This is a genomic window from Undibacterium sp. Tian12W, from assembly GCF_049339405.1.
GTDB lineage: Bacteria > Pseudomonadota > Gammaproteobacteria > Burkholderiales > Burkholderiaceae_D > Undibacterium.
Genome location: NZ_JBMPPK010000003.1, coordinates 57,672 through 288,357, shown reverse-complemented (window position 1 = coordinate 288,357; position 230,686 = coordinate 57,672). Strand labels below are relative to the sequence as shown.

The window sequence follows — 230,686 nt, the reverse complement described above, 5'->3', positions numbered from 1 at the left end:
TGCCTATAGCCCTTTACCTGGCTACAAGGTCAACGGTGCGCTGACCCTGGGTGAAAATATTGCTGATAATTCCGGCTTGTCCATCGCTTACAAAGCCTACCAGATCTCACTCGGTGGCAAGCCAGCACCAGTGATTGATGGCTACACTGGCAATCAGCGTGTCTTTATGGGTTGGGCACAAGTCTGGCGTGGTAAATCACGCGATGGCGAAACCATACTGCGAGTGAGTACCGATTCACATTCACCCTCAGAGTTCCGCGGCAATGGCCCCTTGACGAATTTGCCAGAATTTTACTCTGCCTTTGGCGTCAAGGAAGGCGACAAGATGTATGTCGCGCCTGAAAAGCGCATCACCATCTGGTAATTAATATTCAGACAAAGGTGGGCAGAAATGCCCCCTTCTTTATGGAAATAGCCATAAAATAAGATGGACATTTGCCTGAAGGTAATTGTCGGTACAGGCTTTTACAAAAAACGGGCGGAAGCTTATCAGTGTCGCAATGACGATATAGCCCGGTTGTGGCAAAATAGCCGGGATTGAATTTCCATCGATGAAAGCAAATTTATGAGTTTTGTACGCCGTGTCCAGCAAGATAAGTATGATGTCTATGATAAAGAAGACGTGCATGCGCGCTTAAATTTCTTCAAGAATCTGCAAACCATCACGAATGCCATCCATTCGACCAGCAATATCGAGCAAATCATGCTTGATCTGTCGCACGATATCTGCGATCTGTTTGATTGCGAGCGCCTGACACTATATTCGGTCAACTACAAGAAAAATGCCATCGAATCCAAGGTCAAAACTGGTTTGACCTCATTCAAGGATTTTGCCCTGCCTATCTCTGAAAAAAGTGTGGCTGGCTTTGTCGCCATGAGCAAGCAGACAGTCAATATTCTGAATGTGTATGACGAAACTGAACTCAGGAAGCATTCACCAAAGCTGGAATTTTTGCGCCGTGTTGATCAACGCACTGGCTTTCGCACCAAGCACATGCTGGTCGGCCCGCTGATCCATGAACAAAGCAACGAATTGCTGGGTGTGCTGCAACTCATCAATAACCGCAATGATTGCCAGTTCCCGCCACTGCTGGAAGAAGGTTTCAAATACCTGCGCAATACCCTGGCTGTGGCTTTCGCCCAGCGTCTGATGTCACCACAGGTGATTCATACCAAGTTTGATTCACTGATCAAGTCATCGATATTGTCGATACCTGAACTGGGCCTGGCAGCGCGTGCGGCGCGCCGCAAGGGTGTGGACGTGGAAGAAATCCTCATCGATGAATTTGAAGTCAGCCTGACCGATATAGGCAATTCTCTGGCGACATTCTTTGAATGTGAATACCAGCCTTACAAGGCCGACCGTGCCCGCCCGGAGGCCCTGAAAAACTTTAAGCGCGCCTATGTAGAAGATCACCACTGGGTCATCCTCGAAGAGAATGCTGACAGCCTGACCGTCATGACGACTGACCCTGAACGTGTCATGGCTTCACGTATCGTGCATAGCCTCTTTCCTATCGCCAAAATACAATACGTGGTGACGACACAAAGAGAATTCAGGCAAACGGTGGATCAGTTCTTTGGTGATACTGAAGCCGTTGTTGCTGCTACCGAACAAACAGCGCAAGATGCAATTGATACTGTCTCTGCCTCAGAAAAAGCGTTGATCGCACAAGTCAGGGAAACCATACAGGATGCCTTTGCCAAGAGTCATCCCGAATTCCAGATTGATGTGCGCTCACGCGAAGACAAGACTGTCAGCCGCATGCACAAGGACGGATCTGTCCAGCGTATCGCAGGCCAGGTCATTGTTGATTTCCATGTCGATTTTCTGGATACCGGCATGAATACAGCAGCATAAAATACTGCGCATAGTAAAACGCCACGGTCAGAAATGAGCGTGGCGTTTTTTGTTTAAGGAGCAGCTTCAGACAGCTTTTGCAAGTCAGGTCGCTGCCTTGCTATCTGTTGCCACACTTGCCTGGCCTCAGCAAAAGCGCGCTTGCTTTGCAACATGGCTGCATACATGACCCAGTCTTCAACGCCTGCATTGTCTTCTGGCTTCAATTCATTGAGGCTATTGGCTTCTGCCTTGCTGGCCATTTTGAATTCAACCCTGGCGGTGTATGTCTTGCCATCTTTGGTCGAGACATAAGCGACTTGCCAGCGATAAGTTGTACCCTCTTCCAGCTTTATCTTTTCTGGTAATTGCCAGTTATTCTCTTTGGTTTTTTCACTGATGATGAGTTTCTCATCCATGTCAGAAATGCTGATATCAAACTCAGCCGCTTCAGCAGAAATCCAGCTAAAGCCAGGGCGCTGGCCCAGCAACAGGGAATTGTTTTCTGGTGTAACGGCAACGATGCGCGGTGGCACCTGGCGCATGCGTACGGCACCGGCAATGACATTGCTGGTTTCTGCCGCACGCACGAGTTTTTCTGCCATGGGCCGGACTACCGCTTTTTGCCCTTGCAAACTGGTGACGCCGTCTTTTTCTATGCTTACCGTTGCAGGACCTGTCAGCTGATACACGGAGCGTGTTGCATATAAAGACAGCGAAGCCTTGGCACCAGGGTCCAGCGTAATTTGCATTTTTGGTTGCAGGTAAGCCAGCAACTGCAGTTTGGATGTCGCTCCATTGACTTCCATCTTGCCATTGCCCTGCACGTCCAGCACCATGCCCAGTGCAGCGTCAGCACGTGCCAGGCCGCAAGTCAGCACTGCGACGAGACTGACCATGATGGCCAGATAGGCTCTCAATCCATTCATACTTTTTTTCATCATCACACCCATCAATTAAATTGCGGTATTTAAATTTCAGTAACAGCAGATACTGGCTGCCAGCCCCATACGGCAATGGCAGAACGTCCTTTGAGGTTTTTATCACCGAGCGGGGTCAGCATGTCAGCTTCTGCCAGGCTGGCAAGCACGGCCTGCGAACAGACAACAGGATAACCGACATCCTTGCACAAACCCTCTATCCTTGCAGCGGTGTTGACGGTGTCACCTATGGCCGTGTATTCGTGCCGCTCTGCTGAACCGACCTGGCCAATGACTGCATCGCCCGCATGCAGGCCTATACCTATCTGCAATGCAGGCTTACCTTCTGCCGCAAATTCCAGATTCAATGTATCCAATGCAGCCAGCATCGCCTGCGCGGCATTGAAGGCATTTTGTGCTGGGTTGTCGAGTCGCTTGGGTGCGCCAAAAAATGCCATCATGCCATCACCAATAAACTTGTCTATGGTACCGCCATGTTCATGCACAGGCTTGCTCATGACGGCAAAATAGCGATTCAAGAGACTGACCACATCCTCTGCCTGTGCATGTTCACACAAAGTGGTGAAACTACGGATATCTGAAAACAAGACACAAACATGCAAACGCCTGCTTTGTGAAGTCTGGTCTATACGCCCCTCAACTATCTCCTGCATGACAGCAGGACTGACGCGGCCAGAAAAAGCCTTGCTCAGCCTTTGCTTGTCGATGTAATGCTGCCAGGCTTGCCATGCACTGCTGCTGCTCAAGGCCAGCAAGCCAGTCAGAAAAACTGTGGTTGGCGGCACCCATACATCATATTGCATCGCGATGCTGCTAGCTGCGAACAGACCCACAGTCGCCACTGCAAACACCAGCACTTTAATGCGTATGCTGCGACCCAGCCAAAACAGTACAAACAAGGCAGACAAAGCAAACAGACTGAGCGTGCCAGCGTGCTGCAATAAACGCTGATTCAGTATGCTGCGCAATAACTGTGCATGAGCCAGTACACCAGGATTAGGATCATTCACTGGCAACCAGGCTGCCAGTGACACTGGCAAATCTACCAGATCAGTCGCATCCATGGTTGCACCGAGCAAGACGACTTTACCTGCAAAACGTTTTTGTAATTCTGCTGTTTTACCCTGTCCCGCAAGCTTCAAGACTTCTTGTAGCGGGACATATCTGAAGCGCTCACCCAAACGGTAATTGATCAGACCATTCCAGTCTTGCCGTACCCCTGCTGCGGCCGCTATCTCAGTCGCCAGGCCACGCTCACTGCGGTCGGGCTGGCAGTCACGTCCTGGAAAGCGGCGTATGCGCTGGTCGCTATCGCGGCAAAATTCAGCTGAGGCAACAGGCTGGAATTGCTCCCCCTGCATGCCTAACACGGCTGCGTAATCCACCTGGATATCACGGTAATGCGCATGCTTCAAATCCCAGATTTTGGCAGTGACCAGCGGAGTGTTCTGTATGCTGTCGAGCAGACCACTCAGCAATATTTTATGAAAATCAACTGCGTCCTTGCGGGTAGAGATCAGACTGTCAAAGCGCTTTTCAGGCAGGCTTAAATCCATGCCTACTACTTTGGCTCCGGCCTGGTTCATGGCTTTCAGAAAATTGGCCAGATGCTCATGATTCAGGCTCAACGGCTCATCGACTTCATCGAGAAAGGCTTCATCTATTCCCACTACAACAGGGTCTATGGCTATTTTTTGAGGGGAGTATTCACGCGACAATTTGAATTGCAGATCGAGAATTTTATTGTCTATCGCAATGACCGCAGGCAAACGCAGCAAGATCGAGGCCACAACAAGCAGCACCAGCAAACCCAGCACTTGCAGCAAGCGCGGGGTGAAAAAATCCTGCAGGCGTCTGGACTTAGTCATGGCAACTTAGTATCTCAGTAAGCCAGTGGCTGTGGGCAATAAGCCGCCTCTTCCAACCAGACTCAGGGAACTACCGCTACCCAGCCGGCACAAGTCTGCCGCCAGGTCAGCAAAATCATAAGTCTGCGCATTCAAATTCACCAGGCTGGCAGAGAAATCGACTTGCGGGCTACTCAGTCTGACAGCCCCGTTCACGCCATCAGGTGCTGCAGCCTGTATCAAATTCTTGCCACTACCATCAAACTTTTGCGGCGCACCGCCAAGTAGCAATTGATTACCGCTGGCGATGGTGGTATTGACTTGTATGTTCACATTACCACCACTGGCAGCCTTGGCCGCAGTATTTGCCTGGACGAAGCCACTGCGCAGTATCAAGGCTGGTGCACTGATGCTGATGTCACCACCATTACCGGTCTGCATACCTGTCACGGAGGTAGTGATTTGTGAGCGCTCAAGTATCAAAGCGCCTTTACCCTGTACCGTAATTGCACCGCCATTGCCATCAAAAGCACTGGTGTTGATATTACTGTTTTTGGCAAACAAGCGGTGAGCGTAGTTGAGGCGAATATCACTGGCCGCCACATTGCCACTGGCAAAAGCAGTGATCTGCGCTTGCTGTAATGTGATATTTGAGGCATCAATTGCCAGCAGGGTCTTGGCTGGCAATTTGTCGGCGCTGACCTGGGCAGCATTGTTAATTGACACTATGCCCTGATCCATGTTCAGGCTGTCTGTCGCCTTGATATTCACATTGCCGGTATAACCACTGGATGCAGCGCCGGCTTCAGAACTGATGATGGCATTGCTATCTACACGAATTTTACTGGCATTGACATTGACTTCACCCGCCTGGCCTTTGGCATAGGCACTTGATGAAATCAATGCTGCGTTGCTCATTTGCAGTTGACCCGCAGTGACATTCACGGTACCGGCATTGCCGACTGACCTGCTGGTAGATTCATCACCCGCATTGGCGCTGCTGAAGATGCCGGTACTCAAGACCTTGGGATTGCCCGCATCGTCCTTCACGGGATTACTGAGCTTGCCATCGAGGCTGATGTTGGCAGCATTGACCTTCACCGTACCAGCCGAACCAGTGGTATAACTGGTCGTCGCGGACGATATCTGACCACCATCCTTCAATGACAGATTGCCTGCCACACTGACAGCTACATTTCCTGCATTGCCTTGTGCCTGCGTGCCAGCATCACTATAGATGCCGGTCGCCAGACTTTTGCCATCAATATCAAGGCTGGCAGCATCAATGCTGACGCTGCCGCCATTGCCAACAAAATGGGTGGCAGAAGAAATCCTGGCACCGTTTTGTATCTGCAAAGACTGACTGGTCTTGACTGCGATATTGCCCGCATTACCGATGCCTATAGTTTCTGCCAGAATGCCACTGCCGTCACCATCGAGAGCCACAGAGTTGGCAGCCACATTGATAGAACCGCTATTGCCGCGTGTGTAAGTTGTGGTGGATATACGCCCGCCACCAGCCAGTGATAATTTACCGGACAGGCTCACATCAATATCACCACCATTACCACTACGGAAGCTGGCTGCGGTGCGGAAATCGCCAGCGTCACTATAGATGCCCGCTTCCAGTCCCTGACCATCAATGCTCAGGCTATTACCAGCAAACCTGATCTTGCCAGCCTGCCCTGTATCAAATGCCGAGGTTGAAATACCACCTTCAGAAAATATGGAAGTAGCCCCGCTAACATTGACGCTGACATTACCGGCATTGCCAGCAGCGCCAGAAATACTGTTGATGCCGGTAGAGATGCCATTGCCATTGATCAGTAATTCTGCCGCAGTGACCTTGACATCGGCACCCTGCCCAGCAGAATAAGTAGCAGAGGAGATTTGTGCGCTGTTCAATATACTGAGCTTGCCTTTGGCAGTGGCCTCGACATTGCCAGCATTGCCTGTGCCTTTATTGGTGGTGCTGAGCAAACCAGTGTAAGGGCCATTGGCCTCTGCGCCATCCAGCATGATGTCGCCGGCATTCACACGCACATTGCCAGCATTGCCTGAGGTATAGCTTGATGAGGAAATGACGGCACCATTCAGGATATTGAGTTTGCCAGCCACATTGATGTCAAGATTGCCTGCATTGCCATAAGCCTCGTTAGCCTGGCTGAAAATACCTGTCACCTGGCCCTTGCCATCCATGCTGACACTACCTGCATCCAGCTTGATGGAACCGGCATTGCCAGAACTGAACGTAGAAGTCGAAATACGGCCAGCATTGACGATGCTGAGCTGCTGGTTTGCTGCAATAGAGATGTCACCCGATTTTGCGCCGCCGTCATTGGCATTGCTGAAAATACCCGTAGGCTTGCGCGCATCCTGGCCGTCAATCAGAATATCCCCAGCCTGTACTCGCACCTGGGCACCATCGACATTGCCACTCACAGACGCATTGATGCTGCCGCCATTGAGGATACTCAACTTGCCACCCGCTGCAGGCAAATCACCGGCAAAACCAACTTCCAGCTTGCTCTTGCCAACAGCAGCCACACGCACTGCCGCGCCGGGTGCAAGCAAGCTGGCGTCATTGACTGTGATATCGCCAGCGGCCAGGGTCAGCGCTTGTTGCGGACGGACATTGACTGCCGCGCCATTCCTGAATTCGAGAGTGGCAGAATTATTACCCAAAAATCCAAAAGCCTCAGGCGCGGCAGCAGACAGGGTGCTGGCTTTTGCCGTATCGACATAAAAATTTCCATCTGCAAATTTCACATAATCTGCTGTACTGATATGCAAACCTGCGGGTACATCGATGGCAGCACCTGCACCAATAATCACACCAGCAGGATTGATGAAATAAAAATGCGGCTGGTTACCCGCAGATGCACTGAGTTTCAACAAACCATTGATATTCGAGGCTGCACCGCCAGTGACGCGGGCTATAACATTTTGCAAAGCCGTCGTCGTAGTGAAAGTGGCAGACTCGCCATTTTCTATACTGAAGTTTTTAAAGCTGTGAAATAAATTGCCTCCCTTGGTCGATCCCAGGCTTTGTGGTACAACAAAATTGCCACTGAGGTTTTGTACGGCACCAACTGTGCCGTCAGTCGTAGCACCAGCGTAAACAAATGCAGGCACACTCCCAAAAGCCAAGGACAGGCTTAATCTGAGCAAGCCCATCTTATGTAATTGCCTAGTCTTCATAACCAGCTCCCGACCATGATGAATGGTGCCCAATAAAATGGATGACTGAACTGATTATTCTTCATCAATTCCAATTGTGCCTTTTGCAAAGCCTGCGCCTTGCTAGTGGCAGGTTCTGCCAAGCGGCGGTAAAACTGCCCCATCAGCAAAGTTGCCGCATCATCTGATACTGGCCACAATGAACCCAAGGCACTCCTGGCCCTGGCTTTGAGAGCCGCACCACTCAGGCCCAGTGGTGCCCTGTCATCACCCTCAGCGGTTTCACAAGCAGACAAAGTCAACAATTCCAGCTCCTGATTTTTCATGCTGCCTGCCAGTAAAAACCCTTGCAGATTATCCATGGTGATCAAGTCATCATGCGCCATGACAAAGGTACTGTCGGCAGTGCCGCCAAATACACCGTGTGAAGCAATGTGCACAATCTGGTAATCCCCTGTTTTGACTTTTTGACTGAATGCAGCGACGGTAAATTTCGCATTCAACAGAGTCTGGCTGCTGGTCAGTTTTTCCAGCGTACGGATTTCTTCATCGACGCCAGCGAGCGCCAGCATTTGCTGTAATTGCTGATGCTGTGCTGGCTTGTTCAAGATAGCGGCTTCGCCTGCTTTGGGAATATTACGCAGGCTGCGCGTCAACACAGCCCTGGCAACTTGCCTGCCATTTGCAGTCGTTTGTGGATTCGCTGCCAGCAATTGCTCGACCATGGCACCGGGCAGTTTATCAAGCACTGCACCTGGTTCACTCATGCCTGCCAGCAGTGTTTTGTATGCTACCCCATCGCGACGGCGTACACTGGTGTTGGTCAGGCTCAGGGCCGGCACCACGGCGATCGCATATTTTTCTATGGCAAATTGCTGACCATCATGCAAGGCCGCAAAAGGTAAAAGGCGCAATACGCCATCTGGAACAATGACAAGCGTGCTTATACCTTGTTGTGCGAGTTCAGCATCTACTGGTGCCAGCAAAGCCTGATACAGCCGTTTTGCCTGAGGCTTGAAAGAGAGATTGTCTTTCAATATATTGCCGAAATCCAGCACGTCGGCGCGCATCTTTGCGGCAGACATAGTAATACTATGGCTATACATGCCCTTACTTGTTTCCAGCAAAAGCTCAAGCCTGTCGGACAAGATGATGGGATAGAGTATCGCGGTATCATCAGCGATCACATCATTCTTGCCAGCCTTACGATTGGCCCTGGCAGTATCAACAGCACAGCGGTCACCCAGGTAGTCTTGCAATTCTGTTTGCTTCAGCAATTCCAGCACATCGCGGGCGCGACGCAATTGTGCATTTTTTTGTACATCATCCAGTTGCGCGGATGTCTGCAATAGCAAATCTGCCAGCCCCAGATACACAGGCTCCAGGGTTTCACGGAACGAAGAACGACCATCCTGATATTCGACCGGTATGTCAGTACGTATCGCCTCTATGTGCTCGAGAGCTCTTTGATAGGCGGCGATTGCCTCAGTATTTTTTGCTTGCGCCCGCAAGATACGGCCATGACGCCATTCGACATTGATGAGCAAGTCATGCGCTTCCTGGCCCTGTGAAGCCAATAATGCCTGGTCAGTCAAGGCCAGGGCATCATCGTAACGATGTGCATCTTCATAGAGCTCGGCGAGCTGGTCCAGCGTCTCAAGTTGTAATCTGGCCTGGCCCAGTTTTGTCGCGACTTTGCGTGCGTGATCGAATGCCTGGAAAGCCAGGCTTTGCCCTTCCGCCCCCAAAGCCCTGGCTTGCACGCCAAGATTCAGGCTATAGCGAGCAGCTTGTGGCTGTTCTCCTGCTTGTATCAGTCGCTGCCACAATGCCTGCAGGTTTTTCAGCTTGGCTGCCGGAGTCAGATTTTTTAACTCCAGTTTTTGCCTGTTCAGTCCGACGCTGATTGCGATTGCGGCATCCGATGGAGCCAATTGCAGCGCCGTATCGTAGTAGTAACGCGCCTGCTCTGCATGCCCCTGTTGCTGCTGCCAGTTGCCAACATCAATCGCATAGCCAGCCTTGTCCAGTTTATTGCTGGCGTGATCAAAGGCAAATACCAGGTAGGGTTCTGCCTTGGCTGCCTGGTGCGTCTGTATATAAGTCTGCGCCAGAGCAGATGCTGCCTTGACTTTATCTGCAGTCTGATCAGCCCTGGCATAAGCAGTTTGCAAGACAGACAATGCCTGGGTATAACTGCCGCTGGCACATTCACGCACGCCCTGATCCTGCGCGGCATCGTTTGCAGATGCGAGCAAGTGAACCGACATTGCCAGTACACTGGCAATCAACATACATCTGGCTGGTGAGGCAAATTTCTTACGCATATGCCGCACTCTCAAAATAAATGGTAAGACAATTGGGCATGCACGCCATGGTCTTGCAAGTTGCCACTGCTCTGCCCCGGCAGAGTGATGAGCTTCCTGGCCATGAACAAGTCGGCTGCCCAGTTTTGCCATTGCCAGTTCATGCCCACACCTATCGAGGCTAGTCTTTGTGCAGCCTCGCCTTGGTTGCTGGCTGTTGCCAGATCAGTAAAGGCAATAAGCTTGAATTTGTGCCCGGCTTCCAGCCAGACTGGCAAGGGGTAATGGTATTCTGCATTCAGCAACCACGCACGGTCTCGTACTACAGCGTTTTCTCTGTAACCGCGAACGGTAGCGACGCCACCCAGCGAGAATCTTTCCATAGGCAACAAGCGGTCTGGCGTTTGCTGGACAGAAGCGCGCAAAATTATTTGATCACCGGCTTTGCCGAGGTTTTTGACATACTGCAGCTGCCCTGTCCAGATGCGGTAATGCTGATCAGGTACCTGCAAGCTGGTATCACTACTGTCTATATTATTGCGGCCAAAAGCAAACACACTGCGCAAGGCCAGGGCCTGGGTTTCCCAGCGTTCTGTCCACTCCTGGGAAAAGCGTATTACTTTGGTTTTTGAATAACCGTCAGGCTCACCAGGTGTGAAGGAAAACGCTTCGCCCAATAAACTGGTCTGGCTATCGCGCTGGCTATAGCTGAAGCCGAGTTCGATTTTTCTTTGCAGGCTATTCGATAAAGTCTGGCTCATACCAATTTCATAACCCGAGCTACGGCTCTTGATATCGATCGCTGCCATGGATTCACCGACAACAGAAGAGCTGCCTTTATCAAGACCCAGCTTGAATGCAGTGCCACGGCTATTCACTGGCATGGTCCAGCCAAGATGCACAGGGTCGGCACCTTCGCTATGGGCGACACTGGCTTCCAGATAATCGCCATAGCCACTCAGATTGCGCACCCAGCCTGACATGCCCAAAACTTCTGATCCTATTGAGGGCGCACGGTAGTTATTGGCATAGAGATTCAGGCCATAGGCTTTGGCACGAACAACATCGATGTCCAGTATGGCAGTACCCGGCTTGTCACCGGGGATGATGCGGCTATTGATTTTTTCAAACAAAGGGTCAGTCAGCAAGAGCTGGAAACGCTGCTGCAAGACTGGCATATTGAATACTTCGTCATCCCTGAGCAGGCGCTGCTGCAAATACGCAGGCCGCAGTCTTTCTTCCCCCTTTACCCGCACTTCCGAAATGCGCCCTTCTATCAAGCGTATGCTGACTATGCCTGATGGAAAAGGCTCGCTACCCTCTGCCACGATCAGAACGGCACCAGAATTGAGGTAACCACGTTCTGCATACAGGCGTGAAATACGGGTGCGCAATTCTTCCAGATCAGCATAAGTGGTGCGCTTGCCGAGATAAGCTGCCGACATTGCTTGCAATTCTGTACTGCTGATAACGGCATTGCCACTGAACTGAAACTCCCTGACCAGCACACCTCTGGCTATCGTTTGTACAGGAGGTAAATCATTGGCGAAAACGACATCTGGATTCAAGCACGCCAACACAATACAGGCCGCGATCCGTGAAGTACCTGACACTGCAGGTCTTGCAAAAATAGAATTCCACATCGTTATTGACCGCCAGTACTGAGAAATCGATATGCGGTCATAGTATGTAGAATTGCTTGCATGAGATGGTTATAAAATAAACAGGGAAATAGTGCCACAGTACAGACAAACAGCGCAGACCCGGCATGATAAGTCTATTGCCAAATCATTACAACGATACCAAGGTATGGCTTACATTTGGACACATCTGAAACAGGCAGACAAGGCTTTGCAGCAAGCTTAAATAATTGCTCACGACTTGACTAATCAAATACTCATAAAATTGGCATGGTAAAAAGACCGTGGCAGCACAGTATCTTGCAGGAAATTGTACCGGTACACATTGCCTGCCATGCTCTAAGATGAACTCACAGTAGATTCAGGAGTAGAAAAAATGCAAATATCCGGTTCCCGCCCCATGCAAAAATATCAGGGGAGTTGCCACTGTGGTGCGGTGCACTTTGAAATAGAGACGGATTTTCCTGAGCTGACGATGTGCGACTGCTCAATATGCCGCCGAAAAAATGCCTTGATGGTCAAGGTACATGAAAGCAAATTCACGCTGCTGGCGGGTGCAGAGTCATTGAGTGAATACCAGTTCCACAGCAATACAGCCCATCATTATTTTTGCAAGACTTGCGGTATTTATCCTTTTCACCGCAAACGCGTGACACCAGATAATTTTGGTATCAACGTCTATTGCCTTGACGACTTCGACCCTGAAGGCATTCCTGTGCGCCAGGCGGTTGGTGCCCGGATGCCATAAGGCGATAAATCTTTTACACTAAACAGGAAACCAGCCATGCAAACCCAAACCCTGCTCGCCTTCACTGCCATCGCCAGCCTGGCGATACTCAGCCCTGGCCCAGCCACCTTGCTGTCTTTAAAGAACGGTGCGAGTTATGGCACGCGCGCTGTCATGTGGTCAGCCTTTGGCAATGTATGCGGCATCTTTTGCCTTTCTACTACCGCATTTCTAGGCCTGGGCGCCTTGCTGAATTCGTCAGCCATGCTGTTTGCCGCCGTCAAGATCATAGGTGCGCTTTACCTGTTCTATATCGGTGCCAAGCAATTATTTGGAAAAAGCAGCGCATTGACGCATGATGCGCAGAACGGTCAGGCTGATAGCAGGCCTCGTCCGCGCAAATTATTTTCTGAAGCTTTTTTGACAGCAGCTACCAACCCAAAAGCTCTGATGTTTTTTACAGCGCTGTTCCCGCATTTCATTACACCGGGTGAAGCTTTGGCACCGCAGTTTTTTGCATTGATGGCAATCTTCATGGGCCTGTCTTACCTGACTCACCTGATGTATGCGCAACTGGCCGCACGTGCCATGCATGTACTGGTCAAGCCGCGTTTTGTGAAATGGATTAACCGCGTGGTCGGTGCGGCCTTCATTACCTTCGGGACGATGTTGCTCAGTTTGCGCAGGCAAACTGCCTGAAGGTCTGAGGGTCTGAGAATTCAAACAGATAAAATCTTTTCCATGAAGACGCTCAAAGGGTCTTCTTCATATTGACCAAAAGCAGCCCGTTCGGCATAGCCGAGGCGAAAATACAGGCCCAGCGCCTCGGGCTGCCTGATACCGGTTTCCAATCGGACTACATGTATATCCTGATCCAGCAAATGATCTTCCAGTGCACGCATGATGTGCTTGGACAAACCTCTTCCTCGAAATTCATCAGGTACAAACACGCGCTTGATTTCACCGTAGCTTAACTGCTCATCGTCATCAAACAGGATAGTGACAGCACCACAGGCAGCCAGTTGTCCGTCCATGTGACATCCGAGAAAAATCACATTATCTTGCAGCAATGCGTCCACGCTGAGCATGTGATTACTCTCGGCTGGATATAGTGCAGCCATGTAAGCATCAGACATGGCAATCAGGCTCCCCGCAGCCTCTGAAGCCGGATCTAATTTCTCTATCTTCATATCAATGGACTTTTTCCTGCATGTTGAAACTGATCATCTTTTTGAGTTCTGGCACGCAAGAGCCACAATTCGTGCCGCATTTGAGTTTGCTTTGTAAACCAGTCAGGATATCGGCAGGTAAACCATCCATATCTGCAAGTGTCTTATTGATTTCAGTATCAGTCACATTCAGGCAACTGCAAATCACTTTTCCACGTGCGGCAAAACCCTGCGGCGCCGTTGTGCTTGGCATCAGCAGGAGACGGCCCAGTCTGGCGACTGGTTCCTGCGCCTGCAGGAAGTCCTTGAGCCAACTCTCGGCAGACACATCACCCGCCAGCGCCACAGCAGCCAGACCACCTTCTTTTACCAGAATATGGCGCGAAACACTGCGGCGCTTGTCGTCATAGCGCAAGACGTCCGCGCCCACTATGCCAAAAATGTGCTCGATTTTTTCCAGGACTTCAGTTGCCACCGCTTCTTCATTCGCAGCACGGAAGATCACACCCACCTTGTCGCGACCAAATGGTGTGCAGGATGCATAGGCAAACTCGCGCATATAAGGGCGCAAGGCAGCTTGTACGCTGTAGGCTTCTTCGCTATCCAGCCATGCGAATACAACGAAGCGCCAGGGCAATTCTGCTTTCAAAATCTTGACGGCAGCAGCTTTCAGTTCCGGTTGCTTGGAAATGGGGTCGATTGCCGGTGAAGTCAGGGCATTCACACCATAGCTGGCATTTTGTGCATGGCCACGGCCCGAGACATATTCCTCCCCCCAGTGCATCGCGATGAAAACCTGGCCCGCACGCTGCTCATCACTTTCAACTACAGGCAAAATGACAGTACCGCGACGGCTGCTGACATGCACCAGATCTCCCGCTTTCAGAAAGCGTCTTTGCATATCAGTCGCCTCCATGCAAAGGCCAGGTTCTGCCACGTGGGCAAACAACTGCGCCACAGTACCGGTACGGCTCATGCCGTGCCATTGATCACGCAAGCGACCGGTATTCAAGGAAAATGGATAGCGTGCATCAACTGCGTCTTTGACTGGCTGATACACGGTGTTGACGAAACGTGCGCGACCATTTGGTGTAGGGAAGATACCGTCTTCATACAAACGCTGTTTGCCAGCGCTGGCGCCAGCCGGATAAGGCCATTGCTGTGGCCCCTGCTGCTCGAGTATGGCGTATGACAAGCCGGTGATATCAAGGTCACGGCCACGAGTACTGTCGCGGTGCTCGTTCCAGACTTGTTCGTCGCTGTCGTACTTGAAGTTTGCTGGTGACTTGCCCAGCAAAGGGGCAAGTGCTTGCGCAAACTGGCTGGCGATTTGCCAGTCGTGTTTTGCTTCACCAGGTGCGGGTATGACGGCGCGCACGCGGGATATGCGGCGTTCTGAATTGGTGACGGTACCCGTCTTTTCGGCCCAGGTGCTGGCGGGTAAAAGTATGTCGGCATACGGCACGGTGGCGGTGCTGGCATAGGCTTCCTGCACGATCACCAGCTCGGCTTTTTGCAGGGCTTCGCGTATCAGGTTTTGCTCTGGCATGGATTGCGCGGGATTGGTGCAGACTATCCAGATGATCTTGATCTCCCCCTGCCGGACTGCTTCAAACATTTCTACTGCAGTTTTACCCGGTGTAGCGGGCACGTCGTCTACCCCCCAGTAGGCGGCAATTTCTGCGCGATGTTCAGCATTGGCAAGGTCGCGGTGACCCGACATCAAGTTGGCCATGCCGCCAACTTCACGCCCGCCCATGGCATTGGGCTGTCCAGTCAAGGAGAACGGCCCGGCACCTGGTTTGCCAATTTGATGGGTAGCCAGATGCAGATTGATGAGGGCAGCATTTTTTGCAGTACCGGCAGATGATTGATTCAGCCCCTGGCAATACAGCGACAGGCTAGCTTTGGATTGTCCAAAGCAGCGTGCTGCCTGCACCAAGTCAGCCTCCTTGATGCCGCAGGTCTTGGCGACAGCTGCTGGCGTGTAGTCACGCACGGTTTGCTTGAGTTCGGCAAAGCCCTCGGTATGTTCCTGGATATACGCCAGATCGATTAAATCTTCCCACAGGCACAGATGCAACATGCCGTTGAACAGGGCAACATCGGTACCTGGCAAGATAGGCAGGAACAAATCCGCTTCACGCGCAGTATCGGTACGACGTGGATCAGCAACAATCACTTTCAGGTTGGGATTTTTTTCCCTGGCCTGTTCCAGGCGGCGATATAAAATCGGATGTGCATAAGCCGTGTTGGAACCGACAATAAAAATGACTTCTGCGAGGTCTATGTCTTCATAGCAGGCAGGCGGTGCATCGGCACCCAGGGTCTGCTTGTAACCAGCAACCGCGCTTGACATGCACAGGCGTGAGTTGCTGTCTATATTATTGGTGCCTATCAAGCCCTTGGCGAGTTTGTTGAAGACATAATAGTCTTCCGTCAGCAACTGACCAGAAATATAAAATGCCACACTGTCAGGGCCATGCGTCTTGATGGTGTCAGCAAACTTGCCCGCCATACTGGCAATGACGGTATCCCAGTCACTGCGTTGACGTAACTCTTCACGCATTAGCGGATCACGCATTTCAGGATATAGCGCCCTGACCTGTTGCTGTATTTTTGCATCTGCAGACAGATGCAAAGTGCTGCCCTTGCTGCACAGGCGGCCAAAATTGGCGGGATGATCAGTATCACCGCGCACGCCAGTTACCTGCCCGCCTTCGCTTTCTATCACTACACCGCAACCAACGCCGCAATAACAACAGGTAGATTTGGTTTCAGTCATACATGCCTTTAAGTGCACGCTGCATCACATACTATGCATAGTATGTGATGCAGCGCATTTTTTCTATGCCTCTATTGCGAGTGTACGTAACTCATTTGCGTCCAGATAAACCTGGTCCGCATCCACCTTCAGGCTGAACTTCTGGGTACAGCCCTCATCCGGAGAAATCGCGCAACCTGTGGGCAATTCTATGTTCCAGTTATGCAAGGGGCAGGCTACTCTTTCGCCAAAGACTATACCTTGTGACAAAGGACCGCCTTTGTGCGGGCATTTATCCAGCAGAGCAAAGACCTTGTTTTCTGTATTCCTGAAGATGGCGACATCCGGCTTGGCCGCACGTGCAACCACGCGCGCACCCAGTACGGGGATATCTTCTACACGACAAATAACTTGCCATTCCTGACTCATGTTTTTTCCTCTCAAAAAATGGCGTTATGCTGGCAAGCGTTCAAACTGACGCGTATCGACCTGAGCTTTTTCTGGTTCATGCCATGGATCAGATTCACCTTCCAGTGCAAACAGCAAACGTTGATACAAGTCTTTGCGGCGCTCGTGGTCTTCCAATATGATTTTCTTCACATAATCAAGGCCGACACGGGCAAGGTAATGTACGGTACGTTCCAGGTACCAACCTTCTTCACGGTATAACTGCAAGAAGGCGCCGGTATATTCCATGACTTCTTCATGGGTTTTCAGCTTGACCAGGAATTGCGCGACTTCGGTTTTGATACCGCCATTGCCACCGACATAAATTTCCCAACCAGAATCAACGCCGATGACACCAACGTCCTTGATACCAGCCTCGGCACAATTACGCGGGCAACCTGACACAGCCAGCTTGACCTTGTGTGGCGAATACATGCGTGCCAGTTCACGCTCCAGTTGCTGCCCCATGAGGGTGGAGTTTTGCGTACCGAAACGGCACCATTCACTACCCACGCAAGTTTTTACGGTACGCAGACCCTTCGCATAAGCCAGGCCAGATGGCATGCCCAGGTCTTGCCATACGGCGCGCAAATCTTCTTTCTTCACACCCAGCAAGTCAATGCGCTGACCACCGGTGACCTTGACTGTTGGTATCTTGAATTTATCAACGACGTCAGCAATCCTGCGCAATTCACTGGCATTTGTTTCACCACCCCACATACGCGGGATGACGGAGTAAGTGCCGTCCTTCTGGATATTCGCATGCGAACGCTCATTGATGAAGCGTGATTGCGGATCATCCTTCGCTTCACGTGGCCATGTAGAAATCAAATAGTAGTTGATGGCCGGGCGGCAGCTGGAGCAACCGTTAGGTGTGCGCCATTCCATGAATTCCTGCACACCAGATACCGTCAATAGCTTGTTGGCCTTGATCGCATCGCGCACTTGCTGATGGCTATGATCAGTACAAGCACACATGGGTTTGACTTTAGAAGCAGTCGAATAATCACCACCGGCAGTGAACATGATGATCTGCTCTACCAACCCGGTACATGAACCGCAGGATGCCGATGCCTTGGTATGCTTGCGCACATCGTCGAGTGTGAACAGGCCTTTTTCCTTGATGGCCTTGACGATAGTGCCCTTGCAGACACCGTTACAGCCACAGACCTCGGCCTCATCCGGCATGGCAGTTGCCTTGGTGTGTCCTTCATGACCAACGTCACCGGTATTCGATTCGCCGAACATCAATGAGTCACGGATTTCTGAAATATTCTTGCCTTCGCGCAGCAGTTTGAAATACCAGCTGCCATCTACGGTATCGCCATATAAACAAGCACCAATCAGCTTGTCATCCTTGACCACGAGCTTCTTGTAAACACCACCTATGGGGTCAGACAAAATAATCTCTTCAGTATCTTTGCCCCCCATGAATTCACCGGCAGAAAACAGGTCTATGCCTGTCACTTTCAGCTTGGTAGATGTGACTGAACCCTGGTACCGGCCTATGCCAAAATTGGCCAGGTGATTGGCGCAGACCTTGGCCATTTCGAACAAAGGGGCAACCAGGCCATACACTGTGCCGCGATGATTGACGCATTCGCCAACAGAGTAAATGCGCGGGTCATAAGTCTGCATGGTGTCATTGACGATGATGCCGCGATTGCAGTACAACCCGGCAGATTCTGCCAGCGCAGTATTGGGGCGTATGCCAACTGCCATGACGATCAGTTGCGCAGGGATTTCCAGGCCGTCGGTAAAGCGTATGGCCTTGACGTGACCAGCGTCGTCACCGATGATGGCTTCAGTATTTTTTTCGAGCAGGAAGTTCAGGCCACGGTCTTCCAGAGATTTTTGCAGCATCTTGCCAGCAACAGGATCAAGCTGGCGTTCCATGAGCCAGCCTGGCAAATGCACGACAGACACGCTCATGCCGCGCATTTTCAAGCCATTGGCGGCTTCCAGGCCCAGCAGGCCTCCACCGATAACGACAGCATGCGTATGCTTTTCTGCCGCCTCTATCATGGTATTGGTGTCGTAGATGTCGCGGTAGGCAATCACGCCCTTGAGATCCTTGCCGGGAACCGGCAACATGAAAGGTGTAGAGCCAGTCGCCAGCAGCAGACGGTCGTATTCAGTCTGAGTGCCATCTTCGGCGATCACCAGACGGCGTGCCCTGTCTATCTTAACGATTTTTTTGCCCAGGTGCAGGGTGATATTATTTTCTTCATACCAATCCACATCATTGAGCATGATGTCTTTGATGGTTTGCTCGCCTGCCAATACAGGTGATAGCAGGATACGGTTGTAATTGGCATAAGGTTCTGCACCAAATACGGTAATGTCATACAGGTCGGGGGCGATCTTGATTAATTCTTCCAGGGTACGCACACCTGCCATACCATTCCCTACCATCACTAGCTTAAGTTTCTTCATGGCTGCTCCTTTGCTTGTCTCCCCAGACTCTAAGCAAGAGCAATGCCAGTTCGTTTTTATCAGAGGGAAAGCCAGGCTGTTTTTATAAGCCTGCACCAATTTAACTGCGCATTAATATGGTTTTCACCAAGAAAAACGGAGGATTCCTCGGTTGGCAGCAAAAGCAATGCCACTTCTTGAAGCATGCACCAAAAATCCTCGCGGCACTCATACAAAACTCAGCCATTCTGGTGCATTGCACCATTTAATTCAGAGCGCGCACAGTTTTTGCGCAGAAAGTTTTGTTTTTAATCATGGAATACGCGAATCACCTGCACATTTTGATGGCACGTCCCTTGCAAGTGGCATGCATGTTCACTATTGGAGCGATCATGCAAAAAACTTCCTTCTGGAAAGCCGGGCACACACCCACCTTATTGGCATCCTTCTTTTATTTCGACCTGAGTTTTATGGTCTGGGTATTGTTGGGGCCACTCGCCATCCAGATTTCCAAGGACCTGGGCCTGACTGCAGCACAAAAAGGCCTGGTCGTCGCCACCCCCTTATTGGCTGGTGCCTTGCTACGCATCGTCATGGGCGTGCTGGTCGATCATTTAAAACCCAAGAAAGCAGGATTGATAGGCCAGATCGTCGTGCTGATAGGCTTGTGCTGGGCATGGCTGGGTAATTTGCACACTTATGAACAACTACTGTTCCTCGGCGTGATCCTGGGCGTCGCAGGTTCTGCCTTTGCCGTGGCATTGCCGCTGGCATCGCGCTGGTATCCGCCTGAACATCAGGGCACTGCCTTGGGGATAGCGGGTGCAGGCAATTCTGGCACTGCCTTTGCCGCCTTGTTTGCACCAGCACTTGCCATCGCCTTTGGCTGGCAAAACGTGTTTGGCCTGGCACTGATACCCTTATTCATCGCTTTGGCGGTTTACCTGATTTTCGCCAAGGATGCACCGGGCGACGCGCCTAGCAAATCCCTGACTGAATACCTGGCCGTACTGAAAGACAAAGACGCGTGGTGGTTCATGTTCTTTTACAGCGTCACCTTTGGTGGCTTCTCTGGCCTGGCATCTTCCCTGACGATTTATTTCAATACGCAATATGGTTTAACGCCAATCACAGCCGGTTACTTCACTGCTGCCTGCGTGTTTGCCGGTTCTCTGGTGCGCCCTATGGGTGGCCGTATTGCTGACCGCATAGGTGGCATCAAAACCCTGTCTGTCATGTACACCGTTGCTTCTGCCTTCCTGTTCATTGCGTCCATCGGTTTGCAATCTGCTACCGCTGCGGTATGTATATTCGTGGTTGCCATGCTGGCTCTGGGTACGGGGAATGGTGCAGTATTCCAGCTGGTTCCTCAGCGCTTTCGTAAAGAGATGGGTGTCATGACTGGCCTGGTAGGCATGGCTGGTGGCATAGGCGGTTTTTATCTGGCGGCCAGCATGGGTTATTCACGGCAGATCACCGGCAGTTATCAAATAGGCTTGTCGATTTTCGCCAGCCTCGCCATCATCGCCTTGCTGGGTTTATCATTGGTCAAGAAACGCTGGCGCACGACCTGGGGCTCTGCCGCCATGACTACTGCAAAAATCTGAATACACAAAATACACAAACATGCCACTGACAGTCAGCACAGGACATCACAGCGTCGCTGGCATACGCCCGCGTAATGAAGACTTTGTCGGCATGGTCACGCCAGGCGAACCCGAGCTGTCCTGCAAGGGAATGGTATTGGCAGTAGCCGACGGCGTCTCTGGCAATGAAGGCGGGCGCGAAGCGGCTGAATATGTAGTACGTGGCCTGCTGACCGATTACTATGCCACGCCTGACACCTGGGAAGTAACAACAGCACTCGACAAGGTGCTGGTCGCCATGAATAGCTGGGTGCAGCAGCAAGGCTCAGTCCGCCGTGAGCTGGCAGGCATGGCCACCACCATGACCTCACTGGTCTTGCGCGGACGCATGTATTACAGCGCCCATGTAGGCGATACCCGCTGTTACCTGTTGCGTGACGGTGCCTTGCAAAAACTCACCCAGGACCATGTCTGGGACAGACCGGAGATGCAGCATGTGCTGACCCGCGCCATAGGCCTCGATAATCACCTCGTCATCGATCATGGCATGGGTGAGTTGCGTGTCAATGATGTCTTTTTGCTGGCTTGTGATGGCATCTGGGCCAGTCTCACAGAATATGATCTGACAGATTTTTTGAAGCAAGTCAGCACAGGCAAGCTGAGCAGTGAGGCTGCCTGCGAATCTTTATGCGCAGCCGCACTGAAAGCGGGGTCGCAAGACAACTGCAGTGCCGTGATTGCACGTATAGACAGCTTGCCAGAAGGTGAGTTGCGCGATGCCATCAGCGAGTTGCACGCCCTGCCTGTACCACCACGCATGAAGCCCGGCCAAACCCTTGATGGCTATGCGATAGAAGAAGTCATGCATACCTCGCTGACGACGATACTGTACCGCGTCAGCGATACCACTCATCACCGCCAACTGGTGTTAAAAACCCTGCATCCCGACAAGGCCAATGATGCACAGGAGCGCTCAGCCTTTGCGCATGAAGCATGGCTGGCCAAGCGCGTGGTAGCGCGCTTCTTTCCCCAGGTGATCACGCCCGATCAAAGAAACTACCTGTACTATCTCTCAACCTGGCATGCTGGTGCATCCCTGCAACAAAGGCTGGAAGCCGGGCAGCATTTCACGATACCAGAAGCAGTCGCTTATGGTGGCAAGCTGGTACGCGCCATCGGTGCGCTGCACAGGCGCAGCATCTTGCACAGGGATATCAAGCCCGCCAATGTCCATCTGGGGGACGATGACGAAATCCGCATTCTTGACCTTGGTGTCGCGCAATCCGGCTTTGACAGCCAGGATGGCCAGGGCAATGCCAGCCACAGCATGGCAGGCACGCCTTCATTTTTAGCGCCGGAACAGTTCCAGGGCGCAGCACCATCCCGCGCCACTGATCTGTATGCCACTGGCGTCACACTTTACTATTTGCTGACACGCCACTACCCCTATGGCGAAATCGAACCTTTCCAGCGCCCCAAGTTTGCTGAGCCTGCGTCGCCGGGGCGCTACCGTCCCGACTTGCCACACTGGCTTGAAAATGTCTTGCTCAAAGCCGTGGCACGTGACGAAGCTGAACGCTTTGAAACTGCAGAAGAATTTTTACTGGCACTGGAACGCGGTGCCGCCCATCCCCTGCCCGCCCCGCAAGCCAAACCCCTGGCACAACGCGACCCGCTGGCCACCTGGCGCATGCTGGCAGTATTGTCCATCGTCGCCAATGTGCTGATGTTGTATATACTGATCGCCCGTTGATCCCTGCACAATAGTATTGCCCTCGCTGTTAATAGTGCATTAACATAAGCCTGTAGTAGCAGGCGCTTGTGTGCCGGCAACTTTTTACCAGACTAAGACTCAAGACTATATTGCGGCCATATTTATGTCGAACAGCTTTCATCGCCTGATCCAGCTCCTGCGCTTGCGCCGTATAGGCATGCGGCTGGCATTGAGCTATGCTTTGCTGCTAATACTGTTCAGTATCGTCTTGCTGTTGCCAATTTCACAAATTCGCAATATGACTGCGCGCAATGATCAATTTGCCCGCAAAGAGGTGCAAAGTCTCTTGTATGTGCAAGAACTCAGTGTAGCGACAGAAAACGTCGGCAGAGCATTATTGCAATTCCTGACAGTTCCTTATGAACAACGGGTACCTGAATACAGTATTGTTGATGAAAAAAATCGCCGCATAGACCAGCTCATCAGCGATCTTGAGGCCAGCCTCAGTGACGACGAGCAATTAAACAGCCTCAAACTACTCAAGCAAAAGCGCGCAATCTATCAGCAGCATTATCTTGATACTGTCAATCAGCTCGAAGATGAAGGGCAGGATGCTGCCAAAAACAGCTTTAGTACGCGTGTCAAACCGGCGCTCGATGCGTTGTTGGAACAGTCCAAAACATTCCTCAAGCGGGAGCAGGAATTAATCCTGGCCCATCAGGCAGAAGCGCAAATGGAACTGGAAAAGACCGGCACCATGGTCGCCATGCTGTCTGTCTTTGGTGTCATTCTCGCAGCATTGCTGGCCTGGCTGACCACCCGCAGCGTAGTCCGGCCATTGGCAAGGCTGGAAACCAGCGCCCTGCAAATTGCCAAAGGTGATTATCAGACCCGTTTTATTCCCAGCAAGACAGAAGAAGTCGCACGTGTGGGCGAAGCCCTCAATACCATGGCAGAGGCCATAAGCATACGCGAACAAACTGTCGAACGACTGGCTTACTACGACAGCCTGACCGGCCTGCCCAACCGCACCCTGTTGCTCAAGACTCATGAAGGCCAGGGCTTGCCACATCAAGGCTTTATCCTGATGGACCTGGCACGGCTGAAGGTCATCAATGAAACCCTGGGTTTTGATACTGGCGACACTGTCATCTCAGATGTAGCCTTGCGGCTTAAAACCGTCATCAGCAAGAACACTGCAAGCCAAACACCCTGGCTGGCAAGACTGGCTGGCGGTGCATTTGCAATACTCTGCCATGATGTTTCCAAAGCCGCGCTAGAAGACCTGCATCAGCGCATAGATGCAGCCATGGATGAGCCGGTCAGATGCGGCCAGCATTCTGTCGATGTCAGTCTGGTATATGGCTTTGCCATCACTGCAACCACACCGTTGCCCTTGATGACGCTGATACGCAATGCCGAGGTTGCCCTGTATGCCGCCAAACGCAGCGCCAACTCATCCGCCTGGTATACCGATGCGCAGGAGGCATCACGCCTGACCCACCTGAGCCTCTTGTCTGACTTGCGCTCTGCCGTCAGAGGCTCAGAATTGCAAATGTGGTTGCAACCCAAGCTCTACCTGGTAACAGGCAAGGCTTATGGTTTTGAAGCACTGGTGCGCTGGCAACATCCTGTACGTGGTTTTATTTCGCCAGCAGAATTTGTTCCGTTTGCCGAGCGTACCGGCTATATCAGCATGCTTACCATGTGGATGCTGGAACAGGCCATCGTCACGCTCAAAAACTGGCAAGACAAATATCCTGGCCAGACCATTGCCGTCAATGTCAGCACTCATGATTTGCGCGACACCAGCTTTCCAGACCAGATTGCCGCACTGTTGCGCCAGTATGAGCTCAACCCAAAATTGCTGAAACTGGAAATTACCGAGAGCGGCATCATGGAGGACCCCGGCAGTACGATAGAGTTGCTGAACCGCCTGCGCGCCATCGGTCTGGATTTATCCATTGATGATTTTGGTACCGGTTATTCTTCCCTGTCTTACCTGCAACGCCTGCCCGTCAGTGAACTCAAGATAGACCGCAGCTTTGTCATCGACATCGACCAGTTGCCAGCGACCCAGGGCCTGGTCAAGGCGATTATAGAAATGGGCCATGGCCTGGGCCTGAGCGTGATTGCCGAAGGTATAGAAACCGCAGCCGAACGGGAATGCCTGCGCCAGCTTGGTTGTGATTCCATGCAAGGCTATTTCGCCAGCAAACCCTTGTATGGCGAGAATCTGCAAAAGTGGCTGGACGCTCTGGCTAACCACGCTGACGATTGACCGTCACTATGCAAGCACCTGATTTTCCTGTCGATGAGATATTGCGCCTGCAAACCCTGCAAGCCTGCGCCATACTCGACACACCACCAGAAGAGCGTTTTGACCGGCTGACGCGGCTGGCGAGCCATTTGTTCAAGACACCGATTGCCCTGGTTTCTCTCATCGATAGCGAGCGTCAATGGTTCAAATCAAAACAGGGTATGGATGTCGGCGAAACGGCGAGAGATATTTCTTTCTGCGGCCATGCGATACTCAAGCCTGATATTCTGTATGTCGCTGATGCCAGCCAGGATGCGCGTTTCAGCGACAATCCTCTGGTCAGCAATGCCCCCAATATCCGCTTTTATGCTGGTGCACCCTTGCGTGCACGTAATGGCCAGAGCCTGGGTACCCTGTGCATCATCGACACCAAACCGCGCATACTCAGTGCAGAAGACCTGGCTGCCCTGCGTGACCTGGCGGATTGTGTAGAGAGTGAATTTGCACGCGAGGAACAGCAAAGGCAATTGCATGCATTGCTATCGCTGACTGCCATCACTGCCCTGTCGCACCAAAACCCTGAAGCAGCCCTGCAACAAACCCTGGCCATGGCCTGCGACTACCTGGGCATGAGTTGTGGCCAGATCAGCCGCGTACAAGCTGGCGGCAAAGCCAGCCTGGTCTGCCAGTCCGGGGATTCGCTGCATCCAGAAATGGCGGCTTCACATTCAGAACCACTGTGCATACTGCCAGAAGATACACACAAGGGACTCATTCATGCGGCAGACCTGGCACAAAGCAAGTACAGAAACACCATACCAGCACAGATACAATGCCTGATAGGCCTGCGTCTGCATATCAATGCCAGGGATGATGCCGCATTGTGCATCTGGCATACCGAGCCAAGATCATTCCCGTTTTCAGAAGTAGAAACAGAATTTGTACGTCTGCTGGCTGACTGGATTACCGGTGTCATGAAAAGACAGGAGCTGGACCGGCAATTACAGAGGCAACGCGCACTCAGTGATGCCATCGCCATGGCGCAAGCATTATTCATTCGCGAAACCGATCAGGAAAAAGGCTTTGAATCGCTGCTCGCAGCAATCTTGAAGCTGACAGGCAGCTCATATGGTTTTATCTGCGAAGTCAAGGATAATACCGTCAGCAATCCGGCCCTGAAAAGCATGATGCTGGCCTGGAATACTGCCACCTCACATATTTCCAGCACCAGCCTGGATACTACAGCCAGGGATATAGCTTGCCTGCAATTGAAAACACGGTATGGTGCAGCCCTCAAGTCTGGCCAACCCGTCATCGACAATGCGCTGGTCGCTGGCGCTCTCGATCAGGTATTCCCCGCGCATTTCGATGCCTTGCAATGTTTCTTGTGCATACCTGTGCAATATGATGGTCAATTGATTGCGCTGGTAGGCATAGCCAACAAGCCAGAAGCCTATGATCAGCGGGTGATTGATTTCCTCAATCCCCTGTTCAGCACCCTGGGCCAGTTGATCAGTGCGGCACGTGCGCAAAAGCACAGGTATGAAACCGAGCGCCAGTTGATCAATGTCATCAAGGGTACCAATATCGGCACCTGGGAATGCAATATAGCTACCGGTGAAACCGTGTATAACGAGCGCTGGGCCGAGATGCTGGGTTACACCCTGGCCGAACTTGAACCTACTACCGTCGATACCTGGCTCAGGCTATGCCATCCCGACGACCTGACGCTGACCAGTGCCATGATAGAGCAGCACTTCAGGGGCGAGATCGAATATTTCGATCTCAAGAGCCGCATGCGCCACAAGGACGGCCACTGGATATGGATACACGACCGTGGCTGCGTTGTCAGTTGGGGGCCGAATGGCGAACCACTGATCATGTCAGGCAGCCATGCCGACATCACCAAGCAAAAACAGGCCGAGGCAGAACTGGAACACGCTTATGAATTGCTGGAAAAATCTAATACAGCCGCCCGCATAGGTACCTGGGATTTTGAAGTCAAAGCCCGCAAGCTGGAATGGAGCAAGGTCACCCGGCAGATACATGAAGTGGATGATGACTTTGTATGTGGCGTTGATAATGCAATTGCCTTCTACAAAGGTGTACAAAGCCAGCAAGAAATCCGCGCGCTATTTGCCCGTGCCATACGAGAAAACATCTCATTTGATTGCGAATTCTGCATACGCACCGCCAGGGGTAATGACAGATGGGTACATGTCATCGGCTTCCCGCAATTTGAAGACGACGCATGCGTGCGCGTATATGGCACCTTCCAGGACATCAGCGAGAGAAGGGCCGCGGCAGAAGATTTGCGCGACCAGGCCGCCCATACCAGTGCCGTGCTCGACAATGTGCTTGATGGCATCATCACTTTTGACGACCAGCAAATCATCCTCAGTGTCAATAATGCCGCAGCGCATATCTTTGATTATGCAGCCGACGAATTACTGGGTCGCAGCATACGTCATATCATCCCCTATCCGGTGCAGGACAGTGATACCGGGCCTGTGCCAGAAGCTGGCATACAAAGTATCATAGGCATAGGGCGTGAAGTGGAAGCGCGCCGCCAGGATGGCAGTCTGTTCCCCATTGACTTGTCGGTATCGACAGTCACGCGCCTGGGGCAACCCCTGTTCATTGCCCTGATGCGTGATATTACCGAACGCAAACGTACCGAGACCATCAAGAATGAATTCATCTCCACGGTCAGCCATGAATTGCGCACACCACTGACCTCAATCTCAGGGGCACTCGGCCTGATTTCTGGCGGTGTGTTTGGCAACTATTCTGACCGCATGAAACAGATGATCGATGTGGCCAATAAAAATTGCCAGCGCCTGACCTTCCTCATCAACGACCTGCTGGATATGGAAAAACTCACCGCAGGCAAGATGGTCTTCCGGCTGGAAACCATCGCGATCCGTGATCTGCTGCAACAGGCAGTCGATGCCAACCAAACCTTTGGCAGCGAACGCGGGGTCAGCCTGCGGCTGGCAAAACAGCTGCCCGATATCAGCATCACGGTCGATACCCAGCGCTTCATGCAAGTCTTGTCCAATCTGCTGTCGAATGCCATCAAGTATTCGCCAGAAAACGAGGTCGTCAATATCGAAGCAGAAAAGCGCACGAACAAACTGCCTCTCTTGCCTGAGCTACGTATCAGCGTCATTGATCACGGCATAGGCATACCGCATGAATTCCGCGATAGAATATTCCAGAAATTTGCCCAGGCAGATTCTTCCGATACCAGACAAAACGGTGGCACCGGCCTGGGCCTGGCCATCACCCGCGAACTGGTGGAAAGAATGGGGGGCACCATAGGCTTTGAATCCACACCAGGACAAGCCACCAGGTTTTATGTGGACTTGCCGATTTCCTGAAATGCCCTGAAGCAAGCCACCAGACAATCTTGAAAGTAATCCACCCTCTCTACATCTCGCCCCACGGCAATTGTCTGCCAGAACTACATGCTAAAAAGTTTCATGTATTGATGAATAAATCACTACCATAATTCTTGCTTTTTAGATATGCTCATTGAAGCGGCTTATTTGTTTCATCGTTGCCTTATCGTTGTCTGATTTGCTGCTTTACTCTATGCATCACTTCTCCCACCGCTCCACCCACCATTACAGGCGGAACAGGCAATGCGTGCGACCAGGAATGTTCAGTTCTATATCTACATCTCGTATTTCTTTACCGCGCTGATTCTCGTTTTTGGTATTGCCATGGGTACCGTGCAATTCAGCCGCATGAGCACGATCATCTTGGCACAAGCCAATAGCAGCTATGCCCTGATAGGCAATGAAGTCGCCAGCAATGTCAAAGATATTTATGAACCGGTAAAAAACCAGGCGGAGATGCTGGCCCAGTCACATCCCATATCGGGCAAAAACCTCAATGAACGCCTGGCCCATGTCAACTACTTGGCCAAGGCCATCATCAGCGTCAAATCGGCGACATCGGCTTATGTGGGATTTGCCAATGGTGAATTTTTCCTGCTGCGCCAATATGCCAAATCGAATGGCGGCAAGGAAGTATTCAAAGCGCCAGAGAAAACTGCCTGGATAGTACAAAGCACCAGCACGGATGCAGGAAAACTGGCCGAGCATGTCGTCTATCTCGATGACAGGCTCAATGAAATTACCCGCCAGCAAATTCCCTTGCGCAATTATGATCCACGCCAGCGTGGCTGGTATGAAACTGCAATGAAAAACTCTGAGCAAGCCAATGTCAGCGAGCCGTATTACTTTTTCACGACGGGTCAGATAGGCGTCACCTATGCGCAAAAAATAATCGGTTCCGATGCTGTCGTGGGCATAGACATAGAAATGCCCACTATCCATGAAACCATCAGGAACAGTAATGTCACTCCATCCACCAGGATAGCCCTGATAGACAGCAAGGGCCAATTACTGGCCTGGCAAAACGGCAAGCAGCCAGCCTATAAGCCGCAGATTGTCACCAAGCTTGATGGCACGCAAGGCATGCCTACCCTGGCTGAGCAAAATGCCCCCGTACTCAACAGAATACGCGAACTTGATGGCAGCAAGGACAGTAGCCAGGCCCTCGACGTCATCGGAAAAACATGGGCGACTTACCAGGGGAAAATACAAGTTCCGGGCGGCCACGACTTGCGCATACTGATTGCCAGCCCGCATGAAGAATTGCTGGCCGACATCATCAAGATGCGCACGCAAACCAGCATCCTTTTCATGGTCATGCTGGCGGCCAGTGTGGGTATTACAATCTATTTTTCCAGACTGGCATCCCGCCCCTTGAAACAATTGAATGATGAAGCCAGCAAGATCGCCCGCTTCGACTTCAAAAGTCCCATCAATATACAGTCACGCATCAAGGAAATTGCCGACCTCAGCAATTCCATGCGCGGCATGAAATCGACGATACGCTCCTTCCTCGACATCGCCAGCAGCCTCGCATCAGAAACCAATTACGACAAACTCCTCGCGCGCGTGTTAAAAGAAATGTCGGAAATCACCGAGGCCAAATCCGGCATACTCTACCTCTATCAGCCGCAGGACAACAGCATGCGCGTGGTGCAAGCGTATGTCGATCATCAGGTGCTAGAAAGTGAAGCACACAGCATCAGCATGGCAGATGAAAACCACCCCGTCATCCTGGCCTGCAAATCACGCAGCAGCATCTGCCAGTTGCAGGCAACAGACTTGGCCCGCTATTTCAGCAGCCTGCCCGCCACCGATCACACCACCACCCTGATTGCCATCCCCCTGAAGGATAGAAACAACACCCTGGTCGGCGCAATCGCCCTCGTCATCGACGATGCCAATATAGACCCCGGCAGGCAAGCCATGGCAGAAGCCGTCTCTGGTGCAGCTGCCATTGCCATAGAAAACCAGCGCCTGATACAAGAACAAAAAGCGCTGCTCGAAGCCTTCATACAACTGATCGCCAGCGCCATCGATGCCAAAAGCCCCTATACCGGCGGCCACTGCCAGCGTGTGCCCTTACTCACAAAATTAATAGCCCAGGCTGCCTGCAAGGAAACCGAAGGCCCGTTTGCCAGCTTCCAGCTCAGTGATGAAGAATGGGAAGAACTGCATATCGCCGCCTGGTTGCATGACTGCGGTAAAGTCACCACGCCAGAATACATCGTCGACAAAGCCACCAAGCTTGAAACCCTGTACGACCGCATCCATGAAATACGCATGCGCTTTGAAGTCTTGAAACGTGATGCGCAAATCGATTACTGGCAAGCTGTAGCTAAAGACAGTGCCGGCAATGATGCCGCAGAACTCAAGAAAAAACTCGACGACACTATCGCACAACTGGATAGCGATTTCGCCTTCATCGCCGAATGCAATGAGGGTGGAGAATTCATGGCCCCCGACAAAATCGCCCGCATACAAGATATCGCTGGCCGCCACTGGCTAAGAACCCTGTCTGACCGCATCGGCATTTCACACGACGAAAAAGAACGCAAGAACCGCACAGCCGAACCCACACTGCCCGTGCAAGAACAACTGCTGAGCGACAAGGTCGAACACATTTTCGCGAGATCAGCCCGCGACACCATCGCAGCCGACAATCCATGGGGCTTCAAGGTCAAGGTGCCTGAGCACCTGTACAACCGAGGCGAAGTGTATAACCTCACCGTAGCTCGCGGTACCCTGTCAGAAGAAGAACGCTACAAAATCAATGAGCACATGATACAAACCATCATGATGCTGGAAAAACTCCCCTTCCCGCGCCACCTCGCCAGAGTGCCAGAGATCGCCGGCGGCCATCATGAAAAAATGGATGGCACAGGCTACCCCAAACGCCTGATGGCCGCAGACATGAGCATCCCCGCCCGCATGATGGCGATAGCCGATATCTTTGAAGCCCTGACCGCCGCCGACCGCCCCTACAAGAAAGGCAAGACCCTGTCAGAAGCCATCAAGATCATGAGCTTCATGAGAAAGGACCAGCATATCGATGCAGAATTGTTTGGATTATTTTTGAAATCAGGGGCATATCTGGAATACGGCAGGCAGTTCATGAATCCTGATCAGATTGATGAGTTTGATATACATGCGTATGTGTGAGTAAATGCTATTAGCAGTCAATAAGTTTTGAATAGCGATATGCGCACCTGAGAGGTCAGGTGCTTTGAGTGCAATGATATGACCCATGATTTGACGCCCACAAAATTAGGTGAACGTAGATAGTGGCCCTGCAGTTAATTCATTGGAGTCTGCTTGCGCCACAACAGGCCTGTCATTTTCCAGCGATGTAATGATTTAGTGGTGCGGACGCCCTTTGTCCGCAATTGAAATTCGCCTGCCCTCACTACAATTCCATTATGGTAGATGTAAGAGCGTTTATTTGATACAGTTTGCAAAGCAATTTAAATCGAAAACAATATCTTAAAATTTACCATGCTCATATTTAAACGATTTGCAGCCATCGCCAGCATTATTTTCCTCGGCAATTTCTATCCGGCTGTAGTATTTGCCAAGACATCTCAGGAGCAATTACTGGTAGGAAAATGGGTGCACAGCTACCAAATTCAAACTGATGATGGTCGCGTCATACCTCAAAAAAAGGCACCGGCAGAAAGTACTGCCATAAAAGCCACAGGTGAATTCTTTGCAGACAATACCTGGGTACTTAATGGATCAAAGGTAAAGTCATCAGGCACTTATCGCTGGGTAGATGGCGAACACATAGAACAAAAAGTTCTTGAATCCAACGTCGCTATACAAGTAGGAATGCTGTCTGTTAAGCGAATAAAAGTAAGTGAAAACCGCCTGGAATTTATCGTCGCCCACGATAGAGCCGAAATGGAACGCTATCGGGGTCCAGCCAAGCCAGGCCAAAAACGCCCTAATGAAACGATTATTACAACAGTCTTCACGCGTGTTGGCACTGCTCATCCTTGAGGATATTATTTTTTAAAAATTAGCGACCCTAGCCCAGGGCGGATAAAATCGATCCCTACGATCTGCCTGCCCGGCTCTGAAAGAAAAAATGAGAATGCGAAGATAATCCCTATATTGACTTTAGTTACACCAAATCTCAACGCCTCTTTCCAAGTCACGTGTAACTTCATCAATCGCAACAAGCAGGATCATATTTTTAGGTTTATGTGGCGACCAGCAATTACGCATATATTCTGCATCGAGAAGCGTAAGCGGAAGAAAATCTGAATTCTGTTTTTTTGCAAAAATGACGCTGGCTTTTACCGGGAGAGCCAGTTCTTTGTCGCCAGCAATACCTGCCAGGGCCAGACCTTTTCCTTTAATCTCGAAAACATCATCAAGTTCAAATAGTTTGTACATTTGAGATAAAAATTTAAATAACAGGCTGTTTGACTTCGAGATTATCATCGCCCACGAGGAAGCTGTTACATCGTTTCAGATAAGGAAGGCGTAATATTGCTGGCTCTGATTCTGGAATCACCACACCCCACACATATCCTCCTGGATCGAAGTATAACTGCGCAAAATTCTCATCTCTTGCCCGCAAGTATTTTGACGGTTGTGTCAGATATTCCCTCAACAAGTATTTTATTCTATTGACATCGGTGATCAATGTTTCAAATACTTCTGGCAGTTTTTCAGTTTCTTCGTTCATGGCATTTTTTGCGAAGACTATTTTTTTGCTCACCGCGCAGCTGCGTGGATTGCATAAACTCGTTTGATGGGAAATTTAATCATAAGCTTCAAGTTCTATCCAGACTCAAATGGCTTTATTGAACTGTGCCTCAATGATTCAACTACAGGCTATCCAGCGCATTAGCATGCATGATGGTCATAACCGGCTTCAGAGAAATATTATTTACTGCAACGAATATGAAATTACCCATCTTTTCAGGGGGCTGATCAGCCTCTTTCTAGTGCAGAGAATTTATATCTGCACCATACTCTTTAAACACTGGTCAGCCCCTGTTTGCTTATCTTTGCTTATTTCTGCTTATCTCTGCTTATCCCTGTTCATACGTGTTTGTCTCCGTTTCTTCTGCAACTGCTTGAGCCGCGCTGGCGGTGGCCACGAGGTCGGAAAAGTTTTGTGGGTATGCATTTTGTTGCCAGTACAAGGGCCAGCTGCACCTATCGGGCAGGTGGTATTGGCGCTGGTGGAAAGTTCTGGATCGATCTCCGTCGCCTCATAAGTGACTGGGAAAGTAATCTTACCAATATTGACGGTGAGACTACCTTCACCTTCGGAAATGCCAGCATCAGTCAAGAAAGTACCATCCAGCTTGGCACCAGTGAAATTGGCACCCTGCAGATAAGCACCGGTCATGTTGACTGCGATAGTGTCATAGGTCGATAAGTCGGCATTACTGAAGTCGCAACCGACCAAAAAGGCACGTGTAAAAGTGACGCCTGTCATCATTTTTTGTTCTACAGCGCTAAAACTGACCGCCTTCAGATAAGCATTGCTAAAGTTCGCAAGGCGCAGTGTTGCACCGTCGAATTTTGTTTCGTCCATGCGCGCGCCGGAAAAGCTGGCACCCGAGAGGAGGGCATTTTCAAAGCTGCAACCGGTCAGGATGGCGCTGGTGAAATCTGCGGCGGGCAGTTCCAATGTGGCTTCAAGGATGCTGGCCTTGAACTGGGCGCTGGGCAGGTTAGCATTCGATAGCTTCACTCCGCGCATGATGGCATTATTGAAGTTGGCCCTGGCCCCGCTAAGCGTGCTCAGGTCAACGGCAGTAACATCAGCGAATGTGGCGTTCAGATCGTCTATGGTGGCAGGCAGGTCCATGATCTTCGCATAAGCCAGTATCTTATAGCTCCAGGTCTTGCCTATCAGGGAATACTTGAGTTGGCTACGCACAAATCGCATGGGTGCTTCAGCGGTGGAAGTTAGCACCAGCGGCGCACTATTGATCACCGTGAGCAGGTCACAGTCAGAAAAATCACAGTTACCACCAGTCAGCGTATTGAGCTTGGTACCCTTCATCGTAGCGAAAGTAAAATCTACCCCCGTCATGGCCGAACCACTGAAGTCGGCTCCACTAAGTGTCGCGCGACTAAAACTGGCCTTGTTGAAGGTGCCACCGGTAAGTATGGTGTCCTTGAGCAAAGCACGACTGAAATTGGCACGGCCAAAATTGATGCCCGCCAGATTTTCGCCGGACAACTCGACGATGGCAGCACCAGCCGGCGTGAAATCAAAATGCGTGACCGTCTTGCTGGCCTGCATCTGGTCTACGCCATCGCCAAGCTGCACGGCTGTCCAGATGGCATTGTGGTCTCCCGCTGCGGGTGTACTATTGAGATTACTCAGATAGCGAGAACCATTGATATCGTCCACTTCGATGAAGTGTGGTTTACATATCAGGTCGAACAATTTTGTTTTATCCGGATGCTGGCTATCAAGATAAAAGCGCAGGTTGACTTTACCACCGACAGGGCTACGTAAACGTTCAAGCGTCAGTCGTAATGGGAGAACAGGCACGTGATAGAGAGGCATGCCTGTCGGCAGCGTGGTGGCAATCAGGTGAGGGGTATTCTCGTTGAAGCTGACAATCTCGCCATTGCTGGCTTGCAGCACAAATGTGCCATCCCCCTTGGCAATGGCAAGAAAACTGCCCGCATCGGCTGGCAGTGGCACATAGGTGTCGCTGCCATTCTTGCGGATGGTAGTACGGTCTTTCGTGATCAGGCCCAGCCTTTGTTCCCACAAGATGAGCTTGTAATTACCAAGAAGGAACTGGAATTTTCCGGCGAATGTTTTCATAGTTGTATCCTGTTGACTCAATGTTGTGGGGCTGCAGGTGGACGCCAGTGGCTGATGCCAGGTTCGGGCCGTCCATCTTTGCCAGCCAGCACTTCATAATTGAGCGCAAACAAGTTGCGCAGCAGGTCAACCGTAATACGCGCCGCAGTGAAATTGCCTGTGCTGGCAAGGAAAACGCCAGCCGGGTCATACAAATCCATGCGGTAGTCTTCAGGCTTGGCACCACTGCCAGTATGACCAAGTATAAAGATATGGCCTTTGGCCTCAACCGCCATATCAAGCAGGTTGAGCTTGCCAGGGCGCAGCGCCATCACCGGCACTTTGGCCAGCGCCTTACCCTCGGGGTTGCTAAAGTAATTGACCGGGTTGCCATTCACGTCGAAACACTGGACCCGTGCATTGCCTGACTCCAGCACCAGCACGCGCCCGTCAACAGCCAGGGCAACTGCTACCGGTGTCTTGATGAGACCATGGCGCTTGCCCTCACCCGATATCAGTGTAGCCAGCGGCGCACCGCTATCGCTGCCAGCCTGTGCCGACAATCTGATGCGGAAGATTTTATGAATACTGCGGCTGATACCAAATACATAGCCATGCGGGTGTACTACCATCTGGTCTATGCTGTCAGGGAAACGCCCCCAGCTCTGGTTGGCAGTAGCATTGAATTCTGGCGCACGGCCATACTGCAAAGCCACCCGGCGCAAATGGAAACCGCCGTCAGGATTATTGGTTTCATGATAGACACCACGGCTGGGGTCGATCAGGAAATTGCGGCCACTGCCATCATCAGGCGATACCACGTCATAGCCTATGCCTCCACCCCCGGTAAAGCCCACATGCTGGGTGGCATACGCTTTTTGCGGATGCTGCAACACCGACAGGTTTTGCGTGGTGTACATGCTGGTATTGGTCGCAGGCCGCGATGCCACATCAGGCGGCAGGTGCAGGTCCGTGGCTTTCCAGGCATAGCCTATCATTTCCGGATACTGCGCCATGGTGATGGAATGCAGTTTTTCGATGATGCCGTGCTGGCTGGAAGGTGACTTCATCGTCGCCAGCGGTGCTGGCCCGGCCTGCCAGACATGCTCACCATTTTGCATGACGATTTTTTCCTGGTGTTCATACACAGACCAGGCACCGAGCGGCACTTCATTGATGTCGATTTCTATAGGTGGCACAGTCAGCACAGCCTGGCCGTTGCTGCCCTCGGCCTTGAGCCAGCCACTCGCCCCCTGCCCCGATTGCCAGCCATTCTCGGCATAGAAGAATACCAGCACGCGCAAATTGCCCGCCGCAGGCACACCGTCAAAGCTGACTGAGATATCGTCGCTGATGGTTTCTGGCGGCAAGGTCTTGACCAGCTTGGGCAGGGTCGCCCCATTGTCATAAGCAATCACCACACTCAAATGATGGTGGTGATCAGGGAATTTCTTGTACAGCTTGCTGGACGTGATCGTGATGCGTAAGTCTATGCTGCGGGTGACTTCAGTAACATGGGCACGTGGTGACTGGCGTATGGCGCTGGTGGTCTGCGCCAGTTGCGCCGCAGTAGCAGCAATATCAGCCAGTAACAGGGCAACGTTGATAAAAGGGATGGCTTTCTTGGCAGCGCCAGTGGCGATCATCTCGGCAATGATTTGTGTTACCTGGCCGAGACCTGCCTTGGCCAGCACAACAAGCAGCTTTTTACCCACTGTCCATGCAGCCTTGGCTGGGTTATCAGCAAAACCGATATACATCCCCACAAAGGCAGCCAGCAATGCACCATAAACCGGTTTTTGCTTCAGCAGTTTCATCATGCCGCCCGATGCCGTCAGGGCGGCACCTGCTACCAACAGCATCGTTGGCAGCGCCATTTCTATGACCACCGTCATGATCACGCCTGGCGGGCAAGCCACCGGGTCATTTGCACCGCAACCCAGGCCACCCCAGGTGAAACGAAGGGTGCCGGCATCATGCGGCACCGGCACATTGAAATGAGATGAATCAGCAGACAGGGGGATACCCATAATGGTTTCTACCGGATCCACCATGCCCACATAGCGTTTATAGGTGTCGCCGTCAAACACCGAGTCTAGCAAGGGGAAGCGTGAAGACCAGTTCTCAGGTGCCTTGGCCTTGCCGCTGGCATCAAGAAACTCAACATAGCAAGACAAATGACGCAACCAGTGGTTTTTCACCACGATGGTCAGGTTGCCATTGGCACCGCTGGACAACACGGGAAAGTGAAACACTTTCTTGGCTTCATCAACTTTGCCTACCGCAAAATACGATTTGCCAAAGCCAACGCCATTCGAGGTGATCAGATACTGCAAAATCGTACCGCCACCCATCAGCATGCATTCCACTTGGGCATATCTGCCGCTGGGCGAAACAACCAGCGCCGCATAATGGCCCGGAGTATTAGGCAAGGCCCGCAGCGGCCCCGTCATATCATCAAGTACGACAAACAGGTTCTGGTCGGCCAGTGCCTTTTGTGCTTCTTCATCAAAGGCATACGCGGGTTTATCTTCACGGCTGGACCATGTACCCTCGGCCCGCCAGTTGCTGCCCGCAGGTGCTGCCTGGTAACGCACATCAGGCTCGAACACCAGGCCGTCAGTTGGCGTCAGGTTCTTCAGCTTCCAGCGTACATCATTTGCGCCACGCAGTTTTTCTGCTCGCAGCTTATGCTTGGGCTGTACCTTGCCATCATAGGCGGCATCTGTCGTGCCATACTGGGTAGACCAGGTCTGACCGCGCAATTCTTCTGCCTGGCTGGCATACACCAGCGCCCGCGACAGCGCCTTGCTAACAGCATCAAGCACATCCTGATGCAAACCCATGGCAAACACCGGCTTGCCTTCATCGTCCACTGCGGGCTGGTCACCGTCATATACGCGCTCGACCGTTGACCAGTCATCAGGATGCTCAAGTATCCTCAGCACCAGCAGGTTGAATTCATTCAGGGCGCGTCGTATACACGCCTCGATCACCGTCACCGGCCCGCCCTCGGTCGCCGCCTGATTGAGATTGATCAGCTCAGGATGTTTGAACAGCAGCGCCACCGCAGTCTCATACGCATCCTGGTAATTGGCGATATGGTCAGGCGTGGTCTCCAGCGCCTGCAATTGCGCCGACAAGAAATTTTGCCCAAACTGGCGATAAGCCAGTTTGGGATGCAAGGCTTCATCAGGATTGGCACGCAAAAGCTTGCGTCTGACATCGCGCAACCTCGCATCACGCGGCACATGGATACCCATGGAAATCGTGCGCTCGGTTTCATACCCATCCACGATCACCGGCGTAGTCACCCACATCAACGCCACCGCATCAGACGGCAAAGGCACCTCAGCATAATGACTGACGACTTCGTCAGGCACCATCTTCAGGAAACCGTTTTTCTGCCGCCCCTCAACCAGCGACTGCTCAGTATGCGGCGTAATATCATATTCATTCATCGCCACATGCAGCTTGAAGCTGGGTGCAGGGCCAGCCGCAGCATGCAAGGTCTTGCTATTGGAATCGGTGACAGCAGAGTCAGAAGAATCAGAAGGGTCAGAAGTCCGGGCTGGCAAATGCCGCGCCAGATCAAAATGAAGAAGGTGGCGCTCAGTCGCGCGCTCAAGCAAAGCCATGCATATTTCCTTTGATGAAAAAATCAACGTAGAGAATTACTGCAAATAAATAAAATGGATGGGACGAACAGAAAAGGCAGAAAGCAAATGGAAGCTGGCAAAGTATCCATTATTCGGGCAGTGATCACAAGAACAATTTTTACAAATTGTTACGAGTTTGGAAAATTTATAGTGTGCGATGTATAAGCCCTGACCAAATATGAACACAGGAATGACTGGCTTAATCATGGATTGAAACGACACCTGGATGCTCTTGGCGTTTTATCGCGCTGGAGCAAGCCCTGAATGCGTGACTATTTTTGCGCGCACCTTCAGGTTATGTGGCAACACCGACAGGCGAACATGCCCTGGCAGCGGCCGAGATGATGGAAAGGCCTCGGACAAATTGCAGCGCGAAATCGCCGGGATAGACAACCGCCTGTCAGGCGTAGTGCGTGTTGCCACGTCAGATACCATGGCCAGCCACTTCGTCATCCGCGCCATGCAAAAGCTGCACGCCCGCCATCCCGATATCCGCATCGTGTTGAGCACCGCAACACAACTAAGCAACCTCACCCGGCGCGAGGCCGACATTGCCGTACGCCTCGTCAGACCCACCGACCCCGACCTCATAGCCCGCAACCTGACCAAGCGCAAGCTGGGCCTGTTCGCCGCAAAAACCTATCTGGAAAAACACGAAGTAACAGCAGACAGCAAAGGCCTCGACGGCCACGACATCATCACCTACCAGCACCGGATCGCACCCCGCCACGCAGAAAAAATCTGCGGCCTACCCATCGCCAACGCCCGCGTCACCATGGAAGTCAGCAGCGCCATGATGATGCTCGAAGCCACGCGCGCTGGCTTGGGCATAGCGGAGCTTGCTGTCCACCTCGCAGAAAACGATCCACTACTCACCCGCCTGTGGCCAGAACGCGAAGATAGTTACGATGTATGGCTGGTCATGCATGGCGATCTTGCCCGTACGGCGCGGGTCAGGGCTGTGGCGGATGCAATTGCTGGGTGTTTTCCGGGGAAAGGTCGAGAGGAAAATAAAAAAACTTGTTCGATCATTATCTAATGATCAGAGATGACATATCTACCGTCGCTCACGTAGTGCAATCTGCTATCAATTTTCCTGAGATACTAGATAAAACTGGTTGCGCGCAGCTTGATTGATATGCTCAATGAAAGGTTTAAAAGCTTATGGAATTTCTATTACCTTGATCATTGACCATAAGTGCACCTGCCACGAAACGTCAAAAAAATAATGGCTCAATGCTTGAGCGCACGAATCCAATTTTTTGGAATTAATCCTTGATCTTCCGCTTTCCAATTTGCCACTTCAATTGCACTTAAACACTCACCCCAAATTGATTCATCGGCATGCTCAAGCACAATAATTTGATAATTATACGAAGCGCGCTGAAGGCCTAATTCTAGCATTTCAAAAATACGTTTTGTTGCATTAATATCAAAGTTACGGTCTATCCTTAATTGAGCTAGAGCCAAAGGATCAGAATCCAATTCGTTAGCGCCAGAGGCGGCACTTGGAAAATACACCTGGCTTGGTTGATCAATAACTAGAAAACTAAATACTGGTGAATTGATCTGCTCTTCTTGCGAAAAAAATTCATGTAATGCCATGAATGCAGCAATGTGATATCCCATCCAATTCGCGCCACTACCAACCTCCCAAAGATATTCTTTTTTGGCTTTTGGATGTTGCAGAAAACTCAAAGTCAATTCGCTTTTATCCAAATTAATACTACCTCGCCTCTCCAAGCCAAATCCTTCCGCATACACCTCGATGAGATTGCTAATCTGCGCGTCGACCTTTGCCTCTCGCACACCTTTCCCTGATTGCGCAAAATACGAATCCAATTCGCGTATTTGTTTTGTTAAATGTGAGATTTTCTGTGATGTTTCATCCTCGTTTTTCAATGTCGCGAATGCCGATATTAAAGACTGAATTTTCCCCAATAAAATATATACGCGGCTCAACGAGTCTTTAGTTGCGGTTTCAATTTTTGCCAATTCAATTCTTGCGGCGCGTTTTTCTTGAAGCCCATCTGTTAAATCTCTAAGTAACTTCTTGGCTGCCTCAATTTCCTTTTCCACAATTGGATTTTCGAAAAGTGCTCGCGAAAGATTGCCTACACGATTGACCTCAGAATCCAGTCGAGAAATTACACTACTTAGCTGATTTGTGCTGGAACCACATGCAATACATTCATTCTCATTTCCTATATGAGACTTTAACCAGTCCAAATTTATCACGCGATCTCGCTCACGATTAACAGCGCCCCTAAAATCAGTAGCACGCGCAGCCAATTGCTCCAAGCCTCTAACTTGTCTTCTCGAAATATCAACTTGCTTTTGAAGTTGTTCTTCTTGAGCTAACGTCTCTTTATATTTTTGATTTGTATAGGAAAAATTTGGTTTAGTTAAAACGTCTTCCAACCCTTTTTTAAGAAATAAAGAGTTTATTTGAACGAATTTTTCCACCTTCTTTCCTGTACTAAGAACTTCATCAACTTGTGCCAACCCTAATTCAACAGCTTCATCCCATAATCTGTTAACGTCAGAGTCCCAAGTCTTCATTGAACGACGCAATGTATCCCGCTGTTTAACAAGCTCATCAAGAGTTCTTTGCAATTGAACCCGTTCCCGTTCCTTGGCAGCATATTCGTTATCAATAATTCCTAATGCAAAGGGCATAACCTTCTTGAGTTTTTCTTTATGGTCATACGAATCAGCTTTATAAAAAAGCGTATTAGGATTTGCTACGATATGTTGAGGCAAAAAATTAAATGCCGCCAGATCTCGATATGAAGGACGTCCATCATATTGACCAATTTCAGTTTCCGTAGTCAAAGGGAGATTTGTAAGACGAACCAGATTATTAAAGGCTTGCTTGAATTGCGCATCAGTATGAGTTGATACTATGCTACGCGGAACATCATCATTTATCGTATCAATGAAAAATTCTTTACTTGCCTGGCGCTCCCCTGGTGTATGCCTGGCAATAACCACTCTTTGCCCTTGAACTAGCAGAACAAGTCCAAACCATTCAACATTATCTCGAATTACACCTACAGGAATGGCGCAGCGTGTCGCTCCCAAGCAATAATCGATAATTGCAAGAATAGATGATTTCCCAGTACCACTTCGGCCATGTATGATATTAATTTTTCCAGGAACGAAATCCAATACAAACATTTCATTTTTCTCGTCTTGTGGCCACAAAACAAGCTGTTCGATTGTAAAGCGCATGCTTATTTCCTCAAAAATTGACTATATAATTCTGCAGTCGATGCATCTTTGAACCAGTTGGCGAGGCGATCTATTGCGTTTAGCATTTCGGCCGGCGCAGTAACTGGCTTACTTTTTTGTGGCCATCGGTCAAATGTTGTAGTGAGGCATGGAACATCTCGATCAAATTTTCGTTCTAATAAACCGCTTGCGCATCCCAAATTTAATCCTTGGAGTGTAGCTGCAGAAAATGCACTTATTCGATCTTGAAAATCGACTTTGATCAAGGGTGAATCAGATAAAACAGCGTGTAAGGGAGTTGATGCCTGACGCGACTGTATTGCAGAGCAACTAGCCTTGTGCCAGCAAATCGGCAGTATCAGCAATAGTTTCATCAATTCAGGACTCGCAGTTTTTGCAGTAAGCTGTTCATAAGAGTGAACAAAACTTACAAGCAAAAAACAAGCGAGCGCGCTGTTTTGTATAAGATTTTGATCAATGTATCCATGGTTACTCATTACTCATCACCTTCTGGCTTAGCGAAATCGGCGTGCCAATGAACATAGCACTCAGAACTCTTTTCGTTAGCAAGAGCATGATAATTTCCAGCAGTGAAATACCATTGTGTAGATTTTTGATGTCCCAAACTTGCTTGATACTGCCCATCCATGGTTTCGACATATATAGCCTTAGCCATAGATATCTCATCAATTGTAAGACCTTGTAATTCGATGTTGGTTACGATCTGCTGCCAACGCCCATAAAGCTCTGCATTTCGCGCATCCCATTCCGAAGGTAATATATTTCCTTCTTCACGGAGGCGATTTCTTTCAGAATAAAATCCCCAATAATGTTCCAACGCGAGATTGCAATCTTTTAGTTTTGCATTGAAACGTCGCATTTGGTGTAAAAATAAATGGTCGTTAGTATCATTATTTAAGAATGCAGAAATATCCAGAGAGAAAAACTGCTGCTCTACAAATTTCCTCATGCGACAGCCATTGATTTCCGCATGCAATCTTCGTGCAAAAGGCTCCTTTTCAATCCATACCGCTTTTTTGTTTTGCCAAGCCTCTGTACATGTGTCGACCAACAAACCAAGTACTCCCTGATAAATATCATTACTCTTTGGTGAAATCTCTTCAGGAAGATGAAATAGCTGAATTGTAGATTCTTTGGGGTCGCTGCCCTCGACAGTACCATTCTTGTCCAATAATATAAGCTGACGGACAACGACGCCTAATTCTTCATCAGTAAAAGAAGCTACCGCTTTTGCACTTTCTAATGCTTTACCCTGAATTTTCTTTGCGCGTTGGCGAATTTCCGCAATGCAATTAGCGATTTCATCTTCTTGCTTTGCCTCTGACAATTTTCGCGCAAACGCGCTAGCCGTCACCTCTTTGTTGGTAACAAGACAGAAAATTAAACTATCTGTTTGCCCACGTCGCGCGTGAATCGCATCAAGCCATATGTGCAACGTATGCCAGAGATTCTTACCACTGTCCTGAAAAGGATGTCCAGATTGTTGCGTGGAAAATTTGTCTTGTTCGAACTCAATGTCTACTGACCCATCTGACTTTTTGACAACGGCAACTACGTCATCATCAGTTTCAATGCCAATTACGATCGAAGGGGATTGACTAGAAAATAAGCGATATAACGCACGCTGAAATTGATAGATATACCCAACAATTTTGGGGCCAGCAGAGACAGTAGTCATGCGATTTATCATTCACATATGTAATTGTTTAGGATATCGCCGCCAATAGCAGGAAGAGTTTAAAGTTTTACATCGTTCATTATTTTACCGAAAAAAATAATAATAAAAAAACATTTTAATGCAATTAACACAAATTAACGATGCGGGAGAAAAAGTGGCAATTGCTTTTCTTATGACTGACGCTATCATTGCAGGGCACGAAGATGATGCTTGGTGGAGTGAGTCTGACGGTGTAGATAGCATCATCTGGATGCATCTTTACGAGCAGCAGCGGACACAGGCCATGGTTGATCACGTCCCTCAGACATGGCCAGTCGGCATATGTTTGAGATGTCTGCTGTGGACACTATACGGCTCGTTGCCAACTAAGGACTGGAGGCGACACTGAATGTACGTACGGAGCCTGTTCAGGAATCGAACCGAAATAATGGAGTGATGTGAACGCAGTTGGCTTTTTTAAGTCTTGCTGACCGGAATAAAATCAGACAGCATGAGCTTGCCAAATTCTTCAAGCAAGGCTTTTTCGGCATTCATGAAAGTACGGTCAAGAACACTGGTGACTGCCTGCTCTACCGGACAATCAGGGTGATCATCTGCTGCACCCATGGCGTAGACTGCAGGGCGGTCAAGGGCCAGATAGATGTCAAGCACACTGACTTTTTTCAGATCCGCAATGACTTCCCAGCCACCTCCCCTCCCCTGTGTAGAGCGTACATAACCGGCATTTCTCAAACCCGACATGGTGCGTCTTACGACGACAGGATTGGTTTTGAGCATTTTCGCAATGTCTTCTGAGGTAGCAGCGCCCTGTCGACCATGGATATGTATCAGCACATGTAGCATGCGCGCCAGTCGGTAATCGAGTCTCATTTTTATGTCCATTGCCAGTAACTTGATACGATATCGTAACATATAGAGTTGCAGTATACTTTTTTACGTGATATCGTAACTTCAAATATTGCAATATGAGAAAATTACCGCGCCACTTCCCAGCACGAATGCGAATGCAGTGCGCGCCACCTTATGGAGTGCTTATGACTAACTTGATATATCGCCGGGTGCAAGCGAACGGCATCACTATGAATGTTGCAGAACAGGGTGAGGGGCCGCTTGTTTTGCTATGCCACGGTTTCCCGGAAACTTCTTATGCCTGGCGGCATCAGATTCCGGCACTGGCGGCTGCAGGATATCGTGTTGTCGCGCCGGACTTGCGTGGCTATGGTGGATCAGACAGGCCAGCCAGGGTAGATCAATATACCTTGATGCATCTGGTGGGCGATATGGTCGGGCTTCTCGATACTCTTGGTGCTAAAGATGCGGTGATCGTCGGCAATGACTGGGGAGCGACACTGGCATGGCAGGCAGCACTGATGCGACCCGACCGTTTTCGTGGCGTGGTTGGAATCGGTGTGCCGCTGATGGGGCAGCCACCCATGCCACCGACGAAATTATTTCCACAAACGGCCTTAGAACTGTTTTATACCCTGTACTTTCAGGATGAAGGCGTGGCAGAGAAGGAATTTGAAAAAGACATCGCAAGCACCTTACGTAAAATACTCTGCGCAGCATCCGCTGAAGCAAGAAGTGATGAGCCAGGCCAGGCCGCAGCGAATCCCTTCAGTATGGTGTCGCGTGACTATGGCTTGCTTGCATCACTGCCTTTACCTCTACATTTACCGACATGGCTCTCACAAGCTGATCTGGATGAATATATTAAAGCGTATGCCATCAGCGGCTTTCGCGGCGGTTTGAATTTCTACAGAAATCTGGATAGAAACTGGGAATTACAATCTGCCTTGATAGGCATGCGGGTAGATGTACCTGCACTATATATAGCAGGTGAAGCAGATGCGGGTTTAAACATGCCAGGGATGGAAGAGATCATCGCAAACATGCCTGCACTGGCACCTATGTTACGCGGCTGTATAAGGATACCTGAGTGTGGCCATTGGGTGCCACAAGAAAAACCTGAGGTCGTCAATAAAGCGATTATTGATTTTTTGCATGCGCTTTAAATAGCAAAAAATTCCCACTTTTCGCCATTACAACTCGCAAAAATAATGCTCGCTGTAAAACTGGTTCAGATCTGATATCTTCCAGTTTTGCAGCGAGCATAGTTTCAAATCCTGCATAAATCACTTCAGATGTAATACTTCACCACTACAGCCCTACCCCAACTTTGCATACTCAGCAATGAGAAGCGATCTGTACTTGGTTAAACATTCAAGCAAGCTCTGCCGCCTGCACTATCATTAACTTTTACAATCACCAGAAATGACAAGCTTTATCTTATTTTCATATTCCATTTCCCATGCAAACTTTTCTACTTCGTTTGCCTGAATAGCCAGCCTCTTTGAAGTCAGTGCGTCTTGTGCTTGTAACAGACATTTATCGGTTGATGGACTATTTTTGTCCAGCATTGATAGTTCTTGAGCGGTGATTTTATAAGCTTTTGATTTAAGTATTTCCAGCACCTTTTCCTCAGCCACTTTTTCAGCCTCATCATTCTCAGCAAGTTTCTTTACTGGTGCTTCGAAGCACTCGGCTTCCTCAATTTTATTGACATACCAGCTTGCTCCGGAATCAAATGTTCTTAACCAGGCAACCTGCTTCCCTGCATAACCGCCAAAGGAATTTTTGGAATTGACTTCAAGGCAGGCGCGATTTTTGTAGACATATGATTCTCCCCATTTCGCCGAATCGGGGTCTTTGAGTTTTTCACGAACTGCCCTTCGCATGGCATTATCAAAAGTTGTGCTATCGCAGGCGCCAAGACAGAGAAGCAATGCTATTAACAGTAATTTAGTCTTCATACTCACTAATCATCCAGAATTGAAATAGTTATCCATACTACACAAAATATATTCATATTCTGAAAATCAAGCCGTATCAAAAATAAATATTTATTTATTAATACCGTGAAATAAAGATCATCACAAGAGAGGAATTCAAAAATAATGTTAAATCCATACGAATTCCTCTCTCAAAAAAAATTGCAGCAGACGCTCTTGATAAATCAGGAGCTTAGCAAAATTTGTTTGAGTAAAATAAATTATCCGACCACCCCAGCACGCCCCAACATCGCATGCAACAACACATTGCACCCCGCCTCCAGGTGTTCTGACTTCGCATCTTCAATTTCATTATGGCTGATACCGTCCTTGCAGGGCACGAAAATCATGCCTGATGGGGCCAACCTGGCGGTGTAGATGGCGTCGTGGCCTGCGCCGGAGACTACGTCCATGGTGCTGTAGCCCAGGGTAGCTGTCGCTTCGCGTACGGCGTTGACGCAGTCTGGGTGGAAGGGGCATGGGGGGTAGTAGGATACGCGTTCTACACTGATGCTAAGGCCGCTGTCCTTGCTGGTCTTGTCGACGAAGGCGAGGATTTCATTGTGCATGGTGTCGAGCAATTCTGAGGACACGTTGCGCAGGTCTATGCTGAATTTGACTTCACCGGGGATGACGTTGCGGCTGTTGGGGAAAACCTGCACCATGCCTACCGTGCCACGGCCATAGGGTGGGTAGCGGTTGCCGATGTTGACGACTTCTTGCATGATTTTGGTGGAGATTTGCAGGGCGTCTTTGCGCAGGGCCATTGGCGTAGGGCCTGCGTGGGCTTCCATGCCGGTGACGACGCAGTCGTACCATGAGAGGCCAAGCACGCCGGGGACGACGCCGATGACTTTGTCGGCATCTTCGAGCACCGGGCCTTGTTCTATATGGGTCTCGAAGTAGGCACCTATTGGATGCTGGCCTGGCACTTCTGTGCCTTTGTAGCCTATGCGTTCAAGTTCATCGCCTACGGTTTTGCCTTCTGTGTCTTTGGCGGCGTAGGCATGTTCGAGTGTGAATGCGCCGCAGAACACGCCTGAACCCATCATGACGGGGACGAAGCGTGAGCCTTCTTCATTGGTCCAGAAGGCGACTTCGATTGGTGCCTCTGTTTCTATGTTGTGGTCATTGAGGGTGCGCACGACTTCGAGCGCGGCCAGCACGCCGTAGTTGCCGTCGAACTTGCCGCCGGTGGGCTGGGTGTCGATATGGCTACCGGACATGATGGGTGGCAGTGCCGGGTTCTTGCCTGCCCTGCGCATGAAGACATTGCCTATCTGGTCTATGGTGACGGTAAGGCCTGCCTGTTTGGCCCAGGAGACGACGAGGTCGCGGCCTTGTTTATCAAGGTCGGTCAGGGCCAGGCGTTTGACGCCGCCTTTTTGTGTGGCACCGATTTGTGCGAGTTCCATCAATGAGGCCCAAAGGCGTTGGCCATTGATACGTAGATTTGCGGTAGTCATATAAATCTTTCTTGATAATTTCTTACGCACGCATTTTATTCAGCGCTTGAAACATGGGTGAGAAAGACGGACGCTTAATATAACGCCCTGCCCCCATTTCTGCCATTAATTCACCCTGTTTGAACACCAGCTTGCCACCGCTGATGGTGTGGGTTGGTATGCCTTTGACGGTGCGGCCTTCAAAGACATTGAAATCGCCTTTGGAAAATTGTGTCTTGGCTGACAATGTCTTGGTGCCATTGACATCCCACAGGACGATGTCGGCATCTGCGCCTTCAGTAATGATGCCTTTGCGTGGATAGATATTGAAAATCTGTGCGCAATTGGCGGAGGTGACCTTGACGAATTCTGATGGTGTGAGGCGGCCAGTATTCACGCCTGCATCCCACAAGATCATCATGCGTTCCTCTACGCCGCCGCAGCCATTGGGTATCTTGGTGAAGTCGTCCTTACCTGCTGCTTTTTGCTCAGCACAGAAAGTGCAGTGATCGGTGGCAGTGGTATGCAGGTTGCCGCCTTGCAAGCCTTGCCACAAGGCTTCCTGATGATGGCTGCTGCGGAAAGGCGGGCTCATGACGTGGCCTGCCGATTGTACAAAGTCCGGATTCTTGTAAACGCTGTCATCGACAACAAGGTGGCCTGCCAGCACTTCACCAAACACGCGCTGGCCGTGGGCACGGGCGCGTGTGATGGCGTCCAGCGATTCCTGGCAGGATACATGGACGATATACAGCGGGGTGTTAAGCACATTGGCAATGGCGATGGCGCGCTGTGCGGCTTCGCCTTCTACCATGGGCGGGCGCGACAGAGGGTGGGACTGTGGGCCAGTCATGCCTTTTTTTATGAGCTCTTGCTGCAACATATAAACGAGTTCACCGTTTTCTGCATGCACGGTCGGTATGGCACCGAGTTCCAGTGCGCGGGAAAAGCTTTTGACGAGGATTTCATCATCGGCCATGATGGCATTCTTGTAGGCCATGAAATGCTTGAAGCTGTTGACGCCATGTTCATTGACGAGCTTGCCCATGTCGGCATGGACGGTTTCATCCCACCAGGTGACGGCGACGTGGAAGGAGTAGTCTCCGGCAGATTTTTCTGCCCAACCGCGCCAGATATTGAAGGCTTCCATCAGGCTTTGTTGCGGGTTGGGGATGACGAAGTCGATGATGCTTGTGGTGCCGCCCGCCAGGCCAGCGGCCGTGCCGCTAAAGAAATCATCTTGCGTGACCGTGCCCATGAAAGGCAATTGCATGTGGGTGTGCGGGTCTATACCGCCGGGCATGACGTAGAGGCCGCCAGCGTCGATGATTTCAGCACCCGCAGGTGCTTGCAGGTTGTCGCCTACGGCGATGATTTTGCCATTGTCGCAGAGGACATCGGCTTTAAATTCGCGGTCTGCGTTGACGACAGTGCCGCCGCGTATCAGGATGGTCATGGCAGTTCCTTCATTAATTCATTGGGTGTGTAAATCACAGGGGTCGTTTCTCGTAGGTTGTGCGGCCTTCGTAGATTGGGCTACGTTTCACCAGCCCAACACTCGGCCCTAGCAAACGTATACGTTTTTAAAGGCCCAGTGTTGGGCAGATAAGGCGATGCCCAACCTACGTTAATATCTCCGTGATTTTGCACATTCAAACCTTCTTACCACTCATCAAACCCATATACACCACACCGGACAAGGCAAGGCCGACAAACCAGGCGTAGGTGTAAATGGTTTTTAATACTTCTGGAATAGCCGGGAAGCTGGCAGGAAAAGCCGCATTCAAAAAACCCGGGATATTCGGCAAGACGCCGATCACAAAAGCGATCACGGCGGCCATGTTCCAGCCATTTTTATAGCTGTACTTGCCTTCATCCTGGTACAGGGCGTTGACATCAATTTCTGTCTTGCGGATGAAGTAATAATCAATAATCAAAATACCAGCGATGGGGCCAAGCAAGGCAGAATAACCGATCAGCCAGGTGAAGATATAACCCTGGGTAGATTCCAGAATCTTCCATGGCATCATGATCAGGGCGATGGAGGCGGTGATATAGCCACCGGTTTTATACGAGATCAGCTTGGGGTTCAGGGCCGAGAAATCATAGGCCGGGCCGACGAGGTTGGCGGCCAGATTGACGGATACCGTGTCTATCAGCAAGATCAGCAAGGCGATCAATACGGCAATGCCTGTCATGCGGCTGGCAAGATCTACCGGGTCCCACAGGGCTTTACCGTAGAGGACGACGGTGGCAGAGGTCACGATCACTGCCAGCAGCGCCAGCAAGCCCATGGGTGCAGGCAAGCCTATGGTCTGGCCGAGTATCTGGTCTTTTTGTGATTTTGCGAAACGGGTAAAGTCAGGAATGTTCAAGGCCAGGGTAGCCCAGAAGCCGACCATGGCTGTCAGTGAAGGCCAGAAGGTGCTCCAGAACTGCCCGGCTTTTTTACCGCCTTCGACGAATTGCGATGGTTGATCCAGCAAAGGGCCGAAGCCGCCAGCCTTGTTATAGACCCAACCGAGCAGAACGAAACAGATAAGAATTTTTAAAGGCGCAGTATAGGTTTCCAGCTTGCGTATGGATTCCATGCCATGGAAGATGTACCAGAACTGTATGGCCCAGAAAATCAGGAAGCACACCAGTTGTGCGGCATTAATGCCCAGACCGGCAATATTATCACCACCGAGAGGATGACCGATCAACACCCCACCCAGGGTATAAATCATTTGCCCGCCAAACCAGGTTTGTATGCCATACCAGCCACAGGCGACGATGGCACGCATGAGGGCCGGCAGACGTGCACCACGCACACCAAAGGAAGTACGCGCCAGCACGGCATAAGGAATGCCGTATTTGGCACCGGCATGGCCTATCAGCAACATGGGGACGAGTACGATGGCATTGGCAATAAACACGGTCACTACCGCCTGGTAACCTGACATGCCGCCTTCGATGAGGCTGGCCGCCAGGGTATAGGCCGGGATACACATGACCATACCCACCCACAAAGCGGCAAAGTGATACCAGCGCCAGGTGCGCTGGGCTTCTGAAGTAGGTGCTAAATCCTCATTCCAAAGTTGCCCGCTTTGTGTCTGCATATACTCTCCATTAGGTGTCAGCAAGTGAATTAGCGATACATTCAAGACCTCTCAACACAGAGGCACAGAGACACAGAGAAAATCAAGAGGAAAACCAAGTGGCTCCCTTACACTTCTCTGTGTCTCAATACTCAGATACTGAATGATCTTTATATATCTACTTTATAGCAGATTTATAGCAAACTTCGTTCCAACATCAACATCTAACAACACTTGAAAATTCAAAACAGATCAATCGACCTGAACTGCCTTGAACTCTCTTGCCTTTCTCTGTGAACCCTCTGTGTCTCTGTGCCTCTGTGGTGAGTGGTTTTAAACCTATTTCAACACCGCACGCGGGTTGCGTGGGTCTTGCGTCCAGTTCATATATGGCTTGCCAGTTGCCTGGGGCACCATGGTGATGCACTGTTCTACCGGGCAGGTGATCTGGCAGAGGTTGCAGCCTACGCATTCTTCCTTGATGACTTCGTATTTGCGGGTGCCATTCTCGGCGATCAGTTGTGCAATGGACTGGTGCGATGTGTCTTCGCAGGCAATGTAGCAGCGGCCGCATTGTATGCATTTGTCCTGGTCGATCTCGGCAATGACGGCATAGTTCATGTCCAGGTATTTCCAGTCTGTGGTATTGGCGACGGCTTTACCGGCAAAATCGCTGATGCGCTCATAGCCTTTTTCATCCATCCAGCGGGACAGGCCATCTGTCATTTCCTTGACGATACGGAAACCATGCAGCATTGCAGCAGTACAGACCTGCACCGAGCCTGCACCCAGTGCCAGAAACTCTGCCGCATCGCGCCAGTTACCTATGCCGCCTATGCCAGAGATAGGCAGGCCCTTGGTGGCCGGGTCACGGGCGATTTCTGCCACCATGTTCAAAGCGATAGGCTTGACTGCGCTACCGCAGTAACCACCATGCGTGCTTTGCGTGCCGACGATGGGGCGGGCGATCATCTGGTCCAGATCAATAGACGTGATGGAGTTGATGGTATTGATCAGCGACACGGCATCAGCGCCGCCATTGAAGGCAGCGCGGGCTGGCACGCGCACATCGGTGATGTTGGGTGTGAGCTTGACGATGACGGGCAGTGAGCAATACTTCTTGCACCAGCGCGTGATCATTTCCACATATTCTGGCACCTGCCCTACGGCTGCGCCCATGCCGCGTTCTGGCATGCCGTGCGGACAGCCGAAATTGAGTTCTATGCCGTCTGCACCTGTGGCTTCTACCAGTGGCAGGATGCGTGCCCAGCTTTCTTCTTCACAGGGGTACATCAAAGACACGATCATGGCGCGGTCTGGCCAGTCTTTTTTGACTTGCGTGATTTCGCGCAGGTTGATTTCCAGGCTGCGGTCGGTGATCAGTTCGATATTATTAAAGCCAATGACTTCACGGTTCTTGCCAAAGTGGGCAGAGTAACGCGAAGAGACGTTGACCGGTGGCGGGTCTTCGCCCAGGGTTTTCCAGACTACGCCGCCCCAACCTGCTTCAAAAGCGCGGATGACGTTATAGGCCTTGTCAGTCGGTGGTGCAGAAGCCAGCCAGAAAGGATTGGGTGCCTTGATGCCGGCAAAGTTAATCGAGAGGTCAGCCATATTACACCTTCGCTTTCAAATCATTATCAATCGCCAGCGCTGCCAGCTTGCCATGTTGGACTGCCTGTACGGTCAGGTCCTGCCCGTCGGCGATACAATCGCCACCGGCATAAATACCGGATACGCTGGTACGGTATTGCGCATCCACATGGATTTTATCATTCTGCTTTTGCAGGTCTTTTGCCAGATCATCAGACAGGCTGCTGTTGTCCATGCTTTGGCCGATGGCCTTGAAAATGGCTTGTGCGGGAATGTCTATCGTTGCGCCGCTGGCTTGCAATTTGCCACCTACTTCTTTGGTGCGGGCAAAGCGCATGCCGCTGACCTTGCCTTCTGCATCACGCAAGACTTCTTGCGGTTGCGCCCAGGTGACGATGCGAACCTGGTTGGCTTTGGCGATGTCTTGTTCATGGTGTGTCGCAGACATATGTTCTGCACCACGACGGTACACGAGTGTGACCTGCTCTGCACCAAGGCGGGCGATTTGGACTGCCATGTCGATGGCGGTATTACCGGCACCGATGACTATGCATTGTTTGGGCACCGGCAATTTGCTCAGGTCTTCTGCCTGACGCAGCTCGGCGATGTAATCTACCGCTGCCATCAGGCCAGGTGCATCTTCACCTGTCAGGCCCAACTGGCGGCTGGCACCCAGGCCGAGGCCAAGGAAGACTGCATCGTAATCACGGCGCAAGTCTGCCAGGTGCAGGTTCTGGCCCAGTACCTGTTCATGCTTGACGTTGATGCCGCCAATTTGCAGCAGGAATTCCACCTCGCGCTGGGCGCTGTCTTCTGTCAGTTTGTATTTGGCGATACCATATTCATTGAGGCCGCCGGATTTTTGCTTTGCTTCAAAAATCACGACATCATGACCTAATGTTGCCAGTCTGTGCGCACAGGATAAACCTGCTGGCCCACCACCAACGATGGCGATCTTTTTACCTGTGCTGGCAGCGCGCTGGAAAGGATGCTGTTCAAACTTTGCATTGTCGAGTGCAAAGCGTTGCAGCAGACCGATCTTGACTGGTGCACCTTCTGCATCATGATTGCGCACGCAGGCATGTTCGCACAAAATCTCGGTCGGGCAAACGCGCGAGCAGCTTGCACCGAGTATGTTTTGATCGAGAATAACTTTGGCTGCACCATTGATATTGCCGACAGCAATATTCTGGATAAAGCTGGGCACATCAATTTCTGACGGACAGATGCGGGTGCAGGGAGCGTCGTAACAATAGAGGCAGCGGTCACTTTCTATCGCTGCCTGGCGCTTGTTCAGTGCTGGATTCAAGTCAGTGAAATGCGAACGCAGCGTTTCCTGACTTTCTTCTGCCTGGGGTAAATGCTTAAGGGCTTCCAACATGGTGGCTCCAATCGATCTCTAATTACTAAATTCGTTTTTACTGCATTTATCTAAGCAAGTTTCGTGACAGCTAAACCTCTCAAAAAACTTACGCAATTGGTGCAGAATTGATGCAGGCTTGTGTAAGTTCATCTCTATTTATTTTGCGGGAAGGAGAACTCTGCGCCCTTACTGATGCTATCTGGCCAACGCTGCATGACTGCTTTCACGCGTGTGTAAAAACGCACACCTTCTGGCCCATAGATATGATGATCACCAAACAGGCTACGCTTCCAGCCACCAAAACTATGGAAGGCCATAGGCACAGGCAAAGGTACGTTCACGCCAACCATGCCGACCTGTATCATGCGCACGAATTCACGCGCCGTGCCGCCATCGCGGGTGAATACAGCAACGCCATTGCCGTATTCATGCTTGTTGATGAGATCTGCCGCCGCTGCCATATCCGGCACACGCACTACGCACAAGACCGGTCCAAAAATTTCCTGTTTGTAGACGGTCATTTCTGGCGTAACGTGATCGAACAGACTACCGCCGCAGAAGAAACCTTCTTCGTGACCTGGCACGGTAAAGTTGCGGCCATCAACGACCAGTTTTGCGCCTTCTGTCACGCCTTCGCCGATCAGGCTTTCTATGCGTTCTTTGGCGGCATGGGTAATGACCGGGCCCATTTCTGCATCCGGTGCCAGGCCGTTATTGATCTTGAGAGATTTAACACGTGCTGCCATGGCATCAACCAGGGCATCTGCCGCAGAACCAACAGCAACTGCAACCGAGATGGCCATGCAGCGTTCACCGGCAGAGCCATAGGCTGCACCCATTAAGGCATCGACTGCCATGTCCAGATCAGCATCTGGCATGACAACCATATGATTTTTTGCGCCACCGAGTGCCTGCACGCGTTTGCCATTGGCACAGCCACGTGCGTAGATTGCCTGCGCAATTGGTGTCGAACCGACGAAGCTGATAGCCTGCACTTCAGGATGATCAAGCAGTGCATCAACGACAGTTTTATCACCCTGTACGACATTGAAAACACCATCAGGCAAACCTGCCTGCTTGAGCAATTTTGCATGCAGCAAGGATGCGGACGGATCACGCTCAGACGGTTTCAGCACGAAGGTATTACCGCAGGCGATCGCGATAGGGAACATCCACATCGGTACCATGACGGGGAAGTTGAATGGCGTGATACCAGCAACGACACCCAGCGGCTGGCGCATGCTGCAGGCATCGATGCCACGGGCGATCTGTTCGGAATATTCACCCTTCAACAGTTGTGGTATGCCTATCGCAAACTCCACCACTTCTATGCCGCGTGCGACTTCGCCCTTGGCATCGGCCAGGGTCTTGCCATGTTCCTTGGTCAGAAGATTGGCAAATTCATCGGTATGCTGTTGCAGCAGGTTCAGGTAAGCCATGAGCACGCGGGCGCGTGACAAGGCTGGCGTGTTTGACCATGCAGGAAAAGCCTTTGCTGCTGCGGCAACTGCCAGATTAACGTCCTGCTCGCTGCCCAATGCGACCTGGCCTTGCACCGAACCGAGTGCCGGATTATAAATATCAGCAAAGCGTGGCTGCACGCTTTGATGCAGCTCGCCGTTGATGTAATGATTGACTTGATATGTGGTCATGATGTTCGCCGGATTAATCGAGGTGTTTCAAAATGTCGTGCAGTTTGCCGAACAGCTGGTCTACGTGTTTTTTCTCCAAAATCAACGGAGGTGACATGGCGATGATGTCGCCAGTCGTGCGTACCAGTACGCCTTCGGCAAAGGCTTTTTTGTAGGCGGCCATGGCGCGTGCGCCGACTTTGCCGGGCATGGATTCAAGCTCTATCGCACCGATCAGGCCGACATTGCGCAAATCTATGACGTGCGGCAAGCCTTTCAGGGAATGCAGGCCATCTTCCCAATAGGCAGTCATGCTTTGTGCATGTTCCAGCACTTTTTCTTCCTTGAAGACTTTGAGGGAAGCCAGACCAGCAGCAACAGCCAGTGGGTGACCGGAATAGGTATAACCGTGGAACAGTTCTATGCCTGCAGGGCCTTCCATCAATGCGTCGTATATTTTTTGATGGCTGAACACCGCGCCCATGGGTACGACACCATTGGTCAGGCCCTTGGCCGTCGTCATGAAGTCAGGCGTGACGCCAAAGAAGTCAGATGCAAACGGTGTACCCATGCGGCCAAAACCGGTGATGACTTCATCAAATATCAGCAGGATGCCATGCTTGTCGCAAAGCTCACGCAGGCGTTTCAGATAACCTTTGGATGGCAGGATGACGCCAGCGGAGCCAGCCAGCGGTTCAACGATGACGGCAGCGATGGTGGAGATATCGTGCAGGGCAATCAGGCGTTCGAGTTCATCTGCAAGGTGAGTGCCGTATTCTGGCAAGCCACGGGTGAAGGCATTCTTTTCCAGGTTGTGGGTATGCGGCAGGTAATCAACACCGGCCAGCAAGGTACCAAACTGCTTGCGGTTGGCTGGCAAGCCACCGAGTGACATGCCGCCAAAGCCTACGCCGTGGTAGGCGCGTTCGCGGCTGATGAAACGGGTGCGCTGGGCTTCGCCACGGCTGCGGTGGTAAGCCAGCACCATTTTCATGGCGGTATCAACAGCTTCCGAGCCGGAATTGGTATAAAACACCTGGCCAAACTTGTGGCCGCTATAGTCGATCAACTGTTCTGCCAGCTCAAAGGCTTGTGGGTGGCCGATCTGGAAGGCGGGTGCGTAATCCAGGGTCGCGACCGCATCTTGTACCGCTTTCACCACAGTTGGATGGGAATGCCCCAGCGGCACGCACCACAGGCCTGCCGTACCGTCGAGTATTTCGCGGCCATTCTGGTCGCGGTAGTACATGCCAGAGGCAGAAGCCACCAGACGCGGAGCCTCTTTATAGTCACGGTTGGCCGTGAAAGGCATCCAGTAAGAATTGAGTTGTTGTTTGCTGAGCATGGGCTTCTCCTTGACACTGAAAACAATTTACCAAGTGGTAAAAATATGCTGAAATGCTAAATAAGCATATGCAGTAATGACATATACAGCCAGTTTAATTTCATCCAACCGTATTGGTAGCCAGAACATAACAGTTACGTGCGTTTGCACAATTTATGTTCAGCGAGGAGCAAGCATGGACGCCGTAAAAGAACAGCAGGTAGTAGAGCAAAGTCCGATCTGGCCGCAACTGTCGCTGGAGCGTAGCCGCCAGGCCAGCCTGGTAGAGCAGATCGTGCAGGAAGTAAGCCGTTTGGTGCGCCAGAATGACCTGGCGCAGGGCAGCAAGATGCCGTCCGTACGGCAATTTGCCAAATGTAATGCAGTCAGTACCTTTACAGTTGTGGAATCTTACGAGCGCCTGATTACCCTGGGCTTGCTGAGCTCACGTCGCGGCTCTGGTTATTTTGTCACCAAACCGGCCTGTACACCGCAACCCATGGCGCAAGCTGTCATACCCAGTGCGCTGGATGCCTTAAGCCCGGATTTGTATTCTGGCGTATCGAGCGCCCTGCCCGTGGGTTCAGGCTGGTTGCCGCCAGAATGGTATGGCGATGATATTTTGCTCGATGCCTTGAAGCAATCGATGCGCATTCCTACCCAGCGCCTGCGTGGCTATGGCAACCCGCTGGGTTTCCCCAGCTTGCGCCAGCACCTGGCCAGCAGCCTGTCGCAGGAATTGTTCAGTGTTGATTCTGAACAGATTTTGCTGACCCATGGTGCTACTCATGGCTTTGACCTCATCCTGCGTACGCTGTGCAAACCCGGTGACACTGTACTGGTTGAAGACCCGGGTTATAGCAATCTGCTATCCCTGATACGCCACCACGGCTGCATACCGATAGGCATAGCCCGCGATGAAAAAGGCCTGAACCTTGACAGCCTCATGGAAAAAGCCCTGCTGCATCAGCCCAAGCTGATGTTTGTGAATACTGTCTTGCAAAACCCGCTGGGTACAAGCCTCTCCCAGTCACAGGCACACCGCTTGCTGGCACTGGCTGAACAGTTTGATTTCTGGCTGGTTGAAGATGATATTTACCGCGAGCTATGCCCGCGCCCCGAACCATCACTGGCCGCGATGGATGGTTTGCGTCGCGTAATACGGGTAGGCAGCTTTTCCAAGACGCTCTCCCCTACCCTGCGCGTAGGCTCAGTCTGCGCATCGCATTCGCTGATAGGAGAACTGTTGAGGGTGAAGATGCTGGCAGGTTTGACGACATCTGAAATCAATGAACGCGCGGTGCTACATGCAATCAGTTCGCGCCTGTACCGGCGCATGCTGGAAAAGCTCAAGCGGCAACTGGAAACCTCACGCAATGCCAGCATGGATATGCTGTTGGCCGCAGGCTTGACACCACTGGCAGAACCACGCGGCGGCATGTTCATCAGTGCGGGCTGGAAAGACAGCAAGGCCAGTGCCAGCGAGATTTCACGTCTAGCTTTGCAGGAAGGCATCTTGTTGGCACCGGACGAATTCTTTAGCCTTCGCACCAGCGACCACCCATGGTTCCGCTTCAATATCGCTTACAGCGGTGATGAAGCATTGAAAAACTTCTTGATGAAGCAGCGTCATGGATAGAGCGCCAGACAAACTCACGCGCTCACGCGATGCGCTGCAAGCCCGCATCATGCAGGCGGCGGTTGAGGTATTTGCTGAAGCTGGTTATGCAGGTACGGCACTGGCATCGATTGCCGAGCGGGCTGGCCTGTCGAAACAGAATTTGCTGTACTACTTCCCGACCAAGCAAATTCTGTATGAAAAGGTGCTGGACCAGGTGCTGGATCAGTGGCTGGACCGCATGAATATCCTGGCAGACCCCGACCATGACCCGGCGACATTACTTGGCAATTACATACGTGCCAAACTGCGTTTCTCGCGTGAACAACCACAGGCATCTCGCGTATATGCGATGGAAGTCATCAGCGGTGCACCTGTCTATGCCGAGACCATGCGCAATAAAATACTGCCCTTATTGCAAAAAGATATAGCCGTTTTTGAAGCCTGGATGGCGGCTGGAAAAATCGCCGCAGTGAATACGACACATCTATTATTTTCCATCTGGGCGATGACGCAGTCGTATGCTGACTTTGCTGCGCAGATGAGTCTTGTGCTTGGACATAGCCCTCTGAATGAGAATGATTTTGAAGAAGCAGAGACACTCATTGTCGATATGGTATTGCATCGTTTGCATCTACAGACTTCGTCAACCAGACAAACCTTTACCACTTAGACAGCAATGTGAATGTCTGTCAAATACCACATAAAAAAATAATGCTGGAGGGCATGTTTAAAGAATTGCTGGCATAATAAATTCTCAGGAAAGAAGCGATGCCAGGCGTTCTTCTGACCACAAATGATGTTGCAGTGCACATGATCGGGGGAGTGTATGAGTCACGAACAGGGATCAGACGAAGACTGGATCATTGAAGATGAAAATAATGACAAGTCTCAAGAGCAACTGGACACCTCATTTGAATCCCACCCCTGGCGCTTGCTCATCGTCGATGACGAAGAAGATATACACGCCGTCACCCGTTTAGCCCTCAACAATATCGTCTTCAAGGGCCGCCCGCTGGATATATTGTCAGCGCACAGTGCATCTGAAGCATTTGATATCTTAAGTAAAGAAAACGACATCAATCTGATCTTGCTGGATGTCGTCATGGAAACCGATGACGCTGGCCTGCGTCTCGTCAAACGTATACGCGAAGAGTTAAAAAATCAACTGGTACGCATCGTCCTGCGCACTGGCCAGCCTGGCCAGGCACCGGAGAAAAGTGTCATCGTCGATTACGATATCAATGACTATAAAACCAAGACCGAACTGACTACCCAGCGCCTGTTCACAACCGTCATCGCGTCCTTGCGCGCTTATGAAGGCTTGCTGTCGATAGAGCGCAGCCGCATAGGTTTGACGCGCATATTGCAGGCATCTGCCAACCTGTATGAGTTGAAGTCGTTGAAGGAATTTGCCAGTGGTGTGCTCAACCAGATTGGTGCCATACTCGATGTTGGTGCCGATGGTGTTTTATGCCTGTCACGCAATCCGGTAGGCAACCCTGGCGGCAACCTGCAAGCCAGCATCATTGCGGCGACCGGTACCTATAGTGATTTTTCAGGCCTGGACAAATTGCCACAGGATTGCGAATGGACGGCCATCGTAGAAAAAGCCTTCAACGAAAAGAAAAGCCAGTTCCAGCATCCTGCCGATGTCTTGTTCATTCACACCCGGCAAGGCCATGAATTTGCGATATTGGTAACACCACCCTGGCCGCTGGGGCAAATGCAGCGCGACTTGCTGGAATTATTCTGTGACCGCATTGCTGCTGCCTTTGATAACCGCTATGTCAATGAGCAATTGCAAAAGGCCCAGGAAGCCTCGGTAGTGGCTTTGACTGACCTGGCAGAATCACGCGACACCGATACAGGCGGCCATGTGCAGCGAGTTTGCAGGCTGACGAATGCGATTGCCAATGAACTCAAGCGGCGCAATGATTTTGCCACTGACCTGACACCGCAATTCATGGAAATGGTGGGCATCGCCAGCATCTTGCATGATGTGGGCAAGGTGGCAACGCCGGATGCCGTGCTGCTGAAAGCAGGCGGACATGACAAGAATGAACGCATCATTATGGAATACCATGCACTGGCGGGTGAAACCGTATTGGCGCGTGCCGCCACCATGGTCGATGGCGTCAGTTACCTGACTTATGGCTCACAGATTGCTGGTAGCCACCACGAGCATTTTGATGGCCAGGGTTATCCGCGCAAACTGAAGGGAGAAGAAATCCCCCTGTCGGCACGCATAGTAGCAGTTGTTGATGTGTTTGATGCCTTGCTGCACCGCCGCCCCTACAAGGAACCATGGTCGCTCGAAGACACCATTGCCTACATCAAATCCAGGAGCGGCAAGCAGTTTGACCCCTTGGTCGTTGACGCCTTGATCCATTATGTACAGACCGAGCAACCGGACTGGGTCGCCAGCGGAGAATAAGCAAGTCTGGCCCCGGCCCATCTATCTCAATGCTGGCAAGCTTTTGCGTCTGCCGGCTTATCACTTGCCAGCGCCTGGATAATCGGGCACTGCGCCTGTTCAGTTGATGATGCGCATTGATGTATCAGTTCGGTCAACATATCTTCCATCCTGTGCAGGTCGGCCAGCTTGGCCTTTACTTGCAACAAACGCTCGTGCGCGACATCGCGTATAGCCTGTCTGTCATTACCATCTTCCAGCATCAGCAAATTGGCGATTTCATCGAGGCTGAAACCCAACTCCTGCGCCCTTTTGATAAAGCGTATGCGTTCTGCCAAGCTAGCAGGATAGGTTCTGAAACCGCTGGCGACTTCGGGTACGGGCAACAAATCGCGGCGCTGGTAATAGCGTATGGTTTCTACCCCTACGCCCGCTGCCTTGGCCAGTTGCCCTATCGTATATTGATCTGCATCAGACATCGCTAAATAATCCTTGACTCTGTTCTTGGGTACGGAGTCTATGATAAGGCAATATCATTTTATCTGTACGGGAGCATCATCCATGACCCAGGATCACACCACCCACGAACATGGCGACAATTGTTGCGGGCACAAGCATGACGAGCAGCCAACTGCAATTCAGGAAAAAAAATACACTGACCCCGTGTGCGGCATGCAAGTCAGCAAGAACAATGAGAAAACAGCCCGTTTTCAAGGTGTCGCCTATTATTTTTGCAGCACGTCCTGCGTCAGCAAGTTCAATGCGGCGCCACAAAACTATGTCAAGGCCAAGAAAGTGATAGGCCTGGGCAAAGTGAACAGCGGTGCCATGCAAAGCGATGCCAATGGCGAACACAAAGACCCAGTCTGCGGCATGCGCGTCAATGCCCAAAGCCAGCACCAGTTTGAACATGATGGGCAAAATTATTATTTTTGCTGCAATGCTTGTCTGGAAAAATTTCGCAAAGACCCTGCTGCCTGGCTGGACCCGGCCAGACGACCTGCCCCAAAACCAGTAGCCAAGGATGCGATATTCACCTGCCCCATGCATCTGGAAATAGAACAGGTGGGTCCGGGCACTTGCCCGCTGTGTGGCATGGCGCTGGAACCCAAGGAAGCTTCGGCAGAAGAGGACACCAGCGAGCTTGATGATATGTCGCGGCGCTTCAAATTCAGTCTGGTACTGAGTTTGCCGCTGCTGATCATGACCATGGGTGACATGCTGCCTGGCATATCGCTCCATCACCTGCTGGGCATGACGGTGTTCAACTGGCTGCAATTCATCCTGGCGACACCTGTGGTGCTATGGGCTGGCCTGCCTTTTTTTGAGCGTGCGCTGGCGTCCTTCAAGACCGGGCATCTGAATATGTTCAGCCTCATAGGTGTGGGCACTGCTGCAGCTTATGTATTCAGCCTGGTGGCTTTGTTGTTGCCAGATATACTGCCTGCAGCCTTCAAGATGGATGGTATGGCACCGCTGTATTTTGAAGCCGCAGCCGTCATCATTACCTTGGTATTGCTGGGACAGGTGCTGGAATTACGGGCACGCTCGCAAACCAATGCAGCGATCAAGGCATTATTGGGTTTGACACCTGCAACGGCGATACGCATTGCTGTTGACGGCAGCGAAAAAGAAATTGCTCTTGATGAAGTACAGACTGGCGACAACTTGCGTATCAAGCCGGGTGCGCATATCCCTGTTGATGGTGTCGTGCTGGATGGTCATAGCAATGTCGATGAAGCCATGCTGACAGGTGAACCACTGCCCGTCAGCAAACAGGCCGGTGACAAAGTCAGTGCCGGTACCATCAACCAGCAAGGCAGCTTCAGCATGCGGGCTGAACGCATAGGCAAGGATACCCTGCTGGCCAGCATCATCAATCTGGTGAACCAGGCCGGGCGTTCACGCGCACCTATCCAGAAGCTGGCGGATCAGGTCTCTGGCTGGTTTGTACCGGGTGTAATTGCAGCAGCCGTGCTGGCCTTTATCGCATGGGCAGTGTGGGGGCCAGCACCGGGGATGGCGAATGGTTTGATGGCTGCAGTATCGGTGCTGATCATTGCCTGCCCTTGTGCACTTGGCCTGGCCACGCCGATATCGGTCACAGTGGGCATAGGCCGTGGTGCCCGTGATGGTGTGCTGATCAAGGATGCAGAGGCACTTGAGAGACTGGAAAAAATCGATACCCTGCTGATAGACAAAACCGGCACGCTGACAGAGGGCAAACCCACACTGCAACACTTCAGCATCGCCAGCGGCGAATCAGAAACAGACTTGCTGGCGCTGGCCATGGCGCTGGAACAACGCAGTGAACATCCAGTTGCCCATGCCATCGTCAGCTATGCAATGACTCGCGGTGCAAAGCCCATTGCCATCAGCGATTTTACGTCCATCACAGGCAAGGGTGTCAGCGCCACGATGGATGGCAAGACGGTCTTGCTCGGTAACCCTGCGCTGTTGAAAGAACATGCCATAGCGCTGCCAGGCTTTGAATCAAAAATCAATGATCTGCAAGCACAGGGACATACCGTCATGCTGCTGGCAGTAGCACAAAAAGCCGTCGCCCTGCTCAGCGTCGCAGACAAGATCAAGAGCAACAGCAAAGAAGCCATCACTCAATTGCAGCAGCAGGGCATACACATCATCGTGCTGACAGGTGATAACATCAGGACTGCGCAGGCAGTGGCAAAACAACTTGGGCTCGACGATGTGCGCGCAGACTTGCTGCCCGCAGACAAATTCCGCATCGTGCAGGAATTGCAGTCACAGGGGCGCACAGTTGCCATGGCTGGCGACGGTATCAATGACGCACCTGCGCTGGCGCAGGCCGATGTCGGCATTGCCATGGGTAACGGCACCGATGTTGCCATGCATAGCGCTCATGTAGTGCTGGTCAAAGGTGATTTGCGCGGCATAGTCAAAGCGCGCTCTTTAAGCCAGCAGGCCATGAAAAACATCAGGCAAAACCTGTTCTTTGCCTTTGCTTACAACTTTGTCGGCGTGCCCATTGCAGCAGGCTTGCTGTATCCATGGTTCGGGATTCTGCTGAGTCCCATGATCGCCAGCGCAGCGATGAGCCTGAGCTCGGTCTCCGTCATCAGCAATGCACTGCGCTTGCGGTCCGCAAAACTATAGTGGCTGATAGCAAACTGAATGACAAACCGCAGGAACAGGTAAAATACGCGCCTGTTCTTGCCAGCACCTGGCATAGCCTTACCAAATAAAAAATTTCATGCGTATTTCTATCCTGGCCTTTTGTATTGCCACCCTGTTTATTTTGCCTGCACATGCAAGCGAAAAGACCAAACCGGCAAGTAAAAAACCTGTTGAAAAATCTGTCAGCGCCACCGTGTATGTGGCTGGTGACATTGCTGACTGTCGCAAAAGGCCACCTGTCGAAAGCATGGCTGCCAGGACAGCAGAACTGATTGCCGCCGGCCTTGCCAAAGACAGCACGGCCAGGGCGATTACCCTGGGCGATAATACTTACCCAGTCGGCAAACCCGAAGAGTTCAGCAACTGCTATGAACCCACCTGGGGACGCTTCAAGGAAAAAACCCTGCCATCACCGGGTAATCATGATTACGGCATGCCCAAGGCTTTGGGGTATTACAATTATTTTGGTGAGCTGGCTGGCCCGGATCGCCGCGGTTACTATGCGACCCGTCTGGGTAAATGGTACATCCTCTCGCTCAACAGCAATCTGGACCAGGCCCAGATGCAAGTACAACTGAAATGGTTGAAGGACGAACTGGACAGCAATAAACAAAGCTGCACCCTGGCCTTCTGGCATCACCCTGTGTATAGCTCTGGCGGCCATGGCAATAACAAGAATATGCAGGAAGCCTGGGCCATGCTGGCAGCAGCCAAAGCAGATATCGTGCTGGCCGCGCACGACCATGATTACGAACGCTTTGCCCCTCTTGATGCAAATGGCGACAAGGACGACAAAAATGGCATGCGCAGTTTTGTCGTTGGTACCGGTGGTGCGAAGCTGACGCCGATGTTCCTGCCCAAGGGAACAACCGAGTTACGCGACAATTCTACCTATGGCGTATTGAAACTGACTCTGCATGCCAAGTCCTACGAGTGGGAATTTTTGCCTGTTCCAGGGCAGACACTGGTAGATAAAGGCCAGGCTGCCTGCCACTGAATACCAGACTTGCTTACAGTGGGCGCAGCTTGGGCAAACCATAGTCTGCGTCAGCTGTAATTTGCTCAAGCACAGCGCGCATGGCTTTTACTTTGCCTGCGCCCATGCTCCCAATTAAACGATGTTCAAACTCCTGGTGAAAGGCGCGCGCCACCTTCATCAGGGCCAGTGCACGCGGCGTCAGGTGCAGTAATCTCACCCTTGCATCAGTAGCGTCGTCTTCACGTCGCACATAGGCTTTTGCTTCCATATCATTGACGATTTTTAGCGCGCCCTGTGGCGTCATCCCCAGGCTTTCTGCAAGCTGCTTGAGGTTTTGCGGATTATTCTCCAGCAAACGAAAAACATAGCCGAAAGAACTGCCGACATCGGCATAGCCTTGCTGTGCCAGATGTTGATGCAATTGTTCTTTGAAGCTGCCAAAAGCCAGATTCAGCAATACGCCCAGATCCATATTTTCTTGCATGGTAATTTAATTCACCTAGGTTTATAATCTTTGGTGAATTATATCATATGAGGAAATTATGAATCTGATCGACGCATCATCTGCCAAAGTTTTTAGCATGCATGAGGCCACATTCACTGGCCTTGCATCCCCCAGCCGCGGCTCAACAGAAAATTCAGCCTGGATCGTTGAACTAAGTGCCAACAAACCCGGCGTCGCGCACCAACTGACACGTGAAGAGATATTTATCTGCCTTTCAGGAACGGCAAAGGTCAGTATGGGAGACAATCATCACACGCTAAGTGCAGGTGCATGCCTGATCGTACCTGCTCATACCCGTTTTTCAATCAGCAAGACCAGCGATGAGAATTTCAGGGCCGTGGCGATCTTGCCAGTAGGGGCTGAGGCAGTGCTGGAAGATGGCAAGACATTCACGCCACCATGGGCGCTTTGACCACATTAACCACACATTAACCACACATTAACGAATCATTAGCGACACAATAAAAAGGCAAGCTGACCAGCATGTCAGCTTGACAATATCAGGGATATCCAGAATACGAAACGGATGATAAGGTCCATATCAAATTCAAATGATGATTCCGGATTTTTTTGCACTATACTCAAGTACGGCTCAACAACTTAGTCAGCTTTGCTGCCAGGGTTGTCACTTCCCGCGTCCGCCAGACGCATTATGGAGTCGTTATGCATATAGAAGAAACCCTCAGGCTGGATTTCAAGGATGTTTTGATACGTCCCAAACGGTCCACCCTCACCTCGCGCTCTCAAGTCAATCTGGAACGCGAATTCGTTTTCCATCATTCCCGCAAGACTTATCACGGCATCCCCATCATTGCTGCGAACATGGACTCTACCGGCACCATGGAAATGGCCGCCGCACTGGACCCGCATCAGTTATCGGTCGCCCTGCACAAGCATTATGATGAAGACGCGCTGGTCGATTATTTCTCTGCTTTGCAAAAGAAATCGACGGCCTTTTATTCCATGGGTATTACCCAGTCCGATTTTGAGAAATTCTCTGCCGTCATGGCGCGCGCCCAGAATGCCATAGAATATGTCTGCATCGATGTGGCGAACGGTTATACCGAGGGCTTTATCAATTTCGTCAAAAAAGTGCGTACCACTTATCCACACCTGACCATCATGGCAGGCAATGTGGTGACCGGCGATATTACTGAAGAACTGATACTGGCCGGTGCCGACATCGTCAAGGTGGGCATAGGCCCGGGCTCAGTCTGCACAACGCGCAAAATGACGGGTGTGGGTTATCCGCAATTATCAGCAGTGATTGAATGTGCTGATGCTGCGCATGGCCTGGGCGGGCAGATTTGCGCAGACGGTGGCTGTGTCGTACCAGGTGATCTGGCCAAGGCTTTTGGTGCCGGTGCCGACTTTATCATGCTGGGTGGCATGCTGGCTGGTCATGATGAATGTGCTGGCGATCTGGTAGAACGTGATGGTCAGCAATTCAAACGCTTCTACGGCATGAGCAGTCGCGCTGCAATGGACAAGTACGCAGGTGGCGTTGCCAAATACCGTGCGTCAGAAGGCAAGGAAGTATTGATCCCTTACCGCGGCCCGGTGGAAACAACCTTGCAGGACATACTCGGTGGCGTGCGCTCTGCCTGCACTTATGTGGGCGCGCACAAACTCAAGGAACTGACCAAGCGCACCACCTTCATCCGCGTAACGCAGCAATTGAATGAAGTGTTCGGAAAATCCTGACCAGAATAAATCCTGTTTAGCACTAAACAAAATTAACATAATCTCGTAACAATACTACAAGCCAGCTTCGCAAGAAGTTGGCTTTTTTTCATCATTATTATCAATTAAATGATTTAGCCTGCATTTGGCATAAATAATGCATAGATATACGAAATTTATGCCATTTTGATCGCTGAATTTTCATGATTTCAATCACATCTGTGATTTGAATATTGCTAAGTGCCTACATCCATGGCAGGATAGCCGTTCGGATTTGTGAAAATTTCCTGCGCAGCGAGCAAAATGATTTTGCACCAATTTATTGCATTTATTTTGAAATGCACTATTTTCATGCGAACATTCTTTTCGCTGCGATATAGCCGATTGCTTGATTTAACTTTAGCTTTAAAAACGGTCTTTTGTCTGGAGTAATATGAAAACGGTAGTTACTAAAACAACAGGGAAGTTATCATTTCTCACTTTCAGCCTGGCATCCAGTGCCTTGCTCATTACTGCCTGCCAAAAAACACCGGAGCCTGCTCCTGTTGCCAGTGCACCAGAGGCACCCTCATCGACAGCCATGCCAACTGGTCTGGTAAAAAATCCAGTCAAACATGCTGATACTGCCGATGTGACGAAGTGGATGGATATGGCATCCAACAAGTCAGCCGCGCAAATCGCCAAAGAAGAAAAACTGGCGAAAGAAGCTAAAGAGGCCAAAGAAGCAAAAGAGGCTAAAGACGCCAAGGATGCAAAAGCGGCAGCAGAAGCAAAAGCCCTGGCAGCCAAGGTAAAAGACGCGCCTAAAGCGGCATCAGCAACGGCTACCGCACCTGCCCCGGTACCTGTCGCCGCTGCCCCCAAGCCGGTAGAAACGCCACCGCCAGTAGTCGCTGCTGCACCAAAGCCTGCACCAGTTGCGGCACCGGTTGAAAACCTGACTTTAAAAGTCGTCTCCAGCGTACAGCCCAAATACCCCAGCACTGCAGTACGCGCAGGCATCACCTCAGGTGTAGTCAGCGCGCGCGTGCATATTGATACGGATGGCAAGGTCTCGCAGGTAGAAATTGTCAAAGCCAATCCACCCAAGCATTTTGACAGGGAAGTGATTGCTGCTGCGTCTCAATGGAAATACGCGCCGATTTCCAAGCCACTGACCACTTTGCTGGAATTTAATTTCAAGCTCGACAATTAAGCCTAGCCTTAACAAAAGAGCCTGTCTGATCAACATCAGGCAGGCTCTTTTATTTGCAGTCCGCACTAAAGTAAATATTCCGCCCGCTATTCAGCCCAGACGCAAAGTCTTGCGCTGGTCTTGGTTGGCGGCTTCTGCCTTTTTGAACTTACCGGTCTTGATGACATTGCCGCCCTCGGGCAGACCTGCGACCTTGAACACACCCACCACCTGATGCAGATTATCTGCCTGCTCAAGCAGGCTCTGGGCAGCTGCGGCCGCTTCTTCCACCAGAGCGGCATTATGCTGGGTCACCTGATCCATCTGTGTGATCGCCACATTCACCTGTTCTATGCCCCGGCTTTGTTCGCCCCCTGCGGCGGCAATTTCACTCATGATCTCAGCGACCTGTTTGACGGATGTCACGATCTGGTCCATGGTGACGCCGGTTTCATCCACCAGCGCCGTACCGGCATCGACTTTAGCCACAGAGTCACCGATCAATTGCTTGATCTCTTTGGCAGCACTGGCTGATCTTTGCGCGAGGTTGCGCACTTCAGACGCGACCACAGCAAAACCGCGCCCCTGCTCCCCTGCCCTGGCCGCCTCCACCGCAGCATTCAAGGCTAGGATATTGGTCTGGAAGGCGATGCCATCGATGACGCCGATGATATCGACAATTTTGCGTGAACTATCCTTGATTGCACCCATGGTACTCACCATTTGCCCGACCACATCGCCGCCCTTGCTGGCAAAGTCAGATGAAGACATCACCAGTTGATTGGCTTGTGAAGCACTGGCGGCATTATGCTGCACGGTTGACGTCAGCTCTTCCATTGATGAAGCTGTTTCTTCGAGTGAGCTGGCCTGGCTTTCAGTGCGCTCAGACAAATCCAGGTTACCGGCGGCTATCTCGTTCGATGCGGTGAAAATCGTGTCAGTACTGGTCCTGACCTGGCTGACAATGTTGATCAGGCTCTGGTTCATATTGAACAAGGCTTGCAATAACTCACCTGCCTCATCTTTGGAGCTGATCTTGATTTCCTGACGCAAATCACCAGCAGCAATGTTGTTGGCGATATCAATCGCGTAGTTCAAGGGGCGGGAAATACTGCGCACCAGCCACACACCCATGGCATACGCAAACAGCACGGACAATACAATGAACAAGGCCGCAAATACCTGGAAGCTACGGAAGAAACTTTGCGAAGCTTCATACTCAGACTTGCCTACGCTGAGCTGCAATTGTATGAGCCCATCCATGGATTCTTTCATGGATAAAAACAAGGGATCTACTTTGCCATGGAATAATTTTGAAGCCGCATCCATGTCCTTATTTTTCAGCGCTGCTAGAGTAGGATTCAAACCCTCTTCCAGAAATAGTTTGCGCCTTGCCGCAAACTGGTCTGCCAGGACTTTTTCTTCTGGCGTCAGATAAGTCGCCATGTATTCACCCCAGATCTTGCTCGCCTCAGCCTTGCCCGCTTCAACAGCGGCAATGTGGGCAGACGCTTTTTCCGGATCATCGGTGATGGCCTTGGCAGTGATGACCTGGTTTCTCATGATCAGGCGTATCACACCATCCAGTTGGCCCAGCGCTACCAGCCTGTCGTCATATACAGTCTTGATGGAATTATTGCTGGCATTCAAACTCAGAAACCCTGCAGAACCTATCGCCAGCACCAGCAGTGACAATAGAATGAAGCTGAAAATGAGCTTGGTCCTGATGCGAATATCCTGAAACATATTTGCCTCCGTAACGTCGGGCGGATGATGAAGAAACATGATTAAGCGTATTGCCTGCCTGACAAATTAACTCAAAATACAGGGCAAAGTACTGGGCAAACGGGGACAAGCGCATCAGGGCTGGCCTGATGCGTGATTTGACTTTAAATGCTAAAAGGCAATAACTCAAGGCATGACAAGTAATTCAACAATGCTGAGCTATTTTCCCCACAAAGTATGAAGAATTGTTTCCATACGCAAATATCGGTATGAAATTTGGAAAATGTGAAAATTATTTTGCCTGATTGTCTATATCACTGGCAGCCAGCTTGCGTAAGACCTGCGCCGCTGCCATCAGGCCAAAAGAAGCAGTGACAACGATGGAAGAACCAAAACCGGCGCAATTCAAACCTGTCACCGCAGTACTGACATCGGCACTTGCATCCGCACCAACTTCGCAAACCTCAGCAGTCTCAGGCATGCTCAGCGCTTCCATGGAAAACACGGCATCAATCCCAAATTTGCTTTTTGCGCCACGCGGGAAACCATGGTTTTGACGCAGGCGCTTGCGCACCAGTGCCAGCAACGGTTCTTGTTCGGTGCGTGAGAGATCACGAATTTCTATCTTGCCTGGATCAGTCTGTCCACCTGCTGCACCTATGGTGATCAGCGGTATGGCATGCTGGCGGCAATAGGCAATCAGTGCTGTCTTAGCTTTGACATTGTCTATCGCATCGATCACATAATCAAAACCTGGCTGCCCCAGCATGGCATCAAGATTATCTGGCGTGACAAAGTCTTCGACTTCATTCACCTTGCAATAGGGATTGATCAGGGCGATACGTTCGGCCAAAGCTGTGACTTTAGCCTTGCCTACGGTATCGGTATTGGCCTGTATCTGGCGATTGATATTTGATTCAGCTACATTGTCGAGGTCTATCATGGTTATACGGCCTATGGCACTACGCGCCAGCGCCTCTACTACCCAGGAACCTACACCACCGACGCCAATAACGCAGACATGCGCCTGCTTGAAACGCTCAAGGCCTGCAGCTCCATATAAACGGGCAATACCACCAAAGCGGCGTTCAAAATCGATATCTATTACTTCTTGCATAAGAAAATTGCGCCCGCAGGCTGGACATTGTAAGCAGGAGCTATTTTACTTGATGCGGCTCAAGCCGTGACTTTACCTGCCAGCTTTTCGCTTCAAGTCAGAGAACAGCGAAAATACCCATGGCCGGGTCGCCATCAGCAGCGCCATGCCCTGTCTTTGTTCTGATGACAAGCTGGCATCAATATCTGCCAGCTCGTTAAACTCAGTCAGCAACCGTGCCATTTTTCTTTGCAAAACGGCAATCGATGCGGCGCTAAGTTCGCGGGTTTCAAAACGTAATATTGCCTGCTCTTCATGGAAGTCGCTCTGCAAAAATTCTTCCATGACTTTGGACTGGTATTTCCTGCGTATAGGCCCATCCTCACGCCATTGCAGGGTGGTATGGGTCAGTAACTTGATGCGGTTATGTGGATGCAGCTCTATCAATTCCAGCCGTTCCAGCTTCATCAGCAATTGCAATAACTCGGTTTCTGCAATTTCAAATTGCCTGGCGATTTCACGGACTTGCCACTGATTCAGCAAGAGATAAAAAACGCCCAGCAACCTGGGCTGGTCTGCCAGGGTCTGCTCTTGCAAGTCAGATAATTCTCCCTTGAGTTCCTGCTGGCCGCGTGCGAGTCTGGCCAGCTCAAGGAAATCCAGTTCCAGTAACTGACATATCGCCTCCAGCCTGCGTACAGTGAAAGTCGATTCAGAAAACAGACGCTTCACGCTGGCTTCACTGATGTCCAAATGCGCTGCCAATTGCGCATAGGTCAGGCCTTTTTGCTTCAAGTGCTTTTTCAGGGCAATCGTGATTTGTTGAGTCAGGTTCATGGTGCGTCCATTTTTGCGATAAATAGAATGGTATGCATTAAGGCAAGACCAAAAGGCTCACCACAGAGACACAGAGACTCTGAGAAAAGCATGAGCACTCACCTCAGTTGTACTTTGCTTTTCTCAGTGCCCCTCTGTACCCCCTCTGTGCCTCTGTGTTGAAAGGTCTTCTGTAAAAACTGAACGTGGCTTCATAAACCGCCAAGAGTATTGATATTCAATACCAATTTTTATTAGATTGTATATCAATACCTTGAATTGCAAAATGCAATCTTCTATCAAGGAGAAAAAGCATGCACGAGCACCACACCACAAACACGGTCAATGACATTCATTCCGCACTGAACCTGACCAGAGTCAGCGAGATCATAGAAATAAGCAATATCCCCCAGCTTGTCGCAACGCTGGAGAAAGCCAAAAGCCAGGGCAAGAAAATTGCCATCAGCGCAGGCAGGCATGCGATGGGTGGGCAACAGTTTGCAGAAGATGCCATCTTGCTGGACATGCGCGGCATGGACAAGGTACTCAATTTTGACCGCGAGCTGGGCATCATCGCGGTAGAGGCTGGCATACAATGGCCAGCCCTGATTGATTATCTGGAAGCCGCGCAGAAAGACAGTACGCAGCCATGGTCCATACGGCAAAAACAGACCGGTGCCGATGACCTCAGCATAGGCGGCTGCCTGTCTGCGAATGTACATGGGCGGGGCTTGCAAATGCGGCCTTTTATCGCTGATGTAGAAAGCTTCTGTCTGCTCGATGCGCAGGGCAGATTACAACACTGCAACCGTGACACAAACAGCCATTTATTCAGACTGGCAATAGGTGGCTACGGTGTGTTTGGTGTGATCACCAAAGTCAACCTTTGTCTGAGCAAAAGACAAAAAATGCGGCGCGATGTCAGCATCATCTCGCTCAATGAGTTGATGCCTGCATTCCAGCAACGCATGGATGCTGGTTATGTCTATGGTGACTTTCAGTTTGCCATTGACCCAGCCAGTCCTGACTTTTTGCAGCGCGGTGTTTTCTCTTGTTATTGCCCGGTATCCGACGCCAGCAGCATCCGTGAAGAACATGCGCTCAGCGATGAGCAATGGCAGCAATTACTGATGCTCGCCCATGTGGACAAAAGCCGCGCCTTTGATTGCTACGCCCAGCACTATATGGCCAGTTCTGGCCAGATTTACTGGAGCGACAGGCTGCAACAAACAACCTACCTTGATGGCTATCACAAAAAAATAGATGAAATGCTCGGGCACCAGGGTTCGGAGATGATAGGTGAATTATATGTACCCAGGGCTGCACTGCCAGCCTTCATGCATGACGCCGCTCAGGACTTTCGCCAGCATGCTGTCGATCTCATCTACGGTACCGTGCGTTTGATAGAAGCTGATACAGAAAGTTTTTTGCCATGGGCGAGACAAGACTATGCCTGCGTGATTTTCAATCTGCATACTGAACATACGGAAAGCGGCATCGCCGCAACCGCTGAGGCTTTTCGCCGGCTGATCGATCTCGCCATCAAACATGACGGCAGTTTTTATCTGACTTATGGGCGCTTTGCGACCGTTGAGCAAACTCGCCATTGCTATCCAAACTTTGAAAACTTCCTGGCGTACAAACAGCGCCTTGATCCTGAATCGCTATTCCAGAGTACCTGGTTACGCCATCATACGGCCATGTTTGCAAAACATCTGGAGCAGGCAGCATGAAGACAGATCAGGCCAGCAACACCGCTCTTATCGTTGCAGCCGGAGTACAGATGCTGGCGCGTGATCCGGCTTACGCAGGTTTGGTACCGGCAGCCATTGCGACGCATGGCCAGCGCTTATTACGGGCCAGCCACCCGCGCCTGTCCAGCCTGACTGCGCGGCACTGGTTTCGCAGCCTTGCATACACAGCAGCAAAATTCACCCTGCCCGGCATCTTGCCGCACTATGTCTTGCGCAAGATATTCATCAGGAAATATGTCGCCCGCTCAATCACTGCCGGTAGCCGCCAGATCGTCTTGCTCGGTGCTGGTTACGATACCTTGTGTATGGAGCTTGCTACGCAATATCCAGACTTGAAACTGATAGAAATCGACCACCCGGCAACGCAGGCAGTCAAGCGCGCTGCTGCAGGAGCATCGGGGGCAGCAGTGGCAGCAGGAGCGCATCGCATACACTACATCGCTGCCGAACTGGGTAAGCAAAAACTAAATGAGGTATTAAGCAACTGCAAGGCATTCAATCCAGACATAAAAACCTTGTTCATCGCAGAAGGCTTGTTGATGTATTTAACAAGCGATGATATAGCCAGTTTGTTGAAACAAATGCAGATGGCAGCCACCAAAACAGCATTGGTTTTTACCTGGATGGAGATACAGGCCAACGGCCAGCCCAATTTTCGGCCAGCCAGCAAGATCATCGATTTTTTGCTGAAGAAAAAAGCTGAACCCTTTTTATCTGGCATGCCGCAAGACCAGGTCCCTGCATTTCTAAAACAGCTTGGCTATGCAATGCAGGACTTGAAGGAGAGTGCTTCGATATGCCCGCAGGACTGCCGTATCAAACCAATTGCCGGGGAATATATCTGTATGGCACAGAGCACGTAAGCCTGAATTTGATATGACGCAAGCAGGGCCAGCCTGTCTATTGCATAATAAGCATATCTACACAAGTGAAGTGAACATGAATACTCTATTCGACAGCGCCCCAGGCTTTGATCAGCCCCTGGCAGTGCTCAAGCATTGCCATGACCGCATACGCAAGCAACTGGCGACCATGGGCAAGTTGCTGGAACACTTGCCCAGCCACGGCGCAGACCAGGATGCGCAGCAGGCGGCACAATCTGTCCTGAATTATTTTATCAAAGCGGCGCCCTTGCACCACGAAGATGAAGAAATCAACCTCTTGCCTGAACTGCAAGCGACCGCCAGGGATGAAGATGCCAGCTTGCTGGCCTCGCTGCTACCAAAAATCCTGAGCCAGCATGAAGACATGGCGGCACAATGGGAGCAGCTCAAAAAACAGCTAATTGCCATTGCCGCTGCAAGTGCAGCAAATCTGTCTGAGGCCGCGGTAAAAGACTTTCAAGCCCTGTATAACGAGCACATGCAGACAGAAGAAACACAGATCGCCCCGATGGCAAAACGTCTGTTTTCTGATGAGCAAATAGCCGCCCTCGGTGCTGCCATGCAGGCCAGGCGTGGCATTGCTGCATAGATCACTCTGTAATATTTCTGAATATGATATGAAAGATATACATGTCCATAGCTGATATCCGCACCGACTACAAAAAAGCCAGCCTGGCTGAAGCTGATGTAAAGCCTGAACCTTACAGCCAGTTTGCCAGCTGGTTCGATCAAGCCTTGAAAGCTGATGTACCAGAACCCAATGCCATGACACTTTCGACCGTCAATACCGATGGCAAGCCCAGCTCGCGCATCGTGCTTATCAAGGAATTTGATGAGCGCGGCTTTTCGTGGTTCACCAATTACGATAGTGCCAAAGGCCAGGACCTGCAGAACAATCCTCATGCTGCGCTGCTGTTTTTCTGGATTCCACTGGAAAGACAGGTGCGTATAGAGGGCCGCATAGAAAAGCTCAGTGATACAGAAAACGATGCCTATTTCAATAGCCGCCCGCTGGGCAGCCGCCAAAGTGCACTGGCATCGCAACAAAGCCAGCCTATCGCTGACAGGCAAGCGCTGGAACAAAAACTGGCTGTCGTAGCGGCAGAATTTGGCGATCAGCCTCCTCGCCCTGCGCACTGGGGCGGCTACCGCCTGCTACCAGAGCGCGTCGAATTCTGGCAAGGCCGCAGCTCGCGCCTGCACGACCGTATTGTCTATACCCGCGATAAAAATGGCGCATGGAAAATTTCCCGCCTGCAACCTTAAAGCTGGTCAACAGCCCTGACTATCCTCTTTGAGGAGGTAGTTAGGCGGCCAAATTGGCATGAGGGTATACAGAGCATGATATCCTCGGTGTTTTTTTACCGACACCAAAGTCCATGCCCAAGAAAAAAATCTTGCTATTAAGCGTATCCGCTGGCGCTGGTCACAAGCGTGCCGCCCAGGCCATACAGGCAACCGCGCTGGCCTATCCCGCCGATACTGAAGTCTTGCATCTGGATGTAATGGATTTTGTTACCGCCGGATTTCGCAAGATTTATACTGATTTTTATATCAAACTCGTCAACAAAGCGCCGACGCTATGGGGTTATCTCTACCATGCATCCAATGAAGCGCAATCTGACAGTACCATGGAAAAACTCAGGCGTGGCATAGAGCGCCTGAATGCCCGCCCATTGCTGCAAGCCATAGCTGATTTTGCGCCAGATGTCATCGTCTGTACGCATTTCCTTCCTGCAGAAATGCTGTCCCGCCTGTTACGCAAAGAAAGGCTGCATTGCCCGGTCTGGGTACAGGTCACCGATTTTGATTTGCACAGAATGTGGGTGCATGAACACATGGCGGGTTATTTTGCCGCCAGCGAAGAAGTGGCTGACCGCATGCGCATCAATGGCATACCGGCTGAGCGCATTCATGTGACGGGCATCCCTATCATGCCAGCCTTTACGCAGCATCTGGACAGGAAAATCTGTGCAGCAGAATTTGGCCTTGATCCTGCGCTGCAAACCTTTATGCTCATGGGCGGTGGTGCGGGCCTGGGCGGCCTGGATGAAGTTGCAGAACGCCTGCTGTCATTGCCTGGCAATTTCCAGCTCATCGTGCTCGCAGGTAAAAATGCGCCGGCACTACAAACCTTGCAAAAACTCGCCTTGCGCTATCCTGGCCGCCTGCTGCCTCAGGGCTTTACCGACAAAGTAGAACGCCTCATGGCTTGCGCTGACCTGGTCATTACCAAACCCGGTGGGCTGACGACATCTGAGTGCCTGGCCATGGGCTTGCCCATGATCGTCAACTCTCCTATTCCGGGACAGGAAGAACGCAATGCTGACTTTTTGCTGGAACAGGGCGTTGCGTTGAAAGCCTACGATGATGTCAGCCTCGCTTACCGCTTGAATTACCTGTTGCAACACCCCGATAAATTGCGCGACATGCATGACAAGGCGCAGGCTTTGGGGCGTCCCCAGGCGGCAACGCAGGTCTTGCAAACCATTTTGGATACACCGGTTTGAGTTCTGGTTTGACTATGATATCTGATAACAACTCTGTTAATAATTTAGCTAAAAACTCAGCTAATCATTCAACTAAAAGCGCATTCGTGCCTTTCCTGGCCTGTTTTGCCTTCGCCTGCATCCTGGCGCTATTTTTTGCGCAAGTAGAAATCCAGATAGAAGGCAGCGCAGGCTGGGCCGCCAACCTGCCTACCTGGCGCATAGAAAAGCATTGGCTGCTCGATATCTTCTGGGGTGGCCGGGCGATGACGGGTTACCACGCCTGGGTGTTCCCTTTCATCACCCTGTTTTTTCATTTCCCCTTTGCCATGCTGCAGCAATGGTCAGCAAAGCTCGAATGCCGTGCGATTGCCAGCATCATGACATTCTGGGTAGCAGAAGATTTTTTATGGTTTGTCATGAACCCGGCCTACGGCATCTCGCGCTTCAATGCTCATGATGTGCCTTGGCATGTACACTGGCTGCTCGGCGTGCCCACTGATTATTGGCTGGGCTTCATCGGTGCGACTTTTCTCTATATTTATTCGTACAAACAACATGCTCAACAAGGCGCGAAACAAGATGCGAAATAAACGCTTCAGGACTGGCCTGAAAACCTGGACTTCATTGGCCAGGCTGGCCACGCTATCCTGCTCCGGTATGCTATTGATTTCGACTGTGGCTGGCGCGCAAACTGTGAGGCCTGAAGACTGGGCCACTCCGGTTGCAGAGACGCAAAATCTATATCGTGTGAACCAGGACTTTTATCGCAGTGCGCAGCTAGGCAGCAAAGATGTGGCGCTATTGCAATCACTCGGCATCAAGACTGTGGTCAGCCTGCGCTCGTTTCATTCTGATACCAGCATATTCAAAGATTCCAATATCAAGCTGCAACGCATAGGTATCAATACCTGGAGTATCAATGACACGAATGTCATCTCTGCCCTGCGTGCCATCAAGGCCGCAGAAAAAGAGGGGCCAGTACTTTTGCATTGCATGCATGGTGCAGATCGTACAGGCCTAGTGACTGCGATGTACCGCATCCTGTATCAGGCCTGGAGCAAAGAGAAGGCTCTGGAAGAGCTAATGAAAGGTGGCTATGGCTACCACAGCATGTGGAAAAACATTCCAGAATATCTGAAAAACGTGAACATCGAAAAAATACGCGAAGGTATCGACAAACCATGAAGCATGCAATTATTTTAACCGGCATCACTGCGAGTTTACTGGCGCTATCAACCGCACAGGCCGCCCAACTGGACGCCAGCAAATTCACTGAAACACAAGTACAGTTAATTGACCAGAGCAAGCCAGACAGCAATGGCAAGACTTTTGCCGCAGGTACTATCCTGAATGCCCCGGTTGCCAAAGTCTGCGCCACCATACAGGCGTATGAAGATTACCCCAGCTTCATGCCGAATACCGCCAAGGCAAAAGTCTCACGCCAGCCAGATGAATCTGCCCTGGTCGATTTCACCCTGAACCTGCCACTAGGGAAAGTGAAAAAATACCGCCTCAAAATGACACCCAAAGTCAGCTCTGCCACATGCAACCTGAGCTGGAAATTGCAGCCATGGGAAGGCCTGAAGCAGGAAGAAACCATCGCCGACACCTCAGGCTATTGGGAGCTGACTCCTTTGGCAGATAATCCCGGCAAGACTGTCGTCAAATATCAGGTATTCACTGATCCGGGGCCCGTGCCCATGGGCCTGGGCTGGATAGTCGATAGCATGAGCAAAGACAGCATACCGAAGATGATGGATGCACTCAGGACCAAGCTGCGTTGATTACGTAAAAAAGGAGAGTCGGCAACTCTCCTTTTTTATGCAGCGAACGCGCTGAATCAACACCATTTCAACCCATGCTAGCCTATCAGTTTGCTGGCAAACATCTTCCTCGCTTTGGCTACTTTAGGTGCCACCACGAACGAGCAATAGCCTTGCTCTGGATGTTGGCGGAAATAATTCTGGTGATAGTCTTCCGCAATATAAAACATCGGTGCCTGGCTGACTTCAGTGACGATGGCATCATCCCAGACCATCGCCATTTCCTTGACGACTTGCTCAGCAGTTGCCTGCTGTTGTGCATCATGGAAAAAAATCACGGAACGGTATTGAGTGCCAGTGTCATTCCCCTGACGGTTCAGGGTAGTAGGATCATGGATGGTAAAGAAAATCTCGAGTAATTCCCGGTAGCTGACGATGGCAGGGTCAAACGTCAGGCGCACTACTTCTGCATGCCCGGTTTTGCCAGTACAGATTTGTTCATAAGTAGGCTGATGCACTGCCCCGCCAGAATAGCCGGACTCTACTTTCAATACCCCGCGAATTTGCTGGAATACCGCCTCGGTACACCAAAAGCAACCGCCGCCCAAAGTGGCAAATTCAGTGGATGTCGTGCTCATGTCTTTCTCCTTGTTTAGATACAAGCTTAGTCTGTATCTGGCCCATTTTCTTACATTTATGAACTATTTGCTCACGATTTGCGGGTTAAGCCTTATTTGCTGACGCGCACCCGGTTTATTCACCTTCTTTCGCCGGCTGAACGCATACCATCTGCATCGGCGTCTGAACAATATGAGGACGATTATAAAAAATACATTAATCGAAACCTGGTCAAATGTGAATTAATGTAACGGTGCAAATGAAAGATTACAAAAACTTACACGAGAACATGAAAGGAAATACTTGGTATACGACTAAAATATTTCCTCAATTTTGGTACTGTCTGCTTCCACTTCCAGACACAGTGGCGAGTCAGTTTAATATCCTCAGACATCCAGTAGAGATGGTGGATACCAGAATTTAATTGCCAAATCCTGCTGGCACATATTTTTTTCTTTGCTATTTCAATAAGTACATCATGTTAATTGACGTTATCAAAAACGGTTTCAGGACTATCTTCAGAGTACGCCATGACCGCGAACTGCCGCCAGCTGGCCCCAAGCCGGCATTTGGCAGCACCGTTGTCTACAAACGCCTGAAGATGCAATTAATCGTGCCTATTGACTATGAACAATGGGAGTGGCTGACCGAAAAAGGCTGGCGCACACTGGATATGCGTTCAAACCGCCGTCGCTACTTCAAGGTGCCGCGCAAAGCAGTGACACGTCTGTTGCATGCCAATGAAACAGACCGTGAAGTGCTGTTACTGCAAATCATAGAGCACCGCTATGACAGGTCGCGCTTGCATTAATTTCAAAAACACAACAAAACTCAATATCTGGCATATTTTATAAACCATTGCAGCAAAACTTGTATTCGCATTAAGAAACTGGATTTTTGGCACTATGCCTGACCGCATTTTCTTGATGCACACTGTCAAAAATTAAAATCCTGACAATACTCAAGCAGGCTGCAAGCGGTTAAAATGCCCGCATGCAAAATATAAGTCATGACGCTGAGGTTCAGAACGAAGACGATCTCGCTCTGCAGACCTATTTCAAGCCTGGTATTACTCCCGAAGACGTTTCCGCTGTATTCCCCCTGAAGCGTGGCCAGCCTGTATTACAGGCTTTTACGGCTTTGTTCCATGGTGGTTTCAACGGTGTATTGCTGCGCCTGCTGGTTTTGCGGGAATTGACAGCCGACGTGGAAACACCTTCGCTGAGCCGGGCAGATATCAATGCCAAACTCGGTTATCTCGAAGCAGATGCTTTGGAGACGGTATTGTCACGCCTGCGCTCTACCGGCCTGCTGATCTGGGATGCCAGCCAGTCCGTTTATCGCATTGCACCGACTGCGCGCAATGTACTGGCGGCGATAGAGTCCTTGCTGCAAGTGGAAGAAAATAATGACCAGGCTGAGATGAGTTATATGCTCACCCAGGTTGCCGGTGCCCAGGCTGTAGGCGGCGTCTCGGTAGAACAATTGCATCATTTGCTGGGCCGCCTGATAGAACTGACCGAAGAATTCTCGGATGCGATAGCCTCCGGTTCCGAGTTCCAGTTGCGCACTGCGCAGCAAAAATGGCATACCGCCTGTGACTGGGTAGAAAAAGGCTCAGAGATCATCCATGCCATCACCAATGACAGCCGGGCCGATGCCGCCACCCACAGGGCGGCGCAGGCAATAGGCCGTGCCCAGAGTGCCTTGCTGAATATGCAGGGCATGTTCTCAAGAGCTTTGAACCAGATTGAGCGCCAGCGTGTGCATCTGGGTCAGTCGGGTTTATCAACTACCGACATCAAGACCTGGCTGCTGCAAAAAGACGACCTGGCTGCACTGGCTGACGATGCACTGGCAAAACCGGTGACACCGATGTTTATCACGCCATCAGAAATGATAGACGTGGCCGAGAGTGAATTGCTGAGCCACCGTGTATCAGCACTTGCTGGTGCCTTGCCAGCCGGTGAAAATGCACCATCGATTGCCAATGATGATAGCGACGCCCTGCATGAACTGGATCACTGGCTGGCCTTGCTGACTGAGGCCGACGCATCAGACAAACCGATCTCGCTGCAAGATATTTTATTACCGTCGAATTTTTCGATTGCGTCTTACCGCGCGTCCATGCTGCCTTTGCTGGGCGACCCCAATGAATCGGCTTTGCAGGGTGCAACCGGGATACTGGCACGCCTGCCGCTGGTCTTCAATTCCAAAGACAAAATGCAAAAGGTGCATGATGATCATGTCGCAGCCATGTCCATCGCCAGCCTGAACGCTCCCGATGCTGTGGTTACGGCTCAGACAACACGCAAAGCGAAGTCAACTGCACACGCTGAACCATCTGAACCATCTGAACCATCTGCACCACCTGTACAGACAAGAGAAACACCATGACCGAAGATGCACAAATCCTGATCGCCCGCTTGCTGGCGCACCAGACCCTGCGCCGTGAAGACAAGCTGGTTAAACGCGCCTTGTCGGATGAATTATTCCGCACCGAGATCGACACGCGCCTGAAAGCCTGCGGCATGAAGTTTGTCGATAACGTCTATGCCGACTATGTGACCCTGGCTTTGACACGCGATAGCGAATCCAAGGTATTTGGCACCAAGGAGACCTGGCAGAACAATAATTTTGGCCTGGCCCGCGATGGCGTGGCCTTGCTGGTGGTCTTGTGGTCCTTGATCATCTTGCCGAAGCGTGAACGACAAGAAGCCCATCAACTGGCTGAAGAAGACCAGAATGATATGTTCGGCAAAGACAAACCCATGCCGCGCGCAGAAGATACTTCAATAGGTATTTCTTACCGCGCCCTGCTGGCAGACTTTGGCGAAAAGCTGGGCAAGAAAACCCGCATGGACATGAACCTGGGTCAGTTGGCACGCGTAGGTTTTATTGAACGCAAGGCAGACCTGATCCTGGAAGGACCGCTGCTGGATTTGCTCATGGATACCGATACCCTGAAAGACCGTATCATCAACGGTGCGCTGTCGGATATTTTCCAGATCCCGGTACCACGTACGCCAGCCATCATCGCACCTGTTGTTGCACCTGAAGTTGAAGCTGAAGCTGAAGTTGAAGCCGAAATCTCTGCTGAAACAAATGAAGCAGGCGTGGAAACGCCCGTTGCCGATGCAAGTGCAAATACCAGCACTGACATAGAAGCCAGTCCCGACACCAATACCGAAAAAGAATAAGCACCATGTTTCATATCAAATCGCTGGAACTTGTACATTGGGATTATTGGCAACGCATCAAGAACATCCCTCTCGATGCCAAGATCATTACTATCGCCGGCCAAAATGGCTCAGGTAAAACCACGCTGCTGGATGCCTTGCGCACCCTGTTTGGTCTCGAATGTTCGATGGGGCGTTCGTACAAGCATTACGCCCGTCACTCAGGCCAGCAAACGGCATGGATACGTGCGGTAGTCGATAACAGCGCGGTCGGGCCGCAGATTTCCAACCGCCCTTTCCGCATGTCTGGCCTGTATGAAGATGAAGTCACGCTGTTTTGCAAGATAGAAAAAAATGGTGGTGACTGGAAGCGCCAATACCTGATGCGCAGTGGTAAGACCGAGATAGAAGAAATACAGGAAGCCAATGACTGGCTGGGTGTGGAAAGTTACCGCAAACGCTTGTCACATGCAGGCTTGTCAAATGCCATGGGCAAGGTGCTGGCGCTGGAACAGGGCGAGACGGACAAGCTCTGTGAATACGCACCACGCCAGTTACTGGATTTGGTGTTCCAGGTGTTTGGCGACAAGGAGGTACTGGATGCCTACGATGACGCCAAGCGTCACCAGCGGGATACCGAAACTGAATTGCAGCGTTTTGAAACCGAGCTGGAAGGTGCAAAAACCAATCTCGAAGGTTTGCGCCTGCGCGTTGCCAATTACCACCAGTATGAAGGCCTCAGCAAGGAAAAGCGCGATCTGCAGGAAGAGATACTGCCGACCCTGCAATACCATGAAGCATTGGAAAAAGCCGGCACTACCAGCCAGGCCTTGCGCGCCAGCAAACGTTTTTTAAAGACGCAGGATCATGCCCTGTCTGATCGCCGCCAGCACCTGGCACAGCAGGCACAGCAAGTCTCAGATGCCAAACAGGCAGAAGCCGCACTGGAAGCAGAAGAATCTTCACTGCGTGAAAAGCTGGGACAGATCAACAGCAAACTGAAGCCGCAAGAAAGCCTGCTGGAACAAAAAGCCCGTCTGCAAAAACTGGCTGCTGAGGCAGATGCCGATGTCGCCAATATTGCAGATGATCTGGAGAAAAAAGAAGCCGAGCTGTCGCGCCAGAAACTGGAACGTGATGCACTGACCCAGCGTATCGCTGGCGAAATGGAAACCATCGCTGCCTTGCAAGGCAAGTCTGCCCTGCCGGACCCGGAGAATGTGCGCCAGATGCGCCGTGCGCTGACGGATGCGAATATCCCGCATTGCATGTTGCCTGAGATCGTCGAAGTGACCGATCCAAAATGGCAGGCCGCAGTAGAAGGTGTATTGCGCGGCTATACCTCGGTCATCTTGCTGGACAAGGCGACTGATGCCTCTGCCGCTTACCGCATCGGTGAAAAGCAACGCTACAGCCACTTCATCGTGCCTGACCGTATCAGCGCACCTGTAGTCAAAGATCAGAGCCTGCTGTCCGTCGTCAATTTCACTGGCCAGGCACCGGGCTGGCTGATCGAGCAATTGCAACGTATCGATACCGTAGGCTCCATCGAACTGGGCATGAAGTTGCCGAAGAATCAGGAATGGATCACACCTGACGCTTACCATTTTGAGCGCCGTGGTGGCCGTTCGCTATTCGTCGAAGTATCTCGCTATCGCTTTGGTAATGCAGGCCGTACCCAACGTCTGGAAGCCCTGCTAAAGTCTTTGCCACGCCTGCAGTCGCAAGAAGATGTGCTGACCATGCAAATCAGCAAACTGGCAGGTGAAATCAGCGCCTACAAGGCACGCCTGGCCGGTGTCGATGCGGCAAAAGAACTCAGTGCCCGCCACGCAGAATTTGAAGAAGCCAGCCGCAATACCCAGCCGCTGAAACAACAGCGCATGGAAGTCGGCGGCCGCCTCGGTGAAATTGCGCCTTTGCTGAAAGCCGCCACCGAACAACGCTCGGTTGCCCACTTGAAATGGGAACAGGCAAAAGCCGCAATTGCCGATGCCGAAGCACAATTGCGCACATCAGAAAAACGCCATGCCGATGAGCGCAAGGAACAATTTGAAACCCTGCGCGCCATGCGTGATACATGGCATACCCTGCCACCTAACTGGAAACGTGCCTCGCACCGCAAGGAACTGGTGGCCGAGCATGAAAACGTCCATCAGATCGAATTACGCATACGCAGCCTGACGAATAATCTTGCACGGGATGACTGGGAAACCGACTCTACCGTGGTCGATCAGTACACCCGCCTGAACGCGCTGCTGCAAGGCCGCCAGGCTGAGACTGATGAACGTCGCTACCAGAATAACCGCGCGATAGAAGCGACTGTGAATGCCCGTGCCGCCTATATGGACAGGCTGCGCTTTACGATCAAGTCTTACAGCAAGAACATCAAGCAACTCGGTGAGCTGGCAGGTATAGAGGTGCATACCGACCCGGTCAAGCTGGAAAATGACGACATACAACTGGCCCAGGCTGGCTTGCATGTACGCTTCAAGTTTGACGGCAAAGGCCCGATAGGCATGAATGATGGTGAAGCATCAGGTGGCCAGCAAGTCATGAAGTCGCTGATCCTGCTGATAGGCTTGCTGAAATCTGACGATGGTTCTGGTGGCTTTGTTTTCATCGATGAACCCTTTGCCCATCTGGATATACGCAATATCCAGCTGGTGGGTGAGTTCCTGAAAAATACCGATGCCCAGTACCTGATGACGACACCGCTGACACATAATACCGATGTCTATGATCCGTCAGAACTGACGCTGATTACCAGCAAGAAGAAAAAAGATACGGAGTGGGCGCAGCCTATTTTTGTGTTGCAAAGGAAAGTAGAAAAACAAAAAGAAGGACGTGCTTGAACAAGCAAAGCACAAGTTTGCTTAGATAAACCGTTTCAGTATTCACCATTACGATAATAAGCAGAGACCGGGATGCGCAGAAAGACTAAAAGCAAGGTATCGAAGCCAGCGATTTTCAACAAAAACAGCAAGACCACAGGCAGGATTGCACATGCCCCAGCGCTGACATCAGCGGTACAACAAGACCATGTGCATGCCTGCCAAAACTGTGGCGCAACGTTGACTGGCAATTATTGCCAGTCTTGCGGCCAGCCTGCCCATGTGCATAGGTCGATGGCGCATATGTTTGAAGAAGTCTTGCATGGCATATTTCATTTCGATCACAAACTCTGGCGCACCCTGCCTGCGCTGATACTCAGGCCAGGCAAACTTACCCGTGAATATATTGCTGGCAAGCGCCATAGCTATGTATCACCACTGGCGCTGTTGTTATTCCTTATCGTTGCCATGTTCTTTGTCTTTTCATTGACGATGAAAGACCCGTTAACCGGACCGAAGGGTAATTACAAATCCAGGGATGAACTGGTAGTGGAAATCTATGAGACCAAAGAAACTCTGAACAAACTCACATTGCCGCAAGAAAAACAGGCAGCATCACTGCCAGACGATGATCTGGACAGCATCCAGAAAAAACTAAGCAAGCTTGAGGCCAACCTGGCAGAAGAAAATCAGCGTCTTGCAAAAGAAGAAGAAAAAGAACAATTGGAAGCAGAGACGAAAGATAAAAAAAATAGTAGTGGATATGACATTACGCAGGTGAAATGGATAAAAATAGTCCTGGACCTTGCCGGAAAGAATCAGGCCCTGACTTTCTACAAAATGAAGGCCAATGCGGCCAAACTGGCTTTCCTGCTGATGCCGATTTCCTTGCCGTTTCTCTGGCTGTTATTTGTATTCAAACGGCGTTATAACATGTTTGATCATGCCGTATTCTCGCTGTACTCATTGTCTTTCATGAGTATTTTATTCATGTGCCTTGCGCTCCTGGCAAGGCTCAATCTTACTACCATTGCTGGTTTATTATTTGCCTTTGTCCCGCCTGTGCATATGTTTGTGCAACTACGCGACGCTTATGAACTGGGATTTTTTGCCAGCCTGTGGCGCACGGCAGCCTTGCTATGTATTGCCGCCCTGTCACTGCTGATTTATACGATGATTGTCGCTAGCCTCAGCCTTTAAGATAGGTAAAACAGCTAGTCAGCATTCTTGTGCCTGGCTGTGGATGGCAGACATAAATCATGCAGCTTCAATCGCAAGGAACGCGAACGTGCTGGTTTACCATAACCCACTCGTCCCATGAAACAGGCGTTTTTCAATATGGAGGGATGGCAAAATGCAGCCAAGTTTTGCTGTAAATCCTGCATCTGCTCCTGTATGCCAACGGTAGCGCTGCAAGTGCGCCCTGCCTTGACATACCAGTTGAAAATCAGGGGTGTCATTTCTGGCTGCAATTGTATGCCAAGTTGAGTTGCCGTCAGCCAGAAGCGCTGCAAGCTGCGACCAGCAGCAACAAAATCTTCTACCGTTTGCGGTTCCTTCTTTGCCACGATCATAAAATGCGTCGCGCAAAATAGTGCGGGAATCAGATCAAGTTGCAGACGTGGCAACCAGGTGCCCGCCATATAACGGTTCATCCAGTTAACCCGCTGCCAGCTATGCATGGCCCAGCGCATCAGTAACAGCCCCAGCTTATCCATGCCTATGGCCTGATCAGGTATGCGGTCGTCACTGTATTGCTTACCCCAGTCTATGACTTTCTTATGGGTGGGGAAAGCTTCTGGCATGGTCAGGCGGATTCTTGCATTACTCCATAATAATTTCGCCATCTTCCAGCGCTGCCGCCAGCCACCAACCCAGCATACCGTGAAATGATCCCCTACAGCCTGCTCCAAGGCCAGTTGATGCTCTGGCTGCAAAGCCCGCGTAGACAATGCCCGCCTTTGCACACTTCTTTTTTCTATCTCTGCCGCCAGAGGATGAGCGGTACAGGTATCAGCGGGCAAAAGCCTGACCTGATAGCTGATTGCCCTGCTATTGTCTTGCTGGTTGTCGTTGTCTATGCGCAAGAACTCTGCCTGCCGCTGCTGGTGGCTGGCAGCCAGGCTGATATTTTCCAGCAATGCACCCAGGGCGATCTGGCTAGGGCGTCCATCAAAATCATAGATGACCGTGTCACGGGTATCAAAGGCACGGATGATGAAGGCGTCTTCCGAGACAACTTCAAAACGCCAGTTCTGTACATTGTCACCGCTGGGTGCCCAGCGTGCCTTGTCCAGTATGTATTCAAGCGGGCTCATGCTGTGTTTCTGCCTCCGCCAGTTTCTGGCCCAGCATACGTCTGGCAATCGCCAGTTTAATTTTTTGCAAGGGATTACGGTTACCACCTGGCAGCCAGGTTTTTTTCAACTCTTGCCGGTAAGCGTCGTAATGGATGCCGCGTGGTGCAGCAACCACTTTGCCACGTCCTAGCAATATCTTGGCTGCTTCTGTTGCAGCCACACCTGCGCATAACTGACAGGCCATTACGGTTGACGGGCCTTTTTTCAGATCCAGCCGCACCCGGCTGGGATCAACCAGGTAAGAACCATGTAAACGTGCCGGCGCCAGCCCGATTAAAAAGCGTATGCCTTGCTCAAACTCTGACTGCCCCTGCATCTGGAAATAATCATCGAAACTCATTTTGCCCGGCATGAATGCCAGTACAGCAGTGCCCATGCCCAATGGTGCAGCAGTCACAGCCGGTATACCTTTACGATAGCAGGCGTCAAACACTGCGCGGCGGGTATCGAAGGCAAAAAAATCCAGACTGTCGATATAGATATCTACACCATCGAGAAAGGCATCCATATTGGCTGGCCCTATACCCTGGGCAAAAACTTCTATCTGCAGCTCAGGATTGATATCCCTGGCCATGGTCTGCATGACTTGCGCCTTGTCCTTGCCGAGGGTGGATTGCATGGCACCAGCCTGGCGGTTCATATTAGGCAAGTCAAACTGATCAAAGTCTGCAATATGAAAAGCACCTATGCCCAGTCTGGCCATGGTCAGCAAATGCGCACCACCTACACCACCCATGCCAGCTATGGCAGCCTTCTTGCCACGCAGTTGGGCCTGCTCTGCCTCGGTGAACCAACCCAGATTACGGGAAAAAGCCTGGTCGTAATCAAAAGATGAACCTGACTGAGCAGGATGTACTAATTGCGGTTTCATTTGTATTGCTCACTCAAGCCCTGCATGCGGTCAGCCAGGCGGGCTTCTTCTTCATGGGAAAAAAGGTAGGGGTAAAAAGAACGCTCGGTGTCAGCCAGTTCTGGTTTTCCACCAAAAATTTCTATCATCCTGGCAACATAATGCAAGTCGATACCTAGCAAAACAGAGGGCGCCTGTACTTGCTGGTTATCCCTGACATCACTCAGGACAGTAAATTTCAGCATGCGCTGATAAAACGCCACATGCCTGGGATTAACCTCTATACAGATATAGTTGTATTGACGCACCCGTAATGCCCAGATCTCGGCCAGGTGGAACAAGGACGCGAGTACGCTGCGGGACTTGACTTCTTTTTCTATCGCCAGCTTGGTGAACTGGCATAGCTTTCCACCTCTCCTGCGCAAACTGTCCAGTTCAAACTGATACAGCTTATCGAGCGGCAGGCCTTCACCGGCATCGAATTGCACACTGAGCGTGCCAACCACGCGGTTTTCTATGGTCGCCTGCAGGCTGAGGATATTACCGGCTTTGCTCGCCTCAGGGTGGGCATAACCACGCGAGGAAAAGCGTTCATTGACCAGCATGTCGATGGTTTCTCTATCATTCCGGGTATTGACCAGTTTGACTTTGAAGCCCGGAATCTGCTTGTCCGGCCAGGGATATACTGGTGTCTGTAGTGTCTGCCGCTTGAAAGCATCTTCCTTATTATGACGAGGGACGTCCAGTGGCATACCAATGATGGTATTTGTCTGTGCAAGTGAGTGCATGATCTTATCCAAAGTATAAGCAGTTTGAGGGACTACAAAACCTTTCCTGTGGAGTGCGCACCCACCGTTTGGAAACAGAAATATCGTTTCTGTGCAGTAAGTATATTCATGCTTATGGAAAATTAATAAGCTAAAATAGACAAGCGATGTGCTGATTCCGCCATGACTTGTAAGCAAATCTATGTAATCAAATGTTACCGTTACGCTTTGATCTCTTATTTCTGGAAGGCTGCATGCCTGGTGCCATGTTGACCAGCATTGATGCCATTACGGCAGGCAATACCTTGTGGAGTTTGAGAAACCCTGAAAAATTAAGCCAGGCTGGCAGGCGTGCCCTGCCATTTCGCTGGCGCATCATTGATGTGCATGGCAAAGCCCTGCACCTGCCATGGCTGACAAACGCTATGGATCCCGGCTTTGACGGCACCGATGAATATCTGCCGGCGAGGCAAACGGTACTCGTCGTACCTGGCCTGCAAATAAGTAGCATCTATGACCTGGACCGGCGGGTTAAAACTGGTGCCGCAGAAAAAGCCATGCTACAGGCACGTTATCAGTCTGGCGGCATTATCGCTGCCAGTTATAACGCCACAGGCTTTCTGGCAGAAGCAGGCCTGCTTGAGCACAAACAGGCCACCATGAGCTGGATGATGAGTGGCTGGCTGACTGACAATTACCCGAATGTCTTGCTGAATTTACGCCATGAGGTGGTGATAGACGGCAACCTGCTCACGACGGGTGCACCAGCCAGCAATTACCGCCTGATTTATGAAGTCATGCGCCTGTTATCGGGAGACGCCTTGGCCAATAGCGCCATCGATGCCACCTATTATCGCGAAGAACGCTACAAGATCAGTGCCGACATGAACCCGGTACTTTCCACCAAAGCGCGCGATGGCATCGTCTTCAAGGCCCGCGTGTGGCTGGAAGCAGACCTGAGCCGTAGCTACAACCTGCAGGACGTGGCGCATGCCGCCGCCGTCAGCCCACGCACGATCAACCGTTATTTCAATGAAGTGCTGGGAATGTCGCCGCTCTCGTATCTGCAAAAACTGCGCATACAAAGAGCCAAGCAATTGCTTGAAATTAGCATGCTGGATGTCAGCGCCATCGTTGAACAATGTGGCTACCGCGACAGTAGCTCATTTTGCCGCCTGTTCAAAAGAGAAACGCAAATGAGTCCCTTGCAATTCCGCCGTCGCTTCAATTTCCGGGTCGATAAGCGCTGGTGGCGTGCGAATGATGCTACCTCTTACGATACTGACTGAATCCTGCCACGCCTGAGTTTACACAGCACACATATTGGCTCAGACTGAGTCTATTTTCTCCCAACAAAAAGATGGAAACTGAAACATGCTAATCAACTGCGTTACTTATCAGGAAGGTCGCAAACTGTCTGACATACCCGTGGCAGAAATCAGCGACTATGTAAAGCATAAGGACCAGTTTGTCTGGGTAGCCCTGCGCGACGCATCTGACGAAGAATTACAGGAAATGCAGGTAGAGTTTGAATTGCATGAGCTGGCGGTAGAAGATGCGCGCCACGGCTATCAGAGGCCAAAGATAGAAGAATATGGCGACTCGCTGTTTGCCGTCATCCACACGGTAGAAATGCTGGAAGGCGAGCTGCATACCGGCGAACTCAATCTCTTCGTCGGTGAAAATTATGTACTGTCGGTACGCAACCGTTGCCAGCAAAATTTTCTCGGCGTGCGCCAGCGCTGTGAGCGCGAACCGCATTTGCTCAAGCATGGTTCTTCATTTGTGTTCTATGCGCTGATTGATGCCGTGGTCGATCGTTACTTCCCGGTCGTGGAAGCGCTGGAAGAAGAACTGGAACTGATAGAAGAACAGATTTTCACCAAAGGAAGTGAGCGCGCCAATATCCAGCGCCTGTACCAGCTCAAGCGCAAGATCATGATTGTTAAACATGCCGTCACACCATTGATGGAAGCTTGCGGCAAGCTGTTTGGTGGGCGTGTGCCAGCCTTGTGTGTGAATACCCAGGAATATTTTCGCGATGTCTATGATCATTTATACCGCATCAATACCTCAATAGAAACCATACGCGACACTATCAGCACAGCGATACAGGTGAATTTGTCCATGGTTGCAATTGATGAGAGCGAAGTCAACAAACGCCTGGCTGCGGGTGCGGCAATTTTTGCGGTACCCACCGCCTTTGCCGGCATCTGGGGCATGAACTTCAAGGCCATGCCAGAACTGGAATGGCATTTCGGTTATCCCATGGCCCTGGGCATCATGTTCTCGGCCTGTGCTTATCTGTATTACCGGTTCAAGAAGTCAGGCTGGCTGTGACTTGAGTTCACTCGTGGCACGACTTACATCTTGTCGGGCAAGTCATTATCGGTGTCTCAGCGTTGCAATGAGGTCTTGACGCCTTGCAGATGAAGCATGCGCTGTTCATTCAATTCCAGTATGCACAGGTAGCGTCGGTGCGAGCCGCCTGTGCCACCAGCGGCGAGCGCAGCTTGCAGCTCACATTGTTCTTTACGGTAGAGCAAATATTGCTTGCCTGCGGATAACAGATAGCGCTGCACCCGGCCACGGTTTGTTGGCGTATCGTCCCAGCGTAACACCAGGGCTAAGGTATCTGCTTCTGTTTGCTGGAGCAGCGTGTCACTGTCCCTGACCCGTTGTTCCAGACAAGTGCGTGCATCTGCCTGGCCACCAATGAAAAAGCAGTCTTCACCAGAGGCAGCGCGTTGCGCCCATGCACCGGTACTGGAAACTGCCAGGGACAAACACAACAGTAATTGAGGCAAGCGCATCTTGCTCCTTTTTATCTACAAAATGAGTGTTGCATATTATCAAATCCACACCTGATTGTGCTATCTTGCCGGACTGAGGGAAGTTCAACATCGTGCATAATCAAAAAAATCAGAGAGCAAGCATATGAACGTGGATGTGGAAATTGCAACAGATGTGGCAACAGCAGCCGTGCTGGTCAATGAAGCAGAAAAGAGCGCCGCACATGCGGCGGGCTCAACAGAGCATCATCATGCATGCGCCAACTGCGATACCCGTCTGCAGGGGGCCTATTGCCACGCCTGTGGTCAGTCTGGACACATACATAAATCCCTGTTGCATCTGGTAGAAGAACTGTTGCATGGTCTGTTTCACTTTGAGACCAAGGCCTGGCGGACTATTCCAAAACTTATCTGGTCACCTGGCAAACTGACCCGCGACTATATAGATGGCCAGCGCACACGCTATGTATCACCTTTGGCCCTGTTTTTGTTTTTGATCTTTTTGATGTTCTTTGTGTTTTCTTTCACAACGAGTAATCCGCTCGAGAGTATTACTGACAAGCCGCATACCAGAGAAGGTATCAGCAGGGTCTTGCAAGAAAATCAGGCGAAGCTGACTTCCCTGCAAAGTGAGCGTAACAAACTGTCGGCAGGAGACTCAAAACTGGAAGACCTGGATGAAAACATCACCGATCTCAAATCAGAGATCACGGCACTGGAAAGTTCATTGAAATTAATCGGCGTCAAAAATGATGGAAATAGCCAGGCAAAGGACGATGACAAAGACCAGGGAGTGGGAAAACTCGCGCAAAAACTGGATGAAAAACTGTTTAAAAAAATAGAAGAGAATCAGGCCAAGCAAGCGGCGAAAAAACAAAAAGTCACGGTTACCTCATCTCTTCCATCCATACAGGAAAAAATCAAGCATGCGGTCAATACGCCTGAATTGACCCTGTACAAAATGAAGAGCAATGCTTCGAAACTTGCCTTCATGCTCATGCCTATTTCATTGCCGTTTTTATGGCTGCTATTCATCTTCAAGCGCAGATATGGCATGTTCGATCATGCAGTGTTTTCGCTGTATTCCCTGTCCTTCATGGCCTTGCTTCTGATGACGACGGCCATACTGAATACCATGGGTTTCAGCACCACAGCAGTACTGCTATTTGTATTTGTGCCACCCCTGCATATGTTCAGGCAGTTACGTGAGGCCTATCAATTGGGAATAGCTGCCAGCCTGTGGCGCACGATAGCCTTGCTGTTCGTGGCAGGATGTTCTTTGCTCATTTATCTGTTACTGATTCTGAGTGTGAGCGCCTGACCAGTTTGTAGTGTGCTGTGTACAGTGTACGGTGTGTAGTGTGCAACTGGGAAAAGCCAGACTCTAGGTCTCCCAGGTAACCCGGTTACGGCCATTGCTCTTGGCCTGGTACAAGGCCTTGTCCGCACGTTCAAGCAAACGGCCAAGGCGGTCATCCTCGGCCCGGTATATGGCTATGCCTATGCTGACGGTCAGCGAGAATGGCTCGCCAGCGGCAGAATTCAGCAGCAGGGACTGTACATGGGCACGTATGCGTTCAGCCACGAGCAAGGCTTCTGGCTGATTGGCCTGTTGCAAGAGCACGCAAAACTCTTCCCCACCGAGACGGCCAAACAGGTCGGACTCCCGTAATTCCAGTTTGACGGCCTCAGCAAAATTTATCAACGCCAGATCACCAGACTGGTGACCATATTTATCATTAATGCCCTTGAAGAAATCCAGATCCAGCATCATCAGCGTCATCTGGGTTTGGTAGCGCTGGCAGCTTTTGAAGATATGCTCGGCATGCTCAAGAAAAGCGCGGCGGTTGGCAATGCCAGTCAGAGAATCCGTGGTTGCCAACCTTTGCATTTCTCGTTCAAGCAATTTTCGTTGGGTGACGTCCCTGCAAATACCTTCTGCACCGGCATAATTACCCTCATCGTCATACAGCGCCTGGCTATTGACTGATATATCGATGATGCGGCCATCTTTGGTGACCATTTGTCCGGGGAAATCACTGACCATGCCGTGTAGCATGATTTCTTTTCTGAATGCTTCCCTGTCGCCCATCTGCGGATAGAGTGCCGCTGCAGGTTTGCCCTCAATTTCTTCAGGTGTGTAACCCAATATTTTAGTGACTGCAGGACTGACTTTTTGAATGATGCCATTGACGTCAGTGCGGTAATACACGTCCTGCATGTTTTCAAACAAGCGCCTGAAATTGAATTCGCTGAGGCGCAATTGCTCTTCCATTTCGCTATGCTCGGTCATGTCCATGCCGCTGATCATGACAGCATCTTTGCCTTCAAATTCTATGGCATTGCTAATCACCAGCAACATGCGAAAATTGCCTTTGCTGGTGCGTATGCGAAATTTGCTATTCGCATTTGCCCAGTGGCCACCCTGCTTTTTCAATCGACCCTGTGACCTTGGTTGGTCAATGGGGTGAACAAATTCATCGACAGACTTGCCCAGCAATAGCGCCTCATCGCTGGCCTCAAGCAATTGCACTGCAGCGGGATTGAGTTTCACCAATTTGCCATCAACCACAATCGCCACCGCGACTGGCAAGATGTCAAACAGGTAAGTATGATAATTATCTTTGTTCAAGAATGATCCCATCAGGTCCGGCTTCAATTGATAGACATGCAGAAAAGCATCATTTCATTTTACTGCCGGGCAATGATGAGCAAAGTAAGAAAATGCAAGATCGGGCAGATTGTTTTTGATGCGCAACAACAAGAAAACTGAAAGCAAAAATTTAATAGATAAATTTAATAGATATACAATACATGCCGAAAAGCTTATGTATTTTGCTCAAGATTTACTTTGTCATCAAGCTGTCAGATGTATCACTTAGTGTATGCTAGCCTGGGTGCCAATCATAGCCAGAATCGGCTCCTGCATCGACCACTATTGCCTGCTATTGGCCATCATTAACTATTCAACAATTTACCATGAATAATTCCCTGTCCAGCATCCATCTTCCCATGCGCCGCTTATTTTTACTGACCTTCCTCGCTGCCTCTGCCAGCATGCCTGTTCAGGCTGCAGCTGTCGCTGAAAAACCAGCGCAAGCCAAACTGATCGTGGTGCTGGTCGTCGATGGCCTGCCTCAGGAACAGGTTGTGCGTTACCGTGATCAATTTGGGCAAGGTGGCTTCCGTCGCCTGCTCGACCAGGGTGCGTGGTTCTCGGATGCGCATCAGGCACATGGCGTTACCGTGACTGCCGTAGGCCACACTGCCGTGCTCACAGGTGCATATCCTTATCAACATGGCATTATCGGCAATAACTGGATAGACCCGGTCACGCTGGAATCTGTGTATTGCACTGAAGACAAGCAATATACTTACATAGGCGAAGAAACCAAGGCCAGCGATGGCACCTCCCCGGCCAACCTGCGCGTCAGCACGCTGGGTGATGAATTGCGCTATTCGAATGGTGAGCACAGCAAGGTGATCACCGTGTCCGGCAAGGACAGGGGCGCGATCCTGCTGGCAGGCAAAACCGGTACCGCCTATATGTACATGAGCAAGACCGGTAATTTCGCCAGCTCTACGTATTACATGAAGTCTCACCCACAATGGGTGCAGCAATTCCAGGCGGCAAAACCGCAAGACAAGTTTTATGGCAAGGAGTGGCGCCCCCTGCTGCCGGATGCGGCTTATGTAAATGATGCCGACGATGAACTGGTCATCAACCAAAAAGAAAAAGATAAGCGCTTCCCTTTCAAATACGTCAGCAAGTCAGGCAAGCCTGATGCTGAATACTACAAGGATCTCTACACCGGCCCTTATGTCGATGAAATGACACTGGACTTTGCCCGTGCCGCCATCGAAGGTGAAAAACTGGGGCAAAATCCGACTGGCGTGCCGGATGTACTCGGTGTCAGCTTGTCTAGCCATGATTATGTCAATCACAGCTTTGGCCCTGAAAGCCGCATGTCACATGACCATCTGCAAAGGCTGGACAGGATGCTGGCGAATTTCTTTACCTACCTCGACAAGCGCATAGGTCTGGAAAATACCATGGTGGTGCTGACTGCCGACCACGGCTTCCCGAATGTGCCTGAATTTGCACAATCCATCAAACGTGATGCACAGCGTCTGGATGGTAAAAAAATGACAGCAGACCTGAACCAGTATCTGTCAGACAAGTTCGGGCAAAAGGACTTGGTCCGCAAATGGTCCAACCCCAATTTCCTGCTGGACTACAAACTCATGGAGCAGAAAAACCTCAAGCGTGAAGATGTGGAATTTGCAGCTGCCAGGTTCCTGCAGGGCTTGCCTGGCATTGCTGACAGCTTTACCCGTACCCAGTTTGAAAACGGCAACCTGCCACGTACCCGCATAGGCACACTGGTACAACGTGCGTGGAATAAACAGCGCTCGGGCGATGTCATGGTCGTCACCAAACCTTACTGGTATTTTGCCACCGAGGCACATGGCACTTCACATGGCTCACCTTATATCTACGATACCAATGTGCCACTGATACTGATGGGCAAAGCTTTCAAAGCCGGTTCTTATGGCCAGTATGCTGAGGTCATGGACATTGCACCTACCTTGGCCCATCTTTTGCGCGTGCGCCCACCTTCTGGCTCTGAAGGCCGGGTCCTGACAGAGATATTGCGCTGATTCCAATTACGCTAAGTTACAGGACGAAAAAAAACCGCATGAATAAAATCATGCGGTTTTTTTATATCATGCAATCAGTTTATTTCGCCTGACGGTAATTGTTTTGCATCGTATAACCCCGTGCATACAAGGCAAACAGGAAGGCTGCCAGCAAGGCGAAACCAGCAAAGAAGAACATCTGGAAAGCAGTGACGCTCATGCCAGTTGATTTGATTTGCTCAGTGACTGCCTCACTCTTGACACTGGAATTGGCCAGCAAGACCCACAGGTTGCCAATCGTGACCGACAGGTTCCAGAAGCTCATGATCACGCCCTTCATCGCCAGCGGTGCCTGGCTGTAGGCAAACTCCAGGCCCGTCGTGGATACCAGCACTTCACCAAAGGTCAGCAAGGCATATGGCAGGATTTGCCACGTGATGGTCAGGGCATTGCCACCATCAATTGCTACTTGCATGAAACCAACCACGATCCAGGCCAGGCCAGAGAATGCGATACCCATGCCCATGCGGCGTAATGCAGTCAGCTCGACGCCTTTGCGTTTCAACAATGGGTACAGGACCAGGTTATTGAAAGGAATCAGCAACATCACCAGCATAGGGTTCAAGGCCTGCATTTGAGAAGATGCAAACCATGAAGGCTTAGTCATCTGATCAGCCTGCAACACCCATGTCGATGCCTTTTGATCAAACAAGGACCAGAACGGTGTCACCAGAGCAAATACCACCAGGATGCGCAATACCGAACGCACACCATCAACCGCCACGTCAGGATGGATGCCACGGGCACGTTCCAGTTGCATCCAGGTACCCATGCCACCAAAGCCCATTACCAGCACCAGCGCCAGACACAGCGCGGCGACAATACCGACTTTAGGAATCAGGAACATGGAGCCTATCGCCAGCAACACGCCAGCGATTGCGATGAAGTAACCAGTTTTAGCCTGGCCAGGCGCATTCGTGGTCAATGCGGTTCGCACAACATTGAGGAAGGAATGTGGATCACGCGGTGCCGGTGGTACATGGACATATTTGGTGCGGCCTGTCCAGAAAACGATAGTCGCAATCAACATCAGCACGCCGGGGATACCAAAGGCGATACTGGGGCCAGTCAAAGTAAACTTCAGTACGCCGAAAATGTCAAAGCTTGTAGTGGGGCTGAATTTTTTAAGGAAATAAGGCATCAACAGAGATGCAAAGAAAGAGCCAAAATTGATGATCCAGTAAAAACCATCAAACACTTTTTGCGCCAGCGAACGGTTGGTCTGATCAAACTGATCACCAACAAAAGAAGTTACCAGTGGTTTGATCCCACCCGACCCCAGGGCAATCAGGAATAGTCCGGTATAAAAGCCGTTGCGGCTATCTTCAAAAATAGCCAGGCATGCATGGCCGCAGCAATACACAAGGCTGAGCCAGAACACCGTATTGTATTTACCAAAATAACGGTCAGCCAGCCAACCACCCAGCAGGGGGAAGAAATACACACCGATGACGAAGGTATGAAACACTTCCTTCGCCATGTCCTTGCGCATTTCTTCAGGCATGGACAGCAGCAAGCTGGTCGTCAGGAAGGAGACCAGAATATTGCGCATGCCATAAAAACTGAAACGCTCGCAGCCCTCGTTGGCGATGATATATGGTATTTGCTTAGGCATGCGCGCTTTGTCGGCGCCATCCATAGCCACGGATTGAGTCATTCGTCTCTCCTGTTCAATTGTTTTTTTCACAGCCTGGGCAAACTGCCTTTTGTAAAAACAGGCTTGCCTTTTGGGATCATGGATAAGTTTGCCAGCATATAAGATGGATATATCTGGAAAAACAGTGGGCGAAGTATCCAGATTTGTGCAGGGGTAGTCAAGCCTGAAAACGACCGCGTTTGATAGAGAAAAGCTATGCTTTGAAGCTTGCCCCTACATACAAGGAGAAATGATGTCAGAGAGCTACCGGAATGCTATGTCACTCAAACCGACAACCAGGCTGCAAGCCGCATGGATACTGGGTTTGTGCACCGCAAAAATAAAAAACTTATGAGTTGATGACGATACGGTTATGAGTAAAATTCAGACAAAATAATTTTTCACATACTCTCCACATGCACCACCTTTGCGCCACATTTGTTCCACCCCTTCTCCACCCTTTCTCCACCGTTTCTTCACCGTTTCTTCACTGATCTGGCGTAAAAATGAAAATGCCCACTTGTGAAGTGGGCATTCATTTCATCAGGCCAGCGCAGGTTTGCCGCTGACCTTACGCCATAGCCTGAACGGCAGGCGGAAGATAAAACGTAACATGACCAGTGTCAGCAGGGCTTCAACAAATGTCATGATGAAGGCAAAGAAGGTATTCCAGCGCGATTCACGACGATGGAACTTGGCGACCATGCGGTCAACACTGATTTCTATACTGTCATAGAAAGTCGGCACCACCAGCAAGGTCAGGAAGGTGGAAGTGATGGTGCCGCCAATAATCGCAATCGCCAGTGGGCGGTAAAACTCACCACCCTCACCCAGGCCTATCGCCACTGGCAACATACCGGCGATCAGCGCAAAGGTAGTCATCAGGATAGGACGCAGGCGCTTGCGGCCAGCGTACATCAGCGATTCTTCACGGTCATAGCCTTCTTCTTCGCGTTTCCTGGCACAGTCAAGCAAGAGAATCGCATTCTTGGCGACCAGCCCCATGAGCATGATGATGCCGATAAAGCTCATCAGGTTCAGTGTACCCTTGGTCAGCAACAAGGCAACCACCACACCTATCAGACTCAACGGCAGGGACAGCATGACAGGAATAGGTGCAGTGAAAGAGCCAAACTGCATGACCAATATCAAGTACATCAAGCCTATACCAGCGACCAGGGCAATGGTCATTTCCGTGAACAGTTCTTTTTGCGAACGTGCTGCGCCACCAAGTTCTATACCAAAACCAGTGGGGAAGTTCATGGCCTTGGCGATCTTCAAAGCCTCGGTTGTAACTTCACCAGAAGACTTACCCTGTGCATTGGCAGATACTTCTATCATGCGTTTGCCATCAGTATGCTGGATCTTGGCTGGGCCTTTGCCCATGGTGATTTTTGCGATTTGCTCCAGTGGTACCATCTTGTCACTGCCAGCCACGGCGATAGGCAAGCGTTCTATATTTTCTGCGCTGATCCTGTCATCGGGATGCAGGCGCACTGCCACGTCACGCGCTTCACCGGTAGGATCGACCCAGTCACCAATCTCGACGCCAGCAAATGCCACCCGCAAAGCCTGGGCTGCGTCATTGACCGAGATACCCAGGGAGTTTGCCAGGCCACGGTCCAGTTCTATCTGCAATTCATCTTTGGGATCTTGCTCAGACAAGCCTACATCCACTGCGCCGGGCACCTTGCTGAGTTGCCCCATGAAGTCGGTAGCAATCTCAGTGAGCTTTCTGGAGTCAGGGCCTGAGAACCTGATTTGCACCGGCTTTCTGGCACCATTGCTCAGATCATCCTGCACCACATATTCTGCGCCGATAATGGTTGCCACCAGCTTGCGCAATTCAACCCCGACTTCGCTGGCCGAGCGCTTGCGTTCAGTGCTCTTGCCGATATCAACATAGACACGGCCACCACCAGCGTTGATAACACTGTTGGTCGCCTTGGTTTCTTTGATGGTACGGGCGAGCTCGGCAGCTTTTTCCACTTTCATGCGGCCATAATCAAGGCTGGCACTGGATGGTGTGCGGACATCAATCACCAGGGTCCCATTGTCAGACACAGGCAAGAAACTGGTGCCCCCCATACTCGCATGCAAGGCGATTGCACCTATAAAACTGAGGCCTGCAATCAGCGCCATCCAGACACGGTGATGCAGAGCCCACGCAATCACATTGCCATAACGGTCAGCCTGATGATCAAACCAGGTATTGAATTTGGCCAATATCCGGCTAATGCCGCGCTTGGGTTCCAAGTGATGTCCGACCGGGTCGCCCCAATAAGCAGACAACATAGGGTCCAGCGTAAATGAAATAAACAGACTGACCAGCACAGAACTGGCAACCGTCAGCGCAAACGGTCTGAACCATTCACCAGAAACACCAGGCATGAAAGCCACAGGAATAAACACGGCGATGATAGAGAAAGTGGTAGCCGCCACCGCCAGACCGATTTCCTTGGTGCCGTTGCTGGCAGCAGTGCGGCGGTCTGAACCCATCTCCATATGACGCACGATATTTTCCCGCACGACAATCGCATCATCGATCAGTACACCGATTGCCAGTGACAGGCCCAGCAGGGTCATGAAGTTCAGGGTAAAGCCACACAACCACACCGCGATGAAAGCGGCAATCACTGAAGTCGGCAAACTCATCGCCGTGATCAGGGTAGAACGCCAGGAATTGAGGAACACATACACGACAAAAATCGTCAGCACGGCACCAAACATCAGGGATTCAATAACGTTGTTCAGACTGGACTGGGCATCCTTACCGCCATCTTGCGTCACCTCAAGCTTGCTGCCTTTGGGCAGGGTCTTGTTGATTTCTGCTATCAAGTCCCGCACTTTGTTGGCGACTGTCACAGTACTGGCATCGCGCGAACGGGTGACCGAGATACCGACATTGGGGTTGCCATTACGCACACTGAAGCCGCCTATCTCGGCAAAGCTGTCAGCAATCTCAGCTACTTGCGCGAGCCTGACCAGGTCAGTACCACGGCGCTTGATGACAATGTTCTGGAATTCTGCCGGTGATTCTATGCGGCCTATCAGGCGTATGCTCTGCTCATCCAGCTTGCCACGCACTTTGCCTACCGGTGCCGTGGTATTTTGATTGCGTAATGCAGTAACCACTTCACCGACTGAGACATTGTATTCACGCAGTTTTTGCGCATGCAACAGCACAGTCAACTCACGACGCAAAGAACCATTCACACTGACCGTAGCAACGCCATCTATGCCACGGAATTTATCGGACAACTCATCTTCTGCCAGCCGTGAAATCTCGGCATGACTGAGTGTGCTGGATGACAGTGCCATCTGCATTATGGGTTGTGCCGAAGGGTCACTGCGCTCCAATATGGGCTCGCGCATTTCTGTCGGCAGTTTATAGCGCACCGACGCAATCGCATTGCGCACTTCGTCCGAGGCTTCAATGAGATTTTTATTGAAGTTAAAAACGATCACGACTTGCGCGCGACCTTCAAACGCAGTCGAACGTACCTGATACACGCCGGTAATACTTTGCAGCGATTTTTCCAGGCGGTTGATAATCTCGCGCTCTACCGTTTCTGGTGATGCACCAGGATAGGGGATGCTGACCACCAGTACCGGTTCCTCAACGTCCGGGATCTGGTTAACCTTGAGTTTTTTTAGCGCCAGCAAGCCCATACACATGAGGGCGATGATAATGACGATCATCGCAATCGGGCGTTTAATACTGAAATCAGAAAGGAACATGATTATTTCCCTTTAGGACTGGCAGTTGCAGGAGACGAAACCGCCGCAGGCGCCGATGCCGATGCCGATGTCGATGCTGATGCCGGTGCAGAAGATGCAGCAGTTGAACTGGCAGGAGCCGCAGGCAAGTCCGCTCCTGCAGTAGCAACCATTTTTACCTTTTGCCCATCCACCAGGGTAGAAATCGGATTACGTATGACCTTGTCGCCATCCACCAGACCGCTGCGTATTTCAAAATCACCGCGGCGTGGATCACGTTCACCAATCACGATACTGACTTTTTTCACGATGCCATCCTTGATGCGCCAGGCATAGGCCTTGTCGCCATCACGTATCAAGGCTGTGCTCTTGATCATCAGGGTCTGGGTCGAACCTGTTTCTATGCGGCCTTCGGCATACAGGCCAGACACCTTTGGTGGCGTCGCATCGGCAAAAGCCACCAGCACTTCTACCTGTCTGGTGGTGGCATTCGCGGCCATGTCTACACGCTTGACCTTGCCAGCAAATTGCTGGTCGCCATAACCATTGACACGGAAACTGACTGCCTGGCCTATCTTGACATTATTTACCTTGTCAGCCGACAGCAAGCCTTCAAAACGCATGCTGGTCGGGTCGATGACCTTGACCAGTTCCTTGCCAATCTGGGCGGTGTCACCGGCTGACACTTTGCGTTCGCTGACCACACCATCAAAAGGTGCGCGTACTTCTGTGCGTTGCATTTGCTGGCGTGCCTGTACCGCGCGCGCCTTGGCTGCTACCAGATCACTCTGGGCATTATTGCGGCGTATTTCTGCATCTTCCAGTTGCTGGGTTGATGTCATGCCGGAGGCACGCAAAGTCTTCAGGCGCTGGAACTGGCGTTCAGCCTGCTCCAGCGTTTGCGCCGATACCCTGGCGGCTTCGTCTGCCGAATTGCGGCTGTCGCGTATCGATGTATCATCCAGGCGTACCAGTAAATCATTACGCTTTACGGCCTCACCATTTTCTTTAAATACTTGCAAAACCACGGTAGATAACTCAGAACGCAGGTCGGCCTTGCGTTCTGGCTGTATTGAGCCGGTAATCACTGGCCCCGAAGAGAGCGCACTATTTTGTATGACTTGCACATCTTCTTCTGTCACCAGCAGCGGGCTGTCGGGTATCTTGGCACTGGCTGACTTTGAGCTGGCTGACCCTGCGCTGGCTTTGGACTGGTCCGTTTCCTTGCCATCTTTTCCTCCCTTGCTGCATGCCGTCAATGCCAGGGCAAGGGAAAGAAAAATCAGACTGGGTCGCAACATGGTGGTTCTCCGTATATTTATAGTAAATGTTTCACTAAGAAGCTGATTTGTAACAAAAAGTTCCAGAACTTGCCAAGTATCCATGAGCATGCACACCAGTGTCAATCGCACATTACCAGCTTGCAACATTATCTAAATACTAGCTAAATATCCGCGAGTTTCTTGCATTGTCTGCACAAGTCCGGTAGGCTCCGGCCTCTTGCGTATCTATCAAGCTCTTATTGTGTCTGTTTCTGCATCTGTTTCTGTTAATGCGTCTGTTACTGTGTCTGCTGCTAAATCTGCTCCGGCTGCTCCGGCTTCACCACCCGTCTTGTTGATTGTGACTGATGTTTTTGGCAATACGCCTGCGATTGCCAGTTTTGCCCGGCACTTTCCCCTGCCCTGCCTGATCGCCTCGCCCTTTACTGGCGAAAAAACACAATACCCCGCAGAAACCCTTGCCTATCATGCATTTATCGCTGAAGGTGGTGTCGCTGCCTATGCGAGCAATCTGTCTCAGCTTATCCAGACTCATCAATCCAGCCTGCGTTATGCCATAGGCTTTAGCGCCGGTGCCAGCGCCTTGTGGCTCAATAGTGCCAGTACGGCCATGGCAAATCTGCAACAGTCGGTATTATTTTATGGTTCGCGCATCCGCGATCACCGTGATGTACAGCCTGCCTGCCCGACACGCCTGATATTTGCTGAGCAAGAAGCCGCGTTTGAACCGGCAGAACTGGTGGCCGACTTGCGACAGCGCAATCAGAATGCGGAACTGGTCAAGGGCAGCAAACATGGCTTCATGAATCCGTATTCCGCCGGTTTTTGCCTGAAGACCCAGGAACGCTTTATGAAAGAGCTTCTTGATCTGACGCAAATCAGCGCTGCGGCATAAGCAAAAACCCTGCTTGTAGCTGGCTGGCAAGATTGAGTTTCACACCCTATTCCCCTATACTGCGCACGCGTGACACAATCACCGCCCTGCGTTTTTGATTGCACCAACCCGTGATCAAAGACAGTTTTATTTGCATGACAACACCACCTATTTAACTAACTTTTTTTGCGGCACCAGTGCATCTGCCTGATCTGGCAGCTCGTCTGGTTGATCCGCGCGGAGCCATAAGCATGACCGCCTTTGTATTTAATGAAATCAATTTCGACGACCACGAACAAGTCGTGTTCGCATCCGAAGCCAAATCCGGCTTGAAAGCCATCATCGCAGTCCACAACACCAATCTTGGCCCGGCCATGGGTGGCTGCCGCATGTGGAATTATGCAGATGAGGCAGAAGCCGTACGTGATGTATTGCGCCTGTCGCGCGGCATGACCTACAAAAACGCCGTTGCTTGCCTGCCTATCGGCGGCGGCAAAAGCGTCATCATCGGCAATCCAAAAACTGACAAGACCCCTGCGCTGTTTGAAGCCCTGGGTGAAGCCCTGGAGCGCCTGGGTGGCCGTTATGTCACAGCAGAAGACGTAGGCACCAGCCCGGCAGACATGGCCAATGTTGCCAGCAAAACCAAATACGTTGCCGGTCTGGGTGACCGTGGCGACCCATCCCCTTACACTGCACTGGGCTGCTTCGTTGGTGCCCAGGCAGCAGTCAAACACCATTTAAAACGTGATAGCTTTGATGGCCTGACCGTGGCCCTGCAAGGCCTGGGCCATGTCGGTTATGACTATGCGCGCCAGTTGAAAGAAGCAGGTGCCAAACTCATCGTTACCGACATCGATCAGGGTGCACTGAAACGCGCGCAAGAAGAACTGGGTGCAGAAGTCGTCGCCATCGACGCCATCTATGATGTGCAAGCCGATATCTATGCACCATGCGCCCTCGGTGCGACCCTGAACCCGGACACGCTGTCACGCCTGAAAGCAAAGATCGTTGCCGGTGGCGCCAACAACCAACTGGCGACACCAGAGATGGGCGAAATTTGCCGTCAAAAAGGTATTTTGTATGCACCTGACTTTGTCATCAATGCCGGCGGTATTATCAAGGTGTGCTATGAATACCTGAACACTCCAGAAGACGGCATGGTTGCCCATGTACGCCGTATCGGTGAAACCCTGGCAGAAGTATTTGCCCGCGCAGATGCAGAAGGCCTGCCAACCAGCGTCGTGGCCGACCGCATTGCGGAAGCCAGGTTCAAAAAATAAAGCGATGCAAGCCCCGGCTTGCAGATGCTGAGGTCAAGAGCCACCGGACTGATGTTCTGGTGGCTTTTTATTTTGTGCGCTTGTGTCTTTGTGTCTTTGTGCTCTTGTGCCGCTCGGCCCTTGTCGTACTTTTGTATCTGCCGGAATCGCAAACATCTGTATCTACTGACCGCATCTCAACAGGCATATTCTATCCGTAAGGCAGATTTGTTTACCCATACCGGAGAATATGAATGACGATGTTATCAAATATATGCATGCTGACCCACTATAAGGCCTGGGCTGACGACAAGATGTTTTCCATGCTGAGTGCCCTGCCTGAAGAAGAGGTATTGCGCCCCCGTCTTACCCGCTTTGGCAATATGCTGCATACCCTGACCCATGTGTATGTCATCGATGATATCTTCCGTGCGCATCTACAAGGGCAACAACATGAATATCAGGACCGCAATACAGCTACCACACCAGCATTGCCTGATCTTTGGAGTGCATCCAAACAAATGAACCAGTGGTACCGTGACTTCGCAAAAGACCTGACTGACGAAGATCTGGAACGCGTCATCCATTTCAATTTTATTGGCGGTGGCGAAGGTGTCATGAGTTGTCAGGAAATGCTGCTACACGTCGTCAATCACGCTACTTACCATCGCGGTTTTGTCGGTGACATGATGTACCAGGCCAAGGTCATGCCGCAATCAACCGACCTGACCGTATTTGTCAGGGATGTACTGCGCGCATGATGCATAAGCTTGTCATGCGGCGTGCTGCTTGAAAGAGTTGAATTTCAGGCTTACACTCGTATGTCCTATTTTCAACAAGCCGCCTGATCATGACCATACTCACTACTGCACGCCTGCGCCTGGAACCAATGAACGACAGCCATTTTGATGGCCTGTTCCACATGAACAGCCAGGCCGAAGTCATGCAATACATTACTGGCAAACCAGACGCACCAGAAGACACACAGGCCATGATAGAACGCATCAAGGCGCGCTGGATAGAATATGGTTTTTCCTGGTGGAGCTTCATAGAACTAGACAGCAATGAAGTCATCGGTGCTGGCTGCATACAGCATCTGGGCCGCGACCCGGCCAACCCATTGGAAACTGGCTGGCGTCTGCGCAAGGAAAGCTGGAACAAGGGTTATGCGTCAGAAGCCGCACATGCCATGGCGGCATTCGCCTTTGAAAACCTCAAGGCAGAATCCTTGTGCGCGGTCTGCCATCAAGACAATCATGGTTCAGCAAATATCATGAAAAAACTGGGCATGCAATACCGTGGCATAGAGCGCTGGTATGACATGGACACTGCGGTTTATTCCATGGATAAGGCACAATGGGTGGCAAGCAGAAAATAATGTTTTAATCTGCCGCAACAATAATACGGTTACGGCCAGCTTCCTTGGCGCGATACAAGGCCATGTCACTGGATGAGAGCGAGACATCGGCATCAATATCACTGGCTTGCATAAGCGCGATGCCTATACTGACCGTGACCGGAATAATATGGGTATGCGCATTGACTGGCGTATCCAGTAATTGTTTTTGTACACGCTCAGCAAAAACGGTGGCATCGGCAATGCTGGTGCCTGCCAGCACCACAGCGAATTCTTCGCCACCTACGCGGCCTGCATAATCGCTTTTACGCAGTTCATCATGCAGGATATGGGCAAAATGCCTGAGCACCAGATCGCCTATGGCATGCCCATAGGTGTCATTGATGAGCTTGAAATTATCCAGGTCACACATCAATACCGCTGCCGCCTTGCTGGCACCTCGCTGCATGCGCGCCAGCTCTTCTTCCATGCGTCCCATGAAGCTGCGGCGATTAGGAATCTGCGTTAAAAAGTCGATGGTCGCCAGTTCCTGCAACTCTTGTTCTATGCGTTTGTGTTCAGTGACATCGGTAATAAAACCATGCCACAGGGTAGCGCCATCCGGCAGGCGGCGTGGCCTTGCATCCATCTGACGCCAGCGTATGCCTTGTTGCGGCAAATTGACGCGGTATTCCAGATGCAGGTGTTCCAGCCTGCTAGCTGATTTCAGGACGGCATTGCGGTAGGCAGGAAAATCATCAAGGTGTATGCGTGCGTGTATCAGCGCCACGGCTTCCTGCATCTGTAACGGGCTTAATTCATAAATATCGCGTATGCCTTCGCTGAGATAGGTGAAGCGCTCTTCACCATTGGCTTGCATGCAGTATTGATAGGCGAGGCCTGGCACTTCATTGGTCAGGCAAGTCACCAGGTCTGCACTTTCTTGCAGACGCTGCGACAAAACCCGCATGGCCGTGATATCAGTGGTGGTACCTATCATGCGCAAGGGGCTGCCATCTTCCGCACGGCTGACTACCTTGCCACGGCTGGATATCCATTTATAACTGCCATCCTTGCAACGCACCCGGTGCTCGACGACATATTGCTCAGTGAGCCCCTCAAAATGTGCCTGTATGGTCGCTTGCACATAGGCGCTGTCATCAGGATGCAGGCGCGCATAACTGTCTTCTATGCGCCCGGTAATTTCTGCATCGGTATAACCGAGTATGGCTTTCCAGCCGGGTGAATAATGTATTCGTCCGCCAGGCACATCCCTGTCCCAGATGCCAGTGCCACTACCCTCTAAGGCCAGTGCCATACGCAACATATTGGCCTGGCTTTGCTCAGCCAGTGACTGTGCGTGCAGGGATTTTTGCTGCGCGTGCTTGTGTTGTATGAGATTAGCGATCAGGCTTGCAAGCTCTTGCAAGACATGCTGATCGGGCTTTTTTTCAATTGCCCCATTTTTAGCAAAAAAATACAAGCCATCTGACTGCCTGTGTTCATCATTGGAAATGGGTATCTCAGCTAGCAGCCACAGGTCATGGTCTTGCGCAAGTTCCTGCAACCGGCTGACTTGCTTGCTGCGCTCAGGAATTGCGCCTTTTGGATATGCATCTTCGACCACTGCATGCATATTGCGTATGTCATCAAGGCAGGGCTGGGATAAATTTGAAGCAAGCAGCAGATCAGTCTCAATACCACGCACCACTATAGCAGACAGCAAACCAGAATAATGGGCATCCAGGCTGCTGACTATGCGAAGCAAACTATCCGTCAGGTCAGTATTGCGCGCAATATCATTCATGCATAGACGATACAGGTCCAGCAAATGCTGACCGTCTTCATTGCTCTTGTGCAAATTATCCAGACTCATATTTACCCGGCATTTCTGATCAGAGTGTGCTTGCACGTATTTAGCAGGCCCGCTATATCGGCATGACATATCGGACTAAGCGCAGGTCATTACCAGCAGAGAGCGGTAATACCCTATTTGATCATATACCAAAGAGAGGAGGCGTGATGGCGAGCAACAATTTTTAATACAAATATTGAATACAATCCGGTGTTTCGCTATTTCACTGAGATTTTGCTGAGATTAATGCAACAGTAAATTGCTTTACAGAATTGATGTGATTCATCACAGGCCGCGTAAATAAATACAGTCAGTAGCAGCTTTTTGGCGCATGAAGGCGGCAACCTCATCGTCCCATGCTTGCGGATCCAAAGTCGCCGAGCTGCGGGTAATGAAGCGACGCATTGGTCTGCGATCAAACGCCTGTGCCAGCAATTTTTGCATATTGACGAAGCTAGCCGGGTTATTCTCTGTGCCCTTGGCGATTCTTTCCGCTGTCAGATTTACCTGATGCAGGATGGCTTGTTCGCGTCCAGGGTCACTGTGAATAGCCACTTCATAAAAGGATGTCAAGACAGCAAAAGCAGGTTGAACACCTTCGAGCAGACAGGCTTGCAAACGGTCATGACCATCCAATATCATGTAAGCGCTGAGGCTGTGTATGTACCAGACGAGTATGGGTGGCGTTTGTCCAAGCCTGGCGAGCTTGCGCCACCATTTGATGCGCCCGCTATCCCTGGCTTGCGGAGCAAACACATTTAATATCTGACCACTGCCAGACAGGCACCAGTCCAGATACACGCAAGGTGCCTGTAGCAATTGGAAGTCCTCATCCCCTGCCCCGGCATGCCAATCGCGCAATCGATGTTTGCCACGCCAATGCGGCTCATACGACTGACTGCCATCACAATACTCCAATGACCACAACCCGTCTGAAAGGCAGTTGATTCTGGTCTCATGCAATGCCTGCACAAAATACTTTAGCCATCGCTTTTTTTGCTGCTCTACTGGCATCAAGGCGATCTTTTGCACTTCAGCCGAACTGATGGATGGCAACCACTCCTGATGCTGTGGCAAGCTACGATAAACATGCACACCTTCATAATAATCACCATCAATTTGCGCCCACAAAATGGGCAGATCACCCGCATCCAAGCGCATGCGCTTGCCTGCCGCCGTGCGCAGACGAAGCATGGGTTTCGGGGCATTGCTGACATTCAACAAAAGCCTAGACCATTTCCCGTAGTCACGTTCATGGTCGCGCGTGTCGTCTTGGTAGTGGATCTGGATAGCCATCAGGTATTCCTGGATAACAGCGCAGGTATCACAAACCCTGCTGCTTCAATTGCTCAATCTCAAAATCTCCATCATCGACCAAACGCTCTCCGCCAGGATACTTGCCCAAGCCCAGTATTCTGCCCATGGATAACAACAGGCTTTGTCCTGATGCCAAACGTTCTGGTATCAATTGATAGACTGAATCACTGAATGCCGCAGCCGGGGTCGTGAACTTCCAGCCCATGTCCTTGAACTGGGCCAGCACATCATCAAGCCACAGGGCATTGATCAGATTGTGATGCATGAGCATGACTTGCGGAATATCGCGCCCCTGCAATTGCCAGGATAAGGCGCGATAAGCTTCGGCGCGCTGGCGTATATGGGCCAGGTAAGCGCGCTTGATGGCACTCACATCTGCCTGGGGATTTTTTTCCAGCACTTCTACCAGTTTCTCATTCAGGCGCCAGTCGCTGGTATCCAGGCTGACATAGGCATTACGGTAGTTATTCTGCTTCAAAAAACTGCGCATGCCATCGCGTTTTTCTGGTGTATTACCTTCGCGCAGATAAGTATAGCGATACCATTTCTGGTAGCCGGGCAAGGTGCTGATGATGGCGTCGCAATCCAGTATTTCTTGCTGATATTGTGCGAGGCTGACTTTATCACTATGCAAATCGGGGTGGCTCATGCTGTGGTTGCCAACAGCATGTCCGGCATCACCCCAGGCTTTGGTCAGTGCATAACCAGCGGGTTGTTTTGCCGCATAGTCTGCCGTGACGAACAAGGCAGCAGTCACGCCATGTCTGGCCAGCGCTTTGAGCATGGCCTGGTTACGCTGCTCAGGACTCAGCCTTGGCGTTTGTTCCAGATTGGGGCCATCGTCGATAGTGATGGCGACTGTTTGCGCACTTGCATCTGCGCCGAACGAAATACAGGCTATAAAAAATACTGAAGCAGTTATGTTGCTTAAATAAGCGGAGAGTTTCAATTTGATTTCATTTTCCAAAATTTAATCTGTGACATATTCAGCAGATTTTGTTGATGTCTCAGCAGCGCTAATAAGCATAAACTGCTGACCATTCCATTGATAAGTTGCGGCTTGCTCCGCTGGTGTGGCAGATACCGCCAATAGAGATTTCTTATTTCCGGCGGCATCATAAGTCCACTCAAATGCACCGGCCACCAGGGTTTGCAACAGCTTGTATTCGCCCTGAGCCAAGCCATATACCTGCAGCTCTTCATAGGCAGCGCCTTGTTGTAATCTTAGGATGAAGACTGCTTTTCCCGCAAGGGTAAATTCGGTATGTAACTGCAGGCGGGGGTTATAGCTATCGGCAAACTGCTTTTGCGAAACGACCCGCCATGCTTGCTTTTCTTTTTTTAGTATGCTGACCGTGCTTGAGATTCCACCCTTGATCTTGTTGCCGGGCTGGTTTTCCGCCTTGCCCGACCAGGCGATGATCTTCCACTCATCCTGCATGCTGAGCATACTGTAATTCTCGAAGTCACCTACATTTTCCTTGCTCAATGCAGGGATTGCGTCTTGCTGTGGAATCTGCTTGACTACAGATTTTGCGGCAGGCTGACAGGCTGTCAAGGTCGTCAGGATGAATAGTGAAAACAGCGATTTTTTTAGCGGCATGAATACAGAGGGGCTGAAGGATTTTCTTTTGATGCCAGTGCAAATTGCAGGTGCGCAACAAAACCATGTGCGATAGCATAACATTAAGTTTTATCAAGCGCACAAACTGCATATTTCCATCCAGATTCCCATTTCATTTTTAGTGGGGCAGCTTATAATTCCTGAGCTGCACTGCTATATTTTCACTCCCCGAACAACTGCCCTAACCCATCGTTTTCCAACCGACATAAACTGAAGGAGATATCAGCATGAGTATCGTAAGCTCACATGAACCTGGTGCCTTTTGCTGGGTAGAACTTGGCACTAGTGATCAAAAAGCTGCAAAAGCATTTTATGGCGAACTGTTCGACTGGGGACATCAGGACAATGAGATGGGACCGGGAAGCTATTACACGATTTTCCAGCTCAAGGGTCACGATGCCGCAGCAGCATATACCCTGGACCCGGAACAGCAGGCAGGCGTACCGCCGCACTGGACTATCTATGTATCGACAGCAGATGCAGAGGCCACGGCAAAGCGCAGTGCAGAATTAGGTGGTGAAGTCGTCGTCCCGGCATTTGACGTGTACGACCTGGGCCGCATGGCAGTATTAAAAGATCCTACCGGCGCCTTCCATAACATCTGGCAGCCTGGTAAAAACACGGGTGTAGGCATACACAATGAGCCTGGCGCTTTTTGCTGGGGACAGCTCAATACCAGTGACACGGCAAAAGCAGAAGCCTATTACAAAGCCTTGTTTGGCTGGGATGCAAGTACAGGCAGTGATGACACCATGACTTATACCGAGTGGCAGCAACATGGCACTGCCATAGGCGGCATGATGGCTTTGCCAGATGGTGTCATGGCACCTTCACACTGGCTGGCCTATTTCAGCGTTGAAGACTGCGACGCTACAGCTGCAAAAGCACAGGCCCTGGGTGCGGCGACGTATGTGCCACCGAGTGATATTCCAAATACTGGTCGCTTTGCAGTTCTGGCTGATCCTCAGGGTGCTGTGTTTGCAATCTATGAGGGCCATTAGCAAGAAATTAGCAATCACAGTCCCTGGTTTGCATGTGTCAAGCTTGTATCAAGCATGTGTCAATGCACTGATGGCGCGTGCCACACCAAGCCGGGGGCTGGTCAACACCTCGGCACCCAGATCACTTAACTCTTCTGCCGCTGCTGCCATTGATGCCTGTGCCAGTACCACGACATCAATGTCAGCAGTTTTATCCTGCAATGCCAGCCTGACCGCATCACTGATCGCTTGCAGATAAGCCTGCCTGTCGCCTTGCAGGAAATACCCCCAGGCCTGCTCAGACAGGAGTGTGCTGATCTCTATCGTTTTACCTGCAGCCCTGGCCGACTCCATCAGCAACTCCGTCGTTGGATCAAGCGTGCTTTCCAGCGCGGCGACCAGCAAAATGCGCGGCCCCAAAGCGACTGCGCGATCTGCCATGGCACGGTCTATCCTGGCCGTCTGCAAACCTGAACGCCCGTTCATGCGTTCGGCAATCCCGCCTATGCTCGAACAGGTGCATACCACCATGCTCACATAGTCAGTTGCACAATTTGTGGAAGCCGCATGCATCGCTGCCTCCACTTTTTGAATGACGGCAGCATCTGTTGCGCCAAACTGCTGGGCAGCGATGAGCAGGCTTTCATCAACATGGTGATGTACTTTAAGTCCCGGAGCCAGTTCCTGCACCAGAGCATCAAAGCCCGCTACATGTACCGGTGAAGTATGTAAAAAGGCGAGCTGGGCCTGCATATGATCCTTAGTCTGGCATTTGTACTGTCAATTGAGTTTTTTCATATGGGCGACCAGTTGGTCGAGGGCAGTGCCCCAGCCCTGATGGAATCCCATTTCCATATGTTTTTGCTTGTCTTCTGCGTTTTTATGCAAGACGACTGCTTTATACCGGGTTCCCGTTTCATGCGGCTCAAAGGTAACGATAGCAGTCATGAAGGAATTGCCGGTAGGACGAAAACCTGGCCCCAGTGCATCGGTGAACACCAGTTTTTTTCCAGGGATGACTTCGAGATAGCAACCGGCATTGTCGTGATCAACACCTTCAGGCGAACGCATGACCGTGCGGAAGATACCGCCAGCTTTCAGGTCTATCTCACAATCCACGGTTTTCCACGGAGCAGGCGTGAACCATTCCAGCAAATGGGCAGGCGTAGTCCAGGCAGCCCATACCAAAGATGGCGGGATATCAACTATACGCTCCAGCACCAGATCAAATTTACCTTCTTCCGTCGTTGCTTCAGACATCATGATTCTCCTTTATCTTATTTAAGTAAGCATCGAGTTGGTTAAAGCGTTTTTCCCAATCGCTGCGCTGCGAAGCCAGCCATTGCTCTGCTTTTTGCAAGCCTGCTGGTGCCAGTTGGTATGTTCTTACCCTGCCATTTTTTTCAGACACTACCAGGCCGGAATGTTCGAGTACCCGCAGATGCTGGGTAAATGAAGGCAGAGCCATGTCGAATTCCAGCGCCAACTCGCTGACTGCTGCCGGTCCACGGCACAGGCGTGCCAGCACTGCACGCCGTGTTGTATCACCGAGGGCAGAATACAGATGATCAAGTTGAGTTTGCTGGTTTGACATGCGGATAATATAGCGCAAACCAATACTTAGGTAAATACCTTTATATTAAAATTTCGCTACTGTACGATTTTTTCTTCCGGCCGCATGTTCCTGAGTTTTTGATCGAAAATATCTTGCAGATATTGATAACGGGGTGACAGGTATAAATAAACTGGCTTGAAAAATAAATCTTGCAGGTAGTAGCTGCCGGCAGCAGCCTGGCTTTCCTCTATCATTTTCAGGGCCAGCGATTTGGTCATGATGCAGGCGTCCCCGAGTTTTCTTAACACCATGTAGGCGCAATCATGTTCTGAGCTTACTGCTATCAGATGATCCAGCTCCTTATGCGCTGCAATTGCCGCATTGCCGCGCACATAAAACACTTTGTGTCTGTTCAGGTCGGCCATGGATTTCACGACTATATTTTTATCATGCGTCAGCAAACTGAAACTCAGATAACCCAAAGCCGTAGGAACACGACTTGCTGTTGGTACCAGATTCTGGAATTCTTCAAAGCGCGGTAGCTCACCTGCTGTTTCACTATCTTGCAACATCTTTACTGCACGGCCGGGCGGATATGCAGTCAGGCTGCAACTCAGGCCGCTTTGCCTGCACAGTTTTTCCAATAAAATTTTGCTGTCTGCGAAGGCCTCACCTGCATCGCTAAGCGAAGAAGAAAAACGTAACAGCTCGCGTTGCACGGGCTGTTCACGAGCGTTGCTAAACGCACAGGTACCGCAAAAAAAGATGAATAGAAATGCGCGCATGATGATGGGCTTTCAAAGCTTGGCAGGCATTCCTTTTCCTTACATGGTGCTTATATAAAGACAGCAACCATGAATAATTAAGCCTCCCCATCTCAAGTATTTAACAATTTTCAGTGGCTTACAAGCGGGACTTGTCGCCATGTTGCAAGACAGGTTCAGACTGGTCATTTTCATATTGAAAATTATGGCTATGACATATCAAATCCATCACCTTCTAAAACAATTTAACAATCATAGCCATGCTCAATCAATGTCGATTTGACGCCAAACACAGCCTCGAAAACGGCAGTTCTTGCTTCCAGCCATGCCAGACCAGCTTCATTAAATGTAACGGCTTCAAGCAACACCAGTGGCTGATCCTGATCTGTAAGCACTGCCTCGAAAGATATCCAGCCAGCTCCTTTGGCCCGTCGCAAAATATTGATCGTTAATTCAAGCAAGCGGGCGGGTTCAAACACGATAAGGCTGCCTGATCTGCTCAGGCCCATCGTTGCGCTATCTGTATCGTTCCAGGCCAGCAAATGGCAGGCTGGTGCACTCTGATAAAACTCCAGCAAGCCAGCAGGCAGAACAGCCTTGATATCGCCAGCCATTACCGCAGACGGGCCTAATTGCAAAGGCAAATCAGGCGCTTCATCCAGGATGCTGATGCGCTTCATCGCAATAGACTCAACTGCCCGCCAGCGTTATCAGACTTATGCTGCCTGACGTTCGACAATCTCAGCTTCCAGCGCTTCTGCCGTACGCTCAGCATTATAGAGTTCCAGATTCAGCAAACCCAGGCGCTTGGCGACTATGGTTGGTACCAGTGCCTGTCCAGCGACATTGACTGCAGTACGGCCCATATCAATGATAGGTTCCACAGCGAGCAACAAACCGACACCTTCCAATGGCAGGCCCACGGTAGACAAAGTCAGGGTCAGCATGACAGTGGCTCCGGTAGTACCGGCAGTCGCGGTTGAGCCCAGTACAGAAACCAGGGCAATCAATGCCAACTGCGTGACATCCAGATGCAGGCCATAGAATTGCGCAATGAAGATGGCCGAGATCGCCGGATAAATCGAGGCACAGCCATCCATCTTGGTGGTTGCGCCGAGTGGCACGGCAAAAGCTGCATACTCACGCGGCACACCGAGATAACGCTCGGTCACCCGCTCTGTCAAAGGCATAGTGCCCATGGACGAGCGTGAGACAAATCCCAGTTGTACCGCGGGCCAGACGCCTGTGAAATACTGGCGCACGGACAAGCCATGCAACTTGACCAACACCGGATACACCACGAACAAGACCAGCAACAAACCCACATACACTGAGGCACTGAAGCTGGCGAGTGAACCCAGCGCATCCCAACCATAACTGGCAACCGCATCACCCAGCAGGGCCAATGTACCTATCGGTGCCAGGCGTATGATCCACCACAATATTTTTTGCACCACTGCGCCGACTGCGTCGGTAAAACGCAGTAGCGGTTCTGCACGCTCACCGACCTTGAGTGCAGCGATACCCACTGCAATCGAAATCACCAGCAATTGCAAGACATTGAAACCCAGTTGTGTGGAGGCAACCGCCTTCTCACCTACCAGTTTGACTGAGCTGCTGGCGGTCATGCCCAGGATATTGCCCGGTAACAGTTGATTCAGAAAAGCCCACCAGGAGCCTGTTCTTGACGGTGCACTGGCCTTGGCAGCATCGACTACCGCACCGGCACTGGGATTTGCCAGCAAGCCTATTGTCAGGCCTATAGCTACTGCGATAAAAGCAGTAATCGCAAACCAGATCAAGGTCTGTGTTGCCAGTTGGGCTGCATTTTGCAAACGGCGCAAATTGGCAATGCTGCTGACCACTGCTGTCAATATCAGCGGCGGGATCATGAGTTTCAAGAGGCCTACATAGGCATTGCCAATTGCACCAAGCGCAACCTGCAGCCAGTTGGCCTCGTTACCCTGGGTACCCATGTTGCGTGCTATCAGCCCCACCACTACCCCGGCCAATAAACCTATGACTATCTGCGGCCCGAAAGACTTCCACCAGCGTGCGCCATGCCCACTGGGCAATGCTGATACAGACGCCTTGTTATTTGAAGTTTGCATATCCAAATTCCCTGTGCTTCTGACATGATGATTAATGCCTGCCATCATGCACCAAAGACTGTGCTATTTGCAAATACAGAAATTCATTCCAGCAATGAGCTCAGCGCATAAGGAGAAATATGTCCACGAATATGCCTACGAATATGCCTAGGATTTAGCAAAATTCAGCAAGAAACCCCTGGATTGACCGAGCCAGCATCAACGAGCTTTTTTCTCGCGCCCCCATTCAGGAAGCGCTCTATCAAGCCGCGGCGCACCAGCAAATGGTAGCTCAGCAGGCAAAACAGGCTGGTCAGCAGGATATTGCACATCATTCTTCCAATAGCGCCAAAAGGGCTGTGATATAGCAGGATACCAAAGCCCATCGTCCCCAGCATGTGCACCAGATAAACCCAGTAAGAACTGTCTGCGAGATAAGACAGCAAACGACTCTGACCAGGTAAGTACCGGAGGAACAAGCCTATCAGGGCAAAACTCCAGAGCCAGCTCACGCTGTTGTATAAATACGCCATGACGGCCTGCATGCCTGGATTGACAGTCTCTGCATTGCCACTACTTTTGACCAGCGCCAGGAACACGACAAAGACTGGCAAACCGGCGCAAAGATATGACCAGCACTTGCGCTCAAAACGGGGTAGCAAATCTGTCTGAAAACGATACAGGAAAATCCCGCAGCTAAAGAACATGCCGCTATGGATGAATTCTGCAGGGTGTGGCATGAAAGAACCCAGCGGCGTCACCATGCCATTGCGGTAAAAACTCCCGGCGAACGCCAAAGGTAATGTCAGAAAAAATATACCCCACCAGTTAGTGCACAGTGTTTTCCAGGTATTGGCAAAACCATCTCGTAACCCCAATGGAATAAAGGCCGACCAGCGCAGCAGCAGCGCATACACCAGGCAATATAGAAACAGGTAATAGATGAACCACAGATGCAGTAGCGACACCTGCGGCCTGCCAGGTACTTGCGGAATCAGCTCAAAATCCACACCTATCGCCCCAAAAGCATTCAGATGCGCATACACTGCCACCAGCAAACTCATGCAGATCAGCAGCAAGGGCCAGAACACCATGAAAGGCCAGACCAGCTTGCGCACACGCTGATGCAGCATAGCTGCCATGCCACGCTTTGCCACCAGCATGGCAACAAAAAATCCAGCCAGGATAAAAAAAACAGGCATGCGAAAAGCATGGATGAAGACGATCAATAAGTCTGCCAGCACACTGGTCTGGCTATCGCGCCAGGGCGTAGGTGATGGATTGATCATATAGTTCACCGATACATGCACGACGATGCCCAGCCACATCATGATGGCCCTGAGATTATCAAGAGAATGCAGGCGTTGATCAGTGTTAGCAGTATTCATAGGGTAAGTTCAAGCTTAGCGTGGGACAGCTCTGGCTGGCGTGTTGCTTAAAGACGGTAAATCCAGTCGCTTTCATTTTTCCTGGCATCGTTGAGCAATTGCTGTGGGCTACGCCCGGATACTCCCTTGCAGTCGCGAATCAGGTGGGATTGGTCGGCATAACCCAGGGCATCTGCATGTTCCGCCCAGTTTGGTGTCTGCCCCTGCGCCAGGTCACTCAAGACCTGGCTGTGACTGCGCTTGGCGCGCCATAAACGTGACAAGCCCAGCAAAGGCAGGCCAGCTTCTTTCCTGACCCGTCTTTGTAACTGGCGTGCGCCTACACCAAGCAGGGTACAACTCAGGCGCAGGCTCAGGTTCTGCCCCATCTTGCGCAAACGTGACCAGGGGCTGGAAAGCAGGGCGCTGCTGTTTTGTGCAACATGGCTTTCAATCAGCGAGCGCCTGTCGGCATGTGTATCAGCCTGGGCAACAGCCTGCAGCAGTGCCAGCCCTGACGGATTCAGTACTTCCATCGCATCGACAAATCTGTCCTGCACTGTCGTCAGGTCCAGCTCAAACAAGGCATGAAATGCATCTGAGTAAAACACCGCCATAAAACTGTGTCGGTCACCAAGGTTCATCGACACTCCATACTGGCTCTGGCAACCAGCCACAAAAATCTGCGGCAAGCGCTGCTCACGCTTGATTTTTCCCTTTTGCAGCAAACTCACCTCACCTTCCAGCATCCAGGTGATGCAACAGAATGGCGTAGCAGGGTAACGATTCAGTTGATCCGGCCCATCCAGATGACAGCCACGGGTATCCCGCACGATATACATCAGCACATGCTCAGCCGCCTGGCCACTGGCTGGCCAGATATGCGTTTGCGCTTGAAGAGTCTTGTCGGTTTTGGGCATGTAGTGGATGCTACCTGCTTCGATGATGGCTGTATTGTACGTTTACGACATTTTTGAAGTTTTATGAGGCCCAGTGTTTGATTTGTTTGGCCATTGTTGGCAATTTGCTCAGATCATCTGGATTGCTGCCGGGTGGGCTGTTGCTGTTGCTGTTGCTGTTGCTGTTGCTGTTGCTGTTGCTGTTGCTGTTGCTGTTGCTGTTGCTGTTGCGTTTGACGTTGGGGTGGTAGTTGTTTTTGACGTTCGGCAGTTCCCATGTGTCGACGCCGTTTGTGCTGTACAGAAAATGGAAAGAGAAGGACCGCTGTTTGAGCGAAGCGAGTTTCGGGCCTTCCCATTTTTTGTACTGCACAAACGGGAACCCCCTTCAGGGGGCGACGACGCCTGGGTCGCCTTTCTTTGAATACTTACTTTGGCGACGCAAAGAAAGTATTTCGGCTGCCGGGCCGAGACCCGGCCTGGTTCCACGAAGGGCAATCGTTTTAATCAAAGCACGGCAATGCAACAAACGCCACCGGGCTCCAGCCTGCGCTGGAGCGACGAATTTAAGATTGCCGTGTATCTTATGATTGAAGTACTGGCAGCTAACAAAGAGCCGCAAGCGGCTCCCCAAAAATTACTCAGCCTTCGCCCCCACAGGCTTGAATTGCCCCATAACATCCCGCTTGCCCCGTTCCAGATAAGGCACAGGCTTGTCCATCCATTCGGGGCGCGGGCTGTTCAGCAGGTAGTGATCAAAGAACTCAGCCATGTGCACCGTGAAATACTTCATGTTGTCACGTTCTTTGAGACCATGTTTTTCACCATTGAAATTGAACCAGTAAGCCTCTTTACCCAACTGGCGCAAGGCAGTGAAGAATTCTATGGCCTGATACCACGGCACTGCATCATCATCATCGTTGTGGATGGTCAGGTAAGGCGTCTGCACTTTATCGACAAAAAATATCGGTGAATTTTCTATGTACTCTGCCGTTTTATTCCACGGCGCACCACCAATACGGCTTTGCTGTTTTTCATACTGGAAGGCACGGCTCATGCCTGTACCCCAGCGTATGCCACCGTAACCGCTGATCATGTTCGCCATGGATGCACCGGCTTCAACCGCGCGGAACATATTGGTTTGCGTGATCAGGTAATTGACCTGGTAAGCACCCCAGCTATGACCCTGAATACCCACACGTTTGGGATCGACATAGCCTTGTGCCAGCACTTTTTGTACTGCCGGTACCACAGCGTTATAAGCGCTCTTGCCTGGATGCCCGGTTTTATAGACGATGTCCGGGCGCAGCACGATGTAGCCATTACTCAGGTAACGGGTAACATTGATGTTCTGGGCAGGTGCCGGTGCAACATAGCGATGCAGATTGTCTGACATATTTTCATAGATATACACCATCATCGGGTATTTTTTTGCCGGATCAAAATTCTCAGGCTTGGCCAGCAAGGCTTTGAGCTTCTTGCCGTCGAGACTGGTGTATTCAATCATTTCCTGCTTGCCCCAGTTAAACTGGGCTTGCTGGGGATTGGCATTGCTGATTTTTTGCGGGTTTTGCAAAGCCAGGTTACTGGTCCACAAGTCCGGGAATTCTGTAAAGCTTTGCTGCGTAAACAAGACCGTATCCGCCTTTTTGGCCTTGATCAGGCCGGCAAACATTTTATCGCCATGTATGAGTTTTACCGGCTCACCAGATTTTGGATTTTGCTGGTAATAACCGGTAGAGCGATTGCCTTCATTGGTAGCTGCCAGTATCCATGAATCTGTCGGCAAAGCCTTGGATTCAGCCACTGGTGACGGTTCATCAGCGGGCGGTTTTTTCTCGGTATCGATGGGAACATAACGCAATTCCAGATTGTGTTTGCGACCATAGCCTGCAGTCACATTGCGGCTGGATAGAGTCTGAGGATTGACTTCCCACAAATCGAACTGATCATACAAAACGACGCTGGCGTCATCTTCTGTCCAGCCCGCAAAACCATAGGCATCCTTGACTTCTGGCGTATCGCGTTTGGCATCTTCAAAACGCGCCTTGATTTTGCCTGTCAGATTGATCTTGCTGCCGTCCGCGGTTGACCAGCAATACCAGATACTGCTATTGGCATCAAAGGCCATGACGTATTTGCCGCCTGGTGACAGGCTGGGCACATAGCGCAGTTTTTGCGCCAGCAAACGGGCTTGGCCCGTTTGCAAATCTACCGCGTAGGCATCGTGATACAGCGCATCCCATGACTGCTGCATTTTGTAAGGTACGTCGCTGGCACCCATGGCAAAACGCGGGTTATCATTGATCAGCACATTCGGGATATTCTTGTTGGCAAGCTGGACAAAGCGTTGCTCGGCGATATAAAAAACTGCCTTATAGCTGCGTTGTTTTTCTTTCTCTGCCTTGACCTTTTGCATGGATTGCAGCTCAGGGTCTTTCCAGTGCCAGAGATCAACCTTGAAAGGTTCCGGTGCATCCTTGGGATCAGCCTTGGCCAGCTCTGCAGTACCAAAGAACAGGCGCTGGCCATCCTTGCTAAAACTCAGGCTACCGTGCTCGCTGGGCAACCATCCTGCTGGCATGCCAGTGGTGCTTGCAGTGACTACAGCTTTGGCTTCGCTATCACCTGCGCGCCAGTAATACAGGTCGAAAGCAGTAATTTCTTTTTCTGCCTTGTCTACTTTTTCGGCTTTCTCGCCCTTGTCAGCCTTCTCGGCGTCAGCATTTTTCTTGCCAGGCTTTTCGGCTTCCGCATTTTTCTTTGCGAGGTCATCGCGATTGCTGACGAAAGCCAGTTGGCGGCCTGCCTCATCAAAATTCATGTGTTTGTAACTACCTGCACCTGCCATGACGGTGCGTGGTGTCAGGTCTTGCGGGCTAATCAGGTAAACGCCTTCGCGCGCTGTATCCTTATTTGTGTCTTTGGGTGTATCTTTTTGACCGTCTTTCTGAGCGTCTTTGGTGATGATATTGAAAGCCAGCAATTCACCATTTTTTGCCCAGGTAAAATCAGCAACGTCCTTGAAGCTGGTGCGCTTGGCATTCGCCACATCAATCAACAAGAATTCTGTGCCTGTATCTTTTTTCTTTGCTGCGGCTGAGGCAGCAGCGGCTTGCTGATCTTCATCGTCCTTGGCAGCAGGCTCGGCATCTTTCTTCGCCTCTTTCTTTGCTTCCTTGGGTGCATCGAACAATACTGCCAGGAAATTGCCGCCCTCTTCTGGCCAGGCAAAACGCTTTACCCTGTCCAGGTTTTCAACTTTACCAGTCGCCAGATTCATGATGCCCAGGCCAGACTTGGGCAAGTCATCACCCTTCTTCTTTTCTTTCTTGGCCTTGTCCAGCTCTACCCTGGTTGGCGCAATCGCAAAAGCCAGGTAACGGCCATCTGCACTGAAGGCTGGTGTCGTGCCGCGTGGTGCACGCCACTCGCGGCCATCTTTGAGATTCCTGACCACGACCTCGCCATCTGACTCCTGCCCTACCAGGGCATAAGCTGCCCAGTTGCCATCGCGGCTCAGGACACTGCCCTGTATGGTGCGCCAGTTCGCATAGACATCATGGCTGATGACTTTTTTTGCATTTACCGAAATGACTGCGGCTGCAGCACCATCTGCCAATACCGGGGCAGCATGGACAGCAGGAACATAGGCACCGTAGGCCAGACATACCAGCAAGGCAGTAGCAGCCAGCTTACGCAGATGACGCTGTTTGTAGTGACCGAAGGAAGAAACGGAAGAAACGGAAGACACAGAAGAAGGATAGGAATAAGGCGTGCTAAACACTGGAATTACCTTTCTGGGAGACGAACTTTACATCACTACATTGTAATGTCAAACCAAATTAAATCGACAAAACAATTATGAATTATCGGTGTTGCGTTGCAGCAAGTCCAAAAATATCAAGATTGCACCTGCAGCGTTTTGACCACGCGCATCTCACCTTTTTCACCGGCACCTGAACCGCTGTTCTTGCTTTCTTTTTTGATCACGACGAGCCGGTCACCGCTGACGCCATACACCAGCTCTTCTTCATTTTTTGTTTCAAAGCTGATCACAACGAAAGCACGCCCTGAGATAGCCTGATGCATGCGGCTGGCCAGCGGGATGCCATCCTGGCCTATCCAGACCTCCAGGCTGCCTTCGAATTTCTTGACGTATTTGCGGTCTTTTTCGCTGAGCTTTTCTACAGGTATCTCGAAACTCAGCAAGCGTGCAGGCTTGCCATTGTAGTTAGCGTCGGCTTTTTCACTTTTGAATATAGCTTTCTCAAGAATCCGCGAAAGATTGCCCACGGCAGAAACCATGGGGCGCAATTCGGACGAATTGACTTCCTTGATGGCAGCAATAGTGGGGGTTTTGGTTTTGGAGTCTTTTTCCTTGGCGCGCTCTTCGGTTTCGAGGCGCGTCAATAAATCCTTGCTGTACAAAATTTGCAAGCCAAGCGGGCTGTCATCAAGGCTGATACTGGCCTGGCCATTTTGTTCATCAGCATCTTTACCTTCACCCTGACGGCTCCAGGTTTTGGCTTCAACGACAGCTTTCACTGGTATTTGCCCTGGCAAGCGTGCCAGCGCGGCTTTTAAATCTGCCAGACCATCTGCCTGTGCCGCCTGAGTAAACAAACTAAGCAAACTGAAACACATGCCCGCAAGCAGTAAAAGCGTTTTCTTTTTGGCCAGCATACATCCCCTGTCAATATAGCTATGGTGAGCCATCTGACCGTTGGGACGTCTTAAAGTTCAGCCTTGCTTCATCCCTGCTTTATCCTTGCTTTAGTGCCAGCCACTTTCTATAGACCAGCAAGGCCACTTGCGCATCATTGGCGGCATACATGATTTGCCTGTCATTCAAGGCTGGGGCAGCCCAGTTGGATGTTGAGGTCTTCTTGGATTTTTGCAGTTGCATGCCAAAATATTTTGCGACCGCCGCTTTTGCGCCCATGTCGCGCTGCTTGCTCTCACGCATGGCGCGTGCGAGATCAAGCACATGCTGCGGCAGGATGCCGAGTTTGATCTTCAGGCGTTTCATGTCATCGCTGAGCCCAAAACCAACTTTGAGTATCTCTTTCGATTCCAGCAAGGCTTTCACGGCATCGGTATTTTGTGCCTTGATCGTGGGGAAGAGATAAGCCTTGTTGTCGGTAGCCAGTTGTATCAGATGCGGGCCATCAGATTGCTGGCCCTTAAAGAATACTGGCTTGGATTCTGTATCAAAACCCAAAATATCGGCTGTCAGCATCTCTGCATAGGCTTGCTCTGCGTCTGCTGGCGTCTGTACCAGCAGTATGTCTTTTTCCTGGATACCAGGATAAGGGGGGAGGAGAACTTCCTGATCTTCTGTCATGACAGCATGATAAGGGAAACAGGGTGGATATGTCAGGTGTTGACTTGCCAGCGTAGCTTGTGTGAGGTCAAAAACAGTGAAAATAAGCCACAAACTGCAAGCCAGTCTGATAAACGATATATTTTTAATATTATTTAGGCCTTGAATTTGTCTGCATGCGTTTCCATCAGCTCAGTCAGCCATTCTACGAATACCCTGACCCTGGGCGATAACTGCCGGTGGTGAGGGTAGAGTATGGATACCGGCATAGGCGGTGGCCGCAGCTCCGGTAATACTTCCTGCATGCTGCCAGCCGCCAGTTGGGCAGCAACGTGGAAGCGCGGCAGTTGTATCAAGCCATAACCCGCTTCTGCGCCTGCGACGTAGGCATCAACATCATTGACCGCCAGTTGCCCCTTTAATGGCAATGTCTGGGTTTTACCGCCTATGTTGCCATCCGTGACAAATTCAAAGTCCATATTCCGGCCAGTCTGTGATGAGAAATAATTCACTGCCAGATGGGCATGCAAATCACCCAAAGTCTCAGGCACCCCATGTTTTTGCAGGTAGGCGCTACTGGCACAGGTAATTTGTGTCATCAGCGCTACCCGCTTGGCGATCATGCTGGAATCGCGCAATTCACCGCCACGCAAGACGCAATCAACACCTTCCCGCACCAGATCGACCAGGCGGTCGCTCATACCAACTTCCAGTTCTATCAAAGGATATTTGGTACTAAAGCCTGGCAGGGCCGGAACCACAAAAGATTTGCCCAGCGAACCTTGCAAATTAATCCTGAGCTTGCCACGCGGATTAAGCAAGCTGTGGCTGAATGCGGACTCAGTTTCTTCCAGATCAGCCAGCAGGCGCACGCAACGCTGATAGTAAGCATCGCCATCAGCCGTGGTGTTGACCTGACGCGTGGTTCTTTGCAAGAGACGCGTACCCAGATGGGTTTCCAGTTGCTTGATACTCAGGGTCACACTGGCCCTGGGCATTTGCAATTGCTCTGCAGCGCGGGTGAAGCTGCTTTGCTCAACCACGGCAATAAAGACTTGCATAGCCTGGAATTTGTCCATAAACGTCCCCGCCCTCATTGTTTAGATTTTTTGCACAGTAAAGGCAATTTTAACGTATTTATCTATAAATACTCACTAACTACAATGGCTACATCTTCAGCAAACCCGCTGAGGCAATAATCACAAAGGAGTTTCAGCATGGCACAGAACAACATGGCAACACGTCAATTGGGCAAGCAAGGTCCGGCAGTTTCAGCACTGGGTTTGGGTTGCATGGGCATGTCAGATTTATATGGTCCGGCTGACCGTGGCGAAAGCATCGCCACTATCCATGCGGCGCTGGATGCAGGGGTAGACTTGCTCGACACAGGTGATTTTTATGGCATGGGCCATAATGAATTACTGATACAGGAAGCCTTGCAAAACCTGCCGCGTGAGCAAGTCAAAATCAGCGTCAAGTTTGGCGCTTTACGCGACCCAGCAGGCAACTGGATAGGTATGGATGGCAGACCGGCAGCCGTCAAGAACGCCCTGGCCTATAGTCTGAAACGCCTGGGTACTGATCACATCGACGTTTACCGTCTGGCACGCATAGACCCGCAAGTACCCGTCGAAGACACCATCGGCGCCATCGCCGACATGGTGAAAGCCGGTTATGTGCGCCACATCGGCATGTCGGAGGCAGGTGCTGCCAGCCTGCGCCGTGCGGCAGCCGTCCATGCCATCAGTGATTTGCAGATAGAGTATTCACTGTTTTCTCGCGGCATAGAAGCTGAGATTTTGCCAGTTTGCCGCGAACTGGGCATAGGCATCACAGCTTACGGCGTATTATCGCGAGGTTTGCTTAGCGGTCACTGGAGCCCTGAACGCACTACTGGCGCAAGGGATTTCCGCAGTATCAGCCCACGCTTCCAGGATGGCAATCTGGAACGTAACCTGGCTCTGGTAGAAGCCTTGCGCGGCATCGCCAGCAGCAAGGGCATCAGCGTGGCGCAGGCGGCAATTGCCTGGGTACTGGCGCAAGGTGCAGACATCATTCCTTTGGTGGGCGCACGCCGCCGTGACCGTTTGACAGAGGCACTTGGTGCTCTGGATGTGAAGCTGGATGCGGCAGATTTACAAGCAATAGCTGCTGCTGTTCCCAGCGATGCAGTAGCGGGTAATCGCTACAATGACCATGCCATGGCTATGCTTGATAGTGAACATACGCCTGGCCACTAAACGATTAAATCATTCAGCTGTTATCGATGACATCTGCAAGCTGGCCTGGCGACTCAGCTTTCAGTGGGTCAACCCGGCGGCGGCGTGGTCGTCCGCTGGGCAAAGGTTCTATGATCAGGGCTTGACCATCGGGCAGGGAAATCGCCAGTTTTTCCTGCCCATCATGCTTGAAATGATAGACAGTCGCCGCGCCAACGGCGGCTGATTTTTCCAGGGTTGCGGCCATCAGCAATTCCGGGATTTCGCTTACCTTGCCGGTGCGCCAGAGCAGCTTGTTCATGGTTTTACTCATCACCTTATTCATTGATGTGCTCGCGATAGCGGGTGGCAAAACCGGCGGCATCCATAGGGCGGCCAAAATAATAACCCTGTACCTGGCTGCATCCCATTTTGCGTAAAAGCTCGGCCTGCTCTTTCTTTTCCACTCCCTCTGCAACCACACTCAGACTCAGGCTCAAGGCCATGGCAATTATGGCGCTGGCTATCGCTGCATCGTCAGGATTTTCATGGATATCATTGATGAAGGACTTATCTATCTTGAGTTCATCGATGGGGAAGCGCCGCAAATAAGAAAGACTGGAATAACCCGTACCAAAATCATCCAGCGATATCGACAAACCCAGGTTTTTCAAAGCCCGCAATGCTACGAGTGTACTGTTGACATCCTGCATGACCATGCTCTCGGTCAGTTCCAGTGTGACGTTCGATGGGTCGGCACCCGTCTCGGTAAAAATGGCAGCAACACGGTCAGACAAATCCTCTTGCCGGAACTGGCGAGGTGACATATTGATGGCAATTTTTAAATCTGCCATGCCAGATTTTTTCCAGCTGACTTGCTGGCGGCAAGCCTCAGCCAGCACCCACTCACCTAACGGCAATATCAGCCCGGTTTCTTCTGCTAACGGGATGAATTCTATGGGGTGTATCAAACCTATCTGCGGATGATGCCAGCGCACCAGTGCCTCTGCACCGACGATATGGCCAGTAGCGAGTTCTATCTTGGGCTGGTAGTGCAGAGTGAGTTCATGCCGCTCCAGCGCACGGCGCAATGCACCTTCCATATTCAGGCGGCTGATGGCAGTGACACCCATCTCGGGAATAAACTGGCGCACGCTATTGCGGCCATGTTCCTTGACGCGGTACATGGCGATGTCGGCATAGCGTAGCAATATTTCGCCATGGTCACCATCACGCGGATATAGCGATATACCTATGCTGGCGGTGACAAACACATCATGTCCATTGATTTCAAACGGGCGCGCCAATGCTGCCAGGATTTTTTCAGCGACGATATCAACATCGCCAGTCTCAGGCAAATCAGTCAGGATGATGACGAACTCGTCACCGCCCAAACGCGCGACGGTATCGGTTTCGCGTACACAATGACTGAGACGGTTGGCTACCTGCTTCAACATTTCATCCCCGGCACCATGGCCGGAGGCATCATTGATGAGCTTGAAATGATCAAGGTCGAGCAACATCAGACCCACCGACAAGTCCTGACGCTTGGCCCAGGCAATGGCCTGAGTAATGCGATCGTTGAGTAAATTGCGGTTGGCGAGACCAGTCAGGCTGTCATGCGTGGCCTGGTATTCCAGCTCTTTCTGATAATTGACGCGCTCACTGACATCATTGATGACACTGACAAAATGCGTGGTGGCGGCACCCGTCGCGTCCTTGACGGGCGAGATATGTAATTCATTCCAGAACTGCGTACCGTCCTTGCGGTAATTGCGCAGTAGCGCGCAGCCTGCTCTTTTTTCCCGCAATGCCGTACGTATCTCTTCCAGATCTGGTTGTGCCAGGTCTTCCCTGACCAGGAAACGCCCTTCCCTGCCTATGACTTCCTGCGCCGTATAGCCAGTAATACGTTCAAAAGCCGGATTCACATAGACGATGGAATGATCACTATCGTCACTGCGGGTAATCATGATGCCATTACTACTTGATACCAAAGCCTGCTCACGCAAGAGCAAGGCTTGTTCGACTTCTTTCAACTGGAATTTGCTGTCAGTGATGTCTTGTTTGACAGCGATCAGGTGGGTGATATGGCCGTTTGCATTGCATAGCGGGCTGACCATCTGTCTTTCCCAGTATGCCGTACCATCCTTGCGATGGCTGAGTACATCGCCTTGCCAATGCTCGCCGACCTTGAGCGCCTTGATGATGCGCATGACTTTTTCATCCGCAGGGTCGCCAGAATTCCAGAACACATGTTTGCCCAGCACCTCGTTCAATGTATAGCCAGATATACGGCAAAAGCTGTCATTACCATATTCGAGTTCGCCATCTGCATTGGTAATGACTACCGCAAACGGGCTTTGCTGCACCGAGAGTGCCAGCATGTCCATATTGTCTTGCAGATCATGGTGTTCATGGGTACTGCTGAGGGAATGGATGGCTTGCGCCAGTTCATTGGCGAAGCGACTCAGTATGTTGTATGCATCACCATTTTCACTGAGATCAAAGTCAGCACCGACACGCAATTGCGCCAGCACATCACCATAACGCTGCAAAGGCAGGACCAGGTATTTTGTCTCTTTTCCAGCCTGTCTGTCAGCACGAAAACGGTAAATTTCTGACTTGTCACCCAAGTCCAGTTCCACCTCAGCACACAAATAGCCAGCACGCTGCACCAGGATACGGCAGAAGCCACGCAACATCTCAGGCAATTCTTCTGTGTACCACAAACAATGGGAAAGCTCCCCCAACAAGAGATACCACTCTTCCAGCCGGTGTGACTCGGCATCCAGGGTAAGGGTCTGGTCAACTATAGCCATGTGATTGCGGTCTCCGGTTAAACTCGCTATTTTTATTGGCAGGTGGATTTTTATACCGCGTAGCCACACGAATTGCAACAAAAACCGCCTCAGCAAAGCTGCCTATTTATGCTGCAATTGCGTTCAAACGAATTTAAAATTTATAGTATTTTTATTAATTCCAATGGATTAAAAAGTTAGTGCAAGCTTCCATTGCCTTAGGTTTTCTCCTGAATTTCTCTGTGTCTCGGTGCCTCTGTGTTGAGAGGTCTTTCAAAATAATCAAATTCAAGGCTCAAAATTAACAAAACAACATCAAGCAAATTCGCCTATCCAGCGCAAAAGCCGTTAAAATCTAAGGTTTGGCAAACTTTATTCATCGCTTCTTCAAGAAGTGACAAAGGCAGATAGCACGATGCTCACATTTCAACAAATTATCCTGACATTACAAGATTACTGGGACAAGCAAGGCTGCGCCCTGCTGCAACCTTACGATATGGAAGTGGGCGCGGGTACTTCGCATACCGGCACTTTCTTGCGCGCCATCGGGCCAGAACCATGGCGTGCGGCTTATGTGCAACCATCACGCCGCCCCAAGGATGGCCGTTATGGTGAAAACCCTAACCGTCTGCAGCACTATTACCAATATCAGGTGGTGTTGAAGCCAGCGCCGGAAAATATCCTTGACCTCTACCTTGGCTCCTTGAAAGCCCTGGGTCTGGATTTGCAGCAAAACGACATACGCTTTGTTGAAGATGACTGGGAAAACCCTACTCTGGGTGCCTGGGGCCTGGGCTGGGAAGTCTGGCTCAATGGCATGGAAGTCACGCAATTCACTTACTTCCAGCAAGTTGGTGGTCTGGATTGCAAACCTATCCTCGGTGAAATCACCTATGGCCTGGAACGTCTGGCCATGTATTTGCAAGGTGTAGACAATATCTATGACCTGGTCTGGACTGAGCGTGAAGAAAACGGCAAGACCGTGCGCCTGTCTTATGGAGATGTATTCCATCAAAATGAAGTTGAGCAATCGACTTTCAGCTTTGAATACTCGAACACTGATTTCCTGTTCTCTTTATTCACAAACTACGAAGCAGAAGCGAAGCGCTTGCTGGAAGTGACAGAAAAATCCCTGGCACTGCCTGCTTATGAAATGATCTTGAAGGCTGCGCATACTTTCAACTTGCTGGATGCGCGTGGTGCGATTTCTGTGACTGAGCGCGCTGCCTACATAGGCCGCATACGTAATCTGTCACGTGCTGTGGCTGCGGCTTACTATGCATCGCGTGAGGCACTGGGCTTCCCCATGTGCGCTGCGAATGACAAGCACAAGCCTGCTCCCGCTGCTCCCGCTACGGTTGCTGCTTCTGCATAAGCAGTACGCCTAGCCCACAAGAACATCATTAAACAGATTCTGGCACAGCGCCGGAACGTAGGATAAGAAACATGAGCCAAACACTGTTAGTAGAATTATTTACCGAAGAGCTGCCACCCAAGGCCCTGGCCAAATTGGGTGAAGCATTTAGCGCCGGTATTGTCGCTGGTCTGAAGTCACGCGATTTTCTGGAAGCTGAGTCGGTAGCGACCAGCTATGCCTCACCACGCCGTCTGGCTGTCAGCATCACTGGCGTGCGCGCCACGTCACCAGACAAGCTGATGCGTGAAAAAGTCTTGCCGGTATCCGTAGCGCTGGATGCGGCTGGCAATGCGACAGCGCCACTGGGCAAGAAACTGGCGGCACTGGGCTTTCCTAACCTGCAGGTCAGTGACCTGGAACGTGCTGTCGATGGCAAGGCCGAGAGCTTCTTTTACAGCTATACGGCGGCAGGCACTGCCCTGGCACCGGCAGTGCAGACTGCGCTGGAAGAAACCATAGGCAAACTGCCTATTCCTAAAGTCATGAGCTACCAGCGCCCTGATGGCGAGACTGTGCATTTTGTGCGCCCTGTGCACAAGATCATCGCCCTGCATGGCGCTGAGATTGTTCCACTGTCCTTGCTGGGTTTGAACAGTGACCGCATTACCAAAGGCCACCGTTTCCTGTCCGCGGGTGAAGTCAGCATTGCCAAGGCAGAAGACTATGCCGCCAGCCTGAAAACCGAAGGCAAGGTCATTGCCAGCTTCAATGAGCGTAAAGAACAGATACGCGCCGCCCTGTTGGGCAAAGCAGGTGCAGACAAGGTATTGATGCCAGAATCCCTGCTCGATGAAGTGACAGCCCTGGTCGAATGGCCAGTCGTGTATGAATGCAATTTCGAACAAGAGTTTTTGACTGTACCGCAAGAATGCCTGATTTTGACCATGCAAACGAATCAGAAATATTTTGCCCTGACAGATGCATCTGGCAAATTGCGTTCACGCTTTTTGATTGTTTCCAACCTGGAAACCAGCGACCCGCAATACATCATCCAGGGTAATGAGCGCGTCGTGCGCCCACGCCTGTCGGATGCAAAATTCTTCTTTGAGCAAGACAAGAAAAAGACCCTGGAATCACGCCTGCCTTTGCTGGCGAATGTGGTCTATCACAATAAACTGGGTAGCCAGGCAGAGCGTACCCAACGCGTTAAAACCCTGGCTGGCCAGATTGCTGCCAGCCTGAATGGCGATGTTGCCCTGACCGAACGTGCCGCCCTGCTGGCCAAGACAGACTTGCTGACTGACATGGTAGGTGAATTCCCTGAGCTGCAAGGCATCATGGGTACTTACTATGCCCAGCATGATGGTGAGCACGCTGATGTAGCCGCTGCCGCGTCTGAACATTATCAGCCACGTTTCGCTGGTGATGCATTGCCTGCGACACTGACAGGTACTGCTGTAGCTTTGGCTGACAAACTGGAAACCCTGGTCGGTATCTGGGGCATAGGCCTGCAACCTACCGGTGACCGTGACCCGTTTGCGCTGCGCCGCCACGCCCTGGGCATCTTGCGCATGCTGGTAGAAAAACGCTTGCCGCTGTCGTTGAATACCTTGCTGGCACAAGCAGTAGAACTGTTTGCTGGCAATGCCAATTTCACAAACCCGACAGCCGATGTATTGAATTTCCTGTTTGATCGCTTGCGCGGCCAGTTGCGCGACAAGGGCTTTTCACAAAATGAAGTCGAAGCTGTGGTTGCCCAGCAACCAGACACGCTGGATAACATCGTTGAACGCCTGCAAGCTGTACAAGCCTTTGCTGCCCTGCCAGAATCTGAAGCACTGGCTGCTGCCAACAAGCGCATTACCAATATCCTCAAAAAAGCCGAGGGTACGCCAGGCGCAGTTCAGCCAGCATTGTTGCAGGAAGCTGCAGAGCAGGCATTGGCCAAGGCCATGGCCGATGTCAAACCGGAAGTGGATGCGGCATTTGCCAAAGGTGATTTCGCCAGCGCATTGAAAACCCTGGCAGCCCTGCGTGCAGCGGTCGATAGTTTCTTCAATGATGTCATGGTGAATGCAGAAGACCTGGCCCTGCGTAATAACCGCCTGGCCTTGCTGGCCAGCCTGCATGGCATGATGAACCAGGTTGCCGACATTTCCAAGCTGGCAGCTTGAGGCGTGTTAAACAAGAGTGCACCACTAACCAGGATTGCAGATGAAACTCATCATCCTTGACCGCGATGGCGTTATCAACCAGGACTCGGACGACTTTATCAAGTCGCCCGAAGAATGGAAGCCAATACCGGGTTCACTGCAAGCCATCGCCCGCCTTAACCAGGCGGGCTATACGGTGGTGGTCGCAACCAACCAGTCTGGCATAGGCCGCAAACTGTTTGATATGGCCACGCTGAATGCCATCCATCAAAAAATGCACACCAGCGCCCAGCAAGTCGGTGCCACGATAGATGCGATTTTCTTTTGCCCGCATATGGCAGACGACAATTGCGATTGCCGCAAACCCAAGCCCGGCATGCTGCAAGAGATAGCCCGCCGCTATGACACCAATCTCAAGGGTGTGCATTGTGTGGGCGATTCCCTGCGTGACTTGCAGGCTGGCTTTGTTCTCGGTTGCAAACCGCATCTGGTACTGACCGGCAAAGGCAGCAAGACCCAGGAAAAAGGTGGCTTGCCGCCAGGCACGCAAGTCTTTGCTGACCTGGCCGCCATGGTCGATAAACTGGTGGAAAACTCACCATCTGAATTTAATATCGCGATCTGAGTCATTGAAAAGATTCAAACCAGCATCGCTACAATGGAGACTACATGCTTAGCTTTACCCGTTTTGTTCGTTCGCTGATTTTCTTGCTGGTGATGGCGATAGTCACCATCGTCTGGGCCCCTATCAGCATGTTGTTTGCGTTTTTGCCGTACAACCAGCGCTATTACATTACAGCCCGCTGGAATGTCACCATCATCTGGGCAGCAAAAGTAATCTGCGGCATACGCTACCAGACCAAGGGTTTTGAAAACTTCCCGGATGGCCCGGCCATCCTGTTGTCCAAGCACCAGTCTGCCTGGGAAACCATCTTCCTGTTGATGGCAACACCACGCCCACTGGTCTTCGTATTCAAGAAAGAAATTACCTATATCCCCTTCTTTGGCTGGGCCATCTCCATGCTGCGTATGATCCCTATCGACCGCAGCAAGGGCAAGGATGCGTTTGCCCACGTTGTCACGCAAGGCCGCAAACGCCTGGCTGATGGGCAATGGATCATCATGTTCCCTGAAGGTACGCGTATCGCTGTTGGCAAAAAAGGCCAGTACAAAGGCGGCGGTGCCCGTCTGGCAGTAGAAACCAATACGCCAGTCGTGCCTATCGCATTGAATTCTGGTGAATGCTGGCCAAAAAATTCTTTCACCAAATTACCGGGGACCGTTACTGTGTCCGTTGGAAAACCCATACCACCCAACGGCATGAACGCCGTGGAGCTGATGCAGGAAGTCGAGAAATGGATAGAGGCAGAAATGCGTGTGATTTCTCCGCAGGTTTATCAGTCTGAACAATCCAAATAAGCTATCGGGGCTGATGCTTGCTACATCAGCCTCTTCTTCAGCTCCTTCTCTCCTCCGCTGTAGTTTCCTCAGCAAATCTCCATTTTCAGCGGTAAAAACACGAAAACCTGAAAATAGGTCAAACTAATGTCATGCCAGCTTAAAAATTAAGCTGAGCAGATATTCACTTGCTATTGAATCAGGATTCCCCAAGCATAAATGAAGCCCCGTATTCCCTCGATAGGCAAGGCCATACAAATGGCTTTGCAACTGGATTTATTCAGTGATTTTCTGGTGCCGGACAAATTGCGTCCTGTGCCTGCCAAGACGCCGGTGCCAGCAGCAAGCCCGCTTAAAGATATCGTTCTGCGTGATGAACAGCGGCCCGCCGCACCACCCTCTCCCATACCACCGCCGTCTGCACCACCGCCATCTACCTTCGTCAATACCAGCAACAAGCGTCGCATCCTGATACAGGATTATTTGCTGGAATATGATTTGCAGCGCTCGAAGCGGCGCAGCATAGGTTTTTTGATCAATGAAGATGGTTTGCGTATCACGGCACCGCGCTGGGTAACGATTGCAGATATAGAAACAGCGATACATGAAAAGCAAGCCTGGATCTTGCGCAAGCTGACTGAGCGGCGTGAGCGCACGCAGCGCCAGCTGGAACCCACCATGCATTGGCAGGATGGGGCAAAATTGCTATATCTGGGTGGTGAGATTACCTTGCGGATTGCCCCTGCCTCTGTCAGCGGCACGCATTTCCAGAGCGAGCAGGCTGAGTTGATTATCAACCTGCCAGCGGACGCTGGTGAACAGCAATTGAAAGACCGGGTACAAGCTTGGCTGCAGCAAGAAGCCAAGCGGGTTTTCAATGAACGCCTGCCAGTATTTGCCGAAAAGCTCAATGTTCGCTATCAAAGCATGGCCTTGTCTGCAGCAGCGACGCGTTGGGGCTCTTGCACGTCACAAGGCAAGATACGCCTCAACTGGCGCCTGATCCATTTCTCCCCAATGATTATTGATTATGTGATCGCGCACGAGCTTGCGCATTTGCGTGAGATGAACCATAGCCCGCGTTTCTGGGCAACTGTGCAGTCGGTATTTCCTGATTTTGAAGTCGCGCGTAATACCTTGCGCCAGCATGCCAGTGCTGATTTGCCTGTCTTCTAAATTCAGCGACAGAGCTTAAATGCAAAACAGGATTTGCCGCTACGACAAATCCTGTCTTCACCTCAATACGTCATTACTTCATTGCATCATTACCTTACTTCGCAAATCAGACTGCCTGACTTGCTTTCATTATTGGCAGTGTCCTGATTCAGACTCACAGGGAAATTACCAGGTAATGAAAATTGCATGCCCGGGTTGTTCGGCAAAAGAATTGGCGGTCTGGTGAAGCTGATCGCAAAACCAAATTGACCCGCAGTGACGTCGATGTTGCCCGCATCATTTTTCAGGAAGACCGTGCCATCCAGGACTTGCACATACAAACCAGGAGCGCGTGGCCCATTCCCCTGAGCGTCTGCAGCACCTGAGCCAGGCTGGTTCGCGTCCTGAGGCACGAACTCTGCGATGAAGATAGTGCCGCGTATGCCTATCGATGCCGTTGGTGTATTCAGGCCAAATCTTTCTTTATTGCGCTTGCCGAGTAAGCCGGTGACAGCGCGCAAGCCGCCTTTGATCAGGGTCATGGTAAAGCCATCATTATTGGGCTTGTCTTCTTCAAAAGAAAACTGGTCTATCTTGATCTGGGTACTTGGGCGCAAAACGATTTCACTATTATCGGCAAACTTGATGCGGGCATACGTATCTTTCTCGGCAATCAGGGTATCGCCCTGCTCTATGCCAGACTGCAGGGATAATACCTTGACCGTGCCATCTGCCTTCTTGGCGATCAATGGCCCGCTGAGATGAGTCACCGTGCCTGCGATCTGCGCAGCAAAACTCAGCGCGCAGCTCAGGCACAGTGCTGCAATAAAGAAAAACTTAATTGCAGTAGAGTTTTTTATCTGTAGCATTTTTTAATACTCCGTTATCCCTGATACCGCTAAAACTGCTTCTTTGCTCGAACCTGGTTTCCCTGCCGGAATCACTGCCACTATCGAAGAAACTGCCAGGATTGCTGATAGCGTTAGTGATGAATAAGGTAGAACTGACAAAGTTATTGAGCGCAAAATTAATCGTGTTGTTCAGGATATTGCCAGTCCTGAGATCACCTATGGGCAAGACCAGTGAACAACCCAGCAAGACTGGATTGATGGCGCACTGTGCCTGGGTAGGCAACACAGCAGCGCAACCTGGCAAACCCGGATTAGCTGCGCAACTGGCCATCGAAGGCAAGACAGCAGAGCAACCGGGTGTCGCTGGATTAGCAGTACATGCAGCGAGGCCAGGCAAGACTGCGCTGCAACCTGGCGTCGATGGCGAGCCTACACAAATAGCAAGGCCAGGCAACACCGCACTACAACCGGGCAGGCCAGGGCTGGCTGTACAGGCAGCCAGGGTAGGCAAGACGGCAGAACAGCCCGCAGTGGATGGATTAGCGGTACATACTGCCAGCGTTGGTAATACGGCACTGCAACCTGCCTGCGCTGGATTGGCCGTGCAACTTGCAAAGCTAGGCAAAACAACAGAACAACCTGGCGTAGCCGGATTGGCAGTACATGCACTCAGGCTGGGCAAAACAACACTGCAGCCAGGCAGCGTAGGTGTTGCAGTACAGGATGCCAGTGTAGGCAAGACATTGCTGCAACCAGCCAGCGCAGGTGTGGCAATACAGGCACTCAGGCTAGGCAAGACCACACTGCAGCCAGGCAGGCTTGGAGTAGCCGCACATGCCGCAACCGATGGCAGCACAGATGAACAACCTGCCAAACCAGGGTTGGCGATACAAGCTGTCAAACTCGGCAGGATAGACGAACAACCAGCCAGGGCCGGGTTAGCTGTACAAGCTGCCAGCGTTGGCAAGACTACACTGCAACCTGACAGAGATGGGTTGGCAAGACATGCTGTCAGCGTGGGCAACACATTGCTGCAACCTGCCAGCGTTGGTGTGGCAATACAGGCACTCAGGCTGGGCAAGACAGCGCTGCAACCAGCCAGGGCCGGGTTAGCTGTACAAGCTGCCAGCGTCGGCAAAACAGCAGCGCAACCAGCCAGAGACGGGTTGGCCACGCATGCTGTCAAGGTCGGCAAGACACTGCTGCAACCTGCCAGCGTCGGTGTGGCGATACAGGACGCCAGCGTCGGCAATACAGCACTGCAACCAGCCAGACTACTGTTGGCGATGCAGGCAGACAGGCTGGGCAAGACCGCAGAACAGCCAGGCAAAGTCGGGCTGGCAGTACAGGCCGCAACCGATGGCAAGACAGCCGAACAGCCAGCGATGTTAGGTGATACCAGGCAGGCAGCCAGTGCAGGCAAGACCACGCTGCAACCCTGGATACTGGGGTTGGCAGTACATTGTGTCAGGCTGGGCAGCACTGCACTGCAACCCGGCTGGCCGGGATTGCTGATGCATGAGCTCAGACTAGGCAAAATCGAGCTGCAACCAGATATGGAAGGATTCGCGAGGCAAGCCGACAAACTTGGCAAGACTACGCTGCAACCTGCGAGATTCGGATTGGCCAAGCAACTACTGAGACTAGGTAATACATTTGAACAACCAAATTGCGAAGGATTGGCAATGCAGGAACTCAGGCTGGGCAAGACTACACTGCAACCTGCCAGTGTAGGGTTGGCCTGACAGGCTGCGACACTAGGCAACACCACGCTACAACCCGGCAAAGATGGATTGCTGATACAGGCTGTCAAGCTGGGCAGTACAGAGCTGCACCCTGGCGTAGATGGGTTGGCAATACATTGAGATAAAGTAGGCAGTGAGCCCCCGTTCAGGAAAGCTTGCTGCGTCACACTACCACCACTGACATTGCCTGAAATCAGTATCGCGTCGCCTGCCTTGAGCAAAATACTACCGCTGGTAGTGACCGAACCAGTGCTGCCTACCGTGAGTTTATCGGTAGTACTTCCGCTGGCACCCGCTTCAAGAGTAATGTTACCGCCATTTGAACTGGCAACAGTGCCATTGACCGTTAATGGGCTATGTGCCACCAGACTGATATTGCCCGCCTTGCTGCGTACCGCATCCGTGCTGTCCAGCGTGATTGCGCCAATATTGTCGATGAGGATATTGCCTGTACTGCCAGTGCCGCTTTGCTGCACATTGCGAAGATTCAAGGCTCCGGTATTTTTGATGTTGATGTCGGTGTTGGCACCTGTGTTATTCGCCAGCAGAACAGGCACACTGGTTTTCAAGCCGGTACTGTTTCCTATACCGCCATTGGCAGTCGCGTCCAGCGCACCAGCAGTGATGGTATTGCCATTCACCTGGGTAATTGCTCCTGTAGGAGCAGCCAGAGTGGCAGTGCCGCTACCACTGTTCACATTGGCACCGAGCGCAATGTTGCCGGCATTGGCTGTCAGATACAAGTTACCGGTTGTAGCGATACCATCCAGACTATATGAGCCTGAGCCATTAGCACCGCTTAATGTACTGACATTAATGCCCTGGGTATTCACAAAGCTCATGCTGGTATTGCTCTTGGCCGCCAGATTGCTAATGAAATTCGGGACATTCAGGTTGATGCTGTTACCAGCGACCAGGCCAAGGTCTTGTACGGTAATCGAATTAGACTGTGTAATATCGCCACCGGTCAGCAAGCCTATGCGTGTCGTCGTCAGATGCTTGATATCGGTAGCAGCACTGGTATTGGTATCGGTGATGCTAACAACAGCAATAGAACCTGATGCATTGCCAGCATCCGCACTGCCTATCGAAATAGTGGGGGCAGTGACTTTATACAAATTGGTCACACTCAGGCAAGGCCCCACAACACATGTACCAGAGCCAACAGTAATGGCACGCCCGGTAGTAAATGGACGTACGCCAAAATCACCGGCAGTGACACCGCCAGGGCCAGAAAGGGAAAGTTGATCGGCGATGAAACCGACTTTGCCAGTACCTGCACTGACATTATTCGACAGCGACAATAAACCTGTGCCAGTATTCAAAGTGACCGCCTGGTTATTGGTCGCAATACCAACGGTGGAAGAGACTGTGCTGACAGTCAGATTACCGGAAGTAACAGCTGTCAGGCTACCGCTACCCATGCCACTCTGATTGAGGTCTGCAGCAATCGAGCTGAAGCTGTTACTAGCATTGCTCAGATTAACCGAGCCTTTAGCCTGTACCGCCAGACCAGAAGTTGCGATCGCGCCACCTGCTGCCTGTGTGATACCAGCATCAGAAGTCAGAACAACACTGGATGGCGCATTAATACCACCATAGCCATCTACCGTAGTCACATTGATGGGATTGACCGAGCGGTACAAGAAACTGCCGGTACTGGAAGAACCTGAAATAACGCCTATTGCATTGGCCTCGGTCAGGGTAACACTATAGCCACGCGCCTGCACCGAACTGGCACCATCAATAGTGGCACCAGCTTGCTGGATAATTGTGCCTCCAGAATTAAGGCTGAGTGAGGTACTGATATTTTGCAAGGCACCTCCTGCACCTGAACCCAGGACTCCTTTGATATCAATACTGCCGCCACTTATGTTGCCGACTCTCAGTCGTGCGGCAGTAATGTTGTTCAATTCAGCAGCAGACAATTCCAGCGTGCCGGTAGCAACATTACTTGTGCCGGTTGCCAGGTGAATGGTGCCGATGGCATTTGAATCCAAGGTCACGGTGCCACTGCCGGCATTGACTGTACCCAGCAAATCCATCTTGTCTGATTTGAGAGAGATAGCAGCGCCGGAACTATTGATCTGTGTGCCCGATGCAGTACTAGTCATGGCATCCGCGTCAGTTGCCAGCAAATTGATGGCGCCGCCACCGCTATTAATAGTGCCGCCAGCATTCAGACTGATACCACCCTGACCGCTCACATTGATCAAGCCATTATTGCTCAGTACAGGTGCGTTGATTTGCGTAGTAAAGCCGGTAGGAGAATTCAGGTAAATTGCACCACCTGAAGTTTGCTGTTTAACGCCATAACCGGTTCCGCCCACATCATTGATGACCAGGTTGGCGCCATTGCTGGCGATGCGGATATCTCCACTGCCAGTATTAAGCGCATTCACCCTGGTAGCCTGCACTCCCATATAGTCTGTTGAAGTATTACCGTGCAAGCCAGTCACCGCGCTCAGCTTCAAATCTTTGGCATAAATGATGCTGCCGTTTTGTTGCGTGATATCTGCACCGGAAGTAATCGTGACATTGCCACTGGCAGAGGAATTGCCCCGGGCATCGGCACCGCCGGTACCAACATTCACATAACCAGTACTGTTGATCAGGATATCGCCACCAACACCAATCGTACCCGGTGTTGTTTGCAGTGTTTTGAAGATCGTGTTGCCACTGGCGCTGGTACTGATCTGGCTGCTATTGCTGGTCAGCCTGGCGACCACGATATCGGCAGTTTGCGGTGAAGCACCGGTACCAGTTTGCAACGTGATCGTACCTGTACCACTGGTCTTGATTTCCAGATTGGGGTCTGCAGCCGTCAGATTAATGCCGCGGGTAGCGCTGACATCGGTAGATGCATTGCGGGTTCTGAGCGTGATGTTGGAATTGCTGGGCAACGATATCGAACTACCGAAAAAAGCACCACTCGTATCAATAAAATTTGTCGCCTCAAGCACGATATTTGTGCCTGGTGTCAAGCCCTGCAATTCTGATTGAAACACAGTAGTCGGGCCACTATCGGCAAAATTGATAGTACCTATCGCAGATCCCTGAAATGTCCCTACACCGTCAGATGCACCGTCACCGGTGCCGCCAGCAATAGTAATCGACGACGGGTCAAGCAATAAGGTCCCTGCCTTGCCACGGGCCGCGCCCACGTTTACTTTCGCATGAAAATCCAGGCTTTGCTTGCCTGAAGTTTCTACAAAACCGCCATTTCCGCTTTGTGCCCCGCCCTGTGCAGAAATACTGCCATTCACTCTTGTCACTTCGTCCGACCAGACGACGACTTTGCCGCCATCACCAGCCTTGACAGCATCTGCACTGATTTTGGCATCGCTCGACACAAAAGCACGTTTGGCATTCATGACGGAAGGATTATCGCCATGATAATCACCACCGACCAAAACCTGACCACCACCGGTGTCGCCGCTGGCATTCACCTGGGCATTACCAGCCAGCGCCACGCGTTGACCCAGCACTTGTATATCGCCGCCCTTGCCTTTGCCAGTTGCGGTGGTTGTGCTGCCAGCATCGAGTATGGTATCTCCACTGGCCTTGAAATAAATCCTGCCGTTTTCACCTACAACGGCACTGTTGGCACTGACCAGGCCACGCTGGCTGATCAGACCGCCATAAATCCCGACCTTGCCACCCTGGGCAATGACTTGCCCCAGGTTGATTGCCTGATCAGCATTGGCGCTGACTACCACGTGTACATCCGGGTTGGCTGAATCAACCAGCTTTACCGAGCGCCCTGCTGCCAGCAAGACCTCACCCTTGGGTGAGGTGATGATGCCGCTGTTTTCTACATCCGGTGCGATCAGGTAAACCTGCCCACCAGACGGCGTCGTGATCGCGCCCTGGTTGCTGACCTTGCCTGCTATAGTACCGGCATTGAAATTCAGTTTGCCAGCCTTGAAATCGGCATCACTCATGCCCAGACTGGAAACTGTCAGGCCATTGACATCAACCTGCGCCCCTTTGCCAAACAATATGCCATTCGGGTTAATCAAAAACACCCGTCCATTCGACTGCAAGGTACCCAGGATTTGGGTGGGATTCTGGCCGATGATGCGGTTCAATACCGTGCTGTTGGCACTCTCTTGTATGAAGCGGGTAGTCTCACCGGCATTGATGAAAAAATCCTGCCAGTTGATGATCGCACCTGGCGTATTAGTGATGGTATAGACCTTGCCATCCTGATTGAAGATGACTTTGCCATTGATGATCTGCGGCCCTACGGGATTTGCATGGGCCAGGCTGGTAATGAAACCCGTACCAAAACTTGCTGCCAGCAAAACCGGCATAAGCCGGGGGAGCAATCTCGGTAACGAGACCTGCTTCAAGTCCGATCGCAATACTGATACAGATTGAGCGAACATATCGATTTCTTTTCTCATGCTCTTCCTCATCCATCATTAATAGTTGACGCCCAGCCTGACATGCAAACGCCTGTCATCTTTGCTCAATTCATCCGGCGCATGCAGCGACTTGCCATAGTCCATCTGCAGCGACATCATGCGTGACATGGCCAGCCTGATGCCTATGCCTACGCTGGAAAGGGAAGCCGAACTCTGCTCCCCAGGCAGCGCCTTGTTACGCGAGAGATGGGCAGCGTCATAAAAGCCAAGTAACTGGCATTGGGTAAAACTGGCACTGAAACCGGCACACAGATTAGGGGTATAAATTTCTGCACTGATCAGAGTGCCATAGTCATTGGCCAGCGCCCGTTCAGTAAAGCCTCGCACACTGCTGGCACCACCGGCACCGAACTGCTCACCGGGTACCAGGCTGTCCCTCGTATATTGACCACTGAGCATGAGCTTCAATTGCCAGGCTGCTGGCAATACCTTGCTATAACCAAAGCCATAGCGCAGGATGCTGTAGCCAGCAGTCGCGCCACTGCGCACTCGCTGGAAATCTTCGGTCTTGCCCTTTTCACCGCCGGGCAAATTGTGCACTGCTGTCACATAGGCATTTGTCTCACCTGCTGTGGAATTCAGGCTGGCGGCATAGCTGATACTGATGGGGTGGACAGTGACATCATTACCCAGTTGTATGCCTTGCAGGGCCACATTGTTCTTGAATGCCTTGTAGTCCCAGCCAAAGCTCAGACGTGAATCAAAATCTTCACTGCGGCCCAGATTGAAGTTATAACGCCCACCTACGACAGAACCACGACCACTGACATTGAGGTCAAAAATACCAGCCGAGACTGAACCAGAATCAACATTCGAATAACTCGCATACAAATCCACACTGTCACCACGCTCATACAGTGGCAAATGGTAGCCAACACCAAACACCGCGTACTTACTCGGTTTTTGCAGGGTGGTCGTATATTGCAGGCTAAGTACATCATCATGCCCGCTGACATTGGCATGCTGGAACAACAAGCCCAGATGTGACTTGCCGGTATTGCTGTCACCAGCATTATCCACAGTTGCTCCAACTGTCCAGGGCTTGCTGTCGGTGACATTCAGGACTGCATTGACTTCGCCTTCCTGATTCGATGTCTCGAATTGCAAACTGGTTTTTTTGGCGGGATTTTCATTTGCCGTCTTCAGGCTCTCAGACAGCTTTTTAATATTGGGGGTATCACCTGTGCGCAACTGGGGCAGGCTGCGTTTGATATTGTCACTGTCGAAATGTCGGTTGCCCTTGACACTGACACTGGCAATGCGTGCCTGCACGACGATGAATTTAACGACGCCCTGGTTCAATTCCTGCTCAGGCAAGACCACCTGCACCAGACTGTAACCTTTCTGGCGATAAGCTTTTTCCAGTGCTTCGAGTGCCCTTTGCACATCGGCAAAACTGCGGCCCTTGCCGGCATATGGTGCCAGCAGGCTATCGAGTGCAGCAGCACTCAGCAAATTATTGCCTTTGACATCGTAACGGCTGATATCAAAACGCCCAATGACGCTATCGGTATCCTGCGCCGCCAGTGGCTGGCTAAGCCCCAATGCCATGGCGAATAGCAGGCTGAGGCTAAGACGGGATTTGACGTGCTTGTTCTTCAACGGTCTCATACTAAGATTTCCCAGTTACTGAGTCGTGCCATACCAAGTTTTTTATGTGCGGAGCCTGGCCAGCCTCCGCGATGTACTGATTTATGCTGATTGTGCTGATATTGCTTGTCGACTTCTATTTTTATATCGAATTCTGTGCTGAAGATGCGCGCAAAAAACTGCGGCTGAAATGTCTGCTTACAAGTATCCTGCAATCCAATAAGCACTACAAGCACTATGTTGTTATTTCAAACATGCTGTCTTATTTTGCATTCGGGAAATTTAAAACTGATGCGCTTTATTCAGATTAAAGCGCAGAAATATGAATGTGAGAGGTTTAAATGCGAGAAAAATGCGAGAAATTGGAATGTGTGAAATTTGGACTTCGTGAAGTTAAAACAGAAAATTGATGGACGGGTAGTTATGAACGAATAATTATGGACGTGTAATTATGGACGAATAGCGCGGCGCTTCACTTTCCCGTCTTTGCTTTCGATAATGTGATCAAATTCATCGACACTAAAACTGCGGGTAATCGTCAGCGACGGGCAACACATGGCATCACCTGAAGTCATTTCCTTGCCCTTCAGAGTGACGAAGCCCTGATTGATGCTGACACTATTAAAGTCAAAGGAGCGCCAGCCACGCTCCCCCAGCTTGGCAACAGCCACCAGCAGATAGGGCCTGGTATGTTTGCCGGCTACTTCAAATTGTTCCTGTTCGGTAAAAAAGGCGATGAATTCTGCATGATGGTTGCCGCCACCATATCCTTCGAGATTGAACAGCAGAACAGCGTCATGTTGATGGTCGCCAAACAAATTTCCATAGACGATACGGGCAGGGTTTTCGCTATAAGTTTCTGCAATGCCATCGCTAAACTGTGCGATCAGCCTTTCTAGCTCAAGCTGCATTGCTGTCTGTTGCGCTGTTGATGCCGTCACCGCCGCACGAACTGGCGTTGAAGCAGCCTGAACAGTTGTGCAGACAAGCAGCGTGAAGCTGCACAGCAAAGTGGAAAGAAAATACTTCATGCCATCATCAATCATCATCCATCAGGCGAGGTTGTCAGGCTTGAACTCTTGCCAGGATGGCAGCCCATGCTTGCGTTTGCCATGCGCATAATAGCTGGCTAGGGCCAGACCAAACAGAATACCGGCAATCCCTGCGGAATTCAGCATGGCAGTGGCTGACATGGCCGTTTTGGACCAGACAAAAAAGTACATCAATGCGCCCCAGCCTATGGCATAAAAGCTGCCAGAAAACAGCGCGTTTTGCCAGAACTGGGCGAAGTGTGGCGGCGGAACATCAAAACCCATACGCCACAACAGCCTCAAGTAAGGTGGCGCATAATTGCTGCGCATGATGCCGGTTTTTTCCAGCAACTTTAAGGCTGCCTGGCGTTTGAGCTCTTTACTATTTCCACGATTGTCTGATTCAGTGGTATTCATCTGTGTGCTTATCAAGAAAAACGATACAAGTGCGTAACTGACTTGTTTGACTCATAAAAACGCCTACAATAAAACTGCACTTTAATATTGGATTATAGGCAACTTAAAGCTTGCCTGGAGCTTTTCCGGTATAGATAAACGACAAAAGAATAAATACTTTTGGCCTTGCTGCCAGGCAGGCTGTTGAAAATATTGATTTACAGAAAGAAACCCAAAACCAGTAAAGGCAGCGAATAACCCAGGCTTATATCTGATGAATAAAAAGTCAATCGCAGTTAACTGGTATTAGTGTCTATGATGTATGTAATCCTTCTTTCCTCGTTGGATTAACTCTCATGACTCCCCCAAGACGAACGAGATTTTCAAGGGCGCGCAAGCGCCCTTTTTTTCAGCTGGTGTTTAGTTGGCATTACCCATTGCGATGAATAAATCAAGACTACTGTCACTCGATGCATTTCGCGGCTTCACCATTGCCAGCATGTTCCTGGTGAATAATCCGGGTGACTGGGGACAATTGTACCCACCACTTGAACATGCCGCCTGGTCAGGCTGGACTTTTACTGACTGTATTTTCCCTTTCTTCCTGTTCATCGTCGGCATTTCTCTGCATATCTCGTTGCATCAGAAATTGATGTCTGGCTATGCCCAGGGGCAGTTGTTCAGGCAAACTGCCAAACGGGCTTTTTGGATATTCCTGATTGGCCTGACGCTGAACCTGATACCCAGCTTTGATTTCCAGTCTGTACGCATCCCTGGCGTTTTACAGCGCATCGCCCTGTGCACTCTGCTGGCCGCGCCAATACTGATTTATTGTGGCTGGAAATGGCAGGCAATCTGGACTGGCATACTCTTCACCGTATATTCCATCCTCATGTTAGCCGTATCTGTACCGGATGTTGACGGCGTCTGGGCAAGAGGCATACTGGAACCGGGGCGCGATGCCGGTGCCTGGCTGGACCGGCTCTTGCTCGACGGGCACTTATGGAAACGCGCAAAAACCTGGGATCCTGAGGGCGTGCTGAGCAGCCTGCCCGCCGTCTGCAGTGTAATCTTTGGTGCATGGGCCGGACGCTGGCTCAGCAGCAAGCAGGATGCTGCTACCAAAACTGCCTGGTTCTTTGTCACAGGCCTGGCTTGCCTGGCAATTGGTGTGGTACTGGATACCTTGTTCATGCCCATCAATAAAAGCCTGTGGACACCCTCTTACAGTATTTTCATGACAGGCTGGGCACTGATCAGCTTTGCCTGTTTTTACTGGCTGCTGGATGGCAATCCCTCAGCCATGCTAAAAAAGTCCATGGCAAAGCTCTGTCATCCCTTTGTCATGTATGGCATGAATGCCCTGTTCCTGTTCACCCTGTCTGGCCTGATTGCCAAAATGCTGGGGTTTATCCATGTAGATCAGGCAGATGGCACTAAACCCAGCCTGCAGGCGTTTATCTATGCACCGATCAAGGCTCTGCCCATGAATGCCGTCAATGCCTCCCTGCTGTATGCAATACTGTTTAATCTGCTGATGTTGCTGATCGCCTGGGCAATGTGGAAGAAACGCTGGTTTGTCAAAGTGTAATGCAGTAGCATCTCAGGTCTTTCGCTCTTTATTGCATTATTAGTCCGGCTTATCCATGTTTTCGTTACCCCCCACGTCAAGACCTGCTTTTACTTTGTCTAATTTGAAAATTGCTCTTCAAGGTTTCAAGTTGCCTGCGCTGGCCGCATCTGCGTGTGCACTGATGCTTGCCTGTACTACAGCAACGCCGCCAGCAAAGCCCCAGCCCAAACCTGTCGTAGTCGATCTGACCATCATCCCGCAAAATGCTCTGGTCAATTACCCTGTGCAAGTCAAAGACGCGCCGCCCTTGCCGCGTGAATTCCGCGCTGCCTGGGTATCAACCGTAGCGAATATAGACTGGCCCTCCCGTCGTGACTTGAGCACAGAAAAACAAAAAAACGAAGTCCTCACCATACTCGACAATGCGGTGCAGTTGAAACTGAATGCCATCGTCTTGCAGGTGCGCCCGGCGGCGGATGCCATCTATCCATCCATGATAGAACCCTGGTCAGAGTTTTTGACCGGTGAGCAAGGACGGCCACCTTCACCTTATTACGACCCTCTGCAATTCTGGGTGGAGCAAGCTCACGCACGCGGCCTGGAATTGCATGCCTGGTTCAACCCCTACCGTTCCCGCACCGCGCAATCCAAAATGGCGCTGGCGACCAACCATATCAGCAAGCTGGCACCGCAAGTTGTGAAGAATTATGGTGACCTGCAATGGATGGACCCGGGTGAACCGCTGGCGATGCAGCAAACCCTGAATGTCATCAGTGACGTGGTGCGCCGTTATGATGTCGATGGCATCCATATCGACGATTATTTCTACCCTTACCCAGTCAAGGGCAGCAATGGCGCAGAGCAGGATTTCCCTGACGACCCGTCCTGGGTAGCTTATCTGCAGTCTGGCGGCAAACTGGCGCGTGCCGACTGGCGCCGTGATAATGTCAACCGCCTGGTAGAAGCAGTCAACCAGCGCGTGCATCTGGAAAAACCCTGGGTGAAATTTGGAATCAGTCCGTTTGGCATAGGCAGACCAGACCGCTTGCCGCCTGGCATTGCCGGTTTCATCCAATATGACAAGTTGTATGCCGATGTAGAACTGTGGCTGGCCAAAGGCTGGCTGGATTATCTCGCACCGCAACTTTACTGGCCGATCAACCAGGGGCCGCAGGCTTTCAAGGTCTTGCATGATTACTGGCTAGCCCAGAACCCCACTGGCAAGCATATCTGGCCTGGTTTGTATACGAGCCGCATAGACAATACGGACAAGTCCTGGCCTGCCGATGAAATCCTGAACCAGGTCGATGCCTTGCGTGAAAAGGCCGGTAATGGCCATATCCATTTCAGCATGGCAGCACTGAACCAGAACCGCAAAGACATACGCAAACGTCTGGCGAGCGAGAAATACACGTCCCAGTCGCTGGTCCCTGCCAGCCCCTGGCTGGACAGCAGCCCACCTGCCAGCGCTGTGCTGGAAGCCAGTGCCGACAAGAAATCATTACGCGTACAACTGAGCTATACCAGCAATACCCGCCTGCTGGCGATCTGGAAGCGCACAGACCAGCAATGGCTGTTCTCTGTCGTGCCAGCCCAGAACATGAGCATAGACATCAGCGATGACCCTCAGCTAGGGGCTATCCGGCAAGTCACGGTGTCAGCCATCAGCCGAACCGGGGTAGAAGGCGTGCGTGCCAGTTATAGCCTGCCTTGATGCCAGGTTGACATAAACTCAATCAGCAAGTGTGGTTTTTAGATACGTATGAACAGTCTTGTCCATACGTATTTTTCTTTGGCGTGTGCGCGGTTTTTCCTCTGAAATCAGCATCCGCACTGGCTGGCGCGCCGGTCATGGCAAACCCCATATCTTTTGGTTATCGCCCGTCATGATATTTTCATTTGTCACGTATTGTGACAAAACCCTAGTCTGGAACATATAAACATACACATAAAATTTATATCAATTCAAAGCAGCGACCAGAATTGAGCATAAACAAATACCGAGCTCACAATATCAATGTCGTACGACCCAAGGAGAGACCAGTGAAGTTAAAGACCATAGCCAGGTGCATCGCCCTGATAGGCATGTCTGCAGGTGCCAGCGGATGGGTGCAGGCGCAGGAACAACCTGCTCCATCACCGCAAAGGGTAGAAATTACCGGTAGTAGCATCAAGCGTATTGCCTCCGAAGGTGCTTTGCCGATTGAGGTCATTACCCGCAAGCAACTCGAAGCTGCGGGCATCGTCACTGCCGAACAATTTATCGCCAACCTGAATATCAATGGCAATGGCTCTGACAATCTGGCCAGTAACGCTGACGTTACCTCCGGTGCCCAGCGCGGCAATAACGGCGCATCTTCCGCCAACCTGCGTGGCCAGGGTGCTGACAGCACGCTGGTGCTATTGAATGGCCGCCGCGTTGCCACCCATGGCATGAAGGGTTCGGCAGTCGATCTGAACTCCATACCGATGGCTGCGGTGGAAAGAATCGAAGTCCTGAAAGATGGTGCCTCCGCCATCTACGGTACCGATGCGATTGGTGGCGTCATCAACTTCATCCTTCGCAAGAATTACAATGGACTGGAAGCCCAGGCCTTTACCGATATCTCGCAGCAAGGTGGCGGCAATATCAAGCGCGTGTCCATAGTTGGTGGCTTTGGTGACCTCGAAAATGATCACTACAATGTTCTGCTGACAGCGACCCACAGCGAGAACGATGCATTGCGTGGCGACCAGCGTGATTTTGTAAATACCTTCCAGCCCAACCGTGGTTTGTCGGTAGATACCCGTGGTACACCGAATGCGACTGTATTTGCCACCTCACTGGCAAACACTATACTCAGCAACAAGAGCAATAGTGGCCCGGTCTTCCCTGGTACTACCCAGGTCATGAATGCCATCAACGTATTGAACTTGCCGGGTGGTGCAGGTTGTAGCGCTGTCGATGGCATGGCGGCATATGATGCCAAGCTGTGGGATGTGGCATCTTCCAAATATGCCTGCGCCTGGGACACAGGCCGCGCTGCGGTGCTGCAACAGCCTGTCAAGAACGATAACTTTGTCGCCCGTGCCACGTTCAAGATAGGCACACACCAGTTATTTGCCGAAGCAGTTGGCTCCCAGGTTGAAGTGTCAAAACGCTTTTCACCTAACCAGGTATCGCCGGGCACCAACTTCCCTGCGTCTTCATTTTATCCAAGCACAGGTTCTGCCTATAACGATGTATTCAATGCCATCGTGGCAGTATTCCCCAGCATAGAAGCCAATCGCGGTGCACCTATCGCCTACCGCTGGCGCTGTATGGAATGTGGTAACCGTGAAATCTCTACCCGCACAGAAGCAGGCCGCCTGCAACTGGGTGCCGATGGACAGATAGGTAAATGGGATTACCGCGTTGGCCTGTCACGTGCCTATAGTGAGTCTGAATCCAAACTGGGCACTGGTTATAACTATACCGTTGCACTGGCAAATGCCCTGGGTACAGGCATCATCAATCCTTTCCTGAAGCCTGGTGAAAAGCAATCACAAGCTGCGCTTGACCTGATCAACAGCACCTCAGCCGCAGGTGTCACACTGTACGGTGGTAAAACCACGCTGACCCAGGCTGATGCTGCCTTATCTGGCGAAATCTGGCAATTGCCTGCAGGCCCGGTCATGGCCGCTATAGGCACTGACTTGCGCAAGGAAGAATATACTTTCAACGGTGACGCCAGGGCAGCCAGCGTACGGCCTGCCATCCTGAATGCGCCATTTGATGACAGCAATGCCTTGCCTAAAGTCAGCCGCGACATACGCGCCGTGTATGCCGAGGTACTGGTACCGGTCTTGAAATCACTGGAAGTCACCGTTGCAGGCCGCCAGGATCATTACTCTGGTTTTGGCAGCACTTTCAATCCCAAGGTAAGCTTCCGTTATACACCGACAGATACGCTGCTGTTCCGTGGTTCGTACAACACAGGCTTCCGTGCGCCGTCATTCAACCAGTTGTTTAACGGTATTACTGACTCACCTTACGCCGGTAAAGACCTGGCCGATCCGGCCACCTGCCCAACGCTGAAGGTCGATAGCAGCAAGCCTGGGTGTGCCGCCATCACGCCAAATATCCTGACTGGCGGTAAAACCACGCTGGGCCCTGAAAAAGCCAAACAAGCTACGGTAGGTGTGGTGTGGGCCCCAAGCAGTAACTTCAGTGCTAATGCCGATATCTGGGAAATCCGCAAGGAAAATTCCATCACCACCATAGACCTGACCACGATGCTGCAAAACTATGATCTGTTCAGGGATCAGTTCTTGCGTGACAGCACAGGCGCATTGGCTTTCGTTGATCAGCGCTGGGTCAATGCCGGTTCCAGCATCACCCGTGGTGTAGAAGTTGGAGCCAAAGCGAATGGTGCAATTTTCAATGGCAAATGGGCTGCCGGTCTGGATGGCTCTTATCTGCTGGAGAAAAAATCCCGCCCCATGGCTAACGCACCTTATGGCGAAAGCGAAGTTGGCCGCTTCACCTTCACCGGTGACCTTGGTCTGAGATGGAAGCATACCGCTTTTGTCAATTACACCCAGGGTGACTGGACAGGTACCTTCACGCAGATTTACCGTGCTGGCTATAAGGATCAGGTCTTGCCTGGCGTACAGAATGGCCTGGTCATGCCATCGAACTACAATCCTAATGTCAAAGCCTACATCATCTACAACATGAGTGTGACGTATAGCGGCATCAAGAACCTGACGCTGACTGCCGGTTTGAAAAACATCTTCAATACCGACCCGCCATTTGCCATCACTTATGACAGCAATACCGGTGCAGGCAGCTCGTGGGAACCACGCGTTGCTGATCCACGTGGCCGTGCATTTACTTTACTGGCGAATTACAAGTTCAAGTAAAACGAACAGATAACGAGCCAAACAAAAATCCCCTGGCATCAATCAATGCCAGGGGATTTTTTTATGCACTGCGACTAAAACATCTAACGATTAGCTCGCGGGATTCATGAGCTTACCCATAAAGATGATGAGACCAGTCTGCCTGTCTCTGATCATGAACAGGAAAGGACGATCCAGTGTCAGCTTCAAGGGTTGAGTCACATTGATACTGGTGACACCAATCAATACACCCGTAGCAGCGGCAGCTTCTGTGCCCTTCTCATCAACATTGATGAAGGCCTTGTGCATGACACCAGAAATTGACAATTCGCGGTTACCGCTTATCCCGGAAAAATCTGCCTTGCTTGCATCAAAGGCAGCGCCCATGCCCAGAGTGTTCAGGCTGGAATTCATCGTCGGGCTGGCGCTGAAGTTAAACTTGGGCATGCTCAAGGCAATGTAATTGTCTTTCAAGCCTGTCGTAATGTCGTTGATCGTAGTGCTGCTGAGGCCCTGGATAAAGCTGTCAAACTTGCCGGCATCAGGCGCGACGACCAGCATGGCCAGTTTGTTATCGATGTAGGGCAGTTCCACCGCCTGATAGCCTTTGCCCTGCACGTACGGGAAATTGCTGGTCAAATTCATGAAGGGCAGATTTTTCACGCTACCTTTACGGTCAGTAAAATCCTGGTTTTTTGTCGCCTCTTTGGTAAATGGCTGCGCCCAGTCTGATTTGAACCAGATCGCATTTGTCAGCACCACGCGGGTCTGTGATGAAACGCCACCGGCAGGTATCAGATCCTTGATTTTTTGCTGGGTCTGATCAGCCACCCAGTTATTGATTGTCAGACGTGAAGGTTCTGCAGCGCCGACAAAATCCTGCAAGTTCACAGCAGCACCAAAATTCACACTGAGTGCATCCAGGTAACTGCTTTGCAAACTATAACCCTGCTGTGCCCACAGGGCATTGGCAATATTTAAATTAGGCAATTGCGCATTTGGTTTGGCGGCGGTCGAAGTTTTATCCGCCAGCAGTAAATCAAGGCGATTCAGGGCTGGTTGCAAACGGCTTTGCTGCAGTTGGAAAGCCAGAGCCTTTTCCATGCCAGTGAGGGTATCGCCCTTGGCACCGGCTGCTGCCATCTCCAGTGCCAGTGTCAGGCTATACGGTGAATACACCAGATTGCTATCGCCCTGCGGATCCAGCAATGGCAGGATTTTGAGAGCAAACTCAGTATTTCCGGCCACTGCCGCAGCCAGATCGGCATCGCTGGCTTGCGGGGCAATATTGCGTGTCAGCGAGGATTTGGCTGTACTGACAGCCTGGGGTTTACTGGTATCAGGAGTAGTGGCCGTGGCTGCGGTACCTGCCCCGCCGCAGGCAGAAACCAGAGCAAGTAACAAGCTTGAACATAGGAGTGTAGGGCGCATATTGAGCTTTCAATTGAGCTGTCAGAATAGAAACACCTGACCATGATACGCCCGGCCTTATCCTGAATCAGCTCAAAAATGTACTCAAATTGTCATCAAATTGTAAATACTGAAAGATATTCTCAAATAAGCAATGTCAGCTCCTTCCCCTTCAAGGGGAAGGCTGGGATGGGGATGGGTTTCTGTAACAAAATATATTGCCGTTAATTGACCGAAACCCATCCCCACCCTAACCCTCCCCTTGAAAGGGAGGGAATTCATGAGTCGTTTTTTGTGAAGCACCTTATTCCGGAAGCTATTGCTCAGGTTTTATTGGCAACATCAAGCACATCCACCACCGCACCAACACCCACCCGCTCAAACAGCTCGGCAATATCTACCGAGCGCATGCGTATGCAGCCATAGCTGGCAGGTGTGCCCAGCAGGCTTTCCTGTGGCGTGCCGTGGATATAGATAAAGCGTGGATAGGCATTGCGGTTGCGCACTTCGGTGCCACGCAACCACAGTATGCGCGTCACCACGGGGTCACGCCCAGGCGCATCTGCAGCCACAATCTCGCCGGTAGGCTTGCGGTCTTTGAAAACTGAACCCAGCGGCACGCCAGCACCGATTTTCTCGGCGATCTGCATGCGGCCACCCGGCGTCATATAGCTGTCTGGCATATCACCTATGCCGCGTTTGGCGGTAGAAATGACATAGGTCGCGACTGGCTGGCCATCTTCCAGCAACACCATTTTTTGCTCAGGGACTGAGATGATCAATTGATGGCGGGTGTCACCGCCTTGCAGCCAGCCCCACTGGCAGGCGGACAGCAGCAAGCTGGCAGCCAGTATCAATATCAAGTGACGCCGAAGAATTTGCATTGTTTATCTGTGCTTTAACGATAAGCCAGCATAAGCTGATCAAAGAGCATCTGCAAATAATTCATGCAGCCGCACGCATTACCTGAAGTTATGGGCCGGGTATCAGCTTTCATTTGTACTCTGCGGGCAGAGGACATAAGGTAATGAAAGAAAAGGAATTAAGCCATGCTGAATACAGAAGCACCAAGCGTTAACCACACCGGACTGGATTTATACCCGACCACGCAACTGGTTGATGCCTTCATTGATGATCAGTTCAATGCCATACGTGCGGTCAGCCTGGCCGCGGCACAAATCGCGGCCGCTGTGGATGCCGCCGCACCTCGCATACTCGCAGGTGGCCGCCTGGTGTATGTCGGTGCCGGCACTTCTGGCCGCCTGGGTGTACTGGATGGCGTGGAATTATTACCGACCTTCTCATGGCCAAACGAACGCGCTTTGTCCTTGCTGGCAGGTGGCAAGCAAGCCATGTTTGTTGCAGTCGAAGGTGCAGAAGATAATGCCGACCGAGGTGCAAAAGAAATCCAGGAACTGGGTTTGACGGCCAATGATGTAGTGATGCTGATTGCTGCATCCGGTGCCACACCGTATGTGTTGGGAGCCTTGCAGGCAGCGCGCCAGACTGGTGCCCTGACCATAGGCTTTGCCAATAATCCCGGCGCACCTGTGACTTTGCAGGCCGAGATAGGCATCACCCTCGATACCGGTAGTGAAGTGATTTCAGGCAGTACCCGCCTGAAAGCAGGCACCTCGCAAAAAGTCGCCCTGAACAGTTTTTCTAGCGCCTTGATGGTGCGCCTGCACAAGGTTTATGGCAACCTCATGGTGGATGTCAAACCGACTAATGTCAAACTGCTGCGACGCACCGTTGCCTTGACCATGCATGCAACCGGGCGCGACGAAGCACATTGCCGCCGAATTCTTGAAGAATGTGACTTCCATGTCAAAACAGCGATACTGGCTATCCTCAACAACATCAGCGTGACAGCGGCACATGCCAAATTGCTGGCCTGCGGTGATGACCTGCGTCTTGCCCTGCGTACTACGGTTTGAACTACAACAGTTGAGCGTCAATCAATACGGCAATAAATCCCGCCAGGCGTTACAATCAAGCTCGATTTTTTGCTGAATGGACTTTCACCATGCGTTTGCGTCATATCGAAGTTTTTCATGCCATCATGCAGGCAGGCACGATCAGTGGCGCTGCACAATTGTTGAATATTTCACAGCCAGCCGCGACCAAGGTCTTGCAGCATTGTGAAATACAACTGGGCCTGAAACTGTTTGAGCGTATCAAGGGCAAGCTGCACCCGACACCAGAAGCGCACAAGCTGTTTGCTGAAGTCGATAAACTCAACCGTGATTTGCAATCAGTACGCAGGCTGGCCAGCAACTTGAAAAATCATCCTGACGAGGCAGTCAGGCTGGCATCAACACCGACCCTGTCGATTACGGTAGTGCCCACCGCACTGGCCGCCTGGCGCAAGAAATTTGGCAATGTGCATTGCACACTGGCGACCCATCACACCAGCGAGATTGTGAATGCCCTGTTGCTCGGCGACGTAGATTTTGCGCTGTCATTGTACGACCCCTGCCACCCGAATATCGCATCCGAGCCCTTGATACGCGGCAGCATGACTGCCATCGCACCGCTGGGTAGCTGGGCAAAGAACCTGGACAACACTGCCCTGCCTGTCGCCGACCTTCCCAAGAACTTGATTGCGCTGGATCTCGACGACCATCTCGTCAGCCGCGTCATGGATGCGTGTGAAGAACAGGGCCTGAGCTTTACTTCTTACACCGTAGTGCAGACCTACTTGCTGGCCAGAACGCTGGTGGAACTGGGTGCTGGCGCAGCCGTCATTGACCCCTTTACTGCCGCTACATCTGACCATAGCAAAGTGCAATGCCGCCCGTTGTCGCCGAATGTGCCTGTGGATTTATATTTATTGACGGTGAAATCTACACCACTGTCACGCTCTGCGCGCGCATTTGTAGAATGCATCAAGGAAGCTGGAACTGAGTTTATTGCCTGTACCAGCTAAAACAGAGTGTAAAGCGATGTCTGTATCTGTTCTTCCCAGATACTAAGGCTGGAATAGACACCAGGATTTTTTTCCGGGTCAGCCGCAACACCGCCTATGACGTAGATCATGCCATTGCGTGTTGCAGGGTCAAACAGGAAAGCCGATTGCAAACCATAGGCAAAGCCCAGATGGCCAACCGGCTTGAAGGCAGACCGGGCCTGTACCAGCCTGTCGCCAGAATGCGCAGCGCTGGTGTCAGTGAAACGCTGAAAACCCAGCCCCCAGGATAAAAACAGGCCATGGTAATCATCACCATTGTGGGTCTTTGCGTCGTAACGCCACTGCTCTGATGTCAAAGCCCTGACGCTGGCAGGTTTTAGCAAACGCACGCCATCAAGCTCCCCCTCGTTCATGAGCATCTGCATGATGCGGCTCAAACCCTGTACGCTGATGCGCAAACCGCCTTGCGGGCTGGACAGGGTGGCATTCGTGCCTGGCCGGTAGTTTTCCAATTGTCTTTTAAGCAGAGGTTTATTGCGAAAATCATCTGTCTGCGCCACCCAGGGGCCTTGCGGATTCCAGACTTCATTCGCCTGCTTGCGGTATAAAACAGCCAGCCGCGACAAGGCATCTACCGACAAAAGTTCAGGGTGATACGCGCCTTCTATCTGCAAGGGATGCAAGACCAGATTTTGCATGAGCAGATCAAAGCGCTGGCCGCTGACGGCTTCCATGACAGTGCCGAGCACGCCCCAGTTCAAATTCACATAATCAAAATAAAGACCAGGGGCAAAGTTCTCTCCCGGTTTGGCTGTCGCCGGATCAGCCCATTGCAAACCTTGCGCATAATTCTTGCCGCCCGGCTGCAAAAAACTCTGCATGCTGACATCTGTCGGGAAATTATAGCCGCCGTCATCCCGCAGGGATGAAGTATGACTGAGCAGCATGCGGGTAGTAATCACTTTATCTGGATAATGCGGGTTCCTGAGTTTGAAACCCAGGTAGTTGCTGATATCGGCATCCAGGTCAAGCTTGCCCTGCTCTACCAGGCACATCGCACCTATGGCCGCCACCATCTTGGAGACCGATGCAACGCGAAACAGGGTTTGGCTGTCAGCAGACAGGCTATTGGCGGGGTTTTGCAGGTCTATATAGCGCTGACCAAACTGTTGCTGATAAACGACTTTACCAGCCTTGATTGCCAGTACAGACAGGCTGGAAAGCGCTTTATCTGGCTGCGCGACAATCGTAGCCAATTGCTGCGTTACCAGTTGTTCAGATGCCGGATTGACTTGCGCCATGGCCGTGCTTGCCATCAAGGATAAAAGCAATAGCACATATCGAACAGGATAAGACTTCATCCTCAGTCTATGCGCAAATAGGTTTCACGCACGACCACCGGGTCGCCACAATTGAAATGCCACCATTCGCTATTGATGCCTCTGAAACCACCATGTGCCATTGCTGCCCGCAATATGCCGCGCTGGTCCAGCTGGTGCTGGGTGAGCTGGCCTTCCGCCAGCATTCTTTGTTCGAGTGCAGGATGGGATTTTTCTTCAAGGGCATCAAAGCCGCTACCCATATCCAGTTCCTTGCCATCGGCATCGATAAGCGTGACATCCACCGCCATGCCAAAGGAGTGGATGGAACCCCGTGCCGGGTCGGCGACATACATGCGCAAGGGTGTGCCATCCAGGTGCTGCCACAGCATTTCCTGCACGCGGTGCGGGCGCAGGGCGTCCAGTACCAGGATGCGCAAGTCAGGGTGATGTTCGTGCAACCAGTCTGCCGCAGCCTGCAGGGCAGTTACCGCTTCGCGGTGCAACCAGCTACAGTCAAGATCACCATATAACTCACGACCGACAAAATTGTCCGCACCGACATAACGTAAATCGATAACTATGCCGCTGACGGTGTCGAGCCGGCAAAAATCAGGATGAGCAGCAATCAATTCACAACGCACACATTCTCCACACAACAGAGTTTTTCATAATCGCAGCATAGGGTGAGTCACCTGCACCTGCCAATGAAAACTTACCGATGACATATAACCAGATGGAATGATCAGGCTTTGAACTTCCATAAGACTATCAATACAAATTATTTTAGTACTTTATTACGGGCTGCAACATCCACATCAACATAGCGCCAGCTTGTAAAATCCACTGGATGTCTGTAAAAGTTTTGCAGCCAGGGCTGGGATAAATCTGCCGTCACCGGATGTATGCGCGGCACCCAGGGGCTATAACCATGCATGAGCTGTGCCATTTGCCGGTAAATAGCCGTTCTCTCCGGGCTGTCGCTCAGACGCATGGCTTCTTCATACAGCTCGTTGAAAGCTGGCAGGTTGAAGCGCGAATAATTGGCACGGCCAGCATTGGGGCCATACAAAAGCTGGTAAAAATTCTCGGCATCGGGAAAATCAGCAATCCAGTTGGCCTCCGTCATCTGCACCTTGCCCAGGCGGGCAGCACGCAAGATTTCAGAATGCTTGTCAGTCTTGAAGCTGACGTGAATGCCAATAGCATCCAGATTCTTGCGCCAGACTTCATCGCGCAAGCGGCCAGTCGTGCTGGCCAGGCTATGCATTTGCAAATACAGTGCTTGCCCATCAGGCAGGCTGCGGTAACCATCTGCCGCGCGCTTGTAGCCAAACTTGTCGAGCAAGGCATTGGCCAGCTTTACATCATATTGCACCGGAGTTTTATAGTTGGCGTCGTAACCCAGCACATTTGGCGGCAAAGGAGACTGCGCCTGTATTGCCAGGCCTTTTTCCATCAGCGCGATATCTTCCTTGCTGTCATAACTGAGGGCAATGGCGCGGCGCAAGGCGATTTTCTCCGGGGTATAGCCGCCTATCACCGGGTCTTCCATATTCATCCACATATAAGAAGTTTGCAGCGGCGTGAACAGCGACAGGCGTACGCCCTGCTGCTGTAATGCAGGCTTGAGCTTGCCGTCATCAAGCACCATGTTTGACAGTGGTGGCGGTACTTGTTCAAGATAATCAAATTCATGGTTCAGGAAACCCAGTACGCGCGACTGTTGCTCTTCCATGATCTTGATTTCTACCTTGCTGACACGTGGCAAAGTCTGCCCCGTCAGGTTGGCAGCGATTTTCCTGGTGACGTCATCGGTACCCTGGTCATTGAACACGACTTTGCGGTATTGCGGATTCGCCAGTAACTCTATGCGAAAACTGCGCTGCCACTGGCCTAGTATGAAAGGGCCGGTTCCTATGGGATGATTACCGATCTGGTTGCCATAAGCCTCGACCACTTCCCTGGCCATGGCACCTGTGGCAGTAGTCGCCAGGATGAACAGAAAATTACTGTCAGGCGCATTCAAACGCACGCGTAAGGTGTATTTGTCCACCGCTTGCAAACCGGGTATGCTGGTTTGCAGATTGAAGTCCTGGCTCTTGCCATCTTTAGCTGGCTTGAGTTTTTCATCCCCCAGCAACTTGCCTTCAAACATGAACAGCCACGGCGACTTGACCGCAGGATCATAAATACGCTTGATGCTGTAAATGTAATCTTCTGCTGTCAATTCCCTGGGCTTGCCCTTGAACGCAGGGTCAGGTGTAAACATGATGCCGGGTTGCAGGTGCAGGACATAGGTTTTGCCCTGATCCAGTATCTCTGGCATGCTTTTCAGGGTATTCGGCTTGAGCTTGACAGGCCGCGCCAGATAGTCATAGCGCAGCATGGGTTCAAAAATATTTTCATTGATACTGACGGAGGGTACGTCAGATGCTACCGCTGGGTCGAGACTGCTCTCTGGTGTCGTCACCAGCACGCGCAAGACTTTTTCTGTACTGGCTGCAGCATGTACAGGCATCACGCTGGCCAGGGCAGACACACTCAGCAAAGCGGCACAAAAGAAACGCAAACTCATGCTGTTGACTTTCCAGATTCGGCCAGGGCCAGTCGGGGGTTGGGCTTGGTTAGGTAAAACCATTCTTCACCAGCACTGGCACCAGCGTCAGGGAAGATGATGCGACCATCCTGGTCTGCCCTGACTTCAGTGCCATCGGCGCGCGTACCTATCAGCTCACCCTGTTTCAATTCATCAAAGCTGCGCCATTCGCGTACAAAACTATCGCCATCATGCAGTTTGTCGATGACATCATAGATGCGCAGGGCTTCCATCTCTGTTACAGGCGCGGGTGCCTCGCCAGCGATCACACCCAGATGACGCAGGCTGTTGACGATGGCGGCATAAGCTACCGCTGGCGCTTGCGGGTCGAGATGCTGGCCGCATTCCAGCGTCATCGCATAACCGCCGACTGAGCGCATGTATTCTGTGGTGCCGACACCGAATTGTGTATTTGCATTTGCCACGGTTTTGGCATCCGCATCATGTGCCAGGCTCTCCTGGCGGCGTTGCACGCCACGCGCATAAGTGCCGAGCCAGCCATCGACCAGGCGATGTACACCGAGGCGCATGGCCATGGCCAGTTCCTGTTTTTCATGGCTGAAAGATTCTATGGGCCCACGATTATTTTCTGGTCCTATCAGGACAAAGGGTTCGCCCTGTCCACGGAAAGAATGAAGGTCTAGCAAAACATCATGCTGGGCCATCAGCGGGCATAACCAGTTTGCTACATGGTCTTCAAATTCCTGCACATCAGTTGTTGGTATCAGGCGGCGGTTCAGGTTGCGCTCACCTTCTCTTTGCCCCAGTTTGTAAGCCAGCGGATTGCATACCGGTACCAGCGTCAGGCGGCCGGCCAGCAATTGCAGGCTGCCATCTTCGAGTTCTGCAATGACACGGCGGATGGCCTGCGTACCGCAAGTTTCATTGCCATGTACTGCACCAGTGATAATGACACTGCTGCCAGGCTGTGGTGAGCTGTAGCTGTTGCTTTGAAAATGATAGGGGTAAGCGGTTTTGTTCATATTTTATTCAGCCTCTATTCAGTTTTTTTGCCAAAGGCCGGATCTACTTTAATAAAGGCGGTTACAACAAAGGTAGGAACGGCAGCGATACATATCCAGACAAAGAAATGGGCATAGCCCAAATTCTCTTGCAAACGGCCACTGAACATGCCCGGCAACATCATGCTCAAGGCCATGAAGCCGGTACAAATTGCATAATGCGCAGTCTTGTGTTCGCCATCAGCAATCATGATCATATACAGCACATAGGCGGTAAAGCCAAAACCATAACCCATTTGCTCTATGGCGACTGCAGCACCAATCAGGTAGATATTATCTGGCTGCACAAAGGCCAGATAGACATACACCAGATGCGGCACATTGATCGCCAGAGCCATCGGCCACAGCATGCGTTTTAAACCAAAACGAGAAATCAGCGCCCCTCCTGCGAGGCCACCTATGGTCAGAGCAATCATACCCATGGTGCCATACACGATACCAACCGCCTGGGTAGAAAGGCCAAGACCGCCTTTATCGACACTGTCGAGCAAAAACGGTGGTGCCATCTTGACCAGTTGCGCTTCACCAAAGCGATATAGCAAAAGGAAGGCGATCGTCAGCAAGATATTTTTCTTTTTGATGAACTTGCCAAAGATCGTAAAGAAAGTTGCGACTACCTGATTCGGGTCGCCATGCGCCGTATCACTGGCAGGACGTGGCAAGGCCCATTTATGGTAGGCAGACAGGCTGATGAACATCACCGCCAGCACACAAAAGACCACAACCCAGCCAAACCTGGCGTCGCCTGTCATGTCGCGCAGCGTGCCAGCCAGATAGACCAGGGCGCCCTGCCCGGTCAGCATGGATATCCTGAAAAACATGCTACGTACGCCAACAAAAGCCGCCTGTTGATACTGTTCCAGCGCCAGCATATAAAAACCGTCAGAACTGATGTCGTGGGTGGCTGCACTAAACGCCAACAGCCAGAACACCAGCAGCGTCGCCTGGAAAAAACCGGGCATGGGTATGGTCAGGGCTACCAGCCCGAACATCGCACCTATGACGAGCTCCAGCGTAACAATCCAGAAACGCTTGGTCTTAAACATATCGACAAAAGGAGACCAGAACGGCTTGATCACAAAAGGCAAGTACAACCAGCTTGTATATAATGCAATGTCCGAATTGGAAATATCGAGATTTTTGTACATAATGACGGAAAGTGTCATTACCACGACGTAAGGAATCCCCTGGCTGAAATACAATGAGGGTATCCAGCGCCAGACCCCGCCCGCAGGAACTTCAGGTTTTTTGACTGCAGTAACTGTCTCGCTTGTCATTTTTATCTTTTTCTTGAATGGTAAGGCCTGGATCATCTTCCCAGTAAAATACCGGGATTACGATTGAAATTTTGCTGCAGCTTCATAGCAAAAAGTTATAAGCCGGATGTATCTTTTCATTCGCTGCCAGTGCCAGAAGCGCCCTATGATAAACGAACAACTGCCAGTTATTGCAATTCAGCTCGACGATGTTTCACCAAAATCAACAGAAACCTGTATTCATGTCACCTGACCAGCAAGCGACCTTGGCCCAACAAACCACAGACATTGCGCTAGGCATAGATGCAGGCGGCACACAGACACGCTGGGCATTGGCGACCCAGGATGAGCAGATCCTTGCCAGCGGCACGGCCGCAGGCCTGACCGCGCTGCAAACAGACAGCCCAGAGGGAAGAGAAGCCGTGCACCAAATATTTGCCAGCCTCGCAGCTGCCACTGGCAGCCATGGCCAGGTAGGCTGCATACGCGCAGGCATCACCGGCTTCGGCGGCGATTCACAAACGCTGCCAGATATGCTGGCTGAGTGCTTTGACTTGAAAAAGCAACATATCCTGGTCAGCAATGATATAGAAATTGCCTATCTTGATATTTTCAAACCCGGCACTGGCTATCTGATCTATGCAGGCACCGGCTCTATCGCTGCCTATATTGATGCCGAAGGTGAGTTTCACCGGGCTGGCGGCCGTGGTTACCTGCTTGATGATGCCGGAGGCGGCTTCTGGATAGCACGCGAAGCCATCAGCAAGCTCTGGCGTGCCGAAGATGAAAATCCCGGCCAGTGGAAAAATTCAGAAATGGCGATACGTATTTTCAAACTCATCGGCGGCAATGACTGGAATATATCGAGGGACTTTATTTATCACCGCAGCCGTGGTGACATAGGCAAACTCGCGCTGGCCGTCGCCTCTGCTGCCTACAGTGACCCGGTCGCCATGTCCATCTTGCAAAATGCAGGCAAGGAACTGGCCCGCCTGGGCATGGCCATGTGCGCCAGATTTGGCCATAAACCCATCGCACTTGGTGGCCGTGTGCAAGACCTGCATCCCGCCATCGTAGAATCCCTGCGCCAGAATTTAGCACCCGATATCTCCTTGCGCCAAAGTACTTGCCAGGCACATTTTTCCGCAGCACGGCTCGCTGCCCGACATCTCAAAAATCTACCATGAAAAAAATCACGCTATATAGTTTGTTTACTGCTGTCAGTCTCTTCATCAGTGGCTGTGCCACCGTAGGCCCCATGGGCAAGCTCGATACCACTATTTCTGCCAAGAGCCAGGAAGAACGTGTGCAATTCATCATCCTACATTACACCGCACTGGATCAGTCTACGTCTTTGCGTGTGCTCAGCCAGCAAGCCGTCAGTGCTAATTATCTGGTTGGAGATGAAGACCCGATCAAGGTCTGGCAACTGGTGCCAGAAAATCATATGGCGTATCACGCCGGTCTCAGTGAATGGAAAGGTTATAGCCGTCTGAATGCCAGCTCCATAGGCATAGAAATCGTCAATCTCGGTTTCAAGGATACGCCAGAAGGCAGGATTTACTTCCCCTTCCCGCAAGCCCAGATAGACCGCGTGATTGCTCTCGTCAAAGATATCTCGGCACGCTACCAGATACGCCCTGAGTACATACTCGGCCATTCCGACATCGCCCCGCTGCGTAAGTCAGACCCAGGGCCGCTCTTTCCATGGAAGCAACTGGCCGATGCTGGCCTGATCCCCTGGCCCAAGGCAGACGAAGTTGCACAACGCATGACAGCTTATGAATTACAGTTACCGGACATCAAATGGTTCCAGCAAAAGCTTGCACAATACGGCTATGGCATCCCACAAACCGGCCTGCTCGATGAAACCACCCGCAGTGTGCTGGTGGCATTCCAGACCAAGTACAGGCCAGCAAAATTTGACGGCATGCCAGATGCAGAAACCGCCGCCATGCTCGACACCCTGCTTGCTAACCTGAAGGCGAAATAAATATGGTCGTCAGCCAGGCTGCAAACTTCACCATCCCGCCGCAACTGCTGGAACAGCGTGGCCTGCTACTGCAGCAAGAAGCCACAGAACTGGTACTGGCAGAAAACGGCGAGGATGGCAGGCAATACCTGCTGACGCCCGCCACCAAGCTCGCCTGGCAAGCCATGAAGGCTGCCGCCAGCGAGGATGGCATCGCCCTGCTGATGATATCCGCCTTCCGCAGCATCGCCAGACAAACCGAGATCATCAGCGACAAGCTGGCTGAGGGGCAGCAACTGCAAGACATATTACTGGTTTGCGCCCCACCCGGCTACAGCGAACATCATACTGGCCGCGCGATAGACATCGCCACGCCAGAAGACCCGGAACTGGAAATTTCTTTTGACACCACGGCAGCGTTTGCGTGGTTAAAAAATAATGCAGGGCGATTTGGGTTTCACATGTCTTACCCGCCGGGGAATAGCAGCGGGTTTCAATATGAGCCTTGGCATTGGTGTTTCCAGCCAGGATGAAAGAGACGCACTCGCAATGAACCTTGCCTTTATTGAAGATAAATTATTTGTCGCCAGCGAACAGCTTGGTGTCGCTGTTTATGACTTCGATTTTGATTTACATTTTTCATGCAAACATCCTTATCTGATTGAAGAACAGTATCCTTGCATCATGCGGGTAGGTGCAATCGCCAATTATGCACAAGAGTATGAAGAGAAACTGAAGATGGGCTTGCAACTCGTCAACACACCAGATCAGCATGTATTGGCGAGTGAGCTGGAAGCATGGTATCCACTGATCGCAGAATTAACACCCCGGACTATTGTGTATGGAGAGTTACCATCAGCACAGGAAATTGAATGCAATTTTGATTGGCCGATTTTTCTTAAAGGTTCCAGACAAACCAGCAAACACAATCCCGATCTCGCCGTTATACAAAACCGCGCTCACTATGAGAAGGCAATTCATCTTTATCGAAATGATGCCATATTACATTGGCAAAAACCTGTCATACGCGAATTTATTCCCCTGGCAAAAGTAGATGCGACAGTTCCAGGTAAAGTGCAAGTATCTATTGAATATCGCTCTTTCTGGTGGCATGGCATCTGCGTCGGCTGGGGACGTTATTGGTATCAGGTGCATCCTTATGATTGTCCTGATGCAGACATTGGACTTGGCATTGCAGCAAAGACTGCGGCAAGATTGTCTGTTCCATTTTTAGTCATAGACTTTGCGAAAACTGCAGATGGTCGCTGGATCATCATAGAGTGCAACGATGCACAAGAGTCAGGTTATGTTGGAATACAGTCACTGCAGTTATGGCAGAGACTGCTCGCACAAATAGACTGACATCGCAACATGTAACCCTATTTTTGGGAACTACATTAGTCCAGCGTCTGCCTATACCTCTTCAAAGCCACAAACCCCGCCAGCAGCAAAAATATCAGCATGGGCCACAGCTCTGGCGTGAGCTGGCCTGCGGTATTGCCTTTCAATAAAATACCCCGCACGATGCGCAAGAAATGCGTCAATGGCAATGCTTCGCCTATCGCTTGTGCCCATTCCGGCATGGCGCGGAAAGGAAACATGAAGCCGGACAGCAGCATGGATGGCAGGAAGAAAAAGAAAGTCATCTGCATCGCTTGCAACTGGTTTTTTGCTATCGTCGAAAAGGTAAAGCCGACCGCCAGATTGGCGAGGATGAAAACGCCTATCATGCTCATGAGCAGGCTGAAGCTGCCCATCATGGGCACTTCAAATAACAGGAAGGCAGCACTGATGATGACGCCGAGTTGTATGTAACCGATCAGCACATAGGGCAGGATTTTGCCGACCATGACTTCTGCCGGACGTACTGGTGTTGCCAGCAGGTTTTCCATGGTGCCGCGCTCACGTTCTCTTGTCATGGCGAGTGAGGTCAGCATGACCATGGTCATGGTGAGTATGGTGCCGATCAGGCCGGGCACGATGTTATAGCGTGACAAACCCTCGGGATTATAGCGGCGATGCACACGCACCTCATAAGCTGGCGTACCGGTTTGCAGGTATTGCAAAGGGCCTTTGAGATCGTGATGCAAGGCCTGGGTAGCAATGACGTTCAACGCGGCGATGGCGTTACCTGATGCTGAAGGATCGGTCGCATCAACGGAGATCAGCAAGGCTGGTTTTTCACCGCGCACCAGTTGCTGGGTAAATTGTGGTGGTATCACCAGCATGAATTGTATTTTGCCGGTTTCGAGCAAAGTCTCTGCCTCCTGCTCACTCTGGCCTACCGAGTCGATACGGAAGTAGCCAGTGTTTTGCATGGCAACGACAAAGCTGCGTGCCATGGCACTATTGTCGGTACTGACTACAGCGGTTGGCAAACCCTTGGGGTCGGTATTAATCGCATAGCCAAACAGGATGAGTTGCAGGATGGGGATACCGACTGCCATGGCAAAGGTCAGGCGGTCGCGCATCATTTGCTGGAATTCCTTGATAAAGATGGCGAACATGCGTGCCAGTGAAAACTGCTTCATGCCTTCACCTTTTGACGTATTTTCTGTATTTGCTGAATTTCGTCTTTGGAAAAATTATCAGGTGCACTGGCGATCAGACTGATGAAGACATCTTCCAAGTTCGCCGCACTCGGCGTGATCTGTATATTGGCTTGATGCCTTATGCCATCGAGTGCCTGCGAGACCAGCGCCTCGTCCAGCCCGGCAACGTGGACGGCATTGCCGAATGCGGCGACGCTTAATACACCTGGTGCCGACTTCAATGGCTCAAGTAAAGTACCCAGTTGCTCACCTTGCAGTGTCCAGACCTTGAGTTTGGAGTCACGTATGATCTCTGCTTCCGTACCACGTGCGAGTATTTTGCCATAGGCGATATAACAAAGTTCATGACAACGTTCTGCTTCGTCCATGTAATGGGTCGATACGAGTACGGTGATGCCCTGGTCAGCCAGCAAATGTATCTGGTCCCAAAAATCGCGACGCGCCTTGGGATCGACGCCAGCGGTTGGTTCATCAAGCAACAGCAGGCGCGGTTCATGGATGAGGCAGGCCGCCAGTGCGAGGCGCTGTTTCCAGCCACCGGACAATGATCCTGCCAGTTGCTGCTGGCGGGCTGTCAGGCCCAGCCTTTCGAGAGAAAGATCGACTGCATTTTTTCTATTGGGCAGCTCAAACAGGCGCGCGACAAAATCCAGGTTCTGGCGTATCGACAGATCATCATACAGGCCAAACTTTTGCGTCATATAACCGACCTGGCGCTTGATCTGCTCTGCCTGTTTGATGATATCCAGACCCAGGCAAGAACCAGTGCCGGCATCGGGCGTCAGCAGGCCGCACAGCATGCGTATGGTGGTGGTTTTGCCGCTGCCGTTTGGTCCCAGAAAACCGCAGATACGGCCCTTGGCAACTTGCAGTTCGACTTTATCGACCACCGCGCGACCGCCATAGGATTTGCTCAGGCCATGCACATTGATGGCCAGATTTCCTGTGTCAACGCTGGTATTCGTTGTGCTGTTCACTGTGCTTTTCCTGTACTTGTTGCAGCCAGCAGCGACACATCCAGAGGCTGACCGGGGTGCAGCAAGAGTTTGCCTGGCTGATCAGGTTTGGCCTCGACCATGAACACCAGTTTGGCTCTTTGTGCATTTGAATAAATCACGGGTGGTGTGTATTCAGCCTGGCTGGCGATGCGGGAGATGTGGGCTGGTACGGATGCTGCGCAACCATCGCAATGCAGGCTGACTGCCTGACCGACAGCAATCTTGCCCAACTCGGCTTCCGGCACAAAGAACCGGGCTTTGCGGTTTTCTGGTGGCAGCAGGGACAATACCGGCTGACCTGGTTGCACATATTCACCCTGGCGGAAAAACACTTCTGCCACCAGCGCATTTGCAGGTGCGCTTTGTGATTTTTGTCCTGAGCGCCAGTTCGTCTGGCGCAAGGCTTCTTTTGCGGCATCGGCACTGGCCTGGGCAGCGGCGCGCTCATCTACGCGTGCCGGCAACTTTGCGACACTCAGCGAGGCATTCAATTCTGCTACGCGGGCTTCAGCGAGTTTGACACTGGTTTGTGCATCATCCATACGGGATTTGGACACAAAGCCCTGCCCCACCAGTTGCTGCTGGCGTGCCAGTTCCTGTCTTGCCAGGGCGGCTTGTGCCTGCGCACTTGTCAATTGTGCCTGGGTGACTGCAATCTCTTCTGTACGCCTGCCTTTTTCTGTGTTGCTGGCTTGCGCCTGCGCGCTCGTGAGACGGGCACTGGCTTCGTCATGGGCCGCATTTTCAGCTTCGGCATCAAGTGCAAACAGCAGGCTATCCTTGCTGACTTGCTGGCCTGCCTGCACTTTGATACTGTCGAGTTTGCCGCCCAGTGGTGCAGAAATATAGACGTAATCACCTTCTGCATAGCCTGACCAGGCGGTGGAGGTCTTTTCATTACAGGCTGCCAGCATGGCAGTCAATGCAAGTGTCAATGGCAATACTGCTGCGGGTTTACATTTTTTATACACGGCGTAACTCCTCATTCGTTGCAGCCAGGGCATACAGGGCACGGTTGACGCGGTCGGCAATGGCGTCATCGCTTAATACCTGGCTCAAAGGTTCTTGCAGCATGGCTGGCACAAAGCCCATATCCAGTGCGCGCGGGACGATCACCATGGGCGCGGCAACACTGGCCATCAAGAACGCCAGGGCATGAGTGGGCGGCGCCATGGCAATCTCGCCAGCCTGCATGGCCTGCATCAGCAAACCGGTGATCAGCATTACGTGACGCGAGCCATTTTTTTCGAGAAACTGCCTGGCGACTTTTTCGCCCATGGCAGCATCGGCCCAGACCCGGCCTATCCAGCCACCATGTTCGCGCAACAAACGACCGAGCAAATACAAAGCCTCACGCAGACGCTGTACGGGCGAACCTTCATGATTCACCTCGGCCTGCAATTGCACAAACACTTCGTCGTACATGGTTTGCAGCAACTGCGTCAGGAAATTATCTTTATTCTTGAAGTGATAATGGAACATGCCTACGTTCACGCCTGCATGCTCCGCCAGCATGCGCAGGGACAAGCCGCCACAGCCATGCTGGGCAAACAGGGCGCGCCCGCTTTGCAATAAAACTTCATCAAGTTGTTGTGAAGGACGTGCCATATTTCTGTTCACCAATAATTACTATGCATCTGACTAATAACTGAAGTTTGCAGGCGCACGACCGCCAAGTCAAGCGTTTTTTGGGCCGTTGGCAAATGCTTATTTTTAAATGAGCAAGAAATGTGGGGACTGAGCAGAGCGATGCGCAGCGATCAATACCTCCCTCAATTCATCGCCTGCAAACGCATTCCGATACTAGAAAATTGCACTTCGTCGCCTGCTACTAGCGGCCAATATGACGACGGCCTAAAGTGCAATCACTCCCACCCGAATTGAAAGGAAATATCATGAACATCACAGCAAACATGGACGGCGTCGTCATCGCCACTATCGCTCTGGTTATCCTGAGCAGCCTGTTGCGCGCCATCATCGCTTAAGGAAAAATGATGCTAGGATTTTTGATCTGGATTATCTTGTTTGTACTGTGCTGGCCGCTTGCCATACTGGCCCTGGTGTTGTACCCACTGGTGTGGCTGGTGCTGCTGCCTTTCAGGATATTAGGCATAGCGGTGACTGGCGTATTTGAATTATTGCGGGCAATCTTTATGTTGCCGGCCAACCTGTTAAAAAGCCGTCCATGAGCGGACGGCTTTTAGCTGGTATATGAGTAGCCCATTAACTGTTAATGCAGGCTAATGCGGCTGATTGAATAATTCGTGCAACTCTTCAAACCTGTCTTCGACTTCATCGGCAGACAAGCCCAAAAATTCACAGGCAGCTGCGCCACCTTTTTCCCACTCACAAGAAAATTCTTGCCCATGGTATTTTTGTATTCCATATTCGGCAAGCAGGGCCAGGGCGATCAGGCTTTTAACTGAATCTTCGGTATTGGCGTCATGCAAGACACTATAGTCATGATGCAAAAGTATCGCCAAAGATACGCTCTCAGGCAAACCCCAGGTGCGCGCCATCAAAGAACCTATGGCGGTGTGCGAGGTGGTATGGCGCTGTTCTTCGATGGCAGTGAAGGCTTCACGTGTTTCCTGATTTGCCAGATCCAGAGTCTCGTTGTAATCAGGAAAACGTTCCAGCAACAAAGGTATGCCTATGTCGCAAAACAGGCCAAAGGTATGGGCCTGATCAGGCGGGCAAACACGCATGCGCCTGGCCAGTTGTGTCATCGCTTGCGCGCGCTTGGTAGAAAAATCCCAAAATTTGACGAGGGAGATTTTCTCAACCTGTATGCTTTGCCGGGCAATAATCCCTGTCATCAGATTACCGCACTGGGTAATACCTAACAGATTGACAGCATGCTCGACCGATTTTGCTTTGAGGCGCAAGCCAAAGAAAGACGAATTGGCGAGCTTCAATAATGATGCAGACATCGCCACATCATTGGCAATAATGCCAGTCAATTTACGAGGATCAGGATCATTGGCGGCAAGCTCTGCCTGCACGTCGGCCAGCAAGCTGGGACGTGGCGGTATGCGTATCGTCTTGACGAGCGCATCAACGGATTGTTCAGTGGTCAGCCTGGGGGCTGCAGCAGAGCTTGTCATAATAGTACGATTGATACACCAGGGAGAGATAAGACTTACAGGCTGCTATTGTAAGCGCAAATCATTGCTGGATAGAAAAACCAAACATTTTTTACATATCAAGCCCTGCCTGCTTTCCGGGTGTACTTCCCGGGCTCCCGGGCTCCAGAACTATTTAACAGGGATGGGCGTACTGCGATCTACTGGAACAGCGGTCACACTATTCTTCGGTGAACCGTCTATCAGTTTGTCGGAATAAGTCAGATACACCAGCGCATTGCGCTTTTGATCCACCATGCGGACTATGCGCAGCTTTTTGAACAGGATAGACAGGCTTTGACTAAAGACTTCATCCTGCTGCTTAAGCTGGCCATTAAAACTGATGGGGCCAACCTGGCGGCAGGCAATCGAGGCTTCAGATTTGTCTTCTGCCAGGCCCAGTCCGCCGGAAATACCACCCGTTTTGGCGCGCGAGATATAGCAGGTGACACCATTTACTTTAGGATCATCATAGGCCTCTACCACGACCTTATGGTCAGGGCCTATGAGTTTGAAGGCCGTATCGACACTGCCTACGGTTTCTGCCGAGGCAACGGCACTGCATGCGGAGAAAACGGTAAGGATAGCTATGGCGGCAAAACTTAAAGATGGCAGTTTCATAATCTCGCTCTTTTCCTGAAGACGCCACAAACCGGGCGCTTCAGGAATATCAGGCTTATTGCTGTTTATTCAAGTGTGAATGGGCTCTGCTGTACAGGAAATAGATTACGATCGCGACAGCCATCCAGATAAAGAACACATGGTAAGTCGTTGCCGACAAATCTTTGAGGATATACAGGCAAGCCAGTATGCTCATACCCGGTATCAGATAAGGGCCGAAAGGCACGCGGAAACCGCCCGCTTCGTCGCCCAGCTTTTGCCTGCGTATGACAGGCACGGCAACCGAGACCACCATGAATGCGACCAGGGTACCCATGCTGACCATATCCCACAGGAAGGTCGAGTCAACCAGGCCAGCGACGATACCGACCAGCAGGCAGACGATGATGGTATTGCTGACAGGTGTACGGGTACGTGCATGCACACGCTGGAAAGAGCTTGGGATCAAACCATCTTTACTGATCGCAAACAAAATCCGGCTCTGGCCATAAATAGTCACCAGCGTCACGCTGAATACCGAGATCACAGCACCAGCAGACAAGATCAATGCAGGCCAGGCTTTGCCCGTGACGTTTTGCAAGATCACTGCCAGGCCAGCTTCCTGGCCTTCAAACATTTTGGCAGGTTGGGCACCCACCGCGGCGACTGCCACCAGCAAATAAAACACGGTCACAACGACCAGCGCCGCCATGATACCGAGCGGTACATTACGCTTGGGGTTCTTGACCTCAGCACCGGCAGTTGCCACCGTATCAAGACCGATAAAGGAAAAGAATACCGTACCGGCAGCAGCCGTTACGCCAGCCATACCGGCAAGACCCTTGCTGTTGTCAGTATTAAAGAAAGGGGTGAAATGCTCGGCATTAAAACCGGAGAATGCCACGATGGCAAAGAAAGTCAGAATCACCAGCTTGATCATGACCATGACGGCATTTACCGTCGCAGATTCCTTGGCGCCACGCAACAACAATATGCAGCAAATCGCCACCAGCACCATCGGTGGCAGATTGAATTGCCCGGCATGAAACTCGACCCCGTTGGCACCCGCAACGATCATGGGTGAACGCAGCATTTCAGGTATCTGCCAACCGAGAGCATTGGTCAGAAAATTATTCAGATAGGCAGACCAGCCTATTGCCGTGGCACTGGCAGCCAGACCATATTCCAGCAATAAACAGGCGGCAACAATGAAGGCACCAAATTCACCGACCGTTGCATAGGCATAAGAATAAGAAGAACCGGATGCCGGGATGCGGGACGACAACTCGGAATAGCACAGCGCTGTCAAACCGGCAGTAATCGCGGCGATGATAAAAGACAAAATGACCGAGGGGCCAGCCTTGGGCACCGCCTCGACCATGGTAAAGAAAATACCGGTACCAATAGTAGAACCCACACCTATCATGGTCAGGGAAAACAAACCCAGTGAGCGATGCAGGCTATGGCCCTGATCGTCCGTCACTTGTTCGCTATGGTCTATGGGCTTGGTGCGGGTCAGTTGCTGACCCAGGCTAACTTGTCTCAAGATCTATCCTTCTACTTATGCCAAATACCTGTTGAGTAAAGGAGCTCATGCCTGGCTATGAACCGGACCAAGGTCCAGGTTCAGCTGTCTGCCATTGTGCGGCCCAGGCCAGGCTTGCCCCGAAAATCGCCATGATAGCCCCAAAATTGTCCGCTTTGATGTCAGTCTGCTTATTTTTCCTGACATCCAACAGCAGATTTGTAGCGAGACAGAAGGATGGTACAATGCCGCCCCATGTCCGCCCAAGGTTTTTCCCTGTCGTGTTTTCGCCACCTGGTGCGCGCAGTACTGCTCATGTATGTACTGACGCTGGGTGTCGCCATGGCATCTTCAGTCGTGAAGTCCGGTCAGCAGGGCATGAATCTGATCTGTACCAGCACCGGCTATAAATTCATCAAGGCCGACGGCAGTGGCAGCAAAGAAACTGGCAAGAGCATGACGCACTTGCTCGATTGCTCGATGTGTCTGGCCGCCAGCTTGCCAGCCAGTTTCCCGCAAACCACGTTTTTTGCCGCACCACACGCTCTTTCCTACGCTACCCGCTCCATACCGGCAGCACACCTGGCTGCGATCGTTGCTGCCCCGCTGCCGGCACGCGGGCCACCGTCCGTCTAAAAATTTGAATTAGTTCAAACCTGTCGTGTTACCCGCACTGGCAAGTTTGCTTTGCGCATGCACATGCGCGTTCCAATTTTTAGATAATTTATATGCCTCATTCTTTACGTCCTTTGCGCTTGCGTGCATTGGCAGTAGCAATGGCTGCTGCCTTCCCTTTGTCTTTATCTTTACTACCAGCTACTGCCTCCGCAATTGAAGCAATAGAAAATACCACCCAGGCCGAACGCGTCATCATCAATGGCGACCGCCCATCCTCACTGCCCAAGGAAATCCCGACCACCATAGAAGGCATCAATGCCAAAACCATGGAGCAGACCATCAATGCCATTGATGCAGAAGATGCCCTGAAATACCTGCCCAGCCTGCTGGTGCGCAAGCGCTATGTTGGCGACTACAACCATGCAGTGCTGGCGACACGGGCATCCGGCACAGGTAATAGCGCACGCTCCATGGTGTATGCCGATGGCATCTTGCTGTCGAATTTGCTGGGCAATGGTGCAGCATTCACGCCACGCTGGGGTCTCGTGACACCGGAAGAAATCGAACGTGTTGATGTGCTGTACGGCCCCTTCTCTGCTGCCTATCCCGGTAACTCTGCCGGTGCCGTAGTCGATTATGTGACGCGTATGCCCAAGCAGTTTGAAGCCCATGCCAAACTGGTAGGCTTTAGTGAAAACTTCCAGCAATATGGCACCGACAAAAGCTATAGCGGCAAGCAGCTCAGCGCCAGTCTTGGCAATAAACAGGGAGCATTTTCCTGGTGGCTGAATGTGAACCAGCTTGATAGCGACGGTCACCCTATCGCCTTTGCCAACAAACTGGCTTCAACAGGCGTCAGCAGCAACGCCGGCACAGCAGTAACTGGTGCCATAGCCGACAAAAATCCGCAAGGCCTGGACTGGTGGATACTCGGCGCGACGGGTCAATACCATACCACGCAAGACCATGCCAAAGTCAAACTAGCATACGACTTTAGCCCGACTTTACGGGCGAGCTACACCTTTGGCTACTGGCGCAATAATATGAACAGCGGCGTCGAAAATTATTTGCGCGATGCTGCAGGCAATGCGGTATATAGCGGCGACATCAATATCGCCGGTAAAAAATATACTCTTGCCCCTACCGATATGTCGAACAGCAAAAACCAGCTTGAACATATCACCCATGGCCTGAACCTCAGGAGCAATACCAAAGGCGAGTTTGATTGGGAAGTGGCCGCCAGCCTGTATGACTACAGCAAGGATATCGTCCGTGCACCGACAGTGGCAATCCCACAGGCCAACGGCGGTGGCAATGGCCGGATTACCGATGGCGCAGGTACAGGCTGGAATACGCTGGCCTTGAAAGGCATCTGGCGACCAGCAGCAGAACACACTGCTGAATTTGGTTACCAGCGCGAGGCGTATCAGATGCGTACGCTGGTGTCGGATACGGATGACTGGATCAATGGCGGCGCACTCAAGCGCTTCTCTGCCTTCCAGGGCAATACCCAATTGCAAAGCCTGTATGCGCAAGATGCCTGGCGTATCAATCCTCAATGGAAAGCCATTGTTGGTGGCCGCCTGGAGCAATGGCAGGCAGATCGTGGAGCTATCTCATCCGCGACCAGCACTCTGCCCTTCGCTGAACGCAAGGAAAATTATTTTTCACCCAAGGCTGCTATCGCCTTCAAAGCCAATGATGACTGGACCCTGAAGGCATCGGCAGGACGTGCGGTGCGCATGCCTACGGTATCTGAACTTTACCAGGGCAGCATTTCCACCACTGCTATCGTCAATAATGATCCCAATTTGAAACCAGAAAAATCCTGGACAACGGAATGGACGGCAGAGCGGACGCTGAATGATGGCAAGGGTTTTCTGCGTACCACCCTGTTCCATGAAAGAACCAGGGATGCGCTGTACTCACAGGTGAACACCCTGGTCACGCCTAACGTGACAAATATCCAGAACGTGGATGAAATCCATACGACAGGGCTGGAACTCGCCTATCAGGCCAACGATGTATTCACCCGTGGCCTGGATTTGGTAGCCAGCCTGACGTATGCCAATTCTGAAATAACGCGTAATGACAAATTCCCTGCCAGTGTTGGCAAATGGCAGCCGCGTGTGCCAGCCTGGCGCGCCAATTTTGTCATCAGCTACCGCCCTGACGACAAGCTCAGCACTACGCTGGGTTTGCGCTACAGCGGCAAGCAATATGGCTCACTCGATAACAGCGACAGCAATGCCTTTACCTATCAGGGCTTCTCCAGCTTTGTGGTCGCTGATGTACGCGTGCGTTATCAACTGGCAAGGCAATGGGTAGCCTCGGTCGGCATAGATAATTTGAATAATAAAAAATACTGGGCCTTTCACCCCTACACGCAACGCAGTGTAGTAGGTGAATTGAAGTTTGATTTTTAAACTGGACTAAACCAAAGGCGCTGTGGCTTTATGCTGTGACTATATGATGGCCTTATCAATTAGCCAGATGCGCCTTTGCATACGTTTCCTTGTCAATTTCCAGCACCTCAACACAAAGCTGCACATCCAGCCCCTGCGGCCAGGCTTGTGCAGCCTGTATAACTGCCAGCACACGCTCTGACAATTCACGTTTGACTTCGGTGCTGCGCCCTTTCAATATCACCAGCCTGGCATGCAAAAAAGCGCGCGCAGCAGGCGCGGTGCCAATGACCACCTCATCAAAGCGGATTGCCCGGCTCTTGATATCGATCTCCTTGAAATGACCTGTCTCAGCTAAAGATTCATTAATTTGCAATAGTAACTCCCTGGCTTGCAAGGGCAGATTACTGGAATATTCTAAGGTCAGATGAGGCATGTTTTCTTTCTGATGATTTGAGAAAATGTGGCTGAATTTTATAACGTGACCTGCATGAGCAGATAAGAATTTCTGATATCAGTCTGCACAAAACCGCAAGAGCCATACATGCCAGCAGCCGGGTTTTGTGGATGCACGGTCAGAGAAACCTGTTCTATGCCACGCTGGCGCGCCGCATCCAATGCGGCCAGCATCATTAATTTGCCATAGCCCTTGTGCTGCCAGTCGGGCAAAAGCGCGATGCCGAGTTGCGGTGTATGTTCATTGATATACGCCAGCCCCATGCCGTCTGGAACGAGACGCATCCAGCATGCGCCTATGGGAGCAGCTTCGTCCTCAATGTTGGCGATGACGCCTATATCGCTGGCACGCCCCCAGTCTTCTGCATAGATGCGTACATGAGGCAGTTGCAGGGTTTCCAGCGGGCGCAAACCCGCGGGCGGCGGGTCCCACAAAGCGACGTGCAGAAAATTCCAGAGCAAGTCCTGATGCTCAGGAAGTAAGGGAGAGAAACTGATGCTCATGAGTTTGCCGGGCCTGGGGTAAAGATTGCCTATGACTTTCTATTTTAAGCAAATACCCAGCTTCTTGCACTTAAGTCGATGCCATGCCTGCAAAATTTTATGAACGAGATACGGCAAGCCCGGCAGAAGCGCTGGCTTTCTTCAATTCTTCTTCAGCGTTACATCCGCCTACCTGCTCAGTGTCGAAGATGCGCGGTTCCCATTTACTTTCCATCAGGGATATTTTCTTGGCTGTGAGGTAGTAGCGGGTGCATGGCTGCACATCGAGAGCCAGTGTCTTCTGGGTCGGCAGACGTGAGCTGGAATGACGAAGCTCCAGCGTCACCAGATGCTTGCCGGGCGTCACCGACACCGGGCCCTGGAAATAATAAGTCTGATCAACAGCCACGATACGAACCGGGTATTCATGATCAATCAGGGGGCGGTCAGGTTTGCCGCTCAGATAAGAAAGAGGAGCCGTCGTCTCACAGGCCGCAAGCAAAGTCAGGGTTGCTACAGCGGCCAATTTACATAAGGAGTTCATCTATTTTCTGCCACGGAATTGCTGTAAATTACAGTGTAAGAACATTGTAGGCCATGCTGCCATCGCCAGCCATGAACAAAAAGTATCAATTTGTACTTCAAAGCCTGACCTGACAGTCGCGGTAGCCGGATTTCTGATGCATAATCATTAGCCCATATTCAAGGAGTGTACATGAGCATCACGATGATCATATTTTTCAAGGCCCTGATCGTAGTACCGATCACCTTGCTGCCCATCCTGAACCCCATTGCCATTGCCCCTATTTTCTTGTCCATGACAGGACCAATAGAGCCGCCGCTGGCTAACCGGCTGGCAAAACGCATTGCCCTGAATTGTTTTTTTCTGCTCATGGGCGCTATCTTCATCGGTTCTTATGTACTGGATTTTTTTGGCATCTCCCTGCCCATCGTCCGGGTCGCCGGTGGTATCGTGGTTGCCATGGCGGGCTGGAAATTGCTGAACGACCAGGGCCAGGATAATTTGCGTAATTCTGTCGCCGCATCCCATGGCGGCAGCTGGACCCGGGAAGAACTGCGCCGCCGCAGTTTTTATCCATTCAGCTTCCCCCTGACAGTAGGGCCAGGCACGATCGCCGCTTCAGTCACGCTGGGTACGCAGATGCCGCACAAGCCGGTAGACTGGATCATTACCGGCATCGCCTCACTGATAGGGGTATTGCTGACCAGCCTGGTCATTTACCTGTGCTATCGCTTTGCCCGCAATATGGAGAGAATACTGGGTGATGTCGGCGCTATCGTCTTGTTGCGCCTGTCTGCCTTTATTTTGCTGTGCATAGGCATAGAAATTGGCTGGGCTGGTGTGTCTGATTTGCTGGGGGATTTAAAGCACTAAGAAGTAACAATAGCAATAATAAGCAACAAGCTGAGCAATAAGCACATGACAGGTATAAACCTGGTCATGTGCTTCATGTGCCTCATTTGCTATTAACACTCTCTCTGAACGAGAGAGTAGTTTACTTATTCCTACTTATTCCGCGTTGGATACCGGCTCATTGAGCATCAGGGCATGCTCGACTATCTCGGTTTCGTCACCAATACGGCTATTCCAGGCGCGTACAAAATAATTCTTTTCTGCCTGCGTCGGCGCATCGTACCAGATCACCATCAGCGTGCCTTTGTGATCATGTATCTTGGCCAGCTTGGTAATACACACGGTATTGCCATCAATATCTGCCAGCCCCATCGCATAACCATAGACACGGCTCAGGCGTTCTATACGGTCTGGTTCGGTTTCGCTGTTAGTGGCAGAAATTTTTGGGTGGTCCAGATACATGGCGCGTCTCCGTCTTCTGATAATCGTTTTTCATTCTAACTGATAGACAGCACTGTCGCTACCGGGATTTAAGCGCATCGCCCTGCCAGCCTCAAAAACTCAGGGCCTGTTGCGTTTTTCCCATTTGCATTCCTGCCTTGCCAGGACTTTGGACTCAGGATCAACCGTTTCCAGATACACATCAAAACCCCATAATCTGGCCACGTGCTTGAGCATTTCGCCTGTTTGCGGGTTCAACGGGCGACGCAGGTATTGGGTATGGCGCAGGGTCAGGGCCCTGTCCCCCTGCATATCGACTGACCAGACCTGGATATTGGGTTCGCGGTTGCCGAGATTATATTGTCCAGCCAGTTGCTCGCGCAGATAACGGTAGCCATGCTCATCATGAATCGCAGAAATCAGCAATTTATCCTTGCTGTCATCATCGAGAATGGAAAAGAAATGAAAGTCACGCATCAGTTTCGGTGACAGATACTGGGCAATAAAGCTTTCATCCTTGAAATTGCGCATGGCAAACTGCAAGGTCTTTTGCCAGTCAGAACCGGCAAAGTCAGGAAACCATTCCCGGTCTTCCGCCGTTGGATCTTCACAGATGCGGCGGATATCGCGCATCATGGCAAAGCCCAACGCATATGGGTTGATGCCGTTAAAGTAGCGGCTGCCTACCGGTGGTTGATACACGACATTGGTATGGCTCTGCAAGAACTCCATCATGAAGCCATCGCCAACGACGCCTTCTTCGTACAGTTGTTGCAATATGGTGTAATGCCAGAAGGTAGCCCAGCCCTCGTTCATGACCTGGGTCTGGCGCTGCGGATAAAAATACTGCGACACCTTGCGTATGATGCGCACGATCTCACGTTGCCATGGTTCCAGCAGTGGAGAATATTTCTCGATGAAATACAAGAGATTTTCTTGGGGCTCTACCGGGAAACGTTGCTTGACCATACTCTCAGGTGCTTCATTACGCCGTGGTATGGTGCGCCACAAATCATTGACCTGGGACTGCATGTATTTTTCGCGCTCTTCCTGACGTTCCCGCTCTTCAGCCAGGGAAATGCGCGCCGGGCGTTTATACCGGTCAACCCCGTAATTCTGCAGGGCATGGCAGGAATCAATGATCAACTCTACCGCTTCCATGCCATAACGCTGTTCGCAGTCGGCAACGTAATTCTTGGCGAACAGCATGTAATCAATAATCGCCTCGGCATCCGTCCAGGTACGGAACAGGTAATTGCCTTTGAAAAAGGAATTATGTCCGTAAGCTGCATGCGCGATCACCAAAGCCTGCATGGTCAGGCTATTCTCTTCCATGAGGTAGGAAATACAGGGATTGGAATTGATGACTATCTCATAGGCCAGGCCCATTTGCCCGCGCTTGTAGCTTTTTTCTGTCGATAAGAAATGCTTGCCGAAAGACCAGTGGTTATAAGATACCGGCATGCCGACTGAGGCATAGGCATCCATCATCTGTTCAGCGGTAATGATCTCCAGCTGATTTGGATAGGTATCAAGGCCAAATTGCCCGGCTACGCGGCGTATTTCTTCGTGCGCCTGCTCTATCAGTTCGAAAGTCCATTCTGATTGTTCGGGCAAGGCGCGGGCATGTTTTTTCCTGGGGCTGACATGGTCGTTTTCCATGGATTACCTCATTTCGGCTGCTTCTTGAACAGTTCCCGAAAAACCGGATAAATATCCGCCGGTGTTTCTATTTTTTGCATCGCAAAGTGCGCACTTTGCTCGGCCACTTTTTCATATTCCAGCCACAGGTTTTGCGGCTGGCCATCGGTAATTTCTACATAGGCATAATATTGCACGAGAGGCATGATGCTATTGAGGAGCAATTGCTTGCAAGTGGCAGAATCATTGTCCCAATTGTCGCCATCCGAGGCCTGAGCCACATACACATTCCAGTCCGATGCAGCATAACGTTCACGCACAATTTGAGCGAGCAGGTTCAGGGCTGAAGAAACGATGGTGCCACCTGATTCACGCGAATGAAAAAAAGCGTCTTCATCCACTTCCAGCGCCGTCGTGTGATGGCGTATGAAGACAACTTCTATTTTTTCATAGGCGCGTGTCAAGAACAGGTAAAGCAAGATGAAGAAGCGTTTTGCCGTATCTTTTTTTTGCTCATCCATGGAACCGGACACATCCAGCAGACAAAACATCACACACTGGCTGGCGGGTTTGGGCACCTTGACACGGTTGCTGTAACGCAGATCAAATGGATCAAGAAAAGGGATGGCCAGCAAACGCATGCGCAGGTGATGTATTTCCTCTTTCAGCGCAACGAAGTGGGGTTCTTTGGGGTCCCCCCCTACTTCCAGCAAGACTGTCATTTCTTGTTCAGCATCCTTGAGTCTGCGGGCAGATTTACCGCCGACTGCTATCCGCCTGCCCATGGCACCGCGTAACGAGCGCAACACATGCAGGCTGGACGCCGTGCCCGAAGTTTTATAACCTGCACGCTGGCTCTTGAAATCGGTCGTCGAAGTGAGCTGGGTCTTGACCATATTGGGCAATTCCAGATCTTCGAAAAAGTAATTCATGAATTCTTCGCGCGACAATTGAAAAACAAAATCGTCTTCGCTGGGGTCTTCACTATTACCGCCCTGCCCTTTGCCAGAGCCGCCACTACCACCTTTGGGTCTGGCTACCTGGTCACCGCGCTGGTATTGTTCATTACCTGGCTGCACACCTTCCCAGACACCGCCATGGGCATGACCAAAACTCGGTTCACTGACATCCTTGACGGGGATGGAAATGCGCTCACCGCTTTCTATATCAGTGATAGAACGACCTTTAACTGCTCTGGCAACAGCATCCTTGATCTGCCCCTTATAGCGACGTAAAAAGCGTTCGCGATTCGGGGCAGACTTGTTTTTACCCTGGACACGCCGGTCAATCAAATGAACCAAAATGCTCTCCCGTTTGCCCTGAAATTTACTGCTTCACTCTTCTATTCATGCTGCGATCAGGAAGATTTCCTTACCCGCAAATACCATTCGCATAACAGGCGTACCTGTTTGGCGGTGTAGCCTTTGGCGACCATGCGTTCAACAAATTCCTGGTGCTTGTTCGAATCGTCGGCGCTGGCTTTGGCATTGAATGAAATGACAGGCAATAACTCTTCTGTATTCGAGAACATTTTTTTCTCGATAACAGTGCGCAGTTTTTCATAACTGGTCCAGGCTGGATTTTTACCGGCATTCTGCGCCCTCGCCCTCAGCACGAAATTGACGATTTCGTTGCGGAAGTCTTTAGGGTTGGAAATACCTGCCGGTTTTTCTATTTTCTCCAGTTCATTGTTCAGGGCATCGCGGTCAAAACTCTCACCGGTATCGGGATCGCGGAATTCCTGATCCTGTATCCAGAAATCGGCAAAGGTCACATAACGGTCAAAGATGTTCTGGCCATATTCGGAATAACTTTCCAGGTAGGCAGTCTGAATTTCCTTGCCTATGAATTCCGCATAGCGTTGTGCCAGATATTCCTTGATGTAGGACACATACTTTTGCTCAATCTCCGGCGCAAATTGCTCGCGTTCTATTTGCTGCTCCAGCACATATAGCAAGTGCACGGGGTTGGCCGCCACCTCGGTATTATCGAAGTTAAACACCTTGGATAAAATCTTGAAGGCGAAGCGTGTTGACAGACCATTCATGCCTTCATCAACACCGGCATAATCAGCATATTCCTGCCGTGACTTGGCCTTGGGATCAGTATCCTTGAGATTCTCGCCATCATAGACCTGCATCTTGCTGAAGATGCTGGAATTTTCTGGTTCCTTCAGACGTGACAATACAGCAAATTGCGCCATCATTTTCAGCGTGCCGGGCGCACATGGTGCTGCTGCCAATGAGGAAGTGCGTACCAGTTTGTCGTAGATTTTTATTTCATCATTGACGCGCAGGCAATACGGTACCTTGACGATATAAATACGGTCGAGAAAGGCTTCATTGTTCTTATTGTTCTTGAAGGTTTTCCATTCTGATTCATTTGAGTGAGCCAGTATGATGCCTTCAAACGGTATCGCACCAAAACCTTCTGTACCTTTGAAATTGCCTTCCTGCGTAGCAGTCAATAATGGATGCAAGACCTTGATCGGCGCCTTGAACATTTCCACGAATTCCATCAAGCCCTGATTCGCCAGGCACAAGCCACCTGAGTAGCTGTAGGCATCAGGATCATCCTGTGCATATTCTTCGAGTTTGCGGATATCGACCTTGCCCACGAGGGAAGAAATATCCTGATTATTTTCGTCTCCAGGCTCAGTTTTGGAAACTGCAATCTGCTTCAATACCGAGGGGTAGCGTTTGACCACACGGAATTGATTGATATCGCCATTGAACTCATGCAGGCGCTTGACCGCCCATGGGCTGGGTATATTTTTCAGGTAACGGCGTGGGATACCAAAATCTTCTTCGAGCAAAATCCCGTCTTCATCTTCGTTGAACAAACCGAGAGGCGATTCATTAACGGGCGAACCCTTGATGCAGTAGAAGGGTATCTTCTCCATCAGCGATTTCAGCCTTTCAGCGATGGACGATTTACCGCCACCGACAGGACCCAGAAGATACAGGATTTGCTTGCGCTCTTCCAGACCTTGCGCAGCATGGCGGAAGTAGGAAACGACTTGTTCTATGACTTCTTCCATGCCGTAAAATTCACGGAAGGCAGGATAGATCTTGATGACTTTATTTGAGAAGATGCGTGACAGCCGCGAGTCATGCCGGGTATCAACCAGCTCAGGCTCACCGATGGCAGCCAGCATACGCTCCGAAGCGCTGGCATATACCAACCTGTCCTTCTTACAAAGATCCAGGTATTCCTGCATGGAATACTCTTCTTCACGAGTACGTTCATACCGCGCGGTGTAGTTGTCAAAGATATTCATCCCGACCTCCATGGATAAGAAGAAAACTTGCAAATACCGAACCGGTCTGGTGGCAATTCAAATCAAACTGATCACATCAAATTAATTGCCAGCCAGCACACTACAACTTTAGTGTAGTTGAAATTATCAAAACGTGCAGACGAAATTGTTACTCTGTGCAAAATGTTGGAAATAAGCAAAACGAATTCAGTTACGCTAAATTTGTTAAATGAATTAAGTAAAGCGATTTAGGTTAAACGAATTAAGTTAACCCTACGCTTGAACATGATCACACACAAAGCATCAATCTACACTATCCAACGCAATTGCGTGGATGGCGTTGACAGCGAATGTTAATTTATGTGATGAACAATTCCGCAGATGCACAAATTTTTTATGCGCATTTCATCGCAAATCATTGATGCATATACGGGAAATATGACATGAAGAATGTCAGGCGAGTTTGAATTTATAAGATGGCGCAGCTTCTTTGGCTGGCATTTCAGTGAGCAGCAATTCCAGTGCGGAGACTTCGAGTGGCCTGTAATAATAATATCCCTGGAAGTAATCGCAGCCTATCTCTTTGAGGAACCGTTCCTGCTCTTCGTTTTCCACACCCTCGGCAACTGTGTGACAGGACAGGATATTGGCCAGTGAGATAATCGCCTTGATGATCATTTCGCTCTTCTTGTTATTGCCTATCTGGGCAACGAAGGAACGGTCAATCTTGACGCTTTGTGCCGGGAAATGGCTGAGCTTGGACAGCGATGAATAACCGGTACCAAAGTCATCAATCGCAATATTGAAACCGCGTGCCTTGAGTTCATCAAGATGATGTATGGTCAGGGCCTCATTGGCGATCAGGCCGGTCTCGGTAATTTCAAATTCGATATACGAAGGGGCAATATCATAACGGTTGCAACAATTATCTATCAGTTGCAGCAGGTCATTGCGGGCGATATCTGTGGCTGACAAATTCAGCGCAATTACGGGACAATCAGCAAAACGGTTGAGCCAGTCCCTGACCTGGCAACACACCTGGTTCATGACATAGTTGCTGATCAGGCGTATCAAGCCAGCGCGCTCGGCAATCGGAATAAATTCTGCCGGGGCGACATTGCCAAGGCTGGGTGATTCCCAGCGCAGCAAGGCTTCGAGGCCTGCGATCTTGCCATGCTTATCGACCTTGGGTTGATATACCAGGCGGAATTCATCCTGCTTGAGACCATTGACGATACCGACTTCAATCTCAACACTGCGGCGTATTTGCAGGGCATCTTCTTCATCGAACAAGGTGACACTCTGGTCACTGGAGCGGCGGGCAGTATCGAGTGCCACTTCGCTACGGCGTATCAGATCATCTGGATCAACATCTTCTGACCTCACCAGGGCGATACCGGCCGAGAACTGTATCAACAAATTTTCGCCATTGATTTCCAGCTCTTTGGGTAAATTATTTCTGACTTTTTCTACCAGTTTGATAATTTCACCTGGGGTACGCGAGTTCTCGACGACGAATGAAAACACGATACTGCGCAGGCGCGCGCAAAAACAATTCTTGGGCAAGGCACGTGACAATTCTTCAGCAAAACGGCGCAGCAGGATATCGCCAGTATGAGCACCAAACTGCTGGTTGGCATGACGTATGCTGTTCAGCCGGAAAGACACCAGGGCCGTGACTTTGGTCTCATCATTATTGGCAAACACGCCTTGCAGGTGGCTGCGCAACATGTCACGGTTGGGGAGATTGGTCAGTGCATCATGACGGCTCAGGTAATCTTCACGCTGCAAGCTCAGTTGCAGCGCATGGTGCATGGAATGCAGACCAGAAACATCGCGCAAGGCGACGATGTAGTGATCGGTAGAAGTCTGAGAAATATTTTCCAGTGCAACCAGCTTGCCATCACGTGTGCGGTAAGCCGACATGCGCATGTTTTCTGATTCTTCGGCATTCGGGCTTTTCAGACGCACACTGTTATCCAGTGACAACCAGCCAAACAAGGCACGGTCGCCATCATCATCCGCTTCACGTCCAAGTAAATTATTGGCCAGCTGGTTCGCCTGCAGGATTTGCCCGCTGGCGTCAGTCAACAGCAAAGCCGTGCCGGCATTCTGGAACACTTCTTCATACTGCGCGTGGCTGACTTCCAGCGCGGCACTGGCCTGGCGATAACGCAATGCTGATACATCAAGCTCATGCAAAACCCTGAACACAGCCAGCGGTACGCAGGTATTAAAGAACAAAAACAGCAATGACTGTATGTAGGTATTACTGGCAGGCAGGGTGACATCAAAGCCTGGCACATTGAACAGGGGCCGGTTCAATAACAATAAAAGAAAAGGCAGTACATTGAATGCCATCAGACCGATGGCGAGCCGGGTACCAAAGAACAGCCTGGCAATAATCGGGGTGGTATAGATGAAGATATAGCCAAACTTGGCTATTTCGAACTGATCGATGAGACAAACAATGGCGAATGCAGACGCATATACCGTGCCTATGAGTATAGCGGCACCGGCGCGCAGATGACGGGATGAATAGTACAGCCCCAATGCCAGCACCGCATAGAAAAAGCCAACCACCCACAACACCTGATAAGCACCAACTGCGATTGCGTCCAGGGAACTGTGAATCGCTACTGCCGCCTCCAGCACAAAGCCAGACATCAAAATGATACGTAGTGCACTTAATTTCCATGCAGCGTGCTCGGCAGGCGTTAATGCACTTTCATTAAGAAAAAGCCAGCGAAACATGTCATGCAATCAATATAAAAAGCCAGAACCTGTTGCGCATTCATGGAAAAAATACCTGCATTCTTGCGGCAAAACAATTATTTGCCCTGAGGTATCTCTGACCACATTCACATCAACAAATCCCTATGAATCTGTAAAAAAATGTTTCCAAAAGAATTAGGCATTCTCTCATAGATTTAATTGATTTCCGCACATATTGTCACAATTAGCCGCATTAAAAATGAAAACTATTTTTCATTTGGTGAATTAAACAGAGACTTATATTTCATATTGCCGCGCTTTTTAGGACAAAACATTCCAAACATTGCATTTAGATAATTTATTACATAACAGCAAATAAAATGCAGAAACGCCATTTCATTGCCAAAAAAATATGAAACGGCGATGATGACGGAGTTTTTACATGCTGGTGGTTTTAAAGAAACTCAGAACCACTGACTCCTGCAAATACTGCATTCAGTCAAGTTCAGGCGGCATCATGCACAGGATGTGATTGACGGTGATATAAGAACTCCAGCACTTGAGTACGGTAAGCTGCATATTGTGGATTTTGAGCCAGCGCTACGCGGTCACGTGGCCTGTCCAGATCGACTTTCAAGATGTCACCTATCGTCGCTGCCGGGCCATTGGTCAGCATGACGATACGGTCAGACAGCAATACCGCCTCATCCACATCATGCGTCACCATGACGACGGTGGATTGTGTTTTGGCAACGATCTTCAGCAATTCATCTTGCAGATGCGCACGCGTGAGGGCATCAAGAGCACCGAAGGGCTCGTCCATGAGCAAGACTTTTGGTTCTATCGCCAATGCGCGGGCGATGCCTACACGCTGCTTCATGCCACCAGAAATTTCATTCGGGCGTTTTTTCTCGGCATGCGTGAGACCCACCAGTGACAGAGCTTGCATGGTGCGCTTTTGCAGTTTCGTTCCATTCTCGGTTGCGCCAAATACCCGCTCCACCGCCAGGAAGACATTTTCATAGCAAGTTAGCCAGGGCAATAAAGAATGATTCTGGAACACCACGCCACGCTCTGGTGATGGACCAGAAATTTCCCTATGCGCGCACAGCAAAGTACCGGCACTGGCATTGGTCAAGCCAGCGATCAAATTCAACAGCGTCGATTTGCCGCAACCAGAGTGACCTATCAGGGTGATGAACTCACCCTTTTTGACATTCAGGTTGATATCGCGCAGTGCATGAAAACTACCTTTTTTGGTATTGAAGACCATCTCTACCTGATTGATCTCTATGTACTTGTTGTCGATTTCATTCATGATCATGTCCCCACATCTTCATAAGTAAAGGCGCGTGCGATTGCCACCAAAATTTGCTCCAGTATCAGCCCCACCATGCCGATGACGACGATGGCAATGATGATGTGTGGTACGTTCAGATTATTCCATTCATCCCAGACCCAGAAGCCTATGCCTACCCCACCTGTCAGCATTTCTGCAGCGACGATGACCAGCCAGGCCGTGCCTATCGCCAGCCGGACGCCCGTCAGCATATACGGCAATACCGAGGGCAGGAGAATACGGGTGATGATTTTCCATTCAGACAAATTGAGTACGCGGGCGACATTCATATAATCTTGCGGCACTCGCTGCACACCAATTGAGGTGTTAATGATCATAGGCCAGATGGAGCAGATGAAGATAGACCATATCGCCGCCGGATGAGCCGACTTGAATACCAGCAAACCTATGGGCAGCCAGGCCAGTGGCGAGACCGGTTTCAACAGGCTGATAATGGGATTGAACATACCGGACAAAAACTTGAAACGGCCTATCAAAAACCCCAGCGGTATACCTACCGCTGCAGCCAGGCCAAAGCCAACTGCGACCCGTTTGAGAGAGGCAAAAATATTCCAGCCTATACCCTGGTCATTTGGCCCCTTTTGATAAAAGGGATCAGAAAACACCTTGATGGCTTCCTGCAAAGTCACCCATGGTGAAGGGAAAGTCGTGTTCTTGATTGCGATGATTTCCCAGATCAAAATCAGCATGCCTATGCCAAATAAAGGCGGCAACACACTCAGGAAAAATGGCCGTAACGAGCGTGGTCTTTTTTCTGCTTTGGATTTGATTTCCTTTACCACGTTAATTTCCGTCACTGTAGTTGCTGCGCTGCTGGTATCATCTGCGGCAGACATTGCACTATGCACCAAGGTATTCATGACAACTCCTTAAGCCTTGATTTTGAAAGAAGCTGCGTAGGCAGCCGGGTTCTTGCCATCCCAGACCGTACCGTCCATGAACTTGCTGTTGCGCATGGGGTCTTTTGGTACGGATACCTTGGCCATGGTCGCAGCATCTTTGTAGATATCGATGCGGTTAACCGCTTTTGCCACCGCCAGGTAATCCGGGTCCGCTTTCAGCAAACCCCAGCGCTTGTGCTGAGTCAGGAACCACATGCCATCTGACAGATAAGGGAAATTCACTGCACCGTCATTAAAGAATTTCATGTAGTTGGGATCATCCCAGGTCTTGCCCAGGCCATTCTGGTAGCGTCCCAAAATACGCTGGTTGATGACATCGACAGAAGTATTCACATAGGATTTATCGGCAATGGTTTCTGCCATCTTGGTCTTGTTGGACAGGGACGCATCTATCCAGCGGCTGGCATCGAGAATCGCAGCCACCATGGCACGCGCCGTGTTTGGATATTTCTGAACGAATTCAGAAGTAGTGCCCAATACTTTTTCTGGATGGTCTTTCCAGATGTCCTGTGTCGTTGCCGCGGTGATACCTATGCCGTCTGCAATCGCCCTATGGTTCCAGGGTTCACCTACGCAATAACCATCCATATTACCGACCCGCATATTTGCCACCATTTGCGGTGGTGGTACGGTAATGACCTTGGCATCTTTCATGGGGTTGATACCGTGGGCAGCCAGCCAGTAATACAACCACATCGCATGGGTGCCAGTAGGGAAAGTCTGGGCAAAAGTGTATTCTCGCTTGTCGCTTTGCATGAGCTTGGCCAGGCCAGCGCCATCTACAGCGCCCTTCTCTGCCAGCTTCTTCGACAAGGTAATCGCCTGGCCGTTATTGTTCAGCGTCATCAGCACGGCCATGTCTTTTTTATTGCCGCCTACCCCGAGCTGCACACCATAGATCAGGCCATATAAAACATGGGCAGCATCCAGCTCGCCATTGACGAGTTTGTCACGCACGCTGGCCCAGGAAGATTCTTTGCTTGGGATAATCTTGATACCGTATTTTTTATCAAAACCCAGCACCGATGCCATCACCACCGAAGCACAATCAGTCAGCGGAATGAAGCCTATGTGCACCTCTTCTTTTTCTGGCTTGTCTGATCCCGCAGCCCATACCCCACCGGTACTCAAGCCCATGATGCCTGCCCCGCTTGCCAGTGCGGCAGTTTGCAAGAAACTGCGACGTTTGAAATTAGGTTCATTTTCTTCCTGCGTCTTGATGAGATTATTAGAAGTTTCCTGATTCGACATGTCTGCACTCCAGCTAAATTGATTTCTATAATGAAAAAAAGTGTCGTTCCACCATGGATAAACCGGATGGAAAGACACCTTTGTCTTGTGAGGTGACCGCCGTTAGTCAGACTCACATTTTTTCTGAAGCGCCAGCTTTGGCACTTTCTTTAGCTACAGCAATTGCCGTGCCAGCTTAAATTAAAGGACTCGGCTCTTCATGCCAATACTATGAAGCGAAATCCTCTTAAAAATACCAGTTGCTGCGCACTCAAATGACGCAACGCACCATTTGCATGCACAAGCTTGGCTCAGCCACCGAGCAAATCCACCACATCCAGCATGCGCTGCGCCAGATCCACCAGCTTCAGGTTTTTTTCCATGGCTTGCTTGCGCATTTTTTGATAGGCCTCGTTTTCTGAAAGATGATGGCGCTCCATCAGCAGCCCCTTGGCACGTTCTATTGTTTTGCGTTCCTGCAGCTTGGCCTTGGTATCGGATAATTCACTACGCAGCTTTTGATCTGCATTGAAACGCGCCATGGCGACATCCAGCACAGGCTTGATGCGCTCAGACTGCAAACCGGCCACCACATAGGCCGAGACGCCAGCTTCCATGGCCGCGGCCATATTCGACTGGTTGCCATCTTCAGTGAACAAGACGATGGGGCGAGGCGCATCGCGGGTCAGCATGACCATATGTTCCAGCACATCACGCGAATCAGACTCGGCATCAATAATGATCATGTCTGGCTGCAACTGGGCGATGCGCTCGCTCATATAGATGTCGCCAGGAATAACGGCGATGATGTTATAACCCGCTTGCAGCAAGCCTATGCGCAAAGCGCGTGAGCGGGCCAATTGTGCCTGGGCGTGTTCCTGCAACTCGTCTTCGCGCTGGATGACCGTGTTCACCACCACAATCCGCAGACTGGTTGATGCTGGTGTTGCCGGTGTTGTCGCTTCGTCAGTATTTTCTTTGCCGCGCATTGATGGCCCATGCCAGATATAATTACGTTTACCAGCAATAGCAAGAATCACACCAATCCCTGCGCTGGAATACAAGCGGCCAATCACTTGCATTCTTGCCATGCCTATGTCATTCGCTTGCTTTTCCCTTACTTAGAAACAGATATGATAGTTCTTGGCGTTGAATCCTCCTGTGACGAAACCGGCCTGGCCTTGTATGACACAGAGCGCGGCCTGCTTGCGCATGCCCTGCATTCGCAAATCGCCATGCACCAGGAATATGGTGGTGTCGTGCCCGAACTGGCGTCACGCGACCACATACGCCGCGCCCTGCCCCTGCTGACTGAAGTGCTGACTAAGTCTGGCACAGACAAACAGGCCATCGATGCGATTGCCTATACCCAGGGGCCTGGCCTGGCTGGTGCCTTGCTGGTTGGTGCCTCTGTTGCCTGTGGCCTCAGCATGGCAATGGATAAGCCCGTGCTCGGTGTTCATCACCTGGAAGGCCATCTGTTGTCTCCCCTGCTGGCCAGCCAGCCACCAGAATTTCCCTTCATTGCCTTGCTGGTCTCTGGCGGGCATACCCAGTTGATGCGGGTGGATGGCGTTGGTCGTTACCAGCTATTGGGAGAAACCCTGGACGATGCGGCAGGTGAGGCTTTTGACAAGTCAGCCAAATTGCTGGGTTTGTCTTATCCCGGCGGACCGGCTATCTCGCGCATGGCAGAGTTTGGTGACCCGGCGGCTTACCAGTTCCCGCGTCCCATGCTGCATTCCAAGGACTTGAACTTCAGTTTCTCTGGCTTGAAGACAGCGGTACTGACAGTCGTCAAAAACCACCCGGCAAATATCTGTGAGCAAGACAAGGCAAATATTGCACGTGGTTTTGTCGATGCGATTGTCGCCGTGCTGACCGCCAAGTGCGTCACCGCGATGAAAGAAAGTGGACTGAAGCGCTTGGTGATCGCTGGCGGTGTTGGTGCCAACCAGCAGTTACGTGCATCCCTGAATGCGGCAGCAGCGAAGAAGCGTTTCCAGGTGTATTACCCTGAGCTGGAGTTTTGCACCGACAATGGCGCAATGATCGCCTTTGCCGGTGCCATGCGCCTGAAAAACAATCCGGGCCTGGCGACCAGGGATTATGGTTTTAATGTGAAGCCGCGCTGGCCCTTGCAGGAATTGATTGCCGCCTGATTTTATCTACGGCAGTACTATTTATAGATGCCGCAGCCGACGATCACATTCTCGAATTTCTCCACATACATGGACTTGGGTTCGATCTGCTTGGTCGTGGGATTAACGAATTTATAATCCTGCCAGGCTTTGCCCTTGGCTTTGACCAGTTCTATACGCTCACGTATAAAAAATTTGCCATCGACATCGGTGAGGTCAAACATCTCCTTGCCTACCATCTTGGGATTCAGGTGGGCGAGATTTTTGCCATTCATGTCATACACAACGACATATAAGTCACGATCCTGATACTGACCATCGCGCTTGTTGATCTCGGCTACAGCCGCCTCGACACCATGCTTTTTCATCGCATCGATGGCTTTTTGCACCATGGCCTTGGCCTCATTGGCACTGCCATGCTCCGCTGCCTGAGCCGGAAAACTCATCAAGCCCAGAGTGAACACGCCTGCCATCCAAAGTTTCACAAATCGCGTCAGCATAAGCAAACCCCTCATTTATGAATTAAAAAGCATGGAGCTTTTTAAGCATAAGTGAGGGGTAGCGAATAATCTAGATTTATTTACAATATTTAAGACTTATTTTTGCTTGTCCTGCTTTTTATCTTCTTTCTTGTCGTCTTTCTTGTCATCTTTCACTGCCGTCTTCTTGCTACCCAGACGGCTTTCCTTGCCTGCGATCAGGTTCGCGATATTCTGGCTATGGCGATACACCAGCAGCCCGCTCATCACGGCAATGGCCGCCATTTTGATGTCAGGCCCAAACAAGAGACCATAATAAAAAGGCGCAAATATCGCTGCGACCAGGGCTGCGAGTGAAGAGTAACGGAAAGCAAACGCCACCATCATCCAGCTCACCAGCGTCGCCACACCCAGCCAGATATCAATGCCGATCAAGATACCGGCTGCGGTTGCTACGCCTTTGCCGCCAACGAACTTGAAAAATACTGGCCACAAATGACCGATGAACACTGCCAGAGCAACGATGGCAACGCCGGTGTCACCAAGATCAAACTGATCCTGGTAGTGGATTGCCAGCCATACCGCCAACCAGCCCTTGAAGGCATCGCCCAACAGCGTCAACACCGCTGCGGCCTTGTTCCCGCTACGCAGTACATTGGTCGCTCCCGGGTTTTTTGAGCCATACGTGCGCGGATCAGCCAGGCCAAACAGCTTGCTGACCACCACTGCAAACGACAGTGAACCGATCAGGTAAGCGGCAACTGCCGCCAGTATTGTATTCATCTTATTCCTTCATTTCTTTAAGCTTCGCAAGTATAAGCCAGGCTAGTAGCAGAATCAGCTAGCCTGGCAAAATTCTTGGAACTGGATTCATTCGTCGATGGCACAATCGACTGGCCGTGCCTGCAACAGACTTTCCAGCAAGCCGGGGGCTATGCCTATCAGATAGCCGCGCTGGCCACCGTTGATATAAATTTTTGGCAGGGCCAGTATGCTGCGCTCTACATAAACAGGCATGGCCTTTTTAGTGCCAAAGGGGGACGTGCCACCAACCAGGTAACCTGAATGCTTTTGCGCATTTTCAGGCTTGCAGGGTTCGACTGACTTGCAGCCTATCTGCCGGGCCAGGTTTTTGGTAGAAACCTTTTTGTCCCCATGCATGAGCACGATCATGGGTTTGGCAGCGTCATCCTGCATGACCAGGGTTTTCACAACGTGGTGCTCATCCACACCGAGTTCACGGGCTGACACCGAAGTACCACCATGTTCTTCATACGCATACGGGTGCTCGGTAAACTCAGCCTTGTGCTTGCGCAGCAACTGGGTTGCCTGGGTGACTGATACATGTTCTTTCTTGGCCAAATTACACTCTCAAAAACAGGATTTGCTAAAAGATAAGCGCAAATTATATCGTTTCAACATGCCAGGCTGGCACGCAATAACAGATTAAAAATCACTTTATTTTGAGTCCGGGTACTTAACTCATTTGATGTACAAACTGACAAACTAAAAAACAGCCAGCGCAGATGCTTATCAGTCTGGTGCAAGCTGCGAATTACCTAGCATAGCTATACGCATAAAAGAAAAATGTATATTTGCACTACAAATATACATTTTTATCAAGATGCCAAATGACAAATAAAAGAAACACAAAATAATGTCAGGAAAATAAGCAAAATTACGAATTCTCATGTCTGAAAAAATCATTTACAAAATTTAATCTTTATTAAATGCTTAATATTTTTTTCCGTCGCGAGTAAGCAACAATTATTAACAATCCAGTTACATTCCATTACATAATACCGCGCAAACCAGAGGGTCATTCTGGTTTTGCCTGCATGGCTAAAAAAATATAACAGGTCATGCAGTTAGCTCTATCGGTGCTGATCAAGCCGACCATACAACAGCAAAACGGTTTGATTGTTGCCGATAAAATTAATAACAACTTAAGGTGGAAGTGAAAATATATGTACCTGAAAGAAAAAAAAGCTTCTCAATTGGTGCGTACTGCCCTGTGCCTGATGGCCGGCTCTATGCTCACCATGAACGGTTACGCGCAAGCCGTTACAGAGGAACCTGCAAAACTGCAAAAAATTGAAATTACCGGTTCAAACATTAAACGTGTGCAGACCGAAGGTGCCTCACCGGTACAGATCATTACCAGAGCAGAGCTGGAAAAAACAGGTGCCACCAGCTTGTCATCTGTTATTCAAAATCTTTCGTCAAACAATGCCGGTGCCCTGACCGGTGTTGAATACAACGGTTTCTCTCCAGGCGCAACGACTGCATCCCTGCGTGGCCTGGGTAGCGGCGCCACCCTGGTACTGGTCAATGGCCGCCGTATTGCACAATATGGCATTACCGGCTTCCAGTCACAATTTGCCAATCTCGACGCGATACCTGTTGGTGCCGTTGATCATATCGATGTCTTGCTCGATGGCGCATCTGCAATCTATGGTTCAGAAGCGATCGCAGGCGTGATCAATATCTGGCTGAGAAAAGACTACACTGGCAGCGAAGTCAAGGTCAGCGGTGGCACAACCTCTCACGGCAAGGCAAAATCCAAAGACTTCAATCTCTCCTATGGCATGGGTGATATTGCAGCAGATAAGTTTAATCTGATGGGCTTTTTCGAGCATCACGACTCTGATGCCCTGTCCATGCGCGACATCAATGCCTATAACAGCCAGGATTACCGTGGCTTTGGCATTACCAAAGGCGATCGCCGCACAGCTTACTCAGTACCCGGTAATGTCCTGATCAATAACGTCATTACTGCCCTGCCAGGATGCCCTACTGCTAACCTGGCACCAAACGGCCGCTGCCTGCTGGATCGTTTTGACTGGACTGATGCGGTTCCAAAACGTTCCAACGATTCCATCTTCGCCCGTGGCGAATATCAATTCAGCGCGAATCACAGCTTCTTCATCGAAGCTGGTGTCACACAAATCAAAACCAATTTGCGTTTTGATCCGCAGTTTTATGCGAACGACGACGCTGGTACCTTCACGGTAGCTGGTGGCAAGAGTTACCTGGTGCGTACCGGCGACCTGGGTGCCCGCACTATCGATGTCAAGGATACTGAAACACGTGTCATCGGCGGTTTCAAAGGCGCATTGGGTAGCTGGGAATACGATACTTCCATCGGCTATCTGCAAAGTAAAGTCAACGTAGATCAACGCGGATTCATCATCACCGATCAGATGGAAGCCGCACTGGCAAATGGCACTTATGTGCCTGGCGCCGCCAACAATGCAGCTGATGTGCGCGCCAGAATCTCTCCTATGTTGAGACGCCAGGGCGAGAATAAAACCTGGTTTGCTGATCTGAAAGTCAGTAATTCTGAATTGTTTGAATTGCCAGGGGGCTTTGCCGGTGGTGCTGCCGGTATTGAATACCGCCGCGAATCCACCAGTGACGTCGATGATCAGTACTTCCTGGATCAACGCGTTTATTCCATCGGTGGTTTGCCGAAGTTGCCATTCTCCAGCCGTAATGTCGCATCTGCTTATGGCGAGTTGAATTTGCCTGTACTGAAATCCCTGGAATTATCTACTGCGGTGCGTGCAGATAATTACAGTGTCGGTGGCAATTCTCTGACACCTAAGATAGGTGCAAAATGGAGTGTACTCCCTACGGTAGTCTTGCGCGGCACGATTGCAAAAGGCTTCCGCGCCCCTAACTTCCGTGAAATTTCTCCGTCTGTTTCAGTCGGTTTCTATAACGGTCAGCAAGATCCGGTACTGTGCCAGACTGGTAATGAACCAGACTGCAATATCTCGCTGAAGGCAAATATTTCTGGTAACGCTAACCTCAAGCCAGAAAAATCCACCAGCAACACTATCGGTATCGTATGGGAACCGGTCAAGGACTATAGCGTCACACTGGACTATTACAAAATAGAACGCCGTGATGAAATCAGCTCGCTGGACATCACCTATCTGCTGTCGAATCAGAAAGACCCTAACTTCGCGAAATTCATCACACGCGACAAAGGTGGTCATATCACTGAAGTAAGCCTGCCATACATCAACATCGGCAAGACCCAGGTCAGCGGCTTTGATCTGGACTTCAAGGGCAAACAGAATCTGGGTGAATACGGCAAATTGAACTTCCGTTCAAAAATGTCACTGACCAGGGAATATCTGACAACGCCATTCCCGGATAGCGAAACTGTCGATTACAACAAGACTTATAGCCAACCTGAATTCCGTGGTTCCCTCGCAGTTGGTTGGGAAAAAGGTCCATGGTCACATGAGGCATCTGGTAACTATATCTCGGGTTATGACTATGTTGGTACGCCAGCAGACAGCTGTAAGATTGACATCATTTATGGTGCACCAACTTCCTACTGCCGCGTAGCTGCAACTACTACCTGGAACTGGTTCACCGGTTACAAGGGCTTCAAAAACATGGAACTGGCATTGAACATCTCCAATCTGTTTGATACAAAGCCACCATTTGATGCCCGTAGCGCGCTGAACAATGGTTCATTCCCATACAACTCAGGTTATAACAGTCCATTTGGCCGTCGTTTCCAATTCTCTGTTAAATACGCGTTCAAATAATCAAAGCGATTATTGAAAAAACACGCAGCATTGCATCCATGTACAAGTAAATACAGGATCAAATTTTTGGGGGCCTAGTGCCCCCATTTTTAGGAGTAAACATGAAATTTCGTTCAACGCTGCAACATGTGATCGTTGCCGCTTTTGCTGCCTTGCCTATCTATGCTGCATATGCCGGAGCCCCGGCAGAAGCCAAGGCATATCAGAGTGCCGCTGAAATACCGGTAGAAGTTTTCTTCAAGCTGACTGATTACCGTGACTTGTCGATGTCACCGGATGGAAAAACCATCGCCGCCATCGTGCCACTGAATGGCCGTGGCAATCTGGTATTGATAGATCTTGCCACGCGCAAAGCCAAAGTCATCACTTCATCTCCCCGCTTTGACGTTGCCGAGAGTCGCTGGGTAGGCAATAAATATCTGTTCTATCGCACTGCCGACGGACAAGAAGCAAGGGGCCGTTTTGTCTATAAAGGTTCCTACTACTACGATATAGACAATGATAAAAGCATGGAGCTGGAAAATACGAATGAACGCAAGAAAGGCGACATTCATATTGACAGCATCATCATGGCAGAAGGTAATGATTCGCCAGAAGCCTATGTTTCCATGCGAGGAAGAAGCAAGGAATATGCGGATGTCTATAAATTCAACTTCAAAACCAGACGCTCGCAATTATTGACGTTTGAGTCACCAGGCCGTACAGAAGGCTGGGAACTGGATACTCATAAACGTCCGCGCATCGCACAAAGAGGTGAAATCCGTCCTGCAGCTGGCCAGCCGCAAATGACTGCCTACTATCACCGCCCCATCGACAGCGACAAATGGGAAAAGATATTCGAGCAGTCGAGCTACAACGATGGCACGATGTACGACGTGCTCGGCTTTGACAATGATGACCGCACCTTGTATGTCTCTACCAACAAAGATGGCCTGGATAAAATGGCCGTGTTCAAGTATGACACTGTCACCAAGAAATTTGGTGAGCTGGTGCATGCAGACCCTATATTTGATATCAATGGCCAGGGTGCCAGCGCACGCTTGATACGCGAAAGCAATGACGAGAATGGCAAGGTCGTTGGCTTGTATTATGATGCAGCTAAACCGACTCGCATCTGGTTTGGCGATAGCGCGAGAAAATCCCTGTCTGAGCAAATCGATGCCTCCCTGCCGGCAACCTACAATGCCTTCAGGCTGTCTTCTGATGGAAGCAAGGCTTTAGTCCATGCCACCTCAGACATACAGTCTGGCATTTACTATTTGTTTGACACACAAAAGAAAACCCTGGAACCCATAGTGCAGGACCGTGAGTGGGCAAATCCGGCCTTGATGGCAGAGCGCAAATATATAGGCTTCAAGGCACGTGACGGCTTGCCTGTGTATGGCTACCTGACCTTGCCTAAAGGCACTGAGGCCAAGAACCTGCCATTGATCATGAATATTCATGGTGGCCCTATGGTGCGTGGCTATCACTTCTCTTCCTGGGGGCGCTGGCCTGAAGCGCAATTCTTTGCCTCACGTGGATATGCCGTCCTGGAACTGGAACCACGCGGCTCTGAAGGTTATGGTCGCAACCATTATGTCAAGGCATGGAAGCAATGGGGCGGCACCATGCAGGATGATATCAATGATGGTGCCATGTTCCTGGTGCAGGAAGGCATCGTCGATAAAAAACGCATGGCGCTGATGGGTGGTAGTTACGGCGGCTACGCATCCCTGCAGGGCATGACCAGAGACCCTGATTTGTGGCGTTGCGCCAGCTCTGTCGTGGCCGTCAGTGATCTCGGCCTCTTGCAGAATGTTTCCTGGTCCGATACTTCAGAGCTCGCGGATGCAGCAACCGGCGGCTACCTGAACAATGAATTCAAACTCTGGGTAGGCGATTCCAAAGCCGATGCCGCATTGTTTGAATTGCGCTCACCAGCCAGGAATGCCGCCAACGTCAAAGGCCCCATCATGCTGACCATGGGCTCGGATGACAGACGTGTTCCTCTGATTCATGGAGAAAAAATGCGTGATGCCTTGTTGAAAGCTGGCAAAACCCTGGATTACAAAGTCTATCCAGAAGAAGGACATGGTTTTAACAAAGACGTTAACGTATTTGACTTGTACAACCGTAGCGAAAAATTCTTTGCTCAGTGTTTGAAGAAATAATGCCGATTCTTTAGGCAATCACAGCCAAGTTCGCCAAGCAAGACAAAAAATCCCCTGTAATTGCAGGGGATTTTTTTGTTCTGCCATTTCCTGAAAAAATGAAGCAGGAAGACACAGTCAATAAAAAAGCGCCAAGAAATTTGGCGCTTTTTCAAGAATCTAGCTCATGCTCATTCTATTTTAGTGATAGGTGGCTGATAAGGAGTAGGGATCGGTCCATTAGGGCGGGGTGGATTTCCTGGCGCCACGACTTCTATCGGGACACTACCAACAATCTCAACTGGTGAGGCAATGATTGGATTATCTGGACTTTCACCGTCACCGCCGGCAATCAGGCTCAATTCTTCATTTGAAATCAAACGCATTTGACACTACTCCATTGTAGGTAAATAAATTATGTCTGTTCAGACATAAGCATTTGCACCATTCCCGGCTTTTTGTGCCTGGAACAGCATCCTGGCACGGGACTATGCACTTCCATGCATACAACCACATGCCTGAATTCTTTTTCCGCACTTCTTCATCCAGCCATGTATCCAACAGCACAGGCAAATAAAGGCTGCTTGAACTTAAAAGGAGCAGCAAAAAACACATATCGATAGCACACTTTTAAGTCAGCATAAGTTGCTAAATTATATTTTATAAAATATCACACAATGAATGCCACATCAACAATAAATGGATAAATTTTTTCCCATTTATACAAGCATTTGATATCAGAATAAATTAGCAATACAATTGGAAAATGCGTTCAATTTACAACTTGGCATGCATTACTTACTCAGCTTGAGCAAGGGGCAAAACAGCCGCTCGCTATTCTATTTTTTTTTCAGCAAACATGAAAAAAGCCCCGTGCTTTTACACGGGGCTTTCGAGCTTGCCAGCAGTCAGTATTTGAAAATGATGCTAATACTGGATGCTGCAAAAAATGACTGCACTAAACGACTACTTTAAACGACTACTTTAAACGACTGGATCAAACGCCAGCCCTCACCAAAGAAGCCTTCAATACTTCATTCAAAGTAGCCAGACTTTCAGACAAATGCGCACGGGATTCCGGGCTCATAGGTTTGCCTACTGCGCCGCGGATAGCTACCAGCAACTGATTTGCCTGTTCCCTTTGCAAACTACGGGCATCAGCCGGTGCCGTTGCAGACGGTTTCAGCAAGGCATTGGACAAACGCTTCAGATGTTCACGTTGCAGATTGCGGCGGGCCGAACTGATATCTGTACCACTTGCCAGCTCACTCCAGATATTCGACTGCAGGTTTCCATATAGCTCATGCAGGGACAATACCTTTTTAGGGTCACGCAATTTCTCGGCATTATTGAGCATGCGTTGTGCCACCAGATCAGACATCAATTGATCCAGGGCCGCAGTTTGCAGACCCAGCAAACGTGTGGAGATAGACACGTCATTACGGCTGGCACGCTGGAAGTGATCGACACCCAAACGGCTCAGGAGCTCTGGTGTAAATACAAAGCTCTTGGCCGTGAACAGGCTGTCAGATACCAGCTTCAAAGCCTGGCGCTGACGTTCTACCGCGATAGGCGTGAAAGTGGCACGGCCAGTACCAGCGTGGTCACGCAAGAAAGTGGTGCCGCCGACATATTTCGTCGCCAGAGGTACGGTACGGGCAAACTGGCCAAAACCGTATTCAAAACTACGGCGCAGGGTTTCATAGCTGTCGCCCGCTTTTAACTGACGTGTTTGCAACCTGTCCCACAATTCGCGTGAAATGGTCAAACGTTTTTGTATATAGACCAGAGGGTCAGAGCCCAGATCAAACACATTGACGTCAGGATCAGAAACCATGGTGCCTGCAGAATCTTCGTCCGTACCATATGCCAGCAAAGGTTCGGTAGAGCGTGAAGCAATGCGGGTCAGCTCATCTTTTTCCTTGTCAGCATCGATAGGCTTGTAAGCGTATTCAATTGCCCAGTAATCATAAGGGCCAAGAGAGGACATGACGTATTCGCCCTGAGGTTCGCCCTTGGTCGCCAGATTGAAAGGCACATAGTCCATGACTGAGCCAGCCATGCCATTGACCTTGGTAAACGCCGGGTCTTGCAATTGCTTCAGAGTATAGATCGTGGAAGAACGGAAGTTATGACGCAAGCCCAGAGTGTGGCCAATTTCATGCATGATGACGTCTTTGACATAGGCTTGTGCCAGTGCTTCCGCTTTCGGGCTGTCCATGTCCATTTCACCACGGGCATCCAGCAAGTCCATGGCGAAACCCATTTCCATCGATGCTTCATGGGCAAAATCACAGTCACCCTGGGCATGCAGCGCATGTGTTTGTGCATCTTCACCTATCATGCGGCGGGCACCGCGGGCAAAGACATCTGACATACCTATATCTGCATCCAGAATTTCGCCGCTGCGCTCATCAACACGTGATGGGCCAATCGCGAAGCCAACGTCTGCACCGACAAACCAGCGTATTGAGGCATGACGAGAATCCATGGTATCAAAAGCGTCTTTTTCAGTTTGCTGTTTGACGACCACGGCGTTTTTGAAGCCTATCTTTTCAAAAGCCTTGTTCCATTCGAGCACGCCTTCAGTGATCGATTTGCGGTATTTCTCTGGTACGTTCTTGTCCAGCCAATAGACGATAGGCTGTTTTGGTTCTGACAGTGCTGCTGTCGGGTCTTGTTTTTCCAGGCGCCAGCGATTTAGGTAGTAACGCGAAGTCTTGGGTTTCAGATCCTCAGTGAAATCGTAGCTGGTCGTCACAAAATGTCCCAATCTGTCATCTGCCAGGCGTGGTCGCATGGCTTCGGTTGGCAGCGCTGAGAAATTAAAATAGAAACCAACGAAAAAGCTGCGCGGATCAGGAGTTGTTTGTGGGGGCGTAGGGAGAGCTACTGGTGGCGGCATCAATGGTGAAGCGGCAATGCGTGGTGTCATGAAATGCGCATTCACAAACAGGCCAGCCAGAGACTCATCCGTATTCAGCTTGCCGAAGCTGGTATTGGCCTTGTCCAGCACATACATGGCACGATAGGCATATTCCAGGCTCGTTGAATAACCAGGGATATCATTAAACAGCAAAGCACTGGCATCAACCAGAATGCCTTTCGACTCTGAATTGGGTGTACTCAATACGCTCGCGCTGGCCAGCAGGCTATCTGAAAACGCTTGTGAAACAGCGAGCGCCTGTGGCGTGCCAGGAGTCGCATAAAACTGGGTATTCTTGGCCAGCAGTTGTACTTGGTTACCAATTTTTTTGAATACGGCCTGATATCCACGCCCCATCTGGCTACCATACAAACCACGCTCACCTATGCTATTTGGGATGTTGTAAGTAAACAAGAATGGCTTGTCGAATTGCTCGGGTCGGATTTCCAGCCAGACTTTGTCGTCTTTCTGGTACAAATTAAAAAACCCCTTGAGCTCCTTGGCGTCTTTGATAACATCCTTAAAAGGGCGCAATCCTACGGTAGGCGTTACTGCGGGTGCAGGCGCAACAGCCGGTGTTGCTACCGGAGTGCCGTTTGCAACAGGCGCAGCAGCTGGCGTTGCAGGAGGTGTCTGGGCAAGCGCTGCCTCACTTAATGCACATAACAAAAGGAGTAAGGTCTTTTTCTTAAAATGTACTTCTTTTGACAATTTCATATTTTTTCCTGGTTAGATGAATTGGCCGCAAACTACTCACTGAGCATGACTTTGCTCAGTGAGTAGACCTTGTTTCTCGTTACAAGTTCTTACATATCGCAGGAACTTATTAGCAGGCTGGATTTTTGCAGAAATTCGGAAATTTGAAAATTTTTTCGCATTTCCTAGGTTTATATTGAACCGCTAAATGACAGTAAATCCATCATATTTTCTTGAAACTGATGCCTTTTTCCAGTTTTTATAAGCTTATAACTGGAATTTATATGAAAATAAATGAATTTTCAAAAGGATACCGAAAATTCATTTTCATGAGAAATTAGAAATTAAATTTTCATTTCCTGTCGTTGTCAAACAACAATCCCTCAAAAAAAAGTAACAAATGCTTTCCCGGAAAGGTATTTTATTTACATAATAAAGTTCTGTTTGATTCATTGCCTTTCACTTCCCGCACGCATTTATAAAGAGGATGGATTTGGCAGCATTTCATCAGGTAGCAGTACAGGATTGTTTCTAAATTTACAAAATTTTTGAACTAACCCTGTCTGCCAAACGGATCCGGCACCCGATTGCATCTGGTCTATCAACAAAGAGGGAACAATAATGATATTTAAAGAAAAAATAGGCGTGCAGTCCGTGCGCCTGGCGCTCAGCGTATTTGCTGGCTCCATGCTGATCGGGGGTTTTGCCCACGCTCAGACTGAAGCACCACAACGTATTGAAATTACCGGCTCTAACATCAAGCGCACGGATAAAGAAGGTACGTCTCCAGTACAAATTATTACTGCAAAAGAAATCCGTGAAAGCGGTGCTGCAACTGTCACTGACTTCCTGAAAAAAATCCCTGCGATCGGTACAGGCGGCGCGCTTGATAACGTCGATGGCGGTTTCTCCAAAGGTGTGGCAACTGCATCCTTGCGTGGACTGGGTTCTTCGTCCACTCTGATCCTGTTGAATGGCCGCCGCATGACGCCAGCAGCGTATGCCAATCCAAACGACGGTCAATCCACACTGTATGACTTGAATTCGATCCCTATCTCTGCGCTTGAGCGTATTGATATTTTCAAAGATGGCGCATCTGCGGTGTATGGCTCTGACGCTATTGCTGGTGTCATCAACTTTATTACCAAACAGGATTACCAGGGCGCGCAAGCTTCTGCCTCCATATCCTCTGATGCCCACAGCAAATTTGGCCGTCAAAAAGCCAATATTTTCGGTGGTGTAGGTAATTTCTCCAACGATGGCTACAACGTCTTTGCCACATTGGATATCTCCAAGCGCGACAGCACCAAACTGCAAGATGCTACTGCCTGGGAAAAAAGCATGTACCAGGATATCAATGCGACATTGATTCCTTACTACAGCTCTATCAGCGCCAGTCCAATTTTCTTCAGAGAACGTACGCCTGGCAGCAATTCCTTCTTCACCAGTGGCGCATTCCCTAATGCGAATATCGTCAATGCGCTGAACTGCCCTACTTCCCAGCAACTGGTGGGTGGTCCGCAGTACAACCTGGCAGCGACCAGCTACCTGACAGGCCGTACATTCTGTAACTATAACGGTAACCAATACCTTGAATCTCAAGGCGCAGCTCAGGATATTAATTTCCTGTCCCGCGGCCAATTGCGCATCAATGACAATATCAGCGCTTTCGGTGAATTCGCTTACTCCAAAACAGAACGCAAATACACTGGCGTATCACGTACTATCGACGGCCGTACAGCAGCGTCTGCCTTCCCGCAACTGGGTGCAGCTGCAAGCTTCCAGGCGATCTTGCCTGTTGGTCACCCTGACAATCCGTTCCCGACTTCTCGTGCAGCGATTTTGTACCGCTTTGAAAATATTCCTGGCGGCTCCAAAAATGAAAATGATGCAGCACGTCTGGTAGCAGGTATCAAGGGCAGCAATTTCAACTGGGATTGGGAAACAGCAATTCTCTGGAATAAAGTCAAACGTGAAGAAACCTTGAATGGCTTCATCCAGTTAGACGCTGTTCAAAAACTGATCACGCAAAATAAATCGATTGCTCAAGTAGCTGCTGACCCATCCGTCAGCCGTCCACTGGTCAACCACAATTCCTCTGAAATTACTCAGTGGGATGCCAAAGCCAGTACTGAAATCGGCCAATTGGCTGGTGGTGCAATTGGCCTGGCGACAGGTTTTGAATTGCGCAAAGAAAAAATGCAGTTGACGCCTGACCCTGCAACAGCAAGCGGTAACGTTCTGGGCCTGGTCAATCAATTCTTGTCTGGTGAACGTAATGTCAGCTCTGCTTTCGTGGAATTGCGCACACCATTCAGCAAAACTTTTGAAATGGATTTTGCCGGTCGTTACGATAAATATCCAAATATCAAAGGCTCTTTTGTACCAAAAGTCGGTGCAAAATGGACACCGAACGACAGCATTTCTTTCCGCGGTACTTATGCTGAAGGTTTCCGTGCTCCAGCTTTGAATCAGATCGTTAAAGGTGGTACACAGTACTTCACCACAACAGCTGATCCTATACGTTGCCCAGATGGCGTAACAGCGGTAACTGGTGCAGACCAGTCTGATTGCAGCAAGAGCATTTCCGGTGTTGCCGGTTCCAGCCCTGACCTGAAACCAGAAACATCCAAGAGCCTGACTATCGGTCTGATCCTGGCACCGACCAAGAACTTTGACGTCGCACTGGATTTCTACAAAATCAGGAAAGAAGGCGAAGTTGCCTTGCTGGGTACTGACGTTGTTATCCAACATCCAGCCCAGTACCCTGGCCTGGTTATCCGTGATACCAATCCAGGTACATGGATCAAGGATGCCAATGGAAATGTGATTCCAAATTCCGGCCCGATTTTCTCGGTATATACCCCATACATTAATCAGGGTAGTACAGAAACAACCGGTGTGGATATCGACACAACCTTGCGTACTTCTTTGGGCGCCTACGGCAATCTGACAACCAAACTGAACCTGAACTATATCTTCTCTTACAGAAGTGCTGGTTCACCTGGCGATCCAGAGTTCAACCTGGTTGGTGGTAACGTTGGTGTTGCTAACTGGGCTTTGAATCGCGGCGCGATTCCAAAACTGAAAGCATCCCTGAGTACAGCATGGACCAACGGTTCCCACGCAGTAAGTGGCTCGATCAACTTTGTTGATTCAGTCTCCCTGTTGCGTCGTTACGATGGTACTGTTGAATACCCAGTGCCATATTGCTACTACGGTACAGGTCAGCCATCCACAGCCTACAGCCTCGGTGGTTTGCCTAAGTACAGCAACTACAATATGGATTGTAAGATCGCAAGCTGGACTACGATCGATGTCAACTATGCTTACACAGGTATCAAAAACCTGACTATTAGCGGCAACATCCAGAATCTGTTTGATTCCAAAGCGCCGTATGATCCGGGTGCAGGTACAGTTGGCTATAACCAGTCTCTGCATAACCCGCTGGGTCGCTACCTCACAGTTAGCGCGAATTACAAGTTCTGGTAATTATCAGCGAAATGAGAAGCAAACGCAGCCTGTTTGCTTCTCGCTTGCAGGATTAAAAACGCCTCGGTCTGCCGGGGCGTTTTTTTTAAGCCCTGCCATCCAAATACAATACTTTCAAATCTGGAGAAAACATGCGGTCCATCTATTTGCGCATCACTCAACCAGTCATCAAGTTGATGCTTGCCTTGACATGGTCATTGGCTTCCCTGCAAGCAGCACAAGCCGGGGAAACCCCGATTCCGGTAGAAAAATTCTTCAAAAGTGCCCAATTCAGGGATGCTCAATTATCCCCAAATGCCGAGTTGATCGCTTTCCTGGCGGCAGACAATGACAACCGCAGCATGCTGGTTATCATGAATTCGAAAGGAGACGCTACCCCAACCGTGATTGCGCGCTACAGCAACCTGGATGTCATTTTTTTTCATTGGGTCAATAACGAGCGCTTAGTCTATGGAATATCAGAAAAAGACTTGGGAGCAGGCGAAAAAAAATCGGGTTCCGGATTATTTGCCATAGACAAGGATGGTAAAAATTCACGTCAGCTAATTGATCGTTTTGTCAAAGCTGGCGCACCCAAATTTCGCCTGCTGCCTGCCAGAACCAGGTTTATCAGTACAACAGGTAATGAAAGCTCAGACGACATCTATGTCGGACAAGATTCCACCGAACGCATGAATGCAGGTGTTAATTTATTCAGGCTCAACACCAGAACAGGGCAAACCGAGATAGTTGCCGTACCTCCGCATTCCATCGACTTTCTATTCGACCCATCTGGACAGGTACGTATTGCCACTGCCAGCAAAAACGGCATCACCAGTGTCCATTACAAGGAAAATAAAAATACTGAATGGGTGCAGCTCTATCAATTTGATGACACTGTCGAAGATGGTTATTCACCTGTCTTTATCGGCACGTCAGGCCAGTTTTATGTGACGGCCCGGAATGGCAAGGACACGGCTGCACTTTATCAATACGATACCAAGTCCAAATCCCTGATACCCAATCCATTACTGGCGCTGGATGGTTTTGATTTCGATGGAGACATTCTGTTTGACAATCAGAAAAACAAGCTTGCAGGCATACGCTATGAAACTGATGCTCACGCAAGTGTCTGGTTTGATGAGAAAGATAAAAAAATCCAGAGTCAGATTGATGCCCTGTTGCCCAACATGGTCAACCTTGTTGATAAGGGAAGAAGTCAGGATGCCAATGTCAGGCTGGTCAAATCATTTTCAGATACGCATCCGGGAAATTATTCACTATTCAATGTAGATACGTCCAAACTGACGCAACTGGGCGTAGTCAATCCGGACATTGATCCTGCCAAAATGGCTTACAGGGATTTCGTCCGCTACAAAGCACGTGATGGCCTTGAAATCCCAGCCTACATCACTCTGCCCAAAGGCCGTCCGGCGAAAAACCTTCCTCTGATCGTGATGGTGCATGGCGGCCCTTTTCTGAGAGGTGGTCACTGGAACTGGACACCTGCCGTACAATTTCTGGCATCCCGTGGCTATGCAGTCATAGAGCCGGATTTTCGTGGCAGCACGGGCTATGGCAAGAAACTCCATCAGGCGGGCTGGAAACAATGGGGTCTGGCGATGCAGGATGACCTGGCAGACGCCAGGGAATGGGCAATCAAACAAGGTTATGCCGATCCCAAGCGGGTCTGTATAGCCGGGGCCAGTTATGGCGGATATGCCGTCTTGATGGGCCTGATAAAAGAACCAGACTTATACCGCTGCGGAATAAGCTGGGTTGGAGTATCCGACATTAATCTGCTGTATGACGTTTCCTGGAGTGATACGGCAGGCAACGCCTGGACCAAATACGGCATGCCCAAGCTCATCGGTGATCAACAAAAAGATGCTGAGCAATTGCAACGCACTTCGCCATTGCAGCAAGCATCCAGACTAAAGAATCCTTTGATACTGGCATATGGTGGTGCTGATGTACGTGTCCCACTGATCCATGGCACCAAGTTTTACGATGCGGTCAAAGCCCATAATTCCAAAGTCGAATGGATAGTTTATCCAGAAGAGGCGCATGGCTGGGGTTTATTGAAGAACAATGTCGATTTCTGGACCAGGGTAGAAAAATTCCTGGATGAGAATACGGCAGTAAAATAAATCAATACGCTTCAATTAAAAAATCCACGCTGATCAGCGTGGATTTTTTTTGCCACAAATTCGCTCAGCCACGCGGATGATGTATGGCATGCAATTTTTTCAGACGTTCACGTGCCACATGCGTATAAATCTGCGTCGTTGAAATATCCGCATGACCCAGCAGCAGCTGCACTACCCGCAAATCGGCACCATGATTCAACAGGTGTGTCGCAAAAGCATGGCGCAAGGTGTGTGGTGACAAATGGGTAGTGATATCTGCCTGCATCGCATACTTCTTGATGAGTATCCAGAACATCTGCCGGGTCATGGCTCCACCACGGGCGGTGACAAACAGCGCATCGTCTATCTGCCCATTCAGGATGGCTGGCCTGCCCTCTCGCAGGTAGCGCTCCAGCCAGGTACGGGCTACTTCGCCAAACGGCACCAGCCGGGTTTTATCGCCCTTACCGGTGATACGCAGCACGCCTTCGTTCAAGCCGACTTCTATAGATCGCAACCCCACCAGCTCGCTGACACGCAAGCCACAGGCATACAATAGTTCCAGCATGGTCTTGTCGCGCAAGCCGTGGGGATTGGTTTCATCCGGTGCCTGCAGCAAGGCGACGACCTGTGCTTCGCTCAGTGTCTTGGGCAAACGCTGACCCTGTTTGGCCGAGCGTAATTTGGTGCAAGGGTTTTCACTGATGAGGTTTTGACGGAAGGCAAGCAAATAAAATCGCTTTAGTACGCTCATGCGCCGGTTGGCAGAACTGGCTTTGGATGTGCCGTGTTTGGCTGCAATGTAATTGCCTATGTCAGCATGATTGACTTCATACAAATGCTTGCCTTGATCGGCGTGCAAATACTCGGCAAACAAACGCATGTCGCGGCGGTAAGCCTCTATGGTGTTTTTTGCCAACCCATCTTCCAGCCATAGTGCGTCGCAAAACTGATCGATTTGCGACGTCAATTTTTCCGGCAAGATGACAGGCAACGGTTTTACTTCCACAATTTTTCCTGGGTAAAGCCGGCCACGCCCTCATGTGTCAGCAGCCAGCGCTTTACACCAAGGTGGAATCCGGTTTCATCATCATTGTGGGCAAAGCCCCCCAGACCACCAGCAGCAGTCACGCGGTGACATGGGATAACCAGCGGGTACCAGTTGGCACCACAAGCCTGGCCAACCGCGCGTGGTGCCGAGCGTATGTGCTTGGCAATTTGGCCGTAGGTCAGTACCTGGCCACGCGGTATGGAAGATATAGCCTGCCACACCTTGTCCTGAAATGCCGTGCCGGCCTCTTTCAAAGGCAGGTCAAATTGAAAGTCGGGGTTTTCCAGATAAGCCGCTATTTGCCTGGCGGCTGTTTCAGCTACTTTGTCTGACGGTGCTTTTTCCTGGAAGCGGGGCGGCAGGTAAACCAGTTCACTGACTTTTTGGTCTTCGCAGCGTATGCCGACGGCACCAAATGGGGCTTCGACAATGGCAGAGAAAAAACCTGCTTCCTTGGATTCTTTAGTTTCTTTGTTCAACATGGTTTTCCTTTTTGACAAAAGAAAAAAGGCGCATCATCCGATGCGCCCTTAAAACATCTTTCGCGTTTTTGGCTGTTTAGCGTCTGCGATTTTTTTAAATTTATCACATTCGCTCAGCTTGTAGTAAAAACGCGCGTCTCCTCAGTGTGTACGGTATTGTTACCGTTATTTTGCACTACCGCCTTTTAAACCTGTGTGCCTTTTTCTTCTTGATCTTAGTCTTGCAGAAATCTGAACTGCCGTGAATATAGCATGATGAGTTTTGGCTTTCAAAACAAAAATGACACAAAACAGTGCATTGTTGCAGATATGTGAAAAACGATCATAAACCTAAAAAATGTGCTAGGCAACACCAATTTAAATTCTGCCAAAATAAAATTTGCCGTATTTCCTTGCGGGAAACTAGGCAATTTCTTTCAAACTTTGGTCAGTTTACTTTGTTTAACGTATCCGTCTATTAAATATGACAAGCATCTGCTGATCCTCAATGCGTAAACAATGAGCAGGAGAAGGCATGTTGACTACACCAGGTTAAAAAAACAGGCGCCTAAAATCAAATTCCTCACCATTTTGGTGATTTTAAGAATCAATGACTTGCATGCAATTTAAGCATGGCTTAAATTGCATGCAGAACTTGTCGATTTAGAAATTGCTGCACGGTACGCACATGCAAATAAAAAAACCACCATGACCGTGTCATAGTGGTTTTTGACAGATTTCAGAAGTCCAGGTAACTACTTGATTACCCAATTAGCTATTTACTTAAAGCCCAACTTAGCGCCTTCTTTATTGACATTGGCAATCAGGTCTTTACCTATGCGTCCTTCCATTTCTTTTTGCACTGGCAACAGCGCTTTGCGCCATTCTGCTTTTTCTTTGTCAGTCAGTACGTAGACTGTTGTCTTGCCAGATTTTTTGACCGCTTCCAGCGCATTGTCATTTTCTTGCTGGGCAATCGCATTGGCATACTTGGTGGCCGATTTCATCGCTTCATCCAACTGGGCACGAATGTCTGCTGGCAAACCATCCCAGAATTTTTTATTGACGATGACAGCATAGCCAAGATAACCGTGATTGGTTACGGTGACATGCTTTTGCACTTCATGCATTTTTTGCGTATACAGATTGGATGGCGGGTTCTCGGTGCCATCTACTACGCCGGTTTGCAAGGCTTGATAAACTTCAGAGAATGCCAGCACCTGAGGATTCGCACCCAAAGCGCGCATTTGTGCATCCAGTACTTTAGATGATTGTATGCGCAGCTTTTGCCCCTTCATGTCGGCTGGCAAATGCATGGGTTTGTTGGCAGACATGACCTTGAAACCATTGTCCCAGAAGCCCAGGCCGATGATGCCCTTGGGTTCCAGCTTCTTCATGAGGTCTTTGCCAATTGCGCCTTCTGTCACGGCGTACAGGACGTCTTTGGAAGGGAAAATATAAGGCAGATCAAATACTTCAAATTCTTTGACGCCCAGCGGACCAAATTTGGCAAGGGAAGGTGCCAGCATCTGCACTGCACCTAATTGCAGGGCTTCCAGTTCTTCCTTGTCTTTGTACAGGGTGCTGTTAGCGTAAATCTCTACCTTAACGCGACCCTTGGTGGCTTTTTCTGCCAGTTCCTTGAAACGCTCGGCAGCTTTGCCTTTAGGCGTATCGTTGGAAACCACATGACTAAATTTGATAACGATAGGTGCTTGCGCAAATGCAGCACCACTCACGAGGGATGCGGCCAACAGGGAAAACAGCACTGACTTCAGTTTCATATTTGTCTCCGGACGTTTTTATGGATTGTATCTATTCTTGCACAGATTATTGCAATGCCAGCATTATCTGCCAACTGTGGAAAACCACAAGTCCGGCAACTAACAGACAGAAATACGACTAAGCCAGCCATTTCAGCAAAAAGATTACTATACTTGCACTCAATCTATTCATGAACACAATGTGGAAAACCACAGTTGCCGCAGTTGCAGTGCTACCTGAGAATGAGAAACAAAATAAAAATTAATTTTTACAATACGGGGACTCTATGAATCAAAAATCCACATTAGCTTGCTGAAGCCCACTGGTCGTCCTGACTTGTGGCATCGATACAGAATACAAATTTGTAGCTGGTGACGACTGCAGCCTGGCGCGTCACAATGCGCTACGAGATTGTATCTGTCCTTGATCAGCACCAAGACGCGCAATCAGATCTTATTACCAAGCTACATAGGCAAGGCATATTAGCAAGGCATAGGCATAAAAACATACTGCCTGTCTTTTCAACATCGCGTTAATTTTTCCAATAGGATCCTGTCATGAAATTTCTCGATCATCTGGAAGAGTGGATTATCGCTGCCCTCATGGGTGGTGCAACGTTCATCATCTTCATTTCCGTTCTTCACCGCTACGGTACCGGTTTTAATATCCCTGTCGTGCAGGACTGGTTATTGTCACTGCACTTCAGTTGGGCACAAGAACTGTGCATCATCATGTTCGTCTGGATGGCCAAGTTTGGTGCGGCCTATGGCGTGCGTGCAGGCGTACACGTAGGCGTCGATGTGCTGGTGACCCGCCTGCCAGCAGAATGGCGCAATGCCACAGTGTATACGGCATTGGTATGCGGCATGATCTTTACCGGCATCATTGGCACACTGGGCCTGACCTTTGTCTGGGAAAACGGCATGCACTATGCCATTTTCCACACTCTGGGCCTGTCTGTAGGCGAACTCACTGAAGGTCCGACTACACCTGATCTGGAATGGCCTACCTGGATAGTCTATTCCGCAGTCTGGATGGGTTCTTATTTAATGTGTTTCCGCTTTATCCAGGTTGCACTTGTCTTCAATCGCACTGGTGAATTGCCAGTACATGATCATGCCCATGTAGAGGGCTTGAGTGATGAAGAAAATGAAATCCAATTGCCACCAGCAACAGCCACAGCAGCCGCGAAAGGAGGTGTGTAATGAGCGCCGCCATTGATACACTGGGCATCAAACAGATGTCTAAACAGCGTGCCACGATAGTCTTGTGTGGCATAGTCCTGGCGCTTGGTGCCATGTGCATGGTCGGCAAGATCGGTATTGTCTTTGCCTTACTGATTGCGCTGATGCTGACCGGCATCCCGGTCTCGATTGCCTTGGGTCTGACGGTGCTGATGTTCATGTACCTGCTGACCCAGGTACCGATAGAAGCCGTTGCCCTGAAGCTGTTCACCGGGATAGAAAAGTTTGAGATCATGGCGATCCCTTTCTTTATCCTGGCAGGTAATTTCCTCACGCATGGTGGCGTTGCCAAACGCATGATCAATTTCGCTACCAGCATGGTCGGTCACTGGCATGGTGGCCTGGCGCTGGCGGGTATTATTTCCTGCGCCATGTTTGCGCTGGTATGCGGCTCCAGCGTGGCAACCGTGGTGGCGATTGGCTCCATCATCTTGCCAGCCATGGTCAAGCAGGGCTATCCCAAGCAGTTTGGCGCAGGCGTCATCATTACGGCGGGTTCCCTGGGTATTTTGATGTTGCCATCAATTCCCAAAGTGATTTACGCGATTTCTACCAATACTTCGATTGGCGCCTTGTTCGTCGCAGGTTTGTTCCCAGGCATGTTGCTGACCGCCATGCTGTGTGCAACGACCTGGTTCCTGGCCAGAAAAAATGGCTACCCACGCATGAAGCGGGCAACCTGGGGCGAGCGCTGGAAGGCATTTCGCGAAAGTATCTGGGGTCTGCTGCTGGTCGTCATCATCATTGGCGGTATCTATAGCGGCATCTTCACTGCGACAGAAGCAGCGGCCATGAGTGCGGTATATGCCTTCTTTATCTCTGTCTTTGTTTATAAGGACATGAAGATAGCAAACACCCCAAAAGTACTGGTCAATTCAGCCGCGCTGTCAGCCATGCTGTTGTACATCATCACCAATGCCGTGCTGTTTTCCTTCCTGATGGCGCATGAGAATATTCCCCAGCTCATGGCTGACTGGATACTGGGCAAAGAACTGGGCCGTGCTGGTTTCCTGTTCTTTACCAATATCCTGCTGCTGCTGGCTGGTAATGTCATGGAACCATCGTCCATCATCCTGGTCATGGCACCTATTCTGCATCCGGCTGCGATGCGCCTGGGTATAGATTCCGTCCATTTCGGTATCCTGATCGATGCGAACATGGAAGTCGGCCTTTGCCACCCACCAGTGGGCCTGAACCTGTACGTCGCCAGCGGCATTTCAAAAATGAGCATTACCGAGCTGACTGTTGCCGTCATGCCGTGGTTGTGCACGATGCTGGTCTTCCTCGTGATTGTCACGTATTGGCCGGGCCTCTCCTTGTGGCTGCCGCGGGCCATGGGTATGATGTAAGCTAGGTAAGCAAGCGAAGGGCCAGAAATAGACATATTTCTGGCCCTTTGTTTTACAAATGTCGATACAGCCTGCCGGGTATCATGAGCTGAAAAGCTTGCGCTTGCACAAATTACCCCTGTCAGCAATGATCAGGCTGCGATAAACTCGTTTTTTATGAAAAGCATCCAACGTTCCCAATCCTGGCCCAATCAAAAGTGGCGCTGGATTATTCCTATTTTGCTGCTGCTGTTATTCCTGTCTACGCTGATCTGGTTACCGTGGCAGGCGCAGCGCATGGAGGCCAATGAGCGTCAGGAACAACTGATTGCCGACTCGCTATGGGTGGAACAGGCCATACAATTCCAGCTCAACCGCAATGACGAAGTCTTGCGCCAGGTCGGTAATGAGATCAAATCGGCCAAGTTGCAAAAAGATGCCGTGCTGGAGCGCTTTCGCACCATACTCAAGAACAACCGTGAAATCCAGCGTATCGCCTGGTATGACGCCAGCAATAAATTATTGGTTGATACCCGCGAAGTCATACCGGCAACTAATGACAGAGTGCCCCTGCCCAAGTTTGAATTTGGCGAACTTGATGTCAGCGAAGAAACGGTGTGCATGAAACCCGTTTTGGAAATCAATGCCAAGAATGCCTATCTCATGCATTGCCAGATACCTCTGATCAAAGACGATCACCGGGTAGGCAGCATCATGATCAGTTACCGCATGAATGCCATCCTGGAAGAGCTGGTGCCCTGGTGGTTTGCCCAGGATAACCAGATCACCGTCACCGATATTGACGACCGCATTCTGGCTGAGCGCAGTGCCGGTGGCAGCGGCAAAAACGTGTATACCCACAGCCGCGCCTGGGAATTACCCAGCCTGACCCTGGTCTTGCGCACCAATAGCATCAAGACCGAACCCAAGCTCTTGTCGAACTTGCTGGTATTGTCGGTCATCCTGCTGTCGATAGGCCTGATCTGGAGCCTGCTGGCCCTGTGGCGTGATATCAACCGCAGGCTGGCCGCAGAGGGGGCGCTACGCAAGCAGGTCACCTTCCGCGCCGCCATGGAAAACTCCCTGGTCACCGGTCTGCGTGCGCGTGATATGGAAGGCCGCCTGACTTATGTGAATCCGGCTTTTTGCCGCATGGTGGGTTTCCCGGCAGAAGAAATCATCGGCAAGGTGCCCCCCATGCCTTACTGGGCCCCGGAAGCCATAGAAGAATACCAGCAGCGCTTTACCCAGTTACTGGCTGGTACCGTGCCGTCCGAAGGTTTCGAGACTACCTACCAGCATGCCAGCGGTGAGCGCATCCCGGTACTGATCTATGAATCTGCCCTCATCGATGAACAGGGTAAACAGGCTGGCTGGATGAGTTCCATCCTCGATATCTCTGAGCTCAGGCGCGCGCAAGAACTGACCCGTCAGCAGGAAGAGAAATTGCATACCAGTGCCAAGCTGGCGACCATGGGTGAAATTGCCTCGATGCTGGCGCATGAACTGAACCAGCCATTGGCAGCTATATCAAGTTACACCACAGGTGCAGTCAACCTTTTGCAGGCAGGCATGATAGACCGCAGCCTGTTCCAGAGTGCGCTCGAAAAAGTCAATGCCCAGGCCCAGCGTGCAGGCCAGATCATACGCAGCGTGCACGAGTTTGTAAAAAAACGCGAAGCTGCCCGCGAGCCCCTGCAAATTGCCGACCTCATACAAAGTGCCATGCCGTTGGTGGAGCTGCAGGCGCAGGCCAGCCATGTCGCCCTGCAATGGAAGGTCAGGCCAAAACTGCCACTGGTGCTGGCAGACCGGGTCTTGCTGGAGCAAGTCTTGCTGAACCTGACCAGGAATGCCATCGAAGCCATGCAAACCACGGCACCAGAAAAACGCATACTGCGGGTAGAAGCGGCGCTGGATGAGGGCAGCCAGCAAGTGATCGTCAGCGTGACCGACCGCGGCCACGGCATACCGGCAGAAGTGGCCGAGAAACTGTTTTCACCATTTTTTACCACCAAGTCTGCCGGCATGGGCATGGGTTTGAACATTTGCCGCACTGCCATAGAATTTCATGGCGGCAAGCTCTCACATCATGAAAACCCTGCCGGTGGTACTATTTTCCAATTCGCTATACCTATACAAGACTATCCGAGCGCATCAAGGTAACAAAACATACATAATGCGCCACACAAAAGACGGGAGATACCATGCTGCATATTATTGACGATGAAGAGGTCATACGCGACTCTTTATCCTGGCTGGCCAGGTCCAGGCAGATCGCTGCACACAGTTATGAGAGTGCAGAAAAATTCCTGGTCGCGCTCGACAAACCACTGATCTTTGACAGCCAGGGCGACTGCATCCTGCTGGATGTGCGCATGCCCGGCCTGACCGGCATCAACCTGTTTGAAATGCTGGCAGCGCGGCAATTGACCAAACGCCTTCCCGTGATCTTCCTGACTGGCCATGGCGACGTACCGATGGCGGTAGATACACTGAAGCGCGGTGCCTTTGATTTTTTTGAAAAACCCTTCAATGACAACAAGCTCATGGACAGGGTGCAAGAAGCCCTGGCTATCTCGCGCCAGGCAGGTTCTGCGGCATTGGTCCATGACCGCTTAGCCAGTCTGTCTGCCCGGGAAAAAGAAGTACTGGACCTGATCCTGCTCGGCAAAATGAACAAGGTCATCGCCGACCAGTTGGGCATCAGCATGCGCACGGTGGAAGTACACCGCGCCCATATCTTTGACAAGATGCAGGTCAAGACTGCGGTAGAACTGGCGGGCTTGCTGAAGTAAATAATTGAAGTAAATAATTGACGTAAAACCGATGTCCATCTTCACCCTGCTCTTCCCCGACTTCAGCCTGATACTGATCGGTTTTCTGCTGGCACGTCATGCGCACTGGGGTGGACATTTCTGGGCCGGGGTGGAAAAGATCGTTTATTTCATCATGTTCCCGGCGCTTCTGTTTTATACCACTTCGCGCACACGTTTTGATTTTCATTCAACGGGGCATTTGCTACAGGTCGCTGTCATCACTACCGCCTGTGGCATGCTGCTGGGCTGGCTGGCCAGGTTCATGTTTACCACAGCGCCCAGAATATTTGAATCGGGCGTGCAAACCGCATTTCGCTTCAATTCCTATATCGCGCTGGCGATTGCCTCACGCCTCGCAGGTGATGAAGGTACAGCACTGATGGCCTTGCTAATCGGCTTTCTGGTACCGCTCTGTAATATGGGCGCGGTATATGCACTGGCCCACAATAGCGGCAGACTCATGAAAGAAATCGCCAGTAATCCGCTGGTCGTCGGTACCGCCAGCGGTGTCTTATTCAGCGTGCTGGAGATACCCATGCCTGAAGGTATCGCCGCCACGCTGTCGCGGCTAGGCAATGCATCGATTGCATTGGGCTTGCTGGCCGTTGGCGCTGGCATGCGCCTGTCCGGCTTGCGCGAAGCCAAGGGCATCGCTACCTACTTTTTATCGGTGAAGCTGCTGGCCCTTCCCCTGATCGCTCTGTTCCTTGGCCGCTGGCTGGAACTGCCGCCGCTGCAATTGCAAATCGCTGTCGTCTTCTGCGCACTGCCTACGGCATCCAGTGCCTATGTACTGGCGGCACGCATGGGTGGTAACGGGCCGTTTGTGGCATTTCTGATTTCTGCCAGCACGGTGTTGTCTGTGCTGACTTTGCCGGTGTGGTTGAGTTTGGTGCGTTGACGCGGTAACTGCAAGTCTGGCTTACTCCTGTGGAGCAGCAATGCCGCCGCTGCCACGCTGATGCGCAGGGTCGGACAATATCGCATTGATCTGATCAAAACTGACCGGCTTGACCAAGTGTGCATCAAAACCGGCATCCAGTGCCAGTTGCCGGTCTTTTTCCTGGCCCCATCCTGTGATTGCTACCATCACCGTGTTTTTCAGTTCAGGCATAAGGCGCAAGCCTCGCACCAGATCATAACCATTCAGGTGAGGCAGGCCGATATCAAGAAAAGCAAAATCCGGGCGGAAAGCCGCCGCCATACTCAGCGCTTCTGCCCCATCATGACTGATCAGGGTGGTATGGCCTATCAACTCCAGCAACTCGCCAAATCCCTTGACGAAATCCACATTGTCATCCACCAGGAAAATCCGGTATTTTGCATCGGCTGCCTGCCTGTCTGCGATCTGCTGCTCATCCGCAAGCAGATTGACCAGCGCTGGCAGGCGCAAGATAAATTCACTACCTTCCCCCATCCCGGCACTACGGGCAATAATACTGCCACCATGTAATTCTGCCAGGCGGCGCGCCAGTGACAAGCCTACTCCCAGCCCTGCGTTCGAACGTTCTATCGACGAATCAGCCTGGCTGAACATGTCGAAAATACTTTCCTGCATGTGCAATGCGATACCTATGCCGTTGTCCTTGATGCGTATCTCAACATTCTTGCCATCCAGCGCAGCGGTCAGCCTGATCTGCCCGCCTTGCGGCGTATATTTGACGGCATTGTTGAGGAGGTTGGAAACGATTTGCGCCAGCCGCGTCACATCACCCGCGATCATCACTGTCTGCACAGGTAACTGCACCTCAAACTGATGGGCAAATTTATCGATCAGCGGTCGCGCAATCTCAACCGCATTATTGATGATGACATGCAGCGGCACGGGTGCCACCTGTATCGCCAGCTTGCCAGTATTGATGCGTGAGACATCCATGAGATCATCGACCAGGCGCACCATCTGCACCAGTTGTCTTTCCATGATATCGCGTGCTTTGGCTGATGCGGCCTTGTCGCCTTCCTTCATCCGCAAGATGTCGAGGCCAGTGCGTATCGGTGCCAGCGGATTACGTAATTCATGCGCCAGTGTCGCTAGAAATTCATCCTTGCGACGGTCGGCCTGCAACAGGGCTTCTTCTGCCGATTCGCGTATGCGCACTTCCTGTTCCAGGCGGGCATTGGTCGCTTCCAGTGCATCGGAACGGCGGCCAAGTTCGATCAGCATGTCATTGAATGCGCCAACCAGGGTACCGATTTCACCGCCATCGCGGCGTTCCACACGCAAAGAAAAATCACGGTGATACATGACTTGCCGCGCAACATCAGTAATCGCGCCCAAAGGCCTGGTAATCGCCACCTGCAAACGCGAAGCGACGATGCCGGCCAGCAGCAGGCTGATCAGCATGACCGAAACCAGGATCATGCTGTAACTCTTGATACGCTCAAACAAGGGATAAATTTCACGGATATAAACTGTGCCAAGAAATTCACCGTTTTCAATCACCCGGTAATAGACATGCAATTCACTGCCGTCTATCGTATAACCCGGCGCACCCGGTGTGTCAGGGTAGGCGGGCGAACCCAGGTCTGCCTGCATGTAGCCGGCAAATCGCTTGCCATTGGCATCGTAGATCGCCCCCACCAGAATTTGCGGCCTGGCACTCAACATGCCCAGATTGTGTTCAGCGGCAGCACTGTCATTAAAGCTCAGCGCCGGTGCCACGGCCTTGCCAACAATTTCTGCCTGGGTAGAAAGATCATTGATCCATGAGCGCTGGAAAGAAATCAGGTCATAAATCAGCATCGCAGCAGAAGCCACCAGCACTGCCACCATGGTGGTGATCATCGCCATCAATATCAGCTTGCCCCTGACGCTCTTGGTTTCTATCGCTGTTTTCATGGTGCCGCTTTTTGTACAAGGTAAGCAACCGACAGCAAACGTGAACTGAGTTTCAGGCCCGCTTTTTCAGCTGCGGGCAAAGAGACTTCAAAACGTACTCTGTCATCGACCATGCGAAAATTGATCACGCTGCCAAGCCGCATGCCACTGTCAAATTCTGTAATTGACAAAATGCCCAGGGCAGCGGCATTCCGCAAAGGTTTTTCAGCTGAATCAGATTCTGCGATACCAATGAACAACATGTGCAGGCCGTCCAGTTTCTCACGAGGCGTGATGGTTTTAACTGTCACGGTGCGGCCATTGATGCTGCGGCCAGTGACCTGTCGTGTCAGGTCAGCCGCCACATCGTCGGCACCCAGCACACCTATGACCAGGGGCGTTTCAGCACTGCCAGCTTCTGCTACCGGAAAGTCAATATAGCCGATGAATTTTGCAATAAAAGCTGCCTTGATATTGCGTTCCTGCGGTACTTCTGCCCTGACTGACCACGCAGTACATATCACCAGAAAAGACAATAACAAACATGCCAGCAAACGCCAGAATAATGGCGTCAGCAGGGCGTGGTAGCCCTGACCGGCAGGAACCGGAGCCTGACCTGAATCGGTATGTTGAAAATGAATGTCAGTCATATGGGCTGACTAAAACCGTTTGGCAATTTTTAACAGCACGCTACGCTCAAATACACTTCTGCCCGCAATGCCACCAAACTCGGGGTGAGATGCATGCAAAAGATTTTGTCCTATAAGAGCAACATCAATATCTGGCCGCACACGCCATGACCATTGCGCATCCATTTCGTAATAAGCTGGCACAGCAGGATTTGTCAGATCCGAGTTATAGCGCAAGGATATATCGAGCTGCTGATTTCCCGACAGATCAGAAGATGAACGCAAGGTCCAGTGACGGCCGGGATCATTGTTTGCCAGCCCGCTGGTGCCGCTGGAATCTTTGCTGCCTGCACGCAATTGCGTCGTGACACTTTGCACGACCAGGCCGCCTGAGAGTCGCCATTTACCGACTGGTTGCCAGCGCCACCATGCTTCCAGCCCTTTGGTGCGGCCCTCCCCCATGTTCTGGAATAAGGCACCGCCGCTAGCCTGAGGCTCCAGCGTACGTAAATTATCGTAGTGGCTGGCATACGCTGTCAGGGAATAAGAAAAGCCATTATCAAGTTGTGAGCGGTAACCGATTTCAAGAACCTTTGCCACTTCAGACTGGAAATTGGGCCCGCCAGCGATACCAAACTGGGGAATGCCATTTACCACTTGTGGATTGGTTGGCGAATAAAAGTCACGGTCTATACGCGAAGGTGCGCGCACCGTGCGCGACAGGCTGGTCCATATCAGTTTCGACTGCTCTGGCATCCAGGCCAGACGCATATTCGGTAATTGCTCCCAACCAGTATAATTATTATGCTCAGCCTTCAGCCCCAGGGTAAGCTTGAATTGCTTGTTGATGGCAATTTCATCCTGGGCAAACAAATTGGCCCAATGCATGCTCAGGTCACCAGGCAAAAAACCAAAAGCCGGGCCATTAGTGACACGGTCACTTGAATAGCGATAACCACCACCCCAGGAAAAACGGTGATCATCACCAAAATGCAGATTATGTTGCATCTGCAAATCTACCGTGCCCAAACGCTCGGCAAAGGCATTCGGCTGATTACGTTCGGTATGGTCAAATATCAAGCCCAGATGCAAGTCAGAACCATCGCCCAGTTTGCTATTGAGCGCGCCTGTCAGATTGGCACCACTGATGCGGATATTTGCTGTGCCCGTCTGCCCCAGTTCACCAGAATAGGCATCTCCAGACAGCGCCACGCCATAATTGCGGATCAGCCAGTCAGACCGGAAACCCGCTTGCAAGCGACGAAAACCTGTATGGGTATTCTCGCCCGTCGCAGTATAAGTATCATTCACCTCAGTGGCCTTGGCATAGACCCGGTAATGACCATTGCTGAACAGTTCCCCACCATAGCGAAAACCACCAACCCGGTCTTTGCTGCCACCGACAAAGCCGATGACACCATCCTGGGTATCTTTGGCAGACTTGGTAATGATGCTGATGACACCATTCACCGCATTCGCGCCATAGATAGTCGCACCGGGGCCACTGATGACCTCTATGCGCTCAATATCCGCCATCAGCACATCCTGGGCATCCCAGAAAACGCCCGAAAACAGCGGTGAATAAATACTGCGCCCATCGATCAGCACCAGCAGCTTGTTTTCAAACGCACTGTTAAAGCCACGCGCCGTAATCGCATAATTGCGCGCATCCACCCGCGACACCTGCAAATTTGGCGCCAGCCGCAAAGCCTCTGGCAAGCTACGCGCACCGCTGCGGGCAATGTCAGCCGCATTAATGATATAGATGGAAGCTGCCGCATTACCCAGCTTCTCTTCCTGGCGCGACAAAGACGTGATGACGACTTCGCTCAATTGCTCCAGCGAAAGCCCAGGCAATTCACCATCCCCGTCAAGCGCCAGGGCACTGACAGGACACAACAATAAAAGCAGCGCTGAACATACAGCTGCATGAATGCGTTTTTGGAGCATGATAAGCTGTCTGTGGATATATTTAAGGAACACCTGCTGCCCGGGCAGACTTTGGTATGACAAATGCCAACGCCTAAACCTTACCGGGATGATAAGGGCTGATTGTCTCAGAAAACAGTTAGCTATGCCACTTAGGGTGAGGATGCAACAAATTGGTGACGTACCTGCGCACAGGTCGCGTTGCGTTTGCTGTTGCTGTTGCTGTGGGGTTTGACTTTGGGTTTGATGTTGCTTTTGAATTTGACGTTGCAGTTGTTTTTGACTTTTGCAGTTCCCATGTGTCGACGCCGTTTGTGCATTACAGAAAATGGATAAAGAAGGACCGCTGTTTGAGCCGCAGGCGAGTTTCGGGCCTTCCCATTTTTTGAAATGCACAAACGGGTACCCCCTTCAGGGGGCGACGACGCCCGGGTCGCCTTTCTTTGAATACTTACTTTGGCGACGCAAAGAAAGTATTTCGGCTGCCGGGCCGAGACCCGGCTTGTATCCACGAAGGGCAATCGCTTTAATCAAAGTACGGCAAAACAACGAACGCCACTAGGCTCCTGCCTGCGCAGGAGCGACGAAATGAAGGATACGGCTTATCAATCGGCTTTCGATGAACTCACGGAATTCGACAAACTAAACCGCCTCCACCCCATGCCTCCCCAAAGCCCAAACCACATGCTCCCTCACCATCTCAGAAGGATGTAGCAAGCGCGCCTGTAAAGCCGCCACGATTTCAGCATCTCCCCGCATGCTGACCGCCGCATTCCCCAAGCCAACCGCAATATTCCGCAACCAGCGCTCATGCCCTATGCGTCGTATAGGGCTCCCCTCCAGCATGCGCAGGAATTGTTCTTCAGTCCAGGCAAACAAATGCACCATGCGGGCATTGTCGAGACCATTGCGGACAGAAAAATCGTCAACAGCCGCAGCCTGGGCAAATTTATTCCAGGGGCAGACCAACTGGCAATCATCACAGCCATATACCCGATTACCTATCAGAGGGCGCAATTCCACCGGTATGCTGCCGTGCAGCTCTATGGTCAGGTAAGACACGCATAAGCGCGCATCGACGGTGTAAGGCGCAACGATGGCCTTGGTCGGACAGATATCCATGCAGGCGCTGCACTGGCCGCAGTGCTGGCCGACTGGCTCGTCAACAGGCAAAGGGATGTCGATCAGAATTTCACCGAGAAAGAACATCGAACCCGCCTCGCGACTGAGTAGCAGACTATGTTTTCCGCGCCAGCCCAGACCAGCCTTGGCTGCCAGCGCCACTTCCATGACGGGGGCAGAATCGGTAAAGACCCGATAGCCGAACGGGCCTATGGCTTTTTCTATGCGTTCAGCCAGTTGTTGCAGGCGGGTGCGTAAGACTTTATGGTAGTCGCGGCCACGTGCATACAGGGAGATCACGGCCTTGTCAGCGGCCTGCCCCTGCTCTTCAGCCCGCCAGCTTTCAGTCTTGGGCAAATAGTTCATGCGAGCAGAAATCACCCTGACCGTGCCTGGTACCAGCTCTGCGGGACGGGTACGTTTAGTACCATGGCTGGCCATATACGCCATTTCACCGTGATAACCGGCATCCAGCCAGACCTGGAAGCTGCCTTCTATATGCGACAGATCGACGTCACCTATGCGCAGCTCGGCAAAGCCCAGTTCCTTGCCCCACAGGCGTATTTGCCCCGCCAGGTCGGCCAGGGCGGTGCTATCCAGACTCACGCGCCCGCCCCTCTGTAGTACACAGATTGAGGGTGTTGTGCTATGTTAGGCAGATTCATGAATAGGAACTTTGCAGGAAATGTCACATTATAAGACCACACTCGCCGATGAAGCAGCAACCCAGGCACTCGGTAAATGCCTGGCGCATGCGCTGACGCCGGGCATGAGTATTTTTTTGCATGGCGACCTGGGTGCAGGCAAGACCGCCCTGACCCGTGCCATGATCCATGCCGCTGGCCATAGCGGCAACGTCAAAAGCCCTACCTATACCCTGGCCGAACCTTACCAGGTCAGCATCAATGGCCAGGCTGTCACCATCATGCATTTTGACCTGTATCGCATGATCAGTGCAGATGAATTTGCCGAGGCAGGCTTCAGGGAAGAGTTTAATGACAGCAATATCTGCGTCGTAGAATGGCCAGAAAAAGCCGATGGAGTACTGCCAGAACCCGATTTGAATGTATTTTTGCGCGTCGCCGGTGACGGTCGTGAGGTAGAATTGCACGCGTTGTCTGCTAAAGGTATCGCATGTCTCGCATCACTCAAGTTCGCCCCGAATCTTTAAACGCTGAAAAGCCTGAAAGTACGCCAGGTACTGCCAATGGTACTGATATAGCGCGCTCCAAAAAACGCCGCGTCCTGCTCAAGGCAGGCGGTACCCTGCTGCTCTCTGTCCTGGCACCTGCTGCCAGGGCGGCACAGATATTGGCCGTGCGCGTCTGGCCGGCAGAAGACTATACCCGCGTCACGCTGGAAAATGACAGCGAACTCAAAACCAATCATTTTGTGCTGAAAGACCCGTATCGCCTGTTTGTCGATATCGAAGGCCTGGAACTGAATGCCAAGCTCAAGGAACTGGTCGCCAAGATCAAGTCGAATGATCCCTACATCAAGCAGGTACGCGTGGGCCAGAACCGCCCCAACGTCGTGCGCCTGGTATTCGATCTCAAAGAAGAAGTCAGCCCGCAGGTATTTACACTGCCACCGGTAGGCAATTACAAGCACAGGCTGGTATTCGACCTTTACCCGTCCAACCCCACTGACCCTTTGGCTGCTTTGATAGAAAAAGGTGAATGGAACAAGGAACCAGGTGCCATCACCCAGGCGCCGGTGGCGACCGCCAACCCGGCAGATATATTGGCAGGCAAGAGCGAGCCAAAAGTTGAACCCAAGCCTGAAGTCAAGCTGGATGCTCTGCCAGAAATCAAGCCTGGTGCACCTGCCATAGAAAAACAGGAAAAACCGGTACAACTGACACGCATGATCACCATCGCCATCGACCCTGGCCATGGCGGTGAAGACCCGGGTGCCATAGGTCGTGGCGGCAGCCGTGAAAAAGACGTGGTGCTGGCGATTGCCAAGCGCCTCAAGGCCAAGATAGAGCAACATCCAAATATGCGCGTCATGCTGACCCGTGACTCTGATTATTTTGTGCCGCTGAACGTCAGGGTACAAAAAGCCCGCGCCGTGCAGGCAGACCTCTTCATGTCCGTGCATGCAGATGCTTTTGTCAATTCCAGCGCACGTGGTTCATCGGTATTTATCTTGTCAGAAAAAGGGGCGAGCTCAACTGCCGCCCGCTGGCTCGCAGATAAAGAAAATGCAGCTGATCTGATTGGTGGCGTCAATATCAAGACCCATGACAAGCAGTTGGCCAGCGTTTTACTGGATTTATCGACCACGGCACAAATCAATGACAGCCTCAAGCTGGGCAAGGTCGTGCTTAGTGAAATCAGCGGCATCAACAGGCTGCACAAGGGTTCGGTTGAACAGGCTGGCTTTGCAGTATTAAAAGCACCCGACATTCCCAGCATCTTGATAGAAACCGCCTTCATCTCCAACCCGGAAGAAGAAGCCAAGCTGACCGACAACGCCTATCAGGATCAACTGGCAGATGCGGTCATGAAGGGTATCAAGAAATATTTTTCCAAGAACCCGCCGCTGGCCAAAAACCGCATGACTTGATGTGCTCGATGTGCCTGATATGCTGTATGGGCATTTAATAGCTGCATAGTTTTTGCACTTTATGCAGCGCATTTGCCAGCGCATCAAGCGGTATCGAACCCAGTGCCAGCCGCAAGGCTTGTGGTGTACTTGCTCCTGCAGAAAAAGCATCTGCGGTACTGACCATGACGCCTTGTTTCGCCAGCTCTGCGGTGATCTGCTCTGCCCGCACACCTTCGCCCAGACTCAGCCAGGCATAATAAGATGAGGGATGCGACCTCACATCGCAGCTCTGCAAAATTGTGCGTGCCAGCCGTTGACGCTGTCTGGCATCCTTACGCTTTCTTATTTCCAGCTCATCGACTACACCTGCTTCTATCCACAGGCAAGCCAGGGCGATCATCAAAGAGGGTGTGTTACCTGAGGTGACACGTATCGCTGTTTCCAGCGCAGGTATCAACGCTGGCGGCGCAGCCAGCATGCCTATGCGCAAACCCGATGCCACGCTTTTTGACAGGCCGGAAATATACACCGTCTGTTCAGGCGCATAAGTAAACACTGGCTTGGGTGCAGGCTCTGCGAGGAAGGCATAAGCTCCGTCCTCTATGATCAGGAATTGATGCTTTTGCGCCAGTTGCGCGAGTTGCTGGCGCTCTGCATCTGTCATGACCGTGCCCATGGGATTATGCATAGTGGGCATCACATACACGGCACGCACTGGCCGCCGTTTGCACAATGCAGCCAGGGCTGGCAAGTTCAGTTTGCCTTCTGCCAGCGGCAAGGCTTCTACATCCAGCCGTGCTGATTGCGCGAGGGTTTTCATGCCGGGGAAAGTCAGCGCGTCCATGACCAGGATGTCGCCCGGTGCCAGCAAGGCCTGCACCGTCACCGCCAGCGCCTGTTGTGCACCGTTGACGATCAGTACCTGTTCAGCAGGCAGGCGCAAGCCGCGGTTGCGCAAATGCCGGGCAATGATCTGCCGTTCATGTGGACGGCCACCTTGGGGTGCAGCATGCAATAAAGCATCGAGGTCGCCGGAACTGGCGATTGAACGCAAGCCCTCGCGCAACATTTCGTCCTGACCTGGCAGACAGGGATAATTGAAAATCAAATCCACCGCACCAGATTGCAAGGTCTGCTGCTCCAGCCCCAGGCCACGCGGCAGGCTGGTGTCGCGTACAAAAGTGCCACGCCCCATCTCGCAAGCCACCAGGCCACGAGTCTCCAGCTCGGTATAAACGCGTGAGGCCGTAGCCAGCGCAATGCCATGTTCCTGCATGAGTTTGCGCAGGGTTGGTAACTGCGCGCCAGGGCGCAATTTGCCACTGCGTATGCGGGTAGCATAATCATCAACGATGGATTTGTAACGAGCCAGGGCCATAAGAAAGCGATATAAAATAACAACCAGAGAGTATCTAGAACAATTTTTTTACTGTATCAGGTCAAAAGACTACACTGCCTGCATCTTTTCAGCAAACACCAGGACGCCGTCATGATCAGTTTGAGTACCCTCGCCACCTTCAGCATTGCAGTCCTGCTGTTGCTTTGTTCACCGGGCCCGAACATGGCCTTTGTCATGACTTGCGGCATGCAATATGGTGTGCGTGGCGGGGTTGCTGCCGCCCTGGGCATAGCTGCGGCAGACATTATCCTGACGCTGCTGACTGCCTGCGGGATCACAGCCATCATCACCGCATGGCCACCATCGTTTGACTTGATACGGTATGCGGGCGCGGTGTATTTGCTATGGATGGCTTACAAGGCTTTGCGTCATCCTGCTTCGGCAGCACAAGCTGCGGATAAGACCGTGCCGCTGCGCACGGTATTTGCCCGCTCCTGCCTGAACTGCCTGCTTAACCCCAAGGCCTTGTTATTTTTCATGGTGTTCTTGCCGCAATTTGTCGATACCCAGGCAGGTTTGGTCACCCAGCAATTAGTGCTATTAGGGCTAACGCTGACCATCATCAGCACTGTCTTTCATACCCTGCTAAGCAGTTTTGGCCATGTGATACGCCAGGCCCTGATGCGCCATGCCAAAGTCGCCAAATTGCAGGCACGCATACTGGCGGCAGTGCTGTCCTTGCTGGCCCTGCGTCTATTATTGATGACGCGCTAACGACACAGCTTTTCAAGAGTGCTGTTATCTGTATGCTATGATTTACCGCCATAGACCAACCAATGAGTGCAATTATCGCCCTCTTACAGGAAATATCCGCCCCTATGGCAATCAAAACCATCTTGAATGTAAGCGCCCTGGCTGGCGTAAAGATCACTTCCCGCCTCATCGGTTACACAGCCTTCGGGGTGTTCTTGAACATGGTTTTATTATTGTTGTTTACCAGCTGGGCTGGCAGGGGCCACAGCGGCTTGCCATTATTATTGCTTTGTGTGACAACCTTGCTGGCACCCATCCTGTATTTCTTCGTGGGTAAAAAGCAGGGTGTTGCTGCTGCCCTGCACTTTCTGGCGGAACGCCATGGTACTGACCTGAGCCAGTTCGTCGTTGGCAAGCTGACCGACAGCTACCCCCAATTGCTGGACAAGGCCCATAGTGCTGGCAGCACCAGTGCGGCCATCCATGAAAAAATCAGCGAACAACTCAATAAAATGGGCGAGCAATCCGCCGTCAACAAACTGGTCTTTAGCTCGCTGCTGCAAAAGTTTGATTTTATTTCTGTGATAGGCCGGGTATTGGAAAGTAACCCTGCCGCAGGCTCAGGCAGCCGCGAAGAGACCGCAGAAAAAATAGCCAAAGCCCTGGAAGAAAAAATGCGGACAGATGATTTGAAGCCAGATTTAAGCGCGCCCCGCAAACTGGTCGTGTGCAATATCGCCGCAGCCCTGTTTTGCGCGAGTATTTTGCCGGTGATATTTAGGTAGGTGGGGGGGCGGTATTCACATGCCAACTCAAAACGGAGCGTAGGTTGGGCTACGGGGTATCAGCCCAACACTGGGCCTTTACAAACGTATACGTTATTTAAACGCCGAGTGTTGGGCTGGTAAGTCGTAGCCCAACCTACGCCACTTACTCAACCTACGAAATTACAATCAATTGCCGCTTATCAAACGCCATTAAGGAAAAGCAATTTTCCAAACCCCATCCAAAACCTACTCCCCCACACTAGCATCCGAATCACAAGCCGTCCCCGCTGCTATCCACCGCCTCACTCGCCGGGCAAACCAGCTTTGCCATGCATAAGGCAGAAAACGCACATAACTCGCAGGCTGGACTAACATCCCACAACGGTATTGCTGCACATCGGCATGCCATTCCAGCGCCTGGCAACTGCCGCGAAATTGCAACAAGAACACCCGCGCCACAGGGCAAGGTTCAGCCGCACAGCACACTCCACAACCGTTACAGGTCTGACCCAGGTCAGGTTTGACTGGTGCACTGGCATGCAGCCAGATAACCGTGGATGAAGTCTGCCTGGGCTTCAAGATAAAGACCCGCTTTCAAGAAGGTTTGCGCTTGCCCCTGAAGAGTCTCCACAGGCCACCCAGCACGACAGGTACAACCGCCGCACCGACGCCGACCAGGACGACCGTATTCAAATGGTCACGCAGAATAGGGATATTGCCGAAATAATAACCCGCAAGCACAACACTGAACACCCACAGCAAGGCACCCAGCACATTGTAGAGCTGGAAAGTCTTGTGCGTCATCTCGGAAAAACCTGCCACAAACGGGGCAAAGGTACGCACCAGAGGGATAAAGCGTGCCAGCACCACTGTCTTGCCGCCATGTTTTTCATAAAACATATGCGTTTTCATCAAG

The 230,686-nt window shown here is 51.0% G+C and carries 179 protein-coding genes (2 of these 179 only partly in view); 77 read left to right on the top strand and 102 right to left on the bottom strand.

Features of this window, described 5'->3' with window-relative positions; translation table 11 throughout:
- A protein-coding gene (locus ACO0LI_RS05280; protein WP_422953207.1) for a M13 family metallopeptidase crosses the window boundary here: on the top strand, positions 1-364 show its end. The gene continues 1,712 nt to the left of window position 1, outside the view; only the last 364 of its 2,076 coding nucleotides appear in the window; the start codon falls outside the window, past its left edge; it ends in the stop codon at positions 362-364.
- 201 nt (positions 365-565) lie between these two features.
- Positions 566-1,861 carry a hypothetical protein gene (locus ACO0LI_RS05275; RefSeq protein ID WP_422953208.1) on the top strand — a complete coding sequence of 432 codons (1,296 nt, stop codon included), beginning with the start codon at positions 566-568 and terminating at the stop codon, positions 1,859-1,861.
- Between the two features lie 53 nt (positions 1,862-1,914).
- On the opposite strand, the gene ACO0LI_RS05270 is transcribed toward ACO0LI_RS05275, so the two are convergent.
- The 5 genes from ACO0LI_RS05270 to ACO0LI_RS05250 are packed head-to-tail and all read right to left on the bottom strand — an operon-like array spanning position 1,915 to position 11,682.
- Positions 1,915-2,781, bottom strand: a complete 867-nt coding sequence (locus tag ACO0LI_RS05270) for a hypothetical protein (RefSeq protein WP_423031421.1) — start codon at positions 2,779-2,781, stop codon at positions 1,915-1,917.
- A 29-nt stretch (positions 2,782-2,810) separates the two neighbouring features.
- Positions 2,811-4,649 (bottom strand): CHASE2 domain-containing protein, encoded by a 1,839-nt coding sequence (locus tag ACO0LI_RS05265; RefSeq protein WP_423031419.1) that lies wholly within the window; start codon positions 4,647-4,649, stop codon positions 2,811-2,813.
- A 6-nt stretch (positions 4,650-4,655) separates the two neighbouring features.
- Complete coding sequence (locus ACO0LI_RS05260) at positions 4,656-7,829, bottom strand: beta strand repeat-containing protein (RefSeq protein WP_423031417.1); 3,174 nt, start codon at positions 7,827-7,829, stop codon at positions 4,656-4,658.
- Positions 7,826-10,135 (bottom strand): CHAT domain-containing protein, encoded by a 2,310-nt coding sequence (locus tag ACO0LI_RS05255; protein ID WP_423031415.1) that lies wholly within the window; start codon positions 10,133-10,135, stop codon positions 7,826-7,828. Before ACO0LI_RS05255 ends, ACO0LI_RS05260 begins: the two co-directional genes overlap by 4 nt.
- An 11-nt stretch (positions 10,136-10,146) precedes the next feature.
- Positions 10,147-11,682 (bottom strand): ShlB/FhaC/HecB family hemolysin secretion/activation protein, encoded by a 1,536-nt coding sequence (locus tag ACO0LI_RS05250; RefSeq protein ID WP_423031413.1) that lies wholly within the window; start codon positions 11,680-11,682, stop codon positions 10,147-10,149.
- A 448-nt stretch (positions 11,683-12,130) separates the two neighbouring features.
- On the opposite strand from ACO0LI_RS05250, the gene ACO0LI_RS05245 reads away from it, so the two are divergent.
- Together ACO0LI_RS05245 and ACO0LI_RS05240 are read left to right on the top strand one after the other, a co-directional pair.
- Entirely contained in the window at positions 12,131-12,502 is a 372-nt protein-coding gene (locus ACO0LI_RS05245) for a GFA family protein (RefSeq protein WP_423031411.1), read from the top strand.
- A gap of 36 nt (positions 12,503-12,538) precedes the next feature.
- Positions 12,539-13,180, top strand: coding sequence for a LysE family translocator (locus tag ACO0LI_RS05240; protein ID WP_162058025.1), 642 nt, complete (start codon positions 12,539-12,541; stop codon positions 13,178-13,180).
- Between the two features lie 20 nt (positions 13,181-13,200).
- Here the strand turns inward: ACO0LI_RS05240 and ACO0LI_RS05235 are convergent, their stop codons facing one another.
- From ACO0LI_RS05235 to nirB, 4 genes are all read right to left on the bottom strand, one after another.
- Entirely contained in the window at positions 13,201-13,671 is a 471-nt protein-coding gene (locus ACO0LI_RS05235) for a GNAT family N-acetyltransferase (protein ID WP_423031409.1), read from the bottom strand.
- A gap of 1 nt (position 13,672) precedes the next feature.
- On the bottom strand, positions 13,673-16,435 hold the full coding sequence (locus tag ACO0LI_RS05230) for a molybdopterin-dependent oxidoreductase (protein WP_423031407.1): 2,763 nt from the start codon (positions 16,433-16,435) through the stop codon (positions 13,673-13,675).
- A 63-nt stretch (positions 16,436-16,498) separates the two neighbouring features.
- Positions 16,499-16,843: a nitrite reductase small subunit NirD gene (nirD, locus tag ACO0LI_RS05225; protein WP_110255775.1), complete on the bottom strand. Its 345-nt coding sequence runs from the start codon at positions 16,841-16,843 to the stop codon at positions 16,499-16,501.
- 24 nt (positions 16,844-16,867) lie between these two features.
- Complete coding sequence (nirB, locus tag ACO0LI_RS05220) at positions 16,868-19,297, bottom strand: nitrite reductase large subunit NirB (protein WP_423031405.1); 2,430 nt, start codon at positions 19,295-19,297, stop codon at positions 16,868-16,870.
- 371 nt (positions 19,298-19,668) lie between these two features.
- On the opposite strand from nirB, the gene ACO0LI_RS05215 reads away from it, so the two are divergent.
- The 6 genes from ACO0LI_RS05215 to ACO0LI_RS05190 all read left to right on the top strand — a co-directional run bounded on the left by ACO0LI_RS05215 (position 19,669) and on the right by ACO0LI_RS05190 (position 32,239).
- Positions 19,669-20,883, top strand: coding sequence for a nitrate/nitrite transporter (locus ACO0LI_RS05215; RefSeq protein ID WP_423031403.1), 1,215 nt, complete (start codon positions 19,669-19,671; stop codon positions 20,881-20,883).
- 19 nt (positions 20,884-20,902) lie between these two features.
- The gene (locus ACO0LI_RS05210) at positions 20,903-22,615 is read left to right on the top strand and encodes a protein kinase domain-containing protein (RefSeq protein ID WP_423031401.1); all 1,713 of its coding nucleotides are present in this window, start codon (positions 20,903-20,905) and stop codon (positions 22,613-22,615) included.
- A gap of 124 nt (positions 22,616-22,739) precedes the next feature.
- Entirely contained in the window at positions 22,740-24,857 is a 2,118-nt protein-coding gene (locus ACO0LI_RS05205) for a putative bifunctional diguanylate cyclase/phosphodiesterase (RefSeq protein WP_423031399.1), read from the top strand.
- An 8-nt stretch (positions 24,858-24,865) separates the two neighbouring features.
- Positions 24,866-28,219, top strand: a complete 3,354-nt coding sequence (locus ACO0LI_RS05200) for a PAS domain S-box protein (RefSeq protein ID WP_423031397.1) — start codon at positions 24,866-24,868, stop codon at positions 28,217-28,219.
- Positions 28,220-28,483: 264 nt separating this feature from the next.
- On the top strand, positions 28,484-31,402 hold the full coding sequence (locus ACO0LI_RS05195; RefSeq protein WP_423031395.1) for an HD domain-containing phosphohydrolase: 2,919 nt from the start codon (positions 28,484-28,486) through the stop codon (positions 31,400-31,402).
- 333 nt (positions 31,403-31,735) lie between these two features.
- Positions 31,736-32,239: a hypothetical protein gene (locus ACO0LI_RS05190; RefSeq protein WP_422953223.1), complete on the top strand. Its 504-nt coding sequence runs from the start codon at positions 31,736-31,738 to the stop codon at positions 32,237-32,239.
- A 120-nt stretch (positions 32,240-32,359) separates the two neighbouring features.
- Here the strand turns inward: ACO0LI_RS05190 and ACO0LI_RS05185 are convergent, their stop codons facing one another.
- From ACO0LI_RS05185 to ACO0LI_RS05170, 4 genes are all read right to left on the bottom strand, one after another.
- Entirely contained in the window at positions 32,360-32,638 is a 279-nt protein-coding gene (locus ACO0LI_RS05185; protein WP_422953224.1) for a hypothetical protein, read from the bottom strand.
- 13 nt (positions 32,639-32,651) lie between these two features.
- Positions 32,652-32,933, bottom strand: a complete 282-nt coding sequence (locus ACO0LI_RS05180; protein ID WP_422953225.1) for a hypothetical protein — start codon at positions 32,931-32,933, stop codon at positions 32,652-32,654.
- A 339-nt stretch (positions 32,934-33,272) separates the two neighbouring features.
- The gene (locus ACO0LI_RS05175) at positions 33,273-35,048 is read right to left on the bottom strand and encodes a pentapeptide repeat-containing protein (protein WP_423031393.1); all 1,776 of its coding nucleotides are present in this window, start codon (positions 35,046-35,048) and stop codon (positions 33,273-33,275) included.
- A gap of 17 nt (positions 35,049-35,065) precedes the next feature.
- Entirely contained in the window at positions 35,066-38,665 is a 3,600-nt protein-coding gene (locus ACO0LI_RS05170) for a hypothetical protein (RefSeq protein WP_423031391.1), read from the bottom strand.
- A gap of 385 nt (positions 38,666-39,050) precedes the next feature.
- Between ACO0LI_RS05170 and ACO0LI_RS05165 the strand changes: the two genes are divergently transcribed.
- Complete coding sequence (locus ACO0LI_RS05165; protein ID WP_423031389.1) at positions 39,051-39,725, top strand: LysR substrate-binding domain-containing protein; 675 nt, start codon at positions 39,051-39,053, stop codon at positions 39,723-39,725.
- Positions 39,726-39,919: 194 nt separating this feature from the next.
- Here ACO0LI_RS05165 and ACO0LI_RS05160 read toward each other — a convergent pair whose 3' ends face one another.
- The 4 genes from ACO0LI_RS05160 to ACO0LI_RS05145 all read right to left on the bottom strand — a co-directional run bounded on the left by ACO0LI_RS05160 (position 39,920) and on the right by ACO0LI_RS05145 (position 44,489).
- On the bottom strand, positions 39,920-41,920 hold the full coding sequence (locus ACO0LI_RS05160; protein WP_423031387.1) for a DUF3732 domain-containing protein: 2,001 nt from the start codon (positions 41,918-41,920) through the stop codon (positions 39,920-39,922).
- A gap of 2 nt (positions 41,921-41,922) precedes the next feature.
- On the bottom strand, positions 41,923-42,417 hold the full coding sequence (locus ACO0LI_RS05155) for a three component ABC system middle component (protein WP_423031385.1): 495 nt from the start codon (positions 42,415-42,417) through the stop codon (positions 41,923-41,925).
- Entirely contained in the window at positions 42,417-43,619 is a 1,203-nt protein-coding gene (locus ACO0LI_RS05150) for an ABC-three component system protein (protein WP_423031383.1), read from the bottom strand. Before ACO0LI_RS05150 ends, ACO0LI_RS05155 begins: the two co-directional genes overlap by 1 nt.
- Positions 43,620-44,075: 456 nt before the next feature.
- A complete protein-coding gene (locus tag ACO0LI_RS05145) occupies positions 44,076-44,489 on the bottom strand; it encodes an Rrf2 family transcriptional regulator (protein WP_423031381.1) in 414 nt (137 codons plus the stop codon).
- A 164-nt stretch (positions 44,490-44,653) separates the two neighbouring features.
- Between ACO0LI_RS05145 and ACO0LI_RS05140 the strand changes: the two genes are divergently transcribed.
- Positions 44,654-45,634 carry an alpha/beta fold hydrolase gene (locus ACO0LI_RS05140; protein WP_423031379.1) on the top strand — a complete coding sequence of 327 codons (981 nt, stop codon included), beginning with the start codon at positions 44,654-44,656 and terminating at the stop codon, positions 45,632-45,634.
- Positions 45,635-45,871: 237 nt separating this feature from the next.
- On the opposite strand, the gene ACO0LI_RS05135 is transcribed toward ACO0LI_RS05140, so the two are convergent.
- From ACO0LI_RS05135 to ACO0LI_RS05100, 8 genes are all read right to left on the bottom strand, one after another.
- Complete coding sequence (locus tag ACO0LI_RS05135) at positions 45,872-46,432, bottom strand: hypothetical protein (RefSeq protein ID WP_423031377.1); 561 nt, start codon at positions 46,430-46,432, stop codon at positions 45,872-45,874.
- Positions 46,433-46,671: 239 nt separating this feature from the next.
- Complete coding sequence (locus ACO0LI_RS05130) at positions 46,672-47,916, bottom strand: Zn-dependent hydrolase (RefSeq protein ID WP_423031375.1); 1,245 nt, start codon at positions 47,914-47,916, stop codon at positions 46,672-46,674.
- Between the two features lie 22 nt (positions 47,917-47,938).
- Entirely contained in the window at positions 47,939-49,351 is a 1,413-nt protein-coding gene (hydA, locus tag ACO0LI_RS05125; protein WP_423031373.1) for a dihydropyrimidinase, read from the bottom strand.
- A 196-nt stretch (positions 49,352-49,547) separates the two neighbouring features.
- A complete protein-coding gene (locus tag ACO0LI_RS05120; protein ID WP_423031372.1) occupies positions 49,548-50,996 on the bottom strand; it encodes an NCS1 family nucleobase:cation symporter-1 in 1,449 nt (482 codons plus the stop codon).
- Positions 50,997-51,314: 318 nt separating this feature from the next.
- The gene (gene preA, locus ACO0LI_RS05115) at positions 51,315-52,589 is read right to left on the bottom strand and encodes an NAD-dependent dihydropyrimidine dehydrogenase subunit PreA (RefSeq protein WP_423031371.1); all 1,275 of its coding nucleotides are present in this window, start codon (positions 52,587-52,589) and stop codon (positions 51,315-51,317) included.
- Between the two features lies 1 nt (position 52,590).
- Complete coding sequence (locus ACO0LI_RS05110; RefSeq protein WP_423031369.1) at positions 52,591-53,949, bottom strand: NAD(P)-dependent oxidoreductase; 1,359 nt, start codon at positions 53,947-53,949, stop codon at positions 52,591-52,593.
- Positions 53,950-54,083: 134 nt separating this feature from the next.
- On the bottom strand, positions 54,084-55,583 hold the full coding sequence (locus ACO0LI_RS05105; protein WP_423031367.1) for a CoA-acylating methylmalonate-semialdehyde dehydrogenase: 1,500 nt from the start codon (positions 55,581-55,583) through the stop codon (positions 54,084-54,086).
- Between the two features lie 13 nt (positions 55,584-55,596).
- Positions 55,597-56,907 carry an aspartate aminotransferase family protein gene (locus tag ACO0LI_RS05100; protein WP_423031365.1) on the bottom strand — a complete coding sequence of 437 codons (1,311 nt, stop codon included), beginning with the start codon at positions 56,905-56,907 and terminating at the stop codon, positions 55,597-55,599.
- 175 nt (positions 56,908-57,082) lie between these two features.
- Here ACO0LI_RS05100 and ACO0LI_RS05095 point away from each other — a divergent pair, with 175 nt between their 5' ends.
- The 3 genes from ACO0LI_RS05095 to ACO0LI_RS05085 all read left to right on the top strand — a co-directional run bounded on the left by ACO0LI_RS05095 (position 57,083) and on the right by ACO0LI_RS05085 (position 60,941).
- Positions 57,083-58,525 (top strand): PLP-dependent aminotransferase family protein, encoded by a 1,443-nt coding sequence (locus tag ACO0LI_RS05095; RefSeq protein ID WP_423031363.1) that lies wholly within the window; start codon positions 57,083-57,085, stop codon positions 58,523-58,525.
- Complete coding sequence (locus tag ACO0LI_RS05090) at positions 58,518-59,177, top strand: TetR/AcrR family transcriptional regulator (RefSeq protein WP_423031361.1); 660 nt, start codon at positions 58,518-58,520, stop codon at positions 59,175-59,177. The genes ACO0LI_RS05095 and ACO0LI_RS05090 overlap by 8 nt, the downstream gene beginning before the upstream one ends.
- A gap of 156 nt (positions 59,178-59,333) precedes the next feature.
- Positions 59,334-60,941 (top strand): DUF3369 domain-containing protein, encoded by a 1,608-nt coding sequence (locus ACO0LI_RS05085; protein ID WP_423031359.1) that lies wholly within the window; start codon positions 59,334-59,336, stop codon positions 60,939-60,941.
- Positions 60,942-60,967: 26 nt separating this feature from the next.
- On the opposite strand, the gene ACO0LI_RS05080 is transcribed toward ACO0LI_RS05085, so the two are convergent.
- Entirely contained in the window at positions 60,968-61,399 is a 432-nt protein-coding gene (locus ACO0LI_RS05080) for a MerR family transcriptional regulator (RefSeq protein WP_423031357.1), read from the bottom strand.
- A gap of 82 nt (positions 61,400-61,481) precedes the next feature.
- On the opposite strand from ACO0LI_RS05080, the gene ACO0LI_RS05075 reads away from it, so the two are divergent.
- The gene (locus tag ACO0LI_RS05075) at positions 61,482-64,055 is read left to right on the top strand and encodes a heavy metal translocating P-type ATPase (protein WP_423031355.1); all 2,574 of its coding nucleotides are present in this window, start codon (positions 61,482-61,484) and stop codon (positions 64,053-64,055) included.
- 97 nt (positions 64,056-64,152) lie between these two features.
- Positions 64,153-65,073 carry a metallophosphoesterase family protein gene (locus tag ACO0LI_RS05070; RefSeq protein WP_423031353.1) on the top strand — a complete coding sequence of 307 codons (921 nt, stop codon included), beginning with the start codon at positions 64,153-64,155 and terminating at the stop codon, positions 65,071-65,073.
- 13 nt (positions 65,074-65,086) lie between these two features.
- Here ACO0LI_RS05070 and ACO0LI_RS05065 read toward each other — a convergent pair whose 3' ends face one another.
- Positions 65,087-65,539: a MarR family winged helix-turn-helix transcriptional regulator gene (locus ACO0LI_RS05065; RefSeq protein ID WP_423031351.1), complete on the bottom strand. Its 453-nt coding sequence runs from the start codon at positions 65,537-65,539 to the stop codon at positions 65,087-65,089.
- Positions 65,540-65,597: 58 nt separating this feature from the next.
- Between ACO0LI_RS05065 and ACO0LI_RS05060 the strand changes: the two genes are divergently transcribed.
- The 3 genes from ACO0LI_RS05060 (at position 65,598) to ACO0LI_RS05050 (ending at position 68,438) form a co-directional block, all read left to right on the top strand.
- Positions 65,598-65,972, top strand: coding sequence for a cupin domain-containing protein (locus tag ACO0LI_RS05060; RefSeq protein ID WP_423031349.1), 375 nt, complete (start codon positions 65,598-65,600; stop codon positions 65,970-65,972).
- 251 nt (positions 65,973-66,223) lie between these two features.
- The gene (locus ACO0LI_RS05055; RefSeq protein WP_422975379.1) at positions 66,224-67,264 is read left to right on the top strand and encodes a GMP reductase; all 1,041 of its coding nucleotides are present in this window, start codon (positions 66,224-66,226) and stop codon (positions 67,262-67,264) included.
- A gap of 412 nt (positions 67,265-67,676) precedes the next feature.
- Positions 67,677-68,438, top strand: a complete 762-nt coding sequence (locus tag ACO0LI_RS05050) for an energy transducer TonB (RefSeq protein WP_423031347.1) — start codon at positions 67,677-67,679, stop codon at positions 68,436-68,438.
- Between the two features lie 90 nt (positions 68,439-68,528).
- On the opposite strand, the gene ACO0LI_RS05045 is transcribed toward ACO0LI_RS05050, so the two are convergent.
- The 3 genes from ACO0LI_RS05045 to ACO0LI_RS05035 all read right to left on the bottom strand — a co-directional run bounded on the left by ACO0LI_RS05045 (position 68,529) and on the right by ACO0LI_RS05035 (position 72,075).
- Complete coding sequence (locus ACO0LI_RS05045; RefSeq protein ID WP_423031345.1) at positions 68,529-70,163, bottom strand: methyl-accepting chemotaxis protein; 1,635 nt, start codon at positions 70,161-70,163, stop codon at positions 68,529-68,531.
- A gap of 271 nt (positions 70,164-70,434) precedes the next feature.
- Positions 70,435-71,259: a tRNA cyclic N6-threonylcarbamoyladenosine(37) synthase TcdA gene (gene tcdA, locus ACO0LI_RS05040; protein WP_423031343.1), complete on the bottom strand. Its 825-nt coding sequence runs from the start codon at positions 71,257-71,259 to the stop codon at positions 70,435-70,437.
- A 72-nt stretch (positions 71,260-71,331) separates the two neighbouring features.
- Entirely contained in the window at positions 71,332-72,075 is a 744-nt protein-coding gene (locus ACO0LI_RS05035; protein WP_423031341.1) for a helix-turn-helix domain-containing protein, read from the bottom strand.
- Positions 72,076-72,368: 293 nt separating this feature from the next.
- Between ACO0LI_RS05035 and ACO0LI_RS05030 the strand changes: the two genes are divergently transcribed.
- The 8 genes from ACO0LI_RS05030 (at position 72,369) to ACO0LI_RS04995 (ending at position 78,968) form a co-directional block, all read left to right on the top strand.
- On the top strand, positions 72,369-73,787 hold the full coding sequence (locus tag ACO0LI_RS05030; RefSeq protein ID WP_423031339.1) for an FAD-binding oxidoreductase: 1,419 nt from the start codon (positions 72,369-72,371) through the stop codon (positions 73,785-73,787).
- On the top strand, positions 73,784-74,671 hold the full coding sequence (locus ACO0LI_RS05025) for a class I SAM-dependent methyltransferase (protein ID WP_423031337.1): 888 nt from the start codon (positions 73,784-73,786) through the stop codon (positions 74,669-74,671). Before ACO0LI_RS05030 ends, ACO0LI_RS05025 begins: the two co-directional genes overlap by 4 nt.
- Positions 74,672-74,747: 76 nt before the next feature.
- Positions 74,748-75,281, top strand: coding sequence for a hemerythrin domain-containing protein (locus ACO0LI_RS05020; RefSeq protein WP_423031335.1), 534 nt, complete (start codon positions 74,748-74,750; stop codon positions 75,279-75,281).
- 41 nt (positions 75,282-75,322) lie between these two features.
- Entirely contained in the window at positions 75,323-75,958 is a 636-nt protein-coding gene (pdxH, locus tag ACO0LI_RS05015; RefSeq protein ID WP_423031333.1) for a pyridoxamine 5'-phosphate oxidase, read from the top strand.
- Positions 75,959-76,071: 113 nt separating this feature from the next.
- Entirely contained in the window at positions 76,072-77,202 is a 1,131-nt protein-coding gene (locus ACO0LI_RS05010) for an MGDG synthase family glycosyltransferase (RefSeq protein WP_423031331.1), read from the top strand.
- An 86-nt stretch (positions 77,203-77,288) separates the two neighbouring features.
- Positions 77,289-77,774: a hypothetical protein gene (locus tag ACO0LI_RS05005; RefSeq protein ID WP_423031329.1), complete on the top strand. Its 486-nt coding sequence runs from the start codon at positions 77,289-77,291 to the stop codon at positions 77,772-77,774.
- A complete protein-coding gene (locus ACO0LI_RS05000) occupies positions 77,764-78,369 on the top strand; it encodes a dual specificity protein phosphatase family protein (RefSeq protein WP_423031327.1) in 606 nt (201 codons plus the stop codon). The genes ACO0LI_RS05005 and ACO0LI_RS05000 overlap by 11 nt, the downstream gene beginning before the upstream one ends.
- On the top strand, positions 78,366-78,968 hold the full coding sequence (locus tag ACO0LI_RS04995) for an SRPBCC family protein (RefSeq protein WP_423031326.1): 603 nt from the start codon (positions 78,366-78,368) through the stop codon (positions 78,966-78,968). The genes ACO0LI_RS05000 and ACO0LI_RS04995 overlap by 4 nt, the downstream gene beginning before the upstream one ends.
- Positions 78,969-79,045: 77 nt before the next feature.
- On the opposite strand, the gene msrA is transcribed toward ACO0LI_RS04995, so the two are convergent.
- Complete coding sequence (gene msrA, locus ACO0LI_RS04990; RefSeq protein ID WP_422951873.1) at positions 79,046-79,585, bottom strand: peptide-methionine (S)-S-oxide reductase MsrA; 540 nt, start codon at positions 79,583-79,585, stop codon at positions 79,046-79,048.
- A gap of 458 nt (positions 79,586-80,043) precedes the next feature.
- Here msrA and ACO0LI_RS04985 point away from each other — a divergent pair, with 458 nt between their 5' ends.
- The 5 genes from ACO0LI_RS04985 to ACO0LI_RS04965 all read left to right on the top strand — a co-directional run bounded on the left by ACO0LI_RS04985 (position 80,044) and on the right by ACO0LI_RS04965 (position 86,778).
- Positions 80,044-80,376, top strand: a complete 333-nt coding sequence (locus tag ACO0LI_RS04985; RefSeq protein WP_422951872.1) for a hypothetical protein — start codon at positions 80,044-80,046, stop codon at positions 80,374-80,376.
- A 182-nt stretch (positions 80,377-80,558) separates the two neighbouring features.
- A complete protein-coding gene (locus ACO0LI_RS04980; protein WP_423031324.1) occupies positions 80,559-81,962 on the top strand; it encodes a hypothetical protein in 1,404 nt (467 codons plus the stop codon).
- On the top strand, positions 81,959-82,765 hold the full coding sequence (locus ACO0LI_RS04975) for a hypothetical protein (protein ID WP_423031322.1): 807 nt from the start codon (positions 81,959-81,961) through the stop codon (positions 82,763-82,765). Before ACO0LI_RS04980 ends, ACO0LI_RS04975 begins: the two co-directional genes overlap by 4 nt.
- Before the next feature lie 5 nt (positions 82,766-82,770).
- Complete coding sequence (locus ACO0LI_RS04970; protein ID WP_423031320.1) at positions 82,771-85,599, top strand: ATP-binding protein; 2,829 nt, start codon at positions 82,771-82,773, stop codon at positions 85,597-85,599.
- A gap of 72 nt (positions 85,600-85,671) precedes the next feature.
- Positions 85,672-86,778: a DUF3667 domain-containing protein gene (locus ACO0LI_RS04965; RefSeq protein ID WP_423031318.1), complete on the top strand. Its 1,107-nt coding sequence runs from the start codon at positions 85,672-85,674 to the stop codon at positions 86,776-86,778.
- A gap of 14 nt (positions 86,779-86,792) precedes the next feature.
- Here the strand turns inward: ACO0LI_RS04965 and ACO0LI_RS04960 are convergent, their stop codons facing one another.
- From ACO0LI_RS04960 to ACO0LI_RS04950, 3 genes are read right to left on the bottom strand one after another with little or no spacing between them, the layout of a single operon-like run.
- Entirely contained in the window at positions 86,793-87,896 is a 1,104-nt protein-coding gene (locus ACO0LI_RS04960) for a molybdopterin biosynthesis protein MoeY (protein ID WP_423031316.1), read from the bottom strand.
- Positions 87,883-88,809, bottom strand: a complete 927-nt coding sequence (locus ACO0LI_RS04955) for a ThiF family adenylyltransferase (RefSeq protein WP_423031314.1) — start codon at positions 88,807-88,809, stop codon at positions 87,883-87,885. Before ACO0LI_RS04955 ends, ACO0LI_RS04960 begins: the two co-directional genes overlap by 14 nt.
- Entirely contained in the window at positions 88,806-89,576 is a 771-nt protein-coding gene (locus ACO0LI_RS04950; RefSeq protein ID WP_423031312.1) for an N-acyl amino acid synthase FeeM domain-containing protein, read from the bottom strand. The genes ACO0LI_RS04955 and ACO0LI_RS04950 overlap by 4 nt, the downstream gene beginning before the upstream one ends.
- Positions 89,577-89,767: 191 nt before the next feature.
- Here ACO0LI_RS04950 and ACO0LI_RS04945 point away from each other — a divergent pair, with 191 nt between their 5' ends.
- Both ACO0LI_RS04945 and corA read left to right on the top strand, forming a co-directional pair.
- Positions 89,768-90,844 carry a GlxA family transcriptional regulator gene (locus ACO0LI_RS04945; RefSeq protein WP_423031311.1) on the top strand — a complete coding sequence of 359 codons (1,077 nt, stop codon included), beginning with the start codon at positions 89,768-89,770 and terminating at the stop codon, positions 90,842-90,844.
- Positions 90,845-90,929: 85 nt separating this feature from the next.
- Positions 90,930-91,895 carry a magnesium/cobalt transporter CorA gene (corA, locus tag ACO0LI_RS04940; RefSeq protein ID WP_422951863.1) on the top strand — a complete coding sequence of 322 codons (966 nt, stop codon included), beginning with the start codon at positions 90,930-90,932 and terminating at the stop codon, positions 91,893-91,895.
- A gap of 56 nt (positions 91,896-91,951) precedes the next feature.
- On the opposite strand, the gene ACO0LI_RS04935 is transcribed toward corA, so the two are convergent.
- Complete coding sequence (locus tag ACO0LI_RS04935; RefSeq protein ID WP_423031310.1) at positions 91,952-92,368, bottom strand: lysozyme inhibitor LprI family protein; 417 nt, start codon at positions 92,366-92,368, stop codon at positions 91,952-91,954.
- Positions 92,369-92,492: 124 nt separating this feature from the next.
- Here ACO0LI_RS04935 and ACO0LI_RS04930 point away from each other — a divergent pair, with 124 nt between their 5' ends.
- On the top strand, positions 92,493-93,668 hold the full coding sequence (locus tag ACO0LI_RS04930) for a DUF3667 domain-containing protein (RefSeq protein ID WP_423031308.1): 1,176 nt from the start codon (positions 92,493-92,495) through the stop codon (positions 93,666-93,668).
- Between the two features lie 63 nt (positions 93,669-93,731).
- Here the strand turns inward: ACO0LI_RS04930 and ACO0LI_RS04925 are convergent, their stop codons facing one another.
- Positions 93,732-94,979: a sensor domain-containing diguanylate cyclase gene (locus ACO0LI_RS04925; RefSeq protein ID WP_423031306.1), complete on the bottom strand. Its 1,248-nt coding sequence runs from the start codon at positions 94,977-94,979 to the stop codon at positions 93,732-93,734.
- A gap of 347 nt (positions 94,980-95,326) precedes the next feature.
- Here ACO0LI_RS04925 and ACO0LI_RS04920 point away from each other — a divergent pair, with 347 nt between their 5' ends.
- Positions 95,327-97,009 (top strand): alkaline phosphatase family protein, encoded by a 1,683-nt coding sequence (locus tag ACO0LI_RS04920; RefSeq protein WP_423031304.1) that lies wholly within the window; start codon positions 95,327-95,329, stop codon positions 97,007-97,009.
- Positions 97,010-97,088: 79 nt separating this feature from the next.
- On the opposite strand, the gene ACO0LI_RS04915 is transcribed toward ACO0LI_RS04920, so the two are convergent.
- The 3 genes from ACO0LI_RS04915 to ACO0LI_RS04905 form a co-directional block, all read right to left on the bottom strand.
- Positions 97,089-98,705 (bottom strand): oligopeptide:H+ symporter, encoded by a 1,617-nt coding sequence (locus ACO0LI_RS04915; protein ID WP_423031302.1) that lies wholly within the window; start codon positions 98,703-98,705, stop codon positions 97,089-97,091.
- Positions 98,706-99,227: 522 nt separating this feature from the next.
- On the bottom strand, positions 99,228-102,425 hold the full coding sequence (locus ACO0LI_RS04910; protein ID WP_423031300.1) for an efflux RND transporter permease subunit: 3,198 nt from the start codon (positions 102,423-102,425) through the stop codon (positions 99,228-99,230).
- A gap of 2 nt (positions 102,426-102,427) precedes the next feature.
- Complete coding sequence (locus ACO0LI_RS04905; protein WP_423031298.1) at positions 102,428-103,705, bottom strand: efflux RND transporter periplasmic adaptor subunit; 1,278 nt, start codon at positions 103,703-103,705, stop codon at positions 102,428-102,430.
- Between the two features lie 223 nt (positions 103,706-103,928).
- Between ACO0LI_RS04905 and ACO0LI_RS04900 the strand changes: the two genes are divergently transcribed.
- The 4 genes from ACO0LI_RS04900 (at position 103,929) to ACO0LI_RS04885 (ending at position 107,201) form a co-directional block, all read left to right on the top strand.
- Positions 103,929-104,582 carry a hypothetical protein gene (locus tag ACO0LI_RS04900; protein ID WP_423031296.1) on the top strand — a complete coding sequence of 218 codons (654 nt, stop codon included), beginning with the start codon at positions 103,929-103,931 and terminating at the stop codon, positions 104,580-104,582.
- Positions 104,583-104,812: 230 nt separating this feature from the next.
- The gene (locus ACO0LI_RS04895) at positions 104,813-105,844 is read left to right on the top strand and encodes a Leu/Phe/Val dehydrogenase (protein WP_423031294.1); all 1,032 of its coding nucleotides are present in this window, start codon (positions 104,813-104,815) and stop codon (positions 105,842-105,844) included.
- A gap of 233 nt (positions 105,845-106,077) precedes the next feature.
- Positions 106,078-106,584 (top strand): DinB family protein, encoded by a 507-nt coding sequence (locus ACO0LI_RS04890; RefSeq protein WP_422951853.1) that lies wholly within the window; start codon positions 106,078-106,080, stop codon positions 106,582-106,584.
- An 89-nt stretch (positions 106,585-106,673) separates the two neighbouring features.
- Positions 106,674-107,201 (top strand): GNAT family N-acetyltransferase, encoded by a 528-nt coding sequence (locus tag ACO0LI_RS04885; RefSeq protein ID WP_423031292.1) that lies wholly within the window; start codon positions 106,674-106,676, stop codon positions 107,199-107,201.
- A gap of 4 nt (positions 107,202-107,205) precedes the next feature.
- Here the strand turns inward: ACO0LI_RS04885 and ACO0LI_RS04880 are convergent, their stop codons facing one another.
- From ACO0LI_RS04880 to ACO0LI_RS04865, 4 genes are all read right to left on the bottom strand, one after another.
- A complete protein-coding gene (locus ACO0LI_RS04880) occupies positions 107,206-109,035 on the bottom strand; it encodes a sensor domain-containing diguanylate cyclase (protein WP_423031290.1) in 1,830 nt (609 codons plus the stop codon).
- 264 nt (positions 109,036-109,299) lie between these two features.
- On the bottom strand, positions 109,300-110,310 hold the full coding sequence (locus ACO0LI_RS04875; RefSeq protein WP_423031288.1) for a ParB/Srx family N-terminal domain-containing protein: 1,011 nt from the start codon (positions 110,308-110,310) through the stop codon (positions 109,300-109,302).
- Between the two features lie 28 nt (positions 110,311-110,338).
- The gene (locus ACO0LI_RS04870) at positions 110,339-111,280 is read right to left on the bottom strand and encodes a polysaccharide deacetylase family protein (protein ID WP_423031286.1); all 942 of its coding nucleotides are present in this window, start codon (positions 111,278-111,280) and stop codon (positions 110,339-110,341) included.
- Positions 111,281-111,301: 21 nt separating this feature from the next.
- Positions 111,302-111,820 (bottom strand): hypothetical protein, encoded by a 519-nt coding sequence (locus ACO0LI_RS04865; RefSeq protein ID WP_423031284.1) that lies wholly within the window; start codon positions 111,818-111,820, stop codon positions 111,302-111,304.
- A 362-nt stretch (positions 111,821-112,182) separates the two neighbouring features.
- On the opposite strand from ACO0LI_RS04865, the gene ACO0LI_RS04860 reads away from it, so the two are divergent.
- Complete coding sequence (locus ACO0LI_RS04860) at positions 112,183-112,956, top strand: VOC family protein (RefSeq protein WP_423031282.1); 774 nt, start codon at positions 112,183-112,185, stop codon at positions 112,954-112,956.
- A 48-nt stretch (positions 112,957-113,004) separates the two neighbouring features.
- On the opposite strand, the gene ACO0LI_RS04855 is transcribed toward ACO0LI_RS04860, so the two are convergent.
- The 8 genes from ACO0LI_RS04855 to ACO0LI_RS04820 form a co-directional block, all read right to left on the bottom strand.
- A complete protein-coding gene (locus ACO0LI_RS04855) occupies positions 113,005-113,688 on the bottom strand; it encodes an Asp/Glu/hydantoin racemase (protein WP_423031280.1) in 684 nt (227 codons plus the stop codon).
- A gap of 27 nt (positions 113,689-113,715) precedes the next feature.
- Positions 113,716-114,195, bottom strand: a complete 480-nt coding sequence (locus tag ACO0LI_RS04850) for an SRPBCC family protein (RefSeq protein ID WP_422951845.1) — start codon at positions 114,193-114,195, stop codon at positions 113,716-113,718.
- Positions 114,188-114,529 (bottom strand): ArsR/SmtB family transcription factor, encoded by a 342-nt coding sequence (locus tag ACO0LI_RS04845; protein WP_423031532.1) that lies wholly within the window; start codon positions 114,527-114,529, stop codon positions 114,188-114,190. The genes ACO0LI_RS04850 and ACO0LI_RS04845 overlap by 8 nt, the downstream gene beginning before the upstream one ends.
- Positions 114,530-114,585: 56 nt before the next feature.
- On the bottom strand, positions 114,586-115,275 hold the full coding sequence (locus tag ACO0LI_RS04840; protein ID WP_423031278.1) for a hypothetical protein: 690 nt from the start codon (positions 115,273-115,275) through the stop codon (positions 114,586-114,588).
- A 224-nt stretch (positions 115,276-115,499) separates the two neighbouring features.
- Positions 115,500-115,934, bottom strand: coding sequence for a hypothetical protein (locus tag ACO0LI_RS04835; protein WP_423031276.1), 435 nt, complete (start codon positions 115,932-115,934; stop codon positions 115,500-115,502).
- 36 nt (positions 115,935-115,970) lie between these two features.
- Positions 115,971-117,365 (bottom strand): dicarboxylate/amino acid:cation symporter, encoded by a 1,395-nt coding sequence (locus tag ACO0LI_RS04830; RefSeq protein WP_423031274.1) that lies wholly within the window; start codon positions 117,363-117,365, stop codon positions 115,971-115,973.
- Positions 117,366-117,529: 164 nt separating this feature from the next.
- Positions 117,530-118,732: an acyltransferase family protein gene (locus tag ACO0LI_RS04825; RefSeq protein ID WP_423031272.1), complete on the bottom strand. Its 1,203-nt coding sequence runs from the start codon at positions 118,730-118,732 to the stop codon at positions 117,530-117,532.
- Positions 118,733-118,779: 47 nt separating this feature from the next.
- The gene (locus ACO0LI_RS04820) at positions 118,780-119,631 is read right to left on the bottom strand and encodes a helix-turn-helix domain-containing protein (RefSeq protein WP_423031270.1); all 852 of its coding nucleotides are present in this window, start codon (positions 119,629-119,631) and stop codon (positions 118,780-118,782) included.
- 73 nt (positions 119,632-119,704) lie between these two features.
- Here ACO0LI_RS04820 and ACO0LI_RS04815 point away from each other — a divergent pair, with 73 nt between their 5' ends.
- Positions 119,705-120,034 (top strand): hypothetical protein, encoded by a 330-nt coding sequence (locus ACO0LI_RS04815; protein WP_423031268.1) that lies wholly within the window; start codon positions 119,705-119,707, stop codon positions 120,032-120,034.
- A gap of 213 nt (positions 120,035-120,247) precedes the next feature.
- On the opposite strand, the gene ACO0LI_RS04810 is transcribed toward ACO0LI_RS04815, so the two are convergent.
- The 4 genes from ACO0LI_RS04810 to ACO0LI_RS04795 form a co-directional block, all read right to left on the bottom strand.
- On the bottom strand, positions 120,248-123,397 hold the full coding sequence (locus ACO0LI_RS04810; RefSeq protein WP_423031266.1) for a prolyl oligopeptidase family serine peptidase: 3,150 nt from the start codon (positions 123,395-123,397) through the stop codon (positions 120,248-120,250).
- Between the two features lie 116 nt (positions 123,398-123,513).
- Positions 123,514-124,296 carry a hypothetical protein gene (locus tag ACO0LI_RS04805; protein ID WP_423031264.1) on the bottom strand — a complete coding sequence of 261 codons (783 nt, stop codon included), beginning with the start codon at positions 124,294-124,296 and terminating at the stop codon, positions 123,514-123,516.
- Positions 124,297-124,375: 79 nt separating this feature from the next.
- Entirely contained in the window at positions 124,376-124,957 is a 582-nt protein-coding gene (locus ACO0LI_RS04800) for a 3'-5' exonuclease (RefSeq protein ID WP_423031262.1), read from the bottom strand.
- Positions 124,958-125,091: 134 nt separating this feature from the next.
- A complete protein-coding gene (locus ACO0LI_RS04795; protein ID WP_423031260.1) occupies positions 125,092-126,015 on the bottom strand; it encodes a LysR family transcriptional regulator in 924 nt (307 codons plus the stop codon).
- A gap of 153 nt (positions 126,016-126,168) precedes the next feature.
- On the opposite strand from ACO0LI_RS04795, the gene ACO0LI_RS04790 reads away from it, so the two are divergent.
- Complete coding sequence (locus ACO0LI_RS04790; RefSeq protein WP_423031530.1) at positions 126,169-127,176, top strand: aldo/keto reductase; 1,008 nt, start codon at positions 126,169-126,171, stop codon at positions 127,174-127,176.
- Positions 127,177-127,189: 13 nt separating this feature from the next.
- On the opposite strand, the gene ACO0LI_RS04785 is transcribed toward ACO0LI_RS04790, so the two are convergent.
- Both ACO0LI_RS04785 and ACO0LI_RS04780 read right to left on the bottom strand, forming a co-directional pair.
- Entirely contained in the window at positions 127,190-127,456 is a 267-nt protein-coding gene (locus tag ACO0LI_RS04785; protein WP_423031258.1) for a hypothetical protein, read from the bottom strand.
- Positions 127,457-127,472: 16 nt separating this feature from the next.
- On the bottom strand, positions 127,473-129,956 hold the full coding sequence (locus tag ACO0LI_RS04780; RefSeq protein ID WP_423031256.1) for an EAL domain-containing protein: 2,484 nt from the start codon (positions 129,954-129,956) through the stop codon (positions 127,473-127,475).
- 394 nt (positions 129,957-130,350) lie between these two features.
- Here ACO0LI_RS04780 and glyQ point away from each other — a divergent pair, with 394 nt between their 5' ends.
- The 5 genes from glyQ to ACO0LI_RS04755 all read left to right on the top strand — a co-directional run bounded on the left by glyQ (position 130,351) and on the right by ACO0LI_RS04755 (position 136,019).
- Complete coding sequence (gene glyQ, locus ACO0LI_RS04775; RefSeq protein WP_423031254.1) at positions 130,351-131,310, top strand: glycine--tRNA ligase subunit alpha; 960 nt, start codon at positions 130,351-130,353, stop codon at positions 131,308-131,310.
- A 71-nt stretch (positions 131,311-131,381) separates the two neighbouring features.
- Entirely contained in the window at positions 131,382-133,466 is a 2,085-nt protein-coding gene (gene glyS / locus ACO0LI_RS04770; RefSeq protein WP_423031252.1) for a glycine--tRNA ligase subunit beta, read from the top strand.
- A 40-nt stretch (positions 133,467-133,506) separates the two neighbouring features.
- On the top strand, positions 133,507-134,070 hold the full coding sequence (gene gmhB, locus ACO0LI_RS04765) for a D-glycero-beta-D-manno-heptose 1,7-bisphosphate 7-phosphatase (RefSeq protein WP_110255684.1): 564 nt from the start codon (positions 133,507-133,509) through the stop codon (positions 134,068-134,070).
- Positions 134,071-134,114: 44 nt separating this feature from the next.
- Positions 134,115-134,864, top strand: a complete 750-nt coding sequence (locus ACO0LI_RS04760) for a lysophospholipid acyltransferase family protein (RefSeq protein ID WP_423031250.1) — start codon at positions 134,115-134,117, stop codon at positions 134,862-134,864.
- A gap of 198 nt (positions 134,865-135,062) precedes the next feature.
- Positions 135,063-136,019 (top strand): M48 family metallopeptidase, encoded by a 957-nt coding sequence (locus tag ACO0LI_RS04755; RefSeq protein ID WP_423031248.1) that lies wholly within the window; start codon positions 135,063-135,065, stop codon positions 136,017-136,019.
- Between the two features lie 89 nt (positions 136,020-136,108).
- On the opposite strand, the gene ACO0LI_RS04750 is transcribed toward ACO0LI_RS04755, so the two are convergent.
- The 5 genes from ACO0LI_RS04750 to ACO0LI_RS04730 form a co-directional block, all read right to left on the bottom strand.
- The gene (locus ACO0LI_RS04750; protein WP_423031246.1) at positions 136,109-136,867 is read right to left on the bottom strand and encodes a FecR family protein; all 759 of its coding nucleotides are present in this window, start codon (positions 136,865-136,867) and stop codon (positions 136,109-136,111) included.
- A complete protein-coding gene (locus tag ACO0LI_RS04745) occupies positions 136,836-143,003 on the bottom strand; it encodes a filamentous hemagglutinin N-terminal domain-containing protein (RefSeq protein ID WP_423031244.1) in 6,168 nt (2,055 codons plus the stop codon). Before ACO0LI_RS04745 ends, ACO0LI_RS04750 begins: the two co-directional genes overlap by 32 nt.
- Before the next feature lie 18 nt (positions 143,004-143,021).
- Positions 143,022-144,635 (bottom strand): ShlB/FhaC/HecB family hemolysin secretion/activation protein, encoded by a 1,614-nt coding sequence (locus ACO0LI_RS04740; protein WP_423031242.1) that lies wholly within the window; start codon positions 144,633-144,635, stop codon positions 143,022-143,024.
- Positions 144,636-145,063: 428 nt separating this feature from the next.
- Entirely contained in the window at positions 145,064-145,645 is a 582-nt protein-coding gene (locus ACO0LI_RS04735; RefSeq protein ID WP_422951822.1) for a hypothetical protein, read from the bottom strand.
- Between the two features lie 21 nt (positions 145,646-145,666).
- On the bottom strand, positions 145,667-146,062 hold the full coding sequence (locus ACO0LI_RS04730; protein ID WP_422951821.1) for a DUF6404 family protein: 396 nt from the start codon (positions 146,060-146,062) through the stop codon (positions 145,667-145,669).
- Positions 146,063-146,483: 421 nt separating this feature from the next.
- On the opposite strand from ACO0LI_RS04730, the gene ACO0LI_RS04725 reads away from it, so the two are divergent.
- The 3 genes from ACO0LI_RS04725 (at position 146,484) to ACO0LI_RS04715 (ending at position 152,498) form a co-directional block, all read left to right on the top strand.
- Entirely contained in the window at positions 146,484-147,632 is a 1,149-nt protein-coding gene (locus tag ACO0LI_RS04725) for an acyltransferase family protein (protein ID WP_422951820.1), read from the top strand.
- A 94-nt stretch (positions 147,633-147,726) separates the two neighbouring features.
- Positions 147,727-149,328, top strand: a complete 1,602-nt coding sequence (locus ACO0LI_RS04720) for a glycoside hydrolase family 10 protein (protein ID WP_423031240.1) — start codon at positions 147,727-147,729, stop codon at positions 149,326-149,328.
- Positions 149,329-149,657: 329 nt separating this feature from the next.
- Positions 149,658-152,498 carry a TonB-dependent receptor domain-containing protein gene (locus tag ACO0LI_RS04715; protein ID WP_423031238.1) on the top strand — a complete coding sequence of 947 codons (2,841 nt, stop codon included), beginning with the start codon at positions 149,658-149,660 and terminating at the stop codon, positions 152,496-152,498.
- Positions 152,499-152,588: 90 nt separating this feature from the next.
- Here ACO0LI_RS04715 and ACO0LI_RS04710 read toward each other — a convergent pair whose 3' ends face one another.
- Together ACO0LI_RS04710 and ACO0LI_RS04705 are read right to left on the bottom strand one after the other, a co-directional pair.
- On the bottom strand, positions 152,589-153,908 hold the full coding sequence (locus ACO0LI_RS04710) for a serpin family protein (RefSeq protein ID WP_423031236.1): 1,320 nt from the start codon (positions 153,906-153,908) through the stop codon (positions 152,589-152,591).
- Positions 153,909-154,210: 302 nt separating this feature from the next.
- Complete coding sequence (locus tag ACO0LI_RS04705; RefSeq protein WP_423031235.1) at positions 154,211-154,771, bottom strand: L,D-transpeptidase family protein; 561 nt, start codon at positions 154,769-154,771, stop codon at positions 154,211-154,213.
- A gap of 165 nt (positions 154,772-154,936) precedes the next feature.
- On the opposite strand from ACO0LI_RS04705, the gene ACO0LI_RS04700 reads away from it, so the two are divergent.
- A complete protein-coding gene (locus ACO0LI_RS04700) occupies positions 154,937-155,824 on the top strand; it encodes an N-acetylmuramic acid 6-phosphate etherase (RefSeq protein ID WP_423031233.1) in 888 nt (295 codons plus the stop codon).
- Positions 155,825-155,913: 89 nt separating this feature from the next.
- A complete protein-coding gene (locus ACO0LI_RS04695; protein WP_423031231.1) occupies positions 155,914-156,816 on the top strand; it encodes a LysR family transcriptional regulator in 903 nt (300 codons plus the stop codon).
- Here ACO0LI_RS04695 and ACO0LI_RS04690 read toward each other — a convergent pair.
- From ACO0LI_RS04690 to ACO0LI_RS04670, 5 genes are all read right to left on the bottom strand, one after another.
- Positions 156,813-158,114: a serine hydrolase domain-containing protein gene (locus ACO0LI_RS04690; protein WP_423031229.1), complete on the bottom strand. Its 1,302-nt coding sequence runs from the start codon at positions 158,112-158,114 to the stop codon at positions 156,813-156,815. The genes ACO0LI_RS04695 and ACO0LI_RS04690 overlap by 4 nt on opposite strands.
- Positions 158,115-158,161: 47 nt before the next feature.
- Positions 158,162-158,761, bottom strand: a complete 600-nt coding sequence (locus tag ACO0LI_RS04685; RefSeq protein ID WP_423031227.1) for a M15 family metallopeptidase — start codon at positions 158,759-158,761, stop codon at positions 158,162-158,164.
- Between the two features lie 137 nt (positions 158,762-158,898).
- A complete protein-coding gene (locus ACO0LI_RS04680) occupies positions 158,899-160,695 on the bottom strand; it encodes an ABC transporter substrate-binding protein (protein ID WP_423031225.1) in 1,797 nt (598 codons plus the stop codon).
- Positions 160,692-161,699: a succinylglutamate desuccinylase/aspartoacylase family protein gene (locus tag ACO0LI_RS04675; protein WP_423031223.1), complete on the bottom strand. Its 1,008-nt coding sequence runs from the start codon at positions 161,697-161,699 to the stop codon at positions 160,692-160,694. Before ACO0LI_RS04675 ends, ACO0LI_RS04680 begins: the two co-directional genes overlap by 4 nt.
- A gap of 14 nt (positions 161,700-161,713) precedes the next feature.
- Positions 161,714-163,015, bottom strand: coding sequence for an AmpG family muropeptide MFS transporter (locus ACO0LI_RS04670; protein WP_423031221.1), 1,302 nt, complete (start codon positions 163,013-163,015; stop codon positions 161,714-161,716).
- 221 nt (positions 163,016-163,236) lie between these two features.
- Between ACO0LI_RS04670 and ACO0LI_RS04665 the strand changes: the two genes are divergently transcribed.
- The 4 genes from ACO0LI_RS04665 to ACO0LI_RS04650 are packed head-to-tail and all read left to right on the top strand — an operon-like array spanning position 163,237 to position 166,328.
- Positions 163,237-164,181 (top strand): N-acetylglucosamine kinase, encoded by a 945-nt coding sequence (locus tag ACO0LI_RS04665; protein ID WP_423031219.1) that lies wholly within the window; start codon positions 163,237-163,239, stop codon positions 164,179-164,181.
- Complete coding sequence (locus tag ACO0LI_RS04660; RefSeq protein ID WP_423031217.1) at positions 164,178-164,987, top strand: N-acetylmuramoyl-L-alanine amidase; 810 nt, start codon at positions 164,178-164,180, stop codon at positions 164,985-164,987. Before ACO0LI_RS04665 ends, ACO0LI_RS04660 begins: the two co-directional genes overlap by 4 nt.
- A gap of 2 nt (positions 164,988-164,989) precedes the next feature.
- Entirely contained in the window at positions 164,990-165,499 is a 510-nt protein-coding gene (locus ACO0LI_RS04655) for a M15 family metallopeptidase (protein WP_423031215.1), read from the top strand.
- Positions 165,465-166,328 carry an ATP-grasp domain-containing protein gene (locus tag ACO0LI_RS04650; protein WP_423031213.1) on the top strand — a complete coding sequence of 288 codons (864 nt, stop codon included), beginning with the start codon at positions 165,465-165,467 and terminating at the stop codon, positions 166,326-166,328. Before ACO0LI_RS04655 ends, ACO0LI_RS04650 begins: the two co-directional genes overlap by 35 nt.
- A 35-nt stretch (positions 166,329-166,363) precedes the next feature.
- Here ACO0LI_RS04650 and ACO0LI_RS04645 read toward each other — a convergent pair whose 3' ends face one another.
- The 4 genes from ACO0LI_RS04645 to ACO0LI_RS04630 are packed head-to-tail and all read right to left on the bottom strand — an operon-like array spanning position 166,364 to position 170,124.
- A complete protein-coding gene (locus ACO0LI_RS04645; protein WP_423031211.1) occupies positions 166,364-167,497 on the bottom strand; it encodes an ABC transporter permease in 1,134 nt (377 codons plus the stop codon).
- On the bottom strand, positions 167,494-168,495 hold the full coding sequence (locus tag ACO0LI_RS04640) for an ABC transporter ATP-binding protein (protein ID WP_423031209.1): 1,002 nt from the start codon (positions 168,493-168,495) through the stop codon (positions 167,494-167,496). The genes ACO0LI_RS04645 and ACO0LI_RS04640 overlap by 4 nt, the downstream gene beginning before the upstream one ends.
- Complete coding sequence (locus tag ACO0LI_RS04635) at positions 168,492-169,487, bottom strand: HlyD family secretion protein (RefSeq protein ID WP_423031207.1); 996 nt, start codon at positions 169,485-169,487, stop codon at positions 168,492-168,494. The genes ACO0LI_RS04640 and ACO0LI_RS04635 overlap by 4 nt, the downstream gene beginning before the upstream one ends.
- Entirely contained in the window at positions 169,480-170,124 is a 645-nt protein-coding gene (locus ACO0LI_RS04630; protein ID WP_423031205.1) for a TetR/AcrR family transcriptional regulator, read from the bottom strand. Before ACO0LI_RS04630 ends, ACO0LI_RS04635 begins: the two co-directional genes overlap by 8 nt.
- Positions 170,125-170,510: 386 nt before the next feature.
- Here ACO0LI_RS04630 and ACO0LI_RS04625 point away from each other — a divergent pair, with 386 nt between their 5' ends.
- Positions 170,511-170,705, top strand: coding sequence for a hypothetical protein (locus tag ACO0LI_RS04625; RefSeq protein WP_422951800.1), 195 nt, complete (start codon positions 170,511-170,513; stop codon positions 170,703-170,705).
- Between the two features lie 51 nt (positions 170,706-170,756).
- On the opposite strand, the gene ACO0LI_RS04620 is transcribed toward ACO0LI_RS04625, so the two are convergent.
- The 3 genes from ACO0LI_RS04620 to ACO0LI_RS04610 all read right to left on the bottom strand — a co-directional run bounded on the left by ACO0LI_RS04620 (position 170,757) and on the right by ACO0LI_RS04610 (position 173,787).
- Complete coding sequence (locus ACO0LI_RS04620) at positions 170,757-171,623, bottom strand: HDOD domain-containing protein (RefSeq protein ID WP_423031203.1); 867 nt, start codon at positions 171,621-171,623, stop codon at positions 170,757-170,759.
- 150 nt (positions 171,624-171,773) lie between these two features.
- The gene (locus tag ACO0LI_RS04615) at positions 171,774-172,262 is read right to left on the bottom strand and encodes a CreA family protein (protein WP_423031201.1); all 489 of its coding nucleotides are present in this window, start codon (positions 172,260-172,262) and stop codon (positions 171,774-171,776) included.
- 55 nt (positions 172,263-172,317) lie between these two features.
- Positions 172,318-173,787: an APC family permease gene (locus ACO0LI_RS04610; protein WP_423031199.1), complete on the bottom strand. Its 1,470-nt coding sequence runs from the start codon at positions 173,785-173,787 to the stop codon at positions 172,318-172,320.
- A 234-nt stretch (positions 173,788-174,021) separates the two neighbouring features.
- Here ACO0LI_RS04610 and ACO0LI_RS04605 point away from each other — a divergent pair, with 234 nt between their 5' ends.
- Positions 174,022-174,402 carry a DUF2946 family protein gene (locus tag ACO0LI_RS04605; protein WP_423031197.1) on the top strand — a complete coding sequence of 127 codons (381 nt, stop codon included), beginning with the start codon at positions 174,022-174,024 and terminating at the stop codon, positions 174,400-174,402.
- A gap of 92 nt (positions 174,403-174,494) precedes the next feature.
- On the top strand, positions 174,495-176,810 hold the full coding sequence (locus ACO0LI_RS04600) for a TonB-dependent receptor (RefSeq protein ID WP_423031195.1): 2,316 nt from the start codon (positions 174,495-174,497) through the stop codon (positions 176,808-176,810).
- Between the two features lie 55 nt (positions 176,811-176,865).
- On the opposite strand, the gene ACO0LI_RS04595 is transcribed toward ACO0LI_RS04600, so the two are convergent.
- The 3 genes from ACO0LI_RS04595 to ACO0LI_RS04585 form a co-directional block, all read right to left on the bottom strand.
- On the bottom strand, positions 176,866-177,225 hold the full coding sequence (locus ACO0LI_RS04595) for a 5-carboxymethyl-2-hydroxymuconate Delta-isomerase (protein WP_423031193.1): 360 nt from the start codon (positions 177,223-177,225) through the stop codon (positions 176,866-176,868).
- A 38-nt stretch (positions 177,226-177,263) separates the two neighbouring features.
- The gene (locus tag ACO0LI_RS04590; protein WP_423031191.1) at positions 177,264-177,749 is read right to left on the bottom strand and encodes a GNAT family N-acetyltransferase; all 486 of its coding nucleotides are present in this window, start codon (positions 177,747-177,749) and stop codon (positions 177,264-177,266) included.
- Positions 177,750-177,846: 97 nt separating this feature from the next.
- Positions 177,847-178,272: a hypothetical protein gene (locus ACO0LI_RS04585; RefSeq protein ID WP_423031189.1), complete on the bottom strand. Its 426-nt coding sequence runs from the start codon at positions 178,270-178,272 to the stop codon at positions 177,847-177,849.
- A 171-nt stretch (positions 178,273-178,443) separates the two neighbouring features.
- Between ACO0LI_RS04585 and ACO0LI_RS04580 the strand changes: the two genes are divergently transcribed.
- Positions 178,444-179,124 (top strand): MarC family protein, encoded by a 681-nt coding sequence (locus tag ACO0LI_RS04580; protein ID WP_423031187.1) that lies wholly within the window; start codon positions 178,444-178,446, stop codon positions 179,122-179,124.
- 135 nt (positions 179,125-179,259) lie between these two features.
- Here the strand turns inward: ACO0LI_RS04580 and ACO0LI_RS04575 are convergent, their stop codons facing one another.
- The 9 genes from ACO0LI_RS04575 to ACO0LI_RS04535 form a co-directional block, all read right to left on the bottom strand.
- On the bottom strand, positions 179,260-179,565 hold the full coding sequence (locus ACO0LI_RS04575) for a hypothetical protein (RefSeq protein WP_162040187.1): 306 nt from the start codon (positions 179,563-179,565) through the stop codon (positions 179,260-179,262).
- Positions 179,566-179,664: 99 nt separating this feature from the next.
- Entirely contained in the window at positions 179,665-181,206 is a 1,542-nt protein-coding gene (locus ACO0LI_RS04570; protein ID WP_423031185.1) for a SpoVR family protein, read from the bottom strand.
- Positions 181,207-181,214: 8 nt separating this feature from the next.
- Positions 181,215-182,486 (bottom strand): YeaH/YhbH family protein, encoded by a 1,272-nt coding sequence (locus tag ACO0LI_RS04565; protein WP_423031183.1) that lies wholly within the window; start codon positions 182,484-182,486, stop codon positions 181,215-181,217.
- Positions 182,487-182,542: 56 nt separating this feature from the next.
- Positions 182,543-184,465 (bottom strand): PrkA family serine protein kinase, encoded by a 1,923-nt coding sequence (locus ACO0LI_RS04560; protein ID WP_422951789.1) that lies wholly within the window; start codon positions 184,463-184,465, stop codon positions 182,543-182,545.
- Between the two features lie 432 nt (positions 184,466-184,897).
- Entirely contained in the window at positions 184,898-187,198 is a 2,301-nt protein-coding gene (locus ACO0LI_RS04555; RefSeq protein WP_422951788.1) for a putative bifunctional diguanylate cyclase/phosphodiesterase, read from the bottom strand.
- Positions 187,199-187,664: 466 nt separating this feature from the next.
- Positions 187,665-188,477, bottom strand: coding sequence for an ABC transporter ATP-binding protein (locus tag ACO0LI_RS04550; protein WP_422951787.1), 813 nt, complete (start codon positions 188,475-188,477; stop codon positions 187,665-187,667).
- Between the two features lie 2 nt (positions 188,478-188,479).
- Positions 188,480-189,379 (bottom strand): nitrate ABC transporter permease, encoded by a 900-nt coding sequence (ntrB, locus tag ACO0LI_RS04545; protein ID WP_423031181.1) that lies wholly within the window; start codon positions 189,377-189,379, stop codon positions 188,480-188,482.
- Between the two features lie 9 nt (positions 189,380-189,388).
- A complete protein-coding gene (locus tag ACO0LI_RS04540; protein WP_423031528.1) occupies positions 189,389-190,558 on the bottom strand; it encodes a CmpA/NrtA family ABC transporter substrate-binding protein in 1,170 nt (389 codons plus the stop codon).
- A gap of 404 nt (positions 190,559-190,962) precedes the next feature.
- Positions 190,963-191,640: an ANTAR domain-containing response regulator gene (locus tag ACO0LI_RS04535; protein ID WP_423031525.1), complete on the bottom strand. Its 678-nt coding sequence runs from the start codon at positions 191,638-191,640 to the stop codon at positions 190,963-190,965.
- A 144-nt stretch (positions 191,641-191,784) separates the two neighbouring features.
- Here ACO0LI_RS04535 and tsaD point away from each other — a divergent pair, with 144 nt between their 5' ends.
- Complete coding sequence (gene tsaD / locus ACO0LI_RS04530) at positions 191,785-192,813, top strand: tRNA (adenosine(37)-N6)-threonylcarbamoyltransferase complex transferase subunit TsaD (protein ID WP_423031179.1); 1,029 nt, start codon at positions 191,785-191,787, stop codon at positions 192,811-192,813.
- A 17-nt stretch (positions 192,814-192,830) separates the two neighbouring features.
- Here the strand turns inward: tsaD and ACO0LI_RS04525 are convergent, their stop codons facing one another.
- The 3 genes from ACO0LI_RS04525 to ybaK form a co-directional block, all read right to left on the bottom strand.
- Positions 192,831-193,292, bottom strand: a complete 462-nt coding sequence (locus ACO0LI_RS04525; protein WP_422951784.1) for a cache domain-containing protein — start codon at positions 193,290-193,292, stop codon at positions 192,831-192,833.
- 96 nt (positions 193,293-193,388) lie between these two features.
- On the bottom strand, positions 193,389-194,054 hold the full coding sequence (plsY, locus tag ACO0LI_RS04520) for a glycerol-3-phosphate 1-O-acyltransferase PlsY (RefSeq protein ID WP_422951783.1): 666 nt from the start codon (positions 194,052-194,054) through the stop codon (positions 193,389-193,391).
- 87 nt (positions 194,055-194,141) lie between these two features.
- Positions 194,142-194,633: a Cys-tRNA(Pro) deacylase gene (gene ybaK, locus ACO0LI_RS04515; RefSeq protein WP_422951782.1), complete on the bottom strand. Its 492-nt coding sequence runs from the start codon at positions 194,631-194,633 to the stop codon at positions 194,142-194,144.
- A gap of 605 nt (positions 194,634-195,238) precedes the next feature.
- Between ybaK and ACO0LI_RS04510 the strand changes: the two genes are divergently transcribed.
- Positions 195,239-197,839: a TonB-dependent receptor plug domain-containing protein gene (locus tag ACO0LI_RS04510; protein ID WP_422951781.1), complete on the top strand. Its 2,601-nt coding sequence runs from the start codon at positions 195,239-195,241 to the stop codon at positions 197,837-197,839.
- A gap of 101 nt (positions 197,840-197,940) precedes the next feature.
- On the top strand, positions 197,941-199,992 hold the full coding sequence (locus tag ACO0LI_RS04505) for a prolyl oligopeptidase family serine peptidase (protein ID WP_423031177.1): 2,052 nt from the start codon (positions 197,941-197,943) through the stop codon (positions 199,990-199,992).
- 170 nt (positions 199,993-200,162) lie between these two features.
- Here the strand turns inward: ACO0LI_RS04505 and ACO0LI_RS04500 are convergent, their stop codons facing one another.
- Both ACO0LI_RS04500 and ACO0LI_RS04495 read right to left on the bottom strand, forming a co-directional pair.
- Entirely contained in the window at positions 200,163-200,357 is a 195-nt protein-coding gene (locus ACO0LI_RS04500) for a hypothetical protein (protein WP_422954487.1), read from the bottom strand.
- A 611-nt stretch (positions 200,358-200,968) separates the two neighbouring features.
- Positions 200,969-203,614, bottom strand: coding sequence for a zinc-dependent metalloprotease (locus ACO0LI_RS04495; protein ID WP_423031175.1), 2,646 nt, complete (start codon positions 203,612-203,614; stop codon positions 200,969-200,971).
- A 600-nt stretch (positions 203,615-204,214) separates the two neighbouring features.
- Here ACO0LI_RS04495 and ACO0LI_RS04490 point away from each other — a divergent pair.
- Both ACO0LI_RS04490 and ACO0LI_RS04485 read left to right on the top strand, forming a co-directional pair.
- A complete protein-coding gene (locus ACO0LI_RS04490; protein ID WP_423031173.1) occupies positions 204,215-207,085 on the top strand; it encodes a TonB-dependent receptor domain-containing protein in 2,871 nt (956 codons plus the stop codon).
- A 131-nt stretch (positions 207,086-207,216) separates the two neighbouring features.
- Positions 207,217-209,214: an alpha/beta hydrolase family protein gene (locus ACO0LI_RS04485; RefSeq protein ID WP_423031171.1), complete on the top strand. Its 1,998-nt coding sequence runs from the start codon at positions 207,217-207,219 to the stop codon at positions 209,212-209,214.
- 64 nt (positions 209,215-209,278) lie between these two features.
- Here the strand turns inward: ACO0LI_RS04485 and xerD are convergent, their stop codons facing one another.
- The 3 genes from xerD to ACO0LI_RS04470 all read right to left on the bottom strand — a co-directional run bounded on the left by xerD (position 209,279) and on the right by ACO0LI_RS04470 (position 212,489).
- Positions 209,279-210,202 carry a site-specific tyrosine recombinase XerD gene (gene xerD / locus ACO0LI_RS04480; RefSeq protein ID WP_423031169.1) on the bottom strand — a complete coding sequence of 308 codons (924 nt, stop codon included), beginning with the start codon at positions 210,200-210,202 and terminating at the stop codon, positions 209,279-209,281.
- Positions 210,193-210,726: a methylated-DNA--[protein]-cysteine S-methyltransferase gene (locus ACO0LI_RS04475; protein WP_422954492.1), complete on the bottom strand. Its 534-nt coding sequence runs from the start codon at positions 210,724-210,726 to the stop codon at positions 210,193-210,195. The genes xerD and ACO0LI_RS04475 overlap by 10 nt, the downstream gene beginning before the upstream one ends.
- Before the next feature lie 758 nt (positions 210,727-211,484).
- Entirely contained in the window at positions 211,485-212,489 is a 1,005-nt protein-coding gene (locus ACO0LI_RS04470) for a TRAP transporter substrate-binding protein (protein WP_423031167.1), read from the bottom strand.
- A gap of 537 nt (positions 212,490-213,026) precedes the next feature.
- Between ACO0LI_RS04470 and ACO0LI_RS04465 the strand changes: the two genes are divergently transcribed.
- The 5 genes from ACO0LI_RS04465 to ACO0LI_RS04445 all read left to right on the top strand — a co-directional run bounded on the left by ACO0LI_RS04465 (position 213,027) and on the right by ACO0LI_RS04445 (position 218,761).
- Complete coding sequence (locus ACO0LI_RS04465; RefSeq protein WP_423031165.1) at positions 213,027-213,674, top strand: TRAP transporter small permease; 648 nt, start codon at positions 213,027-213,029, stop codon at positions 213,672-213,674.
- A gap of 98 nt (positions 213,675-213,772) precedes the next feature.
- A complete protein-coding gene (locus ACO0LI_RS04460) occupies positions 213,773-215,062 on the top strand; it encodes a TRAP transporter large permease (RefSeq protein ID WP_422953642.1) in 1,290 nt (429 codons plus the stop codon).
- 156 nt (positions 215,063-215,218) lie between these two features.
- Complete coding sequence (locus ACO0LI_RS04455; RefSeq protein WP_423031163.1) at positions 215,219-217,207, top strand: sensor histidine kinase; 1,989 nt, start codon at positions 215,219-215,221, stop codon at positions 217,205-217,207.
- A gap of 41 nt (positions 217,208-217,248) precedes the next feature.
- Positions 217,249-217,839, top strand: coding sequence for a response regulator transcription factor (locus tag ACO0LI_RS04450; protein WP_422953587.1), 591 nt, complete (start codon positions 217,249-217,251; stop codon positions 217,837-217,839).
- Between the two features lie 31 nt (positions 217,840-217,870).
- On the top strand, positions 217,871-218,761 hold the full coding sequence (locus ACO0LI_RS04445) for an AEC family transporter (RefSeq protein ID WP_422953588.1): 891 nt from the start codon (positions 217,871-217,873) through the stop codon (positions 218,759-218,761).
- A 21-nt stretch (positions 218,762-218,782) separates the two neighbouring features.
- On the opposite strand, the gene ACO0LI_RS04440 is transcribed toward ACO0LI_RS04445, so the two are convergent.
- The 4 genes from ACO0LI_RS04440 to queG all read right to left on the bottom strand — a co-directional run bounded on the left by ACO0LI_RS04440 (position 218,783) and on the right by queG (position 224,964).
- Positions 218,783-220,699 carry an ATP-binding protein gene (locus ACO0LI_RS04440; RefSeq protein ID WP_423031161.1) on the bottom strand — a complete coding sequence of 639 codons (1,917 nt, stop codon included), beginning with the start codon at positions 220,697-220,699 and terminating at the stop codon, positions 218,783-218,785.
- Positions 220,696-221,328, bottom strand: a complete 633-nt coding sequence (locus ACO0LI_RS04435; protein ID WP_423031159.1) for a YfiR family protein — start codon at positions 221,326-221,328, stop codon at positions 220,696-220,698. Before ACO0LI_RS04435 ends, ACO0LI_RS04440 begins: the two co-directional genes overlap by 4 nt.
- 9 nt (positions 221,329-221,337) lie before the next feature.
- The gene (locus tag ACO0LI_RS04430; protein WP_423031157.1) at positions 221,338-223,257 is read right to left on the bottom strand and encodes a TonB-dependent receptor plug domain-containing protein; all 1,920 of its coding nucleotides are present in this window, start codon (positions 223,255-223,257) and stop codon (positions 221,338-221,340) included.
- A gap of 621 nt (positions 223,258-223,878) precedes the next feature.
- On the bottom strand, positions 223,879-224,964 hold the full coding sequence (gene queG / locus ACO0LI_RS04425) for a tRNA epoxyqueuosine(34) reductase QueG (protein ID WP_423031155.1): 1,086 nt from the start codon (positions 224,962-224,964) through the stop codon (positions 223,879-223,881).
- A gap of 79 nt (positions 224,965-225,043) precedes the next feature.
- On the opposite strand from queG, the gene tsaE reads away from it, so the two are divergent.
- Together tsaE and ACO0LI_RS04415 are read left to right on the top strand one after the other, a co-directional pair.
- Positions 225,044-225,529, top strand: a complete 486-nt coding sequence (gene tsaE, locus ACO0LI_RS04420; protein ID WP_423031153.1) for a tRNA (adenosine(37)-N6)-threonylcarbamoyltransferase complex ATPase subunit type 1 TsaE — start codon at positions 225,044-225,046, stop codon at positions 225,527-225,529.
- Positions 225,493-226,929, top strand: coding sequence for an N-acetylmuramoyl-L-alanine amidase (locus ACO0LI_RS04415; protein WP_423031151.1), 1,437 nt, complete (start codon positions 225,493-225,495; stop codon positions 226,927-226,929). The genes tsaE and ACO0LI_RS04415 overlap by 37 nt, the downstream gene beginning before the upstream one ends.
- 34 nt (positions 226,930-226,963) lie before the next feature.
- Here the strand turns inward: ACO0LI_RS04415 and ACO0LI_RS04410 are convergent, their stop codons facing one another.
- Positions 226,964-228,289, bottom strand: a complete 1,326-nt coding sequence (locus tag ACO0LI_RS04410) for a PLP-dependent aminotransferase family protein (RefSeq protein WP_423031149.1) — start codon at positions 228,287-228,289, stop codon at positions 226,964-226,966.
- Positions 228,290-228,400: 111 nt separating this feature from the next.
- Here ACO0LI_RS04410 and ACO0LI_RS04405 point away from each other — a divergent pair, with 111 nt between their 5' ends.
- The 3 genes from ACO0LI_RS04405 to ACO0LI_RS04395 all read left to right on the top strand — a co-directional run bounded on the left by ACO0LI_RS04405 (position 228,401) and on the right by ACO0LI_RS04395 (position 230,331).
- Positions 228,401-229,024 carry a LysE family translocator gene (locus ACO0LI_RS04405; protein WP_422953597.1) on the top strand — a complete coding sequence of 208 codons (624 nt, stop codon included), beginning with the start codon at positions 228,401-228,403 and terminating at the stop codon, positions 229,022-229,024.
- Positions 229,025-229,128: 104 nt separating this feature from the next.
- Positions 229,129-229,788, top strand: a complete 660-nt coding sequence (locus tag ACO0LI_RS04400; protein ID WP_422953598.1) for a hypothetical protein — start codon at positions 229,129-229,131, stop codon at positions 229,786-229,788.
- Between the two features lie 384 nt (positions 229,789-230,172).
- Positions 230,173-230,331, top strand: a complete 159-nt coding sequence (locus tag ACO0LI_RS04395) for a hypothetical protein (RefSeq protein WP_422953599.1) — start codon at positions 230,173-230,175, stop codon at positions 230,329-230,331.
- A 33-nt stretch (positions 230,332-230,364) separates the two neighbouring features.
- Here the strand turns inward: ACO0LI_RS04395 and ACO0LI_RS04390 are convergent, their stop codons facing one another.
- Positions 230,365-230,686: the final stretch of a DedA family protein gene (locus tag ACO0LI_RS04390; RefSeq protein ID WP_423031147.1), read on the bottom strand. 332 nt of this gene lie beyond the right edge of the window; the window shows 322 of its 654 coding nt (coding positions 333-654); its start codon lies beyond the right edge, outside the window; it ends in the stop codon at positions 230,365-230,367.

Excerpts from the sequence above, each read along its gene's own strand:
- ACO0LI_RS04830 (WP_423031274.1), bottom strand. The coding sequence starts at position 117,365 with ATGCAAACTTCAAATAACAAGGCGTCTGTATCAGCATTGCCCAGTGGG.
- ACO0LI_RS05185 (WP_422953224.1), bottom strand. The coding sequence starts at position 32,638 with ATGTACAAACTATTTGAACTTGATGATGTTTTCGAGATTAAAGGAAAA.
- ACO0LI_RS05215 (WP_423031403.1), top strand. The coding sequence starts at position 19,669 with ATGCAAAAAACTTCCTTCTGGAAAGCCGGGCACACACCCACCTTATTG.
- ACO0LI_RS04975 (WP_423031322.1), top strand. The coding sequence starts at position 81,959 with ATGACCGAAGATGCACAAATCCTGATCGCCCGCTTGCTGGCGCACCAG.
- ACO0LI_RS04490 (WP_423031173.1), top strand. The coding sequence starts at position 204,215 with ATGATATTTAAAGAAAAAATAGGCGTGCAGTCCGTGCGCCTGGCGCTC.
- ACO0LI_RS04645 (WP_423031211.1), bottom strand. The coding sequence starts at position 167,497 with ATGAAGCAGTTTTCACTGGCACGCATGTTCGCCATCTTTATCAAGGAA.
- ACO0LI_RS04890 (WP_422951853.1), top strand. The coding sequence starts at position 106,078 with ATGACGATGTTATCAAATATATGCATGCTGACCCACTATAAGGCCTGG.
- ACO0LI_RS04985 (WP_422951872.1), top strand. The coding sequence starts at position 80,044 with ATGTTAATTGACGTTATCAAAAACGGTTTCAGGACTATCTTCAGAGTA.
- ACO0LI_RS04595 (WP_423031193.1), bottom strand. The coding sequence starts at position 177,225 with ATGCCTCATCTGACCTTAGAATATTCCAGTAATCTGCCCTTGCAAGCC.
- ACO0LI_RS04630 (WP_423031205.1), bottom strand. The coding sequence starts at position 170,124 with ATGGCACGTCCTTCACAACAACTTGATGAAGTTTTATTGCAAAGCGGG.
- ACO0LI_RS04735 (WP_422951822.1), bottom strand. The coding sequence starts at position 145,645 with ATGAAGTATTTTCTTTCCACTTTGCTGTGCAGCTTCACGCTGCTTGTC.
- ACO0LI_RS04875 (WP_423031288.1), bottom strand. The coding sequence starts at position 110,310 with ATGGCTATCCAGATCCACTACCAAGACGACACGCGCGACCATGAACGT.
- ACO0LI_RS05180 (WP_422953225.1), bottom strand. The coding sequence starts at position 32,933 with ATGAACGAAGAAACTGAAAAACTGCCAGAAGTATTTGAAACATTGATC.
- ACO0LI_RS04700 (WP_423031233.1), top strand. The coding sequence starts at position 154,937 with ATGCTGAATACAGAAGCACCAAGCGTTAACCACACCGGACTGGATTTA.
- ACO0LI_RS04405 (WP_422953597.1), top strand. The coding sequence starts at position 228,401 with ATGATCAGTTTGAGTACCCTCGCCACCTTCAGCATTGCAGTCCTGCTG.
- ACO0LI_RS05145 (WP_423031381.1), bottom strand. The coding sequence starts at position 44,489 with ATGAGACTCGATTACCGACTGGCGCGCATGCTACATGTGCTGATACAT.
- ACO0LI_RS05175 (WP_423031393.1), bottom strand. The coding sequence starts at position 35,048 with ATGAAAACATTCGCCGGAAAATTCCAGTTCCTTCTTGGTAATTACAAG.
- ACO0LI_RS04665 (WP_423031219.1), top strand. The coding sequence starts at position 163,237 with ATGTCACCTGACCAGCAAGCGACCTTGGCCCAACAAACCACAGACATT.
- ACO0LI_RS04450 (WP_422953587.1), top strand. The coding sequence starts at position 217,249 with ATGCTGCATATTATTGACGATGAAGAGGTCATACGCGACTCTTTATCC.
- ACO0LI_RS04650 (WP_423031213.1), top strand. The coding sequence starts at position 165,465 with ATGAGCCTTGGCATTGGTGTTTCCAGCCAGGATGAAAGAGACGCACTC.
- ACO0LI_RS04820 (WP_423031270.1), bottom strand. The coding sequence starts at position 119,631 with ATGCCCAAAACCGACAAGACTCTTCAAGCGCAAACGCATATCTGGCCA.
- ACO0LI_RS04960 (WP_423031316.1), bottom strand. The coding sequence starts at position 87,896 with ATGAGCCCGCTTGAATACATACTGGACAAGGCACGCTGGGCACCCAGC.
- ACO0LI_RS05045 (WP_423031345.1), bottom strand. The coding sequence starts at position 70,163 with ATGTTTCAGGATATTCGCATCAGGACCAAGCTCATTTTCAGCTTCATT.
- ACO0LI_RS04470 (WP_423031167.1), bottom strand. The coding sequence starts at position 212,489 with ATGAAACTGAAGTCAGTGCTGTTTTCCCTGTTGGCCGCATCCCTCGTG.
- ACO0LI_RS05090 (WP_423031361.1), top strand. The coding sequence starts at position 58,518 with ATGGATAGAGCGCCAGACAAACTCACGCGCTCACGCGATGCGCTGCAA.
- ACO0LI_RS04555 (WP_422951788.1), bottom strand. The coding sequence starts at position 187,198 with ATGTTTCGCTGGCTTTTTCTTAATGAAAGTGCATTAACGCCTGCCGAG.
- ACO0LI_RS05190 (WP_422953223.1), top strand. The coding sequence starts at position 31,736 with ATGCTCATATTTAAACGATTTGCAGCCATCGCCAGCATTATTTTCCTC.
- ACO0LI_RS04695 (WP_423031231.1), top strand. The coding sequence starts at position 155,914 with ATGCGTTTGCGTCATATCGAAGTTTTTCATGCCATCATGCAGGCAGGC.
- ACO0LI_RS05130 (WP_423031375.1), bottom strand. The coding sequence starts at position 47,916 with ATGACTACCGCAAATCTACGTATCAATGGCCAACGCCTTTGGGCCTCA.
- ACO0LI_RS04435 (WP_423031159.1), bottom strand. The coding sequence starts at position 221,328 with ATGACTGACATTCATTTTCAACATACCGATTCAGGTCAGGCTCCGGTT.
- ACO0LI_RS04460 (WP_422953642.1), top strand. The coding sequence starts at position 213,773 with ATGGTCGGCAAGATCGGTATTGTCTTTGCCTTACTGATTGCGCTGATG.
- ACO0LI_RS05020 (WP_423031335.1), top strand. The coding sequence starts at position 74,748 with ATGAATACTCTATTCGACAGCGCCCCAGGCTTTGATCAGCCCCTGGCA.
- ACO0LI_RS04440 (WP_423031161.1), bottom strand. The coding sequence starts at position 220,699 with ATGAAAACAGCGATAGAAACCAAGAGCGTCAGGGGCAAGCTGATATTG.
- ACO0LI_RS04620 (WP_423031203.1), bottom strand. The coding sequence starts at position 171,623 with ATGACAAGCTCTGCTGCAGCCCCCAGGCTGACCACTGAACAATCCGTT.
- ACO0LI_RS04455 (WP_423031163.1), top strand. The coding sequence starts at position 215,219 with ATGAAAAGCATCCAACGTTCCCAATCCTGGCCCAATCAAAAGTGGCGC.
- corA (WP_422951863.1), top strand. The coding sequence starts at position 90,930 with ATGCTAATCAACTGCGTTACTTATCAGGAAGGTCGCAAACTGTCTGAC.
- nirD (WP_110255775.1), bottom strand. The coding sequence starts at position 16,843 with ATGAGTCAGGAATGGCAAGTTATTTGTCGTGTAGAAGATATCCCCGTA.
- ACO0LI_RS04725 (WP_422951820.1), top strand. The coding sequence starts at position 146,484 with ATGAATAAATCAAGACTACTGTCACTCGATGCATTTCGCGGCTTCACC.
- ntrB (WP_423031181.1), bottom strand. The coding sequence starts at position 189,379 with ATGAATACCTTGGTGCATAGTGCAATGTCTGCCGCAGATGATACCAGC.
- gmhB (WP_110255684.1), top strand. The coding sequence starts at position 133,507 with ATGAAACTCATCATCCTTGACCGCGATGGCGTTATCAACCAGGACTCG.
- ACO0LI_RS04980 (WP_423031324.1), top strand. The coding sequence starts at position 80,559 with ATGCAAAATATAAGTCATGACGCTGAGGTTCAGAACGAAGACGATCTC.
- ACO0LI_RS04905 (WP_423031298.1), bottom strand. The coding sequence starts at position 103,705 with ATGTTGCGACCCAGTCTGATTTTTCTTTCCCTTGCCCTGGCATTGACG.
- ACO0LI_RS04750 (WP_423031246.1), bottom strand. The coding sequence starts at position 136,867 with ATGCTACAGATAAAAAACTCTACTGCAATTAAGTTTTTCTTTATTGCA.
- ACO0LI_RS04795 (WP_423031260.1), bottom strand. The coding sequence starts at position 126,015 with ATGGACAAATTCCAGGCTATGCAAGTCTTTATTGCCGTGGTTGAGCAA.
- ACO0LI_RS04465 (WP_423031165.1), top strand. The coding sequence starts at position 213,027 with ATGAAATTTCTCGATCATCTGGAAGAGTGGATTATCGCTGCCCTCATG.
- ACO0LI_RS05035 (WP_423031341.1), bottom strand. The coding sequence starts at position 72,075 with ATGAACCTGACTCAACAAATCACGATTGCCCTGAAAAAGCACTTGAAG.
- ACO0LI_RS04485 (WP_423031171.1), top strand. The coding sequence starts at position 207,217 with ATGCGGTCCATCTATTTGCGCATCACTCAACCAGTCATCAAGTTGATG.
- ACO0LI_RS04780 (WP_423031256.1), bottom strand. The coding sequence starts at position 129,956 with ATGGCTATAGTTGACCAGACCCTTACCCTGGATGCCGAGTCACACCGG.
- ACO0LI_RS04575 (WP_162040187.1), bottom strand. The coding sequence starts at position 179,565 with ATGTATCTGGACCACCCAAAAATTTCTGCCACTAACAGCGAAACCGAA.
- ACO0LI_RS05155 (WP_423031385.1), bottom strand. The coding sequence starts at position 42,417 with ATGAGTAACCATGGATACATTGATCAAAATCTTATACAAAACAGCGCG.
- ACO0LI_RS04825 (WP_423031272.1), bottom strand. The coding sequence starts at position 118,732 with ATGAATACTGCTAACACTGATCAACGCCTGCATTCTCTTGATAATCTC.
- ACO0LI_RS04955 (WP_423031314.1), bottom strand. The coding sequence starts at position 88,809 with ATGAAACCGCAATTAGTACATCCTGCTCAGTCAGGTTCATCTTTTGAT.
- tsaE (WP_423031153.1), top strand. The coding sequence starts at position 225,044 with ATGTCACATTATAAGACCACACTCGCCGATGAAGCAGCAACCCAGGCA.
- ACO0LI_RS04785 (WP_423031258.1), bottom strand. The coding sequence starts at position 127,456 with ATGAACAAGCTGCTCTGGCGCACCGGCAAGGTAAGCGAAATCCCGGAA.
- preA (WP_423031371.1), bottom strand. The coding sequence starts at position 52,589 with ATGGCTGACCTCTCGATTAACTTTGCCGGCATCAAGGCACCCAATCCT.
- ACO0LI_RS04550 (WP_422951787.1), bottom strand. The coding sequence starts at position 188,477 with ATGAATGAAATCGACAACAAGTACATAGAGATCAATCAGGTAGAGATG.
- ACO0LI_RS04605 (WP_423031197.1), top strand. The coding sequence starts at position 174,022 with ATGTCCGCCCAAGGTTTTTCCCTGTCGTGTTTTCGCCACCTGGTGCGC.
- ACO0LI_RS05210 (WP_423031401.1), top strand. The coding sequence starts at position 20,903 with ATGCCACTGACAGTCAGCACAGGACATCACAGCGTCGCTGGCATACGC.
- pdxH (WP_423031333.1), top strand. The coding sequence starts at position 75,323 with ATGTCCATAGCTGATATCCGCACCGACTACAAAAAAGCCAGCCTGGCT.
- ACO0LI_RS05195 (WP_423031395.1), top strand. The coding sequence starts at position 28,484 with ATGCGTGCGACCAGGAATGTTCAGTTCTATATCTACATCTCGTATTTC.
- ACO0LI_RS04500 (WP_422954487.1), bottom strand. The coding sequence starts at position 200,357 with ATGCGTTTGATTTCAAATGAAGAATTGAGCCTGATTGCCGGCGGTGAC.
- plsY (WP_422951783.1), bottom strand. The coding sequence starts at position 194,054 with ATGAATACAATACTGGCGGCAGTTGCCGCTTACCTGATCGGTTCACTG.
- ACO0LI_RS04505 (WP_423031177.1), top strand. The coding sequence starts at position 197,941 with ATGAAATTTCGTTCAACGCTGCAACATGTGATCGTTGCCGCTTTTGCT.
- ACO0LI_RS05140 (WP_423031379.1), top strand. The coding sequence starts at position 44,654 with ATGACTAACTTGATATATCGCCGGGTGCAAGCGAACGGCATCACTATG.
- ACO0LI_RS04945 (WP_423031311.1), top strand. The coding sequence starts at position 89,768 with ATGTTACCGTTACGCTTTGATCTCTTATTTCTGGAAGGCTGCATGCCT.
- ACO0LI_RS05075 (WP_423031355.1), top strand. The coding sequence starts at position 61,482 with ATGACCCAGGATCACACCACCCACGAACATGGCGACAATTGTTGCGGG.
- ACO0LI_RS04970 (WP_423031320.1), top strand. The coding sequence starts at position 82,771 with ATGTTTCATATCAAATCGCTGGAACTTGTACATTGGGATTATTGGCAA.
- ACO0LI_RS05000 (WP_423031327.1), top strand. The coding sequence starts at position 77,764 with ATGCGAAATAAACGCTTCAGGACTGGCCTGAAAACCTGGACTTCATTG.
- ACO0LI_RS04800 (WP_423031262.1), bottom strand. The coding sequence starts at position 124,957 with ATGACAGAAGATCAGGAAGTTCTCCTCCCCCCTTATCCTGGTATCCAG.
- ACO0LI_RS05265 (WP_423031419.1), bottom strand. The coding sequence starts at position 4,649 with ATGACTAAGTCCAGACGCCTGCAGGATTTTTTCACCCCGCGCTTGCTG.
- ACO0LI_RS05010 (WP_423031331.1), top strand. The coding sequence starts at position 76,072 with ATGCCCAAGAAAAAAATCTTGCTATTAAGCGTATCCGCTGGCGCTGGT.
- ACO0LI_RS05230 (WP_423031407.1), bottom strand. The coding sequence starts at position 16,435 with ATGACTGAAACCAAATCTACCTGTTGTTATTGCGGCGTTGGTTGCGGT.
- ACO0LI_RS04730 (WP_422951821.1), bottom strand. The coding sequence starts at position 146,062 with ATGAATACCACTGAATCAGACAATCGTGGAAATAGTAAAGAGCTCAAA.
- ACO0LI_RS04965 (WP_423031318.1), top strand. The coding sequence starts at position 85,672 with ATGCGCAGAAAGACTAAAAGCAAGGTATCGAAGCCAGCGATTTTCAAC.
- nirB (WP_423031405.1), bottom strand. The coding sequence starts at position 19,297 with ATGAAGAAACTTAAGCTAGTGATGGTAGGGAATGGTATGGCAGGTGTG.
- ACO0LI_RS05025 (WP_423031337.1), top strand. The coding sequence starts at position 73,784 with ATGAAGACAGATCAGGCCAGCAACACCGCTCTTATCGTTGCAGCCGGA.
- ACO0LI_RS04790 (WP_423031530.1), top strand. The coding sequence starts at position 126,169 with ATGGCAACACGTCAATTGGGCAAGCAAGGTCCGGCAGTTTCAGCACTG.
- ACO0LI_RS05260 (WP_423031417.1), bottom strand. The coding sequence starts at position 7,829 with ATGAAGACTAGGCAATTACATAAGATGGGCTTGCTCAGATTAAGCCTG.
- ACO0LI_RS04860 (WP_423031282.1), top strand. The coding sequence starts at position 112,183 with ATGAGTATCGTAAGCTCACATGAACCTGGTGCCTTTTGCTGGGTAGAA.
- ACO0LI_RS04615 (WP_423031201.1), bottom strand. The coding sequence starts at position 172,262 with ATGAAACTGCCATCTTTAAGTTTTGCCGCCATAGCTATCCTTACCGTT.
- ACO0LI_RS04760 (WP_423031250.1), top strand. The coding sequence starts at position 134,115 with ATGCTTAGCTTTACCCGTTTTGTTCGTTCGCTGATTTTCTTGCTGGTG.
- ACO0LI_RS04680 (WP_423031225.1), bottom strand. The coding sequence starts at position 160,695 with ATGAGTTTGCGTTTCTTTTGTGCCGCTTTGCTGAGTGTGTCTGCCCTG.
- ACO0LI_RS04415 (WP_423031151.1), top strand. The coding sequence starts at position 225,493 with ATGTCTCGCATCACTCAAGTTCGCCCCGAATCTTTAAACGCTGAAAAG.
- ACO0LI_RS04475 (WP_422954492.1), bottom strand. The coding sequence starts at position 210,726 with ATGTTGAACAAAGAAACTAAAGAATCCAAGGAAGCAGGTTTTTTCTCT.
- glyS (WP_423031252.1), top strand. The coding sequence starts at position 131,382 with ATGAGCCAAACACTGTTAGTAGAATTATTTACCGAAGAGCTGCCACCC.
- ACO0LI_RS04740 (WP_423031242.1), bottom strand. The coding sequence starts at position 144,635 with ATGAGACCGTTGAAGAACAAGCACGTCAAATCCCGTCTTAGCCTCAGC.
- ACO0LI_RS04895 (WP_423031294.1), top strand. The coding sequence starts at position 104,813 with ATGACCGCCTTTGTATTTAATGAAATCAATTTCGACGACCACGAACAA.
- ACO0LI_RS05270 (WP_423031421.1), bottom strand. The coding sequence starts at position 2,781 with ATGAAAAAAAGTATGAATGGATTGAGAGCCTATCTGGCCATCATGGTC.
- ACO0LI_RS04855 (WP_423031280.1), bottom strand. The coding sequence starts at position 113,688 with ATGCAGGCCCAGCTCGCCTTTTTACATACTTCACCGGTACATGTAGCG.
- ACO0LI_RS04935 (WP_423031310.1), bottom strand. The coding sequence starts at position 92,368 with ATGCGCTTGCCTCAATTACTGTTGTGTTTGTCCCTGGCAGTTTCCAGT.
- ACO0LI_RS05050 (WP_423031347.1), top strand. The coding sequence starts at position 67,677 with ATGAAAACGGTAGTTACTAAAACAACAGGGAAGTTATCATTTCTCACT.
- ACO0LI_RS04570 (WP_423031185.1), bottom strand. The coding sequence starts at position 181,206 with ATGGAAAACGACCATGTCAGCCCCAGGAAAAAACATGCCCGCGCCTTG.
- ACO0LI_RS04710 (WP_423031236.1), bottom strand. The coding sequence starts at position 153,908 with ATGCGCCCTACACTCCTATGTTCAAGCTTGTTACTTGCTCTGGTTTCT.
- ACO0LI_RS04690 (WP_423031229.1), bottom strand. The coding sequence starts at position 158,114 with ATGGCAAGCACGGCCATGGCGCAAGTCAATCCGGCATCTGAACAACTG.
- ACO0LI_RS04445 (WP_422953588.1), top strand. The coding sequence starts at position 217,871 with ATGTCCATCTTCACCCTGCTCTTCCCCGACTTCAGCCTGATACTGATC.
- ACO0LI_RS05055 (WP_422975379.1), top strand. The coding sequence starts at position 66,224 with ATGCATATAGAAGAAACCCTCAGGCTGGATTTCAAGGATGTTTTGATA.
- ACO0LI_RS04535 (WP_423031525.1), bottom strand. The coding sequence starts at position 191,640 with ATGCGCGGCAAAGAAAATACTGACGAAGCGACAACACCGGCAACACCA.
- ACO0LI_RS05100 (WP_423031365.1), bottom strand. The coding sequence starts at position 56,907 with ATGCTCAGCAAACAACAACTCAATTCTTACTGGATGCCTTTCACGGCC.
- ACO0LI_RS05240 (WP_162058025.1), top strand. The coding sequence starts at position 12,539 with ATGCAAACCCAAACCCTGCTCGCCTTCACTGCCATCGCCAGCCTGGCG.
- ACO0LI_RS04625 (WP_422951800.1), top strand. The coding sequence starts at position 170,511 with ATGCTAGGATTTTTGATCTGGATTATCTTGTTTGTACTGTGCTGGCCG.
- ACO0LI_RS05275 (WP_422953208.1), top strand. The coding sequence starts at position 566 with ATGAGTTTTGTACGCCGTGTCCAGCAAGATAAGTATGATGTCTATGAT.
- ACO0LI_RS04410 (WP_423031149.1), bottom strand. The coding sequence starts at position 228,289 with ATGGCCCTGGCTCGTTACAAATCCATCGTTGATGATTATGCTACCCGC.
- ACO0LI_RS04430 (WP_423031157.1), bottom strand. The coding sequence starts at position 223,257 with ATGCTCCAAAAACGCATTCATGCAGCTGTATGTTCAGCGCTGCTTTTA.
- ACO0LI_RS05135 (WP_423031377.1), bottom strand. The coding sequence starts at position 46,432 with ATGAAGACTAAATTACTGTTAATAGCATTGCTTCTCTGTCTTGGCGCC.
- ACO0LI_RS05255 (WP_423031415.1), bottom strand. The coding sequence starts at position 10,135 with ATGCGTAAGAAATTTGCCTCACCAGCCAGATGTATGTTGATTGCCAGT.
- ACO0LI_RS04835 (WP_423031276.1), bottom strand. The coding sequence starts at position 115,934 with ATGAAGCGCATCAGCATCCTGGATGAAGCGCCTGATTTGCCTTTGCAA.
- ACO0LI_RS04585 (WP_423031189.1), bottom strand. The coding sequence starts at position 178,272 with ATGAACTCCTTATGTAAATTGGCCGCTGTAGCAACCCTGACTTTGCTT.
- ACO0LI_RS04600 (WP_423031195.1), top strand. The coding sequence starts at position 174,495 with ATGCCTCATTCTTTACGTCCTTTGCGCTTGCGTGCATTGGCAGTAGCA.
- ACO0LI_RS04845 (WP_423031532.1), bottom strand. The coding sequence starts at position 114,529 with ATGTCAAACCAGCAAACTCAACTTGATCATCTGTATTCTGCCCTCGGT.
- ACO0LI_RS05105 (WP_423031367.1), bottom strand. The coding sequence starts at position 55,583 with ATGACCACATATCAAGTCAATCATTACATCAACGGCGAGCTGCATCAA.
- ACO0LI_RS05160 (WP_423031387.1), bottom strand. The coding sequence starts at position 41,920 with ATGCGCTTTACAATCGAACAGCTTGTTTTGTGGCCACAAGACGAGAAA.
- ACO0LI_RS04675 (WP_423031223.1), bottom strand. The coding sequence starts at position 161,699 with ATGAACAAAACCGCTTACCCCTATCATTTTCAAAGCAACAGCTACAGC.
- ACO0LI_RS04395 (WP_422953599.1), top strand. The coding sequence starts at position 230,173 with ATGCCATTCCAGCGCCTGGCAACTGCCGCGAAATTGCAACAAGAACAC.
- ACO0LI_RS05120 (WP_423031372.1), bottom strand. The coding sequence starts at position 50,996 with ATGCAGACACAAAGCGGGCAACTTTGGAATGAGGATTTAGCACCTACT.
- ACO0LI_RS04580 (WP_423031187.1), top strand. The coding sequence starts at position 178,444 with ATGAGCATCACGATGATCATATTTTTCAAGGCCCTGATCGTAGTACCG.
- ACO0LI_RS04655 (WP_423031215.1), top strand. The coding sequence starts at position 164,990 with ATGGTCGTCAGCCAGGCTGCAAACTTCACCATCCCGCCGCAACTGCTG.
- ACO0LI_RS04400 (WP_422953598.1), top strand. The coding sequence starts at position 229,129 with ATGGCAATCAAAACCATCTTGAATGTAAGCGCCCTGGCTGGCGTAAAG.
- hydA (WP_423031373.1), bottom strand. The coding sequence starts at position 49,351 with ATGACCATCCTGATACGCGGCGGCACTGTCGTCAACGCAGACCGCGAA.
- tcdA (WP_423031343.1), bottom strand. The coding sequence starts at position 71,259 with ATGCAAGAAGTAATAGATATCGATTTTGAACGCCGCTTTGGTGGTATT.
- ACO0LI_RS04920 (WP_423031304.1), top strand. The coding sequence starts at position 95,327 with ATGAATAATTCCCTGTCCAGCATCCATCTTCCCATGCGCCGCTTATTT.
- ACO0LI_RS04670 (WP_423031221.1), bottom strand. The coding sequence starts at position 163,015 with ATGACAAGCGAGACAGTTACTGCAGTCAAAAAACCTGAAGTTCCTGCG.
- ACO0LI_RS05030 (WP_423031339.1), top strand. The coding sequence starts at position 72,369 with ATGCACGAGCACCACACCACAAACACGGTCAATGACATTCATTCCGCA.
- ACO0LI_RS04850 (WP_422951845.1), bottom strand. The coding sequence starts at position 114,195 with ATGTCTGAAGCAACGACGGAAGAAGGTAAATTTGATCTGGTGCTGGAG.
- ACO0LI_RS04995 (WP_423031326.1), top strand. The coding sequence starts at position 78,366 with ATGAAGCATGCAATTATTTTAACCGGCATCACTGCGAGTTTACTGGCG.
- ACO0LI_RS04755 (WP_423031248.1), top strand. The coding sequence starts at position 135,063 with ATGAAGCCCCGTATTCCCTCGATAGGCAAGGCCATACAAATGGCTTTG.
- ACO0LI_RS04880 (WP_423031290.1), bottom strand. The coding sequence starts at position 109,035 with ATGAGTCTGGATAATTTGCACAAGAGCAATGAAGACGGTCAGCATTTG.
- ACO0LI_RS04590 (WP_423031191.1), bottom strand. The coding sequence starts at position 177,749 with ATGAGCATCAGTTTCTCTCCCTTACTTCCTGAGCATCAGGACTTGCTC.
- ACO0LI_RS05110 (WP_423031369.1), bottom strand. The coding sequence starts at position 53,949 with ATGTTGGAAGCCCTTAAGCATTTACCCCAGGCAGAAGAAAGTCAGGAA.
- ACO0LI_RS05245 (WP_423031411.1), top strand. The coding sequence starts at position 12,131 with ATGCAAATATCCGGTTCCCGCCCCATGCAAAAATATCAGGGGAGTTGC.
- ACO0LI_RS05170 (WP_423031391.1), bottom strand. The coding sequence starts at position 38,665 with ATGGCTTTGCTTGAGCGCGCGACTGAGCGCCACCTTCTTCATTTTGAT.
- glyQ (WP_423031254.1), top strand. The coding sequence starts at position 130,351 with ATGCTCACATTTCAACAAATTATCCTGACATTACAAGATTACTGGGAC.
- ACO0LI_RS05080 (WP_423031357.1), bottom strand. The coding sequence starts at position 61,399 with ATGTCTGATGCAGATCAATATACGATAGGGCAACTGGCCAAGGCAGCG.
- ACO0LI_RS04745 (WP_423031244.1), bottom strand. The coding sequence starts at position 143,003 with ATGAGAAAAGAAATCGATATGTTCGCTCAATCTGTATCAGTATTGCGA.
- tsaD (WP_423031179.1), top strand. The coding sequence starts at position 191,785 with ATGATAGTTCTTGGCGTTGAATCCTCCTGTGACGAAACCGGCCTGGCC.
- ACO0LI_RS04930 (WP_423031308.1), top strand. The coding sequence starts at position 92,493 with ATGAACGTGGATGTGGAAATTGCAACAGATGTGGCAACAGCAGCCGTG.
- ACO0LI_RS05205 (WP_423031399.1), top strand. The coding sequence starts at position 22,740 with ATGTCGAACAGCTTTCATCGCCTGATCCAGCTCCTGCGCTTGCGCCGT.
- ACO0LI_RS05070 (WP_423031353.1), top strand. The coding sequence starts at position 64,153 with ATGCGTATTTCTATCCTGGCCTTTTGTATTGCCACCCTGTTTATTTTG.
- ACO0LI_RS05085 (WP_423031359.1), top strand. The coding sequence starts at position 59,334 with ATGAGTCACGAACAGGGATCAGACGAAGACTGGATCATTGAAGATGAA.
- ACO0LI_RS04540 (WP_423031528.1), bottom strand. The coding sequence starts at position 190,558 with ATGGGCTTGAGTACCGGTGGGGTATGGGCTGCGGGATCAGACAAGCCA.
- msrA (WP_422951873.1), bottom strand. The coding sequence starts at position 79,585 with ATGAGCACGACATCCACTGAATTTGCCACTTTGGGCGGCGGTTGCTTT.
- ACO0LI_RS05200 (WP_423031397.1), top strand. The coding sequence starts at position 24,866 with ATGCAAGCACCTGATTTTCCTGTCGATGAGATATTGCGCCTGCAAACC.
- ACO0LI_RS04510 (WP_422951781.1), top strand. The coding sequence starts at position 195,239 with ATGTACCTGAAAGAAAAAAAAGCTTCTCAATTGGTGCGTACTGCCCTG.
- ACO0LI_RS05060 (WP_423031349.1), top strand. The coding sequence starts at position 65,598 with ATGAATCTGATCGACGCATCATCTGCCAAAGTTTTTAGCATGCATGAG.
- ACO0LI_RS05235 (WP_423031409.1), bottom strand. The coding sequence starts at position 13,671 with ATGAAGATAGAGAAATTAGATCCGGCTTCAGAGGCTGCGGGGAGCCTG.
- ACO0LI_RS04805 (WP_423031264.1), bottom strand. The coding sequence starts at position 124,296 with ATGCTGGCCAAAAAGAAAACGCTTTTACTGCTTGCGGGCATGTGTTTC.
- ACO0LI_RS04910 (WP_423031300.1), bottom strand. The coding sequence starts at position 102,425 with ATGTTCCTTTCTGATTTCAGTATTAAACGCCCGATTGCGATGATCGTC.
- ACO0LI_RS04660 (WP_423031217.1), top strand. The coding sequence starts at position 164,178 with ATGAAAAAAATCACGCTATATAGTTTGTTTACTGCTGTCAGTCTCTTC.
- ACO0LI_RS04950 (WP_423031312.1), bottom strand. The coding sequence starts at position 89,576 with ATGCACTCACTTGCACAGACAAATACCATCATTGGTATGCCACTGGAC.
- ACO0LI_RS04885 (WP_423031292.1), top strand. The coding sequence starts at position 106,674 with ATGACCATACTCACTACTGCACGCCTGCGCCTGGAACCAATGAACGAC.
- ACO0LI_RS05095 (WP_423031363.1), top strand. The coding sequence starts at position 57,083 with ATGGACGCCGTAAAAGAACAGCAGGTAGTAGAGCAAAGTCCGATCTGG.
- ACO0LI_RS04705 (WP_423031235.1), bottom strand. The coding sequence starts at position 154,771 with ATGCAAATTCTTCGGCGTCACTTGATATTGATACTGGCTGCCAGCTTG.
- ACO0LI_RS04560 (WP_422951789.1), bottom strand. The coding sequence starts at position 184,465 with ATGAATATCTTTGACAACTACACCGCGCGGTATGAACGTACTCGTGAA.
- ACO0LI_RS04525 (WP_422951784.1), bottom strand. The coding sequence starts at position 193,292 with ATGCTGACGCGATTTGTGAAACTTTGGATGGCAGGCGTGTTCACTCTG.
- ACO0LI_RS04840 (WP_423031278.1), bottom strand. The coding sequence starts at position 115,275 with ATGCGCGCATTTCTATTCATCTTTTTTTGCGGTACCTGTGCGTTTAGC.
- ACO0LI_RS05150 (WP_423031383.1), bottom strand. The coding sequence starts at position 43,619 with ATGACTACTGTCTCTGCTGGCCCCAAAATTGTTGGGTATATCTATCAA.
- ACO0LI_RS04915 (WP_423031302.1), bottom strand. The coding sequence starts at position 98,705 with ATGACTCAATCCGTGGCTATGGATGGCGCCGACAAAGCGCGCATGCCT.
- ACO0LI_RS04495 (WP_423031175.1), bottom strand. The coding sequence starts at position 203,614 with ATGAAATTGTCAAAAGAAGTACATTTTAAGAAAAAGACCTTACTCCTT.
- ACO0LI_RS05065 (WP_423031351.1), bottom strand. The coding sequence starts at position 65,539 with ATGCAAGAAAATATGGATCTGGGCGTATTGCTGAATCTGGCTTTTGGC.